This is a genomic window from Evansella vedderi, from assembly GCF_030813435.1.
Lineage (GTDB): Bacteria > Bacillota > Bacilli > Bacillales > Salisediminibacteriaceae > Evansella > Evansella vedderi.
Window position 1 is genome coordinate 1 of record NZ_JAUSUG010000014.1, and the last position, 165,453, is coordinate 165,453.

Genomic DNA, 165,453 nt, shown 5'->3' on the forward strand with positions numbered 1-165,453 from the left:
TGCCGAACACGGTAGTTAAGCTCTCCAGCGCCGATGGTAGTTGGGGGTTTCCCCCTGTGAGAGTAGGACGTTGCTGGGCAGATAAAGACATTCTCTATTGGAGAGTGTCTTTTTTTGTTTTCATTTGTTTATTTAAAGTTATTGATTTAAAGAGAATAAATATTGATTGGATCCGCTACAGGCGGAACAATTACGCCTAAAGGTAGTCCACGTTCTGCGTCTGCGATTAATCGACGCAAAATAACTTGCTAGTACCGCTTCGTAGCTGCATCCGTTGAGACAACTCATTGCTGTTCGTGAAACCTTGCTGGTTGCTGGAGTCACCACCTTCCGCTTCTCCAAGCTTTTAAATAAAGTAAAAGACAGAAAGGTGTAAGAGGTAATTAAAAGAGCATCATTGATAAAATATCTCAGCAACGAGCGTTTACATCGTTGAGCCCTCAGAAGCCGGATGTGAGGACAAGACTCGAAGGAAAAGGAAAATCATGTCTTCAGAATATAAATGCAATTATCAGCATGAAGAGTAATTTTGTACATTCTTAAAAAAATCAAAAATGTACATAGTTAGCTTGAGATTTACAATCTTGAATAAGCTGCGAATTGTCTCAACGGATACATATTGAAGCACTACTAGTAGAGAAAGAGACAAGGGTAAAGTTGGGGCCCCTGTGAGAGTAGGACGTTGCTGGGCAGATAAAGACATTCTCAGATGAGGTGTCTTTTTTTATTGTTTGAAAATGCACGAGAGGTGCTTTATTTGTCAAAATAAATATTACGCATTGTTAAAAATCTAAATACAATAAAAACTTCCTTTGTCCATATGTTTGAATAAGACAAAAAAAGGGTAATTAATTCTTGCAGTTAAATTATAGTACCCCATTCACCTTGCATAAATATAGTAGTAAAAACTACATCAGGAAGAGGTGAAGGTATGGACTTGGATTCAATTGTTGCTAGCGATACTTTCATTATTACTATACGTTTAATTTTAGCTGCTTTGTTAGGCGGTCTCGTAGGAGTTGAAAGGGAGTATCATCAACATCCTGCTGGCTTTAGAACACATCTGTTAGTAAGTCTTGGCTCTTGTTTAATTATGCTCCTGGCATTCTTTGGATTTCAGTCTTATATGAGTGAAAATCCAGAGGTAGTTAATTTTGATCCATCCCGTTTAGCAGCATACGTTGTAAGTGGTATCGGATTTTTAGGAGCAGGCACTATACTTGTTCAAGGGTACACTGTTCGGGGGTTAACAACTGCAGCATCTATATGGGTTGTTGCAGGGATAGGTTTAACCGTTGGTGCAGGGATGTATACTGCTGCCTTTATTACTACCATCATTGTCATACTAAGTTTATTTTTATTAGGAAAAATTAACTTTAACTTTTTGGCAAGAGGAAAGAAAAGTTATATATATATTATTGCTAAGGCAGAGAAAAGTCGACTAAATGATATTATCCGGGAACTAGAGGATGTTCATATTGAAGTAAAAGGGGTTAGGACAGAGAAACAAAAGGTTTATAATGAAAAACTGACAATCGAGTATCGATTATTTGTAAATAATATTAATGAAGAGCTATTTGCTGAAATAAGTGATCGACTTCAAAAATATGATTTTATATATCAAATATATATGGAAGGTAATTCGAATTAACATTTACTGAGATGGCTATACTGAAAAAGTAGATAAATAATGTGGAAATTTTTAAGGTACTATAAAATTTAGTACCTTAAGAGCCCACTATTTTAACTAAGTGTACATCTGTTGCAAGATAAAAATTTTTGTATATAATATAAATATAGTCAAAGATAGTCAAAGTCAAAGATAGGGAGCTAATCTAAAAAAACAGCTGATAATATTATTTGTTTTTAAATTTAATAAGCGAATGCCTTTTTCACAATTTTTAGGAGGGGGTATCTATGCGGAATATTTCTGATGTCATTGAAAATTACTTAAAACAAATCATCGAGCGGAGTAACAAAGAGCTTATTGAAATTAAACGTAGTGAACTAGCGGAACGTTTTGAATGTGTACCTTCTCAAATAAATTATGTAATTAGTACTCGTTTCACAGTGGAGAAAGGGTATATGGTTGAAAGCAAGCGTGGAGGTGGAGGTTATATTCGAATTATCAAGGTAAAGCCAAATGATCAATTAGAGTTGTTTTCACAACTAGTAGAAATTATTGGTCAACGCATTTCACAAAGCTCTGCAGAAAATATTATTAGACGTTTATTTGAGGAGGAAGCAATCTCCAAACGGGAAGCGAACATTATGTTAAGTGTAATGGATCGTTCCATATTAAGTATTAAGTTACCTCATCGAGATGAAATGAGAGCAAGAATTCTTAAGGCAATGATTTCAACACTTAAATATAAAGAATGGAATGAAAAAAAAGGAGGGGAATGAATATGCTTTGTCAAGAATGTCAACAGCGCCAAGCTACGTTGCATTTTACGAAAATCATCAATGGTGAAAAAACGGAATTCCACATTTGTGATACGTGTGCAAAGGATAAAGGAGAGTATATTCCCGGGTCTAATAGTTTTTCCATTCACCAGCTGTTGTCAGGATTATTAGATGTGGATCAACCGATTTCCTCATCGGGAAGTGGATTTATGAAGCCAAGGGCAGAGCTGCGCTGTGAAAGCTGTGGTATGACTTACCGGCAATTTGCTGAAATTGGGAGATTTGGCTGCTCCAACTGCTATAAGACATTTAATGAAAAGTTAGATCCTATTTTCCGACGGATTCATAGTGGGAATTCCGTCCATGGTGGTAAAGTACCAAGACGTATAGGGAAGGACCTGCATGTTCATAAGGAAATTGAACGTTTAAAGCAACAGATGCAGGAATTTATAAATAGTGAAGAATTTGAACAGGCTGCTAAAATTCGTGACAAAATTCGCTCCTTAGAAAAGAGCTTAAATGATAAAAAGGAGGGGTAATCATGTCTCTTCGAAACTTTATAAGTGAAGCCATTAGTCCTTGGATGAAAAATGAGGGGCCAGACGCGGATATCGTTTTAAGTAGTCGTGTCCGTCTTGCTAGGAACTTAAGTAAACCCCCCTTTCCTATTGCCGCATCTAAGGAACAGTTGGAAGAAGTTATTGATTTAGTAAATAAAAAATGTGTGACACATACCCATCGGAAGTTTGGTGAACTTGAACTTTTGCGTATGGAGGACATGAAAAAGAATGAAAAAAGAGTTCTTGTAGAAAAGCATTTAATTAGTCCTAATCTTTCTGACGAATCGAAAGCAGGGGCTGTATTACTTAGTGAAGATGAATCACTGAGTATTATGATTAATGAGGAGGATCATTTTCGCATACAAGTATTATTATCGGGTTTTCAATTAACGGAAGGGTTGAGATATGCCAATGAAATAGATGATTGGATGGAGGATAAGGTTGATTTTGCTTTTACGGAAAATAGGGGGTATTTAACCAGTTGTCCAACCAATGTGGGAACGGGCTTGCGTGCTTCCGTTATGATGCATCTCCCAGCATTAGTAATAACTCGTCAAATGAATCGTATTTTACCGGCAATTAATCAATTAGGATTAGTTGTTAGAGGAATTTACGGGGAAGGTAGCGAAGCATTAGGTAACCTATTTCAAATTTCTAATCAAATTACCTTAGGAAAATCAGAGGAAGATATTGTTGATGATTTAAGGAGTGTCGTGTCACAGCTTATACAGCAGGAAAGGGCGGCGAGGGAAAGTTTGTTACAACAATCAAAGCTACAAATTGAAGATCGTGTATTTCGATCTTTTGGACTACTTTCCTATAGTCGAACAATGGAGTCAAAGGAAGCGGCACAGCACTTATCTAACGTTCGGTTAGGAATTGATATGGGCTTGATTGATAATGTTAGTGGTAATATTTTAAATGAATTAATGATTCTTACACAACCTGGCTTCCTACAACAATATGCAGGAGAAATTTTATCTCCTGAGCAGAGGGATCAAAGAAGGGCTTCATTAATTAGAGAAAGACTAAAGCTTGAAAATTAATCATAGAACAAATTTGGAGGTGGAGTAACAATGATGTTTGGACGTTTTACAGAAAGAGCCCAGAAAGTATTAGCACTAGCACAGGAAGAAGCAATGAGACTGGGGCATAATAATATTGGAACAGAGCATATATTACTAGGATTAGTTCGTGAAGGTGAAGGAATTGCTGCAAAAGCCTTAGCAGCATTAGGTTTAAGCCCTGACAAAATACAAACAGAGGTGGAAAATCTAATAGGTAGAGGCGAAGCAAACTCCAAACAGATTCACTATACACCTAGAGCAAAAAAAGTCATTGAATTGTCTATGGATGAAGCGAGAAAGCTTGGCCACTCCTATGTGGGAACAGAGCATATTCTCCTTGGTTTGATACGAGAAGGGGAAGGGGTAGCTGCTAGAGTTTTAAATAATGTTGGTGTTAGTTTAAATAAAGCTAGACAGCAAGTATTACAATTACTAGGCAGTAATGAATCATCTAATAACCAACAGCAAGCAGCCAGCGGCGCAGGAAATAATGTGAATACACCAACTCTTGATAGCCTAGCCCGTGATTTAACTGCGATCGCCAAAGAGGAGCAGATTGATCCAGTAATTGGCCGTTCAAAGGAAATAGAACGTGTCATTCAAGTATTAAGCCGTCGTACAAAGAATAACCCTGTCCTTATTGGGGAACCAGGTGTGGGTAAAACGGCCATTGCCGAAGGTTTGGCACAGCAAATTGTTAATAATGAAGTTCCAGAAACACTTAGAAATAAACGAGTAATGACGTTAGATATGGGTACGGTTGTCGCGGGAACAAAATACCGTGGTGAATTTGAGGATCGTCTCAAAAAAGTAATGGAAGAAATTCGCCAAGCCGGAAATGTTATTCTCTTTATAGATGAACTTCATACTTTAATTGGTGCTGGTGGAGCAGAAGGGGCAATTGATGCATCAAATATACTGAAACCTTCTTTAGCAAGGGGAGAGCTGCAATGTATTGGGGCTACCACTCTTGACGAATACCGAAAGTACATTGAGAAGGATGCAGCTTTAGAAAGGAGATTCCAGCCAATACAAGTGGATGAACCGACGACGGATGAATCTATTTTAATATTAAAAGGTCTTCGTGATAGATACGAGGCACACCATCGTGTAGAAATTACAGATGATGCTATTGAAGCTGCTGTGAAGCTGTCTGATAGATATATTTCCGATAGATTTTTACCAGACAAAGCTATAGACCTAATTGATGAAGCTGCATCTAAGGTTAGACTAAGATCCTATACTGCACCTCCAAACCTTAAAGAGTTAGAACAAAAGCTAGAAGAAACTCGTAAAGAGAAGGACGCGGCAGTACAAAGCCAGGAATTTGAAAAGGCTGCATCCTTGAGAGACAGTGAACAGCGTGTTCGTGAAGAATTAGAAACAATGAAAAAAGAATGGAAAGAAAAGCAAGGCCAAGAGAATTCAGAGGTGACAACGGAAGATATTGCTCAAGTTGTATCTAGCTGGACTGGAATACCTGTTAGCAAGCTAGAAGAAGAAGAGACGGAGCGATTATTAAAAATGGAGGAAATTCTTCATAAGCGTGTCATAGGCCAGGAAGAAGCGGTTACTGCAATTTCCAAAGCAGTACGTCGAGCACGGGCAGGCTTGAAGGACCCGAAACGCCCAATTGGTTCCTTTATCTTCTTAGGTCCAACTGGTGTTGGTAAAACAGAATTAGCGAGAGCTGTAGCAGAGTCATTGTTTGGTGATGAGGATGCGATCATTCGAATAGATATGTCAGAGTATATGGAGAAGCATAATACTTCTAGACTTGTTGGATCCCCTCCTGGATATGTAGGGCATGAAGAGGGTGGACAGTTAACAGAGAAGGTTCGTCGTAAGCCATATTCCGTTGTATTACTAGACGAGATTGAAAAGGCACACCCTGAAGTATTTAATATATTACTGCAAGTATTAGAGGACGGGTTCCTGACGGATTCTAAAGGACGCCGGGTAGACTTCAGAAATACGGCGATTATTATGACATCAAACGTAGGGGCAAGTACACTTCGTCAATCAAAGAGTTTAGGATTTACAGCACAGATGGACGGTCAAGAATATAAGGACATGAAGGGGAAAGTAATGACGGAATTGAAGAAAGCCTTCCGTCCAGAATTCTTAAACCGTATTGATGAAACAATTGTTTTCCACTCATTAGAGAAAGAGCATATTAAACAAATTGTATCTCTAATGGCAGAACAATTGACGAAGCGTCTATCGGAGCAGGGCATCGAGTTGGAGCTAAGTGATGAGGCAAAGACAAAAATAGCAGAAGAAGGCTTTGACCCTGAATATGGTGCAAGACCATTACGTCGTGCGTTACAAAAACAAGTGGAAGACCGTTTGTCAGAGGAGCTTTTAAGAGGCACAATTGAAAAGGGACAAAAAGTGATAATAGGTGTAAAAGACGGTGAGTTTGTCGTTGAGGCTAATAAAAGTGCTAGTGCAAAATAAATAATAAGTGAACCGGAAAAAGTCCAAAAAAATAGACTTTTTCCGGTTTTACTGCTTAATTATTTCTTCGCATTTTTCCCCTCACAGAGTTATAAATACCTTTTTAGTATGAAATCCTGTCGCTTCTTTCAAGGAACATATACATGGTAAAATAAAAAATGAACATTAGGCTGTTTTCGTAAACTTTGAATTCCCTACGAGTTATCTCGACGGACGGAGCTACGAAGCACTCTTTACTTACGACGAGTAATCGCAGACGCAGGACGTGGGCTGCCTTTAGGCGTAATTGTTCCGCCTGTAGCTTATCCAAGCCACATTATATATAGATGAGAAACGGTAGTTAGTTTACATATGTAGTACAAAAGGAAATTAGATGTTTGTTTTTTTTAGGAAGGGGTATTTTATGGCTAAACGAAAAACAAAGTACGTTTGTCAGGAGTGTGGCTATGAATCCACAAAGTGGATGGGAAAATGTCCAGGATGTCAGGGCTGGAATACAATGGTGGAGGAATTCGAAGAAGTCTCAGGAACAAAGAAACGCGGTTTTGTGACCTCTTCTGCAACAAGACAAACGAAGCCTCAACCTATTACAAAAATCGAACAGAAAGAAGAGCAACGTTATGATACCCATATTAAAGAATTAAACAGGGTACTCGGGGGCGGGATTGTCCCGGGCTCCCTTGTCCTTGTAGGTGGGGACCCTGGTATTGGTAAATCCACTTTATTACTGCAAGTATGCTCTGAAATTGCTAAGCACGGCAGCAGAGTACTTTATATTTCTGGTGAGGAATCAGTAAAACAAACAAAACTTAGGGCAGATCGTTTAAAAATTAATTCAAATGACCTATTTGTATTAGCGGAAACAGATGTGGAACATATTGAAAAAGTTATCGACGAAATGAATCCCACGTTAGTGGTTATCGATTCCATTCAGACAGTTTATTTAGACCACGTAACTAGTGCACCGGGAAGTGTATCCCAAGTGAGGGAATCTACAGCAGCATTTATGCGCATTGCAAAAACAAAGGGGATAGCGATTTTTATAGTAGGCCACGTGACGAAACAAGGTGCCATTGCTGGTCCAAGGTTATTAGAGCATATGGTAGATTCTGTTTTATATTTTGAAGGCGAGAGACATCATACTTACCGAATTCTCCGAGCTGTCAAAAATCGTTTTGGATCAACGAATGAAATAGGTATTTTTGAAATGAAGGAGGTTGGTTTAGAAGAGGTATTAAACCCTTCCGAAATTTTCTTAGAAGAACGATCAGAAGGAGCGGCAGGATCTGCTGTGGTTGCCTCCATGGAAGGTACAAGAACTGTTCTTGTGGAAATACAAGCCCTCATATCTCCAACCAGCTTTGGTAATCCTAGAAGAATGGCTACAGGAATAGATCATAATCGTATCTCTCTTATTATGGCCGTTTTGGAAAAAAGAGTGGGCTTAATGCTGCAAAATCAGGATGCTTATGTAAAGGTTGCCGGGGGCGTTAAATTGGATGAGCCTTCCATTGATTTAGCAACTGCTGTAGCTATTGCTTCAAGTTTTCGAGACTCTCCAAGCCCTGCCACCGATGTAATTATTGGTGAGGTAGGTTTAACGGGGGAAGTGAGACGTGTTACTCGGCTGGAGCAGCGTGTATTAGAGGCAAGTAAGTTAGGCTTTAAAAGAGTTATTGTGCCAGAGAAAAATCTTGGGGGATGGACAGCCCCAGAAGGTATAGAAGTTGTTGGTGTAGGTACCGTAAATGAAGCATTGGAAGTAACGTTAGGAGGAGTGTCTAGTGGATCACCAAGATTCGAACTATGATACTAATTTTATTAGTGAGGTGTTACAGCTTGTTTCTCCTGGAACGCCTTTAAGGGAAGGTATTGATAATGTTTTACGTGCAAAAACTGGAGGGTTAATCGTCCTTGGTTATAATAACGATATGATGGATATTGTTGATGGAGGTTTCTTCATTAATTGTGAGTTTTCACCTGCTTACCTATATGAACTGGCTAAAATGGATGGAGCTATTATATTGAGTGAAGACGGAGAAAGAATCTTATATGCCAATACACAGCTTGTGCCGAACAATGCCATTGAATCTACTGAAACAGGGATAAGACACCGGACTGCTCAACGTGTTGCTAGACAGACAGGGAATTTAGTCATTTCCATATCCCAAAGAAGAAATGTCATAACTCTCTACCAGGGAGAATATCGATACGCTTTGAAGGATATTGGCGTGATTTTAACAAAAGCAAATCAAGCAATACAAACATTAGAAAAATATAAGTCTGTCTTGGATCAAGGGATCACTAATTTAGGGGCATTAGAATTTGAAGAGCTTGTTACCTTTCAGGAAGTATCACAAGTAATGCATCGAATTGAGATGGTACTTCGAATTAAAAGTGAAATATTGAATTATGTAAATGAGCTTGGAAATGAAGGGCGGTTAATTTCGATGCAGTTAGAGGAGCTCGTGTCCAATACGGAGAAGGAAGCGGTACTGTTAATTAAGGACTATATGAAGGAGAAAGACCAGGATCCTGCTCAACTATTACGAAAGTTAAAGCGTCTTTCCAATGAAGAATTATTGGATGACCAAGTGATCGTTAAACTTCTTGGCTATAGCAAAACGACGAACCTTGCTGAATTTGCTATTTGTCCAAGGGGCTATCGAATTCTCCACAAAATACCGAGAATTCCTCCTATGGTTGTTGAAAATTTAATCGACCAGTTTGAAGATCTCCCTCAAATAATGCGAGCCTCCAACGAAGAATTAGATGAAGTGGATGGTATTGGAGAGGCGAGAGCACGGAAAATAAAAGAGGGTTTAACCAGAATTCAGGAACAATTGTTCATTGATCGACATATTTAATGTGTCATATTTACTCAACCCTTGACGAATACAGTGAAATAACGATATAATTGTAAATTTACTTTAATTGACAATCTATTAGTCCTTTGATAAGGTGATATTATTCCATAATTTTAGTAAAACTATGTAGCATTTTGGGATTTTTCTAGAACTATGTTTGAATTCTGAACAGTTGTCTATAATTATTAAAGGAGGTGAAGTAGATGCTTCGAAGAATGATACAATTGTTTATATTATTAGTTGGTGGAACACTTGGATTTCTCTATTTACCGGATTTAATTACTTTATTAAATCTCGGGGAAGGTATACCAGCTTGGGTGACTAATTCATATGCTGGTGCTTTTATTGGTGCACTTATATTATTTTTATCTACTTTTTGGCTTGTGGATGATATCGTAGGATTAATCCGTCTAGTAGAGGAAACGTTGGTAAAGGCACCTGTGGCTGATCTTTTATTTGGAACGATGGGCTTGGGTGTCGGGTTACTTCTAGCCTATTTAATTGGGCTTCCATTGGAAGCTGTAGCTATTCCTGTATTAAGTACGATATTACCATTGTTTTTAACATTATTATTAGGATATTTAGGATTCCAGGTAGGTTTCAAAAAACGAGACGAACTAATTAACTTAACTCCTTTAGGGACAAAAGGGAATTTAAAAGATAAGAAACGGGATGGATTTAGTTCAAATAAACAAATGTCTGGTTCCTTAAAGATTTTAGATACTAGTGTAATTATTGACGGTCGTATTGCAGATATCTGTCAAACAGGTTTTCTGGAAGGAACATTAATGATCCCGGAATTTGTCTTAGAGGAGCTTCAACATATTGCAGACTCTTCCGATGTTTTAAAACGAAATCGAGGCCGTAGAGGCTTAGATATTTTAAATAAAATTCAAAAAGAGCTACCTGTGAATGTGGAAATTTACGAAGGTGACTTTGAGGATATTCAGGAAGTAGACAGCAAACTTGTGAAGTTAGCTAAGCTGCTTGATGGATATGTGGTAACAAATGACTTCAATTTAAACAAGGTTTGTGATTTACAAGGTGTATCCGTATTAAATATAAATGACCTTGCAAATGCAGTGAAACCTGTTGTTTTACCTGGCGAAGAAATGGTGGTTCAGGTTATTAAGGACGGTAAAGAGCAAAATCAAGGAATTGCCTATCTTGATGATGGAACAATGATTGTAGTAGAAGAAGGCAGAAACTATATCGGTAAGAATATAGAAGTAATTGTTACTAGTGTATTGCAAACCTCTGCAGGACGAATGATTTTTGCAAAACCAAAATTATTAGAAAAAGCTCTTTAATAAGAAAACGACAGTTGCCTTAAATTATTTTCTTTAATAAAAAGAACTTATTGTTTTTATAGGTATAAAAGGAAGAATAAAAATGGAGAAATATACAGTTGTTATCCCTGCAGCGGGGCAAGGGAAACGCATGAAAGCAGGGAAGAATAAACAGTTTCTATTAATGAATCAAACCCCCCTCCTCATACACACTCTTCGTGTGTTTGAGGAGGATATTCTTTGTAATTCAATAATCCTCGTTTGTAACAAAAAAGAGTTAGACACAATGCATAATTTAATTAGTGATTATCAAATATCCAAAGTAGAAAAAATAGTGCCAGGTGGAAAGGAACGGCAGCAAAGTGTTTATGAAGGGATAAAGGCAGTAAAAGGCAACCCGGTTATACTTATTCACGATGGGGCGAGGCCTTTTATTAAAGAAGCCGTTATCCATGACCTATTAGAAACAGTGGTTTCTAGAGGGTCTGCGATTGTTGCCGTTCCTGTAAAAGATACGGTGAAGCAAGTGAATAATGGAGAAGTAGTGGAAACGGTAGACCGTTCTAGCTTGTGGGCTGTTCAAACACCACAGGCTTTTCGTTATGAGACAATCATAAAAGCACATCAAAAAGCAGAAGATGATAACTATTTAGGAACGGATGATGCTTCTTTAGTTGAATACATAGGGGAAAAAGTTTACATTGTTGAAGGGGATTATGAAAATATTAAAATTACAACACCGGAGGACCTGTTATTTGGTGAAGCGATTATTTCTAGTCGAAAAGGGGAAAAGAAATGATAAGAATAGGACAAGGCTTTGATGTTCACCAGCTAGTGGAAGGTAGACCGTTAATTATCGGGGGGATTGTAATCCCATATGAAAAAGGATTGTTAGGACATTCAGACGCAGATGTTCTATTACATACGATAGCTGATGCATGTTTAGGAGCAGTTGGAGAAGGGGATATTGGAAAACACTTTCCAGATACAGACCCCGCATTTAAAGATGCAGATTCAGCCAAGCTATTATCCCATGTTTGGGGAATCATTAAAGAAAAAGGCTACAAATTAGGCAATGTGGATTGTACGATTATGGCACAAAGGCCGAAAATGGCTCCACACATTCCTAGTATGAGAACAAGGATAGCGTCACTCTTAGAAGGGGACAAATCACAGGTTAACGTGAAGGCAACAACCACTGAAAAACTTGGTTTTACTGGAAGAGAAGAAGGAATTGCTTCAATGGCAGTAGTTCTACTGGAAAAAATAGACAGTTAAGGTGTCGATATCTGTCAACTTACCGGGCGTAAGGATTTAGTGATAAAATATAGCATGTTGAAGATTAACAAAAGATTGGATGGTGTCATACAATGACTCAACAAGTGCGTGTGAGATTTGCCCCAAGTCCAACAGGACATTTACACATTGGTGGTGCAAGATCTGCTCTTTTTAATTATTTATTTGCGAGAAACCAAAAGGGAAAATTTATCGTTCGAATTGAAGATACAGACCAAGCCAGGAATGTAGATACGGCAACAGAAAAGCTTTTAGAAAGCATGAAGTGGTTAGGGCTTGAATGGGATGAAAGCGTCGATGTTGGCGGACCACATGTCCCATATAAGAGCATGGATAGATTAGATATTTATAAGAAATATATAAATGAATTATTAGAGCAAGGTCATGCATATTATTGCTATATGACAGAAGAAGAGCTAGAAGTGGAGCGGGAAGAACAGCGATCTCGTGGAGAAACGCCAAAATATAGTGGACGTGACCGTGATTTAACAAAGGAACAAAGGGAAGCTTATGAAAAAGAAGGAAGAAAACCTGTAGTACGTTTCCGGGTACCAGAAAATAAAGAAATTATCGTTGATGATATTGTTCGAGGACAGGTAAGTTTTGATGCAGATGGCATTGGTGACTTTGTTATTGCAAGAAAGGATGGTATTCCAACTTATAACTTTGCGGTTGTGATTGATGATCATTTAATGGAGATTAGTCATGTAATACGAGGAGAAGAGCATCTATCTAATTCTCCAAGGCAAATTCTTATTTACGAAGCATTTGGCTGGGAAGCTCCTCGCTTTGCTCATGCTTCCCTTATTATGAATGAAAACCACAAAAAAATGAGTAAGCGGGATGAAACGATTATTCAGTTTGTAGAACAATATCGAGATTTAGGATACTTACCAGAAGCAATTGTAAATTTCATCGCCCTATTAGGATGGTCACCAGGGGGAGAAGAAGAGATACTTTCTAAAGATCAACTGATTGAACAGTTTAGTCTAGAAAGAATAATTAAAGCACCAGCAGTTTTTGATACAAAAAAGTTAGCTTGGATGAACAATCAATACATGAAGGAAGCGGATGTTGATCGTGTAGTTGAGCTTGCCCTGCCGCACCTCATTAAGGCAGGAAGGCTTCCAGAGGACCTTGATGGAGAAGAAATGCAGTGGGCCCATCAGCTTATTGCCCTTCACCAAGAAAAAATGAGTTACGGTGCTGAAATTGTTGAACTCACAGAGTTGTTCTTTAAGGACGATATCGATTATAATGAAGAGGCACAAGAGGTCCTAAATGGAGAACAGGTTCCTGAAGTGTTAAAAGCTTTTAAAGAAAAGATTGAAGCTTTGGGAGATTATTCTTCTGAGTTTATCAAGAAGTCAATTAAAGAAGTGCAAAAGGAAACCGGTCATAAAGGGAAGTTATTGTTTATGCCAATTCGAGTGGCAGCTACCGGTCAAGTTCACGGACCAGACCTACCACAAACCCTAATGCTACTTGGCAAAGACACAGTTTCTAATCGAATAAGCAAACTGTTAAACTAATTTCTAATACCTAATTGAAATTGCACCATGGAGTATGAAAATACAAGCTTTTATTGAAGTTGGTGTGAGCGGAAGCCCACGAGACTCCTGCGGGAAAAGCGAGCCAGGCAAGACCCCACAGGGCGTAAGCCCGAGGAGGCTTGCGGTTCGCCCGCGGAAAGGGAGTGGGCTGCAGCGAATATCAACACAGTATTTGTATTTTCAGGGTAGACAGACAATAATTAAAATAAATAGTATTAAAACGACGATGAGGAGAAGTAAGTTTCGTTGATCCTTAATAAGAGAGAGCTGCCACTGGCTGAAAGCAGCTTAAGGGGAAACATTCTGAAATGCACCTCTGAGTCCTTTGTTAAACACCATTTGGCAAGTAAACAAAGGCGGTGAGAACCGTTATATCGTAAAAGTGGAGCGATAATGATCGCTCAAACAGAGTGGAACCACGCGTAAGCGTCTCTGTGTCTCAACGACACAGAGACGCTTTTTTTGTATAGGAGCGGTTTACCGCTCCGACGCGCGAAGCGTCCGCCTGTAACGGATTCGAGTGACAACCTTATCTAATCAAAAGAGTACAATGTGTTTAGAAAACAGCCATTTTTATTAGAAAGGAGGTCGAAATATATGTTTCGCACCTTAAAGAACGATATTGACGTCGTACTAGAACGGGACCCAGCAGCACGTAGTCGAATAGAAGTATTCATTAACTACTCAGGGGTACATGCAATATGGAATCACCGGTTAGCACATTGGCTATGGAAAAAACGTTTTTATTTTATTGCTAGATTCATTTCTCAGGTTAGTCGTTTTCTTACAGGGATAGAAATTCACCCTGGAGCTAAAATTGGTCAACGTTTATTTATTGATCATGGCATGGGAGTAGTTATTGGTGAAACCTGTGAAATTGGTGATAATGTCACTATATTTCAAGGTGTAACCCTCGGAGGAACGGGTAAAGAAAAGGGAAAAAGACATCCAACAATAGAGGATAATGTCCTCATCGCAACTGGGGCAAAGGTGTTAGGCTCTATGCGTATAGGGAAAAATTCGCGAATTGGTGCAGGAGCGGTTGTACTAAAAGAGGTGCCGCCAAATTCAACGGTTGTAGGAATTCCCGGTCGGGTCGTTATTCAAGATGGGATAAAAGTTAATCAGGACCTAGATCATATTAACTTACCTGATCCTGTTTCTGACAAGTTCCGGGAGCTAGAGGAAGAGATACTTCGCTTAAAAAAGGAAATTAACGAATTGAAAAAAGAAAAAATTGGTAAGTAAGTTACGTTGAAGGAGTGAAAGAAATAATGTCTATACAGGTTTATAACACGTTAAATAGGAAACTGGAACCCTTTAAATCAATAGAAGAAGGAAAAGTCAAGATGTATGTGTGTGGGCCTACCGTGTATAACTATATTCATATTGGCAATGCACGTCCGGCTGTAGTTTTTGATATGGTCCGTCGTTATTTACAATACAGAGGATACGAGGTTACTTACGTATCCAATTTTACAGATGTAGACGACAAAATCATTAAAGCAGCTGAGGAAATGGGGGAAGATGTTCTAACGATCGCCGAGCGTTTTATCGAAGCCTATCATGAGGATACAGAAGCTCTTGGAGTCCAAAAGGCGGATGTTCATCCGAGGGTAACGGAAACAATGCCAGAAATTATTTCCTTTATTGGACGGTTGGTGGATAAGGGCTATGCCTACGAATCAGAAGGAGATGTCTATTTCCGAACAAGAAAATTCGATGAATACGGGAAACTTTCCCAACAGTCCATCGAAGATCTTCAATTAGGTACAAGAATACAGGTTGGTGAAAAGAAAGAAGATCCATTAGATTTTGTTCTATGGAAAAGTGCAAAGCCTGGAGAAATATATTGGGAAAGTCCTTGGGGAAATGGAAGACCAGGCTGGCATATAGAATGCTCAGCCATGGTGAAAAAGTATCTGGGAGACACAATAGATATTCATGCTGGGGGGCAGGACCTATCCTTTCCACATCATGAAAACGAAATTGCTCAATCAGAAGCTCTAAATGAAAAACCAATGGCTAATTATTGGCTTCATAATGGATATATCAATATTGATAACGAAAAAATGTCCAAATCGTTAGGGAACTTTATTCTTGTACATGATATTATTAAGAAGTTTGACCCAGAGGTAGTTCGCTTCTTTATTGTTAATGCCCATTATCGCAGCCCAATCAATTTTAGTGATGAACAATTAACAAGTGCGAAAAACGGTTTAGAGAGGATAAAAACAACGTACTCGAATTTACAACATCGATTAAAGGAAACGGTGGATTTAGGGAAAGATAAAGAGAAATGGTTAAATGAAATTGAAAAACACCATGATCAGTTTATAAAAGAAATGGACGATGATTTTAACAGCGCCAATGCTGTAGCTTCCATGTTCGAATTAATCAAAATGGGAAATCTATATTTAAGAGAGGACCATACAAACAAAGAGGTACTAGAACAGTTCCTAAAAAGATTGGATGATATGTCCTTCGTCCTAGGAATGGAATTAGGGGAAGAGGAGACACTCCTTGATGAAGAGATTGAGTCCCTCATTCAAGAGCGTATCAATGCCAGAAAAAATCGTGATTTTGCCCGTGCAGATGAAATTAGAGATCAGCTTAAGGAAAAAGATATTATCCTTGAAGATACACCGCAGGGTACTCGTTGGAAGAGGTGTAACGGTCGTGAAGCTTGACCAAGTCATTAACGAACCTGAACAACTAAATGCTTTAGCGTTAGCCTATATGGGAGATGCGGTACTGGAAACGTATGTCCGGTATCGCTTAATCTCCAAAGGGAAAGTACGTCCGAATAAGCTCCATAGGGAAGCAACAAACTATGTTTCTGCAAAAGCACAGGCAAAGGTTCTTCGAGAATTTTTTGAGAAGGATATTTTATCGAAGGAGGAAACAGCTGTTGCCCTTAGGGGTAGAAATGCAAAGTCTGGAACCATTCCAAAAAATACCGATCATGCCACCTATCGTTATAGTACAGCCTTTGAAGCCCTTATAGGGTATCTTTATTTAACTGGAAACGAAGGACGACTCGATGAATTAATTGGACAGGCCTTTGAAATTATTGAAAGAAAGGAGGGGGAAAATGGGTCAGGAGCTTGAGTTTATTGTTGGAAAAAACCCTGTAATAGAAGCCTTAAAAGGAAGTCGTCCCATTAATAAAATTTGGATTGCAGAAGGCTCTCAAAAGGGACAAATGACAAATGTGATGAAATCAGCTAAAGAAAAACAGGTAAATGTCCAAATCGTTCCTAGAAAAAAGCTGGATCAATTAGTTCAAAATGAACAGCACCAAGGAATTGTTGCCCAAGTAGCTGCTTATGAATACCAGGATATGTCTGTCTTGTTTGAACGGGCAGCATCCCGTGACGAGGCGCCTTTCTTTCTCCTATTAGACGAGTTAGAAGATCCTCATAACCTAGGCTCTATACTAAGAACAGCCGATGCTGTAGGAGCACATGGTGTCATCGTACCAAAGCGCCGTTCTGTTGGTTTGACATATACCGTTGCAAAGGCATCAACAGGGGCATTGGAACATGTGCCAGTTACAAGGGTAACGAATCTTGCTCGCACAATGGATGAATTAAAAAAACAAGGATTATGGTTTGTAGGTACTGATGCGAAGGGAGAACAGGATTACCGAGAGGTTGATCTTGATATGCCGGTTGTCCTTGTCATAGGAAGTGAAGGAAGGGGAATAAGCAGACTTGTAAAGGAAAAGTGCGACTTTCTCGTCCGTATCCCGCTAGCGGGACAAGTGACTTCCTTAAATGCGTCTGTAGCAGCAAGCTTATTAATGTATGAAGTCTACCGCAGAAGACATCCACAAGGGATGAAGTAAAATGAGGCGCGTTTTATTAGTGGATGGCTATAACATGATCGGTGACTGGCCAGAACTTAAAGCACTGCAGATGAAGGATTTGGAAAACGCTAGGGACGTATTGATAGAAAAAATGGCGGAATATCAAGCCTTTACTGGTATGGAAGTAATAATTATTTTTGATGCACACATGGTACCCGGTTTAGGGAAAAAATATAAAAATTACCGATTAAGTATTATTTACACTAGGGAGAAAGAAACGGCAGATGAGAGGATAGAAAAGCTTGTTAAGGAATTAAAGCGTGTTGATACGCAAATATATGTAGCAACGTCAGATTTTGTAGAGCAACGAGTTATTTTTGCGAGTGGTGCATTTCGGAAATCAGCAAGGGAATTAAGAAATGAAGTATTATCCATAGAAAAAGGAATTGAAAAAGAAGTAAGTAAAACGAGAGAGAAAAAAGTGAAAACAAAATTGCCTATTACAGACGAAATGGCTGAATTATTTGAAAAATGGCGTCGAGGAAAAGGATGATAACCTTGACGTTTTTCATTTTTTTCCTGTATACTATTGCTATATTTAGACAATTCTATTTTGTTTAAAAAGATATTTTTTTGGATACTTTGTCCATTCTTTTTAAACGAAAAAAGCTAGGGTCGGGGGGATCACGGTGGCTTTAAATCTCATCGAGAGTGGACTGAATGCCAAATATGATGGAATAGAAGATGAAAGCCTCGTTGAATACGTACGCGAAGGGGATAGCTCTGCCCTTGAGTACTTAATTAATAAGTATAAAAATTTTGTTCGTGCAAAAGCAAGATCCTACTTTTTAATTGGTGCTGATCATGAAGATATTGTACAAGAAGGAATGATCGGCTTATATAAGGCCATTCGTGATTTTAAAGGGGACAAGCTGTCATCGTTCAAAGCGTTTGCAGAGCTTTGTATTACAAGACAAATAATAACAGCAATCAAAACAGCGACCAGACAAAAGCACATTCCTTTAAATTCCTATGTATCATTAGATAAACCAATATATGATGAGGAATCAGATCGCACCTTGCTTGATGTCATTGTTGCTTCTAAAGTGAGTGATCCAGAAGAGCTATTAATCAATCAAGAAGAATTCGATGACATTGAAGTTAAAATGGGAGAAATATTGAGTGACTTAGAACGGAAGGTATTAATGCTATATCTAGACGGAAGAAGTTACCAAGAAATTTCTGCAGACTTAAATCGACATGTGAAATCTATCGATAATGCACTTCAACGAGTGAAACGAAAGCTTGAGAGATATGTTGAATTAAAAGGGGTTAAGCTGTAAAACAGGGAATTTCCCTGTTTTATTTTATCTTAATACAGTAATTTTTGGTTATGAAATTTTAAAAAATAGTCCACAATGATAGGGGCCAGTAGTCATTGACACATATAGAACCCTGTGATAAGTTTTAAAAGTATGTATGATTAGATGTAGGGTGAAAAAGGAGTATGGGTAATGCCGCAAAAAGTAGTACTTGCATGTGATGTGTGTAAGTCGCGAAATTATACGACGAGCAAAACGGAGCAAAATCGGACAATCCGACTTCAAATAAATAAATATTGTAAAACCTGCGGAAAGCATACAACGCATGTGGAAACGAAATAAATCTATTTAAATAATAGGCTCTGTCAATCGTAGTTGTTAATCTTTAAACGATTCTTCAAACACAACATTAAACGATAACAGTGCAAGAAAAAATGCAGGGCAATGGAGGTGGCTATAATGGCTAATGCTGTTAAAAATACTACTAAGTTCTTAAAAGATGTATCAACAGAAATGAAGCGTGTAAGCTGGCCAAAACGCAAGGAATTGGTAAGATACACAATTGTGGTTATTGCAACTGTCGCGTTTATTGCTGTATTTTTTGCAATCGTTGATTCTGGAATTTCTGCATTAATTCGCGGGATTTTAAACTAAACATTGAGTAAAAAAGGATTCACTAGAGGAGGGAACGGACAAACTTGTCCCTAAATGTCATGGAAAAGAATTGGTACGTCGTTCACACATATTCAGGTTATGAGAATAAAGTGAAGACAAATTTGGAAAAAAGAGTAGAATCGATGGACATGACTGATAAAATCTTTCGTGTGCTCGTTCCAGTAGAAGAAGAAACAGAAGTGAAAAATGGTAAATCCAAGCAAGTGACTAAAAAGGTTTTTCCAGGCTATGTAATTGTCGAAATGGTTATGACTGACGATTCTTGGTATGTTGTACGAAACACACCTGGTGTTACTGGGTTTGTTGGGTCTGCAGGTGCTGGTTCGAAGCCAACACCACTATTGCCTGAAGAGGTAGAGCGTATTCTTCGTCAAATGGGTGTAGAAGAACCGAGGGCAGATGTAGATTTTGAGATAAAAGAATCAGTAAAGGTTAAAGAAGGTCCTTTCGCCAATTTCATTGGGACTGTGGAAGACATTTATGTGGACAAGCAAAAGCTTAAAGTCCATGTAAATATGTTTGGTCGTGAAACTCCTGTGGAATTAGAATTTACTCAAGTAGAAAAAATTTAGTTTGCTATAGAAAAAAACTTGATATCTCTTCTTTGAAGTGATAGAATTTTAATGTTGTTTATGAACGTGAACCATTCGTTCACGTTTTTTCCTGCAATTTAGCAGGCATATGAGTGGGAGAGCATAATTAACAATGCTCGGTATACCACATCACGGACTTAAGGAGGTGTGTCGCGTGGCTAAAAAGGTCATTAAAGTTGTAAAATTACAAATCCCTGCTGGTAAAGCTAATCCAGCACCGCCGGTTGGTCCTGCATTAGGTCAAGCTGGTGTGAACATCATGGGATTCTGTAAGGAGTTTAACGCTCGTACACAAGAACAAGCGGGGTTAATCATTCCAGTAGAAATCACGGTTTTTGAAGACCGTTCATTTACATTTATCACGAAAACTCCACCTGCAGCAGTTCTTTTAAAGAAAGCAGCTGGAATTGAAACAGCATCAGGTGAGCCTAACACAAAAAAGGTTGCTACTCTGAAACGTGATAAGGTTCGTGAAATCGCTGAAACAAAAATGCCAGACCTTAACGCAGCTGATGTAGAAGCAGCGATGCGTATGGTTGAAGGTACTGCACGTAGCATGGGAATCGTTATCGAAGACTAATTGAACCCATGATGTAAGTTGGAGGTTGCGAGTAAAGGACAAGTGTCCTGCCTGTGTATGACAGGTTCGCAACCTTTATTAGTGGGAGGTATAACCGCTAAAACCACAATGAGGAGGAAATAACATGGCTAAAAAAGGTAAAAAATATGAAGACGCGGTCAAGCTTGTTGATCGCGAAAGAGTATATGATATACAAGAAGCTGTAGAACTAGTTAAGCAAACAGCTACTGCTAAGTTCGATGAAACTGTTGAATTTGCTGCACGTCTTGGAGTAGATCCTAAGAAAGCAGACCAACAAATTCGTGGTGCAGTTGTTCTTCCAAACGGAACTGGTAAAACACAACGTGTACTAGTATTCGCGAAGGGAGATAAAGCAAAGGAAGCAGAAGCAGCTGGAGCAGACTTTGTAGGAGATGAGGACCTAATCAATAAGGTTAACCAAGGTTGGTTTGACTTTGATGTAGTAGTTGCTACTCCTGACATGATGGCTCAAGTTGGTCGTCTAGGTCGTGTATTAGGACCTAAAGGCTTAATGCCAAACCCTAAAACTGGAACAGTTACATTTGACGTAGAAAAAGCAGTTAACGAAATCAAGGCAGGTAAAGTAGAATACCGCGTTGATAAAACTGGTAATATCCACGTTCCAATTGGTAAAGCATCTTTTGATACTGAAAAGCTTGTTGAGAACTTCGGTACCATCGTGGAGACTTTACTAAAAGCAAAGCCAGCAGCAGCTAAGGGAACTTATATGCGTAACGTTGCCATTGCTTCTACAATGGGACCTGGAATTAAGGTAAACATTTCCGGTTATAAGCTGTAAAACAATTATTGACTTCTATAAGTCAAGTAGATATACTAGTAATTGTGAATTTTATAGATCATACCGTAGACAGTAGGTGCGTGACAAAAGGATCGCTTAATTTCCTGCCGAGGTGCGTAATGTAATTGACCCTATTGATAATAGGTTAAAATACTATGCCTCCATGTCTACTCATGGAGGCTTTTTTATGTAACGTACGGTATGGACAGTAATTATCGGGAGGTGTCAGAATGAGCGCAGTTATTGAAAAGAAAATTCAAATCGTAGACGAAATCACAACAAAATTCCAAGAAAGTCAATCTACAATCGTGGTTGATTACCGAGGACTAGATGTTGCTGAAGTTACAGAGCTTCGTAAGCAACTTCGTGAAGCGGGTGTTGATTTTAAAGTATACAAAAACACAATGGCACGTCGTGCAACTGAGAAAGCTGGACTTCAAGAGCTTGATGCAAGCTTAGTAGGGCCAACAGCTATCGCTTTTAGTAATGACGATGTAATCGCTCCTGCGAAAGTACTTGCTGGTTTCGCAAAAAAGCATGAAGCTTTAGAAATTAAAGCAGGTATTATCGAAGGTAAAGTAGTTTCAGTTGATGAAGTTAAAGCAATTGCTGATCTTCCATCAAGAGAAGGCTTACTATCTATGCTACTCAGCGTACTACAAGCTCCAATCCGAAACTTTGCATTGGCAACAAAAGCTGTTGCAGATCAAAAAGAAGAACAAGGTGCGTAATTGTACTGTATGCTTAACGGCATAAACTTTTTTTACAACACAAACAATTTAAAATTATAGGAGGAACAAATAAAATGACTAAAGAGCAAATTATTGAAGCTGTAAAAGAGATGTCTGTTTTAGAATTAAACGATCTTGTTAAAGCAATCGAGGAAGAGTTTGGCGTAACTGCTGCTGCTCCTGTTGCTGTAGCTGGTGGAGGCGCTGCTGCTGAAGCTGCTGAAGAAAAAACTGAATTTGATGTAGTATTAGAAGCTGCTGGTGGATCAAAAATCAACGTAATCAAAGTTGTTCGTGAAATCACTGGTCTTGGCTTAAAAGACGCTAAAGCTTTAGTTGACGGTGCTCCTGCTCCAGTTAAAGAAGGCGTTTCTAAAGATGAAGCTGAAGAAATGAAAGCGAAGCTTGAAGAAGCAGGCGCTTCTGTAGAACTTAAGTAATTGTAGCTAACCAAAACTCGCTTTGTTATCAAAGCGAGTTTTTTGCACTACATAACACAATGCCTCCCCATAACTAAAATAATATATAGCACCATGAATATAAGAATGCTTATCTTGTCTCTCGAATCCGTTACAGGCGGACGCTTTCCGCGGGCAATGCTCCAGCCTCCTCGGGAAACCCGCCCTGCGGTGTCTTCAGCTATTGCTTTTCCCGCTGGAGTCGCCGCCTTCCACTCCTTCGAGAGTGCGAACGACAACACGGATTTCATATTTTCAGGGTAGACACTAAATAAAGTTCCTACTTACCTTTTTTTAGAAAAAAAGAATGGAATGTATAAATATAGGTAATGATGTTAAGGTGATTTTTACGAAAAGTAGGAGTAGGACGATTGAAATTAAGAAGGTGTGATTATGGCAGATCATTATTATACTGAAAAACCTAATGTCCATAGTGATAAAAAGCAGATTACGGAAACAATCGGCGGACGTTCCTTAAAGTTCAATGTTGATCGGGGTGTTTTCTCCAAAGGCGGTCTCGATTTCGGCACTCGATTATTAATTGAAAGTATTAAACTTCCTGAAGTAAATGGGGACATTGGGGACATCGGTTGTGGATGGGGCCCCATTGGAATTTCCCTAGCATTAAATTATCCGGACAGGAGGTTTGTAATGGTTGATATTAATGATAGGGCTGTCAGTTTAACAAAGGAAAATGCAAAATTAAATGGTGTCGATAATGTGGAAGTATTTCAAAATAATCTGCTAAATGGCCAAGAAGGAAGGCAATTTTCTGCTATTATAACAAACCCACCTATTCGTGCAGGAAAAGAGGTCATCTATACTCTTTATGAACAAGCGTCGTCTCTATTACTGCCAGGTGGAGAATTGTGGATCGTTATTCAAAAGAAACAAGGTGCACCTTCTACCATAAAGAAATTAGAAGAGTTAAGTTTAGAAGTGGAGACAGTTGAAAAGTCAAAGGGCTATTTCATTTTAAAAGGAAAAAAATGTTGACTCTGTTATCTGTTTGTGTTAATGTTATTTAATGCGTATGATTGTAACGTGATAATAGGGCGATTATGCTTAAAAATTATAGGTGATGTGTATAAAAAGGGTGATTTTGGACAAACTAGTAACGTCTTTTATGCCTTTCATTGGGTGTAAGGCTTCTACGCCCTTTTTTTCTTATTTACATATCTATATTGTCGTTGCAAAGTGTGTAAAGAAATTGTTTAAGTTTTTTAAAATGCAAGTCTTTAAAATGTCTGTCAAAGGATTGCTGCACTCCATGCAGTCCTTTTGATGATAAATACGCTAGTTTTGAGGGGTGAATCAGTTGACAGGTCAACTAGTTCAGTATGGACGCCACCGCCAGAGAAGAAGTTATGCTCGAATCAGTGAAGTATTGGATCTTCCAAACTTGATTGAAATTCAGACAGCTTCCTATCAATGGTTTCTTGATGAGGGTATTCGCGAGATGTTTCAAGACATCTCTCCAATTGAAGACTTTACTGGAAATTTGGTTCTTGAGTTTATTGATTATAGCTTAGGGGAACCGAAATATTCGGTAGAAGAGTCAAAAGAACGAGACGTAACATTTTCTGCGCCTCTACGTGTGAAGGTTCGTCTTATTAACAAAGAGACGGGTGAGGTAAAGGAACAAGAAGTATTTATGGGAGATTTCCCATTAATGACAGACACAGGTACCTTTGTTATCAATGGTGCTGAACGTGTAATTGTATCCCAGCTCGTTCGTTCACCAAGTGTGTACTACAGTGAAAAGATGGACAAAAACGGGAAAAAAGGCTTTACAGCAACAGTAATCCCGAACCGTGGTGCATGGTTGGAATTAGAAACGGATGCAAAGGATATCGTGTATGTTCGTATAGATCGTACGCGAAAAATCCCAGTAACCGTTCTTTTACGTGCACTTGGATTTGGTTCTGATCAAGAGATCATTGAGTTATTAGGTGAAGATGAATATCTTCGTAATACTCTAGAGAAAGACAATACCGACAGTAGTGAAAAGGCATTGCTTGAAATTTATGAGCGTCTACGTCCTGGAGAACCTCCGACAGTAGAAAATGCCAAAAGCTTATTAGAGTCCCGTTTCTTTGATCCAAAGCGTTATGATCTAGCAAACGTTGGACGTTACAAAATGAATAAGAAGCTTCATATTAAGGATCGTTTATTTAATCAACGGTTAGCAGAAACATTAGTGGACCCAGAAACGGGAGAGGTTTTAGCAGAAGAGGGAGCAGTTATTGACCGTCGGCTATTAGACCGTTTAATCCCTTACTTGGAAAGTAATGTTGGTTTCCGCCATTACACCCTTCACGGTGGTGTAGTGGAAGAGGAGGAAGTGGAGCTTCAATCTGTTCTCATTCATAATCCTGATGGAATGGATGAGCAACCTATTCGAGTATTGGCAAATGGTATTATTGACAAAAGTGTAAAAAATATAACCCCTGCCGATATTATTGCATCTATTAACTATTTCTTTAATTTGCTGCATGGTGTTGGTAATACAGATGACATCGACCATTTAGGAAATAGAAGATTGCGTTCCGTAGGGGAGCTATTACAAAACCAATTCCGTATTGGACTTTCACGTATGGAACGAGTTGTTCGTGAGCGTATGTCCATTCAAGATGCAAATGTGATCACACCACAGGCTTTAATTAATATACGTCCTGTCATTGCATCCATTAAAGAGTTCTTCGGCTCTTCTCAATTATCACAGTTTATGGATCAAACCAATCCATTAGCTGAGCTTACACATAAACGTCGTTTATCTGCACTTGGACCTGGTGGGTTAACTCGGGAACGTGCTGGTTTTGAAGTGCGTGACGTACACTATTCTCACTATGGTCGTATGTGTCCGATTGAAACACCAGAGGGACCGAACATCGGTTTAATCAACTCCCTATCTAGTTTTGCCAAGGTAAACGAATTTGGATTCATGGAAACACCATATCGTAAGGTTGACCATGAGACAGGCCGTGTTACTTCTCAATTCGACTATTTAACAGCTGACGAAGAGGACAACTATGTTGTGGCACAGGCAAATGCAAAGTTAGATGAAAACGGGGCATTTGTGGATGAAAATATTATTTGTCGTTTCCGAGGGGAGAACATAATCGTTCCACGCGACCGTGTAGACTATATGGATGTTTCTCCAAAACAGGTTGTATCTGCTGCAACAGCATGTATTCCTTTCTTAGAAAACGATGACTCTAACCGTGCCCTAATGGGTGCAAACATGCAACGTCAAGCTGTGCCACTGTTACAACCGGAAGCGCCATTCGTTGGTACTGGTATGGAATATGTATCTGCCAAGGACTCTGGAGCTGCAATTGTATCTAAAGTACGGGGGCGTGTGGAAAGAGTTACGGCGAGATATGTTCAGATTCGCCGAGTTGAAGAAGTAGATGGAAAGGAAATTGAAGGAGATGTGATCCGCTACAACCTTCAAAAATTCCAACGTTCTAACCAAGGAACTTGTTACAACCAAAAACCAATTGTAAGCGAAGGGGACTTTGTAGAAGTTGGGGAAATTCTTGCTGATGGTCCTTCCATGGAAAAAGGGGAAATGGCATTAGGGAGAAACGTAATGGTTGGATTTATGACTTGGGAAGGTTACAACTATGAGGATGCGATTATCCTTAGTGAGCGATTAGTTAAAGATGATGTATATACATCTGTTCATATTGAAGAGTATGAGTCCGAAGCTCGTGATACTAAGCTGGGACCAGAAGAAATCACTAGAGATATTCCGAACGTCGGGGAAGATGCGTTAAAGAACCTTGATGAAAGAGGAATCATCCGAGTTGGGGCGGAAGTAAAAGACGGAGATATCCTCGTTGGTAAAGTTACACCTAAAGGGGTAACGGAGTTAACTGCAGAAGAACGTCTATTACACGCAATCTTCGGTGAAAAGGCACGGGAAGTGCGTGATACATCTCTACGTGCTCCACACGGTGGAGACGGTATCGTCTTAGATGTTAAAGTATTTAACCGAGAAGACGGTGATGAATTACCTCCAGGAGTTAACCAACTTGTAAGAGTTTATATCGTACAAAAGAGAAAAATTCATGAAGGGGATAAGATGGCCGGTCGTCACGGTAACAAAGGGGTTATTTCTCGAATTTTACCGGAAGAAGATATGCCGTATCTACCAGATGGTACTCCTATCGATATCATGTTAAACCCACTAGGCGTTCCATCACGTATGAACATCGGTCAGGTATTAGAGCTACACCTTGGGATGGCAGCTCGTTATTTAGGTATCCATGTGGCTAGTCCAGTATTTGATGGTGCCCGAGAAGAAGATGTATGGGAAACACTTGAGGAAGCAGGCATGGCCCGTGATGGTAAGACTGTTCTATACGATGGTCGTACTGGTGAACCGTTTGATAACCGAGTATCAGTTGGAATCATGTACATGATCAAACTGGCACACATGGTTGACGATAAGCTTCATGCTCGTTCAACAGGACCTTACTCCCTTGTAACGCAACAGCCGCTAGGTGGTAAAGCTCAGTTTGGTGGTCAGCGTTTTGGGGAAATGGAAGTATGGGCATTAGAAGCATATGGTGCTGCATATACCCTGCAAGAAATCTTAACTGTTAAGTCCGATGACGTTGTAGGTCGTGTGAAGACATATGAAGCCATCGTTAAAGGTGAAAATGTACCTGAACCAGGAGTTCCTGAGTCCTTTAAAGTACTAATTAAAGAGCTTCAAAGCTTGGGTATGGACGTGAAGATGCTTTCAAGCAACGAAGAGGAAATCGAAATGTTGGAACTTGATGATGAGGATGAGCAAGGGAACGATAAGTTAAACTTAAACCTGGAGTCTAGTGAATCTAACGTTTAATGGTAGAACATGAATGCTGAAAGGGAGGTTAGCCCCTTGATAGATGTAAATAACTTTGAGTATATGAAAATTGGCCTTGCATCTCCAGACAAGATCCGCTCTTGGTCAAGAGGAGAAGTAAAAAAGCCAGAAACAATTAACTATCGTACGTTAAAGCCAGAAAAAGACGGCTTATTCTGTGAACGTATTTTCGGTCCAACGAAGGACTGGGAATGTCACTGTGGTAAATATAAGAGAGTTCGCTACAAAGGTGTTGTTTGTGATCGCTGCGGTGTTGAAGTTACCCGCGCAAAGGTACGACGTGAGCGAATGGGGCACATTGAATTAGCTGCCCCTGTTTCTCACATCTGGTACTTTAAAGGAATCCCAAGTCGAATGGGTCTAGTATTAGACATGTCACCACGCTCCCTGGAGGAAGTTATTTATTTCGCCTCTTATGTGGTAACGGACACTGGAGATACTCCTTTAGAATTAAAACAGTTATTATCTGAAAAAGAATACCGTACGTATCGTGATAAGTACGGAAGAGGCTTCACGGCGCAAATGGGTGCAGAAGCTATTCGTAAGCTACTTCAAGACATCGATTTAGATAAAGAAGTAGGTATATTGAAGGAAGAACTTGTTACTGCTCAAGGACAAAGACGTACAAGAGCAATTAAGCGCTTGGAAGTATTAGAAGCATTTCGTAACTCTGGAAACTACCCTGATTGGATGATTCTGGATGTACTGCCAGTAATTCCACCAGAATTACGTCCAATGGTTCAATTAGATGGTGGACGTTTTGCCACTTCAGATCTAAACGATTTATATCGTCGAGTAATCAACCGTAATAACCGCCTGAAACGTTTATTAGATCTTGGTGCACCAAACATCATTGTTCAAAACGAAAAACGTATGCTTCAAGAGGCTGTAGATGCCTTGATTGATAATGGTCGTCGTGGTCGTCCTGTAACAGGGCCAGGAAACCGTCCATTAAAATCCCTTTCTCACATGCTTAAAGGGAAGCAAGGACGATTCCGTCAAAACCTATTAGGTAAGCGTGTTGACTACTCTGGTCGTTCCGTTATCGTAGTAGGACCACATTTGAAAATGTATCAGTGTGGTTTACCAAAGGAAATGGCATTGGAGCTATTCAAGCCTTTTGTAATGAAGGAGCTTGTAAGCCGTGGTTTAGCACACAACATTAAAAGTGCAAAGCGTAAAGTAGAACGTGTTCAACCAGAAGTATGGGATGTACTAGAGCAGGTAATCCGTGAGCATCCGGTACTATTGAACCGTGCGCCTACATTACACAGACTAGGTATTCAAGCGTTTGAGCCAACTCTAGTTGAAGGTCGTGCCATTAAGCTTCACCCATTAGTATGTACAGCGTACAACGCTGACTTCGACGGTGACCAAATGGCTGTACACGTACCATTATCAGCAGAAGCTCAAGCGGAATCCCGCTTACTGATGCTTGCAGCACAAAACATCTTGAATCCTAAGGATGGTAAGCCAGTAGTAACACCTTCTCAGGATATGGTATTAGGTAACTACTACCTAACATTGGAGCGTAAAGGTGCCGTTGGTGAAGGTAATATTTATAAAGATCCAAACGAAGCACTAACTGCATATCGCTGCGGATACGTGCACTTGCATACAAGAATAGCAATTCCAGTTTCCTCTTTAGGAAAAAAGAACTTTAAGGAAGAGCATCAAGGGAAACTACTATTAACTTCCGTTGGTAAAATAATTTTTAACGAAATTCTTCCAGAGTCATTCCCATATATGAATGAGCCGTCTAGGGCAAATTTAGAGGTGGAAACACCAGATAAATATATTGTACCGATGACAACGAATGTGAAAGAAGAATTTGAAAAGCGAGATGTTGTTTTGCCGTTCAAAAAAGGCTTCTTAGGAGACATCATTGCAGAGGTATTTAAGAAGTTTAAAGTATCTGAAACATCAATTATGTTGGATAAAATGAAGGACTTAGGGTTCCATTATTCAACAAAGGCCGGTATTACTGTAGGGGTAGCCGATATCGTTGTACTAGAAGAGAAGAAAGAAATTCTTGAAGAAGCGGATATCAAGGTTGAGCGTATCTTAAAGCAATTCCGACGTGGTTTAATCACAGAGGAAGAGCGTTACGATAAAGTTATTGAGGTTTGGAGTTCTGCAAAGGATCTCATTCAAGAAAAATTAATGGGAACGCTTGATAGAACGAACCCAATCTTTATGATGAGTGACTCAGGTGCCCGTGGTAACGCATCTAACTTTACACAGTTAGCTGGTATGCGTGGTCTTATGGCGAACCCGTCTGGACGTATTATAGAACTTCCGATTAAATCAAGTTTCCGCGAAGGTCTTACAGTATTAGAGTACTTTATTTCAACTCACGGTGCCCGTAAAGGTCTTGCAGATACAGCACTTAAGACAGCGGATTCCGGTTATTTAACACGTCGTCTTGTAGACGTTGCACAGGATGTTATTGTTCGTGAAGATGATTGTGGAACAGATAGAGGACTACATGTGGAGGCAATTAGAGAAGGTAATGAAGTCATTGAACCTTTATTTGACCGACTTGTTGGCCGTGTGGCTTTCCAAACAGTTTATCACCCGGAAACGAATGAAGTTTTAGTTTCTAGAAATGAACAAATTTCGGAAGATGTAGCTAAGGTTATTGAAGATTCGGGAATCGAATCCGTTGTTATCCGATCCGTATTCACTTGTGATACGAAGCACGGTGTGTGTAAAGGATGTTACGGCCGTAACCTTGCGACTGGTTCCGATGTAGAAGTTGGGGAAGCTGTTGGTATTATTGCTGCCCAATCCATTGGGGAACCAGGTACTCAGTTAACGATGCGTACCTTCCATACTGGTGGGGTAGCGGGTGATGACATTACTCAAGGTTTACCGCGTATCCAAGAATTGTTTGAGGCCCGTAATCCAAAGGGGCAAGCGGTAATTTCAGAAATTGAAGGTACAGTTACTGATATTAAAGAGGTAAACGAGAAAAAAGAAATTGTTGTCCAAGGGGCCATTGAAACAAGAAATTATGTGGCACCTTATGGAGCAAGGTTAAAGGTAGAAGTAGGGCAAAATGTAAGTCCTGGCCAAGAGTTGACAGAAGGTTCCATTGACCCGAAAGAACTTCTTACCGTTTCTGGTGTTCAAGGTGTTCAAGAGTATTTACTCCGAGAAGTACAAAAGGTTTACCGTATGCAAGGGGTAGAAATTGGTGATAAGCACGTTGAGGTAATGGTACGTCAAATGATGCGAAAAATTCGTGTTCTTGATGCAGGAGATACGGAAGTACTCCCAGGATCACTTATTGAAGTTCATCAGTTTAACGAAGCAAACCGCGATATATTATTGCGTGGTGGGTTACCTGCGACAGGAAGACCTGTATTATTGGGTATTACAAAAGCATCTCTTGAAACAGATTCCTTCTTATCGGCAGCATCCTTCCAAGAAACAACTCGTGTTCTTACGGATGCAGCAATTAAAGGGAAGAAGGATGAGCTTGTAGGCCTTAAGGAAAATGTAATTATTGGTAAACTGGTTCCTGCGGGTACAGGAATGCAACGTTACCGACAAATGGCTCCTTCGCAAACAGAGGAGACGGAAACAGACGACTTTATTTTAGAAGAAGCTACTGTACAAGAATAATTTTTGAAAAAATGTTGACACAGGAGTTTCATGGTGGTACTATATTTGAGTGTGCCAAATACCTGATGCTTTGGAGGATGAAAAATGTCTTATGAAAAAGTAGTGCAGGCAACGGAAAAAATAGTGGGCACGAAACAGACACTTAAAGCACTGGAAGATAAGCAGGTTAAAGAAATCATCGTTGCAGCGGATGCTGATCCGAAAGTGATTTCCAAGGTACTGTCGCTAGCTGAAAAGCTGAATGTCCCTCATTCAGAGGTTGACTCGATGCGCAAACTTGGTAAAGCTTGTGGAATAGAAGTAGCTGCCGCTACAGTCGCGATTAAAAAGTAAAAAAGGTTTTTGTCACCAGGGTTAACCTGTTGGCAAAAACTTTCCTTTTACACATTTATGAACCACCTGGACCAGTGGGCTTACTCATTGTTGATAAGAAAGGAGGAAAACCATGCCTACAATTAACCAATTAGTACGTAGAGGACGTGAATCTAAGATCCAAAAATCAGATTCACCAGCATTGAACAAAGGTTACAACAGTTTCAAAAAAGTTCAAACTAACCTTAGCTCTCCACAAAAACGTGGTGTATGTACACGTGTAGGTACGATGACACCGAAGAAACCAAACTCGGCTCTTCGTAAATATGCTCGTGTACGTTTAACTAACGGTATTGAAGTAACGGCGTATATTCCTGGTATCGGACACAACCTTCAAGAGCACAGTGTTGTCTTGATTCGTGGTGGACGTGTAAAAGACTTACCAGGGGTACGTTATCACATCGTTCGTGGAGCTTTAGATACAGCTGGAGTAGAAAATCGTATGCAAGGTCGTTCTAAATACGGAACAAAAAGACCTAAAAAATAATTCAAATAAAAATTATGTTGCAGCTTAATTAATAGTTGTAAACATAGTCTATTATTCCTTGAAAGGAGGGAAACTGATGCCTCGTAAAGGACCTGTACCTCGTAGAGATGTATTACCTGATCCAATTTATAATTCAAAATTAGTAACTCGTTTGATTAACCGCATCATGATTGATGGAAAAAGAGGTGTTGCTCAAACGATCCTATATAAAGCTTTTGAATTAGTACAAGAACGTACTGGTAACGATCCACAAGAAGTTTTTGAACAAGCGTTGAAAAACATCATGCCAGTTCTTGAAGTTAAAGCTCGTCGTGTTGGTGGTGCAAACTATCAAGTACCTATCGAAGTTAAGCCTGAGCGTCGTACGACTTTAGGACTTCGTTGGTTAGTAAGTTACGCACGTCTTCGTGGTGAGAAAACAATGGAAGAGCGTTTAGCGAATGAAATCATGGATGCAGCAAACAACACTGGTGCTGCTGTGAAGAAGCGTGAAGACACTCACCGTATGGCGGAAGCAAACAAAGCATTCGCTCACTATCGTTGGTAAAATTAATAACCGATGTAACTATGTTGCATTTGGCTTAATATAAATTTCTAGGGTCCAGTCTTTGGGAGGAAACTTCCTTTGACTGAAATACCCTGACACATACTAACAATCACATCATTATATGGAAGGAGAAATTACCAATGGCAAGAGAATTCTCCTTAGAAAAAACTCGTAATATTGGTATCATGGCTCACATTGATGCTGGTAAAACAACAACAACTGAACGAGTTCTTTTCTACACAGGGCGTATTCATAAAATCGGTGAAACCCATGAAGGTGCTTCTCAGATGGACTGGATGGAGCAAGAGCAAGAGCGTGGGATAACAATTACGTCCGCTGCAACAACTGCACAATGGAAGGAACATCGAGTAAATATTATCGATACTCCTGGACACGTAGACTTTACAGTAGAAGTAGAACGTTCATTACGTGTATTAGATGGAGCAGTGGCAGTACTAGACGCACAATCTGGTGTAGAACCACAAACAGAAACTGTTTGGCGTCAAGCGACAACTTATGGTGTTCCAAGGGTCGTTTTTGTAAATAAAATGGACAAAATTGGTGCAGATTTCATCTACTCTTTAGGAACATTGCATGATCGTCTTGGAGCTAATGCTCATGCAATTCAGCTGCCTATCGGTGCTGAAGATGAGTTCAACGGGATCATTGACCTTGTTGAAATGAAAGCATATTTCTATGAAGACGATTTAGGAACACGGACGGAAGCTCGTGAAATTCCTGAAGAGTACAAGGCACAAGCAGAAGAGTACCATGACAAGCTTGTGGAAGCAGTATCTGAGTTAGATGAAGAATTAATGATGAAGTATCTTGAAGGAGAAGAGATTACAGTTTCTGAACTGAAAGCTGCTATTCGTAAAGGTACAATCGACGTAGAATTCTATCCAGTAATTTGTGGATCTGCTTTTAAAAATAAAGGTGTTCAATTAATGTTGGACGCTGTTATTGATTACTTACCAGCTCCTACTGATGTACCAGCTATTAGAGGTACGTTACCTGACTCAGAAGAAGAAGTACTTCGTCGTTCCAGCGATGATGAGCCATTTTCTGCTCTAGCTTTCAAAGTTATGACAGACCCATTCGTAGGGAAATTAACTTTCTTCCGAGTATACTCTGGTACAGTTAATTCTGGTTCGTACGTACAAAACTCTACTAAAGGTAAGCGTGAGCGTATGGGACGTATCCTTCAAATGCACGCAAACCACCGTGAAGAGATTGCAACAGTTTATGCTGGGGACATCGCTGCAGGTGTTGGTTTGAAGGAAACGACTACAGGGGATACACTTTGTGACGAAAAGAATCTAGTTATTCTTGAGTCTATGCAATTCCCTGAGCCGGTAATCTCATTATCTGTTGAGCCTAAATCAAAGGCTGACCAAGATAAAATGGGTATGGCCCTTGCAAAGCTGGCTGAAGAGGACCCTACATTCCGTACACATACGGATGAAGAAACAGGGCAAACAATTATCGCAGGTATGGGTGAGCTTCACTTAGATATTATCGTTGACCGTATGAAGCGTGAGTTTAAAGTAGAAGCAAACGTTGGTGCGCCACAAGTATCTTATCGTGAGACAATTCGCCAAGCTGCGAAGTGTGAAGGTAAATTTGTACGTCAATCTGGTGGTCGTGGACAATATGGTCACGTTTGGATTGAATTCTCTCCAAATGAAGAGGGTGCAGGCTTTGAATTCGAAGATGCGGTAGTCGGAGGGGTTGTTCCTCGTGAATATATCGGTTCCGTAAAAGCTGGTTTAGAAGATGCATTAGATAATGGACTTCTTGCTGGTTTCCCAATCATCGACATTAAAGCTAAACTCTTCGATGGTTCTTACCACGATGTTGACTCAAACGAAATGGCGTTTAAAATTGCTGCATCTATGGCATTGAAAGCAGCTAAGACAAAGTGTAACCCTGTAATTCTTGAGCCTGTTATGAAGGTGGAAGTAGTAATTCCAGAAGAATACATGGGTGACATCATGGGTGACATTACTTCCCGTCGTGGACGTGTAGAAGGTATGGATTCCCGTGGTAACGCACAAATCGTTAAAGCGATGGTGCCACTTGCAGAGATGTTTGGTTACGCAACATCTCTACGTTCTAACACGCAAGGACGTGGACAGTACACAATGCACTTTGACCACTATGAAGAAGTACCAAAGAGCATTGCTGAAGAAATTGTTAAGAAAAACGCTGGTCAATAATAGACAAATATTGTCTAACAGCTAATTTTGTTGTAAGCTAAGGAAGGTAATAAGGACAAACTGTTCATTTACCTTTCTTCTCAAATAATAAATTAAAACTTTTTCTCAAAATAAGGAGGAATTAAACATGGCTAAGGAAAAATTTGACCGTTCCAAGACGCATGCCAACATTGGTACGATTGGACACGTTGACCATGGTAAAACAACTTTAACTGCTGCTATCACTCACGTACTTCACAAGAAGTCCGGTAAAGGTGTAGCAATGAACTACGATCAAATCGACGGTGCTCCAGAAGAGCGCGAGCGTGGAATCACAATCTCAACTGCACACGTTGAGTATGAAACTGACTCTCGTCACTATGCACACGTTGACTGCCCAGGACACGCTGACTATGTTAAAAACATGATCACGGGTGCTGCACAAATGGACGGAGCTATCTTAGTGGTATCTGCTGCTGACGGCCCAATGCCACAAACTCGTGAGCACATCTTACTTTCTCGTCAAGTAGGTGTACCATATATCGTTGTATTCTTAAACAAAGTTGACATGGTAGACGACGAAGAACTACTTGAATTAGTAGAAATGGAAGTACGTGACCTTCTTTCTGAGTACGACTTCCCTGGTGATGACATTCCTGTAATCGCTGGTTCTGCTCTTAAAGCTCTTGAAGGTGACGAGCAATACGTTAACAAAATCTATGAATTAATGGACGCTGTTGACAGCTATATCCCAACTCCAGAGCGTGACAAAGATAAGCCATTCATGATGCCAGTTGAGGACGTATTCTCCATCACTGGTCGTGGTACTGTTGCTACTGGACGTGTTGAGCGTGGACAATTAAACGTTGGTGACGAAGTTGCTATCATCGGTTTAACTGACGAAGCTAAGAAAACTACTGTTACTGGTGTTGAAATGTTCCGTAAGCTTCTTGACTATGCAGAAGCTGGAGACAACATTGGTGCATTACTTCGTGGTGTATCTCGTGATGAGATCAACCGTGGTCAAGTACTTGCTAAGCCAGGTACAATCACTCCACACACTAAGTTCAAAGCTGAAGTATACGTTCTTTCAAAAGAAGAGGGTGGACGTCACACTCCATTCTTCACAAACTACCGTCCTCAGTTCTACTTCCGTACAACTGACGTAACTGGTATTTGCCAACTTCCAGAAGGTGTTGAGATGGTAATGCCTGGTGACAACGTAGAAATGACTGTTGAGCTAATCGCTCCAATCGCTATCGAAGAAGGTACTAAGTTCTCTATCCGTGAAGGTGGACGTACTGTAGGTGCCGGCGTTGTTGCTTCAATCCAAGAGTAATAAATACTAGATATATATGAAAAATGCTTCGGGATATGTCCCGGAGCATTTTTTTCGTGGATAAAACTAGTTTGAATTGTCGTGGGTGTAGTAGAATTCGAGTCTAAAATGTGAATACGGCGGGTAAAGTACTCATTTTCGCGGGTAAACTGTTTTTATCAGCGGGTAAAACTAACGGGATGGCGGGTAAAATTATTCTCGATAATGTGGTTTCACTTTTAATAATTTTTATAACCTTATAATTCCATTGATATTTCATTATTTCGACACAATTTTTAAATGATTAAAAAGGATTTAAGAGCGGATTAAACGAAATTTATTAAAAAAATATATAAAGGAGTGTTTATGAAGTGAACTCAATTAAAAAACCTTGTACAAAGTCTCTAAAAATGAAAAAACTAGAGGCGGCAATAAGAAGACTCCCACCGAATTATCCTAAGTTACCATTATTAGAGCAACAGTTAGGGAAGTGTAACGCAGGATATAAGGGGGAGAAAACAGTTGAGTATTATTTAAAATTCATTAATGATTATCATTTGCGAATTTTTCACGACATAAGACTAAAAGATAAAAAAGGTGATGCATTTCAAATGGACTGCTTCTTATTATCCTCAGAAATACCTATTATCCTCGAAATAAAATACATCTCTGGTCTCATTCAATTTGATCCCATTTTCAATCAAATGATTAGAACGTTAAATGGAGAAAGAGAAACATTTTCCAATCCCATTACTCAAGTTGAATTGCAAAAGAAACGCCTCATTCAATGGTTAGTTGATAAGAAAGTACCCACGAACCCTCATGTTGAAACTCTCGTAGTATTCACAAATCCCTATGCTATTTTAGAAACGGACCCTGATTACTATGAAGCAATAAATAAAGTTATTCAGTGTCCAGAGCTCCCGGAAAAACTAGAAGCGATGTATAGAAGGAATCAGCAAAGTTTCTATACAGAAAAGGAGCTAAATAAAATAGAAAGGCTTCTTTTAAGAAGCCACACCCCAGAAGAGTATAGTGTACTAGAAAAATTTGATATACCGCAATCCCATATCATTAAGGGCGTTTACTGCAAAGAATGCCACTCATTTCAGGTGAGAAGACAAAGTAGGAAATGGGTATGTACAAACTGTGGAACTAAAACCAAAGATGCTCACCTTAAATCTCTGGAGGACTACACGTTACTGTACGGACCCAAAATAACAAACAGACAGTTGAGAGATTTTTTACAACTTCCTTCCGAAAATATAGCTCAAAAAATACTAGCATCAATGGAACTACCCTATATTGGGTCATACCGTAATAGAGTTTATTACCTTCCTCTTGATGAATAAATACAATGTGCATAACTTCTATAATAAACAATTCCTATATAGATTATTTAAAATGAGAAATTACAGAGTTTTTTTATCTTATGATGTTTTATAAAAGTGTTAGCTTGTTTATAATGCTATTGTAATGGATGGATTTGTGTCTAATTTTTGAAAACGGCGGGTAAAGTGTTCATAATGGCGGGTAACCCACCTTTAACGGCGGGTAAACACCAAGTTACCGCGGGTAAACCCCTTGCAACCGCGGGTAAAGGTTGTAGTATATCCATATTCGGACTGGGTTCAACTCTAAAAGCTATGAAAACCGATAAGCACCTTATAAAAAACCCAATAAAACCCGCTGAAAACCTTGTTGAAAACACGAATCACCCCATGTATAATAGAAAAAGTGCGAACAGCCAAAAAAAATGTATAAAATTCCTTGCATTGCGTATGGAATTCTTATATAATGTTGAATGTTGGTCAAATGACAGGCTACGATGCGGAAGGTTGCTGACACACCAGGCCCCTTTGCCATGGCTAGTGTGTGAAAATTTTCGCGGAGCAAGTCTATTTCCAAAAATGGGCGAAAAAGGAGGTAATCAAATGGCAAAACAGAAAATTCGCATTCGTTTAAAAGCGTACGATCACAGAATCTTGGATCAATCTGCTGAGAAAATCGTAGAAACAGCTAAACGTTCTGGTGCTGGTGTAGCTGGACCTGTTCCACTACCTACAGAAAAGTCTATCTATACGATTCTTCGTGCGGTACACAAGTATAAAGATTCTCGCGAGCAGTTCGAAATGAGAACTCACAAGCGTTTAATCGATATCTTGAATCCAACACCACAAACTGTGGATGCATTAATGCGATTAGATCTGCCATCAGGCGTCGACATCGAAATCAAGCTATAATAAATGAAACTTAAATGATAATAGGAGGTGTGACTCATGGCCAAAGGAATCTTAGGAAGAAAACTAGGTATGACTCAAATTTTTGCTGAAAATGGTGAAGTTGTTCCTGTAACAGTTATCGAAGCTACTCCAAACGTTGTTCTACAAAAGAAGACAACTGAAGGAGAAGGGTATGAAGCTATCCAGCTTGGTGTTTCAGACTTAAAAGAAAGTCTACAAAACAAGCCAGCAAAAGGGCATGCAGAAAAAGCGAAGACAACCCCTAAGCGCTTCGTAAAGGAATTCCGTGATATAAATGCTGCGGAATATGAAATTGGTCAAGAAGTCAAAGTAGATACATTTGCAGTAGGAGATATCGTTGATGTAACTGGTCAATCAAAAGGGAAAGGTTTCGCTGGTGCTATTAAGCGTCATAACCAATCTCGTGGACCAATGTCTCACGGTTCTCGTTACCACCGTCGTCCTGGTTCAATGGGTCCAGTTGACCCTAACCACGTACGTAAGGGTAAATTATTACCTGGACGAATGGGCGGAGAGCAAGTGACTATTCAAAACTTAGAAATCGTTCGTGTAGATACAGAGCGCAACATTCTATTAGTAAAAGGAAATGTTCCTGGAGCTAAGAAGAGCTACGTAACAGTAAAAACTGCAATTAAAGCAGCTGAATAAGATCGATAAAGAAAGGAGGAGCCCAGATGCCTAAAGTTACTTTGTACAATCAAACTGGCTCTCAAGTAGGCGATATTGAGCTTTCAGATAGTGTTTTTGGAATTGAACCTAATGAAAGTGTTCTATATGACGCTGTTGTGATGCAACAAGCATCTCAAAGACAAGGTACACATGCTACAAAAGGTCGTTCTGATGTTCGCGGTGGCGGACGCAAACCTTGGAGACAAAAGGGAACTGGTCGTGCACGACAAGGATCGATCCGTTCACCACAATGGGTTGGTGGTGGAGTAGTATTCGGACCACAACCACGCAGCTATGCATACAAATTACCAAAAAAACAACGTCGTTTGGCGTTAAAATCTGCTCTTTCTTCTAAGGTGAACGCAGAAGAAATTAGAGTAGTAGATGTATTAAACTTCGATGCTCCAAAAACGAAAGAAATGTTATCAGTTCTTAACGGTCTTTCAGTGGAGAAAAAAGCACTAGTAGTTACTGCAGACTACAACGACGCAGTTGCATTATCTGCTCGTAACATCCCTGGTGTAAAATTCGTCACTGCTGACGGTGTAAACGTACTAGACATACTAAACTACGACAACCTAGTAATTACACAAGACGCTGTGAAAAAGGTAGAGGAGGTGCTTGCATAATGGCAGATGCACGTGATGTTATTAAGCGCCCCGTGATTACTGAACGTTCTACAGATCTTATGGCAGAGCAAAAGTATACTTTTGAAGTAGACCCTCGTGCTAACAAGACTGAAATTAAGAATGCAGTGGAAGAAATTTTTGGCGTTAAAGTAGCTAGCGTTAACACAATGAACTACAAAGGTAAGTTCAAGCGTTTCGGTCGCTACACAGGCTACACTAGCAAGCGCAAGAAAGCCATTGTACAACTTACACCAGACAGCAAAGAATTAGAATTCTTTGAAGGTGTTTAATAAGTTTTAGTGAAAGGAGGAAACAAACATGCCTATCAAAAAGTATAAACCAACCAGTAATGGTCGTCGCGGTATGACTACATTAGATTTCAGTGAAATTACAACGGATAAGCCGGAAAAATCCCTTTTGGAACCTTCAAAAAGAAAGGGCGGTCGTAATAACCAAGGTAAATTGACTGTACGTCACCAAGGTGGTGGACACAAGCGTCAATACCGTGTAATCGACTTTAAGCGTGATAAAGATGGAATTCCAGGACGCGTTGCTACGATCGAATATGATCCAAACCGTTCTGCCAATATCGCTCTAATCAACTATGTTGATGGAGAGAAAAGATATATTTTAGCACCTAAAGGTATCCAAGTTGGCATGGAGATCATGTCTGGTAAAGATGCCGATATTAAAGTAGGTAACGCATTACAATTAAAAGATATCCCAGTTGGTACAGTAATCCACAATATTGAGTTAAGACCTGGTAAAGGTGGACAGCTTGTACGTTCTGCTGGTGCGGAAGCTCAATTATTAGGTAAAGAAGGAGATTACGTATTAGTACGTTTACGCTCTGGAGAAACTCGCCTGATCTTAGCTACTTGCCGTGCATCTATCGGTCAAGTTGGTAATGTTGAGCACGAACTAGTGAACATTGGTAAAGCTGGTCGTTCTCGCTGGTTAGGTAAGCGTCCGACAGTTCGTGGTTCCGTAATGAACCCTAACGATCACCCACACGGTGGTGGTGAAGGACGTGCCCCAATCGGACGTAAGTCTCCAATGTCACCATGGGGTAAACCAACACTTGGATTTAAAACTCGTAAGAAAAACAAAGACACGGATAAATATATTGTGCGTCGTCGCAAAAAATAACGGGATTGTGCTACGGTTCTCAAGGAGAAGAACCGTAGGTCAATCGCGAAGGGAGGTACAATCATGGGTCGTAGCTTAAAAAAAGGACCTTTTGTCGATGATCATTTAATGAAGAAAGTAGAAGCAATGGGCGAAGACAGAAGAGTAATTAAAACTTGGTCTCGTCGTTCAACAATTTTCCCAGAGTTCATCGGACATACAATTGCCGTATACGACGGTCGTAAACACGTACCAGTTTACATTTCTGAAGATATGGTTGGACATAAGCTTGGTGAATTCGCGCCTACAAGAACTTATAAAGGCCATGCTGCAGACGATAAGAAAACACGACGTTAATAAAGAGGGGAGGTACTTTCCATGGAAGCAAAAGCAGTTGCAAAACAAGTGCGTATTGCTCCTCGTAAAGTTCGCCTAGTGGTTGACTTAATTCGCGGAAAAGGTGTTGGAGAAGCAATTTCTATCTTACGCCATACGCCGAAAAAAGCATCTCCAGTAGTTGAGAAGTTATTAAACTCAGCTATTGCGAACGCAGAGCATAACTATGAAATGGAACCTGACAATCTAGTTGTCAGCAAAGTATATGTAGACGAAGGTGTTACATTAAAAAGATTTCGTCCACGTGCAATGGGACGTGCAAGCAGAATCAATAAAAGAACTAGCCATATTACATTAGTTCTAACTGAGAAGAAGGAGGGATAAGTGTGGGTCAAAAAGTAAATCCTATCGGACTTCGTGTGGGTATTATCCGCGACTGGGAGTCAAAATGGTATGCAGATAAAGACTATGCTGATCTATTACACGAAGACATTAAAATTCGTGAGTATTTAGAGAAGAAGTTAAGAGACGCAGCTTTATCCACCGTAGAAATCGAGCGTGCAGCAAACCGTGTTAACGTGACGATTTATACTGCTAAACCAGGAATGGTTATCGGTAAAGGTGGATCTGAGGTAGAAGCACTACGTAAAGCATTAAATCAATTAACTGGCAAGCGAGTTCACATCAACATCAACGAAGTGAAAACTCCAGATATGGATGCACGCTTAGTTGCTGACAATATTGCTCGTCAATTAGAAAATCGTATTTCATTCCGCCGTGCGATGAAGCAAGCAATTCAACGTACAATGAGATCTGGTGCGCAAGGTATTAAAACTGAAGTATCTGGTCGTCTTGGCGGGGCAGATATTGCTCGTTCTGAATCTTACAGCGAAGGAACTGTTCCACTTCATACTTTAAGAGCTGACATCGATTATGGTACTGCAGAAGCAGATACTACTTACGGTAAGCTTGGAGTAAAAGTATGGATCTATCGTGGTGAGGTCCTTCCAACGAAAGGAACGAAACAAGAGGAAGGAGGAAAATAATCATGCTAATGCCTAAACGTGTAAAATTCCGACGCGAACATCGTGGTAAAATGCGCGGCCGTGCAAAAGGTGGTACTGAAGTAAACTTCGGTGAATATGGCCTGCAAGCATTAGAAGCATCATGGATTACAAACCGTCAAATAGAAGCAGCACGTATTGCAATGACACGTTATATGAAACGTGGAGGTAAAGTATGGATTAAAATTTTCCCAGATAAGCCTTATACAGCGAAGCCTCTTGAAGTCCGAATGGGTTCCGGTAAAGGTGCACCTGAAGGATGGGTAGCGGTTGTTAAGCCAGGGAAAATTATGTTTGAAATTGCCGGAGTTTCTGAGGAGGTAGCTCGCGAAGCATTGCGATTAGCTGCTCATAAATTACCGATTAAATGTAAATTTGTAAAACGCGAAGAAGTGGGTGGTGACGCAAATGAGAGCTAATGAGATTCGAAACCTAACCACTGCAGAAATTGAGCAAAAGTCTAAGTCTTTAAAAGAAGAGTTATTCAATCTTCGCTTTCAACTTGCGACTGGACAGTTAGACAATCCAGCCCGCATCCGTGAAGTGAAAAAATCAATTGCTCGTGCTAAAACGGTACTACGTGAAAGAGAACTTGGTATCACGAACGAATAATCCTGAGAGGAGGCTTGCACAGTGACTGAACGTAATAATCGCAAGACGTATACTGGTCGTGTTGTATCTGACAAGATGGACAAAACCATTACGGTTCTTGTAGAAACGTATAAAATGCACCCGCTCTACGGAAAGCGTGTTAAATACTCTAAGAAGTTTAAAGCTCATGATGAGAATAACACAGCGAAGCTAAATGATATCGTACGTATCATGGAAACTCGTCCATTATCTAAGGATAAGCGTTTCCGTTTAGTAGAAGTGGTAGAAGAAGCTGTAATTATTTAAGAAGTTTACGTTTGCTTACCTGAAGGGAGGTAAAGAAATACTATGATTCAACAAGAAAGCCGATTAAAAGTAGCTGACAACTCAGGAGCTCGTGAAGTACTTTGTATTAAAGTTCTTGGCGGTACAGGTCGTAAAACTGCGAACGTAGGAGACATTATTGTCTGTTCTGTGAAGCAAGCAACACCTGGGGGCGTTGTCAAGAAGGGTGACGTTGTACGCGCGGTAATCGTACGTACTAAGAGTGGTGTTCGCCGTCCAGACGGTTCTTATATTAAATTTGATGAGAATGCTGCAGTTATAGTACGGGATGATAAGAGCCCACGTGGAACTCGTATCTTCGGACCAGTTGCACGTGAACTACGTGACAATCAGTTTATGAAGATCGTATCTTTAGCTCCTGAAGTACTTTAATTTTTATAAATAAATGAACGGGAAAATTTAGGTGTTAAGGAGGTGCCCTTATGTCTCAACCGAAATTGCATGTCAAAAAAGGAGATACTGTTAAAGTTATCTCTGGAAAAGACAAAGGCAAGGAAGGTAAAATCCTTGAAGCATACCCAAGTCAATCACGCGTACTTGTGGAAGGTGTTAATATGGTTCACAAACATGCGAAACCATCTCAAGCCAACCCACAAGGTGGAATTGTTAATCAAGAAGCGCCAATTCACGCTTCTAACGTGATGCCAATTGACCCAAAAACGAACGAACCAACTCGTATCGGGTATAAAGTGGAGAACGGGAAAAAAGTAAGAATCGCAAAAAAATCTGGCGAAGTTTTGGATAAGTAATAGCCAGGTGCTGAAGGGAGGTTTACTCAATGAATCGTCTGCAAGAAAGATATAGAAACGAAATAGTTCCTGCAATGACTGAGAAGTTCAACTACTCATCCGTAATGCAGGTACCTAAAGTTGAAAAGATCGTTATCAACATGGGTGTTGGTGACGCTGTACAAAACTCTAAAGTTTTAGATAAAGCTGTCGAAGAATTAGCAGAGATTTCTGGTCAAAAGCCATTAATCACTAAAGCTAAAAAATCTATCGCAGGATTTAAGCTTCGTGAAGGGATGCCGATCGGTGCAAAGGTAACATTACGTGGAGAGCGTATGTACCAATTCCTTGATAAATTAGTTACTGTTTCTTTACCACGAGTACGTGACTTCCGCGGTGTTTCTAAGAAAGCATTCGATGGACGTGGTAACTATACATTGGGAGTTAAAGAACAATTAATTTTCCCAGAAATCGAGTATGACAAAGTTGATAAAGTTCGCGGAATGGATATCGTGATTGTTACAACAGCAAACACGGACGAAGAAGCACGTGAACTTCTCACTCAAATGGGCATGCCGTTTCAAAAATAAACTCGTGCTAAAAAGGAGGAGTGAAGACCTTGGCTAAAAAATCGATGATCGCAAAAGCGAAAAGGCCTAAAAAGTTTCAAGTGCAAGAATATACTCGATGCGAACGCTGCGGTCGCCCGCACAGTGTAATTCGCAAGTTCAAACTTTGCCGTATCTGCTTCCGAGAACTTGCATACAAAGGTCAAATTCCGGGCGTCAAAAAAGCTAGCTGGTAATTCCGTTTAGGGAAGGAGGTATAACGAATGGTCATGACAGATCCAATTGCTGATATGCTGACTCGTATTCGCAACGCGAATACTGTTCGACACAATAGTTTGGAGCTTCCAGCTTCAAAAATTAAGCGTGAAGTGGCAGACATTTTAAAGCGCGAAGGATTCATTCGCGATTTCGAATATATTGAGGATAACAAACAAGGTATCCTACGTATTTTCCTTAAGTACGGTGCAAACAACGAACGTGTCATTACTGGACTTAAGAGAATTAGTAAACCAGGACTTCGAGTATACGCAAAAGCTGATCAGCTTCCACGTGTGCTAGGTGGATTAGGAATTGCAATCATTTCATCATCTAATGGAATGATTACAGATAAAGAAGCTCGCCAACAACAAGTTGGTGGAGAAGTATTGGCTTACATTTGGTAATACGATTGGAAGAGAATGGAGGTGTAAGGTATGTCTCGTGTAGGTATTAAACCAGTTGAGATTCCATCTGGAGTAGATGTGAAATTAGAAGGTAATACAATTACAGTTAAAGGACCTAAAGGCGAATTATCTCGTGATCTTCATGCTGATATGATTGTTAAGCAAGAAGAGAACACAATCGTTGTTGAGCGTCCATCTGAAAATAAATTACATCGTGCTCTTCATGGTACCACTCGTAGTGTCATCAGCAACATGATTGAGGGTGTTACGAAAGGGTACGAAAAAGCACTTGAATTAGTGGGTGTTGGTTACAGAGCAACGAAAACAGGGAATAAACTTGTATTAAACGTAGGTTTATCCCACCCAGTTGAATTTGAACCTGAGCAAGGGTTAGAAATTGAAGTACCAGCGAACACAAAGGTTATCGTTAAAGGTATCGATAAGGAACGTGTAGGAGCGTTAGCTTCAAACATTCGCGCTGTAAGAAAACCTGAACCTTACAAAGGGAAAGGAATTCGCTACGAAGGTGAGTTCGTAAGACGTAAGGAAGGTAAGACAGGTAAATAGTAAATAACGGAAAGAAAGGACTGACGTTCAATGATCACTAAGACAAACAAGAACGCGGTACGTAGAAAAAGACACGCACACGTTCGTCGTACGGTGAAAGGCACTGCAGAACGTCCTCGTTTGAACGTTTTCCGTTCTAATAAGCATATTTACGCACAATTAATCGACGACGTATCTGGCGTTACGATTGTAAGTGCTTCAAGCTTAGATAAAGAACTAAAACTTGAAAACGGCGGAAATAAGGAAGCAGCGCAAAAAGTCGGTGAACTTGTAGCGAAGCGTGCCCTTGAAAAAGGTCAAGAAGCAGTTGTATTTGATCGTGGTGGATATCTCTATCATGGTCGTGTTCAAGAACTTGCAGACGCAGCACGTGAAGCTGGTCTGAAGTTCTAATCAAGGCTAGAAGGAGGGAAAATCATTCATGCGTATCGACCCAAATAAATTAGAACTTGAAGAGAGAGTCGTTACTGTCAACCGTGTTGCAAAGGTGGTAAAAGGTGGACGTCGTTTCCGCTTTGCTGCATTGGTTGTAGTTGGAGATAAAAACGGACATGTTGGTTTCGGGATGGGTAAAGCTTTAGAAGTTCCTGAAGCTATCCGTAAGGCGATTGAAGACGGTAAGAAAAACTTAATCCGTGTACCAATCCAAGGAACAACAATTCCACATCAAATTACTGGTCAGTTTGGTGCAGGTAGTGTGCTACTAAAACCAGCTTCTGAAGGTACTGGAGTTATCGCTGGTGGACCAGTTCGTGCAGTACTAGAGCTTGCTGGTGTAGGTGACATTCTTTCTAAATCCTTAGGATCAAATAATCCAATCAACATGGTGCGTGCAACGATCGAAGGACTTACAGAATTAAAGAGTCCGGAAGACGTGGCAAAACTACGCGGCAAATCAGTAGAAGAGCTGCTAGGTTAAGGAGGGATTTGGCATGGCAAAAAAACTAGAGATCACCCTCAAACGTAGCTTGATCGGACGCCCAGAAGATCAGCGCGTCACTGTAAAGACACTTGGTCTTCGTAAAGTGAATCACACTGTCGTTCAAGAGGACAATCCAGCAATTCGCGGAATGGTAACAAAAGTTTCTCATCTCGTCAGTGTTAAAGAAGTAGAAGCGTAATTCATAAACAGTTGAGGAGGTGCTAATATGAAACTTCACGAATTAAAACCCGCAGAAGGATCTCGTAAAGAACGTAAGCGTGTAGGTCGCGGAATCGGTTCAGGGACCGGTAAAACTGCAGGTAAAGGACATAAAGGTCAAAACGCCCGTTCAGGTGGCGGGGTTCGTCCTGGATTCGAAGGTGGGCAAATGCCAATCTTCCGTCGTTTACCAAAGCGTGGATTTACAAATCCAACTCGTAAAGAGTATGCAATTGTGAACCTAGAAACATTGAATCGTTTTGATGAGGGTGTTGAAGTAACTCCAGAACTTTTAATTGAATCTGGTATCGTAAGTAACGAGAAAGATGGAATTAAAATTTTGGGTGAAGGAACTATCGAGAAGAAACTTACTGTGAAAGCTCATAAGTTCTCAGCATCTGCTAAAGAAGCGATTGAAGCTGCCGGCGGAACAACTGAGGTGGTTTAATGTTTCAAACAATTTCCAATATCATGCGTGTAGGTGATTTAAGGAATAAAATTCTTTTCACCTTAACGATGTTAATTGTCTTTCGCATCGGTGCTCACATCCCTGCTCCAGGGGTAGATGCAGACGTACTGGATTTTGCAGGACAAATGAACGCCTTTGGGTTTCTTAATACCTTTGGCGGTGGAGCACTTGAAAGATTTTCGATTTTTGCAACGGGGATCATGCCATATATTACTGCATCCATTATCGTACAGTTATTGAGAATGGATGTAGTCCCTAAATTCGCTGAGTGGTCAAGACAAGGTGAAGTAGGGCGTCGGAAGCTTGCACAAGTAACGAGGTATGGTACGATTGTTATTGCATTTTTCCAAGCCTTGGCGATGTCAATTGGTTTCAACAACCTTTTTCCAGGACTTGTACCTAATCCAACTTGGACGACATTCTTGCTTATTGCAGTTACACTTACTGCAGGTACAGCATTCCTAATGTGGCTAGGTGAACAAATCACAGCCAAAGGAGTAGGTAATGGTATTTCTATCATTATCTTCGCTGGTATCGCAGCTGGTATACCTAATGGTGTCAATCAGATATACGCTACTCACATTCAAGAAGCTGGGGATGCTTTGTTCATTAATATTGTGATCATCGCATTATTGCTCCTTGCTGTGTTGGCCATTACGGTAGGTGTTATCTTTGTGCAACAAGGATTACGTAAAATTCCTGTTCAATACGCCAAGAAATTGGTTGCTGGGAAACCTCAAGGGGGGCAATCTACACACTTGCCTTTAAAAGTAAACTCAGCCGGGGTAATTCCAGTTATCTTTGCAATGGCCCTTTTCATCTTCCCGCCTACAGTTGCCGGGTTGATCGGGGATAACAATACGATAGCTGGCTGGATAACGAGAAACTTTGATTATACGCAACCATTTGGACTAGTAGTCTATGCGCTGTTAATCATTGGTTTTACGTACTTCTATACGTTTGTCCAAGTAAATCCAGAACAAATGGCCGAAAACCTGAAAAAACAAGGTGGTTATATTCCTGGTATTCGCCCTGGTAATACGACGCAAGTGTATATCACTCGAATTCTTTATCGTTTGACATTCGTCGGTGCACTCTTCCTGGCAACTGTTTCAATAATCCCGGTCTTTTTTACAGAACTGGCTGGACTACCTCCAGCAGTACAAATAGGGGGTACTGGATTATTGATCGTTGTTGGTGTAGCGTTAGATACGATGAAGCAAGTTGAAAGCCAATTAATTCAACGTTCCTATAAAGGGTTCTTGAAGTAATAAAGGGAGAATTTCTCCCTTTGCTTTCAATCGTGAAAAATAACGATGGAGGGGTAGAGAGATGAATTTAATCTTAATGGGGCTTCCAGGAGCAGGGAAAGGAACACAAGCAGAGAAAATTGTCGAAAAATATGGGATTCCTCACATTTCAACCGGCGATATGTTCCGTTCCGCTATAAAAAATGGTACAGAACTTGGTTTGAAGGCAAAGGCCTTTATGGACGAGGGGAACTTAGTACCAGATGAAGTAACGGTAGGTATCGTTCGGGAGCGACTTAGTAAGGATGACTGTAAAAACGGTTTTTTGCTTGATGGCTTTCCTAGAACTGTGGCACAAGCTGATGCGTTAGAGGAAATGTTACAAGGACTTGGTCGTAAAATTGACCATGTTTTATATATAGAGGTACCGAAAGAGGACTTATTTAAACGACTTACTGGACGTTGGATTTGTCCAACATGCGGAGCAACGTACCATGAGATCTATAATCCTCCTAAAGTATCTGGAAAATGTGATAAAGATGGTAGTGACTTAATTCAACGTGAGGACGATAAACCTGAAACCGTTGGTAAACGTTTAGAAGTTAACTTAGAGCAGACACAGCCATTAGTTGACTTTTACACGGATAAGGGCTATCTTCGTAAATTAGATGGAAATAAAGAAATCAACGAAGTTTTTGAAGATATCGATGGGATTATCAAAGGGAGTAATCAATGATTATCTGTAAGACGGCAAGAGAGTTAGAAATCATGCGTGTAGCAGGTGAAATTGTTGCCCTAACTCACCAAGAACTTCAAAAGTACATCGAACCTGGTATCACAACAAAAGAATTAGACAGCATCGCCGATAACTTTATTCGACAACATGATGCGATTCCATCTTTTAAAGGCTATAATGGATTTACTGGTAGCATTTGTGCTTCAGTAAATGATGAATTGGTACACGGAATTCCTGGAGATCGGATCCTAAAGGATGGCGACATTATCAGTATTGATATTGGCGCTAATTATAACGGGTACCACGGGGACTCCGCTTGGACCTATCCAGTTGGGAGCATTTCCGAAGAAAACCGCAAACTTCTAGAAGTTACTGAAGAATCATTGTATAGAGGTCTTGCGGAAGCAAAACCAGGGGAACGATTGTCTAATATATCTCATGCAATACAAACCTATGTGGAAAAGCACGGTTTTTCCATTGTAAGAGAATATGTTGGGCATGGAGTGGGACAGGAGCTTCATGAAGATCCACAGATTCCTCATTTCGGACCACCAGGAAAAGGCCCACGACTTAAGCCAGGAATGGTTTTAGCCGTTGAACCGATGGTAAATGCTGGATCACGTCACGTTCGAGTCCTTAAGGATAATTGGACGGTAGTGACAACAGATGGGAAAATGTGTGCCCATTTCGAACACACCATTGCTATTGTAGATACAGGATATGAAATATTGACAAAAACCGAGAGATAAGGTGGTCACTAAATGAAAGATCCTGATTCGGTTCCACAAGTGGGAGAGCTTGTGCGAATTTTAAATGGTAGGGACAAAGATCAATTTGCATGTGTGATAGAAGTGATGGATGGACGTTTTGTTCGAATCGCCGATGGGGATAAGCGTAAGGTAGATCGGGCAAAAAAGAAGAACATACAACACATTCAGCGACTTGATATTGTTGCCCCAGAGGTAAAAAATAGCATTGTTGAAACGGGTCGTGTAACCAATGCAAAGCTGCGTTTTGCAATTTCAACATATATAGATGATAATTTACTGAAGGAAGGAGAGTAAATTCATGGCCAAAGAAGATGTAATCGAAGTAGAGGGGACGGTTATTGAACCACTTCCTAACGCAATGTTCCGAGTTGAACTGGAAAATGGACATAAAATCTTGGCACATGTCTCTGGTAAAATTCGTATGCACTTCATTCGCATTTTACCAGGCGACAAAGTTACTGTAGAATTGTCTCCGTATGATTTAACTCGTGGTCGAATCACGTATCGTTATAAATAACACTAAATCAGTGGCACTCCGCAACATAAGGAGGTAAAAACATGAAGGTAAGACCGTCTGTCAAACCAATATGCGAAAAATGTAAGGTTATTCGCCGAAAAGGTACCGTCATGGTAATTTGCGAAAATCCTAAACACAAACAAAAACAAGGCTAATTCACAGGAGGTGTAAACTATGGCACGTATTTCCGGTGTCGACATTCCTCGTGACAAACGAGTTGTCGTTTCATTAACGTACGTATTTGGAATCGGTAATTCCCGTGCGAAGGAAATTCTAGCGAAGGCTGGTGTTTCTGAAGACACACGCGTACGCGACTTAACAGAAGATGAACTTGGTAAAATCCGTGAAGTAATTGACGGTTATAAAGTAGAAGGGGATCTTCGACGTGAAGTTTCTCTAAACATTAAGCGTTTGATCGAAATTGGATCATACCGCGGTATTCGTCATCGTCGTGGACTACCTGTTCGTGGTCAAAAGACGAAGAATAATGCACGTACACGTAAAGGTCCACGTCGTACAGTTGCAAACAAGAAGAAGTAAGGGAGGTAATGTTGGAATATGGCTAAACCGAAAACGACTCGTACAAAACGTCGTCAACGTAAAAATATTGAATCCGGTGTTGCGCACATTCGCTCCACTTTCAATAACACAATCGTAACCATCACTGACACTAGTGGTAACGCGATTTCTTGGGCAAGTGCTGGAGCACTAGGCTTCAAAGGGTCACGTAAATCTACTCCATTCGCAGCACAAACTGCAGCAGAAACTGCAGCAAAAGCAGCGATGGAACACGGAATGAAAACAGTTGAAGTTTCCGTTAAAGGTCCAGGTGCTGGCCGTGAAGCAGCAATTCGCTCACTTCAAGCAACTGGTTTAGAAGTAAACATGATTAAAGATGTTACTCCAGTACCACATAACGGATGCCGTCCGCCAAAACGTCGTAGAGTGTAATCCGCATCAGAGGTATGGAACTTCATACCCTTGTCAATAATGGTTTAAGAGTCATTGACCGTGTAAACGGCTCTTTGTAAAGTATTGACGGTTTCGTAACAGGTCGGGATGTGCCCAAAAAGGGATTCCGGTTGAACGAGTAGCCTTCAACCGGGGTTTCGACGTTTTGAAGGAGGGTTTGTGTAAATGATCGAAATAGAAAAGCCAAAAATTGAGACGATTGAGATCAGTGAAGATGCATCATATGGAAAGTTTGTAGTAGAGCCTTTGGAAAGAGGTTATGGAACGACGTTAGGTAACTCCCTGCGCCGAATTCTATTATCTTCCCTTCCAGGTTCTGCGGTGACTACGGTGCAATTTGATGGAGTACTCCATGAGTTTTCAACGATTGAAGGTGTAGTAGAGGATGTTACCTCTATCATTTTAAATCTAAAGAAGCTCGCACTGAAAATTTACTCAGAAGAAGAAAAAACGTTAGAAATTGAAGCGCAAGGAGAAGGTGTAGTCACTGCTGCAGACTTTATGCATGACAGTGATGTGGAGGTTTTAAACCCTGACCTTCATATTGCAACGCTCTCGAAAGGAGCGAAATTCCATATGAAAGTTACGGCTAGTGGTGGTCGCGGTTATGTTCCTGCTGAAGGAAATAAGTCCGATGATTTACCAATCGGTGTTATACCAGTTGATTCTATTTACACACCAGTTTCCCGTGTAAACTATCAAGTGGAAAACACCCGTGTAGGTCAAATTACGAACTATGATAAATTGACACTAGACGTATGGACAGATGGAAGCATTCGTCCAGAAGAGGCTGTTTCCCTTGGCGCGAAAATTTTAACGGAGCATTTAAATATCTTTGTTGGCTTAACCGATCAAGCTCAACATGCAGAGATAATGGTCGAGAAAGAAGAAGACCAAAAAGAAAAAGTGCTTGAAATGACGATCGAAGAACTTGACTTGTCTGTTCGTTCTTATAATTGCTTAAAACGTGCAGGCATTAACACAGTTCAAGAACTAACTCACAAATCAGAAGAAGATATGATGAAGGTACGTAACCTTGGACGAAAGTCTTTAGAAGAGGTTCAAGAGAAACTAGGAGAACTAGGCCTAGGTCTTCGTAAGGAAGAATAGATAGTTTTATTTTCTCCATACTTCATCTCATCTCATGCTATAGAAGAAATTTGACTTGAGAAGGAGGGACACCCATGGGATACAGAAAATTAGGTCGTGATTCTAGTGCTCGTAAAGCATTATTCCGTGACTTAGCTACAGATTTAATCATCAACGAAAGAATCGAAACAACTGTCCCAAAAGCGAAAGAGCTTCGTTCAATCGTTGACCAAATGATTACACTTGGAAAACGTGGTGACCTGCATGCACGTCGTCAAGCAGCTGCATTCATTCGTAATGAGATTGCAGACGCAGAAGCTGGTACAAATGCAGTTCAGAAGTTATTTGATGATATCGCACCACGCTATGAGGACCGTCAGGGCGGTTATACACGCGTTCTTAAGCTTGGACCTCGCCGTGGAGACGGTGCAGAAATGGCGATTATTGAGCTAGTATAATAGAAGCTATAGCTTTTATCGAATTGATTTTTTCAAAGGGCGAGACACAGAATCCAATTAGATTCTGTATCTATGCCCTTTTTTAGCTTACTTCCCCAAAGCGCTTTACTTTGGGGAAGTAAGCTAAACGATGAACGGAGCTTTCGCAAGCTCTTAGAGCAGTGACGAGTGTTTTTCTCGTCACTGCGCGCGAAAAGCGGGTCATCGTCACACTACATATAGATACTTCCTTTTGGAAAGTTGATAGGTAGTATCCTAAAATATTTATACAAATATTCGAAATTATTTGTAAACATATTTACCGGGGAATAAGGGAGGTCTTCGAATGGAAATAATCCAAATGAATAACGTATACTTCCGATATAGGCCTTCAGATAAATTAGTATTGAAGAATATTAATCTCACCATTCAATCCGGAGAATGGGTCTCTATTGTTGGTCATAACGGATCTGGGAAATCAACTTTAGCAAAATTTATGAACGCCCTTTTTACCCCTATAGAAGGACAGGTCCTTGTGAGTGGACTTTCTACTTCCAATGTTAATAACCATACACTTATAAGAAGAAAGGTTGCAATGGTTTTTCAAAATCCTGATAATCAAATCGTAGGTCCCACGGTGGAAGATGATGTTGCTTTCGGATTAGAAAATTGTGGCGTACCCTATGAAGAAATGGTACAAAGGGTTCAGGAGAGCATTAATAAAATGGGATTGAATGGACTTGAACTAAGTGAGCCTCATCGTCTATCTGGAGGACAAAAACAGCGTGTAGCCTTAGCTGGCGCAATTTCTATGAATCCGAAAATATTAGTGTTGGATGAAGCTACATCAATGCTAGACCCTACAGGAAGAGAAGAAGTGATCCGCTACGTACAGAAACTTAACCGGGACGAGAATATGACGGTTATTACAATTACTCATGATTTAAAGGAAGCTGTCCTTTCTGATCGAATGGTTGTGATGAAGGATGGTGCCATCATTGGGAACGGTTTACCTAGTGCTCTACTAACGAATAAAGATTTATTAAAGCAAGCCAGGCTTAGGCAGCCGTTTATTTACGAACTAGTAGAAGCATTGACATGCAGGGGAGTCCCAATCTCTGTGGGTCAAATTTCTGAAGAAGAATTGGTGAAAACACTATGCAAATTACAGCAACAGATGTAGCTTATACATATATGAAAGATACCCCCTTTGAAAAAAAAGCATTACATAACTTCAACATTCGTTTAAAGAACCATACATATACTGCCATTATCGGGCAAACCGGTTCAGGAAAATCAACATTCGTCCAGCTATTAAATGGTTTATTAAAACCTACTGAAGGAGAAGTCACTATAGGTGATTGGAAAATTTATAAGGATACAAAGGAAAAGGAACTTTATTTTATAAGGAAACGAGTGGGGATGGTATTTCAGTTTCCAGAGCATCAACTGTTTGATGAAACGGTGTTAAAGGATGTTATGTACGGACCTATTAATTTTGGTAAGTCCAAAAAGGAAGCAGAAGAAATCTCAAAGGAAATGCTTACTCTTGTAGGGATTGAACCCGACCTTTATGAACGGTCCCCCTTTGAGTTAAGTGGTGGTCAAATGAGGCGAGTTGCTATTGCTGGAGTATTAGCCATAGAGCCTTCAGTTTTAATACTAGACGAACCAACAGCTGGCTTAGATCCACAAGGGCATGAAGGGATAATGAATATACTATTTCAATGGTACAAGGGCTCAGACGAACGCTCGATAATCTTGGTTACACATCAAATGGAAGATGCCTCGAGGTATGCGGAACATATTATTGTAATGGATAAAGGGGAGCTTGCTATGGAAGGCACTCCAGAAGAAGTATTTGCCCAACAGAAAGAATTGGAGGCACTAGGTTTAGGGATTCCGGAAACAGTAAAACTATTAAAGTTATTAAAGGAGAAATCTGGTGATAAAAAAATAAATACCGTAAAGTTTACCCTAGGAGACACTGTAGAAGAAATACTCTCTTTTCTAGGAAAGGATTAGCAAATGTTAGATCATGTTATTATTGGACAATATGTTCCGGGAAAATCCTTTGTACACCGAATGGACCCGAGGGCTAAATTGATTTGCCTAATGCTGTTTGTGGTTTTTCTTTTTATAAGCAGGCATCCATTTGTATTAATAGGAGGTTTAATATTAACGACGACTGCCTTCTATTATGCAAAAATTCCTTTACGTTTTTATATAAAAGGAATGCGATTTATTGTCATTATTATTCTCTTTACATTTATTTTACATTTATTTTTGACTAGAGAAGGTCCCGCCATTTTTTCAACACCGATTTTTACCATTTACCTTGGAGGGGTTACTCAAGGTGGGTTTATGGCCACCCGGTTATTAGTACTATTTATTATGGCATCTTTACTCACGTTAACAACGACACCGGTAGCCTTAACAGATGGACTGGAAACCCTTATGAAACCATTAAAAAAATTGGGGGTACCTACCCATGAATTAGCTTTTATGATGTCTATTGCACTCCGTTTTATACCTACACTATTAGATGAAACGGCAAAAATTATAAAAGCACAAAGGGCAAGGGGAGCTAACTTCACACAAGGTTCCCTTTGGAACAGGTTAAAAGCCGTCATCCCTATTTTTATCCCATTATTTGTACAGTCCTTTAAAAGGGCAGAAGATTTAGCAACGGCGATGGAAGCAAGGGGATATGAAGGAGGAGAAGGAAGAACAAAATTCCGCCTTTTAACGTGGCTGAAAAAAGATACATATGCAGTTATTGTTTTTGCATTATATGCGCTCATAGTCCTGATTGTAAAAATTGGAGGTGGTAATTGATGGGGAATAGAGTGAAGGCAATCGTATCCTATGACGGTACCCTCTTCTCAGGATATCAGGTTCAACCTGAGAAGAGGACTGTTCAAGGGGAATTGGAAAAGGCATTAGCAAGGATACACAAAGGGGATAAATGGAAGGTAACAGGTTCTGGGCGTACAGACACTGGTGTTCACAGCATTGGGCAAACAATACATTTTGACACAACCCTTTCTATTCCAGCCGAGAGATGGCCAAATGCCTTAAACAGCTTACTTCCCGAAGATATAATGGTCAGAGAAGTTACCTACGTGGATCCAGATTTTCATGCCCGATATGATACAGTAGGGAAGGAATACGTTTATCAAGTAAATAATTCGAAAAAGAAGAATATATTTAAAAGGAACTATATGTATCATTACCCATATGAACTTTCCCTTTCAGAAATGAAACGAGCCGCGGTACTTCTTATGGGAACTCATGACTACTCTAGCTTCTCTTCACCGAGGACCAGCGTAGTGGATAAGGTACGAACGATCTTTCATGTTGGAATAGAAAAAAAAGAGGACGAATGGATTTTCCGTTACATAGGTACTGGATTTCTTTATCAAATGGTCCGCATTCTCACAGGAACCCTTTTGGAAGTTGGGAAAGGGAAAATTGAGGCAGATATTATCCCTTCTATTATTGAAGGGAAAGACCGGGACTTAGCCGGTCCTACCATCCCCGGGAATGGCCTTTATTTAACGAAAGTTTTTTATGAAAAACAAAAACTCCAGGAGGAACTGGATAAACTGCAAAAATCCATGTAAATAAATGTATATATTTTGCTGTTTCGAGTGCAATTTTACCTTGGCATGAATCAATTATCTTTTAGAAAATAGCCAATCGTAGAAAAAAATTAAATGACAACGAATCCTGGTGTAACATTTTGTTGACATGGCCTTTCATATGTTATATGATGATATACGGTATTTCTATACCCACTAGCCCCGGGTAAGGAATCTACAGTAGAATTTGTTAATTGACGCTTAAGTTTTTGTGAAATTTGATTTGGAGGGAAACAAATGCGTACGACATATATGGCAAAGCCAAGTGAAATCGACCGTAAATGGTATGTTGTAGATGCTGAAGGTCAAACACTAGGTCGTCTTGCAAGTGAAGTAGCAAGCATCCTACGTGGTAAACATAAACCAACATTTACTCCGCATATCGATACAGGAGATCACGTAATCATTATCAATGCAGAGAAAATTCATTTAACAGGTAACAAATTAGCTGACAAGAAGTACTACCGTCACAGTCAATATCCAGGAAGCCTTAAGGAAACGACTGCTGGTGAAATGTTAGCTAAAAAGCCAGAGCGAGTACTTGAATTAGCAATCAAAGGAATGCTTCCAAAGAATTCCCTTGGTCGTAAGCAAGGTATGAAGCTTCACGTATTTGCAGGAAGTGAACACAACCATCAAGCTCAAAAACCGGAAGTATACGAACTACGCGGTTAATTATAGAAGGAGGAAATTTTACATGGCACAAGTTCAATATTATGGAACAGGTCGTCGTAAGAACTCCGTTGCACGTGTGCGTTTAGTTCCGGGAGACGGACGCATCGTTATCAACAACAGAGATATCAACGACTACTTTGACCTTGAAACATTAAAATTAATTGTTAAACAACCACTAGTGGAAACTCAAACAGAAGGTACGTATGACGTATTAGTATCTGTTAAAGGTGGAGGCTACACAGGACAAGCGGGTGCAATCCGTCACGGAGTTGCCCGTGCACTTCTTTTAGCTGACCCTGAGTACCGTGGTTCATTAAAGAAAGCAGGCTTCTTGACTCGTGACGCTCGTATGAAAGAGCGTAAGAAATACGGTCTTAAAGCTGCTCGTCGTGCACCTCAGTTCTCAAAGCGTTAATTACCAACGCTTCAAAGGCTCTCAACCGATTTTGGTTGGGGGTCTTTTTTATTGTTGAAACTATATTTTTCTGAATGTGGATAACTGTGGCTGAATAATCGTCTAGCTTCAGTGCCTACTCGCTCGAGGTCAAATGTTTTGCCCGAATGAAAAGTAAAAAGCACTTTTTTTTGGTCAAAAGCATTTGCTGGTCGCTCGTGAGCAAGGCGCTTGTGCTTTTGTTCTTTTATACAAAGGAACATTTACCTTGGTGTCATTTCACTATTGGTTCCAAGTATTTGCCCTTATTGAATCGCCTCAGTTAATCAACACTAAAAATAAAAAAACGAGAGGCGATGCCGAATGAACGTTGTAACGGATTTAGGCGAAAGAAGAAGGAAAAAGCAATGGAAATTCGAGCGGAGCATGCTTCGTTCATTGAAAATAGATGACATGAGGAAGGACGTTCATGATCAGTTCTTCCATAACTTAATCGGTCAATCAGTGGGGAAGCTTTACCTCGTTGATTACTGTTTAGACATTGGAATTGATGCTTATTTATTGGGTTCTGAATATGGGCGTTTCGGTTATTATGGTGAAACGGCCGAACAAGTACAAGAAAGGTGTAGAGGAGAGCTTAATGCTTATATTGAACAAACAACTGGTCAATTTGGCGCATGGTTTAGTTTAACAGAACAGGAAAAGGAAATTCAGCGTGAAAAATGTAGAGCTTTTATATTGCGTTGGTGGAAAAAGGGGTTTCAAGAAGGTGAAAAAAAATATCGTCTTAGGCTCCATTAAATAATCATAAACTCAACCTCGTCCCATATAAATAGAAAAGAAGGACAAGGGGGGCGGGGTTGTGAAAAGAGCATGGAAACTAATAGCTATTGCAGTAGTAATTGGAATACTTATTGGGATTATTGAAATACAATTAATTAGTAAAAATTCTACAGGATGGCACCTTCCATTGTCTGGAAAGGTAATTGTCATTGATCCAGGGCATGGAGGGATAGATGGCGGAGCTACTTCTAAAAGCGGAACATTGGAAAAAGATGTTACCTTAGATGTTAGCTTCATGCTTAGGGATTACCTGCAGCAAGCTGGTGCTCTTGTTATAATGACTCGCGAAGGTGACCATGATTTAGCTAGTGATAGCACCCAAAGAGTGCGCTCGCGAAAAGTTGAAGACCTTAGAAAACGTGTATCAATTATAAATGAAACTGGTGCAGATTTATTTATCAGTATACATTTAAATTCGATACCATCCCCTAGATGGCGCGGAGCACAAACTTTTTACAATAGAGCCATTGAAGGAAATGAAGAATTAGCTAAGCAAATTCAAGGGGAAATACGACGTAACTTAGAAAACACCGATCGTGAAGCCAAGCCAATAAATAGTGTTTATATACTCCAACAAGCCAATATACCAGGTGCTCTTGTTGAAGTTGGCTTCCTATCTAATCCTACAGAAGCAGAACTATTAAACACAAAGGATTACCAAGTGAAAGTAGCTGCTTCCATATACGAAGGAATTCTCCGATATGCAAGTGACGACCCTTTACCTAATTAAGGTAAAGGTTTTTTGCGTAATTGTTCCGCCTGTAGCGGATCCAAGCCAGTTAATATTCTTCTAAAACAACCATCTTTAGAAAACAGTCTTTCAAAAAAATAATAACGTGTGATATACATCAACATGAATTAATTAGGAATATGTTATACTAATCTTGAGTGTTTGGGAATACATACATGTTTAAAGGCGGTGTTACAATGATAACGGAAGAACAAGTGCTTGAAGCACTTAAAGGAGTTCAAGAACCTCAATTACAAAAAAGTCTTGTTGAAATCAATGCAATAAGAGAAATAAAAATAAAGGGAGATATGGTTAGCCTAAAAATAGCTTTAGCTCAAACAGGGACTGCTGAACAAATGCAGCTTCAACAGCAGGTTGTAGGAGCTGTGAAGGGTGCAGGAGCGGAATCAGTAGGTCTACGCTTTGAAAAGCTTTCAGATGAAGAGCTAAGCCAGTATGGTGGACAAACTGGGAATGAAAAGAAGTCTCTTTTAGATCGTACGGATGAAACAACCTTTATAGCTGTAACTAGTGGTAAAGGCGGAGTAGGTAAATCAACCGTTTCTGTAAATTTAGCCACATCCTTAGCTCGAAAAGGAAAAAAAGTCGGTATCATTGATGCAGACATATACGGTTTTAGTGTTCCGGACATGATGGGAATTGAAGAAAGACCAAAAGTAGTTGGTCAACGCATTTATCCAGTTAACCGTTTTGATGTCCAAGTTATTTCCATGGGATTCTTTGTAGAGGATAATTCACCAATTATTTGGCGTGGTCCAATGCTTGGGAAAATGTTGAATAATTTCTTCTCTGAAGTGGAATGGGACGAGTTAGATTATCTTATTCTAGACTTACCCCCAGGAACAGGTGATGTGGCGTTAGATGTACACTCTATGCTCCCGACATCAAAAGAAATAATTGTAACTACTCCACATGCTACAGCAGCATTTGTTGCTGCACGTGCTGGTGCTATGGCCATCAAAACGGAGCATGAGATCTTAGGGGTTGTTGAGAATATGGCTTACTTTGAAAGTAAAGTTACTGGAGAAAAGGAATATGTTTTTGGTAAAGGTGGCGGAGAAAAGCTCGCCAAGGAATTAAATACAGAAGTACTAGCTCAAATTCCGTTAGGGCAGCCTGAAATTGATGATGATAATTTTGCTCCATCCATCTATGATACAGAGCACCCAATAGGTAAAATTTATTTAGATATGGCTGATAAAGTCATTGAAAAGACATCAAAATAAAACCACTTAAAGGCGCATACCAAAAATGGAATGCGCCTTCATTTGTTTAGACATTAAGTTAAACCTACTCTTCTCCTGAATCCCCTTCTTGCTCCTGTTTTTCTTTTTCCTCTTCTTTTTTCTGCATTTGTTCTTCCGCTACATTGGACATAATTTCATTAAGTTTAGCAATAAAATAAGGACTTTCAAATGCTTCGGTCATTACGTTCATAACCTGCTGACGATATTCTTTACTTTGCATTAACTCCAAATATTCCTCTTCCATTTCAGGATCCTTTAAAATAGAAATCATCATTCCTTGATATTCAGGGTCCTTCATAAGACTTTTTAATATCCTTTCATTTTCCTGTTGCATACTCTGAGCAAAGGATTGAGCAAATTCAGGATCCTGCATAACAGACTGCCAATATTCCTTACCTGCTTCAGAGGTTAAAGTTGTACGGATTGTTTCAGTAACATAATCCTGTTCCATGACGATTGCAGACTTAACTTCATCATCCTCTAATACGTCTTTAATAGCTTGCTTGCCCTCATCGGTTTTTAACATATCTACCATCATTTTTTTTGTGCTCTCATAATCAGGCTGCTGTGAGCTTTGCTCTTCCATTGCTGCACAGCCCGAGATAAAAAAGCTGATAATTAGTCCTAAACAAAGAATGGATAATCTATATTTATGCACCACTGTAAAGCGGCTCCTTTCTTTCTGCTTTTGTTCATAATATGGTTTAGATGAAGTGATTTTATACTGTTTTTAAGACATACCTTATTGGAAAAACTAAAAGAAAGGTAACTATTCCCTTTGTAAGTTTTACTATATTCGACAATATTATTACATTTTTTTCTAAGTTAAGAAGGATAGGGAAAAATGTAGAAAAAAGTAGCGGAGTAAATTAAAAATTTGATAGAATGAAGGGTAGGACTTGAGTGAATATGTCAGGAGGATTTTGACTGTGAATACAAGAAAAGTTGTTTATTTATTTTATACAACCCTCTTAATCGGCACAACTGCTGGTTTTATAATGGGACTCACCCTCGATTGGCGAACGCATATGAATGATATAAGCAATGGTAATTTTGGTGGGATTATCATGATTGGAATTACTGCCTCCATTTGGACGGTTATTGCTCAAATGGGTTTCTTTGCTTACTTAACAGTACACCGTTTCGGATTAGGTATATTTAAGACGGTGAAGCTATGGACACAAGTACAGGTTGTTATTATTGGTTTTGCATTATTTGATCTAATGTTTTTCCGTCATATGGCTTTTGCAGAAGAGGGACAAACAATGTTGGATTTTGCTTTATTACCTTTTCTCCTTTTAGTTTATGCGACGATCGTTGCTTACATTAAGAGTAAGGATACCAATTGGCTGGCCTTTGTTCCCACTCTATTTTTTATGGTTGTTGTTACAACAATCGAATGGATTCCTGCTCTCAGGGAAAATGATTTTACGTTTTTAAGTACCTCGATTGTTACTTTACTAGTAGCTAATACATGGCAAGTACTCGTACTACACCGGTTGCATGAGACCCCATCCAAAGAAAGTAAAAAAACAGTAAGTAAAGTAAATCCAAAAGCCCAACCATCTAAATGATGGTGGGCTTTTTCAAAAAAAAACACCCAAGCGTAGTGCTTGAATGTTTTACTTATTTTAATAAATTTCTTGAGTAGCTACATCCGCTCCTGATAGTAAGTCAGAAATTGTACTGAACTTGAAGCCTTGACCTTTTAATTGATCTATGATGATTGGTAAAGCTTCTTTTGTTTGTTTTGCGGAGTCAGATGCGTGCAATAGAACGATATCTCCATTTGTAACATTAGTAGTTACGTTTTCCACAATTTGATCTACACCTGGATTTTGCCAGTCTTCTGAATTGATACTCCAGTGAATAACATCGTAATTAAGATTCTCTGCTACCGTTAGAACTCTTTCATCAAAGCTTCCATTTGGAGGTCTTAAATACTTTGGAACCTCTTGGCTAACTTCCTGGATAATTCGATGGGCTGTCTGAATATCCTTTTGTATTTTTTCTTCATCCCATTTAGTGTAATGTTCATGTTGATAACCATGACTACCAAGTTCATGACCGTCTTCAAGGATACGTTCTACCACTTCTGGGTGTCGTTCTGCCCAGCTTGCTGAAACGAAGAATGTTGCCGTAAGGTCATGCTCCTTTAATGTATCAAGAATAGGTATTGCCCGTTCTTCTCCCCAACTAATATTAAAGGTAAGGGCGACTTGCTTTTCTTGTGATTCAACTTTGTAGATGGCTACTGGCTTATCATCTGATGTAAAAACGGCTACTTGTGGACTTTCAACGTATAAAATTCCTGCTGTAAAAAATGCAGCAACTGCGATAATCATGTATCGTTTCAATGTTTTTGCATTCCAAACCCAAATAAAATTCATTACTAGTCCCCCTTGTCCAATCTTTAATTTATATGTATTCATTGGACAGGCAGTTATGAATAAAAAATGGAAAAAACGAAAATAATTTCTCATACACGATAAATTTAGGGGGTACATAGTAAATGTTAGGCTTAATGTTATCTAGCAAAGAATCACAAGAAATGGAATATTTACTAAAAAGAGAGCTAGAGGAGCTGTTACTTGATTTATCGGATTCAAGAATTGATGGAATTGTAAAAAGAGCAATGGAAGAAAGATACCAAATGATTTTTAAATTGTATAAAAGGTTCACAACCCAGAAAGAATACTTAAAGTATGTTCGGCACCGAAATCATTCGGATAAATACAAAACCTCACAAACGGATTGACAAGTGTGTAGAAAAATATTATATTTATTTAGTTGCTGTTTGTTGGATATGTTGTTTATTTGGATGATTAAATTGGAAAAAAGTAACAATATTTTTTTGTGAAATAACCCTTGCATTTGATTAAAAAAAATAGTATTATAGCAAATGTCTGATTAAACTTTGCTCCTCATCCATTTGATTGAGGCTTGCCAGATACAGGTTGTTACACTAACCTATTTGGATAATGTTTTGTTCCACAGTAGCTCAGTTGGTAGAGCAATCGGCTGTTAACCGATCGGTCGCAGGTTCGAGTCCTGCCTGTGGAGCCATGCTTCCTTAGCTCAGTAGGTAGAGCGCATCCATGGTAAGGATGAGGTCAGCGGTTCAAGCCCGCTAGGAAGCTCCAAAGATGGCCCGTTGGTCAAGTGGTTAAGACACCGCCCTTTCACGGCGGTAACACGGGTTCGAATCCCGTACGGGTCACCACTTCTTATAGTACTATTGTTTTAGGTTATCTACTTTTTATTATTAAAAAGCTGGCCTAGCTCAATTGGTAGAGCAACTGACTTGTAATCAGTAGGTTGGGGGTTCAAGTCCTCTGGCCAGCACCACTTAATAATTTTAAGTAATGATGGGCTATAGCCAAGCGGTAAGGCAACGGATTTTGATTCCGTCATGCGAAGGTTCGAATCCTTCTAGCCCAGCCATTATACGAGCCATTAGCTCAGTTGGTAGAGCATCTGACTTTTAATCAGAGGGTCGAAGGTTCGAGTCCTTCATGGCTCACCATTTTTGTTTTACTGCATATGGTGACAAGAGACCGTTAAAACAACGGGGCCTTAGCTCAGCTACGAGCGATGCTTCATAGAGTAAACGTCGAGTTGTTTCGACGCATTAGCTTCAACGAATATGCTGGAAGAGGAAGAAACAGGGGCTACGGAGCGTTACATCGTCCGTAAGCTACATGAAGATTCTTCCTTGAATAATCAACGGGGCCTTAGCTCAGCTGGGAGAGCGCCTGCCTTGCACGCAGGAGGTCAGCGGTTCGATCCCGCTAGGCTCCACCATACATAACAAAACAATCCTTGGATGAGAATCCAGGGATTTTCTTATATTATAAAATATAAGGCTGTTTTCTTTAAGAATGTTGCTTTTGCCGCTGGAGTCGCTGTCTTCCACTACTCCAAGCTAATCCTTTCGTCCCCTCAATAATAAATTAATATATCAAAAGAAGCCCTCCGTTGTATAGGGCTTCTGCTTAACTTCTTTTTTATTCACTTCTACTTTTTTGATATTGAAATTGGTATTGATTTAGAAGTTTATCTAAATAGGTACTCACTTGCACTACCTCTTCAGATGTACGGTTCATTTTGTAAGATAATTTATTCATTTTGTCTCGGGCTGACTCAATTTCCCTCAACAGTTCTTGCTTTGAAATTGTTTGCTGGTTCATGAGTACCCACCCTCCTTTGAAATTGTGTTTCCTATTTTCTTATTATTCAGTTTACCCCATGTTGGTGGTAGCAAAACATGGATTTTTTTGAATTAATACCCTATTTACTAAATTCAAGTGTTAAAATAAAATTATTATTTGAAACCTTTTAAAGGTTGTTTTCGTAGAGGAGATAACCGCGGTGAACCGGAGGTAATAAGAATGGATGCGGTTGTAAAAAAAATAATAATTGAAGTGAAAAAAGGGGATCAACAAGCCTTTTCTGAGCTTGTTGAGCTGTATAAAGATAAAGTGTATCAAGTAGCTTATAGAATGCTCGGAAATGTGCATGAGGCTCAAGATGTTGCTCAAGAAGCTTTCATTCGGGCGTATGTCAATCTTGACTCTTATGATGTAAACCGAAAATTTTCAACGTGGCTATTTCGAATCGCAACCAATTTAGCCATTGATCGGATACGCAAGAAAAAACCTGATTTTCATCTGGAAGATCAAGTAGCCGGCACAGAGGATCTTACATACTACTCTCAACTTGCATCAGATGAGGAATTACCAGAGGATCAAGTAGTACAACTGGAGATGCAAGAATGGATACAAGACGAGATTATGATATTACCACCGAAATATCGATCTGCTATTATACTTAAATACATGGAAGATTTATCACTAAAAGAGATCAGCGAAATTTTGAGTCTACCTGTTGCAACTGTAAAAACAAGAATACACCGTGGACGGGAAGCTTTAAGGAAGAGATTGAAGAATGAGTGATATTTAGAAAGGAGGATCCATAATGGCTTGTACCAATGAAAATGCAAAGTTAATTCATAAATATTTAGATGAGGAAATGACACTCCTTGAAAAAAAGAAACTAGAAAGTCATCTTGTCACATGTTCTATTTGTGAGAGACATTTAAGGGAACTTCGCAAAACAGTGGCCATTATACAAAGCGCCTCCCATATAGAAGCACCTAAAAGCTTTACAGATAGTGTAATGAGTAGATTGCCTGCACAACCGAGAAGGAACAAATGGAAGACATGGGTGAGAAAACACCCTTTTACCATAACAGCAGCAACCTTCTTCTTAGTATTTTTAATCAGCTTGAATTCCATATGGAACGGTGGCGATAAAGAAATTACTGTTAAGGGAGACGGCCAGTTTATTGTAGATGAAAAACGGGGAGTGGTTTTGATTCCAGAAGGGGAAACCATTTCAGGGGATTTAATTATCCGTAACGGTAACATCGAAGTGGCGGGGGAGGTTCTTGGCAGTATTACAGTTATCAATGGTTCTGTTATTAATGGTGAACATTATTTAGCCTCGGCAGGCAGTGTATCTGGGGAGATAAGGGAAATTAACCGTATGTTTGATTGGCTTTGGTTTCAGGTTAAAAGCTTTGTCTCAGAAGCATTGAACTTTGTAAATGGCAAGGATAATCTATCACATTTTGGATGACACGCGTAAATCCCTATGTGTCCTTCTTTTTTAGGCATCCCCCCAATTCCCTATAGGTAATCATAGGGAATTCTATTATGGGTAATTTATGATATAATGTTAAAGTTAATAAGAATGTGGAATAAAGGTACTACATGGGCAATATAAGAATTTATTTGTGGGGGAAAAACGATGTTTGAGGATATCTCACTACTAAGGTTATTGGTATCGGTGATTGATATAGCTTTAGTTGCGTTTGTTATATATAAATTGATTATGGTTATTCGGGGTACCCGTGCTGTACAGCTAGTTAAGGGAATTACGGTTATTCTAGTGGTATGGTTTTTAAGCTTGCAATTTGGCTTAATTACACTGCAGTGGATTATGCAGCAGGCGGTTACATATGGTTTGCTGGCTATAATTATCATTTTCCAGCCGGAATTAAGACGTGCCCTCGAACAATTAGGGAGAGGTCGCTTATTTGGTAAAGGAACTACAGCGGTAGAAGAAGAGGTGAAGGGCAATATTGAACATATAGTAAAAGCTGCCAATTATATGGGGAAACGCCGTATTGGTGCCCTCATTTCTTTAGAACGGGAAACGGGTATGAATGATTATGTTGAAACAGGTATTACGATGAATGCGAAACTCACTTCTGAGTTATTAATCAACATATTTATTCCGAACACACCTCTTCATGATGGTGCAGTTATTATTAAAAATAGTGAAATTATGGCAGCTGGATGCTATCTTCCATTATCAGAAAACCCTTTTATTTCCAAGGAACTGGGTACTAGGCATCGAGCAGCTCTCGGGGTGAGTGAAGTAACCGATAGCCTTACATTAGTTGTTTCAGAAGAAACTGGGGGAATTTCTGTTACAAAAAACGGGGAACTCCATCGAAATTTAGATGAGGATGCCCTGAGAACCCTCCTAGAAAATGAACTAATTGAAAAAGACCAAGGAAATACTTCTTCTCGTTGGCAGTGGGGAGGGAAGAAAAATGGATAAATTATTTTATAACCCCTGGTTTGTTAAAGGTATCTCTGTGCTAATTGCTATTATGTTATTTCTTATGGTAAATGCCGATAACAACAACCAACCAGGTGGAATTCCCGGTGTTACAAATGGTTCTAGAGTATTAGAGGAAGTAGACTTAACGGTCTATTACGATGAAGATCGTCATGTACTAACCGAGGCACCAGAATCGGTTCAAGTAACGTTAAGGGGTCCTCAAAATGTATTAACGTTGTTGCAATTAGCAAATCCAAGGTTTGAGCTTTATGTGGATCTTAGAGGAAGGGAAGCAGGTGTCTATTACGAAAGGGTAAACCATCGTGGGTTTTCTCCTGACCTTTCTGTTTCAGTCCTCCCAGTAACGGTTAGGGTGACAATTCAGGATAAGCAAACCGTTTCATTTCCAGTGGAAATTGAATTAACAAATCGTGGACAGATTGAAGAGGGCTATACTGTTGGAACACCTACCGTTTCCCCTTCCAATGTGGATATAACGGGAGCTCAAGGACTAGTGGAGCAAATTGCCTCTGTTCGAGCTGTTGTGGATGTTAGCGGGAGAAATGCTACCTTCCAGCAGGCAACAGGGCTTGTAGTACTAGACCAAAGCGGTAATGAAATAAATATTAATACCGACCCACCGGTAGTAGACGTTACCGTTCCAATAACAAGCCCGAATAAAGAAATACCTGTTCGAATTGACAGGGAAGGAAATCTTCCACCTGGAATAGCAATTGAATCCATTACAGCAGATCCAAATACGGTTACTATCTTTGGCCCAGTATCTGTCATAAATGACATTTCATTTATTGATGGGATCACTGTCGACTTAAGTGAAATAACAGAAGATACGTCAATAGAGGTCAGCATACCTGTCCCGCAAGGTGTAGAAAGAATAGAACCCGAAACAATTACTATAACCATAGATATAACAGAAGAGGAAGAAAGGGAGTTTTCAGATTTCCAGATTGAAGCAATTGGACTTCCAGAAGATAGGGAGTTTAGCTTTATCAATCCGGAGGAAGGAGCCATAACCCTGACTTTAATGGGAAGCTCTAACGTTTTAAATCGAATTGAGAGAAATGATTTACAACTTTATATTGACCTAGACGGCCTTGCTGTTGGTGAACATACCGTTCCCCTCCAGTTTAATGGCCCACAGAATGTTCGAGTTAATTTGGGGAGATCAAACATTCGAGTACTCATCTATGATGACGATGATCCATTAGAAGCCGAAATGGACGAAGATGACGATGGAATGGAAGAGGTTCATACAGAAGAAGAATCGGAAGAGGATACAACGTAACGAAGAGAAAGTATGAATCTTTATGGACGGAATTTAACTTGAACTTTGAAAAATCTTAAGGAGAGATTTAAATGGGAAAGTACTTCGGAACTGATGGTGTGAGAGGGGTCGCCAATAAAGAATTAACACCGGAATTGGCATTTAAGCTAGGGCGTTATGGCGGATATGTATTAACGAGAGAAACAAATAAGCCTAAAATATTAATTGGCAGAGATACACGAATTTCAGGTCATATGCTAGAGGGGGCTCTTGTTGCGGGGCTATTATCTATTGGAGCAGAGGTTATGCGTTTAGGCGTAATCTCCACACCGGGGGTTGCCTATTTAACAAAGGCATTAAGTGCAAATGCAGGAGTTATGATTTCCGCTTCTCATAACCCAGTTGGAGATAATGGAATAAAGTTTTTTGGCTCTGATGGATTTAAATTACTGGACAGTCAAGAACAAGAAATTGAAAAATTACTACACGTAGAAGACAATTTAGAAGATAAATTACCACGTCCAGTAGGTGCTGAGATCGGCCAGGTAAACGATTATTTTGAAGGAGGTCAGAAGTACCTTCAATTCCTAAAGCAAACGATCTCGGGTGATTTCTCAGGTCTTCATATCGCCCTTGATTGTGCAAATGGATCAGCGTCCTCTATCGCCACCCATTTGTTTGCTGATTTGGAGGCCGATCAAATTTGTACGATAGGCACTTCACCAAATGGTATTAATATTAATGATGGAGTTGGGTCCACACATCCTGAGTCTCTTAGGGATTTAGTTCTTGAAAAAGGAGCAGATATCGGCCTTGCCTTTGATGGAGATGCTGACCGTTTAATAGCTGTTGATGAAACAGGGGCAATTGTAGATGGGGATCAAATAATGTACATCTGTGCCAAGTATTTTAAGGAACAAGGGAGACTATCACATAACACCTTAGTAACAACTGTGATGAGTAATCTTGGCTTATATAAGGCATTAGAAGGCGTTGGTATTGATACAAAACAAACGGCTGTTGGGGACAGATATGTCATGGAAGAAATGCGAAAGGGTGGCTATAATCTTGGTGGGGAACAATCTGGGCACATTATTTTCCTTGATTTCGCAACAGCAGGAGATGGTTTATTAACAGGACTTCAGTTATGTGCTATTTTAAAGGCCACTGGCAAAAAATTATCAGAGCTTGCTGCTGAAATGCCAAAATACCCACAGAAATTAGTAAATGTTCGGGTGGCAGATAAGCATGCTTTAACGAATAATGAAGTTATTGCAGCTGAAATTGATAAGGTGGAAGCGGAAATGCAAGGTGAAGGAAGAATTCTTGTTCGCCCGTCAGGTACTGAACCTCTTGTGAGGGTAATGGCAGAAGCACCGTCAGAAGAGCTTTGTAACAAATATGTGGAAAAAATCGTCGGTGTAGTTAAAAGAGAGCTTGGGTCTATAGAGTAAAAAGAAATATGCATGAATAGCACAAAACTGTTATTCATGCATATTTTAATTGTGAAAAGTTCTTTTTAAACAATAATTAGAGTAAATTCTATAAAGGAGGTGAAGAAAAGGAAAAAATTAGGATTGACCCAATTTTAACTTTTATAGTATGATTAATGGGATTCAAAATGCACGGAAGGGGGATTATATTGTTTATAAACTAAATTATAAAAGCGCCTGGACTATCCGATGGACGAAACGAAGGATAGTTGACGAGGAGGAGGTTTATCGAAGTTTTCGGCGGATGCCTCCCGGTTGAATCATCACAACCGAAAGCAATTACCTAAAACGAGAGGGTGACCTTTCGAACAAAAGTAATTGCAATGGATGATAATACTATACAGCTTAGAAAGTAATACTAATGAATAAAGAGTGGGGCAAGAATGCCCCGGTATTTCTTGCCCTGCTGAGGGAGGAAATTTTTTATGTGTGGAATTGTTGGTTATGTAGGAACTGAGGATGCAAAGGAAATTCTTTTAAAAGGCTTAGAAAAGTTAGAATATAGAGGATATGATTCTGCAGGAATTGCTTTAGCCAATGAAGAAGGGGTTCATGTTTACAAGGAAAAGGGACGGATTGCAACTCTTCGTGAAGTAGTAGACAACAGTCAACGGGGGTATATTGGAATAGGGCATACGCGCTGGGCAACACATGGTGCCCCAAGTCAGGTTAATGCGCACCCTCATCAAAGTAAAGAGTCGCGCTATACACTTGTTCATAATGGTGTTATTGAAAACTATGACCATTTGCGACGGGAATACCTAGAAAACGTAGAAATGAAAAGTGACACAGATACGGAAATCGTTGTACAACTCATTGGACGCTTTGCACAGGAAGGAATGACAACGGAAGAGGTATTTCGTAAGGTGTTAAGCCTTTTAAAAGGTTCCTACGCCATTGCTCTATTGGATAACCATGATCCAGAGACAATCTATGTCGGAAAAAATAAAAGCCCGCTCCTTGTTGGATTAGGCGATGATGTGAATGTAGTTGCAAGTGATGCTATGGCAATGCTTCATATAACAAACGAATTTGTAGAGCTCATGGATAAGGAAATTGTTATTGTAACCCGTGATCAAATCACTATTAAAACATTGGAAGGGGAAGTAATTTCTCGTGATTCCTATATTGCTGAATTAGATGCAAGTGATATAGAAAAGGGAACATATCCGCACTTTATGTTAAAGGAAATTGATGAGCAACCGTTTGTTATTCGTAACATCATTTCCAAATATAAAGATGAGAACGAAGATATTAAACTAGACGAAGACATTCGTCAGACGATGCTAGATGCTGATCGCATTTATATCATTGCGGCAGGAACTAGCTATCATGCTGGTTTAGTTGGTAAACAATTAATTGAAAGAATTGCCAATAAACCTGTTGAAACGCATATTGCCAGTGAGTTTCTTTACAATATGCCGTTATTAAGTGAAAAACCACTCTTTATTTTCATATCTCAAAGTGGAGAAACAGCAGATAGCCGTGGAGTACTTGTAGCTGTAAAGGAATTAGGTCATAAAGCCTTAACTATTACGAATGTACCAGGGTCCACGCTATCTCGTGAAGCAGATTATACACTTCATACGTATGCTGGTCCAGAAATTGCTGTAGCTTCCACAAAAGCTTACACAGCTCAGATGGCTGTTTTAGCTATACTTGCCGTTGATACGGCAAAGGCAGCAGGACTTAAGATGGACTTCAATCCATTACAAGAGCTTGCTATTGTAGCCAATGCCATGGAGACATTAACAGATAAGAAAGATAAAATGGAAAAAATAGCAAGGGATTATCTCAGTGTATCCCGTAACTGTTTCTTTATCGGTCGTGCAATTGATTATTACGTTTGTCTTGAGGGAGCATTAAAGCTAAAGGAAATTTCCTATATTCAAGCGGAAGGCTTTGCGGGTGGGGAGTTAAAGCACGGTACAATAGCCCTAATCGAAGAGGGAACACCAGTTATCGGAGTAGTTACTCAACACCATGTTAACTTAAGTATCCGTGGAAACATGAAAGAAGTTGTAGCACGCGGTGCATCCCCATGCATGATTAGCATGGAAGGGTTAGCAGAAGGGGACGATGCCTTAGTGATCCCCCATGTTCACGAATACCTTACACCACTTGTCAGTGTAGTACCATTGCAGCTTATTTCTTACTATGCAGCACTACACCGTAATTGCGACGTTGATAAGCCAAGAAACCTAGCGAAAAGTGTTACAGTAGAGTAGTTTATACATACTCTGAAAAAGAGTATGTATGGAAATGATAAAACACCGTTCAATGTACACCTTTGGACGGTGTTTTATTTTATTTTTAGGAGTAAGGACATCATATAAATTAATTTTAATCTATTAATAATTCTTTATGCTCAGGTCTTTAGTACCTCCTACTAAAATTTTCATGATATCGAAATGAAGGATAAAACATCGAATAATATTCAGAATTTACAAAACATGTAGCTTATCTATAAATGTTAGAATAAATTTCAAGTCAAATATAGTTAAACAAGCCTATTGTTAATGCATTTGTTAATAATTCGTAGGAGGGGTGTCAGGATATATTACCTATTGAACTTAAATAATTCCTGATATAATCTTTAAGTGTTTAACAAGGATATAAATACTTTATAAAAGTATAAATCAATCAAACAATTGGACTTTCTAAAAGGGGGAGTTTTATCTAAAATAATGATTAACATTATTATTAACCTTATGTCATTTGCAACTCTTTAGAAAAAACGATGTACTTATTTTAAGTAATTATTTTTTTGTTGAAAATGTAAGGGTTTTCAGAATGTTTCCCTATTAAGAAAGGAGAAATTACAAGTGAATAAAACTATTAAGAGATTACTAGTTACTGTTTTATTAGTTACATTATTAATTCCAGCGACAGCGTTTGGACAATTCGGTAATAATTCATCTAGTACTTCGAAAAGTAAAGCTAGTGAAGAAAATAATAATCGACCTCATATGGAATTCCAAGGTGACGCTCCACAATTTACAGAAGCTTCTGTACATGATCCATCCGTTATTAAAGTGGGCGATACCTTTTACGTTTTTGGATCCCATTTAGCAGCTGCTAAAACGGACGATTTAATGAACTGGGAACAAATTTCTACACATGTCCATGATGGTAACCCTTTAATTCCAAATGTATTCACGGAGTTAGCAGAAGCATTTGAGTGGGCAAATACAACAACTCTTTGGGCAGCGGATGTAATTCAATTAGAGGATGGCAGATTTTATATGTATTATAATGCCTGCGAAGGAACTTCCCCAAGATCAGCACTAGGAGTAGCTGTTGCGGATGATATCGAAGGGCCTTATGAAGATTTAGGGATTTTCTTGAAATCAGGGATGTGGGGGCAAGAAAGTCCTGATGGAACCATTTATAATGCAAACATTCATCCAAACGCCATAGATCCAGAGAACTTCTTTGATAAGGACGGAAATCTATGGATGGTATACGGTTCCTATTCAGGCGGTATTTTCATTCTAGAAATGGATAGGGAAACAGGTTTTCCGAAACCAGACCAAGGATATGGTACTCATTTAATGGGCGGAAACCACAGTAGAATGGAAGGAGCTTATATTGAATACAATGCTGAAACAGACTTTTATTATTTATATGTAACCTTCGGTGGTTTAGATGCAGCTGGTGGTTATAATATGCGAGTGGCTCGCTCGGAAAACCCAGATGGACCTTACTATGATGCGGAAGGAAATCTCATGAGTGAGGTCCGTGGGGCACCGGGAACATTTTTTGATGACCGTTCTATTGAGCCTTACGGTGTGAAGCAAATGGGTAACTTCTTATTTAAAAGAGAACTAGGGGAACCAGGAACAGGAATTGGCCATGGATATGTATCCCCAGGACATAATTCTGTGTACACAGATGAAGAGACAGGGCAAATGTTTATGTTTTTCCACACACGCTTTCCAGAGAGGGGAGAGCAGCATGAAATTAGAGTTCATCAAATGTTTATGAACAAGGATGGCTGGCCGGTTATTGCACCATACCGCTATGCTGGTGAGGAACTTGAAAAGGTTAATAGACAGGATGTAATAGGAGATTATAAGTTTATCAATCATGGTAAGGACATCTCTGCAGAAATTAAAGAATCTGTTCATATCACATTAGAAAAAAATAATAAAATTTCCGGTGAAGTAAACGGTACTTGGAAAACAACTGGTCATAACCAAGTGGAATTGATCATTGATGGTTCCGTATATAATGGGGTTTTTGTACGACAATGGGAACCAACATCCGAAAGCTACGTCATGGCATTTACTGCTTTATCTAAGGAAGGCGTAGCAGTTTGGGGAAGTAAGCTAGAGAATAAAACAAATGAGGAAATTGTAGAAGCGGTTTATAAAGAGTTAAATTTCGATGAAACCATCATTAGTAATTTATCGCTTCCGACGAAAGCTACTAGAAATACAAAAATAACTTGGGAAACGTCAAACAGTGATATTATTTCTGAAACAGGTGTAGTCAATCGCCCAGAAGCGGTGACAGGTGACCAAGAAGTAACTCTAACTGCAACTATCACAAAAGACGAGGTAACTAAATCAAAATCCTTTACTATTGTTGTATTAGCCCAAGGAGAGGGTCAATTAGTTGCTCATTATAATTTCAATGATAACTTAGAAAACCATGCGGAAAATGTAAGCTTCGGTCCGGGGACTGTTACTGGGAACCGAATTGACAATGAGGGTGGTACGATAACCTTTACGGATGGGGTAAAAGGAAAAGCTGCCGTATTTGATGGATCCTCTGGTATTCGTTTACCTAATGGCCTTATTACAAGCCATACCTATACTGTTTCCCTTTGGTTAAATCCAGATCAGCTAACTGACTTTACCACATCTTTCTTTGGAGCACGCACACCTGATCGTTGGGTAAGTCTTGTGCCTCGTGGCGGTGGTTTTGCAAATTACGATACAATGGTGTGGTCTGGTACTGCTTGGTACGATGCTCCTACTGGTATGAAAATACCAACAGGAGAGTGGACTCATATAGCCTTTACTGTTGATGAGGGTAAAATTACAGTTTACGTTAACGGAGAAGAAAGGTTTACAGGAACTGGGTTTCCGAATGTCTTTACCACGGCGGATGCTTATTTTGGTTTAGGAGTAAACCATTGGGATACGCCATATAAAGGATTAATGGATGAATTAAAAATTTATGATAACCTAGCGCTTACTGCGGAAGAAATCGTATTGTTGGCGAATAGGGACGAATAATACGTAAAATATGTTAAGAGGGTGAGTCAAAAGGCATGTTGTTTAGCCTTTGCGACTCACCCTCTAACTATTTGCAAAGAAGGTTTATTACCGGAAGTTTTAGGTTAGACTTCAGAAAGTGGTAAGAAGTGTTTTACTGGAGGGTATTATGAATAGACAGAGTGATTCTACAAGGGAAACATCGAGTGCTTTAAACGAACAGATATATTCCACTCGTAATCTTTGGTCGGGTATTTTGTTTGGACTAGGGTTAATTGCTTTTTTAGATGAGGTAGTGTTTCATCAACTGCTACGTTGGCACCATTTCTATGATCAATCTACAACGGATATTGGGCTTATTTCAGATGGGTTATTCCATGCTTTTAGTTGGTTTGCTACCATAGGTGGCTTATTTTTATTTGCGGATCTCCGTCGACGAAATGCATTGTGGCTAACCAGATGGTGGGGAGGAGTTTTTCTTGGAGCAGGAATATTTCAATTATACGATGGGACAGTTCAACATAAGGTAATGGGTATTCACCAAATAAGGTATGTTGAAAATGTCATTATTTATGATATTATATGGAACGTCTTTGCTATTTTATTAATTGTTATAGGGGTAATTCTTACAAGGCGAACTGCAGGGAAGAATCAACCTGGGGGAAGGGTGTCTAGTGAGCGTGTATAAACATATACCTATACATTCTATTGAAACTACACTTTCACACGAGTCTACTTTTATTTTACCTCAGCTAATTTTGGTCTTTCCATTTCTCCTAATGTTTGTACTATATATCATTGCAATTTTACTATCAAATAGGAAATACAGAAAGTGGCCTACCTATCGAACAGTATATTGGATGATGGGAGTATTTGCAGCTATTGTTGCTGTTGCGGGGCCTTTAGCGGTCAAAGCTCATGTTTATTTTACTGCCCATATGCTAGCCCATTTATTCTTAGGGATGCTCGCTCCACTACTATTGGCCTTAGGAGCACCAGTTACACTGTTTCTACGAACGATTAACGTAAAACGTGCAAGGAGAATAACAAAATTGTTAAAAAGGAAGCCCATTCGCATCGTAACAGATCCAATAGTTGCTTCCACCCTTAACATTGGGGGGTTATGGCTTCTCTATACTACAAGCTTGTATACGGTTATGCATGAGCATATATTGATTCATATACTTGTCCATGTACACCTTTTTTTAGCGGGGTATCTCTTTACTATTTCCATGATTTATATAGATCCAGCAGCACATAGAACAAGTTATCTTTACCGTTCCGTCGTTTTCATTCTTGCTTTAGCAGGTCATGGAATTTTATCAAAGTATATTTATGTTAATCCACCGGAGGGTGTAACGGAGGAGCAAGGGGAAATAGGGGCTATGATTATGTATTACGGGGGAGATCTTGTGGACATTATCATTATCTTTATGCTTTGTCTACAATGGTACCGAGAAACTCGACCAAGATTTTCATTAGAAATAAATAATTTTCCTACTAAAAATATATAGAATAATGTTAGATCATGACAAAATCAGCCCCTTCTTCGAGTCGAGGGAAAATACTTAGACAAATTAATCTACTGAAATTAAATAGAGTGACGATACTTCTCCATAAATGAAAGAATTTGTTTAACGGTTTTCAAATTTCGTCAAATCCCTTATGCTACAATGGTTTCAAATATGGACAGGCTAATTTAGAAAAGGAGATGTTTAATTTGTTTATGGATGAAGGAAGAACGAAGAGAGTAGAATACGTAGGAGTCGTAATCAATATTACTTTTATACTAACCTATACAATCATGAACCTTATGAATCGATATGTATGGAATATAGCATTTAATCCCATTGATTCTCTTTTAAAACCCTTCATAGTATTACCTTTTGTACTGTTATTTACATTTCTATTCATTCAGTGGACGATCTATACCTTAAACTTACTTAAGTCACTTCTTTTATTTATCAAAAATAATACAGTGGCTAAGCATATGACAATCACACTAATGATTACATTTGGTGCATTTAATGTTGGAGCTTTGATGGGGAATTCAGTATTCAGCCCTGTTGATACCCTTATTAAACCATTTATTATAATGCCTATTTCCTTTTTGATTATCACATTTTTAATAAAGTGGACAAGCTCTACTTTTAATCATTTAAAGCAATTAAGCTTGACTCTCCATAAGAAAAATGGCATTGTTTACCCTAGAATCGTGGAAAAAAATCTGCCAATTAAAATTATTGATGAGAGTTATTTAAAGAAGGATTTTCATTTTGGTAACAATATTTTAGTAGATATGCGTATGAAAAATAACCTTAATGTAACCATTAAGGATGAAATAGATGTGGTAAAGCTATATAATAGCGGGAATCAAATGAATATACCGTATTTGATCGAACGGGCAAACCTACTTATGAAGGACACATCCTTAAAGGATAAATCTATTATATTTATCGTAGATAGCCATGATGAAAGAAAAAGAACCATATCCAAAATATGGCTGCGTTTAATTCGAAATCCATATTCCACATCTGCAAAGGAGGACTATCAAAAAATAAAAGACTTAGTGTATATCAATAACGATTTGTCTACTTCTGCTTAAAACTAGTAATTATCGAACAAAACAGTGTGGTATCTCCCTGCTACACTGTTCCTAAACTTTTTTATGTGGCTCTGTTAAAGAACAGAGTTGATTTCTTAATAGCGTTGATTGAAGCTGAAGGGTGCGAGACTCCTGCGGGAAAAGCAACGGCTGAAGACACCGCAGGGCGGGTTTCCCGAAGGAGGCTGAAGCGTTGCCCGCGGAAAGCGAGCGCTCTGAAGCGAAAATCAACATCAAAGTTTAACAGAGCTTATTATTTAAGTTATCGCTTTCCCTTTTCGACGGGTTCTCAAAATATACGAGTAAAACAAAATCTTCGTGGTATAATCACAGTAGAATTTTTTAGTCTACAGAATTACTCTAATTTATTGAGAAGAAAGGGAAGTACATAATGGATCGTTATCAACGTAATATTACCATTGCACTAATCATTGCCACCTTCCTTGCAGCAATTGAAGTGACTGTTATAAGTACAGCCATGCCCGTTATTACTAGAGATCTAGGGGGACTGGATTTAATTAGCTGGGTTTTTGCCATCTATCTTTTAACTTATGCTGTAATGACACCGATTTTCGGAAAGCTTGCAGATCTTTTTGGAAGGAAAAAAATATTTATTACAGGGGCAACGTTGTTTTTAATTGGATCCATATTATGCGGTCTTTCACAATCTATGGAGCAGTTGATTATGTTCCGGGCGGTACAGGGGGTTGGGGCAGGTGCATTGATGCCCATGACCTTTACCATTGTAGGGGATGTTTTTAAGTATGAACAGCGGGCAAAGGTACAAGCCATCATTGGCTCCATTTGGGGAGTGGCCGGTATTTTTGGACCGTTAGTCGGTGGTTTTTTTGTGGACTTTTTTACATGGCATTGGATCTTTTTTATTAATATTCCCTTTGGTCTATTAGCTATGTTTTTAATAGGAAAATATTTAGAAGAAAAAATAGAGAAGCGGAAACGATCCATTGATTTCGGTGGTGCGATTACCTTCATCATTGGAATGGGAGCACTACTATATGCCCTGTTGTCTTTAGAAAATGAACAGCCAATGGAAGCTGGATTAATGTATGGATTGTTGACCACGGCATTTGCCTTTTTAATTATTTTTATTCTTATTCAGCTTAAGGTTAATGAGCCAATGGTTCCGTTCCGTTTATTTAAAAATCGGCACTTATTAATTGCTAATATAAGTGGCGTACTTCTAGGGGCTATTTTAATAGGGTTAACGGCCTACTTACCACTTTGGGTCCAAGGAGTACTGCTGCTGGCCGCTACATCATCTGGATTAACATTAATCCCCATGTCTATCGGTTGGCCATTGGGGTCCTTTCTATGCGGAAGATTCCTTGTAAAGCTAGGGTCTAAGCCCATCTCCCTTACTGGGGTAACGTTCATAGCATTGGGGACCTTTGCATTAACCTTAATTTCTAGTGAAACACCGAATTACTTGTTAGTGATTATCATGTTTTTCATAGGGTTAGGGTTTGGGTTATCCATGACCGTATTTACGGTTATTGTTCAATCATCTGTAGATTGGAATAATCGCGGTGCAGCAGCATCGTCCAATGCCTTCCTTCGTACATTAGGACAAACCTTAGGGATTGCGATACTTGGAATGGCCCTTAATCAACATATTGGGGGGCATACGAACAATGGCACAAATGTGGCACCGGAAATTCTTGCTGTAGGACTTCATTCTGTCTTTATAATTCTTGCGATTATTGCTGTAACCTGTGTCATTCTTGTACTTAGCTTTCTTCCAAAGGAACAGCCCGATTATGGAAAATCTCACTGATAAATGGCAGTGAGATTTTTTTATTTCTTGTTACCAATGTAGTAAGATATGTGGAGAAATATAATACATAGGTTGCAGTTGGAGGTATCGAACATGAAAGTAATGGTAGCATCTAATCGTGAGCTGTTACGATATGGATTAATTCAACTCCTTAAAGACGTGAAGCCAATAGACTATATGGCTGTTGTTGAAACAACAGAGGAATTGATAGACACTTTGAAAATGGATGCATTTGACCTTATCGTGATACATACCCGTTTGCAATGGGCAAACAGAATAGAGCAATTACTATCCTATTTTCAGGGGCAGCCTCCTTCATGTAAATTGGTGATTCTATGTCATGAAATGGTGTCAAATGGACATTATGAGTTGAATGCGGTTCATGGGTTATGCTACGAAAATTCCTCCTTAGTGGAGTTGATGGATTTTTTTCAAAGGATCTTAAAGGGAGAAAAAATTTTTTTGAATGTGGAAAAAACAGGGGGACAAATGCAAATGAGGGGACAGCATCATGAGCTGTCTAAGCGGGAGCAGGAGGTATTTCAGATGAAAATTCACGGCTATACTGTGAAGGATACGGCAAAACTGTTAAATATATCGCCGAAAACAGTGGAAAATCACAGAAGAAACATACGAAAAAAGCTTAACATTTCTAAAAAAAGTGAGTGGGTTGACTGGGGAAAGACCCTGGGGATGTTATAGAAGGGAAGGAGGGGATAGCTTATGAAACAGCTAAAGGAAATTGCTCGCAAGCAAAAAAATAGTATGTATACCCTTGTTCTTATGTCCATTTTATTAGGAGCAGTGATTATCGCACAGGCTTATTTAATTGTGGTGATTGTGGATAGTATCTTTCTGCAAGGGGAATCCTTTCACGTTATACTTCCAGCTCTATTAAGTCTTATTGTTGTGCTCGGAGGAAGATCATTTTTTACATATGTAATTGGTCGTACAGGAGTGAAAATGGCATCAAAGGTAAAACGGAATTACAGAAAAGCATTGTTAAGTAAGTATGCTAGGAATCCTATGCAAGGAGCTTTAAAGGGGCAGTCCGGGGAAAAAGTGAGTATCTTATTAGATGCAGTAGATGAAATAGATAGCTATTTTAGTAAATATTATCCACAAATGATACAAACGACCATTGTACCCATCATGATCCTTACAGCCATCTTTTCTCAAAATTGGGTGTCTGGGCTTATTATGATTGTTACGGCTCCGTTCATTCCTATTTTTATGATTATCATTGGGAAAGCAACGCAAAGAAAATCGGAAGAACAGTTAGAGAAGCTAGCTCAGTTTTCGGGTAAATTTCTTGATATTTTGCAGGGCCTTACAACATTGAAATTGTTTGGTCGTGCTAAGGAAAAGCAAGAGGCAATCAGACAGAGCAGCTTGGATTACCGGGATGCTACGATGACTGTATTAAAGATTGCTTTCGTTTCTTCCTTAATGCTGGAGTTTATTTCCATGTTGAGTATAGCGTTAGTAGCTTTAGAGGTTGGTCTTCGCCTAATTATTTATGAGAACCTTCCGTTTTTTACAGCATTTTTTGTGTTAATATTAGCCCCCGAATTTTTTAACTCTTTAAAGGAGCTTGGAAGTGCCTTTCACTCAGGAAGAGGAAGTATGGGAGCGGCCAAAAAGGTAATAGATGAATTAGAGGAGACGGAGCAGCCTGTACAATGGGGAGATGCCCCATTAGAAGAAAGAAAGGAACCTCCAGCCATAGAACTGCGAAATTTAAAATTTAGTTATGGTGAAGGATCCTTTTCTCTTAAGGGGGTGATGGCCTCCATTCCTCCTGCTAGCGATGTGGCCATTGTTGGGAGGAGCGGTTCAGGAAAAACAACACTGCTACACTTATTATCTGGTATCATTGCCCCTTCCCAAGGGGAGATTTTGGTAAACGGAAAAGGTTTACACCAGTATAAGGAAGCGGAATGGTTTGACCAACTAGCCTATATCTCTCAGAATCCTTACTTGTTTTCAGGAACGATACAAGAGAATATTGCCATTGGGGGGAAAGAAGAAGCCACCATTGAAAAGGTAAAAATGGCAGCGGAAAAAGCCGGTATTGCCGAAATGATAAGTAAACTGGAAAACGGTTATTCTACGGAAATCGGAGAAGGAGGCAGGGGGCTTTCTGGTGGAGAAAAGCAGCGGATTGCTTTAGCCAGAGCATTTTTGAAAAAACCTTCTGTTATTCTGTTCGATGAACCGACTGTAGGACTAGATCTTCATACGGAACGTGTGTTGCAAAGGGCGATGAAGGAATTGGCCGTAACCTCTACAGTAATTACAGTAGCTCACAGGCTGCATACAATTAGGGAAGCCGATCAAATTCTCTTTATGGCTAATGGAGAATTGGTTGCGAAGGGTACCCATGAGGAGCTGTTATTGTCGAATTCTGAATATCGGAGTATGGTATCTGTTCATGAAGGGGGGAATACAAAATGAATGAGTTAAGAGTAGTGATAAAACTCATGATGAAGGAGAAAAAGGATGTTCTTCTCTCCATATTGTTCGGGTTTCTCGCTGGGATGGGGGCTGTTGCTTTGTTTGCCAACAGTGGATATTTAATTTCGAAAGCGGCGATCACACCTCCTTTATATATTTTGACAATGAGTATTGCTTTGCTAAAGCTATTTAGTGTAACTAGGGCATTAAGTCGTTATGCAGAACGCCTTTATTCCCATCGAGCAACGTTTACAAAATTAAGTAACTTAAGAGTTTATTTTTTTGAAAGGTTAGAGCCGTTAGCCCCAAGAATTTTCCATAAATACAGAAGCGGAGATCTACTTTCACGAATTGTGGGAGATGTGGAGAGCTTACAGAACTTTTTTCTAAGGGTGTATTATCCCCCTATCGTGATGATCATTGTTTTCCTTGCTACGATAGCATTTACAGCCTTTTTCTCCATACATGTCGCTGTGTTCCTCATCCTAGGTCTTATCCTAACTGGGTTTGTGGTACCCTTATGGTTTACGGTGAAACAAAGGGGAATACTTCAACAGTTAAGGGAGCTTCGGGGGAACGTTTCTACAGAAGCAACGGAATTCCTTTATGGATTCAGAGATTTAAAGCTTTACCAAAGACTTGATGAACAGGAGAAGAAATTAACAAATACAGCGGACGGTTATGTATCGGAGCAAGAAAGGGAGAGTGTTCAGGAATTGTCCAATCAGTCGGTCATTCAGACCCTTTCTCTACTCGTTTCTTGGGCTGTGCTTGGAATGGGAGCCTATTTAGTAGCTGGTGGTAGCCTTGACGGAGTATTCCTAGCGATGCTGGTAATGACCTCTATCACTGTTTTTGAAAATGCCACGCCAATGTCCGCTTTCCCACGATATTATGAGGATAGTCGCCGGGCCTCTTCTAGACTGTTTTCTGTTATTGAAGAAGAAGGAATGGAAACAAGGGGAGTGGAGGATGATTGGGAACAAATAGATTTAACAAAAGCTCCGGCTATCGATGTGGAGAATCTGTCCTTTACATTTCCTGGTGAAAAGAGATTAGCTTTGAAAAACATCCATTTATCCCTGCCAGCAGGATCTAAAACTGCCATAGTTGGACCTAGCGGGTCGGGGAAATCAACACTAATTCAACTTTTGTTAAAAATGAATAAGGAGTATGAAGGGGCTATTTACTTAAATGGGACTTCAGTAAGGAAGATAAAGGATGAAGCTATTTGGAAGGGATCTAATGTAATTATGCAAGAGAATCATTTCTTTTATGGAAGCATTGGTGAAAACCTCGGCCTTGCAAAGGATGATTTGTCGGAGGGAGAAATGAATGCTGTATTAGAAAAGGTGAAGTTGGAGGAATTCTCCTTAACAGATTCCGTACTTGAAAAGGGTGGAAACCTCTCTGGGGGAGAAAAACAACGTTTAGCCATTGCTAGAGCAATGTTAAAGGGTTCGAAGCTCTGGTTAATGGATGAACCAACCTCATCTGTGGATGTTTTAACAGAACGAATGATATTTGATCATCTGTTACATCAAGGGGATGATGACACGATGATTCTCGTTAGTCACCGACTCATTGGTTTAGAAAAAATGGATCAAATTATTGTTATGGATCAAGGGGAAATTATCGAATCGGGAACGTATGAGGAATTGATGGATAAACAAGGTTATTTCTATGAAATGAAGCAAATAGAGAATAGTGTACTTATGTAAAGAAGAAACCGCCCTAGAAGAAAAATGGGCGGTTTTCACTTGCGTTATTCTTTAAAGGTGGAGCTAGGTTCCTTCTCGTTCCTTCTAAGGTTTCGAGTTGTGTCTAAAATAGAACGATAACCAATAAAACTTAACAAAACTTAATAAAACTAAACAAAACGACATTGCTTTTATTTAGCTTCTAAGTTATTTTAGAGGTAGCTTGTAAGAGAGGAGAAATCTACCTTGACGGATCATACATATACTCCTGATGAAATAGCAAAAATGTTTAAAATATCAAAGCATACAGTGTACGAGCTTATTAAAAGAGGGGAACTACATGCCTTTAAAGTAGGCAATAAAATGAGGATTAGTCCTGAAGAGGTGGAGCGGTATAAAAACACATCACAAGCCTATCAATCAAAGAAACTGGATCCGACACTCACCCATCCTTCAACCACTAATACCATTCGATTATCAGGGAGTCATGATTTTTTAGTAGAGCAACTTTCAAAGAGTGTTAGTAAAAACACCAATTTGATTGTGCAGCCCACTTTTATTGGAAGTCTGGAAGGATTAATGATGATGTACAGGGGAGCGGCAGACGTGGCGGCCGTCCATTTATTAGACCCTAATTCCAAAGAGTATAATATACCTTTCATTAAACAGTTATTTGTGCATGAAAAAATCTCCGTGATCCATTTCGCTACTAGAGAACAAGGGTTTATAGTGGCAAAAGGAAATCCAAGAAATATTGTAAGCTTCGAAGATTTAACAAGAAAGGATATAACTTTTATTAATCGCCAAAAGGGCTCAGGTACAAGATTTTTATTAGATTCCTTCTTACAGCAAAAGGCAATTAATCCAAGGCAAGTTACTGGGTATGACAATGAAGAATGGAACCATTTATCGTTGGCGGCACAAATAAGCAGAGGAAGCGCTGATGTTGGCTTTGGTATTCGTTCTGCAGCGGAACAGTTAGGTTTAGAGTTTATCCCTGTTATTGAAGAACAGTTTGACCTTGTTTTTCGGTGGACGCAGGAAAATGAGACTCCATTGAATTTATTGTATGAGTTTTTAAGTTCAAATGAGTTCAAAATAAGTATTTCTAAAATTCCTGGCTATAAGGTGAGAGAGTTAGGAGTTATCAAATATGAAACAAACTAGGAGAAAATGGGGGATATCATAATGAAAATCAATAGAAAGATTTTTGCTCTAATGACCTTATTCATACTGATAATGACCGCGTGTTCCAATGAAAATGAAAGTGTCGAAGGTCCGACTAATGAACCGCAGGATATGATCTTAGCTACTACAACTAGTACACAGGACAGTGGCCTCTTGGATGTACTTATACCGATATTTGAGGAAAAATATAATATTAATGTAAAAACCATTGCCGTTGGCACAGGACAGGCATTAGCGATGGGAGAGCGAGGGGAAGCAGATGCCTTGCTTACTCATGCACCAACGGCTGAAGAAAAATTAGTAGCGAGTGAAGATGTTATTAATAGAAAGCGTGTTATGTACAATGACTTCATAATCGTTGGTCCTGAGAGGGATCCTGCGGAAATTCAGGGAATGGATGTGGCAGCAGCGTTTCAACAAATTTTTGAAACAGGTGCCATCTTCGTGTCAAGAGGAGATGATTCCGGTACCCATAAAATGGAATGGAGCCTTTGGGAAAAAGCCAGCCTCGATCCAAGTGGAGAAGAATGGTATTTAGAAACAGGTCAAGGAATGGGAAGCACCCTTCAATTAAGTGGTGAAAGGGAAGGGTATGTTTTAACAGATCGGGCAACTTACTTATCCCACGCTGGAAACATGGAACATATGGAAATTTTAGTAGAAGGTGATGATGAGCTATTAAATATCTATCATGTAATGCAAGTGAATGATAGGAAGTATGAACGGATAAATAGGGAAGCAGCTAACCTCTTCGTTGAATTTATGGTAGAAGAAGCTCAAGAGATCATTAAAGAGTTTGGTATGGAAGAATACGGACAGCCTTTATTTTTCCAGTATACAGAATAGACAAAGTATAAGTGGTGGTTTGAATGGGTCTTATTTATGAAGGGTTTTTAAAGGCAATTGAAATGCTACTAAGCGGTGACCGTGAAATATATGAAATCACCCTTACTACATTAAGGGTATGTTTATCTGCTATTTTAGTAAGTACCATTATTGGTATTCCTCTAGGGGTATTAATAGGGCTTCATTCCTTTCCCGGTAAAAAAATTATTCTAATTTTTGTCAATATTGGAATGGGCTTGCCACCAGTTGTAGCAGGTTTATATATTACGATGCTCCTATGGAGAAGTGGTCCATTAGGGCATTTAGGGCTCCTTTACACTACCCATGCAATTATCATGGCACAAATAGTGGTTTCCCTTCCTATTATTATTGGTCTTACATCCGCTGCATTCCAACAAATTGACAGTAAAATGCTCATGCAAATAAAGGCATTAGGTGCAACAAAGTTACAAAGACTTGTCATTCTTTTAAAGGAAACAAAACTAGCAATACTAGCTGCCATTATTGCAGGTCTTGGAAGAGTACTGGCGGAAGTTGGGGCTGCCATGATGGTAGGGGGGAATATAAGAGGGGATACGCGTATTTTAACAACCTCCATGGTAATGGAAGTATCCAAAGGAAATTTTGATGTAGCCATCGCCTTATCATTTATTTTAATGACATTAGCCTTTATCATTACCTTCTTATTAACATCATTACAACAAAGGAAGCGACGTGTATGAACATTTTACAGATGGAACAAGTGAAGTTTGTTGCTAATAAGGAAGTATTATTAGATATTCCGTATTTTTCTTTAGGAAAGGGAGATATCCTTGGATTAATTGGCCCCAATGGTGCAGGCAAAACAACATTTCTTAAGTTGTTATCCTTCTTGCAGGCTCCAACGGAAGGTGATGTTCTCTATAAAGGGGAAGTAAAACATGCTGATACGCTGTCGATAGAGGAGCGAAGGCAATTAGCGGTAGCTATGCAGCAATCTCTTCTCTTTGACATGAATGTATCCAATAATGTGGCTATTGGATTAAAGTTGAGAAAGGAAAATAGAAAGGTAATGAAAGAGAAGGTTGATTATTGGCTGGAGAAGTTTCATATATCCCATCTTGCGAAAAAGAATGGGGTATCCTTATCGGGTGGAGAAGCACAGCGGGTAAATTTAGCCAGAGCGTTAATTCTAGAGCCTGAGGTACTGTTTCTCGATGAACCGTTTGCTGCCTTGGACTTTCCAACCAAGATACAGTTGATGGAAGACTTGAAAGATATATTAAAGGACACAAATATAACAACATTGTTTGTCAGTCACGATTTAATCGAGATTAATAATATAACGAAAAAATTAGCCGTTATTATCGAAGGGCAGCTAAAGCAAATGGGGAACACCAAGGATGTCATACATCACCCAAATGAACAAGCAGCCCCGTTTTTAGGAAAGTGGAAAGAATTATATACTATTTAAGACATGGGAAGTTAAAGTACGAATCCCATGTCTTTCTTTATCTTATAGATTATTCACTTTATGATTTTCGTCTATCTCCTCCTCATACTGATCTTCTAATACGAAGGCTGGAGGTCTTGCTGCAGTGGCCCACCAAAACACTATAAAAATGCAGGCAATGAGTACAAGGGGTGGGGCAATTGTTATTAAAAACCAAGTCATTTTAACTCCCCTCCTTACAAAGCTTTCGGTTTTTTACCTTCTACATAATCCGCATCAAATAAGAATAGCTTCATGAGTAAATATAACGACGGAATAAGTAGCAGTAAGCCCGCAATGAAAGCGGCGATTAAAGAGATGGCCATCGTTTCGTTTGTAAACCCGTCATAAATCGTTAAATACGGGTAGAGCAGATAAGGTAAATGTGCTGCTCCATAGCCAAAGAAAGCAGTGAAATATTGAATCATCACTAATATAAAGGCAGTACCGTAGTTTTTTCCTTTCCAAATCAAATAGGTTGCCCATAAAAAGGCCACAAAAGATAATCCGAAGGCCCACCAAATATCTACCATATTCTCAAAATGCATGGCGTTTCGTTGTCCTAACAAGAAGAAGACAATCACTCCCATAGAAATGGCTGGGAAAGCCCAAATTAACGCATATTTACGTAAAAGCTTCAGTGCTTGAGCATCTTTTGCTCGGGAAGCATAGTACGTTAAAAAGCTAGCAGAAATAAATAGAACACTTACAATAGCTAAAATAACAACGCCCCATGAATAGGGACTTCCGAATAGCTCCCCATATAGAAGCTGAACCCTGCCACTTTCCGTACTAACATAGCCACCTTCAGAAATAGTCAGTACAGTTGATAAAGAGGCGGGAATTAATAATCCTGTTGCCCCATATAGGAAAGAATAAAGCTTGCTTTCCTTGGCTCCATAAGTTGCAAAGGCATAATAGGAGCCCCGGATAGCTAATAAAATAATGGAAATGCTCCCTGGCACTAATAATGCGGACCCATAATAATAGGCTGTAGACGGGAAGAAGCCCACTATTCCAATAATAAAGAAGATAAGAAATACATTCGTTACCTCCCAAACTGGGGAGAGGTAACGTTGAATGATATTGTGAATAAGGTGATCTTTCTTCGTTTGTTTCGTATAGTAACTAAAGAATCCAGCACCAAAATCAATAGAGGCAACGATTAAATAACCATATAAGAATGTCCAAAGAACAGTAATTCCAATTAACTCGTAATTCATTGTTTTTCGCGCCCCTTTCTATTGATTTGATACATGGCTATTAAGGTGAACCAAACCTCGTTTTTCCAGCTCATGCTCTACAGGATTTGATTTGAACATTCTCCGGAGAACCATGACACAAGTCGTTCCAAGAATCGTGTATAAAATGATAAACAATACTAACATGATGTCCACATGCTGTGACGTGGTGGCCCCTTCTGCAACAGTCATGACACCATTTAGTATCCAAGGCTGACGTCCCACCTCTGCAAATAACCATCCCGATTGTATGGCTACCATGGCTAGTGGTCCACCTGCAAAAACGCTCCAAAGAAGGGGGCGGTTAAAGGCATTCCAATTTTTCTTCCAGTTAACGAATACGAAAAGAGTAGATACAGCTGCAAGATACATCCCGATAAATACCATTAGGTCAAACATATAATGGACCCACAGGGGTGGTAAATACTCCTCTGGAAAATCATTAAGTCCTACAACTACTGTATCCGTTGAACCACCTGCTAAAATACTTAGTGCATAAGGAATTTCAAGGGCAAACCTTACCTCATTGTCTTCTGTTAAAATTCCACCTAAAATAAGCGGTGCTTCACTTTCCGTTTCAAAATGCCATTCTGCTGCAGCTAACTTTTCTGGCTGGTACTCATGTAGGTATTTTCCTGATAAATCACCGATAACAGCAGTTCCAATAGCAAAAATAACGCCAGTGACCATTGTTAAATGGAGTGCTTTTTTATGATAAACATGTGTTTTTCCCTTTAAAAGGTTAAATGCTGCAATAGCCCCAAGCACAAAGGCAGATGTTAAATAGCAGGTGACGATGACATGGGCTATTTTCGTTGGTGTAGCTGGATTAAACATGGCAGCTAGAGGACTTACATCCGTTAAAATTCCATCCACAATCGTAAAACCTTGCGGTGCATTCATAAACGAATTCACTGTTGTAATAAAGAAAGCACTGGCAGTGGCTCCAATAACAATTGGTATAATTAATAAGAAATGCTTTAACTTACTTTTAAACCGATCCCAAGTATAGAGGTAAATCCCTAAGAAAATTGCTTCAAAGAAAAAGGCGAATGCTTCCATGAACATAGGTAAGCCAATGGTGTGACCAGCCGCTTGCATAAAGTTAGGCCACAGTAAACTTAATTGAAGGGCAATAGCTGTACCGGTTACTACTCCCACAGCAACTGTTACAACAAATCCTCTGGCCCAACGTCGTGCCATTAAAGTATAATGAGGGTCATTCCTTCTAATCCCCATCCATTCTGCAATGGCAATCATAAGGGGAACTCCCACCCCTAGTGTGGCAAAAATAACGTGGAAACCAAGCGTCAAGGCGGTTAGGATTCGACTATATAAGACCGGATCATACTCAACAAACATGGTACTATCTCCCATCTTTATTTTTTTCTAGAATAAATTTTATTAAAGGCTGTTTTCGTAACTTATTGTTTTTATTTAAAGCTTGGAGTTATTAAATAATATGTCTATAGGATTAGACAAACATTGCTCAGTAGTTAACACTATTTATATAGTAATAACTATTTGGATATTCGTTTATAGGGGTTTTCCCTCATATTTTGAGTATTTGTGATCGTTTTTTGACATTAATGTGAGCAATTTGTGAAAATAGAAGGTGTTCACAAATCCTTAATTGGAGGATAATATAATGATAAGTAAGGGACTATTTTTTTGATAACTTGCACAATTTACGGTAAAATAATATATAATAAAACATATAAAATTAATCGGAATTGTTTTTGAGGTTTGCTTTTTCTATTTTTTATGGAATTGTAGATATGTGGAATATTTATTTAAATGATAAAGAAGACTATCATCATATAAATTTTGGTTGTCCCCACAAGTGACTCAGCTTGGAGTGGGTTACATAATACAAAACACCATTATACTTTCTAACACTATTATTAGGGGGCACTTTTAAATGAAAAGACAGTTATTCCTTGCAGAATATATACAGCATCCCGCGACAGTTGGGGCAGTTATGCCAAGCTCGAAATATTTAGCAAAAAAAGTGATCGATGATATTGACTTTAATCAAGCAGAATATATTGTGGAATATGGTCCTGGAACAGGTATCTTTACGGAAAAAATTCTAGCTAAACGCAAGGAAAATACTATTGTTTTATTAGTGGAATTAAGTAAAGAATTTTACCAAACCCTTAAGGAGAAGTATGAGGGAGAAGAGAACCTTTATATTGTAAATGGATCCGCAGAAAATATTGACTGGTATTTAAGGAAGTTTAATATACCAAAAGTGGATTATGTCGTTTCGGGTCTTCCTTTTACTACATTACCAAAAGTCACTTCCAGTGAAATTTTAAATAAAACAAAATCCATATTGAAGGATGAGGGGACTTTTATAACGTTCCAATACACTTTATTTAGGAAGAAATTATTCCAAAGTGCCTTCGAACATATTGAAGTAAAAAGAGAGCTTAGAAATGTACCACCGGCATTTGTTCTAAGCTGCAGTAATCCGAGGTCATCTTAATGGTGTTCCAATAGAAAATCCCCTATGGTTTCCGTTCCATAAGGGGATTTTCTATGCTTCACGATAAATTTCTATTGCCTCTTTATACATTTCCACAATCATGTCATAATCCATATAGCCTAATTTTCTTATAACAATTCTTCCCTCTGGGTCTACCACAAAGGTCATGGGCATACTTATGATCTCATATTCCTGTAACATGAGTCCATCAAAATCCATAGCAATGTCGTAAGGGATATTAAATTCATTAATAAATGTAATGGCGCGGGATTCGCTGGCTTCTGTTGTGGTCATATTAACACCTAACACTACTACATTTTCATCAGAATAATTTTCGTGAAAGTCAATTAAGTAAGGTATTTCATCTCTACATGGCCCACACCACGAAGCCCATGCATTAACAATGACAAAGTTACCTAGATAATCAGACAACTGAATATCACCGGTGTCATCCCAGGAAGGTAAGGAAAAGGGAGGTGCCATCCTTCCTGGATATGCTCCGTATTCATCCGACTCTATATATTCCTCTTTTTCACGGGGATCCAACCCGTCATTTGCTAAATACTCTTCTAGCCTCTGTTGATTGCCATCAGAAACGGTGGATGTAAAAAAATGGTCATAAATTACATAGGAAGTAATGATTAATGCAGCCAGTGTAATGATAATACTCCTTTTGTTTTTCAAGGTTAACCCCTCACATCTATAAATACGATTTACTTATATCTTATCAAACAAAGGAGATAAAATAAAAAAATTATGCATAACAAGACCGAACTGAAAATTATTGTTATTAAAAGCTGTTTTCTAAAGATGGTTGTTTTAGAAAAATATTGTATGGCTTGGATACGCTACAGGCGGATCAATTACGCCTAAAGGCAGCCCACGTCCTGTGGGCAACGGCGCAATGTCACCGTCCTGGTTCCGCGTGCAACGAGCGAAGCCATTGCCACTATTCAAATTGACTTTTTCAGTGGCCTCAAAACCACCCTGTGGTGTCTTCAGCTGCTCCTGCGATTACTCGTCGCCATAAAGAGCATTGTTGCTTTTCCCGCTGGAGTCGCCGCCTTTCGCTTCTCCAAGCTAATGGTGAAGACATTCTTATATATTGGATTGTTGATTAGGGGTGGTGACCTTTACAGAACGTATCCTTCTCTGATCAGACTCCGTAATTTCAAGGTTAAGGTGCTCATAGGAAAAATTTTCACCAACGGCAGGGATCCGTTGAAAAACATCCGATAACCATCCCCCTAAGGTGTGATAGGTGGTGTCGGGCAGTTCCACTTTCATCTGTCTTACGAAATCATCTAACGGATAATCAGCATGATAAATGAAAGTAGACGGGTCGATCTCCTTTAAAAGGTGAATATCATCATCGTGTTCATCCAAAATGTCCCCAACAATCTCTTCTAGAATATCCTCTAATGTTACTAACCCAGAAGTACCACCGTATTCATCAAGTACAATTGCCATGTGTCCTTTATTCTTTTGTAATTGAGGTAAAAGGGTGTGGACTCGCATGGACTCCACAACAAAAACAGGTTTTCTGAGGAGGGATTTAATTTCCATCTCTTCATACTGCTGAATATATGCCGTAAGGAAATCCCTTTCAGATAATATCCCCACAATATTATCGATATTCCCATCGTATACAGGAATTCTAGAAAAACGTTCACGAATAAAAATATTTTTTATATTATCTATGGAATCATTAATATCAATGGCAACCATATCCGTTCGTGGTTTAAAGATTTCTTGAACGACAATATCGTTGAATTCTAAAGAACGATGGACCATCTCCTTTTCACTTTCGTCTATCACACCTTCTTCTTCACTAATATCAATAAGCACCTTTAATTCCTCTTCCGTAACAGAGGGATGGAAAGCCTCTTTCTTGATCAGCTTGGATACTGTTCTTTTTAGCTGGATAAATAACCATGTTACTGGTGCTAATACCTTCATTAACAGCAATAAAATACCAGAAATTTTTGCTGAGAATGTTTCAGCAAATTCCTTTGCATAGGATTTTGGTAAAATTTCTCCAAATATAAGAACGAGTAAAGTTACTACAAAGGTGCTAATAAATACTCCTAAATTAGGCCCCCAAATGGCAGTTGTAACTTGTGCCGAAATAGTTGCTGCAGCAATATTAACTAAATTATTTCCCACTAAAATAGTGGACAATGCTTGGTCGAAATTATCTAAAATATGAAGGGTTCTTTTTGCTCCTTGATGCCCTTCTTCACTCATAGTCTTTACCCTGATTCGGTTTGCACTAGAATAGGCAGTTTCTGCAGAGGAGAAAAATGCAGACATAACCATAAGCAGCATAAATACGGCAATGAGATTCAATGGAATGTCAGCCACTTTTTTCACACCCTTATCCTTTGGTTCATCGATAATTATAGTGTTAGTATTATTTTGAAGCTCATCATTATACGGTAAATAATGAAAAGTAATTTAAGGTTATGTGTGCAATGTTGATTGATGGAAGATACGGGACTCCTCTGGGAAAAGCAACTTTAAAAACTAACCAGTATTTAGGAAGGATGACTCTTGAACATTTCACAAAAAATAAGACTAATTCGTACTAATTGAGGTAAAAGATCATGGAAAACATTAATGAGTTAAAAAATCCCCAGTTACAAAAGAAAATTGACCATGAAATTAATGGAATAAATTTTACGAAAAATTTTCGTTCCGCTACTGCTGAGGATTGGTATGTGTTCTTACCTAGCTATCAAGATCCAAAATCGGGTGGAGCAGTTGGGAGAACGTTTATCCATTATGAGCTGCAAGGTAATCGTGATGTCCATATAAACACCACGATCATTTTTACTGATCCTATCCTAGGGCACTCTACAAACTACACCCTTGTTTACGCTGTATGTGATGAAATTATAAACAGGTTAGTTGGTTACGCTGATACATTATTGACGGTATATGCTGGTGAAAACAGTTATGATGCAGAATATATACGAAAAGCAGATCAAACGTAAGGAGGTAAAGTTACATGAAAGGGAACAATAAGAAGAAAACCTATGCAGCAGATAATGTAACTTTAACAAATACACCGGAAGATCAAGAAATTACGATTCACACTAATATGAGTTCGAGAAATCCATTAAAAACGAATCAGTACTATCCTGGTGATGCTGTGGATGAACATAAAGGATTAGAAGAAGCCAACAGAGACTTAGCACAAGATGAATTAAGGCAACAAAATGAAAATAATTCCTTAAATTAGGCTAAGAGGCTGTCTAGCAATTACAAAAGTTAATATCCGATTTCCTTTTATTGCAAATATACTGCCAAAATGTTTGCAGTGAATTGAATATGGATCGTGGCAAACTACGAGTGTACCGCAAATTATGTTTTGGAGGTGCAACATTGCTTACAAATGATCAAAAAAATAAATTGAAGAACCAGTTAATTCAAACGAAAGAAGAACTTGAATCTCGCCTTAATGGGCAACATTATGGTCTTAATTTTGAATTAGCTAAGGAATCGGTTAGTGAACTTTCTAATTATGATAATCATCCTGGAGATTTAGGAACAGAATTGTATGAAAGAGAAAAGGACTTAGCATTAAATGAGCATTCTGAACACCTTATGGATGAAATAAATAACGCCCTAAAGGCTATAGATGAAGGAACCTATGGTCAGTGTGAGGTTTGTGGGGAAGAAATTCCTTATGAAAGATTAGAGGTTGTTCCAGAGACAAGAAGGTGTATTAACCATACGGAGGAAAATGAGGTATCTGATAACAGGCCAGTAGAAGAAGCTGTAATAGCCCCTGCATTTGGTGAGTTTGAATATGATGAGAGTCCAAGAAATGAAACGTTTTTTGATGCTGAGGATGCTTGGCAAACGGTTAGCGTATATGGAAGTTCCGAATCACCATCGGATTTTTATGATACAGACAAGGACTACAACAACATGTTTGTGGAATCTGATGAACCGGTGGGATATGTAGAGGATGTAGAAAATATTGCAACGGCAAATATAGACGGAAGCTTCTCTGGTATCAGTGTTTATCATCGGGATTACGAAAACTATCTTGAAGATAACGATGTAACAAATACGATGGAATACAATAGTGAACCGGAGTTTGAATAATTATGGTCAGAGCCATCATCCAGTAGGATGGTGGCTAATTTTTACTGTCCCATTTGCTGTGAAGGATAGGTTCATAAGCCTTCATTTTTTCTAGGAGTTGGGATATATTATTTTCCACAATGAGTGTGTCAAGAAATTCACGTTTAAGAAACCCTTCCCTTTCCATATGGAGGAGCATATCTCGAAACGGGCTGTAGAAATTATTAATATTTAAAATTCCAACCGGTTTGTGATGATAGCCAATCTGCTGCCATGTTAAAATTTCTGCAATTTCTTCTAACGTTCCAATCCCTCCTGGCAAGGAGATAAATGCATCAGCCAACTCATACATTTTGTACTTTCTTTCGTGCATCGTCTCTACGATTTGAAGGTCATTTAGTTCTATATGATCCACCTGTTCATATAGCTTCTGTGGTATTATTCCAGTTACATGACCTCCGTGATCGATCACAGCTTTAGATAGTACCCCCATTAATCCTGAATTTCCCCCACCGTATATTAAGTCCATATCGTTTTCACCGAGATATTTACCTAAGGCTTCAATTTCCTTTTTATAAATCTCATTGTTTCCATAGCTTGAACCACAAAAGATACATATTTTCTTCATTCATACTGCCTCCAATGTACTCAACATAAATGCACATTACTATATAGTGTTTCCCATTTTTATCAATATCTTAGTTGTAAGGTAATAATGACTTATTTATTGATCTTATTCAAATAGAAAAGGGCAGAGCCATGAACATTGGCTTACCCTTTTATTTATGATATTACTTTATTTTTGCCGCGGTAGATCTGCTACTACTGATTAACTTAAATAACGAAAGCCCTACCTTCTCTTTCGTCCTTACGGCTCCGAGACCGTTCCAGTATAAATAAGGAACTCAGAATGTAAAACATGATACTAAAAAAATTCTATCGTAATTTATATTATTCATTGTTGTAATAGTTACGAAAAAAGCAAAATCATAATGTTTCTGTATGAAATGCATTTGAGATGCATAAAAAGTATAACACAATTTAGTGCTCTTTGTAAATGTGCTGCTTAATTATCAATTCTTGTTAACATATTCCTTTGACTATTGTCCCTTAAAATAAAAGATGCTATTATCCAATTATATAATCAAAATCACTTGCAAATTTAAAATTCATATAAGTATTCATTATATAAATGGAGGTTTCATAATGAAAGTAGAGGACTATGAGTTATTGGTGGCGTTGCACCGTGCTGGAACAGTAAAGGGTGCTGCGGAAAAATTAATGATTTCTCAACCAGCCATTAGTCAACGCTTAAAGCAAATCGAACAAAATTGGGGAATGGAGTTTTTTGTAAGAACACCTAGACAATTAATGATAACTCCTGCTGGAGAAAAGGTTGTTAACCACGGTGAGGAAATGTTAAAAAAGGAGGCAGAGCTAAGGGATGAATTAGCAGCCCTAAAAGGGGAGGTAGCTGGAACTTTATCGATTGGGGTATCTTCTGTTATTGGGCAGTATGTATTACCTAGTCTACTGGAAAGATATATAGAAAATTACCCGAAAGTCCAACTTCACTTAACTACAGGACTAAGCCAGGAAATAAGAAAAAACCTCTTAAATTTTCACGTTGCAATTATTCGTGGTGATAAAATTAAGACTCAATTATGTCACCATTTTATGAATGATAAGCTTTTTCTTATTGAGAAGGCAGGGAGTAGAAATGGAGGGGGGCAATTGCGTCCTCTTATCGTTTTTGAGGGAGACGAATCTTTACAATCCTCACTTTCTAAATGGCTGATAGAACATAATCAAGTAAAATTCTCACAAATCATTAAGGTAGATCAAATTGGAACATGTAAACAACTAATGAAAAAAGGGATTGGTTCGGCTATATTACCCGAAAGTGCTATTGTTGATTTAGCAGATGATGGCTACAACAGACAATCCTTAAGAATTGGTGATAAGCCGTTATCAAGGGATACTTGGGTAACATACTCCAAAGAAGCTACAGCATTACCACAAGTAGAGGCTTTCTTAAAACTATTAGAGGAAATAAATATATAAATCAGTTGGGTATGTACGATGATCAAACGTGGTGAATGGAGGTTTTTATGAATAAATTAATAATTAGACGTTTAGTGGAAGACGATTTAGGTGCTTATTGGACCATTCGCTTAGAGGCTTTACAAAGTAGCCCAGAAGCGTTTGCTTCTACATACGAAGAAACTTTAGCTGGGGAGGATCCGAAGCAAAATGTAAAGCATTATATAACTGGAGAAGGAATGGCCACATACGGTGTTTTTTTAAATGGACAATTAGCAGCCATAGGGTCATTAAGAAGGTATCCTCTGGAAAAAATGAAGCATAAAGGTAGTTTGCAAGGAATGTATGTTTCGAAGGGGGCCCGAGGACAAGGGATAGGTAGAAAATTGATCCAAGAGATTATTCAAAAAGGAAAGGAACAGCAGATAGAGCAAATTCAATTAATGGTAATTACCCATAATTATGCGGCTAAATCCCTTTATAAATCACAAGGGTTTGAAACATATGGTGTAGAAAAGAAAGCATTGAAGCATAAAGGGGAATATTGGGATGAAGAATTGATGGCGTTATATTTGGATTAAATAAGTACGAAGGCATTGAAGTAAATTTACTTAAATGAAATGATACTCTAAAAGCCTTCACCTAAATACACTCACAATACTCCCCCCTACGTAAAGAAAAATAATCAAGATAAGGAATCGTAACCGCGTGTTTTAATTCATAAAAAATAGGGTACAAGCTCTACATAGGCTACAATGAATAATCCTTAATAATTTGTGAATCCTAACAATGAAGTTTTTTCTTTTGAAATCTTTAATTATAATAATTATTATTTGAAATTAATTATTATATTGGTTATAATCTAAATACAGTATTAAATTAGCCTAAAGGGAGTGTTGATTTATGAGTAAAAAGAATCTTGTACAATCAATGAATAAACAATTAGCGAACTGGAATGTTTTAAATACGAAGCTGCACCATTATCACTGGTATGTAAAGGGGCAAGATTTTTTCCTTCTTCACGAAAAGTTTGAAGAAATCTACACCGAAGCTGCTGGTTATATCGACGAAATTGCGGAAAGGATCTTAATGATTGGTGGAGAACCTGTCTCCACCTTAAGGGATTACCTAGATCATACATCTATTGACGAAGCAAAAGGGGGGGAATCCCCTGCAGAGATGGTTGCTGCATTATCAGACGATTTTGATCACTTCAAAGGACAATTAGAATCGATAATCGAGCTTTCCGAAAATGCAGGTGATCATCCTACAGCAGATTTATTTATTGGAATTAAAGCGTCCATTGAAAAACATAATTGGATGTTAAAGGCATATTTAAATAAAGTACCAACAAGAGCATAAATAAGTAGTCGGGGGTGAGTTTGAAGGTGTGTTTACCTTTTGGCTTCCCCTTTTTTGATTTATCATTTAAGAACAACAGGAAGAGATTATTTGTAAAATTAATTTGTTGTACGATGATTAAAGTTAATATTCAATAAAATGTTGAGAAAGAAGGAATCGAAGTGTATCGAATTGGTATTGATATTGGCGGAACAAATATGCGGGTGGGGATTTTTGATGATGGGGGCAACCTTGTTGTAAAAGAAAAAATATTAACTAACGCTCAAGAAGGTGCAACAGTAGCTATAAAAAGGCTAAAGTTATTAATAAATGAAGTTTTAAATAGTAAAGAAGTGGATAAGACTCAAAAAATTAAGGGAATTGGTGTTGGCTCTCCGGGGCCATTAGATCCTTGGAAAGGTGAAATTCAATCACCTCCCAATTTGCCAGGATGGGATAACATTCCCCTAAGGCAAAACCTACAGGACAAATATAACTTGCCAGTATTTCTACATAATGATGCTAATGCAGCTGCTTTAGGGGAGTTTTTATATGCTTATAACAAGGAAGTTAAAAATCTCGTTTATATTACCGTAAGTACCGGAATTGGAGGTGGTATCATTTCTGATGGAAAACTTATGCTAGGGGATAAGGGTAGTGCAGGGGAAGTAGGTCATATAATCATTCGTCCTGATGGAAATATGTGTTCTTGCGGAAATCGAGGTTGTCTTGAAGCCCAAGCATCTGGGACGGGGATATTTACTCGAACTCAAGAAGCATTAAAGAATTACGACAGACCAACTATACTAAAGAACTTTGATCTTTTATCTTCAAAAGAAATTATTGAAGCGGCAAATCTAGGGGATTCCTTTGCAAAGCACATTATAGAAGAAGTTCAAATGGACTTAGCATTAGGAATTGTAAACATTGCCCATGCTTACAACCCGCAAAAAATTGTCTTCGGTGGTGGAGTAATGCAATCAGGTGATACCTTTATTCAGCCGGTAATTGAAAGGGCGAGAGAGATGATATTACCAAGCATGGCTGAGAACTTGGATTTTTCTGTAACGAAACTAGGTGGGGATTTAGGGCTATTCGGTGCAGCTGCACTTGTGGATTACTTTCAAGATTAAGCTACAGTACTCCAGTATCTTACCAGCCCCTTTCCTTGTATTAGACTCTTTTCAGACAGATCATTCTTGGTTTTTTGACAACTCAAAGGAGTGAAAGGCGGCGACTCCAGCGACAAGCATTTACTTTAGAGAGGCATCACAGTGATGCCACTTGAGTAAGGGCGAGCGGTACCTCATGATGACTCTTGGATGCAGCTCCGAAGCGATACTTGCAGAGGAAGAGACATGGCCTGAGGAGGCTGAAGCATTGCCCACAGACGCAGGACGTGGGCTGCCTTTAGGTGTAATTGGTCCGCCTCTAACGGATTCGAGTGATATATTCTTTATTTCCTATCAAAATAGTAGGAAATAGTACACAAAAGTAATCATACATTATATAATAAGAATAATGTTATGCTTGGAATGGAGGGGAGCTCTATGAATCGCCGGTGGTGGATACCAATAATTTTAGTGTTATTTCTCTTAGTACCAGCTGGCTGGTATGTACTTGGTGGGGATAATTTGTCGGCGGATGACAGAGCAGCGGCAAATCATAGTATTGAGTATGTTGCGAAAGAATATTCTCTTGAAGAAAAGAACTTAGAAATAGAAACAGTAAATTATTGGGAAGAAGAAGACCGTTATGCAATCAGGTTAATTCATATAAATGATAATAAGCAATACGAGATCGCATTAAGACTTGATGATGATAGAGAAGTTGCATTTATGTTAGATGTTACAGGGCAATTTGATGAGTTCGGATTGGCGTATTGCCACTAAAGGGTGTCTAAGAAGGTTGGTTTTAACCTTTAGAGACACCCTTTTTTGAACTGTTTTTTTATGGATGATAAGAATGAACAGTAGTATAAAAAAGATTTATGTAGAAGAGAGACAAAAATATAAGCTAATTACGGGGTAAAGTAAATTGATGAGCAAGTTATTAGTGAGTGTTTTATCAAGCCTTTGGAAAAGCGAAGCCAGCTCTTATCTTATCAATGGCAAGGCAAGTATTATTTCTTATCCCGTTACTTTTAATTCTGCTGCGCCTATTTTGGTGTAATGGGTGTGTGGCTTGCTTTCCCAATTGCTGATGTCCTATCTTGTATACTATTGGCAGCTTTCCTTTACCGGGAACGTAAAGTATTTCTAATTAAGTCTAATAAGGAGACTTTAACCGTGTAAGAACATCCACTGTCTTCTTGAAGAACTCATTAGTCATTTATACTGTAATTAGCTTAGTAAGTTATTGCCATTCTTAATTTCATCTTGAAGGTTAAGAAAGGTGGCAATGAGAAATAGAAGGGAACCTATAAAAAATAGGGCTTTTATCAATAAGGATAAGTTATCCTGCTGTTCCATATCAATCACTCCTGGGGTGTGACTTAAATCGACACTAATATTTTATGGCAACAACTTTTTGGGTGTGCTTGTCCACCTCAAGGGGGGAGTCAGAAGGCTGAATAACAACCTTTTAATAAAAAGTAAAAACGGAGAAAGTTAATCTGTATAATTTCTTTCGATAATAAAGCTCGCCCTTTCTCCGTGAAAATACGCTTTTGAATATTCGATAATGGTTTCATTTTCTAAAAAAGCAAATGTTTCAATTTCAAAGCAAGGTGTACCTGCTTTCGTATTTAATTTTTCGGCTATTTTTTTATCTGCCGTTACTATATGGATATGTTCTTCTGTTCTGGAAATGGATAAATCAAATTGAGACTGGAGGAGATTGTAAAGGGAATCTTCACAAGCCTCTCGATTGAGTCCAGGGGTTAAATGCCATGGTAAATAAGAAATTTCATATTGTAATGGGACTTCATCCGCATAACGGATTCTTTCTAACTTATTAACAGGTTGTTTTTCATTAATATGTAAAATATTTTGCAAGAACATATCAGCAGGTATGACCGTTAACTGTAAAACGTGTATACTAGGTTTTTTTCCTTGAAGTTTTAATTGTTCTCGATAATTGCCTGCTTTAGTGTGGGTCAATGTCTGTTTAACTTTGTTATTGGATACAAAAGTTCCCCTTCCCTGAATTCTATAAATATACCCTTCGGCTGTTAATTGTTGTAATGCATTTCTTACGGTCGTACGGCTAACATTATACCTATTACAAAGCTCGGCTTCCGTTGGTAATTGTGTATTTGGCAGTAGTTCACCTTTATTTATCATTTCAATGATTTCATTTTTTATATAAGAGTGAAGTGGTTCCAAAGCTAATAATGCCTCCTGTCTTGTATGGGAGATAGACTAGACTGAATTTGTATTTAGTTAAATCATACCACAATCTAATTGTAGGAATAAATTTAATACTACATTTATAAAAAAAGGTGTTAAATGTTATTACAAATTGTTGTATAATTGTAGTAACAAATTAAATTGAATTGTATTATTGAGAGGAGGGAGAGTTTAGTTTTGAAAAAATATGTATTTAAAAATGCGACCCTATATAGTTCCAAAGGGTTTATTAAAGACCCTGTTATAGAAATAAAGGAAGGGCTTATAGCTAACTTTTATCCAATGGAAAAATTAAGAGAAAAACAAATGATTGAGGATTATGTATTTACTGAACCCGTACGAATTGTACCAGGGTTTATCGATTTGCATATACATGGTGCTGCCAATGGGGATGTCATGGACGGTACGGAAGAAGCCCTAGTAACGATAAAAAATGCACTCCCTTCAGAGGGTACGACCGCTTTTTTAGCCACTACGATCACGCAATCTCAGAATGCTAAATTAGAGGCACTAAAGCAAGTAAAGGAAGTTATGACATCAAAGAATAGGGAAGGTGCAGAAATTTTGGGTGTCCATTTAGAAGGGCCATTTATCTCAGAAAAAAGGGCTGGTGCCCAACCAAAGGAATTTATTTCTGAACCGGATGTGGATCTTTTTAATAAATTTCAAGAAACCGCCGGGGGTGCAATTAAGTTAATAACAATGGCCCCAGAAGAAAAAGGGGGAATGGAGCTTCTTCGTGAATTGTCCCGAACTGGAGTAGTACCTTCCATCGGACACTCTGATGCTTACTATAACCTAGTAAAAGAAGCGATGGATTTAGGTGTCTGTCATGCCACTCACCTCTTTAATGGAATGCGTGGTGTACATCACCGAGACCTAGGTGTTGCAGGAGCAGTATTACTGCACGATGAGATAATAGGAGAAATAATATGTGATGGAATTCATGTATCCCCACCTATGGTTAAGCTAGTTTATAAAAACAAAGGTGCAGATGGTATCATTCTAATAACAGATTCCATGAGAGCGAAAGGGTTTGAGGAAGGTACCTATGAATTAGGGGGACAAGATGTTTTTGTAAAAAATAATCAGGCAACTTTAGAAGATGGAACTCTAGCTGGAAGTATATTAAAAATGAACGAGGCTGTTCGGAATATGATTTCCTTTTCTGGGTGTACTTTTGAAGAAGCCATTCAAATGGCATCTGCAAACCCAGCAAAGCAAATAGGAGTTTACGATAGAAAAGGCTCCATTGAAATTGGAAAAGATGCAGACTTTGTAGTATTAAATGAAAAATTGGAAGTGAAGCAAACGTTTGTGCTCGGAACAAAAGTGTATGGATAAGCTAAAAACGGCAGTGGAGGTGTAGCTTGTGGAGGTTATCGGTGTCAAAGATTTTAATGAAATGAGTAAACGGGCTGCTCAATTTGTTTATGAGGATTTAGTTAATAGAAGGATAAAAGTAATGGGAATGGCTACTGGAGGGACCCCAATTGGGTTTTACAAACAACTAGTAAGGTTATACAAAAAAGGGGACTTTTCCTTTAAGGGTATTCAAACGGTAAACCTAGATGAATACGTTGGATTATCTCCTGAAAATCCAAACAGCTATCATCAATATATGTATCAGCATTTGTTTCAACATATTGATATCCAAAGGGACCAAACCCATTTACCAAATGGTGCAGCAGAAGATTTAGAGAGGGAATGTGTTCGTTACGAACAATTAATTGAAGAATTGGGTGGGATTGACCTTCAATTATTAGGGATTGGAGAAAATGGTCATATCGGTTTCAATGAGCCAGGTACATCCTTTCATTCTAATACACATGTTGTTAATCTGACGACTGCAACAAGGGAAGCAAATGCAAGGTATTTTAATGATAGAAGGGAAGTACCGAAACAAGCTATTACGATGGGGATTGACACAATAATGAAAAGTAAAAAAATCCTTCTTCTTGCTTCTGGAAAGGAAAAAGCGCAAGCGATTTATCGACTTCTTTACGATAAGGTTGATGAATCGTGTCCTGCGACCATTTTACAACGACACCCAAACATAACCATTATTGCCGATAATGAGGCGTTAAGTTTAGTAACAATCACAGATAGAAAGCTAAATTAATACATCAAACTAAAATACTCATGCGCTCCTAGTAAGGGAACTCATGAGTATTTTTTATTAGTCTCAAAACTTTATTAAATTAATTAAGAAAGGTGTATTTATTGGATTGTTTCATGTATAATTGAACTATAATTTATGGTTATCCTAATTAAATCAAGTGGGAGGTACGAAAATGAAAGAAAAGTTAAGTAAAATGTTTAATAAAGTTTACGACACAATAAATGAGGAACAGGAATTACATTATTTCTTCGCCCCTGGTCGGGTAAATTTAATTGGGGAGCACACAGATTATAACGGGGGATTGGTTTTCCCGTGTGCCCTTACAGTAGGAACTTATGCTGCTATTAAACAAAGAAAAGATAATTTAGTCCGATTGTATTCTGATAACTTCCCTGAAAAAGGTATAATTACCGTTTCATTAACGGATCTGGATTACAAGAAAGAGGACGATTGGGCCAACTATCCTAAAGGTGTTATAGAAACACTTAAAAAGCACGGCTTTGAAGGAAAGGGAGGGTTTGATGCTGTTTATTACGGTAACATTCCTAACGGTGCAGGATTATCCTCTTCTGCTTCCATTGAGCTTGTGACAGCTGTCCTATGGGATTGGATGAACGATTTCAACCTTGATCGTATACAATTGGTGAAATTCTCCCAAGAGGCGGAAAATAAGTACATTGGAGTCAATTGCGGAATTATGGACCAGTTTGCTATTGGGATGGGGAAAGAAGAAAATGCTGTGTTACTTGATTGCAACACATTACATTATGAGTATGCTCCTGTACAGCTAGAAGGTATGAAACTTGTAATAGCTAACACAAACAAACGGAGAGGGTTAGCTGATTCTAAATACAACGAAAGGCGTTCTGAATGTGAGAATGCCTTAAAAGACTTGCAAGCTGTTACTGAAATTAATAATCTTTGTGACCTTTCCACAGAGGAATTTGAAAGAATCAAAGATGAAATAAAAGATCCAATTGCACAAAAAAGGGCTGCACACGCCATCTCTGAAAATGAGAGGACGAAAATTGCAGCACAAAAGCTAAAGGAAAAAGATGTGATTGCATTTGGAAAGCTGATGAATGAATCCCATGTTTCCTTACGAGATGATTACGAAGTAACAGGTGAGTACTTGGATGCATTAGTAAACGCAGCGTGGGAAGAGGAAAACGTCTTAGGGTCTCGAATGACAGGGGCAGGCTTTGGAGGCTGTACGGTTAGTTTAGTACGTGAAGACAATATGGAGGAAGTTTTAGATCGTATTGCCTCCAGTTACGAAAAAGCAACAGGAATAAAACCCGACTTTTATATAGTAGGAATCGGCCACGGAGCCAAAAAATTAAATTAATTTATAGGCGTCCTTGATTGTTATCTAAAAAGAAGGGAAAGGCGGCGACTCCAGCGTTGCCCACGGAAAGCGTCCGCCTGAAACGGATTTGAGATAAGTTCTTATCTCATTACAACAAACTATCTTTAAAAAGTAGCCAACTTTTTTGATAAAGGAGCGGATATAAATGGCAGTACTAGTTTGTGGTGGAGCAGGTTACATTGGCAGTCACGCCGTAGCAGATTTACTAGATCGGGGGGAAGAAGTCATTGTTATCGACAACCTTCAGACCGGTCATAAGAAAGCAGTCCTTCCAAAGGCGAAGCTTTATATAGGAAGCCTACAAAATAGCAACCTCTTAGAGCAAGTTTTTCAAGAAAATGACATTGAATCCGTCATGCACTTTGCAGCAGACTCCCTTGTTGGTGTTAGTGTAAATGAGCCTCTTCAATACTATGAAAACAATGTATATGGGGCAATATGCTTATTGAAAAAGATGGCTCAATTTGGTGTGAAAAAAATCGTCTTTTCTTCCACTGCAGCAACCTATGGGGAACCGGAAAGTGTGCCTATAATGGAGACAGATGTGACAAATCCAACTAATCCCTACGGTGAAACAAAATTAGCTGTAGAGAAGATGTTGAAATGGTCAGATAACGCCTATGGTATCAAGCATGTTGTCCTTCGTTATTTTAATGTGGCAGGGGCGCACCCTAAACATCCAATTGGTGAGGATCACCAACCAGAAACCCATTTAATCCCCATTGTACTTCAGGTAGCATTAGGGCAGCGAGGTGTCATCAACATTTTTGGGGATGACTATCCAACGGAAGATGGGACGTGTATCCGTGATTATATTCATGTATCCGATCTTATAGGTGCACATCTACTTGCATTAGATCATTTAAGAAATGAAGGGGATAGTGACGTCTTTAACCTTGGTAATGGAAATGGATTCAGTGTGAAACAAATCATTGAAGCAGTAGAAAGGGTGACGGGAAAAGGCATTCCTAAAGAAGTGTCACCAAGAAGAGTGGGAGATCCGGCTACTCTCATTGCTTCTTCAAAAAAAGCCATTGAGGTATTAGGCTGGCAGCCGAAATATACATCGATAGAGGATATTATTGAGACTGCTTGGAAATGGCATCAAACCAACCCTAATGGCTATGGAGCCGATGAGTAAATATTACTATACGGAGGGATAAGATGAATACAAGTATAAATTATCTTATTGACCGCTTAATTCAATATGGAATAGAGAAAAATATAATTACCTCTGATGATACAACGTATTCCCGCAATGCTATATTGGAACGTCTCAATATAAAGGAGTATACAGCACCCGTAGAGGTTGTAGATGCAAAGGGTGTATCTGATCCATCGGAACTTCTTAAACCTATTTTAGATTGGGCGTACGAGTCTGGTTTGTTAAAAAATAATACCGTAACAGAAAGGGATTTATTAGATACGAGTATTATGGGGTGCTTAACAGCTAGACCTTCAGAGGTTATCCATGAATTTAAGGCAATAGAGGAAAAATACGATCCGCAGACGGCAACAAAATGGTTTTACCAATATAGTAAGGACACTCACTATATTAGACAAGATCGTATTAGAAAAAACTTAAGCTGGGGAGTAAAAACGGAGTACGGAGAATTAGAAATTACTATTAACTTATCCAAACCTGAAAAGGACCCAAAGGAGATTGCAGCCGCAAAACTAGTGGAATCTTCAAATTATCCCCTTTGTTTACTTTGTAAAGAAAATGAAGGGTACGCAGGCAGGTTGAATCATCCAGCAAGGCAAAATTTAAGAACGATCCCCGTTAAGTTAAATGGGGAATCTTGGAGACTGCAGTTTTCTCCATATGTTTATTATAATGAACATGCTATCATACTTTCAGATAAACATGAGCCCATGAAAATCTCTAAGTTAACGTTTACTCGTCTGTTAGATTTTGTGGAACGATTCCCCCATTACTTTGTGGGGTCGAATGCAGATTTACCAATTGTAGGAGGCTCTATCCTTAGTCATGATCATTACCAAGGAGGGTACCATCAATTCCCTATGGCAGTGGCAGAGGAGGAGGAGACCTTCCATATCCCATCCCTCCCTGGGGTTAGACTAGGTAAAGTAAAGTGGCCAATGTCCGTTCTTCGAATAACGGGTAAGAATAAATCAGATGTAGTTTATGCGGCAGACTATATTCGTAAAAAGTGGCAAGGGTACAGTGATGAAACAGTAGGTGTGTACTCCCATTCAGGTGACATTCCTCATAATACCATAACTCCTATTGCACGAATGGAGGAGGGACAGTTTCAACTAGATATTGTGTTACGTAACAACCGTACTAATGAAGAGCATCCAATGGGAATATTCCATCCACATGCGGAAGTACATCACATTAAGAAAGAAAATATTGGATTAATTGAAGTAATGGGGCTAGCTGTTTTACCTGGGAGACTCATTGAAGAAATGAAGCAGTTAGAAGCGGCCATGCTATCTCATAATCCAGAAAAAGCTATTAGGAGCAATGAGAATATTATCAAGCACTACCAATGGACCCAGAATATTCTAGGGCGCTATTCAGAGGTTACGAAAGAGAATTGTTATGATATCTTAAAACGCGAATTAGGAAAGACCTTTGCTGTTATTTTAGAGCATGCAGGGGTATTTAAAAGGGATGAAAAAGGACAACAGGCCTTTCTTCAATTTATTAATAGCTTGAAATAGTATTGAGGTTAAGGGAGATAGTCAATGGGGGATAATAATGGATTCACAAATTGCAGGAAGCTTTCAATTAATGAAGTCGATGAACCGGTCTTTAGTACTCAATACAATTCGGATTAATGGTTCTATATCACGAGCAGAAGTAGCAAAAAAAACAAAACTAACCCCTCCAACTGTAACAAATATTGTAAGTGAACTATTGAAAGAGGATTTAATATTAGAGAGGAATACAGGGGTATCTAGTGGAGGTCGGAAGCCTATTTTATTAACAATCAACCCTAATCATTATGTAATTGGAGTTGATGTAGGTGTTCGAAAAATTCGCTATGCCCTCTCTGATTTAGACGGAAATTTACTCATAAGTAAAGTTCAGGCAATGCCACTTACGATTGATGAGGAAGGGTTATTAGATATAATAATTCAGCTAATCGAAGAAATACTTGATGATAGCCGAACAAACCTTGACCGTGTCATTGGCATAGGTGTTGCCATGCATGGGATAGTAGACAGTAAATCAGGGATATCCCTCTATGCACCTACACTTGGTTTAAGGAACATCCCAATAAAACAACGTTTAGAAAAGTCGTTTCAAATGCCAGTAAGGGTGGAAAATGATGCTAAGTCAATGGCTTTGGGAGAAAAATGGTTTGGGATGGGGAAAGATGATCAGAATCTTATTTCTATTAATGTAGGGGAAGGAATTGGTGCTGGAGTAATTTTGAATAACCGAATCTTCGATGGGAATGATAGCATTGCAGGTGAAATAGGCCATACAATCATCGATTTAGACGGACCACAATGCTCTTGCGGCAGTTTTGGGTGTTTTCAAACTTACGCGTCTGGTCAAGCCTTACGAGAGAGAACCTTAAAGGAAGTCTCCCTAGGAAGAAAAACATTGTTAACAGATAAAGCTAATGGAGATTATAGAAAAATAGACGGTCCCATAATATATCAGTGTGCCTTAGCAGGAGACCCCCTTTCTATAGAAATGTTAGAGAAGACAGGAAGGTATATTGGAATTGGCATTGTAAACGTCATTCATTTATTTAATCCGTCCCTTGTTATTATTGGCGGCGGCGTGTCGAAAGCTGGAGATTTTATATTAGAGCCATTAAAGGAAATTGTTCAATCGAGAGCGCTTACGTCGAAGGCTAAGGAGTCAAAAATAATTTTGTCTGCCCTAGGGGAAGAGGGATCATTGATCGGAGCAGTTACCTTAGTTTTATCAGACATGTTTGTGTACCATTAATTCTAAAAGCTGTATATAAAAGTTGTTTTTAAGAGAATACATTTATTTTGCTTGGATCCGCTACATGTGGACGCTTTCCGCTTCTCCAAGCTTTTAAAAAAGGAACAAAGTTTACGAAAACAGCCTTTTAAAAAAGCTCTGTTAGTCTTTGTTGTTGATTTATGCTACAGGAGCTCGCTTTCCGCGGGCAACGCCTCAGCCTCCTCGTCCCTGCGGGGTCTTCGGCAGTTGCTTTTCCCGCTGGAGTCTCGCCCCTTTCGCAAAATCAACGCATATCCAAAATCAACACTATCCACTAACAGAGCCTTTTAAAAAAAGATGTTGTAGAAGCAGCATCTTTTTTGTCGTAAATAATTTATTGGTTTTAAATTATGAACATATTATGATAGAGTTATGCAAAATTTTTGATCTAAAGGAGAGAAATAGATGAACTGGAAGTTACATTATGAACGCTGGTTATCGTTTGGGGGGCTTCAAAAGGATTTACAGGAAGAACTTAAGGCTTTAAAGGATAACCAAAAATTATTAGAGGATTCCTTCTACAAAACATTAGAATTTGGTACAGGTGGTATGCGTGGAGAAATTGGTCCAGGAACGAATCGGATGAATACATATACTGTACGTCGTGCTGCAAAAGGATTAGGAAAATTAATTTCCGGGAAAGGGGAAGCAGCTAAGGAAAAAGGTGTCGTTATCTCTTACGATAATCGTCGTTTTTCAAGAAAATTTGCCCTAGAATCTGCTAAGGTACTAGGGGCTGATGGAATAAAGGTATACGTATTTGAGGAATTGCGTCCTACTCCTCAGTTGTCTTTTTCCGTTAGGAGGCTTGGTACAGCTGCAGGAATCATGATCACTGCAAGTCATAATCCTCCTGAATACAATGGATTTAAAGTTTACGGGGAAGATGGGGCACAGTTAGTTGGTGAGGACTCAGACCTATTATTAAAGTATGTGAATGAAGTAGAGGATGAATTAACCATTGAAACTAGGGACGAAGAGGAACTTTTAAATAACGAGTTTCTTACTTTTATTGGACAAGAAATGGATGAGGTATATGAAGGAAAGCTACTAGATGTCATTCAAAATAAGGAGCTTGTCCGAGATTATGGAAAAAATTTATCCGTGGTTTTTACACCACTTCATGGTGCATCAAAAATTCCTGTAATGAATAGCTTTAAAAAGGCAGGGTTTACGGAAATTCATGTGGTAGAATTACAATCGCAGCCGGATGAGAATTTTTCTAATGTTACCTCTGCAAACCCTGAAGAGCATGTGGCCTTCGATCGAGCTATCGAAGAAGGTAAAAAGGTAAATGCAGACGTGTTAATTGCAACAGACCCTGATGGGGACCGTGTAGGAATAGCTGCGAAAAATCGAAATGGTGAGTATGAGGTTTTAACTGGAAATCAAGCGGGTGCTCTAATGCTTCATTATATCTTATCTTCTGGAAGGAAAAATGGAAATCTTCCTGACGATAGTATCATGATTCAAACCATTGTTACTTCACCACTAGGGAAAACGATAGCAAAAGCTCATGATGTAAAAACTCTCGACGTTTTGACAGGTTTTAAATATATTGCAGAGAAAATTAGGGAATTTGAGCAGGATAATACCCAATCCTTTATATTCGGATATGAAGAAAGCTACGGATATTTAGTAAAGCCTTTTGTTCGAGATAAGGATGCTGTTCAAGCAGCTCTGTTAGCAGCAGAAGTAGCTTTATATTATAAACAACAAGAAAAAAGCCTATTTGATGGCTTAGAGAATGTATTTGAGACTTATGGTTATTATCGTGAAACCCTCCATTCCTTTGTTTTTAAAGGGAAAGAAGGGGTGGAAACAATGAAAAACTTTATTGATTCCTTTCGTGGGCAAACGTTTAGTCCCGAGGGAGAGTTTCAGCTTCAATTGTCCGAAGATTATTTAACAGGCCAAGTTATGGACCATGTTAGTGGGGAAGAGTCCCCTACAGGACTACCGAAGTCAAATGTATTAAAGTATGTTATGACAGATGGTTCTTGGTTCTGTTTACGACCTTCGGGAACGGAACCTAAGCTTAAGCTGTACTTTGGGGTAAAGGGGAAGACCGGGGAGGAAGCCGAGGAAAAGTTAGATCAACTTGTGCAGCCAATGGTTAAACGGGTGAAAGCTTTTCAGGATTAATTAAATATCTACACTAACAGTATGGTGTTCTTCGCCATACTGTTTTTTGATTTATTCAAGATCCAATTAAAGGAAACTAGTCAAGGTCCCATGCGAAAGACATTCCCTTGCATACGTTATAGTATCGTGGATAAATAAGGAGGGATAAATTTTGAAGGATCAAAATAAATTAATGGATCTGTATTTAGATCGTTTATTTAAAAAATACAATATTTCCCCAGATAAAGTAAATTTAACCCCTGATCAAAAAGTTAAAGTTAAGAGTATTGTTGAAAATATACAAAAAGACGTACAAAAATTCTTAGAAAATACGGAAAAGAAAATTACGGAACATGACATGCCGAAAAAGCAAAAAGGTGTAGAGGGGAATGAGCCTTTAAATTTAGAACATTTATCAGATGAAGAAAATAGCTTAGCCCACAGGAAACCTGAACCACCAACAACGAAGCCGAAAGTATATTTACAAGGAAAAAAAAGAAAAAGAAAGAAGAGACGATAAAATTAGACTACTTTCTTGAGCGCTTTGTCCAATCCAACTGTATTTTAAATCATACAGTGTTAACGAGTACACGAAAAAGGAGGAATGAATATGAATCAAGAAGTGTATCGTTCAAGTGATGCGAAAAGAAACTGGGATGCTCTGAACCCTGATAGTGCTCATCCACTGTGTGATCGTAAGGATTTTCAAGAAGAGGCACAAGAAGCGGTAAACAAAAGTAAAACACTTCAGTTAAACGAAGAATATATCTTTATAAAAGATTCCTGTGATGTTACCGTTACTTCAACAGACACAAAGGGTGCATTAAATATTCAAGCAGGAATTCAGACGGCAATTGCTGTTCTGATTAGTTTATCTGTTGATGATCCAGCAACAGCAGAGAAATTAACTCAAGAGCTATTACAAACGTCAAAGATTAAGCAAGTTTCCTTCCAAAAAACAGTAGTGGAAAATTCTCGAAATGTAGAAATTACAACAGTTGATGCACAAATAGCTGCGAATATTCAAATTCTCGTTCAAATTTTAATTGCTGTAGCAATAAAACTCGATCTCTTATAAGTTACACAGGTGCCCTGCAAACATGTATGCAGGGTGCTTTTCTGTTCTAACTTTGCTTTAGATAACTGTGTTCTGAATATTGGACATAAGTTAAATGGGGAAGGTACAATAGTCTTATTATAAAATAAAGGGGGGAGAGGCAATAAATGGAATACATATTTGTCTTAGCAAGTGTCATTTTCGTTTTAGGATTCATTTTTATCTTTCAAGGCTTGATGAACAAAATTATTCATGAAGAAGTAACAAAGGATGTCATTCAAAAAATGCAAACAAAGTTATTTATTCGTGTTGCACTTTTTGAAGTGATACCGATTTTCATGGTAATAGGTGCCTTTATCTTTATGGAAGGACAAGAACAAAGGGTTGACCCGACTATTCCAATCGTCATCATCCTCAGCGTGTTTCTATTAGGGGCATTTAGAATTTTCATGTCTTTTCGGGATGTAAAAGCAAGTGTGAAAGTTAATGAACTAATCAACCCGATTCAAACACTGTTCTTCATTTCTATACCATTATTAGGGGCTATCCCCATCATTTCCATTATTATGCTTATAATTGTAAGTGGGTAGCAACCTGTAAGCGTTTGCTTTGGTGGTTAATGGGGTTGCAAATTAGGGGGAATGATATTGCCCAACTTTGTCTATAATAAACAACGAAAGGGGTCGAAAAAACACGTTATTTCATTGCCATTACAGGAAAAATGTGTTTGCATCCCAATGATCTGTATGATATGATCATGAAGTAAATTGTTTTGAAATCGAAAAACGTTTTCGGCCTCGGAAGCAAGTTCTTGTAAGGCATGAAATGGTTTTGCGGTATTCAAAGATTTAACTTTTTATTTATTTTTAAGGAGGCCGTTAACATGACAGGCAAAGTAAAATGGTTTAACTCAGAAAAAGGTTTTGGATTCATCGAGCGTGAAGGTGGAGACGATGTATTCGTACACTTCTCAGCAATCCAAGCTGATGGTTTCAAAACATTAGAAGAAGGCCAAGAAGTTGAATTCGAAATCGTTGAAGGCGACCGTGGTCCTCAAGCTGCTAACGTTGTAAAGCTTTAATTCCTACGGGTTAAATACAATAAAGTCTACTCCATATAGGAGTAGGCTTTTTTATTAAAGGCTCTGTTATGCTACCCCATTGATGGATGGGAAGCAGGGAATAACATCATGGGGTAGCCTTATAAAAAGGAAGTAGGTATCCAAATGAAACAGCATGGAATGATACTCATTTGTATTTTTTTAGGAGGAGCATTAGGTACTTTATTTCGGTATATTATCAATATTCAGGTAGAAGGGTTTCTTTTTCCATTAGGAACGGTTATTGAAAATTTAGTAGGAAGCTTCCTCCTTGGTGGGTTAACAGGCTATATTTTACATAAAAAATTGCTCCCAGGGTTAAAGGAAGGGATCGGTGTTGGATTTTGTGGCGGTTTTACTACCATGTCTACACTAGCAGCGGATTCCGTTTTTTTAGTTTTAAATAATCCTGTACAATTTTTCATTTATATGAGTGTTTCATTATTTGGTGGTTTATTGTTAGCATTAGTAGGTATGATGCTAAGCACAGCCTTCATTCGAAAAAGAATATTTAAAGTAGGTGGGGATCAATGAACTTCCTTCTGGTGGCCATTGGAGGGGGATTAGGTGCAGTTTTACGTTATGTATTAGGGGTTTGGATTAAGAATAATACAAGGGAGAGGTCAATTCCTACTGCAATGCTTATTGTTAACTTACTAGGAGCATTTGGCTTAGGCATATTTTTTAACTATGCTTACGGAGAAATCCCTATGGCAGCCTATGATAAAAAGCCCTATTTGTTCTTTGGAATTGGGTTTTTTGGGGCTTTTACTACCTTTTCCACCTTTAGTGTAGAGGCGGTAACGCTGCTACAAAAGAAGAAATGGATCCCGTTGTTTACTTATATTCTGTTATCCGTAGGCGGCAGTATAATTATATTTGCATTTGCATTCTTTGTATTGTAATTTTGATACCCCATACATAATATAAGGCTATTTTCAAAAACTTTGTTGCTTTTTTAAGAAAGCTTGGAGAAGCGAAAGGCGGCGACTCCAGCGACGAGCGTGGCATCTAGAGTTAGCAACGAGTTGTTTCGACGGACGGAGCTACGAAGCAATGCTTGTAGAGGAAGAGACAGGTATAACGACTGAAGACCCCGGAGGGCGGTTTTCCCGAGGAGGCTGAAGTGTTGCCCGCGGGAACAAGGACGGTGACATTGCGCCGTTGCCCACAGGACGTGGGCTGCTTTTAGGCGTAATTGATCCGCCTGTAGCGTATCCAAGCCAAATTATATTCTTAAAAAACAACAATCCTTTAGAAAAGAGCTGATAAAAAGAGGCTGGGACATACTAAAGTGTTTAATCGGAAATACGAACAATGCACTACCTGAGCGAAGTATATTTCCGAAGCGGGTAGATTGCACCTACATCTAGTTTGTTCGGATTTCTTTTAGTAAAAATACTTTTGTCCCAGCCTCTTTCTAATGCTAATCATTTTTATTTGGATTTGAATTATCTTTTGTTTTGTTTGTAGGAGTATCCAGTTCCCCGTCCAATTGTTCTTCTAAGTCGTCACGGAGATCATCATATATTTTTTCTTTAAATTCCTCGTAAACTTCTTCTTTTAAGTCATCATAAACTTCTTCTTTTACTTGTTCATACACCTCTTCCTTCATTTCATCATAGACATTTTCTTTCATCTTATCGTAAACATCAATCTGGACTTCTTTCTTAATTTCCTTCGTTCGTTGATGTTTTTTTCGCTTTTGTTCGACCTGAACGTCACGACTCATCATCATTAGTAAAGAGAAGATCATGACGACCATTATAATAGCAAAGGGGAGTGCGGCGATAATGGACGCCGTTTGTAATCCTGTTAAACCTCCACTTAATAAAAGGACACTGGCTGTACCAGCAATGAGAAATCCCCAAATAACTTTAACTTTGAGTTGTGGATCTAAGCTGCCATCACTTGTTAAAGCTGCTAACACGTAGGAGGCGGAATCGGCAGAAGTAATGAAAAAGATAATAATTAGTCCCACAGCAAGTATGCTCATAATTATTCCAAGGGGTAATTCACCTAACGTAACGAACAGAGCGACCTCAACATTTTCCATTACGAGGTTACCAATTCGCTCGTTCCCATCCATGATCATCCTAAGTGCTGTTCCCCCAAAGGCAGTAAACCAAATTGCAGCAAGAAGAGAAGGTACGATTAATACACCTGCTACAAACTCTCGAATGGTTCTGCCACGTGAGATACGAGCAATGAAAATACCCATAAATGGAGCCCACGAAATATGCCAAGCCCAGAAGAAAATCGTATAAATGCCAAGCCATTCCCCACCTCCGAAAGGATTAAGATCGAGGCTCATTTGTGTTACATTGGCAATATAGCCCCCAATTGTGGTTACAATACTTTCCGCAATAAACAGTGTCGGACCCATAATAATCATAAAAATTAATAAAATGGAGGCTATTGTAAGATTTATGGTACTTAAAATACGAATCCCTTTATTCACACCAGTGGCTGCAGAAAATATAAATAATACAGTAACTACAGCAATAACAACGAGCTGTGTTGTTGCATTATTAGGAATGGTACCCGTAAGGTGGGAAAGACCTCCTGTAATTTGCAAGGCGCTTAACCCAAAGGTTGTTGCCACACCTGTCGATGTTGCTAATACAGCCAGTATATCAATTCCCTTACCAAAGGGACCTTTAATTTTGTCTCCAAGTAAAGGTTGGAAAGCAGAACTAATGAGTGCAGGCTGATCCTTTCGAAATTGAACATATGCTAATGTTAAGGCAACTAAAGAGAATATAGCCCAAGGATGTAAAGCCCAATGGAACACAGCATATCTTAGTCCCGCGGCTGCCTTCACCTCATCAGGTTGTCCAAGATAATCGGGATGGGGATCCAGGAAGTATAGTGCCGGTTCAGCGACACCCCAGAAGACAAACCCAACACCAATACCAGCAGAAAACAGCATACCAAGCCATGTGTAGAATTTATACTCCGGTCGTTCATGGGGCTTTCCTAGTCTCATTCTGCCAAAGGGGCTAATCGCCAAAAATAATACAAAGGCGATAAAGAAAGCGGTGGAAAGCATATAGAACCATCCGAAGTTATTAAGTGTGGAGGCAAGTGCTGTTGCAGAAAATGCCTCCAATGATCTTGGACTAATTGCACCCCAAAGAACAAACAGGGCAACTAAGGGAGCAGAAATGTAAAACACTATACTAGGTTTTTTCGTTTCATATTGAAATTTTCCCATATAAAAGTCATCCGATAACGGATGTTCACCTCTCTTTCTGCTTGTAATCACTATGTAGCAACTTAATTTGTTTTCCCTTATATAAAAATTTAAAACGTTTTATATAAGATGGACACTTAGGAATTCCTTTTATAGGATAGATGTTTTCATTGATTTTTATGTAAGAAGGTATCTCGAAAGGGATGTTTTAGATCTTTTGAGATACCTTCTAATTATTTTCGGACCGTCGCAATTACTATAAAGCCCACTACGAGTATTTTTCTCGTAATGGGCGAGCAACGAGTGAAGCCAATATCTTCACTGGATTAATAATTTTCTTGGCAGCTTCATTTAATCTATTTTTCTGCTGGTACTTCTCCACTTTGGCTTTTTTCCCATTTCTCAAATAATAATTTCTTATGAACCTCTGTTTCTAAACCTTGTATGAATTTCTCTAATCTAAGGTCCATAGAAGGATCTAACTCCAATTCGGGATTTGTTTCGTTCTTACTAATGGCAAATTGTTGTGGGATGACATGGCCATGTAGATTGCGGAAAACAAGACGTAAATGATTTAACGTATTGGTTCCTGATTTAATTCCCCCAGCAGTTGCTAATAGGGCAATAGGTGTTTGTTGAAATTCTTCAAATCCTAAATAATCCAATAGATTTTTGACAGCACCAGTGTAGGATCCATGATATTCAGGGACTCCAACAACGAGACCATCCGCCTTCTTTAATATATTGGATACCTCAATAATCTCTTTTGGTGACTCTGCCTTAGGATCGTATACAGGTAACTGCAGGTCACGGATATCTATAAACATAGTTTTAGCTTTATTCTTTTGAAGACGTTTCTCCACTTCCTTTAACACTTTCTTCGTAAAGGATGGGTTATTCATACTTCCATTTATCAAAACAATAATACGCTCCTGTTCCACATTAATCCCTCCAGGCTAATTATTGAACATATTGGCTGTTTTCACAAACGTTATTGCTCTAATTAGCTTGGAGAAGCGGAAGGCGTCCGCCTGTAGCGTATCCAAGCCAATATTCTAAAAACCAACTTTTTAGAATACAGCCATCCTATTAAACTTTAGATTCTTGTTAATAATGTTGAAAGAGAAGAACTTTGAGTGACGTTTAAAAAATTAACGCTTCCACATTTAATTATAACAAAGAATATTTCGTGAATCGAAGGTTTTGCTACTATTAATCCAATATGTAAAAGGAATTTTTATAAGAGTGTAGAACTTTAATGAAGAAAGAGGAGTGATGATCATTGGCTACATTTGAAGATTTTCAAAAGCTTGATATGAGGGTGGGGACAATTTTAGAATCAGAAGATTTTCCCGAAGCAAGGGTTCCTGCTATAAAATTAAAAATTGATTTCGGTGAAGAAATTGGTATTAAGCAATCAAGTGCACAAATTACGAAACGCTATCTACCGGAGGAATTAGTTGGGAGGCAAGTTGCTGCTGTAGTTAATTTCCCACCATTACGAGTAGCAGGCTTTAAGTCGGAGGTTCTTGTTTTAGGAGGAGTACCAGAAAAAGGAGATGTTGTATTACTAAATATTGACGAACAAGTTCGAAATGGAACCAAGATCTCTTAGATAAGCAGGGGGGAGTTTACTTGCTCCCCCCTATGGTCTAAAGGGTTAATTCGAATAACTTGTAATCCACTAATTCTTCCCCTATGAAAATATCCACACGGTAATTACCAACTTGTGTTAATGGATCTTCTGCGTCTAAAATATCAATTTCAATACTATTGGATGAAAAGAAGGTAAAGGTTCTTTCCCGTAATTCTATCCACTCTCCTGATCCCTCTTCTTGATAATGTACCACTATTTGAAAGGGTCGATTTGATACAGGCTCTGCTGCATAATACAGGAGATGAATAGTAGAAGAATATTTTTCAAAGATAGCCTGATTTCTGTATAGGGCGTCTAAGACTGATTGTGGTGGTCCGACGTCCTCTAAAAATACATAAGTACCATAAGGGAGAGTAGAGGTTTTTACATAGGAATCGATCCAAAATAAGGGAATGGATAAAAAGACAAAGAGAAAAACTGGCGCAACAATAGCACTTATCCATGATCTTCCAGTTCGATAAAAAAGAGGCACGTTTGTTGAATTTTCTTCCTTTTCCTTCTCCAGAAGACGGACAATGTATTTTGCATAAAAGGCATTTCCTTTAAGCCCGAAAAAAACACTTAGGAAAAATGGTGCTAATGTAATCCACAAAAAATAACCAACCTCCGTTATAGGAGTATAATAAATAAGTAATGGAAAAAGCATTGAGACGGAAATGGCAACAAAAAGCAGTAAAAAATAAATTAAAACAGCACCGTACATATGCCGATAAGAAAGCCAAAAGGGTGTAAATAAGAAGGTTGCCCAATTCCAGCCAGAAAACTTAAATGGATTATTGGATTTTTTCCAATTCTCTACATAGTAGCTTGTATTTTCATTAACCTTATTTAAAACTTGTTGTTTAAAATTAGAGTCATTATTTAAGCGTTTTGAAAAATCATAAGCGTTCATTACTGTGAGACTCCTTTTTAATAAATTAATTTTTAGTTTAACATGGGCTGACTAGGTTAAGGAAGCAAGACAGTCTCTTCTTATGCAAAAAAAGGTGCTAATTTAAACAAACGTTTATTTAAATCTCCTTAAAAATTAAGCAAACGTTTATTTAAAAAACTAAACAGGAAGGTGGATAAATATAGTGAAAAGAATACTAATTTTCCTTTTCCTTATTTTATTGCTAATAAGCTGTCAATCTCAAGAAAAACAGCTGTTGAATGAAGATTTTCCTTACAATCTTATCCATGAAAGTTTCAGCTTTATACCTTTATCGCCTCCGGAAGGATGGGAGGTTGTTTCCCTTCGGTCAGATGTACAGCTGCAATTTCAGGATTGGGAAGAGCCAGAGAATCATCAATATTCAGAAGTACCCTATCGGTATAGCTTTACTTTTGGGAGGAAGGCGCCAGACAATGAAGTAACGGAGAAAGATATGGAAAGGTTTAATGAAAAGCAGGCGTTGGAGGGGAAGACGAATAGGCAATTATACTACCACACATATTATGATTATTATAGTACATTAGAAATAAGTAAAAATGGATTTGTTATCCTTTTGTCTGCCTTTGATGGAACATGGGAATGGGAGATAAATGGGGAAAAGTTCTTAGTATTAAGACAAGGAAATGAATGGATTATTAACTGGTATAAAAATGGTTCCTACTATGACCTAATAGTTCGGGCAGAGGCTGGAATTACAACGGAAGAGGAATGTATAGCATTAATAGAAAGTATGTTTTTTCATTAATACTCTTGTTAATGCTAGCTTAATACATTATAATAACTCAAAATAACTCTAAATTCGAAGACGGAGAGAGTACATATGCAGGACCTCAAAGCGAGCTGGGGAAGGTGGAAGCCTAGCAGAAGTCGGCCTATGGAAACGCACTCCTGAGAAGTTCCCTTGAAGCTTAGTAGAGGGAATCGGTTAACGTCGTTACGCGTTTTGAGTGGTGAATCAATTAGAGTGGTACCGCGGGTTTAGCTCGTCTCTTAGAAAATAGGAGGCGAGTTTTTTGTATTCTCAAAGAATATTCTAATTAATTAAGGAGGAGGTTTATGTGAATTTAAAAGCTGTATTTTCGAGTGCACTAATGTCCATTTTAGAAGAAAAAACAATGACTGTGGATGAGGTTGAAAAGCTAATTGAAAGTCCGAAGTATGAAAACCATGGTGATTTAGCATTTCCTTGCTTTATTTTAGCGAAACAACTGAGAAAAACACCACAACAAATTGCAATTGAATTAGCTGAAAAATTAAATGATTCATTAGTGGAAAAGGCAGAAGCAGTTGGCCCCTACATGAATGTGTTTTTTAATAAAAAGGAAGTAAGTAAACACCTTCTTCAGAAGATTTGTCATGAACAGGATAATTATGGGGCAAGGTTGGCAAGTAATCGTGGAAAGGTGGTAATTGATTTCTCCTCCCCTAACATTGCGAAGCCCTTTTCTATGGGACATCTCCGTTCCACTGTCATTGGGCACTCACTAGCAAAAATAGCAGAGAAAAATGGATATACTGCCATTAAAATCAACCATTTAGGTGATTGGGGAACACAATTTGGTAAATTGATAACAGCTTATAAACATTGGGGGAATGAACTGGAGGTAAAGGAAAATACGATCCCAACTCTCCTAAAACTGTATATTCAATTTCATGCAGAAGCGGAAAATAATCCATCTTTGGAAGAAGAAGGAAGAACGTGGTTTCAACGTTTAGAAGGGGGAGATACGGAGGCCCTTTCCCTTTGGAATTGGTTTAAAAATGAATCCCTAAAGGAATTCGAAAAGGTTTATAAAATGTTAGGGGTTTCTTTCGATGCTGTACAAGGGGAGAGCTTTTATAATGGGGCGCCAATGGAGGAAATTGTTAAAGAGCTTGAAGACCGTCTTCTACTGAAGGAATCGGACGGGGCTAGAGTGGTAAAGATGGGGGAGGAGCTGCCACCTTGTTTAATTCAAAAAACAGATGGAACTACCCTTTACGCTACTCGAGATTTAGCTGCTGCTATCTATCGCAAAAATCAGTACAACTTTGTGAAGTGCCTCTATGTCGTTGGTGGGGAGCAACAGCTTCATTTTCAGCAAGTGTTTCACGTATTGTCGAAAATGGGGCATGATTGGGAGAAGGACTTAGTTCATGTTCCGTTTGGTCTTATTTTAAAAGATGGAAAGAAGATGTCCACGAGAAAAGGGAAGATTGTTCTCCTTGAAGAAGTTCTAGATGGAGCGATTAAGAAGGCAAAGGAAAATATAATGAAAAAAAATCCAAATTTACAAGGTGTGGATGAAGTGGCTAGAGAGGTAGGGGTTGGAGCAGTTATTTTTCATGATTTGAAAAATGAAAGAATGGGAAATGTGGAATTTAACTTGGATCAAATGCTTACCTTTGAAGGGGAAACGGGTCCATATGTTCAATATACCATTGCCCGTGGAAATACGATTTTAGAAAAGGAAGCTTCGTCTTTTGGGGAAATTAGTGGATTGGGTGATGAGGTATCCTGGCAGATTATGAAGCTATTAGAGCAGTTTCCTCGGGAGGTTGTCCGTGCCTATGAAACCTATGAACCATCTGTAATTGCCAAGTATACGGTACGACTGGCACAAGCCTTTAATTCTTATTATGGAAAGGTAAGAATTTTAAGTGATGATTCTGAACAGGAAAGCAGGCTCGCTCTTACCTATGCCGTTACAACAGTACTCAAAGAGGGCTTGCGACTTTTAGGAATTCAATCTCCGGAGAAAATGTAACTTTAATAAATTGTAAAAAGGTGTTCGTGAACTTCATTTATTCTTCATGAATTTGTTTTAAACTTAAAGTCACAAATCTATGTTTTGTTATGCATAGGGAAGAGGATGGAGGAATAGTGATGAGTGATCACATCTTGCTTGTAGACGATGAACAGGAAATGAGAAAGCTGCTGCGAGTTTGTCTTGCCCCTTATTCATACGTATTAGACGAGGCTTCCAACGGAGAGGAAGCTTTAGATAAAATTATGGCAGGTTCTTATGATTTAATTTTATTAGACATTATGATGCCTGAGGTAGATGGCTTTGAGTTATTGAAAACCTTAAGGGATCATCTTGATAATCAAATACCCGTTATTCTTCTTACGGCTTTAGGAGATACAGAAAGGGTTGTGGAGGGCCTAAAGCTAGGTGCCGATGACTACATGGTGAAACCTTTTGAGCCTAAGGAGCGAGGGGGACAACAGAACGGTTGACACTCATGTGAAAAATATTCGAGAGAAGCTTAAGGCAGTAAACTACGAAAATATAATAATTGAAACGGTTTGGGGGATAGGCTATAAAGTTCCTGAACAAGGTTAAAAAGTGTAATTGTTTTATCTTTTTTAGAGAGGACATTAGAATGGTACCGAAAAATTTAGCTTCAAGAATAACGACATGGGTAATGTTGGTCTTACTTGTCTCGGTAGTTTGTCTCATTGGTGGAGCCAATTGGATTACAAAGAACTTCTATCAAGAGCATTTAACGGAAGAGGTATCAGGTAGAATCGTCTCCCATGCTCACCTGCTGGAAAAGGAAGTAGACGAGCTAGTCATTGAATATATTGAAGAAATTGAGACAGGGAAAAAAAGCTCCTTTTTAATACTTGATAGGGAATTATCCATTATATACTTATCAGATAAAATTACAGACACGAAGCTGCATCATTTTCTTAGCTGGATAAATGAACATGCATACCATGCGGTAAATGTAAATGAGCCGTTTATTGACCGGGTTGATACAGGCATGCGGTTTCATATACCACACATTTGGGCTTTGATGCCGATTTTTGCAGAAGGTAACGGCGAGATTATTGGTTATGTGTTTTTAGATCAAGATACGGGAGAATTAAATCAAGCACGTTTTCAATTAATACTCTTATTAGTAATCATGGGTGCTTTAACCTTTGTAGTAGGATATTTGTTTACTATTTACTTATCAAAGAAAATCTCTAAACCTTTAAATCATATTAGTGAAATGACGAAAAACATTGCAGATGGGGATTTTGACATTGAATTACATGTCCGTGGTGAGGATGAAGTGAGCCGCTTGGCGGACAGCATCCAATCCATGACGAAGCAGCTAAAGCAATATCGTGACTCCAGGAGACACTTCATTTCTCACATATCCCATGATCTTCGGACACCGATCACTTATATAAAGGGATACTCTGCTGTAATGAAGGAAATCCCCCCTGACGATCGAGGGGAATGGAAGAGGAATTTAAATGTTATCTACCAAGAAGCAACTCGAATGGAGAATTTAGTGAGTGATTTGTTTTTACTGACAAAACTGGAGGAAGGAAAGATCAAGCTGGAGAAAGAAGAGGTACCTGTAACAGCTTGGCTTAACAGCTTATACGAAAGTAGAGCATTAATGTTTGATCAGAAATCCATTAAGCATCAACTAATTATCCCTGAAGATTGTAAGGATTTTAATATTTCAATAGATGCTTATCGACTAGAGCAAGGGATAATAAATATTATAGAAAATGCCATTCGTCATACACCAAAAGGAGGAGAAATTGAAATTTCTTTGTTGAAAAAAACAAAGGAAATTATCATCTCTATAAAGGATACAGGGTGTGGAATCAGTCAAGAGGACCTTCCACATATCTGGGAACGTTTTTATAAAGGAGACGCTTCTAGAAATCGGGATAAAAGTGGTACGGGCTTAGGGTTAGCCATTGTAAAAGTGATTGTGGAGGCACATGGTGGTAGTGTTGCTGTAACGAGTAAGGTCGGGGAAGGGACAGTCTTTTCTGTCAGTCTACCCCTTGGAAAAACTTAAAAGACAGCTTTTAGTATAGATAGTAAATAAGGAATTGTCCCAAAAGGGATGCCTTTTGGGATAGCTTTTAAACATTAAGTAAAGTCAACATATTCATCATATTGTCATACAGCGTATGGTCGTGTTCCCCATGGATGCCTCTTTTATCTTCAAAGGGAGGCATCCAAATAAATATAAAGGTTACTAGAAGTAAATAGCACATGGTTGAAAAGTGTACCAGAAAAGTAAGAGATTTCCTTACAACGGACTCTCCTTTTTTCCAAAAATGTAAGCTCCAGAAAGCCCCTAATCCCATCAATAACAACAGGAGAAGTAAAAGAATCCGAACTTCTGGAATAGATAGCATCTCTGCAGTCATTGCACCCATTAATCCTGCCATTCCCCCAGTGAATAACCCTTCGATAGTGGCTAAGTTTCCATGTGGCAGACCAATTAAGATTCCAATGACGGAAGTAACGATGATACTAATGAGTAAGGAAGAAAAAAATGCCCCATGGAGTAAACCTCCAAAGTAAATCCCTATGGTAAAACCTACGAGCATAGATCCTCCCATAGCAAGCATCATTTTCTCCATTTTCGTCCGGTTCTTTGCTTTTCTAGTCATTCCGATAAAGTATAGTAGCAGTGGAAAGATAAATAAAAAGCTATAAATGAGCATGAAAAGAACCTCCGCATATTATTAAAGACAAGCTTTATTAAACTGTATTCATTTAATTGCCTTAATAGAAGTATAAAAAAATTTTATTGTACATTAACTGTAAGTAAAGGAGAATTTTGTGTGGAAAAAGTGGTTGTTGTCATTATTCTATTCCCTATCTATTGCGCCATAGAACTCTTATGGATTCCTTAAGGAATAAAAGTTTTCTCACTATGTGGTGAAAGGCCAGTTGGAACATAGTACAATAAGGAAAAGAATAGCTAGCTTCATGTAGAATTAAGCTAGTTTTAATAAGGTGTTAACCAATATGGTATTTGTTTTTATAGATAAAAACGAACAAGTTTTCATTATACATGAAGATGATAATTGTAATGATAGCGTAGAATTACAGAATAATAAGGAACTGTCAGCTAAATATGAATCTCTAACCTTTAGGGACATACAGAGGGCAAAGTTTTACTTTCTCACCAATTACGAGAATTATAATATGATTCACCATTGTTATCCTCAGCCAAGAGTTTCGTCTAGTAGTGGTATTGGCACAGATGCTCCTTTTAATGACTATACACAACACCAACAAAATGTATTAGGTCCAGTGGGGAAAAGAGTTAATTTATCCTCTATGCCTAAACTACTTAGATGGTTTTATTATGGCGTAATCTTTGTAGTTATAACTGGGTTTCTAATTATCTTCTTTCACTCCATCTTTTAAAAAACAGCGGGGAGCCTCCCACTGTTCTTCTGTACTTATTTTAGATTATTATCTAACTGAATTTCCTTAATTGTAGAACTGGAATCGCCTATCAGATACTTTGATTGACCAATGTATAGTGGAATCTGAAGATTCTCAAATTTAGGCAAGCCATTTTCAAATTTACTTTCGTCCCTATGAAACTTCGTTATTTCCCCCACAATCCAGTCGTGGTCTCCATAAGTTTGGATATCCATAACCTGGCACTCGTAAGCAACATAGGCAGCTTTTAGAATAGGAGAAGGAACAGTTATCCCTTCGTTCCATTCCATATGTAATACCTCAAATTTATCCCCATCTGCTCCTGTTAATTTCCCTGCTCCTTCAATGTAATGAGCATATTCAGCTGTGACAAAATTAATGGCAAAGGACTTGCTCTTTTCAATTAAATGATGGGTGAAGCGTTCTTTACCAACAGCGACACCATAAATGGCAGGGGCATAGGAAATATAGGAATGCCAGCCTGCTGCCATGACATTCTGGGTGTCTTCATTCTTTGCAGTTACTAATGCAATTAAGCCTGGATAACAGTGTAAAATAGTTTGATCGGTGCTTTGTAACATAGTAGGATCCCCCTCGTAGTTTTATTTATGGCTCTATTATAGGTCATTGTTGATTTTTAAACAGGGTTGATTGTAGCGAGCGTCCTGAAGCGAAAATCAACATCAAAGTTTAACAGAGCCTTATTTATAATCCCCTTACTAGTATAGACGAAATTTGTCGTGCTTTCATAAAAAAGCACGTGGGCCTATTTGGCGTCACGTGTTTTTCATTTAAAAGAAATGTGATAAGTATTAATTTACTTTTTCGTATTCAGCGGGGTTTCCTGCTTCAATCGGCTCAGAAACATCCATATGACCTAAGAAGGAGGAAGGTACAGAACCGTCAACTAGAATTTGAGTTTTTCCATATCCGAATTGCTCGGCAATTAAAGCAATCTGCTCAATTAACATTAACTCCCCGGAGGATCCTAGGTTAGCCTCTAAAATTGCTTCGGAAAAGGAAACATAGGCTACACCGTTGTTAAATTCGACTGACTGTATTTGTGTGTTTTCTGGAACAAGGCTAACTAAATTGCTCTCTGTTGGTCCTGATACCCAAAGCTTGTAAGCTTGTTTTGCCCCAGCTTCATCTGCTGTAACTGGTAGATCAGTCTCAACGCGATATGTACCCATTAATTGATCATCAGCAAAGAATAACGTAACACTGTTAATCATTGTAGTATCTTCATTTTCTTCATTAGTAGTTTCCTCGTCTTTTTCTCCAATTTCATCTGCTGCATCTTCTTCTGTTCCGTCGCTATCTTCCACAGCGTCCCCCTCTGTGTCCTCTTGCTCTTCTGTTTGATTTGCCCCAGTTTCATCAATTGGAGTTGTTTCCCCATTATCATCACCTTGTCCGCATGCTGCAAGGAAAAGTAATAAGCTTATGCTTGAAAAGAATCCTATGAGTTTTTTCAAGATTAATCCCCCACTTTCAATTATGTGTTTTGTTTAATTAGTCGATAATATAATGTTGATGTTACAAGAATAACATAAAAACATTTTCTTGTAGCAAAATTTGTGAGAATATGTCATAAAAAAGAATAACTGCTCATAAATTTGAGATCCTTAAATACTTGAATTATGACATAAGGTGCTAGTATTCTTATTGCTAGGACAATATATTATGGAGTATTAGACCGGACATTACGTACCAAGGGAGTGGAAATATTGAATAGAGTCGTGGTAATAGGTGGAGGGATAACTGGCCTTTCAACTATGCACTATTTACATAAGTTAAAGAAAGACCAAGATCTTGATTTAGAGCTAGTCCTTGTTGAAGGAAATGAGTATTTAGGTGGTAAAATCCATACAGTAAAATCGGAGGAATTTACAATAGAAACGGGGGCTGACTCCATTGTAGCTCGGCATAGTAGTGTTATGCCTTTAGTAGAGGATTTAAATTTACAGGATGAGGTTGTATATAATGCAACGGGAATTTCTTATCTTTACTCAAAAAATGAATTACACCCTATTCCTGCTGATACTATCTTCGGAATACCAACAAGTGTAGACTCCTTATATAGGAGTACGTTAGTTTCTGACGAAGGGAAAAAGGCAGCTCTTAAGGATTTAGAGACGATAAATAAACACTTTACGAAAGAAAGCTCCATAGGAGAATTTTTGAGGTATTTTTTAGGATCTGAGTTAGTGGATAATCAAATTGCCCCGGTTCTATCAGGGGTTTATTCCGGGAAGCTCGATGAATTGACAATCGCATCCACTCTACCATATTTATTAGATTATAAAAACGAGTACGGAAGCATCATTAAAGGATTGGAACAAAATAAGGAAAAGTTTAAGGCTGGGTCAGGTAAAAAGTTTCTATCATTTAAGAATGGCCTCTCAACATTAATTGATCGTTTAGAAGAAGAGGTTAAAGAAGAAGCTTCTATTTTAAAAGGAAGGAAAGTAGTAAGAATTTACAAAGAAAATGACAAGTACGAAGTTGTTCTTTCAAACCATCAAAAGATCCAAGCTAATCAAGTGGTATTAACAACCCCCCACCATGTTTCCCAGAACCTATTAAATAAAGAGGAACTAGATAAGACATTCCAATTATTTAGTAATTCCACCCTCATTAGTATTTATCTTGGCTTTACTATTTCGGATGAGGAACTGCCTGCTGATGGAACTGGATTTATTGTGGCAGACCAAAGTGATCTCCAGTGTAATGCTTGTACTTGGACTAGTAGGAAATGGGAGCATACCTCTTTAAATAGAAATTTATTAGTTCGGCTTTTTTATAAAAGCTCAAATCCTACTTACGATCTCATAAAGGATATGAGTGAAGATGAATTAGTTAAGGTTGCCTTAAGGGATATTCAGAAAAGTCTAGGGATTAAAGGGGTGCCAAAGACGGTAGAAGTAACAAACTGGTATAACTTAATGCCAAATTACCATTTGAAGCATGCTGAAGCGGTCTATTCTTTAAAAGAGAACATGAAAGAACTTTTCCCGAATGTGGAGCTTGTGGGCAGCTCTTATTATGGAGTTGGTATCGGTGCTTGCATTCAAAATGGTAAGGAAACTGCAGAACGAATAGTAAATAAGTTTGCAGATGGAAAGTAAAAATTAGTTACTAGAGGTTGGGACAAAAGCGCTTTAGTTATGTCCCAGCCTCTTTCTTTTTGTCTTTGAGACTGAAAACCATCTCCAACCTGAGACTTAGATAAATTACATCCAGGGATAGTTTGCTAAATAAAAGGTTCCCATTAATATGGTATTAAGGAAGTAATGATAATGGAAGCGGGAGAGGATGAAGGGTTTGTGGAAAAAATAATTGAGGTGCATGGAATAAGGAAAAGCTTTAAGAAAAGAAAAACCAAAGAAATCATCACAGCTGTAAACGACGTGTCCTTTGACGTACATCGAGGAGAGGTTCTAGGATTACTTGGTCCAAATGGTGCAGGCAAAACGTCAACGATCAAAATGATTTGCGGCTTGTTACAAGCAGATGAGGGCTCTATACACATAAACGGCTTGGATATTCAGAAAAGGAGATTAAAAGCCTTGAAACATATAAGTGCTGTTTTAGAAGGAAATCGTAATTTATATTGGCGCTTAACAGTTCGTGAAAACCTAGAGTATTTTGCTGGAAACAGGGGGCTTTCTAGAAAAGAAGTTGCTGCCCAGATTGAAAAACTTCTATCGCAGTTTCATCTAAAGGACAAGGAAAATGAGCTTGTTAATGGTTTATCTAGAGGAATGCAGCAAAAACTGGCCATAGCTGTAGCTTTATTGGCCAATACAGAAGTCATTTTACTTGATGAACCTACTTTAGGGTTAGATGTGGAAATAAGCTATGAACTTCGTGAAATATTAAAAACGATTGTAAAGGAAGAAAAAAGGACGATTATCATTAGCTCTCATGACATGCCAGTCGTACAAGAGCTTTGTGACCGAACAATCATTATTAATAAAGGAACCGTAGTAGTGGACGAAAGGGTGGAAAACCTATTAAAGCTATTTGAGACAAGGGCTTATTCTATAAAGCTAGGAGATGCTCTAAGTGAAGCTCAGCAGTTGAAACTCCAACGAAAATTCCCATTAAGTACGTACAAAGTCGGCACCCATCAAACCACTGTAGAAGTTAATTTAGAACACAGTGAGGATATTTACGAGCTTTTCGATATTTTTAAAGAAGAGGGAACTCAGGTGGAAAGTATAGATCGTATAACCATTGACTTCGAGCAAGTATTTATGGAGATCGTGAAGGGAGAAAAAAATTATGCAATGGCTTAATCTCTTAAATGCAAATATACGTAAAGAATATATAGAATTAAAACGTTACTTACCTAATACGATAGCATTGCTTTTAACCTTTTATATCATCTTTTTAGCAGCTTTTTTTGGAATTATGTTCGTTGGAGATCCTGCAAGTTTTGAAGTAAATGTACAATATTCCATTATCAGCGTAGCCTTTTGGAGCTTAACAATGATGACCATGAACTTCATTGGCTTCGCTATTGTAACAGAGGCGATGCGTGGGACGTTAGAACAATTGTATATGTCACCCCTCGGTGTATGGAAAATCATGCTTACGCGAATAATTGCCCAATTTATTTTACAAATGGTTTTCATGGTTATATTACTTTTTGCTGCGATGCTTACGTCGGGTCAGTGGTTAAATCTTAACCCAATGACCACTTTACCTATTATTCTCATTACAATGGTAAGCATGACAGGTGTTAGCTTTATGATCGCAGGTCTTGCTATTATCGTTAAACAAATTCAAGCTTTTCTACAGATTTTTCAATTTGTGTTAATGGCACTTGTCTTTATCCCAATATCCGTTGCTCCATTCCTTGCCTTTGCACCCTTTGTTAAAGGAGTGGATATGGTAAGGACAATTATGATTGAGAATATAACGCTAACGCAAATTCCTTGGGCTGATTATAGTTTTCTTATTGCTAACTCTATTGTTTACTTAACTTTAGGTCTAGTTGTTTTCCGCAGTTGTGAGAAGGTTGCAATGAAAAAGGGCTTGTTAGGTCAATACTAAAAAGGCTGTTTTTACAAATTTGATTCCACTGAAAATAACATTTCTATTAAGAAAACACCAGATTAAAAGAAAAGAGTGAGGCTAAGTAAATACCTGCCTCACTCTGAATATTTTTGTGGGATTATTCAATTCCTGCAATCCACTCGTTTACTTTATCTTGGTTAGCTTCTACCCAAGCAGAAGCTGCTTCTTCAGGTGATGCTCCTTCTTGAATATCAAGCATTACAGCTTCCATGTCTGCTGCAGTCCAGTTGAATTGGTCTAAGATAGTAAATGCCACAGCATCGTCCTCTTCTAATCCTTCACGAACCATTGTGGCAATATATTCAGCATCACCAAAAGTTCCTTCAGGATCTTCTAAATATTTAAGGTCATAAGAAGCAAATTTCCAGTGTGGAGTCCAACCAGTGACAACAATTGGCTCTTCATTCGCAATAGCTTCCCCTAATGCAGTAGCCATAGCGCCACTAGAAGAAGGGAGAACTTCCCAGCCTGCTAGGTTTGGATAATCAGTATCTACTGCTGCTTCAGCTGCAGTTACTACTCCAGCTCCAGCTTCAATACCTGTAATTGTTTCTCTAAGTTCATCAGCATATGCGTCTAAATCTGCAATAGAATCAACATTCATATAAGATGGTACAACTAAACCAATTTTTGCCCCTTCAAGGTTTGCACCTAATTCAACAACACTACCACCATACTCTTCATACTGTCCAGCATGTGTTGCTGGAAGCCAAGCTGCTACCATTCCATCTGCTTCACCAGAAGCAACAGCCCCCCACATAAGAGAATTGTCAATTGGTGTTAAGGTAACATCATACCCTTGATCTTCAAATACTTTTCCAATAACGTGTGTAGAGGCAATTTCAGAATCCCACTCAACGTATACTAATTCGATTTCTTTACTGTCTGTGGAAGCATCGTCTGAACCGCAAGCTGCAGTAAATAGTGATAATGAAAGTACTGCTGCTAAACCAAGACGTTTCCAGTTAAGTCTAAGCATAGTTAATAATCTCCCCTTCTAAAATAAGTGTTTTATTTATGGAAACTTTTCATTTTGAAAAGACACCAACCAACTATCTTTTTGTATTCATGCTTTGTGTAAATCGATCGATAATAATGGCAAGAATAACGATACTTATTCCAGCTACGAAACCTGGCCCCACTTGGGAACGCTGTAAGGCAGATACAACTTCTCTACCTAATCCTGGAGCACCGATCATAGATGCAATTACAACCATGGATAAAGCCAGCATTACAGTTTGGTTTATTCCAGCCATTATCGTTGCCTTTGCCATTGGAAGTTCTACTTTAAATAATTTCTGAGTCGGTGTACTACCAAAGGCATCAGACGCTTCCACTAGCTCATTTGGAACTTGACGTATACCTAAATTAGTAAAGCGGACTGTAGGTGGTACAGCGAATATTAAGGACGCAAATACACCGGGAACCATTCCGATTCCAAAGAAAGCAACTGCAGGAATTAAGTAAACAAATGCAGGCATGGTCTGCATGAAATCCAATACAGGTTTCATAATGGCTTCCGCAGTTTTACTCTTAGACATGAGAATACCGAATGGCACCCCGATAATAACGGATAAAAGACTTGCAATTAGTACTAAGGTAAAGGTTTCTATTAATCTATCCCATAAGCCTTGATTATAAATTAGCCATAGTCCTACAATGGAAAAGGCAGCAAGACCAAACTTTTTGCCAGTGATAATAAAAGCTAAAAGTGCAACAAGGGCAATCATGATCACAGGCGGTATAGCCCCTAATATATCCGTTGACCATCCCATGAAATTTCCAAGATGCTCTCTAATAGGAAAAAAAATAAAGGAAAAGGTATTAGTTAACCAATTAACGAACCAACTAGTTCCCTCAGCGATAGGTATTGTAGGTACAAAATTTAATAAATTAATAATCATTTTCTAGTTTCACCTCACCATCATTAGCAAGTGCGCTAATTACTGCTCCCCGAACTATTATTCCGACCAACTTGTTGTTATCAATAACAGCAACTGGTACTGGTGAATCGTGAATAATATTAAAAATATCGTTCATAGGTGTATCCTTTTCTACTTTTGGAATATTATTGTGTAAGATTTCATCTAAATTCTTAATCTCATTTTTTCGTGCTGCAGAAGCATCATCCGCTGTAATATAACCTTTTAAGTTTCGATTACTGTCCACAACAAATATGCTAGATATCCCCACTTCGCGCATTCGTTCTAAAGCCACGCGTGGACCATGCTTATCAATATTTATTGTTTCTGGGCGCTTCATAATATGTTGTGCTGTTAATACCTTAGAGCGATCCACATCTTCAACGAATTTTTCAACATAATCGTTTGCAGGTTTTACTAGAATCTCCTCAGGTGTCCCTATTTGTACGATCGAACCATCCTTCATTAAGGCGATGCGGTCACCAATTCTCAATGCCTCATCAAGATCATGTGTAATGAAGATAATTGTTTTCTTCATGGTTGTTTGAAGATCTAATAATTCGTCTTGCATATCCTTACGAATAAGAGGGTCTAATGCAGAAAAGGCCTCATCCATTAAAAGTACCTCTGGATCGTTAGCTAAAGCTCGGGCAAGCCCTACACGTTGTTGCATACCTCCTGAGAGTTGATCAGGATATTGATCTTCATACCCTTTAAGACCAACTAGTTCTAAAGACTCAAGTGCCTTTTTCATTCGGTCTTTCTTCTCGATACCTTGTACTTCTAAACCATACTCCACGTTTTGAAGTACGGTACGAAATGGAAATAGACCAAACTTCTGGAATACCATCCCCATTTTTTTACGTCGTACCTCTCGAAGCTCTACAGGATTCATTTGTGCAAGGTCTTCTTCATCAACCCATACATTTCCGCTAGTAGGATCTATTAGACGATTTAATAATCGAACTAAAGTAGATTTGCCACTTCCAGAAAGACCCATTATTACAAAAATTTCACCGTCTTCTACTTCAAAGCTAGCTTGATTTACTCCCACAGTACACCCTGTTTGAGCAAGAATTTCATTTTTTGGTTTATTCTCATTTAACATTTTTAAAGCTTGTTTTGTTCGTTTACCAAAAATTTTAGTTAATTTGTCAACTTTTATTTTTGCCATAAAGGCACCCCTTTCTAACAAGGTTAGATATTGCATTTGTTATATATCGAAGAGCTGATTTCCAATAATAGCGCTTATTGTGGTGCTCAATACTAACCTTTTTAACTATAAACTTTATGTTATTTTTGATCAAACGGTATATAAACTATAAAACGTAGGAAAAGTTTGTTCAGAAAAAACTGTACGTAAATTACAAGGTGAATCCTATCAAATGCTTTCATTTCCTCTTGATTTAACGTATGTCAGTGACTTTTCATGTAAATAATAGATTTGCTAACATTATAATAGGATTTTTTGGGGGAGGGTGCCAATGGGCCAGGAGAACATAATAAAAGATATGGAGAAATTAGAGCAGGCTCGTAATCGATTTATAACTGAAATTGCAAAAAATATTTATTTATATAATATTACCCCTTCGGTAGGGAGATTATATGGAACGGTCTTTTTTTCAGAGGAGCCAATGACCCTCGACGAAATGAGTAAGGCTATGGGTATGAGTAAAACGAGTATGAGTACTGGGATTCGTTCCCTATTAGAGGCTGATATGGTGGAGCGTGTCTGGGAACGTGGGATTCGCAAAGATCTCTATAAGGTAGAAGATGATTGGTATAAGTCCTTTTCTAATGTATTCATTAATAGATGGAGAAATGCAACGGAATTAAATAAGCAAGCCATTGAGGAAACCAAGGGCTTACTTAATCGTCTAATGGATGAAACGGAATATGAGGCAGTTCGTGTAAAAGCAGAAAAAGACTTGAAGAAATTGACGGAAGTAGAGGAGTACTACGGTTGGTTGACGGAAGTGATTTCCCTATTCGAAACGGGGGCTATATTTGACATTGTTCCAAAAAGCTCGAAAGAAAGGAATAAAAATAAATCTTATGAGTAGCATCTTAGTCATATTGTGACTTCCTTGTAGGACTGTTATAATAAGTAAAGATGAACGACCTTAACTAGAGGATGAGATCAATTGCGTAAAAAAAATTACATTCTTGCTATCTATCTATTAATTATTGGATTTATTGGCGGTGCCCTTTATTGGGTATGGGTATTTACTAAATAGTATGCTAGCGTTTAGAAGCGTCAAACAAATTGTATGTTTGACGCTTTTTGTGTAACTTCTTTTATCAAATGACGACGAATGGTTAGGAGAGGGAGGGGAAGAGAGCGTGAGAGAGGAATTTGATCGTCTGTATGAAACCTATCACCATACACTTTTCCAGTATTTATTTTACATGGTTCGAAATCGGGAAGTAGCCGAAGAACTTGTTCAGGAAGTCTATATAAAAGTGCTTCATTCTTTTCAATCCTTTGAAGGGAAAAGCAGCGAAAAAACATGGCTTTATTCTGTAGCAAAGCATGTGGGAATAGATTGGATCAGAAGCCAAAGCCGTAAAAAGCGAAAATGGGAAGGGCAGCAATTTGAATGGAGTGAAAGGGAGTTTGAGCTTCAGGATCATGCTCTTTTACCTGAGGAAATCCTTGTGCAAAAAGATGAAATTCAGCATATTTATCGAATGCTCAAACGGTGTACAGATGATCAACAGCAAGTCATCATATTGAGATATATACAAGCCCTTAGTATTTCAGAAACAGCTGAAGTGTTAGGGTGGACCGAAAGTAAAGTGAAAACAACACAGCACAGGGCGATAAAGGCCTTAAAGCAGCACCTAGAAGGTTATACGGGTTATGATGTAAAGGAGGCTAGCGAATGACAAACAGATCAAATTGGGACGAAGATAAGTTGGAGGAAAAATTACAACAGCTGCCTCCAATCAAGGATCGTCAATCAAAAGAAGAGTTATTTCAGGTAATTCAAAAGAAGATGAATGAAAGACAAATAGATAAGACTGATCCTGTTGTCATTAAGAAAAAACGTCCATGGTTATATCCTGCCATTGCTACTGCAGCAGCAGTTTTCCTTATCATGTTAATTTTGCCTTCTTTAATAGATAATAATGATCATTTTTCAAGGGGGGATATGGACAAAGCTGATATGGAACGAAGTGGGGTTGCTGAAGATACCGATAGCGGTGATGCCGGGATCATGATGGATTTTGATGATGAGGCTGGTGAGAAAGAGTTAGGAGGGGAAATGGGCATAGCCTCCGCTCCCGAGGAAGAAGCAATGGAGTCAGATCAGTTAGTCAATTATGTGATTGTGCCATTACCGTATGCAATGCAAGTTCCTGTAATATTGGATTCAGAGCTGGGTGAAGATGAAAGGGTAACTCTTATTGGAAAACATTTGGAACTGGAGGGTGAACTGGACAGGGAGTCGATGATTTATCTGGCTCTTACTTCAGAAGAAGCCCATTGGGGTACAGATTTAAGAAGTCAGTTGCAGGATGTAGCTTTCAATGAGAATGAAAATTCAATAACCCTCGATTTTTACGGTGGCCATCGTATGGAGAGTCTTTCTAGTACTCAAGAAAATATCTTTAGCAGAGCTATCCATGAGTATTTCAGCTTTTTAGGTATAGAGCTTGTGAAATTTACCGTTGATGGAGATTCTGGTATTATGTATGGTCAAACAGGGGAGAGACATCATGAGTGGGGAATTAACACGGATAATCGCGGTTACTATGTCTACACAGACGAGACAGGAACTGATTTTTTAATAAGAGCAGTAGTAGCCGGGGAGAATATGTATGAAAATGGAGAGCTACTGTCCCTTTCAGACACATTGGATAAAATGAAATATGTTTCTGAAGATGGATGGTATGAGCCAGTTGTTCCAGAAGATGTACAATTTTCTAATGTAGCAATAGAAGGTAACCATGCCATTATTACCTTATCGGAAGACAGTGAAATAAATAGGAGTGATTTCGATTTGTTTGCGGAGGCAGTAGCATTAACTGCAGCAGACTTTGATATCGATTTTATCTCCTTTGTTGGAAGATCAATAGATGAAATTAGTGAATTCCGAGAAACGGAAATGATCTCCACAACCAACCTCGTACCGAATATTAGATGACCATTCCTTCAAAGAAGACCAAAGGGGAACGTGCCTTTTGTGTCTTCTTTTTTTAGGTTCCAGGAAAATTTTGTAGTATAGTAAAAAATAGCAGGGATAAAGAAGGAGGAGGACTAAATGGATACGATTACCCATACTTTATTTGGACTAGCCCTTTATGGGGCCGTGGATAAACGAAATTTTTCTAAAAAAGAAAAGGGTGCCCTCCTTTTTACAACAATTGTCGGCAGTCAAATACCGGATATAGATGTAGTCTCTCAATTTTGGGATACGGAAGGCCAGTATCAAATGTGGCACAGGGGAATAACCCACTCCATATTTATAGTCCCATTTTTTGCCTTTCTCATCTACAGTTTTAGTCGTTGGATTTGGCAAGTGAAAAGCTCCTTTTATTTCTGGGTAGCTTTATTGGCCGTTTTCATACATAATACGGCCGATTTGTTTAATGCCTGGGGAACTGGATATTTAGAGCCTTTTTCATCCGTAAGAATCACCTTTGGTACTATACCCATCGTTGATCTTGTCATATGGGGTATTTTGTTAATAAGTTTTATTATCAGTCGGAAAACAGTCCGTTATCCAAGTCACTTAGTTTTTAAAGGGGCATGGTGTTTTATATTGCTACATGTAATCGTTCAAACGATACAAGGTTCCATTATTTACAACCAATATAGCGAGGAATACGAACAAGTTGCTTTATCTGCTTCCTTTATACCTACTCAATTTTCCGTAATTGCAAAGGAAGAGGAGCACGTATCTATCTATAATACTTCTTTATTTAGGAAGGATTCCTTAGAGTATTCTTTGGAAAGTGCTCAGGGGGCTGATTTGGATTTACTGTTTCAACATAATCCTGAAGCTGCTACATTGAAGGAATGGGCTCCATTTGTCGTTATTGTGGATGATGGGGATGTTCTAGGTGTATACGACCCACGTTTTTACAGAAATGGGCAATCATTTTTATTTGAGTTTATAAATCGTAGCGAATTGGAGAAAAAGGGGAATTAACGTCGAGAAATGTTTCCTGGGAAATGCTGTTTGTAGAATTTTAGACTAAAAATTGGAATAAAGTAGAACGATGAATTACGAAACAAAAAACGAGAAAAGGTAAGGAAGGTGACGAAAGCTGTCACGTAGTTCCTTACCTCTTTTCTGCTATATTAAATAGATTTTACGTTAATGTCATATTTCTTCATTCTATATTGTAGGCTTTGACGACTTATGCCTAGATTTTTAGCTGCTTGAGTTATATTCCCTTGATGATGCTTTAATACCTGGTCGATATACAACATTTCTGCTTCCTCCATAAAGGATTGCAACGGCTTAGTAGCTTCCGATTCAGGAATGGAGAAAGCTGTTAGTGGCTTGGTGAAGGTTTCGTATAACGGGAACTTAGTTCGTACATGGGTTGGTAAATGGGTATAATCAATCTCTTCGTCATAATGAATGAGATTCATCGCCCCTTCTATCATATGTTCCAGCTCCCGAATGTTACCGGGCCAATCATATTCAAAAAATAAATTTAATACCCCTTCACTAACGGAAGGAACATTCAATTGAAAACGTTGATTGTATTTATTGATAAAATGCTCCACTAAAAGTGGAATATCTTCTTTACGTTCCCTAAGGGGAGGAACGACAATGTATACTACACTTAAACGGTAATATAAATCCTCCCTTAAATCGTTTTTCTCAATGGCTTTTAGTGGGTCCTCATTTAAGGTTGCAATAATACGAACATCAATTGGTCGGTCCTTTGTATCACCAATACGACGTATCGTTTTTTCTTGAATTGCTCTTAGTAGTTTAGCTTGAAGGGGTGCACTTAATGAATTTATCTCATCAAGCATAAGAGTTCCCCCATGGGCTTGTTCGAATAGACCAGGATGCTCAGTAGCTCCAGTGAAAGCCCCCTTTACAGTCCCGAATAAAATTCCTTCTATTAAAGTATCTGGTAATGCGGCACAGTTCTGACTAATAAAGGCTTTAGAGGCACGTTCGCTTCCATTGTGGATACTCTGGGCAAATAATTCCTTCCCCGTACCCGTTTCTCCAAAGATTAAAACAGAGGAGGTAGTTCGAGTAGCTTTTTGGGCGCCCTCTATCACTTCCCGAATGGAACGGCTTTGCCCAATAATTTGATCAAAGGTATACCTTGCTTCCGGCTTTTCTTGAGCGCTGACTCTCGTTAACCGTTCTATTTTTGTAATGTCTTTAGCGATTTCAACTGCACCAATAATATTCCCCTCATGAACAAGTGGAAATGTGTCGTTAATGGTTGTAATTTCCTGCCCCTTAAAATTAAAGTAAGTTTGACGGGCATTTTTTCTTACAGACCCTTTTCTTAACGCTTGTAGTAGACGACTCTCTTCCTCCGATTGGAAGAGAAATATTTCCATGATACTTTTATTAAGGACATCCTCTTTATCCATATCTTCAATTTCTGACATTTTTCTGTTGTAAATAACAGATTTTCCTTCTTGATTAATAATATGGATGCCCACATCAACCGCATCCAATAATTGAATATAGATAGGATGTAAGGGTGGTAGTGATGTAGCGTTAACCAAATAAACCCACTTCCTTTCCTCTATGACAAACCGAATACTACCTGTTTTACTATTTTCATTTTACAAGTTAAGTGAACTACAGTGCAAATAAATTTTGCATGTGGCGCAAAATGATTTTTCATGTGCAAATAAATTTTGCACTAATAGAATTGTAAATCCTAATATGATCGCAATTAGAAAGTTGGCATAATACTTGCAAGATAATATAGTGTAAAAAAATAATCAAAAAAGTATAAAAAGGAGTGGATTTATCCATGGTAGTACCTTACAAACATGAGCCATTTACTGACTTCACAGTGGAAGAAAACGTAAAAGAATATAAAGCAGCATTAGATTTAGTGAAAAGTGAATTAGGGAAAGAGTATCCATTAATTATTGGTGGAGAAAAAGTCATGACGGAAGATAAAACCGTTTCCGAGAACCCGGCTAATAGGGGGGAAGTAATTGGATACGTTTCCAAAGCAGACCAAGAACTAGCGGAAAAAGCAATGCAAGCTGCTAACAAAGCATTTGAATCTTGGAGAAAGTGGGATCCTGCTGAGCGTGCCAACATTCTTTTCCGTGCGGCCGCAATTATCCGACGCCGTAAGCATGAATTTTCTGCATGGCTTTCCTATGAAGCAGGTAAGCCATGGAAGGAAGCAGATGCAGATACTGCCGAAGGAATTGACTTCTTAGAATACTATGCTCGTCAAATGCTTCGCTTAAAGGATGGAATTGAAATTAACTCTCGTCCAATTGAACATAACACGTTCAACTATATACCATTAGGAACTGGGATTACTATCTCTCCTTGGAATTTTGCCTTTGCTATTATGGCTGGAACAACAGTAGGCCCAGTTGTAGCTGGTAACACAATTCTATTAAAGCCAGCAACTACTACACCAGTTGTTGCTTATAAATTTATGGAAGTATTAATGGAAGCAGGACTTCCTGCAGGAGTAGTAAACTATATTCCTGGTAGTGGTTCTGTTATTGGTGACTATTTAGTAGATCATCCAAAAACTCGTTTTATTAATTTCACAGGTTCAAAGGATGTAGGGCTTCGAATTGCACAACGTGCTTCTGTCGTTCAAGAAGGTCAAATTTGGATGAAGCGTGTTATTGCTGAAATGGGTGGTAAGGATACAATCATTGTTGATAACGAGGCGGATCTTGACCTAGCAGCGGAAGCGATCACTTATTCTGCATTTGGTTTCTCAGGGCAAAAATGTTCTGCTTGTTCACGCGCAGTCATTCATGAAGATGTATATGATGTAGTATTAGAAAAAGTAGTTGCCCGTGTTAAGGAACTGACTGTAGGACCTACTTTTGAAGATAACTCTAACTTCATGGGACCTCTAAATGACCAAGCAGCTTTTGATAAAGTAATGAAGTACATTGAAATTGGAAAAGAAGAAGGTAGATTAGTGGCTGGAGGAGAAGGGGACCATTCACAAGGCTACTTTGTAAAGCCAACCGTATTTGCTGATGTAGACCCTGAAGCTCGCTTAATGCAAGAGGAGATTTTTGGACCAGTTGTTGCCTTCGCGAAAGCGAAAGATTTTGATGAGCTAATCAAAATCGCAAACAACACAGAGTACGGCTTAACTGGTGCTGTAATCTCCAATAATAGAGCTCACTTAGAGCAAGCTCGTCAAGATTTCCATGTAGGTAACCTTTACTTTAACCGTGGATGTACGGCGGCGATTGTTGGGTATCACCCATTTGGTGGATTTAATATGTCTGGTACAGATTCGAAAGCTGGTGGACCAGACTACTTACTTCACTTCTTGCAACCAAAAACAGTATCTGAAACTTTTTAATAGCATCTAAAAGGGATAATTAGGCAGTGTTTTAGTGAGGCTGTTTTCGTAAAATTTGTTGCTTTTTTAAAAAAGCTTGAAGAAGCGAAAGGCGGCAACTCCAGCGTTGCCTGATTTATCCTCACTTTTGCTAGACGATTAGAATAATATCTTGTATAAATTATCCTTTTTTAAAGGGCTTGAAAGGGGATTGCTTATGAGTAGAACGAAAGAAATTATTGTTTTAACAGAAAAATATGGTGCGAGAAACTATCATCCCCTTCCAATTGTTATTTCCAAGGCAGAGGGAGTTTGGGTAGAGGATCCAGAAGGAAATCGCTATATTGATATGCTGAGTGCCTACTCAGCGGTGAACCAAGGGCATCGCCATCCAAAGATAATTCAAGCGTTAAAGGATCAAGCAGACCGTATTACGTTAACTTCCCGTGCTTTTCATAATGATCAATTAGGTCTCTTTTATGAAAAGGTTTCCAATCTCACAGGTAAAAGCATGGTATTACCGATGAATACTGGTGCAGAAGCGGTAGAAACAGCGGTAAAAGCTGTACGACGTTGGGCCTATCGTGTAAAAGGTGTTCCTGTAGATCAAGCGGAGATTATCGTGTGTGAAGACAATTTTCATGGCAGAACGATGACTGCCGTTTCCTTATCCTCTAATGAAGAATATAAAAAAGACTTTGGTCCAATGTTGCCAGGTATTAAAGTCATTCCATTTGGAGATATTGGTGCATTAAAGGAGGCCGTCACTCCTAATACTGCTGCCTTTTTGTTTGAGCCGATTCAAGGGGAGGCAGGCATTAACATTCCGCCAGAAGGATTTTTGAAGGAAGCGTACGATGTATGTAAAGGAAATAATGTGTTGTACGTTGCCGACGAAATTCAAGCTGGCTTAGGCCGTTCTGGGAAAATGTTCGCGTGTGATTGGGAGAACGTAGAACCAGACGTATACATTTTAGGAAAAGCCCTTGGTGGCGGAGTTATGCCTATATCCGTTGTTGCCGCCAATGAGGATGTTCTTGGTGTATTTGAACCTGGATCTCATGGTTCAACCTTTGGTGGGAATCCTTTAGCTTCTGCCGTTTCCATTGCGGCTTTAGACGTAATCGAAGAGGAAAACCTAGTGGAAAGGTCTTTGAAGCTAGGAGAACACTTCATGAAAGAACTAAAGAGTATTCAAAACGATAAAATTAAAGAGGTACGGGGAAGGGGATTATTCATTGGAGTTGAGATGAATGGACCAGCCCGACCATATTGTGAAAAGCTTAAGGAGCTAGGGCTTCTTTGCAAAGAAACCCACGAAAATGTCATTCGATTTGCCCCTCCTTTAGTCATTTCGCAAGAGGATTTAGATTGGGCAATTGAACGAGTGAAAACAGTTCTTTCCAACTAAAAAGGCAATGACATAATAGATTACTAACCTGTTGCCGGAAGAAACCTCTATCAGGGAGACTTCGTGTAAAAACGGGTCTCCCATTTGTTATTTTAGTGTTAGACCTCCATGCAAGTGATATTTGCACCATGGAGTATGAAAATTTTAGTCTGCATTGGAATGAGCGAAGGTCCGTGAGACTCCTGTGGGAGAATGACCTAGCCAAGACCCCACAGCGACGAATTCGCGAGGAGGCTTGGCAGGTCACCCACGGAAAGCGAGCGGACCGTAGCGAATGAACAACAAGATTTGTATTTTTACGGTAGACCTCCTTGCAAGTAGAAGCACCATGGAGCATGAAAATACAAGATCAATATTGCAGCGAATACCAACACAGTGCCGGCAACGGCTCCTCTCGCCGCGCGGTATCTATGAGAAGAGCGCTCATAGATACCTTTGTAAAGGTTGCGGCGGCTTCGCTCATTGCTTCGGTGGCACAAAAGATAAAGTGCGATCTTTTGTGCCACCTATTTACAGGGTAGACGATGATTTTATTTTGTTAAGCACAATTCTCAAAGAAGAAAGCGTGATTGGGAAAGGGGTTGAAGGGTGATGATAACGAGAAATTTTTTCCTGTTTTTATCCCAAAATAATTTTGTAAAAAAAAGAGCTATGAAATGGGGGCCAAAGCTTGGAGCAAAACAAGTCATTGCAGGAGAAACAATCCAAGAAGCAATGGAAACGGTAGAAAAGTTAAATAAACAGGGACTAGTGTGTACTGTTGATCATCTAGGGGAGTTTGTATATAGCCGGGAGGAAGCCATTGAATCTGCTGATCATTGTATTCGCGCATTGGATGCAATTGCAGAGACTGGCGTTAATTGTAATCTTTCACTTAAGCTTACTTCATTAGGTTTAGACGTGGATCGCAACCTTTGTCGTGATAATATGCTTCGAATCTTGGAAACTGCGAAAAAGCATAATAATTTCGTTCGTATAGATATGGAAGACTATTCCCATTTAGAGGAAACGTTAGATATATTACAAGAGCTACGCCAATCCTTTGATAATGTTGGTACGGTCATACAAAGCTATCTTTTCCGTGCAGAAGAAGATGTCCGTAATTTAAAGGGGATTAATCTTCGTTTAGTAAAAGGAGCTTATAAAGAGTCACCAGAAGTAGCCTATCAAAAACAAGAAGATGTTGATAGAAATTATTTAAATATTATTAAAGTTCATTTGCTAAATGGTAGCTATACTGCTATTGCTTCACATGACCATAGAATTATTGAAGAAGTAAAGACGTTTACGAAGGAAAATGGAATTTCAAAGGATCAATTTGAGTTTCAGATGCTATATGGTTTTCGTACTGAATTACAAAAGCAGATCGCTGATGAAGGCTTTACAATGCGAATTTATGTCCCGTTTGGTGAGGATTGGTACGGATACTTTATGCGTCGTTTAGCGGAGCGTCCACAAAATGTTCGCTTTGCTTTACAAGGACTCTTCTCTAAGTAGTTACATTAAAGCTTTGTCTATCTTTAAAGGAAGGATGTGTAAGCATCTTGAAAAAAAAGATTTCTATTATTGGTGTGCCGATGGATTTAGGCCAAACTCGTCGTGGTGTAGACATGGGACCAAGTGCCATGAGATATGCCGGTGTCATTCAACGTTTGAAAAAGTTAGATTATGGTGTTGTTGACCGGGGAGATATTGAAATAGGACGACCTCCACAATATGACATAAAAAACGACGAAAATTTAAAGGATTTAGATGAAGTAGTTAAAGCAAATGCCCTATTAGCTGATTCCGTGTCTAAGGTGGTTGACGAAGGAGATTTTCCTTTAGTGCTAGGGGGGGACCATAGTATTGCCATTGGTACGTTAGCTGGAGTGGCGAATAAATACGAAAATCTTGGCGTTATTTGGTTTGATGCACATGGAGATTTAAACACCGGGGAAACCTCCCCTTCTGGCAATATCCATGGAATGCCACTAGCTATTAGCCTAGGTATTGGACATTCTAGATTAACAGAGATTGGTGGTTATGCACCGAAAATCGAACCTGAAAACATTGTAATTATCGGTGCTCGTTCCCTAGATGATGGGGAGAAAGAGCTCATCCGGGAAAAGGGTATCAGGGTTTACACGATGCATGAAATCGATCGATTGGGAATGACCAATGTAATGGAAGAGGCCATTAAGCATGTTACTCGCAATACTGATGGTGTACATTTAAGTTTGGATTTAGATGCTCTAGACCCACAGCATGCACCAGGAGTGGGAACTCCAGTTGTAGGGGGAACAACTTATCGTGAAGCCCATTTAGCAATGGAAATGTTAGCAGAAAGACGAATTATTACATCCGCTGAATTTGTAGAAGTTAACACAATATTAGATATAAAAAACCAAACAGCAGAAGCAGCAGTAGGACTTATAGGCTCCCTATTCGGAGAAAAGTTATTATAAAAAGACAGCGAGGACTTCCGCCGCTAGTTTAGGTTGAGCGGCGGAAAGCTTGCTGTCTTTTTTAAAAGTTAAAAGGTATAAACTTTTTGCATGTTGAAAAATTGACTTGTAAGACATCCTCTAATTTTTACTTAATAAGATTCCCGAAGGTTGGTGATCCGGGTGGTGCGTCAACAATCATGTGGAAAATAGGAATCGTATAAGCAAATAGGATAAGAAGAATGGCAACTCCAATCCAAAGCTTCCAATTTTCCAAATACTTTGGAGTATTTGGCGTGTCGAGTGGAGCAGGTGTAATAGGGAACTCTGTTTTTCCTTTAGGTGCTAAGAACCCTAGATAAATAAAGTTATAGAACATAAGAACACCTGCAACAGTTAATATTACCCCACCAATGGCCACTGTTATATGACTTGCAAAGATGCCTTCAAACCACTGTAAAGCTTGTGGGTGGTCTTGGTATGTTGTATAAGAAGTTCTTCTTGGTGCCCCAAATAGTCCAAGAATGTGCATTGCTCCAGACATGAGGAACATACCTATTGTCCATAACCAAGTTTGAACCATTCCGCATCGGTTAGCATGCTTTGTGAATCGACGTCCTGTAAGTACTGGTATTAACCAATAAGCCATACCGAAGAAGGTAAGTAAAACGGTTGTCCCTACAGTTAAGTGAAAATGACCAACTACCCAAAGGGTATTATGGATAACAGAGTTCAACTGAAAGCTTGCATTGATTATTCCCCCAGCACCAGCCGGGATAAACACAATCATCCCCATAAACGGTGCAAAGAAACGGACATCTCCCCATGGGAGCTTTTTAATCCAGTTGAATAGCCCTTTTCCGCCCTTTTGTCTGCCTGTTTGTTCAAACGTGGCAAAAATGGAGAAGGCAGTTAATAAAGAAGGAACGATAACAACAAAGGTTAGTATTGTTTGTGTAAATTTCCAAAATTCACTAATCCCAGCTTCCATTAATTGATGGTGAAAACCAATTGGAATGGAAAACAGTAAGAATAAAATAAAAGCTAATCGTGCTAATGAGTCACTGAATAATCGCCCTCCTATAATTTTAGGTACTACTAAATACCAAACCATATAAGCAGGCATGATCCAGAAATAAACAAGTGGATGGCCGAAATACCAAAAAAGTGTTCTACTAAGGACAACGTTTATCTCATCTGTTAAACCTAATGCCCATGGAATTAATTGAAATAACACTGTTGTCGCAACTCCAATAGAAGCTATAATCCATAAAAGGATGGTTGCTGTTGTCATAAACCCGAATAAAGGTGTCGGTTGACCAGGGTTGGCTTTTTTCCATCTATAATAGTGAGTTAAAAGAGCCGATCCAGAAAGCCAAGTTCCTACTACGAATAGTGCTAATGCTACATAGAAAAGCCAATGTGCCTGTAGTGGTGCGTAGAAAGTGTAAAGGACAGAAGCTTGGTTTGTTAAAATCATTATTGTAGCAAGCACTGTACCGATGGACATAATAGAAAAGCCGGTCCAACCTAGTTTTCTCAATCCATCAGTAAATGTTCCATGAGTTTTGCTCATTCCTGCAAAGAGAAATCCAAAAATAATATAAGTGGTAAAAACAAGTGCTAATAATACCCCGTGTGCAGTAAGAATTTGATAATAGCCGAGCCAGCTTGGAAGTTGAATCATTCCTCCACGTTCAAGCCCTTGTAATAACCCTCCAAATACCCCGAGAAGGAAGGCGACAAATGCTACGGAGACATGAACCATCGCAATTCGGCTGTCTTTAGGATGAAGTCCAGGTTCTTCTATTTTTGTTTGTTTAAATGCTAAGTTTGATTGTGTCATTGTGGAACCACCTCAATTACCATTTGCATGAATTGGTGACCTGTACCGCAATATTCGTTACAGATAACTAGGTATTCCCCGGATTCCCTAAATGTATATTCAGCGGAATTAACATGCCCAGGAGTTACCATAAAGTTAACGTTCGTCCCTGGAATGGTAAAGCTGTGAATGACATCGCTGCTAGTAACGAGAAATTCCACAGTAGCCCCCTCAGGAACTTCAATTTTAGATGGATTGTATCCGAATGCTTGGGCTATTAATACCGCTCTATATCTATTGTCGCCTATTTCCTCTAAACCAGGATTAGAGAATATTGGATCTTCACTTAAATTCTGTGAATCTACTGTTGCCATTTCACTAGGAGGATGATGTCCAAAAGCAAAAGCGGAAACTCCTAATATGGCAAGAAATAATATTAATGAACCTATCCCGAAGGATAACCATATTTTTTCGTATTTGTGTAAATGCATTGAGTTTAACCCTCCTCATTTTTAAAGACGTCCAAGATATAAGAAAAAGATTGCGAACCACGAAATGAATATAAATGACCCTATAAACATTACGAATGTCAATGTACCTCTTAACTCTGAATTATCTTCTTTCGTAGACACATTGCTTTGTTTCGTCTTCAGATTAGATTTACTCATTGTGCCCCCCCTCTCTGTAAATCGAACTGAATTACTCCCCACGAACTAATCATAAAGGATGAACGAAGTGTGATGGATATCATTTTGTGAAGAATTCGTGAAAATTTGTAAAAATTATACATTTGCACTATCGCTGTGTTGTTAACCAAAATAAGGAATTAAAGCAGCTTACGTCCTGCGTTTACATCAAAGAGTTTGAAAATTTTTTTATCAGTTGTAAGGGAGAGGGGTGTAGCCAACGAACAACCAGATTATTATTTTTTAGGATAGAAGTTAATAAATGAAGATATATGGAAAATGGAGTAAATATAAATTTATTAAGATACAAAGTTTAAAAAATGTTTGTGACAAGGTTTTGAACTCCGTTGACGTAAAAAAAAATCCTGTGATATAATCTCTATAGTAATGAAAATCATTCTCAACTAATTTTTAATAATTATAAATTTAGAAAGTTTCTAATATAGAATGAGTGAAAGTACTCTATTCTACATTGCTATCAACTTCTTTAAAGTTAAGACCAACCACGATCTACTGGGAGGTAGGATGTATGAGTTTTATAGAATTAAAAAATCTAACTAAATACTTTGCGGGCTCATCTGATCCAGCTGTTACTTCGCTAGACTTGTCCATTAATAAAGGGGAAATTATTACTTTGTTAGGGCCTAGTGGCTGTGGTAAGACGACGACTCTTCGGATGATTGCTGGTTTTGAACATCCAAGTAAAGGCTCTATTTCTATTGATGGGAAAGAGGTATTTAGTGAGAGTCACTCTGTACCTCCAGAAAAACGGGGAATTGGAATGGTCTTTCAGGATTATGCACTTTTTCCACATATGACAATTTTAAAGAATGTTATGTTTGGATTAAATAAATGGAGCAGCTTCGAGAAAAAGAAGCGTGCAAAAGAGGTTTTAGAATTAGTCGGGTTGGAGGATTATGGGAATCGTTATCCTACTCAATTATCTGGTGGACAGCAGCAAAGAGTTGCTTTGGCGAGGGCTTTAGCTCCGAAACCTCATGTGGTTTTAATGGATGAACCATTTAGTAACTTAGATGCGGGCTTACGTGAGAAAATGCGTTTCGATGTGACCAACATCTTAAGAAAAGCCAACACTACTGCCATTATGGTTACGCATGATCAGAAGGATGCATTTGCTGTATCTGATCGTGTTGTCGTTATGAAGGACGGTATTATACAACAAATTGCATCACCTAAAGAAATGTATCGTTGTCCCAAGAATTGTTTCGTAGCACAATTTGTGGGGAAAACAAATCTTTTAACAGGATTCATGGATGATGACCAAAAGCACATCCATACACATATAGGTAAAGTTTGTTTACCTGAACAATGGAAAGAGCGCTTAGAAACGGTTAAATTGTCTATACGCCCTGAAGGTTGCCGTTTAACAGAAGAAGGTAAATATTGTGGCGTTATTGATAGAGTGACTTACGGTGGGGAATATCAAGAGTTATATGTCCGTCTCCACAATGAACCACACTTATCAAAGGAACCTATGCTAATCTATGCACCAATCGAACAAGAGTTAGAAGTTGGTTCCGTCGTTTCCTTTGATATAAAACCAGAGCTTATTGCACTAGTAGAATAGAAAAGACTCAGCAGCTAACTCTATGAGTTAGCTGTATTTTTTATAAAGGCTCTTTTCTAAAAGATTGTTGTTTTTAGCAATAAATTTTTAGCTTGGATCCGCTACAGGCGGACCAATTACGCCTAAGGGCAGCCCACGTCCTGTGGGCAACGCTGGAGTCGCCGCCTTTCGCTTCTCCAAGCTTAGCTCAAAAAGCAACAAAGTTTACGAAAAAAACCAAAAAAAGGGAGGCGATTAAAAAATTGATCGACTCTCTCTTGTGAATAACTGTTATATAAATTGAGATATGAAAAGCAGGAGCAAAATGACACCTACTACAGAGAAAATAAGTTTATTTCGCTTTTTATTCCTTGCTTTCTTTTGCCAACGATTTGGGTCAAAGGTTACTTCATCAGTATCATGTATTTGTCGAAAGAAATGTTCCCTTCGTACATTTCGAAGAATTAGCGGTGCGATAGCAGCACCGCTAATTAATCCAAATAAGTGACCAAGGATATTTATTCCTGGATTAACAAAGGTCATAATAATACCAATGGCAAGAATGGTAACGATAATTTGTGAATTAGCTTGATCGATTAAATCTCGACGTGATAAAACCATATATAAATAGATACCGAAAAGACCAAAAATGGCTCCTGAGGCCCCTAAGTGTGCATAAAAGGGACCTTGCAATAAATAAGTAGCTATATTTGCTAATATACCAGCGGAGAAGTATGCCGTAATAAACTTTCCTTTTCCAAGCATCCGCTCTAGAGCAGGCCCAAACAACACAAGAGAAAAGGAATTAAAGAGTACATGTGGGATGGATCCATGTAAAAAGATAGGGGTAATTAGACGCCAATACTCCCCTTGAGAAATAAAAAAGTTATGTCCAACTCCATAGCGGTATAAAGCATCTCCACCCAATAGAGGGAAAAACATACCCCAAAGGTGTAAAATAAGATGAATAGCAACAAGGGTGGTAACAACTTTATAAGACTTTATAAAAGTATCAAAGCTTTCATTTCGAATAAACATAAAAATTCTCCTTTAGAAATGAATTCCTTCTCATTCTAACATATGTTATATAAATCAGCCTATTATTGGAATTAGAAAAAATAAATAAATTCAAAGGAAAAAGTGTTAAAGAGAAACTATTAAAATAATTGTCTCTGTTAAAGGAAAGTGTTGATTTTGAAACAGCGTTGCCCGCGGAAAGCAAGCGCCTTGAAACGAAAATCAACATCAAAATTTAACAAAGCTAAATAATTATTAAGGGGAGTGTGGCGAAACCAATGATTACGGGAATTGGTTTAGATTTGGTTGAAATGGATCGTATTCGTTCACTTTATGAACGACAATCCTCTTTTGTAAATAGAGTATTAACGGAAAGGGAATTAACCTATTTTAAAACTCTTTCTGACAGGAGAAAAATAGAATTTTTGGCAGGGAGATTTTCGGCGAAGGAAGCTTTGGCGAAAGCGAATGGGAGTGGCATTGGGGAAAGTTTATCCTTTCAAGATATACATATTTTAAACGATGAAAAAGGAAAACCCTATATTGTCTCTGAAAAAATTAATCAAAAAATCCATTTATCCATTACTCATACACAGAATTATGCTGCGGCACAAGTGGTTTTAGAGGAGTAATTGATAAATTTCTTGCAGCTTGTCACTGCTAGTCTGCATATTGTGATGGACAGCCTCATATAGTGTTAGTGCGGATGGGAGGGAAAGTTTAATGTACGTGGTAACAGGTGAGGAAATGCACCAAATTGACCGCTATACCATGAATGAAATCGGTTTGAAGGAAGAAGTACTAATGGAAAGTGCCGGCCAGGCCTTTTGCCGTCAATTAATTCCTAAGCTTTCAAAGGAAGACAAGGTTGTCGTTCTGATCGGAAAAGGAAACAATGGTGGAGATGGCTTTGTTATCGGTCGAATATTAAAGGAAGCTGGCTGCAATGTGGACGTGTGGGTTATTCCGCCGGAGGAAAAAATATGTAGCACAGCACTGGCTCATAAACGAATCTATGAGCACTCAGGCTATCAATGGACTTCCTATCAAGAGCTTTACCTTAAAAAAGCTGTGGACGAAAAGCTTAGAGCCTATTCCGTTATTATTGATGCCCTTTTAGGTACTGGATTATCGGGAGAACCTAAGGCTCCCTATTCAGAGCTAATAGGAAAAATTAACGAAGTAAAGGGAAGAGTTATTTCCGTTGATATTCCTAGTGGGACATCAAGTAAGGAGGGGGAAAGGAGTGAAAATAGTGTAAAAGCTGATGAAACCTTTTCCTTTCAAGCTCCAAAACTGAGTGGATTTCTTTACCCATTAGCGGCTAATTATGGGAAAATGAGTGTTCTTGATATTGGGATTCCAAAAAAGGCTTTTGAGGAACAAAGGATAAAGCGGAAATTAATAACAGAGGAAGACGTACAAAGAACGCTTGCGAAGCGGATGCCAGACGCCCATAAAGGGTCGATTGGAAAAGCGTTAGTTATTGGTGGGTCACTCCAAATGACAGGGGCGCCTGTTTTGACAACAGAAGCTTGTCTTCGGTCTGGTGCAGGATTAACCACATTAGCTGTTCCAAATAATATCCACTTTATTGTTTCTCAAAAAACGACAGAGGCTACCTTTCTTCCTTTGGGATGTGAAAATGGTGAGGTGAAAACCTCTAATTTTTCACAGGAGATAGGATTAAATGATTATGATGCAATTGCCATTGGACCAGGTCTTGGAAGAACACAAACCTATTCTTTGTTTAGCTCTTTCAATGATTACAAAGGTCCCTTAGTAATTGATGCAGATGGTTTATACCATCTTTCCAATGAATTGGGGAAATGGAAAGAAGATCGAAAAGGTGGTCCGACCATTATTACTCCTCATCCAGGGGAGATGGCTAGATTAATAGGCACATCCATTAGTGAAGTACAAAAGTGTCCTTTTCAACTTTCTAAAGATTTTGCGGAAGTCTATCAGATGTATGTTGTATTGAAAGGTCCTTACACAATTATTACTAGTCCTAACGGGGATCAATGGATCAATACAACTGGAAATGCTTCCCTTGCTAAAGGTGGATCTGGCGATGTATTAACAGGAATTATCCTGGCCTTTCTTCTTCAACACCGAAATGTAACAGCAGCCTTAACAAATGCTGTTTACATTCATGGGAAAACTGCTGATGTGCTAGTAGAAACACACGATATAATAAGTGTGACCGCTACAGATGTGGTAGAGAGGTTACCTATGGTGCTCCGTTCCTTACGTTACCCTCGTAACGATTATATCCCTCCTTTGTCGTCGAAATGAGACAGAGGGGTTGAGTAAATGAAGAAAATCATTTCCTTACTCGTAGCAGCTGTAGCTTTTACGATGGTGCTAGCTGCTTGTGGAGAGAAGACTCAGGAAGACGTAATTGAAGATCTTGATAAAACATTAGATGAGTTGACAGGGTACAAGGCTGAAGCTGAAATGACCCTTCAAACTGGGGAAGAGCCACAAACGTATCAGGTAGAGGTGTGGTATAAACACCCAACATCATATCGAGTTGCATTAAGCAATGATGAAGATGAACCAAGTCAAATTATATTAAGAAATGACGAAGGTGTTTTTGTCCTAACTCCTGCCTTAAATAAGAGTTTCCGTTTTCAAAGTGACTGGCCAGAAAATAATAGCCAAGTTTATCTCTATGAGTCTTTGATTAATGATATTTTAATGGATCCTGAACGTTCATTTTCAGCAACAGAAGAGCATTATGTTTTCCAAACGAACACAAATTACACAAATAAAAACTTAAATCAGCAGGAAATTATGTTAAATAAAAAAGATTTAACACCTGCCTCTGTAAAAATTATGGATGTGGATTTAAAGCCACTTGTACAATTAGAATTCACTACGTTTGAAATGAATGCAACGTTCAATGAAGGTGACTTTGACATGGACCGTAACATGACTGCGGCACAATTGAATATGGACATTCCAACAATGGCCGAAGGGGAAGAGGGTGTTGAGGAGAAAGATGACTCCTTTACTGTATTCTATCCACTATATGAGCCACAAGGTACAGGGTATCCTAGTCAAACTGAAGTTGAAACGGAAAATGGAAAGCGTGTCATTATTTCCTATGATGGAGATCAGCCATTTACTATTATCCAGCAAAAAAGCCGCTGGGTTGACGCAAGTACACCAGTTAGCGTATCAAATGGACAATTAGTGGATCTTGGATTTACTAAGGCTATTATGACAAAGGATGGAGATACAACATCCATCACATGGTCTTATCAAGGAACTGACTTCTTCCTAGCATCTCAATATCTAGATGAGGCAGATATCATGGCAATAGCAAGAAGCGTATATGGAACTGAACAGAAGTAGGATGAAAGAAGCGGTAATACAATGAAAATATGACAGTTGTTACCTTCTCGCCGCTCGACTCTCAAAAACGGGTGGTGGAAGGTAACCCTGTATTTATGAAAACCTGTCAACATGCTAAGAGCTTGTTGACAGGTTTTCATATTTGACACATGTATGATTCGGTATAATAATGATAAGAAAGATTATAAGGAATGTTTTAATTGTTTGAGGGGGGGGAGAGTTTTTTGTATCCGACGAAAAATTTTTATAGAGATACATGGGCTGAGATAGATTTAGATGCAATACAGCATAATATCCGACAAATGAATACTATCCTCCCCAATGGAGTTCACATTATGGCCGCTGTAAAAGCAAATGGTTATGGCCATGGTGATGTAGAAGTGGCAAGGGCCGCTCTTGAAGCGGGGGCAACTTATTTAGGTGTAGCTATATTAGATGAAGCTCTAGCCCTTAGGGAGGCTGGAATTAATGCGCCCATTTTAGTGCTAGGTTATGTTGCGCCAGAAAATGTGAGACTAGCCTCAGAAAAAAATATTATGCTTACTGTTTTTCAAAGGGAATGGGTAGAAAAAGCAGTCACTTTCTTGGGACATGAAACCGTTCCTCTCAAATGTCACATAAAAATTGATACTGGAATGGGACGATTAGGTATAAGAACGAAGGAGGAAGGAAATCCTTTAATCGATATATTGAAAAAACATCCTATATTCCAAGTAGAAGGTATTTTTACGCATTATGCTACAGCGGATGAAATTGATACCACTTATTTAAAGAAGCAGCAAAATACTTTTGAAACAATGATCCGTTGGTTTGAGCAGGAATGGGGACAGGAAATACCTTTGAAACATTGTGGAAACAGTGCTACAGCTTTACGTTTTTCCGATGAATGCTTTAATATGGTACGGTTTGGCATTTCGATGTATGGCTTATCACCATCAGAAGAAATAAAACATCTCATTCCTTTTCCCCTTAAAGAAGCCTTTTCCCTTCACAGTCGTATTACACATGTTAAAAAAATGACTGCAGGAAGTGGTGTCAGTTACGGGGCGACCTACAAGACAACTGGAGGTGAATGGATTGGAACCGTTCCAATTGGCTATGCTGATGGATGGATACGGGCAAACGGAGGCGGAGATGTCATCGTTAATGGAGAACGTGTCCCAATTGTGGGAAGAATTTGTATGGACCAAATGATGATTTCATTGTCAAATCCGGTAGAAATTGGTACAAAGGTAACGTTGATTGGAAGACAAGGAAAAGAACTTATACCTGTGGATGAAATTGCTAAGCGATTAAATACAATTAATTATGAAGTTCCATGTATAATAGGGTATCGTGTCCCGCGAATATATTTAAAACATAATAAACACTAGAAACTAAATATTTTTAAAAGGAATTTGAAGTTTTTTGACGAATAATATTCATGGCTCATTTTAAATGTTGCTTTGCAATACACTGTTTCAAGTGATATGATAGTATAGGATAAAAAAAATGGTCGATGCTGCGCTGGAGGTGTTTTTTGTGTCTGAAGAGAGCACAAAAAAAATAATGGTGAGCTTACCGCAAGATTTAGTAAATGAACTAGACGGCTTGCTAGAACGACAAAATGTAAATCGTAGTGAAATTATCCATCAAGCTACAAGAATGTATTTAAAAGAGCATAAGAAACAACTAATACGTGAAACGATGCAACAAGGTTACATGGAGATGGCAAAGATCAATCTTAATATTGCAACGGAAGCCTTTCTTGCTGAGGAGGAAGCCGAGCACACGTTGGATCGCTTAGTTAGTGGGGTGTAAAGGATTGATAGTAAAACGTGGTGATGTATACTTTGCAGACCTTTCACCCGTTGTTGGATCAGAGCAAGGTGGGATCCGGCCAGTATTAATTATACAAAATGATATTGGTAATCGCTTTAGTCCAACGGTTATTGTTGCTGCTATCACAGCCCAGATTCAAAAAGCGAAGCTGCCGACTCACGTTGAGATTAACGCGAAACGATATGGGTTTGACCGGGATTCGGTCATATTATTAGAACAGGTTCGCACAATTGATAAGCAACGTTTAACAGACAAAATAACACATTTGGACGATGATATGATGGCAAAAGTGAATGATGCCTTGAAAATTAGTTTAGGCTTGATTGACTTTTGACATTGTCCTAAAGCCAGCGGGTTCTAACGCAAGTGGATTCCGTTGGATGATAAAAAGCTACTGAAAAATTCAGTAGCTTTTTTTATGTATAAAGATTAAAAAACTGTCTGTAAAATCCCCTTTAGGAGTATTATACATATAGCGCTTCTGCTTTCTTTAATAGGTGCATAAAATAACAGTGGATTCGTTGCAAACAAATTTAATCAATGAAATAATAAGATTATACATTCCTAGTGAAAAGTGAGGGAAAGCTTGGATGAATGCAAACATAAGCCATATTATATTCAAACATAAGGAATCTATTATTGATCAATGGTTAGAGGAAATACCAAAGTTTCGAACAGAGGACTCTTTACAGAACATAACAGATGCTATGTATGAAAATACAAACCGGGAGTTTGTAGACAAGCTGCTTTCCACAGTAAAAAATCAAACAAATGACCATGCAGACTTAGTGCCGTTTACAGAAAGATTAATACAGTTAGGGTGGCCCTTAAATTATATTACTCGCGGATTACAAGAGTTTAGGAAAATTACAGTTGCCACTCTATCAAAAAGTGAAACGGATTACAATGATAGTATTGAGTTATTACAAGAAATTGAGAATTGGATCGATGAAATAGTAAATCTTCTCGTAAATGAATACTCAGGCTCTTGGGAAAATACTGTTTTCCTCCAAAAAATGGCCTTAAAGGAATTATCCGCACCTCTTATTCCGGTGGTGGATAAGATTAGTGTGATGCCTCTTATCGGAACGATAGACACGGAAAGGGCAAAACACATTATGGAAAATCTCCTTACGGGTGTTATTGAGCATCGAGCTGAAGTCGTTTTAATTGATATTACCGGTGTCCCAGTGGTGGATACAATGGTAGCCCATCATATTATTCAAGCTTCTGAGGCTGTTAGATTAGTAGGGGCAAAGTGTATCCTTGTTGGAATTCGCCCTGAAATAGCGCAAACAATTGTTAATCTTGGTATCAATTTAAATAAGTTTCCAACAAAGAGTACATTGAAAAAAGGAATTGAAACAGCATTAGAAATGACAAAAAGGCAAATTGTTGAGATGGAAGGCTGAAGGAGGTAGTAAGCTTGCGTATCCCAATATTGAAGTTGCGTGATTATTTATTAATATCTGTACAAGTGGAACTAGATGATAAAACAGCTCTCCAGTTTCAGGAGGATGTATTAAGCAAAATTCATGAGGAAGGCTCACGTGGGGTCGTTATAGACCTTACTTCCGTAGAGATGATCGATTCCTTTATTGCCAAAGTACTGGGAGATGTAGTAGATATGTCTAATTTAATGGGTGCAAAGGTGGTATTAACCGGGATCCAACCGCCCGTTGCTATCACATTAATTGATATGGGAATTATGCTAGAAGATGTCCCTACTGCATTGGACCTAGAGCAGGGGTTAGATAGACTCCAGCTTGAATTGGAGGGTTGATCTCATGCAAGTGCAAACCCATGTGGATATAAATAGTGAATGGGGAATCGTTGCAGCACGTCAAGCGGGAAGAAAGCTTGCCCGTGAAATTGGTTTTGGCTCAGTGGACCAAGCTAGAATCACTACGGCTATTTCGGAGCTTGCGAGAAATATTTATCTATATGCGAACAAAGGTCAAATCTATATTGAGGAAGTATCGAATGCAAATAAAAGGGGTGTTAAAATTACGGCTATTGATCAAGGCCCTGGAATAAAGGATGTTCGAAAGGTGATGGAGGATGGTTTTACTACTTCAGGAGGATTAGGGGCAGGCCTTCCTGGTGTCAGACGTTTAATGGATGATTTTACAATTGATTCAGAGGTTAACAATGGTACAACAATTTCAGCGATAAAGTGGTTGCGCTAGGGGGTGCCTATTATAGAGAAGTACGAAATTTCTATGTATCAATTATATAAAGAAATGCTGACGAATTACTTAAGAAATAAAAGTGAGCACACCTTATACTCTGCGCAACAGTTTAGTAAAGAAATGATGGTGAAGGATTTATCACCGGAAGAAATGGTCAGTCTTCATATATCCGTTTTTAAGGAAATAGTAGAGGATCTTCCGGAAGAGGTAATAGATTCCTTTGATCTCTTATTAGAGGTAATGATTGGTTATGGTTTAGCTCATCGGGAGCATTTAAGTTTACGAGATCGCCAACGCCAACTGGAGTCAGAATTAAATGTAGCTGCTAGAATGCAGCAATCGTTATTGCCGAGCAAAGAATTAAAAGTAGATGAAGTTGATTTTGGTGTAACTAGTGTTCCAGCAGGAAAGATGAGCGGAGACTACTATCATTATATTGTAGATGAGCAAGGTCATATTGGTGTAGCTGTTGCAGATGTAATTGGAAAAGGGATTCCTGCTGCCATGTGTATGTCCATGATTAAATACGCCATGGATAGTATTCCGGAGCAACGATTGCAGCCTGCAGCTTTATTAGAAAACTTAAATCGGGTTGTAGAACGGAATATTGATAGTGATATGTTTATTACGATGGTGTATGGTTCCTATGACCCAAAATCACATCGTTTTTATTTTGCCAGTGCGGGACATGAACCGGGATTTTTTTATGAAGCGGCAACCAATACCTTTCATGATTTGAAGACTAAGGGGATAGTACTTGGGGTTTCTCCAAAAGTTCAGTATCACGAATCTTCTTTAAAGCTGGAGCCGGGGGATTTTGTAGTACTCCTGTCAGATGGTGTAACGGAAACAAGGGTTAATGGAGAGTTTATAGAGCGGAAAGATGTTTCTCAATTAATAGGGAAATATAAGCATCTTCCGGCGCAGTTGATGGCTGAGCAAGTATTTCGAGAGCTAGAAAGAATGCAGGACTTTCAATTAAAGGACGATTTTACTCTTCTTATTTTACGTCGAAATGTTTAACTTTTTCATAAGCAGGGTAATTAAACAGATATGGATTGTCCAGGGGGGATAAGATGAATTTACAAGTGGATGTACGTGAGGAAGAGCAGGAGAAACATGTCTTGTTAAACGGGGAAGTAGATGTTTATACAGCTTCTTTGTTAAAGGAAAAATTAATCCCGTTAGCGGAAAAGCCGAATGCTGCCATTATTGTTAATTTATCTAATGTCAATTATATTGATAGTACTGGTGTAGGGATTTTTATTGGCGCGTTGAAAGCGTCTGATAAATCTAATAGCAGTTTAAAGTTGATCGGTGCCAATGCTCGAGTGAAACGATTATTTGAAATTACTGGTTTGGATGAAGTGATGGATATAGATTCAGACCAGAGGGAGGAAGTTTAAGTATGGCCCAAATTTCTGATCTAATTGAACTAAAAATGCCGGCTAAGCCAGAATATGTCGGCGTTGTGAGACTGACCGTTTCAGGAATAGCCAATAGATTAGGTTATAGTTATGACGATATTGAAGATATCAAAATTGCCGTAGCAGAAGCGTGTACAAATGTTGTTAATCATGCGTATGATGATAAGGAAGAAGAGCAAGTCATGCTGTTGAAATGCGGTGTTTTTGCTGATCGATTAGAACTAATTGTCGCAGACCGTGGTGGACCCATTGATGTGGACTCTTTTAAAAATGGAAAAGGACCTATTGCTGCCAATCAACCGATAGAAGAATTGAAGGAAGGAGGTCTTGGTCTATTTTTAATTGAAACATTAATGGATAAAGTGGAGATTAGTGGAGATTCAGGGGTCGTCATTGCAATGACTAAGTTCCTTCAAAGAGGTGAGGTGGAACAAAATGGCAACGGAATCTCAAAGGAAGCTCCCAATCAGTAAAGAGGATATAATGGAGTTGATTGAGGAGTTTCAAAAAACAGGGGATGAGGAAATCCAAACCAAGCTTGTATTAGAATTTGAAAGTCTTGTTCACGCCCTTGCGCGGAAATTTTCCAGAGGGCAACGGTATGACGAAGATTTAATTCAAGTTGGAATGATAGGGCTCTTAGCGGCCTTTCGCCGGTTTGATCCATCCTATGGAAGGAGCTTTGAATCATTCGCCGTTCCAACGATAGTTGGTGAGATTAAACGTTTTATTCGGGATAAAACATGGAGTGTACACGTTCCGAGGAGGATCAAGGAGCTTGGACCCAAAATTAAAAATGCAGTAGAAATTCTAACAACGGAGCTTCAACGTTCTCCGCGTGTAGAAGAAATAGCAGCACATATTGGTGTTTCGGAGGAAGAAGTATTAGAAACAATGGAAATGGGTAAAAGCTACCAGGCCCTTTCTGTGGATAGGTCCATTGAGGCGGATGATGAGGGAAGTGCTGTTACTCTCCTAGACCTGGTTGGTGCTGATGATGACGGCTACGAGAAGACGGATCAACATTTATTGTTAGAAAAAGCTTTTTCTGTACTGACTGAAAGGGAAAAGGAAATTTTGGTCCTAACCTATTTCGAAAATATGAGCCAAAAGGATACAGGTGAAAAGTTAGGTATTTCCCAAATGCATGTTTCCCGTCTACAACGTCGAGCCCTTCAGAAGTTAAGAGAATCTATTCGAGTAGAACCGACGGAGTGTCTGTAATGATCCATCATGAACAGTTAAATGGAATAGATATTAGTACGTTCAAAGCTGCTAAAAAAGGTAATTGGTGTTCGGGAGATTCACTCCTTATTGAAAAGACGGAGGACTATGTCGTCTGTGCTGTCGCAGATGGATTAGGGAGTGGTGAAGAAGCTGCTGAAGCCTCAGAAGCTGCAATTGAAACCATTAAGGAAAATCACCATTTAGATGTGGAGTCTTTAATGGCAAAATGCAATAATGTTCTTTTCAATAAACGCGGCGCTGTACTGGCCATTTTGAAAATAGACATAAATGACTGCCAAATTACTTATAGTAATGTAGGTAACATTGGTTGTATTTTTTATGATCCTTCGGGAAAACTTACTAGGCCAATCCCTTCTAGGGGCTATTTATCTGGGAAAAAGCAGGATTTTCGTATCCAAAAAATATACCTAGAACAAGAGATGTCTTTTATTTTATATACCGATGGATTAATCTTTAATCCCGTCTACCATTCCTATTTTACAAAAATGAATTCAACGAAAACTACAATTCAACATTTAGTAGATTTAAACATGGATTTTAAGGACGATACCACAATAGTTGTAGGGAAAATAAATTTATGAATAAGAGGGTGAGTCAAAAGATTCTTTTGACTCACCCTCAAAATATTTATGTAGCTGACGTATTTTTTTCATGTTGTTTAACTTCAAGGTCCTTTGGAGTATAATCAATGGAGTACAAATAAAGGATACAAGTTTTATTAATCCCAAAATGTAAGAATGAATAGATGATTTGGAGGTTAGGAAATATGGAATGGACAGATCAGCAAAAAACAATCCTTTCCCTTGTTACAAAAGAGCTTCAATTGAAACCGGTAAGAGTAAAAAGTGTCATTCAATTGTCCGAAGAAGGAAATACCGTTCCTTTTATTGCAAGGTACCGTAAGGAGTTAACTGGTGGATTGGATGAGGAACAAATTAGGAATATACTTGAAGCTTGGAATTATGGATTAAACCTATCTAATAGAAAAGAAGAAGTTATTCGTTTAATTGAGGAACAAGGGAAACTTACTCCTGAGCTAAGAGAAAGTATTGAAAAGTCAACGAAGCTACAGGAAGTAGAGGATTTATATAGACCTTATAAACAAAAGCGTCGGACGAAAGCAACGATTGCAAAGGAAAAGGGACTAGAACCATTAGCGGAATGGATGTTTGCATTACCAACGGAGGGGTCTGTTTCTGAGGAAGCCGAAAAATATATTAATGAAGAACATGAGATACATACAGCAGAGGAAGCTATTCAAGGTGCTCAGGATATTATAAGTGAATATTTATCAGACGATGCGGAAATACGAAAGCAAATACGACACATGACTTATACAGAAGGAAAAATAGCTTCAGAGAAGAAAAGTAAGGCGGAGGATGAAAAAGAGATTTTTGAAATGTATTATGATTACTCTGAAGAGGTTAGGAAAATTGTCCCCCACCGTGTACTTGCCTTAAATCGTGGGGAAAAGGAAGATGTATTAAAGGTTTCTATTGTTGCTCCGAAGGAACGTATCCTTACTTGGATAGAAAAGCGTGTTTTTGATGGAAAGTCAACAGTTGCTAAGGAGCAGCTGCTGAATGCCATCGAGGATGGTTATAAGCGGTTAATAGAGCCTTCCATCGAAAGGGAAATTCGCAATGAAGTAACGGAAAAGGCCGAGGAGCAAGCCATCCATATTTTTTCTGAGAACTTAAGGAACCTGCTTCTACAACCGCCTTTAAAGGATCGGATCATTTTAGGGGTGGACCCAGCTTATCGGACAGGATGTAAACTGGCTGTTGTAGATGAAACGGGAAAAATGCTTGCGATTGATGTTATTTACCCTACACCACCTAGAAATCAAGTAGAGGAAGCAAAGAAAAAGGTCAAAGCATATATCGAGCAGTATAATGTAGAGATGATTGCTATAGGAAATGGTACAGCATCCCGAGAAACGGAGCAATTTATTGCTGATTTAATTAAAGAGATGGATAAACCGTTATTCTACTTAATTGTTAATGAGGCAGGGGCAAGTGTTTATTCCGCATCGAAGCTCGCGAAGGAAGAGTTTCCTGATTTGCAGGTAGAGGAGAGAAGTGCCGTTTCCATTGCAAGGAGAATTCAGGACCCATTAGCGGAGTTAGTAAAAATTGACCCTAAATCTGTAGGGGTGGGGCAATACCAGCATGATGTTACCCAATCTAAGCTTAATGACTCTTTAACATTTGTTGTCGAGACAGTAGTTAATAAGGTTGGGGTAAATGTGAATACAGCGTCTTCTTCCTTATTACAATATGTATCGGGCTTATCAAAGGCTGTTGCCAATAACATTGTAAAGCATCGTGAGGAGGAAGGGAAGTATACGAATCGGAGTCAATTAAAGAAGGTTCCCCGTCTTGGTGCAAAGACATATGAACAGTGTATTGGTTTCTTAAGAATTATTGATGGAAACCAACCACTTGATCGAACGGGAATCCACCCAGAGAGTTATCCTGTTACTAAAAAGATAATGGAACACCTAGGGGTTACTGTGGATGATCTAGGTAAAGAATTAGTGAAAGAAAAAGTGGCAACGGTTCAGGCAGATCAATTGGCACAGATGTTTGATATCGGTGTTCCTACATTAAAGGATATTTTAGACGCCCTATCCAGACCTGGAAGAGACCCACGTGATGATGTACCAAAGCCAATACTAAAAACCGACGTTTTGACAATGGAAGATTTGTCACCTGGGATGGAGCTTCAAGGTACAGTCCGAAATGTTGTGGACTTTGGCGCATTTGTAGACATTGGCGTAAAGCAAGATGGACTTGTTCATATTTCAAAATTAACGAATCGTTTTGTTAAACACCCTATGGAAATTGTTTCTGTTGGGGATGTAGTTACCGTTTGGGTAGATAGTGTGGATATGAAAAAAGGCCGTATCGCCCTTACCATGCTGCAGCCGAAATCACAGATAGCTACATCTTCGTAAAATAAATAGATATTATTAGAAAAAACTACGGATTACCGTAGTTTTTTCTCGTGTACCGTAATTTATGGGATAAGTATCAAAGTGGTGAAATCCTTGAAGATAAGCTAACATATTTAGATACGGTACTATTAAATTTATATAAAAGTTATATTACTTATGCTTTAGATGAGGAAGCTGGCACTGACTTTTTATAATAAAACCAGCATTGGTTCAACAGCTGCACTCGCTGCAAATCTTTACGTTGGTAGGCCTCTTGAAGTTGCCGTTGAAGCCAAGAAGGCATACTAGTCCCTCCTTCCTTCCTTTTGTAAAAAACTTTTTAGTATTAATATCTATATGTATTTGGGTTTGTCTTTGTTATCATTCTTTATAGAAAAAAATAAATTCACCGGGGAAGCAAGCACATAGAGCGGAAATCAATAACAAGTTTTAACAAAGTCTATTTATTTTAGGGGATTTGGGGGAATTAGGATGAACGAAAATAGTGAAGCAACTATGTCTGATGAAGAATTGCAAAAGCTAGTAGAATCTATATCAGAAAATGATTTTAAGAAGCCTTTTAAACATAAAGCATTTTTTAACGGACGATTGCGAACTACTGGCGGACGTTATTCTTTGAACACACATCATATTGAAATAAACCCAAAACAATATAGTTATTATGGGTTAGAGGAATTAGTGAAAATCATTAAGCATGAATTGTGTCATTATCACCTTCACCTAGAAGGGCGAGGTTATCAGCATAAAGATAAAGACTTTAAGGTGCTGCTTAAGGAAGTAGGGGGATCTCGTTTCTGTCAAACCCTACCTAATGCAAGAAGGGTGGTAAAAAAATTATATGTATATGAATGTAAGCAATGTGGAATAACCTTTAAAAGAAAAAGGCGATTTGATACTCGTAAATATGTTTGTGGAAAGTGCAAAGGAAGGATAAAAATGGTAAAAACTTTTTCTTTGCAGAATGTTGACGAGTAAATCTTATTGTGTTAAATTATAAAAGTCGCTGATGAACAAGCGACAAAAAATAAAACGTCTTGACAATGAAGGGGCATTTAAGTATAATTTAAAAAGTCCTTTAAAAAAGACAACCGTTCCACAGTAGCTCAGTTGGTAGAGCAATCGGCTGTTAACCGATCGGTCGCAGGTTCGAGTCCTGCCTGTGGAGCCATTTATTTTGGAGAAGTACTCAAGTGGCTGAAGAGGCGCCCCTGCTAAGGGTGTAGGTCGTGTAAGCGGCGCGAGGGTTCAAATCCCTCCTTCTCCGCCAGTATCATAGATTTTTGAAACTGGCCCGTTGGTCAAGTGGTTAAGACACCGCCCTTTCACGGCGGTAACACGGGTTCGAATCCCGTACGGGTCACCAATAATGTGGAGGATTAGCTCAGCTGGGAGAGCACCTGCCTTACAAGCAGGGGGTCGGCGGTTCGAGCCCGTCATCCTCCACCATTTATAAACGCTCTTGTGGCGTTTGTTTATTTCTTAAATAGCTCCAGTGGTCCCGTGGTGTAGCGGTTAACATGCCTGCCTGTCACGCAGGAGATCGCGGGTTCGATTCCCGTCGGGACCGCCATTTTTTTTTTTTTTTTTGCGGGTGTGGCGGAATTGGCAGACGCGCTAGACTTAGGATCTAGTGTCTTATGACGTGGGGGTTCGACTCCCTTCACCCGCACCAGTTTTTATAACGGTGCAATTTGTATGAAGTGCGTCCAGTTAGTTTATTACCATAAACTACCACGGATAAAACATTGACTTTTATCAAGTGATTATGAAATAATATATTTCTGCTCATTACTAACATAGTCATTTTTGCGGTCGTGGCGGAACGGCAGACGCGCTAGGTTGAGGGCCTAGTGGGGGTTAACCCCGTGGAGGTTCAAATCCTCTCGACCGCACCAAAAGGTTTCACCGATATGATTTAAATGCATACTATTAAAAGTGTATAAATAAGCGCCCGTAGCTCAATTGGATAGAGCGTTTGACTACGGATCAAGAGGTTAGGGGTTCGACTCCTCTCGGGCGCGCCATAGTTTAGTTAATAAATCTATCATTTATTCTATATGATCGGGAAGTGGCTCAGCTTGGTAGAGCACCTGGTTTGGGACCAGGGGGTCGCAGGTTCAAATCCTGTCTTCCCGACCATTCGATATTACGCTAGTCGCTGAAGAGGCATGTAAGCTTCAAAGTTGATAGTTTAAATGAAATTTTAATCTTATGCGGGTGTAGTTTAGTGGTAAAACCTCAGCCTTCCAAGCTGATGTCGTGAGTTCGATTCTCATCACCCGCTCCATAAATTTCCTCTTGCATTTTTAATTGTATGTGATATAATTAAAAAGTTGCTTGAGGGCCTGTAGCTCAGCTGGTTAGAGCGCACGCCTGATAAGCGTGAGGTCGGTGGTTCGAGTCCACTCAGGCCCACCATATAATTGACCTTTGAAAACTAAACAAAAAGCCAAGCGAAGTGGGATATGAACGTCGTATTTATACGACCGATCGAATATCCCGTCAATGAATTTTTAAATTAGCCAGTTTAACTGGTTTTGATGTCAGAACATCAAGCTCAACACTTTATTGGAGAGTTTGATCCTGGCTCAGGACGAACGCTGGCGGCGTGCCTAATACATGCAAGTCGA

176 protein-coding genes, 18 tRNA genes, 2 rRNA genes and 3 other annotated features are annotated in these 165,453 nt (G+C 38.8%); of the genes, 170 read left to right on the top strand and 26 right to left on the bottom strand.

All coding sequences use genetic code 11. From position 1 onward, the window contains the following. The 74 genes from rrf to salA all read left to right on the top strand — a co-directional run. A 5S ribosomal RNA gene (gene rrf, locus J2S74_RS27490) occupies positions 1-79 on the top strand; the annotation flags it as partial. 852 nt (positions 80-931) lie between these two features. After that, positions 932-1,651 carry an MgtC/SapB family protein gene (locus J2S74_RS16410; protein ID WP_307327294.1) on the top strand — a complete coding sequence of 240 codons (720 nt, stop codon included), beginning with the start codon at positions 932-934 and terminating at the stop codon, positions 1,649-1,651. A gap of 266 nt (positions 1,652-1,917) precedes the next feature. Next, entirely contained in the window at positions 1,918-2,406 is a 489-nt protein-coding gene (locus J2S74_RS16415; protein ID WP_307327296.1) for a CtsR family transcriptional regulator, read from the top strand. A 2-nt stretch (positions 2,407-2,408) separates the two neighbouring features. Next, positions 2,409-2,945, top strand: coding sequence for a protein-arginine kinase activator protein McsA (gene mcsA, locus J2S74_RS16420; protein WP_307327298.1), 537 nt, complete (start codon positions 2,409-2,411; stop codon positions 2,943-2,945). Positions 2,946-2,947: 2 nt separating this feature from the next. After that, positions 2,948-4,012: a protein-arginine kinase McsB gene (gene mcsB / locus J2S74_RS16425; RefSeq protein WP_307327300.1), complete on the top strand. Its 1,065-nt coding sequence runs from the start codon at positions 2,948-2,950 to the stop codon at positions 4,010-4,012. Positions 4,013-4,042: 30 nt separating this feature from the next. Next, positions 4,043-6,493 carry an ATP-dependent protease ATP-binding subunit ClpC gene (gene clpC, locus J2S74_RS16430; RefSeq protein WP_307327303.1) on the top strand — a complete coding sequence of 817 codons (2,451 nt, stop codon included), beginning with the start codon at positions 4,043-4,045 and terminating at the stop codon, positions 6,491-6,493. A 403-nt stretch (positions 6,494-6,896) separates the two neighbouring features. Beyond that, entirely contained in the window at positions 6,897-8,303 is a 1,407-nt protein-coding gene (gene radA, locus J2S74_RS16435) for a DNA repair protein RadA (RefSeq protein ID WP_307327306.1), read from the top strand. Further along, positions 8,278-9,360 (top strand): DNA integrity scanning diadenylate cyclase DisA, encoded by a 1,083-nt coding sequence (disA, locus tag J2S74_RS16440; RefSeq protein ID WP_307327310.1) that lies wholly within the window; start codon positions 8,278-8,280, stop codon positions 9,358-9,360. The genes radA and disA overlap by 26 nt, the downstream gene beginning before the upstream one ends. Positions 9,361-9,563: 203 nt before the next feature. Further along, the gene (locus tag J2S74_RS16445; protein WP_307327313.1) at positions 9,564-10,670 is read left to right on the top strand and encodes a PIN/TRAM domain-containing protein; all 1,107 of its coding nucleotides are present in this window, start codon (positions 9,564-9,566) and stop codon (positions 10,668-10,670) included. A gap of 82 nt (positions 10,671-10,752) precedes the next feature. Then, positions 10,753-11,448: a 2-C-methyl-D-erythritol 4-phosphate cytidylyltransferase gene (gene ispD, locus J2S74_RS16450; protein WP_307327315.1), complete on the top strand. Its 696-nt coding sequence runs from the start codon at positions 10,753-10,755 to the stop codon at positions 11,446-11,448. Then, positions 11,445-11,927 carry a 2-C-methyl-D-erythritol 2,4-cyclodiphosphate synthase gene (gene ispF / locus J2S74_RS16455; protein WP_307327317.1) on the top strand — a complete coding sequence of 161 codons (483 nt, stop codon included), beginning with the start codon at positions 11,445-11,447 and terminating at the stop codon, positions 11,925-11,927. Before ispD ends, ispF begins: the two co-directional genes overlap by 4 nt. Positions 11,928-12,019: 92 nt before the next feature. Next, positions 12,020-13,477 (top strand): glutamate--tRNA ligase, encoded by a 1,458-nt coding sequence (gltX, locus tag J2S74_RS16460; RefSeq protein WP_307327321.1) that lies wholly within the window; start codon positions 12,020-12,022, stop codon positions 13,475-13,477. Between the two features lie 235 nt (positions 13,478-13,712). After that, positions 13,713-13,935: a binding site (T-box leader), on the top strand. 160 nt (positions 13,936-14,095) lie between these two features. Beyond that, positions 14,096-14,746, top strand: a complete 651-nt coding sequence (gene cysE / locus J2S74_RS16465) for a serine O-acetyltransferase (protein ID WP_307327324.1) — start codon at positions 14,096-14,098, stop codon at positions 14,744-14,746. Between the two features lie 26 nt (positions 14,747-14,772). Then, positions 14,773-16,188: a cysteine--tRNA ligase gene (cysS, locus tag J2S74_RS16470; RefSeq protein ID WP_307327327.1), complete on the top strand. Its 1,416-nt coding sequence runs from the start codon at positions 14,773-14,775 to the stop codon at positions 16,186-16,188. A gap of 49 nt (positions 16,189-16,237) precedes the next feature. Then, positions 16,238-16,609 carry a Mini-ribonuclease 3 gene (locus J2S74_RS16475; protein WP_370876028.1) on the top strand — a complete coding sequence of 124 codons (372 nt, stop codon included), beginning with the start codon at positions 16,238-16,240 and terminating at the stop codon, positions 16,607-16,609. Continuing rightward, a complete protein-coding gene (rlmB, locus tag J2S74_RS16480) occupies positions 16,593-17,348 on the top strand; it encodes a 23S rRNA (guanosine(2251)-2'-O)-methyltransferase RlmB (protein ID WP_307327333.1) in 756 nt (251 codons plus the stop codon). The genes J2S74_RS16475 and rlmB overlap by 17 nt, the downstream gene beginning before the upstream one ends. Position 17,349: 1 nt before the next feature. Then, the gene (locus J2S74_RS16485) at positions 17,350-17,862 is read left to right on the top strand and encodes an NYN domain-containing protein (RefSeq protein ID WP_307327336.1); all 513 of its coding nucleotides are present in this window, start codon (positions 17,350-17,352) and stop codon (positions 17,860-17,862) included. Between the two features lie 136 nt (positions 17,863-17,998). Beyond that, positions 17,999-18,652, top strand: a complete 654-nt coding sequence (sigH, locus tag J2S74_RS16490; RefSeq protein ID WP_307327339.1) for an RNA polymerase sporulation sigma factor SigH — start codon at positions 17,999-18,001, stop codon at positions 18,650-18,652. 171 nt (positions 18,653-18,823) lie between these two features. Beyond that, positions 18,824-18,973, top strand: coding sequence for a 50S ribosomal protein L33 (gene rpmG / locus J2S74_RS16495; protein ID WP_307327342.1), 150 nt, complete (start codon positions 18,824-18,826; stop codon positions 18,971-18,973). Positions 18,974-19,090: 117 nt separating this feature from the next. Further along, a complete protein-coding gene (gene secE / locus J2S74_RS16500) occupies positions 19,091-19,285 on the top strand; it encodes a preprotein translocase subunit SecE (protein WP_307327344.1) in 195 nt (64 codons plus the stop codon). Between the two features lie 59 nt (positions 19,286-19,344). After that, positions 19,345-19,878 carry a transcription termination/antitermination protein NusG gene (gene nusG / locus J2S74_RS16505; RefSeq protein WP_307327345.1) on the top strand — a complete coding sequence of 178 codons (534 nt, stop codon included), beginning with the start codon at positions 19,345-19,347 and terminating at the stop codon, positions 19,876-19,878. Positions 19,879-20,053: 175 nt separating this feature from the next. Continuing rightward, positions 20,054-20,479 carry a 50S ribosomal protein L11 gene (gene rplK / locus J2S74_RS16510; RefSeq protein WP_013486737.1) on the top strand — a complete coding sequence of 142 codons (426 nt, stop codon included), beginning with the start codon at positions 20,054-20,056 and terminating at the stop codon, positions 20,477-20,479. 124 nt (positions 20,480-20,603) lie between these two features. Next, positions 20,604-21,299, top strand: a complete 696-nt coding sequence (gene rplA, locus J2S74_RS16515) for a 50S ribosomal protein L1 (RefSeq protein ID WP_307327350.1) — start codon at positions 20,604-20,606, stop codon at positions 21,297-21,299. A 45-nt stretch (positions 21,300-21,344) separates the two neighbouring features. Next, positions 21,345-21,496, top strand: a sequence feature (ribosomal protein L10 leader region). Between the two features lie 33 nt (positions 21,497-21,529). Continuing rightward, the gene (rplJ, locus tag J2S74_RS16520) at positions 21,530-22,030 is read left to right on the top strand and encodes a 50S ribosomal protein L10 (protein WP_307327352.1); all 501 of its coding nucleotides are present in this window, start codon (positions 21,530-21,532) and stop codon (positions 22,028-22,030) included. Positions 22,031-22,104: 74 nt separating this feature from the next. Further along, positions 22,105-22,470, top strand: coding sequence for a 50S ribosomal protein L7/L12 (gene rplL / locus J2S74_RS16525; protein WP_307327353.1), 366 nt, complete (start codon positions 22,105-22,107; stop codon positions 22,468-22,470). 411 nt (positions 22,471-22,881) lie between these two features. Next, positions 22,882-23,484 carry a class I SAM-dependent methyltransferase gene (locus J2S74_RS16530; protein WP_307327355.1) on the top strand — a complete coding sequence of 201 codons (603 nt, stop codon included), beginning with the start codon at positions 22,882-22,884 and terminating at the stop codon, positions 23,482-23,484. 322 nt (positions 23,485-23,806) lie between these two features. After that, positions 23,807-27,346: a DNA-directed RNA polymerase subunit beta gene (gene rpoB, locus J2S74_RS16535; protein ID WP_307327357.1), complete on the top strand. Its 3,540-nt coding sequence runs from the start codon at positions 23,807-23,809 to the stop codon at positions 27,344-27,346. 36 nt (positions 27,347-27,382) lie between these two features. Beyond that, positions 27,383-30,997 carry a DNA-directed RNA polymerase subunit beta' gene (gene rpoC, locus J2S74_RS16540; RefSeq protein ID WP_307327359.1) on the top strand — a complete coding sequence of 1,205 codons (3,615 nt, stop codon included), beginning with the start codon at positions 27,383-27,385 and terminating at the stop codon, positions 30,995-30,997. Between the two features lie 84 nt (positions 30,998-31,081). Continuing rightward, positions 31,082-31,330, top strand: a complete 249-nt coding sequence (locus J2S74_RS16545; protein WP_307327361.1) for a 50S ribosomal protein L7ae-like protein — start codon at positions 31,082-31,084, stop codon at positions 31,328-31,330. A 112-nt stretch (positions 31,331-31,442) separates the two neighbouring features. Further along, a complete protein-coding gene (gene rpsL, locus J2S74_RS16550) occupies positions 31,443-31,856 on the top strand; it encodes a 30S ribosomal protein S12 (protein WP_307327363.1) in 414 nt (137 codons plus the stop codon). 76 nt (positions 31,857-31,932) lie between these two features. Further along, positions 31,933-32,403 (top strand): 30S ribosomal protein S7, encoded by a 471-nt coding sequence (gene rpsG, locus J2S74_RS16555; protein WP_307327364.1) that lies wholly within the window; start codon positions 31,933-31,935, stop codon positions 32,401-32,403. A 140-nt stretch (positions 32,404-32,543) separates the two neighbouring features. Further along, positions 32,544-34,622, top strand: coding sequence for an elongation factor G (gene fusA, locus J2S74_RS16560; protein WP_307327367.1), 2,079 nt, complete (start codon positions 32,544-32,546; stop codon positions 34,620-34,622). A 127-nt stretch (positions 34,623-34,749) separates the two neighbouring features. Next, the gene (tuf, locus tag J2S74_RS16565) at positions 34,750-35,940 is read left to right on the top strand and encodes an elongation factor Tu (RefSeq protein ID WP_307327369.1); all 1,191 of its coding nucleotides are present in this window, start codon (positions 34,750-34,752) and stop codon (positions 35,938-35,940) included. A gap of 350 nt (positions 35,941-36,290) precedes the next feature. Beyond that, complete coding sequence (locus J2S74_RS16570) at positions 36,291-37,271, top strand: nuclease-related domain-containing protein (RefSeq protein ID WP_307327372.1); 981 nt, start codon at positions 36,291-36,293, stop codon at positions 37,269-37,271. Positions 37,272-37,853: 582 nt separating this feature from the next. Continuing rightward, a complete protein-coding gene (gene rpsJ / locus J2S74_RS16575) occupies positions 37,854-38,162 on the top strand; it encodes a 30S ribosomal protein S10 (protein ID WP_307327829.1) in 309 nt (102 codons plus the stop codon). 36 nt (positions 38,163-38,198) lie between these two features. Next, positions 38,199-38,831: a 50S ribosomal protein L3 gene (rplC, locus tag J2S74_RS16580; protein ID WP_307327375.1), complete on the top strand. Its 633-nt coding sequence runs from the start codon at positions 38,199-38,201 to the stop codon at positions 38,829-38,831. Positions 38,832-38,857: 26 nt separating this feature from the next. Next, positions 38,858-39,481, top strand: coding sequence for a 50S ribosomal protein L4 (gene rplD / locus J2S74_RS16585; protein ID WP_307327377.1), 624 nt, complete (start codon positions 38,858-38,860; stop codon positions 39,479-39,481). Continuing rightward, positions 39,481-39,771: a 50S ribosomal protein L23 gene (gene rplW / locus J2S74_RS16590; protein ID WP_307327380.1), complete on the top strand. Its 291-nt coding sequence runs from the start codon at positions 39,481-39,483 to the stop codon at positions 39,769-39,771. Before rplD ends, rplW begins: the two co-directional genes overlap by 1 nt. Positions 39,772-39,799: 28 nt before the next feature. After that, positions 39,800-40,630 (top strand): 50S ribosomal protein L2, encoded by an 831-nt coding sequence (gene rplB, locus J2S74_RS16595; protein WP_307327383.1) that lies wholly within the window; start codon positions 39,800-39,802, stop codon positions 40,628-40,630. A 63-nt stretch (positions 40,631-40,693) separates the two neighbouring features. Beyond that, positions 40,694-40,966, top strand: a complete 273-nt coding sequence (gene rpsS / locus J2S74_RS16600; protein WP_307327386.1) for a 30S ribosomal protein S19 — start codon at positions 40,694-40,696, stop codon at positions 40,964-40,966. Positions 40,967-40,987: 21 nt separating this feature from the next. After that, the gene (gene rplV, locus J2S74_RS16605) at positions 40,988-41,329 is read left to right on the top strand and encodes a 50S ribosomal protein L22 (protein ID WP_307327389.1); all 342 of its coding nucleotides are present in this window, start codon (positions 40,988-40,990) and stop codon (positions 41,327-41,329) included. A gap of 2 nt (positions 41,330-41,331) precedes the next feature. Beyond that, complete coding sequence (rpsC, locus tag J2S74_RS16610; RefSeq protein ID WP_307327392.1) at positions 41,332-41,991, top strand: 30S ribosomal protein S3; 660 nt, start codon at positions 41,332-41,334, stop codon at positions 41,989-41,991. Between the two features lie 2 nt (positions 41,992-41,993). Continuing rightward, positions 41,994-42,428, top strand: a complete 435-nt coding sequence (gene rplP, locus J2S74_RS16615) for a 50S ribosomal protein L16 (protein WP_307327395.1) — start codon at positions 41,994-41,996, stop codon at positions 42,426-42,428. Beyond that, positions 42,418-42,621: a 50S ribosomal protein L29 gene (gene rpmC / locus J2S74_RS16620; RefSeq protein WP_093052640.1), complete on the top strand. Its 204-nt coding sequence runs from the start codon at positions 42,418-42,420 to the stop codon at positions 42,619-42,621. The genes rplP and rpmC overlap by 11 nt, the downstream gene beginning before the upstream one ends. 21 nt (positions 42,622-42,642) lie before the next feature. After that, a complete protein-coding gene (gene rpsQ, locus J2S74_RS16625) occupies positions 42,643-42,906 on the top strand; it encodes a 30S ribosomal protein S17 (protein WP_307327399.1) in 264 nt (87 codons plus the stop codon). A gap of 42 nt (positions 42,907-42,948) precedes the next feature. After that, positions 42,949-43,317 carry a 50S ribosomal protein L14 gene (gene rplN, locus J2S74_RS16630; protein ID WP_307327402.1) on the top strand — a complete coding sequence of 123 codons (369 nt, stop codon included), beginning with the start codon at positions 42,949-42,951 and terminating at the stop codon, positions 43,315-43,317. Positions 43,318-43,382: 65 nt separating this feature from the next. Next, the gene (gene rplX / locus J2S74_RS16635; RefSeq protein WP_307327831.1) at positions 43,383-43,694 is read left to right on the top strand and encodes a 50S ribosomal protein L24; all 312 of its coding nucleotides are present in this window, start codon (positions 43,383-43,385) and stop codon (positions 43,692-43,694) included. A 29-nt stretch (positions 43,695-43,723) separates the two neighbouring features. After that, positions 43,724-44,263, top strand: coding sequence for a 50S ribosomal protein L5 (gene rplE, locus J2S74_RS16640; protein WP_307327405.1), 540 nt, complete (start codon positions 43,724-43,726; stop codon positions 44,261-44,263). Positions 44,264-44,292: 29 nt separating this feature from the next. Beyond that, positions 44,293-44,478, top strand: coding sequence for a type Z 30S ribosomal protein S14 (locus J2S74_RS16645; protein WP_090892799.1), 186 nt, complete (start codon positions 44,293-44,295; stop codon positions 44,476-44,478). Between the two features lie 27 nt (positions 44,479-44,505). Then, positions 44,506-44,904 carry a 30S ribosomal protein S8 gene (gene rpsH / locus J2S74_RS16650; protein WP_307327411.1) on the top strand — a complete coding sequence of 133 codons (399 nt, stop codon included), beginning with the start codon at positions 44,506-44,508 and terminating at the stop codon, positions 44,902-44,904. Between the two features lie 30 nt (positions 44,905-44,934). Next, on the top strand, positions 44,935-45,471 hold the full coding sequence (rplF, locus tag J2S74_RS16655; RefSeq protein WP_307327412.1) for a 50S ribosomal protein L6: 537 nt from the start codon (positions 44,935-44,937) through the stop codon (positions 45,469-45,471). A gap of 30 nt (positions 45,472-45,501) precedes the next feature. Beyond that, on the top strand, positions 45,502-45,864 hold the full coding sequence (gene rplR, locus J2S74_RS16660) for a 50S ribosomal protein L18 (RefSeq protein ID WP_307327413.1): 363 nt from the start codon (positions 45,502-45,504) through the stop codon (positions 45,862-45,864). A gap of 28 nt (positions 45,865-45,892) precedes the next feature. Continuing rightward, a complete protein-coding gene (rpsE, locus tag J2S74_RS16665) occupies positions 45,893-46,390 on the top strand; it encodes a 30S ribosomal protein S5 (protein WP_307327415.1) in 498 nt (165 codons plus the stop codon). 13 nt (positions 46,391-46,403) lie between these two features. Next, positions 46,404-46,592: a 50S ribosomal protein L30 gene (rpmD, locus tag J2S74_RS16670; protein ID WP_307327417.1), complete on the top strand. Its 189-nt coding sequence runs from the start codon at positions 46,404-46,406 to the stop codon at positions 46,590-46,592. Between the two features lie 27 nt (positions 46,593-46,619). After that, positions 46,620-47,060 (top strand): 50S ribosomal protein L15, encoded by a 441-nt coding sequence (gene rplO / locus J2S74_RS16675; protein ID WP_307327420.1) that lies wholly within the window; start codon positions 46,620-46,622, stop codon positions 47,058-47,060. Beyond that, entirely contained in the window at positions 47,060-48,352 is a 1,293-nt protein-coding gene (gene secY / locus J2S74_RS16680) for a preprotein translocase subunit SecY (protein WP_307327422.1), read from the top strand. The genes rplO and secY overlap by 1 nt, the downstream gene beginning before the upstream one ends. A 61-nt stretch (positions 48,353-48,413) precedes the next feature. Then, complete coding sequence (locus J2S74_RS16685) at positions 48,414-49,067, top strand: adenylate kinase (RefSeq protein ID WP_307327424.1); 654 nt, start codon at positions 48,414-48,416, stop codon at positions 49,065-49,067. Continuing rightward, positions 49,064-49,816, top strand: a complete 753-nt coding sequence (gene map, locus J2S74_RS16690; RefSeq protein ID WP_307327427.1) for a type I methionyl aminopeptidase — start codon at positions 49,064-49,066, stop codon at positions 49,814-49,816. Before J2S74_RS16685 ends, map begins: the two co-directional genes overlap by 4 nt. 12 nt (positions 49,817-49,828) lie before the next feature. Continuing rightward, positions 49,829-50,131 (top strand): KOW domain-containing RNA-binding protein, encoded by a 303-nt coding sequence (locus J2S74_RS16695; protein WP_307327429.1) that lies wholly within the window; start codon positions 49,829-49,831, stop codon positions 50,129-50,131. 4 nt (positions 50,132-50,135) lie between these two features. Further along, on the top strand, positions 50,136-50,354 hold the full coding sequence (infA, locus tag J2S74_RS16700; RefSeq protein ID WP_010896341.1) for a translation initiation factor IF-1: 219 nt from the start codon (positions 50,136-50,138) through the stop codon (positions 50,352-50,354). A gap of 41 nt (positions 50,355-50,395) precedes the next feature. Continuing rightward, on the top strand, positions 50,396-50,509 hold the full coding sequence (rpmJ, locus tag J2S74_RS16705; RefSeq protein WP_003322638.1) for a 50S ribosomal protein L36: 114 nt from the start codon (positions 50,396-50,398) through the stop codon (positions 50,507-50,509). A gap of 19 nt (positions 50,510-50,528) precedes the next feature. Then, positions 50,529-50,894 carry a 30S ribosomal protein S13 gene (rpsM, locus tag J2S74_RS16710; protein WP_307327520.1) on the top strand — a complete coding sequence of 122 codons (366 nt, stop codon included), beginning with the start codon at positions 50,529-50,531 and terminating at the stop codon, positions 50,892-50,894. 18 nt (positions 50,895-50,912) lie between these two features. Then, positions 50,913-51,305, top strand: a complete 393-nt coding sequence (gene rpsK / locus J2S74_RS16715; protein ID WP_307327523.1) for a 30S ribosomal protein S11 — start codon at positions 50,913-50,915, stop codon at positions 51,303-51,305. Positions 51,306-51,491: 186 nt separating this feature from the next. Beyond that, positions 51,492-52,436, top strand: a complete 945-nt coding sequence (locus J2S74_RS16720; RefSeq protein WP_307327526.1) for a DNA-directed RNA polymerase subunit alpha — start codon at positions 51,492-51,494, stop codon at positions 52,434-52,436. A gap of 74 nt (positions 52,437-52,510) precedes the next feature. Then, positions 52,511-52,873, top strand: a complete 363-nt coding sequence (gene rplQ, locus J2S74_RS16725) for a 50S ribosomal protein L17 (RefSeq protein ID WP_307327528.1) — start codon at positions 52,511-52,513, stop codon at positions 52,871-52,873. A 325-nt stretch (positions 52,874-53,198) separates the two neighbouring features. Then, positions 53,199-54,035, top strand: coding sequence for an energy-coupling factor transporter ATPase (locus J2S74_RS16730; protein ID WP_307327531.1), 837 nt, complete (start codon positions 53,199-53,201; stop codon positions 54,033-54,035). Beyond that, the gene (locus J2S74_RS16735; RefSeq protein WP_307327535.1) at positions 54,011-54,877 is read left to right on the top strand and encodes an energy-coupling factor transporter ATPase; all 867 of its coding nucleotides are present in this window, start codon (positions 54,011-54,013) and stop codon (positions 54,875-54,877) included. The genes J2S74_RS16730 and J2S74_RS16735 overlap by 25 nt, the downstream gene beginning before the upstream one ends. 3 nt (positions 54,878-54,880) lie before the next feature. Beyond that, on the top strand, positions 54,881-55,690 hold the full coding sequence (locus J2S74_RS16740) for an energy-coupling factor transporter transmembrane component T family protein (RefSeq protein WP_307327537.1): 810 nt from the start codon (positions 54,881-54,883) through the stop codon (positions 55,688-55,690). Continuing rightward, entirely contained in the window at positions 55,690-56,478 is a 789-nt protein-coding gene (gene truA, locus J2S74_RS16745; protein ID WP_307327539.1) for a tRNA pseudouridine(38-40) synthase TruA, read from the top strand. The genes J2S74_RS16740 and truA overlap by 1 nt, the downstream gene beginning before the upstream one ends. Before the next feature lie 255 nt (positions 56,479-56,733). Further along, positions 56,734-57,171 carry a 50S ribosomal protein L13 gene (rplM, locus tag J2S74_RS16750; RefSeq protein ID WP_307327541.1) on the top strand — a complete coding sequence of 146 codons (438 nt, stop codon included), beginning with the start codon at positions 56,734-56,736 and terminating at the stop codon, positions 57,169-57,171. Positions 57,172-57,193: 22 nt separating this feature from the next. Beyond that, positions 57,194-57,586: a 30S ribosomal protein S9 gene (gene rpsI / locus J2S74_RS16755; RefSeq protein ID WP_307327544.1), complete on the top strand. Its 393-nt coding sequence runs from the start codon at positions 57,194-57,196 to the stop codon at positions 57,584-57,586. Positions 57,587-57,928: 342 nt separating this feature from the next. Continuing rightward, complete coding sequence (locus tag J2S74_RS16760) at positions 57,929-58,366, top strand: DUF2521 family protein (RefSeq protein ID WP_307327546.1); 438 nt, start codon at positions 57,929-57,931, stop codon at positions 58,364-58,366. Between the two features lie 61 nt (positions 58,367-58,427). Continuing rightward, the gene (cwlD, locus tag J2S74_RS16765; protein ID WP_307327549.1) at positions 58,428-59,138 is read left to right on the top strand and encodes an N-acetylmuramoyl-L-alanine amidase CwlD; all 711 of its coding nucleotides are present in this window, start codon (positions 58,428-58,430) and stop codon (positions 59,136-59,138) included. 197 nt (positions 59,139-59,335) lie between these two features. After that, a complete protein-coding gene (gene salA, locus J2S74_RS16770; RefSeq protein ID WP_307327552.1) occupies positions 59,336-60,385 on the top strand; it encodes an iron-sulfur carrier protein/transcriptional regulator SalA in 1,050 nt (349 codons plus the stop codon). 64 nt (positions 60,386-60,449) lie between these two features. On the opposite strand, the gene gerD is transcribed toward salA, so the two are convergent. Then, positions 60,450-61,067, bottom strand: coding sequence for a spore germination lipoprotein GerD (gerD, locus tag J2S74_RS16775; RefSeq protein WP_307327555.1), 618 nt, complete (start codon positions 61,065-61,067; stop codon positions 60,450-60,452). Positions 61,068-61,335: 268 nt separating this feature from the next. On the opposite strand from gerD, the gene J2S74_RS16780 reads away from it, so the two are divergent. After that, positions 61,336-61,980, top strand: coding sequence for a KinB-signaling pathway activation protein (locus J2S74_RS16780; protein ID WP_307327558.1), 645 nt, complete (start codon positions 61,336-61,338; stop codon positions 61,978-61,980). Between the two features lie 57 nt (positions 61,981-62,037). Here J2S74_RS16780 and pdaB read toward each other — a convergent pair whose 3' ends face one another. Further along, complete coding sequence (pdaB, locus tag J2S74_RS16785; protein ID WP_307327561.1) at positions 62,038-62,796, bottom strand: polysaccharide deacetylase family sporulation protein PdaB; 759 nt, start codon at positions 62,794-62,796, stop codon at positions 62,038-62,040. Between the two features lie 122 nt (positions 62,797-62,918). Between pdaB and J2S74_RS16790 the strand changes: the two genes are divergently transcribed. From J2S74_RS16790 to J2S74_RS16825, 8 genes are all read left to right on the top strand, one after another. Further along, positions 62,919-63,164 carry a hypothetical protein gene (locus J2S74_RS16790; protein ID WP_307327564.1) on the top strand — a complete coding sequence of 82 codons (246 nt, stop codon included), beginning with the start codon at positions 62,919-62,921 and terminating at the stop codon, positions 63,162-63,164. Between the two features lie 232 nt (positions 63,165-63,396). Further along, a tRNA-Asn gene (locus J2S74_RS16795) sits at positions 63,397-63,472 on the top strand. A 1-nt stretch (position 63,473) separates the two neighbouring features. Further along, positions 63,474-63,549 (top strand) — tRNA-Thr (locus tag J2S74_RS16800). Between the two features lie 5 nt (positions 63,550-63,554). Beyond that, positions 63,555-63,629: transfer RNA gene (locus tag J2S74_RS16805), tRNA-Glu, on the top strand. 49 nt (positions 63,630-63,678) lie between these two features. Beyond that, positions 63,679-63,754 (top strand) — tRNA-Thr (locus tag J2S74_RS16810). Positions 63,755-63,775: 21 nt separating this feature from the next. Continuing rightward, positions 63,776-63,850: transfer RNA gene (locus J2S74_RS16815), tRNA-Gln, on the top strand. A gap of 6 nt (positions 63,851-63,856) precedes the next feature. Next, positions 63,857-63,932, top strand: a tRNA-Lys gene (locus J2S74_RS16820). Positions 63,933-64,134: 202 nt separating this feature from the next. Further along, positions 64,135-64,210: transfer RNA gene (locus J2S74_RS16825), tRNA-Ala, on the top strand. 203 nt (positions 64,211-64,413) lie between these two features. Here J2S74_RS16825 and J2S74_RS16830 read toward each other — a convergent pair. Further along, positions 64,414-64,596: an aspartyl-phosphate phosphatase Spo0E family protein gene (locus J2S74_RS16830; protein WP_307327567.1), complete on the bottom strand. Its 183-nt coding sequence runs from the start codon at positions 64,594-64,596 to the stop codon at positions 64,414-64,416. 201 nt (positions 64,597-64,797) lie between these two features. Between J2S74_RS16830 and sigW the strand changes: the two genes are divergently transcribed. The 18 genes from sigW (at position 64,798) to J2S74_RS16920 (ending at position 87,086) form a co-directional block, all read left to right on the top strand. Beyond that, entirely contained in the window at positions 64,798-65,361 is a 564-nt protein-coding gene (gene sigW, locus J2S74_RS16835; protein ID WP_307327570.1) for an RNA polymerase sigma factor SigW, read from the top strand. A 22-nt stretch (positions 65,362-65,383) separates the two neighbouring features. Then, positions 65,384-66,046 carry an anti-sigma factor family protein gene (locus J2S74_RS16840; protein ID WP_307327573.1) on the top strand — a complete coding sequence of 221 codons (663 nt, stop codon included), beginning with the start codon at positions 65,384-65,386 and terminating at the stop codon, positions 66,044-66,046. Between the two features lie 171 nt (positions 66,047-66,217). Beyond that, positions 66,218-67,036: a diadenylate cyclase CdaA gene (gene cdaA / locus J2S74_RS16845; protein WP_307327575.1), complete on the top strand. Its 819-nt coding sequence runs from the start codon at positions 66,218-66,220 to the stop codon at positions 67,034-67,036. Beyond that, a complete protein-coding gene (locus J2S74_RS16850; RefSeq protein ID WP_307327578.1) occupies positions 67,029-68,345 on the top strand; it encodes a CdaR family protein in 1,317 nt (438 codons plus the stop codon). The genes cdaA and J2S74_RS16850 overlap by 8 nt, the downstream gene beginning before the upstream one ends. Before the next feature lie 71 nt (positions 68,346-68,416). After that, positions 68,417-69,778 (top strand): phosphoglucosamine mutase, encoded by a 1,362-nt coding sequence (gene glmM / locus J2S74_RS16855; RefSeq protein WP_307327580.1) that lies wholly within the window; start codon positions 68,417-68,419, stop codon positions 69,776-69,778. Positions 69,779-70,242: 464 nt separating this feature from the next. Continuing rightward, the gene (glmS, locus tag J2S74_RS16860; RefSeq protein WP_307327583.1) at positions 70,243-72,045 is read left to right on the top strand and encodes a glutamine--fructose-6-phosphate transaminase (isomerizing); all 1,803 of its coding nucleotides are present in this window, start codon (positions 70,243-70,245) and stop codon (positions 72,043-72,045) included. 597 nt (positions 72,046-72,642) lie between these two features. Further along, complete coding sequence (gene abnB / locus J2S74_RS16865) at positions 72,643-75,063, top strand: arabinan endo-1,5-alpha-L-arabinosidase AbnB (RefSeq protein WP_307327586.1); 2,421 nt, start codon at positions 72,643-72,645, stop codon at positions 75,061-75,063. A gap of 148 nt (positions 75,064-75,211) precedes the next feature. Continuing rightward, entirely contained in the window at positions 75,212-75,730 is a 519-nt protein-coding gene (locus J2S74_RS16870) for a DUF2243 domain-containing protein (RefSeq protein ID WP_307327589.1), read from the top strand. Between the two features lie 91 nt (positions 75,731-75,821). After that, the gene (locus tag J2S74_RS16875; RefSeq protein ID WP_307327592.1) at positions 75,822-76,556 is read left to right on the top strand and encodes a cytochrome c oxidase assembly protein; all 735 of its coding nucleotides are present in this window, start codon (positions 75,822-75,824) and stop codon (positions 76,554-76,556) included. 206 nt (positions 76,557-76,762) lie between these two features. Next, entirely contained in the window at positions 76,763-77,647 is an 885-nt protein-coding gene (locus J2S74_RS16880) for a hypothetical protein (RefSeq protein WP_307327594.1), read from the top strand. A 391-nt stretch (positions 77,648-78,038) separates the two neighbouring features. Continuing rightward, positions 78,039-79,442 (top strand): MDR family MFS transporter, encoded by a 1,404-nt coding sequence (locus tag J2S74_RS16885; protein ID WP_307327597.1) that lies wholly within the window; start codon positions 78,039-78,041, stop codon positions 79,440-79,442. Positions 79,443-79,535: 93 nt separating this feature from the next. Continuing rightward, positions 79,536-80,144, top strand: coding sequence for a response regulator transcription factor (locus J2S74_RS16890; protein ID WP_307327600.1), 609 nt, complete (start codon positions 79,536-79,538; stop codon positions 80,142-80,144). A gap of 21 nt (positions 80,145-80,165) precedes the next feature. Then, entirely contained in the window at positions 80,166-81,899 is a 1,734-nt protein-coding gene (gene cydD / locus J2S74_RS16895) for a thiol reductant ABC exporter subunit CydD (protein ID WP_307327603.1), read from the top strand. Further along, the gene (gene cydC / locus J2S74_RS16900) at positions 81,896-83,620 is read left to right on the top strand and encodes a thiol reductant ABC exporter subunit CydC (RefSeq protein WP_307327606.1); all 1,725 of its coding nucleotides are present in this window, start codon (positions 81,896-81,898) and stop codon (positions 83,618-83,620) included. The genes cydD and cydC overlap by 4 nt, the downstream gene beginning before the upstream one ends. Positions 83,621-83,845: 225 nt before the next feature. Then, positions 83,846-84,766, top strand: coding sequence for a helix-turn-helix transcriptional regulator (locus tag J2S74_RS16905; RefSeq protein ID WP_307327609.1), 921 nt, complete (start codon positions 83,846-83,848; stop codon positions 84,764-84,766). Between the two features lie 21 nt (positions 84,767-84,787). Continuing rightward, positions 84,788-85,633 carry an ABC transporter substrate-binding protein gene (locus tag J2S74_RS16910; RefSeq protein WP_307327610.1) on the top strand — a complete coding sequence of 282 codons (846 nt, stop codon included), beginning with the start codon at positions 84,788-84,790 and terminating at the stop codon, positions 85,631-85,633. A gap of 23 nt (positions 85,634-85,656) precedes the next feature. Continuing rightward, entirely contained in the window at positions 85,657-86,355 is a 699-nt protein-coding gene (locus tag J2S74_RS16915; protein ID WP_307327613.1) for an ABC transporter permease, read from the top strand. Beyond that, positions 86,352-87,086, top strand: coding sequence for an ABC transporter ATP-binding protein (locus tag J2S74_RS16920; protein ID WP_307327616.1), 735 nt, complete (start codon positions 86,352-86,354; stop codon positions 87,084-87,086). Before J2S74_RS16915 ends, J2S74_RS16920 begins: the two co-directional genes overlap by 4 nt. 42 nt (positions 87,087-87,128) lie before the next feature. Here J2S74_RS16920 and cydS read toward each other — a convergent pair whose 3' ends face one another. Genes cydS through J2S74_RS16935 form a run of 3 tightly spaced genes read right to left on the bottom strand, consistent with a single transcriptional unit; the run spans position 87,129 to position 89,707 of the window. Further along, the gene (gene cydS / locus J2S74_RS16925; RefSeq protein WP_307327618.1) at positions 87,129-87,287 is read right to left on the bottom strand and encodes a cytochrome bd oxidase small subunit CydS family protein; all 159 of its coding nucleotides are present in this window, start codon (positions 87,285-87,287) and stop codon (positions 87,129-87,131) included. A gap of 14 nt (positions 87,288-87,301) precedes the next feature. Then, positions 87,302-88,327, bottom strand: coding sequence for a cytochrome d ubiquinol oxidase subunit II (locus J2S74_RS16930; protein WP_307327620.1), 1,026 nt, complete (start codon positions 88,325-88,327; stop codon positions 87,302-87,304). Positions 88,328-88,345: 18 nt separating this feature from the next. Beyond that, positions 88,346-89,707 carry a cytochrome ubiquinol oxidase subunit I gene (locus J2S74_RS16935; protein WP_307327622.1) on the bottom strand — a complete coding sequence of 454 codons (1,362 nt, stop codon included), beginning with the start codon at positions 89,705-89,707 and terminating at the stop codon, positions 88,346-88,348. Between the two features lie 559 nt (positions 89,708-90,266). Here J2S74_RS16935 and J2S74_RS16940 point away from each other — a divergent pair. Beyond that, positions 90,267-90,836, top strand: coding sequence for a class I SAM-dependent methyltransferase (locus tag J2S74_RS16940; RefSeq protein ID WP_307327624.1), 570 nt, complete (start codon positions 90,267-90,269; stop codon positions 90,834-90,836). 51 nt (positions 90,837-90,887) lie between these two features. On the opposite strand, the gene J2S74_RS16945 is transcribed toward J2S74_RS16940, so the two are convergent. Then, entirely contained in the window at positions 90,888-91,520 is a 633-nt protein-coding gene (locus J2S74_RS16945) for a peroxiredoxin family protein (protein ID WP_307327626.1), read from the bottom strand. 414 nt (positions 91,521-91,934) lie between these two features. Next, positions 91,935-93,200 (bottom strand): hemolysin family protein, encoded by a 1,266-nt coding sequence (locus J2S74_RS16950; RefSeq protein WP_307327629.1) that lies wholly within the window; start codon positions 93,198-93,200, stop codon positions 91,935-91,937. A 242-nt stretch (positions 93,201-93,442) separates the two neighbouring features. Here J2S74_RS16950 and J2S74_RS16955 point away from each other — a divergent pair, with 242 nt between their 5' ends. From J2S74_RS16955 to J2S74_RS16965, 3 genes are all read left to right on the top strand, one after another. After that, the gene (locus J2S74_RS16955; protein ID WP_307327632.1) at positions 93,443-93,832 is read left to right on the top strand and encodes a hypothetical protein; all 390 of its coding nucleotides are present in this window, start codon (positions 93,443-93,445) and stop codon (positions 93,830-93,832) included. A gap of 14 nt (positions 93,833-93,846) precedes the next feature. After that, the gene (locus J2S74_RS16960) at positions 93,847-94,080 is read left to right on the top strand and encodes a hypothetical protein (RefSeq protein WP_307327635.1); all 234 of its coding nucleotides are present in this window, start codon (positions 93,847-93,849) and stop codon (positions 94,078-94,080) included. A gap of 143 nt (positions 94,081-94,223) precedes the next feature. Then, on the top strand, positions 94,224-94,952 hold the full coding sequence (locus J2S74_RS16965; protein ID WP_307327638.1) for a TraR/DksA C4-type zinc finger protein: 729 nt from the start codon (positions 94,224-94,226) through the stop codon (positions 94,950-94,952). A gap of 34 nt (positions 94,953-94,986) precedes the next feature. On the opposite strand, the gene J2S74_RS16970 is transcribed toward J2S74_RS16965, so the two are convergent. After that, positions 94,987-95,559, bottom strand: coding sequence for an LOG family protein (locus J2S74_RS16970; protein ID WP_307327641.1), 573 nt, complete (start codon positions 95,557-95,559; stop codon positions 94,987-94,989). 578 nt (positions 95,560-96,137) lie between these two features. Between J2S74_RS16970 and J2S74_RS16975 the strand changes: the two genes are divergently transcribed. The 6 genes from J2S74_RS16975 (at position 96,138) to J2S74_RS17000 (ending at position 100,207) form a co-directional block, all read left to right on the top strand. Next, complete coding sequence (locus J2S74_RS16975; protein WP_307327643.1) at positions 96,138-96,995, top strand: LysR family transcriptional regulator; 858 nt, start codon at positions 96,138-96,140, stop codon at positions 96,993-96,995. A gap of 47 nt (positions 96,996-97,042) precedes the next feature. Beyond that, positions 97,043-97,555, top strand: coding sequence for a GNAT family N-acetyltransferase (locus tag J2S74_RS16980; protein ID WP_307327645.1), 513 nt, complete (start codon positions 97,043-97,045; stop codon positions 97,553-97,555). A 322-nt stretch (positions 97,556-97,877) separates the two neighbouring features. Continuing rightward, positions 97,878-98,336: a Dps family protein gene (locus J2S74_RS16985; protein ID WP_307327647.1), complete on the top strand. Its 459-nt coding sequence runs from the start codon at positions 97,878-97,880 to the stop codon at positions 98,334-98,336. Positions 98,337-98,497: 161 nt separating this feature from the next. Next, a complete protein-coding gene (locus tag J2S74_RS16990) occupies positions 98,498-99,448 on the top strand; it encodes an ROK family protein (protein WP_307327650.1) in 951 nt (316 codons plus the stop codon). A gap of 151 nt (positions 99,449-99,599) precedes the next feature. Beyond that, a complete protein-coding gene (locus tag J2S74_RS16995) occupies positions 99,600-99,800 on the top strand; it encodes a hypothetical protein (protein ID WP_307327652.1) in 201 nt (66 codons plus the stop codon). 65 nt (positions 99,801-99,865) lie between these two features. Beyond that, entirely contained in the window at positions 99,866-100,207 is a 342-nt protein-coding gene (locus J2S74_RS17000) for a hypothetical protein (RefSeq protein ID WP_307327655.1), read from the top strand. 450 nt (positions 100,208-100,657) lie between these two features. On the opposite strand, the gene J2S74_RS17005 is transcribed toward J2S74_RS17000, so the two are convergent. Both J2S74_RS17005 and J2S74_RS17010 read right to left on the bottom strand, forming a co-directional pair. After that, entirely contained in the window at positions 100,658-100,786 is a 129-nt protein-coding gene (locus J2S74_RS17005; protein ID WP_307327657.1) for a hypothetical protein, read from the bottom strand. A 138-nt stretch (positions 100,787-100,924) separates the two neighbouring features. Beyond that, positions 100,925-101,641 (bottom strand): GntR family transcriptional regulator, encoded by a 717-nt coding sequence (locus J2S74_RS17010; RefSeq protein ID WP_307327659.1) that lies wholly within the window; start codon positions 101,639-101,641, stop codon positions 100,925-100,927. 201 nt (positions 101,642-101,842) lie between these two features. Between J2S74_RS17010 and nagA the strand changes: the two genes are divergently transcribed. The 13 genes from nagA (at position 101,843) to crcB (ending at position 114,299) form a co-directional block, all read left to right on the top strand. Continuing rightward, positions 101,843-103,009 (top strand): N-acetylglucosamine-6-phosphate deacetylase, encoded by a 1,167-nt coding sequence (gene nagA, locus J2S74_RS17015; RefSeq protein WP_307327662.1) that lies wholly within the window; start codon positions 101,843-101,845, stop codon positions 103,007-103,009. A 28-nt stretch (positions 103,010-103,037) separates the two neighbouring features. After that, positions 103,038-103,787: a glucosamine-6-phosphate deaminase gene (gene nagB, locus J2S74_RS17020; protein ID WP_307327665.1), complete on the top strand. Its 750-nt coding sequence runs from the start codon at positions 103,038-103,040 to the stop codon at positions 103,785-103,787. Positions 103,788-103,959: 172 nt separating this feature from the next. Then, positions 103,960-105,135 (top strand): galactokinase, encoded by a 1,176-nt coding sequence (locus J2S74_RS17025; RefSeq protein ID WP_307327668.1) that lies wholly within the window; start codon positions 103,960-103,962, stop codon positions 105,133-105,135. A gap of 166 nt (positions 105,136-105,301) precedes the next feature. Beyond that, positions 105,302-106,297, top strand: coding sequence for a UDP-glucose 4-epimerase GalE (gene galE / locus J2S74_RS17030; RefSeq protein WP_307327673.1), 996 nt, complete (start codon positions 105,302-105,304; stop codon positions 106,295-106,297). Positions 106,298-106,320: 23 nt separating this feature from the next. Continuing rightward, a complete protein-coding gene (galT, locus tag J2S74_RS17035) occupies positions 106,321-107,847 on the top strand; it encodes a UDP-glucose--hexose-1-phosphate uridylyltransferase (protein ID WP_307327676.1) in 1,527 nt (508 codons plus the stop codon). 37 nt (positions 107,848-107,884) lie between these two features. Then, positions 107,885-109,093, top strand: a complete 1,209-nt coding sequence (locus J2S74_RS17040) for an ROK family transcriptional regulator (protein ID WP_307327679.1) — start codon at positions 107,885-107,887, stop codon at positions 109,091-109,093. A 426-nt stretch (positions 109,094-109,519) separates the two neighbouring features. Continuing rightward, positions 109,520-111,259 (top strand): phospho-sugar mutase, encoded by a 1,740-nt coding sequence (locus J2S74_RS17045; RefSeq protein WP_307327681.1) that lies wholly within the window; start codon positions 109,520-109,522, stop codon positions 111,257-111,259. Between the two features lie 151 nt (positions 111,260-111,410). After that, the gene (locus J2S74_RS17050) at positions 111,411-111,758 is read left to right on the top strand and encodes a hypothetical protein (protein ID WP_307327683.1); all 348 of its coding nucleotides are present in this window, start codon (positions 111,411-111,413) and stop codon (positions 111,756-111,758) included. 90 nt (positions 111,759-111,848) lie between these two features. After that, a complete protein-coding gene (locus J2S74_RS17055) occupies positions 111,849-112,316 on the top strand; it encodes a spore coat protein (protein WP_307327686.1) in 468 nt (155 codons plus the stop codon). Between the two features lie 146 nt (positions 112,317-112,462). Then, the gene (locus J2S74_RS17060) at positions 112,463-112,885 is read left to right on the top strand and encodes a hypothetical protein (RefSeq protein ID WP_307327689.1); all 423 of its coding nucleotides are present in this window, start codon (positions 112,463-112,465) and stop codon (positions 112,883-112,885) included. Between the two features lie 293 nt (positions 112,886-113,178). Then, positions 113,179-113,376 carry a cold-shock protein CspD gene (gene cspD, locus J2S74_RS17065; protein WP_307327693.1) on the top strand — a complete coding sequence of 66 codons (198 nt, stop codon included), beginning with the start codon at positions 113,179-113,181 and terminating at the stop codon, positions 113,374-113,376. Between the two features lie 144 nt (positions 113,377-113,520). Continuing rightward, positions 113,521-113,928, top strand: coding sequence for a fluoride efflux transporter FluC (locus tag J2S74_RS17070; RefSeq protein ID WP_307327696.1), 408 nt, complete (start codon positions 113,521-113,523; stop codon positions 113,926-113,928). Further along, a complete protein-coding gene (gene crcB, locus J2S74_RS17075) occupies positions 113,925-114,299 on the top strand; it encodes a fluoride efflux transporter CrcB (protein WP_307327699.1) in 375 nt (124 codons plus the stop codon). The genes J2S74_RS17070 and crcB overlap by 4 nt, the downstream gene beginning before the upstream one ends. Before the next feature lie 521 nt (positions 114,300-114,820). On the opposite strand, the gene J2S74_RS17080 is transcribed toward crcB, so the two are convergent. Both J2S74_RS17080 and J2S74_RS17085 read right to left on the bottom strand, forming a co-directional pair. Further along, complete coding sequence (locus tag J2S74_RS17080; RefSeq protein WP_307327702.1) at positions 114,821-116,611, bottom strand: BCCT family transporter; 1,791 nt, start codon at positions 116,609-116,611, stop codon at positions 114,821-114,823. A 335-nt stretch (positions 116,612-116,946) separates the two neighbouring features. Further along, positions 116,947-117,531: an NADPH-dependent FMN reductase gene (locus J2S74_RS17085; RefSeq protein ID WP_307327705.1), complete on the bottom strand. Its 585-nt coding sequence runs from the start codon at positions 117,529-117,531 to the stop codon at positions 116,947-116,949. A gap of 341 nt (positions 117,532-117,872) precedes the next feature. On the opposite strand from J2S74_RS17085, the gene csaA reads away from it, so the two are divergent. Next, positions 117,873-118,205, top strand: coding sequence for a chaperone CsaA (gene csaA, locus J2S74_RS17090; RefSeq protein WP_307327708.1), 333 nt, complete (start codon positions 117,873-117,875; stop codon positions 118,203-118,205). Positions 118,206-118,242: 37 nt separating this feature from the next. On the opposite strand, the gene J2S74_RS17095 is transcribed toward csaA, so the two are convergent. After that, the gene (locus J2S74_RS17095) at positions 118,243-119,139 is read right to left on the bottom strand and encodes a DUF2628 domain-containing protein (RefSeq protein WP_307327711.1); all 897 of its coding nucleotides are present in this window, start codon (positions 119,137-119,139) and stop codon (positions 118,243-118,245) included. 184 nt (positions 119,140-119,323) lie between these two features. On the opposite strand from J2S74_RS17095, the gene J2S74_RS17100 reads away from it, so the two are divergent. From J2S74_RS17100 to J2S74_RS17115, 5 genes are all read left to right on the top strand, one after another. Beyond that, positions 119,324-119,926 carry a hypothetical protein gene (locus J2S74_RS17100; protein ID WP_307327714.1) on the top strand — a complete coding sequence of 201 codons (603 nt, stop codon included), beginning with the start codon at positions 119,324-119,326 and terminating at the stop codon, positions 119,924-119,926. Positions 119,927-119,974: 48 nt separating this feature from the next. Further along, positions 119,975-120,175 (top strand) — a binding site (T-box leader). 64 nt (positions 120,176-120,239) lie between these two features. After that, positions 120,240-121,928, top strand: a complete 1,689-nt coding sequence (gene argS, locus J2S74_RS17105) for an arginine--tRNA ligase (protein ID WP_307327717.1) — start codon at positions 120,240-120,242, stop codon at positions 121,926-121,928. Between the two features lie 119 nt (positions 121,929-122,047). Then, the gene (locus J2S74_RS17110; protein WP_370876025.1) at positions 122,048-122,401 is read left to right on the top strand and encodes a response regulator transcription factor; all 354 of its coding nucleotides are present in this window, start codon (positions 122,048-122,050) and stop codon (positions 122,399-122,401) included. A 7-nt stretch (positions 122,402-122,408) separates the two neighbouring features. After that, a complete protein-coding gene (locus J2S74_RS27465) occupies positions 122,409-122,507 on the top strand; it encodes a hypothetical protein (RefSeq protein ID WP_370876026.1) in 99 nt (32 codons plus the stop codon). A gap of 40 nt (positions 122,508-122,547) precedes the next feature. Beyond that, on the top strand, positions 122,548-123,975 hold the full coding sequence (locus tag J2S74_RS17115; protein WP_307327720.1) for a sensor histidine kinase: 1,428 nt from the start codon (positions 122,548-122,550) through the stop codon (positions 123,973-123,975). 67 nt (positions 123,976-124,042) lie between these two features. Here the strand turns inward: J2S74_RS17115 and J2S74_RS17120 are convergent, their stop codons facing one another. The 3 genes from J2S74_RS17120 to J2S74_RS17130 form a co-directional block, all read right to left on the bottom strand. Beyond that, the gene (locus J2S74_RS17120) at positions 124,043-124,633 is read right to left on the bottom strand and encodes a hypothetical protein (protein WP_307327723.1); all 591 of its coding nucleotides are present in this window, start codon (positions 124,631-124,633) and stop codon (positions 124,043-124,045) included. 747 nt (positions 124,634-125,380) lie between these two features. Continuing rightward, positions 125,381-125,947 carry a flavin reductase family protein gene (locus tag J2S74_RS17125; protein WP_307327727.1) on the bottom strand — a complete coding sequence of 189 codons (567 nt, stop codon included), beginning with the start codon at positions 125,945-125,947 and terminating at the stop codon, positions 125,381-125,383. 231 nt (positions 125,948-126,178) lie between these two features. Continuing rightward, the gene (locus J2S74_RS17130) at positions 126,179-126,844 is read right to left on the bottom strand and encodes a GerMN domain-containing protein (protein WP_307327730.1); all 666 of its coding nucleotides are present in this window, start codon (positions 126,842-126,844) and stop codon (positions 126,179-126,181) included. Positions 126,845-127,096: 252 nt separating this feature from the next. Between J2S74_RS17130 and J2S74_RS17135 the strand changes: the two genes are divergently transcribed. The 3 genes from J2S74_RS17135 (at position 127,097) to J2S74_RS17145 (ending at position 130,430) form a co-directional block, all read left to right on the top strand. Continuing rightward, complete coding sequence (locus J2S74_RS17135) at positions 127,097-128,497, top strand: protoporphyrinogen oxidase (RefSeq protein ID WP_307327733.1); 1,401 nt, start codon at positions 127,097-127,099, stop codon at positions 128,495-128,497. Positions 128,498-128,695: 198 nt separating this feature from the next. Continuing rightward, complete coding sequence (locus J2S74_RS17140; RefSeq protein WP_307327834.1) at positions 128,696-129,670, top strand: ABC transporter ATP-binding protein; 975 nt, start codon at positions 128,696-128,698, stop codon at positions 129,668-129,670. Beyond that, positions 129,657-130,430 (top strand): ABC transporter permease, encoded by a 774-nt coding sequence (locus tag J2S74_RS17145; protein ID WP_307327737.1) that lies wholly within the window; start codon positions 129,657-129,659, stop codon positions 130,428-130,430. The genes J2S74_RS17140 and J2S74_RS17145 overlap by 14 nt, the downstream gene beginning before the upstream one ends. 121 nt (positions 130,431-130,551) lie before the next feature. On the opposite strand, the gene J2S74_RS17150 is transcribed toward J2S74_RS17145, so the two are convergent. The 3 genes from J2S74_RS17150 to J2S74_RS17160 all read right to left on the bottom strand — a co-directional run bounded on the left by J2S74_RS17150 (position 130,552) and on the right by J2S74_RS17160 (position 133,550). Beyond that, positions 130,552-131,433: a glycine betaine ABC transporter substrate-binding protein gene (locus J2S74_RS17150; RefSeq protein ID WP_307327740.1), complete on the bottom strand. Its 882-nt coding sequence runs from the start codon at positions 131,431-131,433 to the stop codon at positions 130,552-130,554. Between the two features lie 73 nt (positions 131,434-131,506). Beyond that, positions 131,507-132,358, bottom strand: a complete 852-nt coding sequence (locus J2S74_RS17155; protein ID WP_307327742.1) for an ABC transporter permease — start codon at positions 132,356-132,358, stop codon at positions 131,507-131,509. Beyond that, positions 132,348-133,550: a quaternary amine ABC transporter ATP-binding protein gene (locus J2S74_RS17160; RefSeq protein WP_307327745.1), complete on the bottom strand. Its 1,203-nt coding sequence runs from the start codon at positions 133,548-133,550 to the stop codon at positions 132,348-132,350. Before J2S74_RS17160 ends, J2S74_RS17155 begins: the two co-directional genes overlap by 11 nt. Before the next feature lie 310 nt (positions 133,551-133,860). On the opposite strand from J2S74_RS17160, the gene J2S74_RS17165 reads away from it, so the two are divergent. The 4 genes from J2S74_RS17165 to J2S74_RS17180 all read left to right on the top strand — a co-directional run bounded on the left by J2S74_RS17165 (position 133,861) and on the right by J2S74_RS17180 (position 137,535). Continuing rightward, positions 133,861-134,439: a GbsR/MarR family transcriptional regulator gene (locus tag J2S74_RS17165; RefSeq protein ID WP_307327748.1), complete on the top strand. Its 579-nt coding sequence runs from the start codon at positions 133,861-133,863 to the stop codon at positions 134,437-134,439. A gap of 280 nt (positions 134,440-134,719) precedes the next feature. Beyond that, positions 134,720-135,265 (top strand): RNA polymerase sigma factor SigX, encoded by a 546-nt coding sequence (gene sigX, locus J2S74_RS17170; RefSeq protein ID WP_307327751.1) that lies wholly within the window; start codon positions 134,720-134,722, stop codon positions 135,263-135,265. Next, a complete protein-coding gene (locus J2S74_RS17175; protein WP_307327754.1) occupies positions 135,262-136,527 on the top strand; it encodes an RsiX family anti-sigma factor in 1,266 nt (421 codons plus the stop codon). Before sigX ends, J2S74_RS17175 begins: the two co-directional genes overlap by 4 nt. A 117-nt stretch (positions 136,528-136,644) precedes the next feature. Continuing rightward, a complete protein-coding gene (locus tag J2S74_RS17180) occupies positions 136,645-137,535 on the top strand; it encodes a metal-dependent hydrolase (RefSeq protein ID WP_307327755.1) in 891 nt (296 codons plus the stop codon). Between the two features lie 152 nt (positions 137,536-137,687). On the opposite strand, the gene J2S74_RS17185 is transcribed toward J2S74_RS17180, so the two are convergent. Next, positions 137,688-139,097: a sigma-54 interaction domain-containing protein gene (locus J2S74_RS17185; RefSeq protein ID WP_307327758.1), complete on the bottom strand. Its 1,410-nt coding sequence runs from the start codon at positions 139,095-139,097 to the stop codon at positions 137,688-137,690. Positions 139,098-139,351: 254 nt separating this feature from the next. On the opposite strand from J2S74_RS17185, the gene pruA reads away from it, so the two are divergent. From pruA to rocF, 4 genes are all read left to right on the top strand, one after another. Further along, a complete protein-coding gene (pruA, locus tag J2S74_RS17190) occupies positions 139,352-140,902 on the top strand; it encodes an L-glutamate gamma-semialdehyde dehydrogenase (protein WP_307327761.1) in 1,551 nt (516 codons plus the stop codon). 196 nt (positions 140,903-141,098) lie between these two features. Continuing rightward, complete coding sequence (locus J2S74_RS17195) at positions 141,099-142,292, top strand: ornithine--oxo-acid transaminase (RefSeq protein ID WP_307327764.1); 1,194 nt, start codon at positions 141,099-141,101, stop codon at positions 142,290-142,292. A 591-nt stretch (positions 142,293-142,883) separates the two neighbouring features. Further along, positions 142,884-143,789: a proline dehydrogenase family protein gene (locus J2S74_RS17200; RefSeq protein ID WP_307327767.1), complete on the top strand. Its 906-nt coding sequence runs from the start codon at positions 142,884-142,886 to the stop codon at positions 143,787-143,789. Between the two features lie 47 nt (positions 143,790-143,836). Continuing rightward, positions 143,837-144,739: an arginase gene (gene rocF, locus J2S74_RS17205; RefSeq protein WP_307327770.1), complete on the top strand. Its 903-nt coding sequence runs from the start codon at positions 143,837-143,839 to the stop codon at positions 144,737-144,739. A gap of 127 nt (positions 144,740-144,866) precedes the next feature. Here the strand turns inward: rocF and J2S74_RS17210 are convergent, their stop codons facing one another. The 3 genes from J2S74_RS17210 to J2S74_RS17220 are packed head-to-tail and all read right to left on the bottom strand — an operon-like array spanning position 144,867 to position 147,211. Continuing rightward, positions 144,867-146,564, bottom strand: coding sequence for a b(o/a)3-type cytochrome-c oxidase subunit 1 (locus J2S74_RS17210; RefSeq protein ID WP_307327773.1), 1,698 nt, complete (start codon positions 146,562-146,564; stop codon positions 144,867-144,869). Then, positions 146,561-147,034, bottom strand: coding sequence for a cytochrome c oxidase subunit II (locus J2S74_RS17215; RefSeq protein ID WP_307327776.1), 474 nt, complete (start codon positions 147,032-147,034; stop codon positions 146,561-146,563). Before J2S74_RS17215 ends, J2S74_RS17210 begins: the two co-directional genes overlap by 4 nt. Positions 147,035-147,055: 21 nt before the next feature. Further along, a complete protein-coding gene (locus J2S74_RS17220; RefSeq protein ID WP_307327779.1) occupies positions 147,056-147,211 on the bottom strand; it encodes a cytochrome c oxidase subunit 2A in 156 nt (51 codons plus the stop codon). A 547-nt stretch (positions 147,212-147,758) separates the two neighbouring features. Between J2S74_RS17220 and J2S74_RS17225 the strand changes: the two genes are divergently transcribed. Further along, positions 147,759-148,817, top strand: coding sequence for an ABC transporter ATP-binding protein (locus tag J2S74_RS17225; protein ID WP_307327782.1), 1,059 nt, complete (start codon positions 147,759-147,761; stop codon positions 148,815-148,817). Positions 148,818-149,087: 270 nt separating this feature from the next. Here the strand turns inward: J2S74_RS17225 and J2S74_RS17230 are convergent, their stop codons facing one another. Beyond that, positions 149,088-149,834 carry a rhomboid family intramembrane serine protease gene (locus J2S74_RS17230; protein ID WP_307327785.1) on the bottom strand — a complete coding sequence of 249 codons (747 nt, stop codon included), beginning with the start codon at positions 149,832-149,834 and terminating at the stop codon, positions 149,088-149,090. Positions 149,835-150,091: 257 nt separating this feature from the next. Between J2S74_RS17230 and acpS the strand changes: the two genes are divergently transcribed. The 15 genes from acpS (at position 150,092) to J2S74_RS17305 (ending at position 162,823) form a co-directional block, all read left to right on the top strand. Further along, the gene (gene acpS / locus J2S74_RS17235; RefSeq protein WP_307327837.1) at positions 150,092-150,445 is read left to right on the top strand and encodes a holo-ACP synthase; all 354 of its coding nucleotides are present in this window, start codon (positions 150,092-150,094) and stop codon (positions 150,443-150,445) included. A gap of 91 nt (positions 150,446-150,536) precedes the next feature. Next, a complete protein-coding gene (locus J2S74_RS17240) occupies positions 150,537-152,111 on the top strand; it encodes an NAD(P)H-hydrate dehydratase (protein ID WP_307327788.1) in 1,575 nt (524 codons plus the stop codon). Between the two features lie 18 nt (positions 152,112-152,129). Then, entirely contained in the window at positions 152,130-153,176 is a 1,047-nt protein-coding gene (locus tag J2S74_RS17245; protein WP_307327790.1) for a LolA family protein, read from the top strand. A 224-nt stretch (positions 153,177-153,400) separates the two neighbouring features. After that, positions 153,401-154,549 carry an alanine racemase gene (gene alr, locus J2S74_RS17250; RefSeq protein ID WP_307327793.1) on the top strand — a complete coding sequence of 383 codons (1,149 nt, stop codon included), beginning with the start codon at positions 153,401-153,403 and terminating at the stop codon, positions 154,547-154,549. Between the two features lie 148 nt (positions 154,550-154,697). Continuing rightward, a complete protein-coding gene (locus J2S74_RS17255; RefSeq protein ID WP_307327795.1) occupies positions 154,698-154,976 on the top strand; it encodes a CopG family ribbon-helix-helix protein in 279 nt (92 codons plus the stop codon). A 4-nt stretch (positions 154,977-154,980) separates the two neighbouring features. Then, complete coding sequence (locus J2S74_RS17260; RefSeq protein ID WP_307327798.1) at positions 154,981-155,331, top strand: type II toxin-antitoxin system PemK/MazF family toxin; 351 nt, start codon at positions 154,981-154,983, stop codon at positions 155,329-155,331. 256 nt (positions 155,332-155,587) lie between these two features. Further along, on the top strand, positions 155,588-156,409 hold the full coding sequence (gene rsbRA / locus J2S74_RS17265) for an RsbT co-antagonist protein RsbRA (RefSeq protein WP_307327800.1): 822 nt from the start codon (positions 155,588-155,590) through the stop codon (positions 156,407-156,409). A 14-nt stretch (positions 156,410-156,423) separates the two neighbouring features. Then, a complete protein-coding gene (locus tag J2S74_RS17270) occupies positions 156,424-156,780 on the top strand; it encodes an STAS domain-containing protein (protein ID WP_307327802.1) in 357 nt (118 codons plus the stop codon). Between the two features lie 4 nt (positions 156,781-156,784). Then, complete coding sequence (locus tag J2S74_RS17275; RefSeq protein ID WP_307327805.1) at positions 156,785-157,186, top strand: anti-sigma regulatory factor; 402 nt, start codon at positions 156,785-156,787, stop codon at positions 157,184-157,186. A 33-nt stretch (positions 157,187-157,219) separates the two neighbouring features. Beyond that, positions 157,220-158,212: a PP2C family protein-serine/threonine phosphatase gene (locus J2S74_RS17280; RefSeq protein WP_307327808.1), complete on the top strand. Its 993-nt coding sequence runs from the start codon at positions 157,220-157,222 to the stop codon at positions 158,210-158,212. Positions 158,213-158,265: 53 nt separating this feature from the next. Then, positions 158,266-158,595 (top strand): STAS domain-containing protein, encoded by a 330-nt coding sequence (locus J2S74_RS17285; RefSeq protein ID WP_307327811.1) that lies wholly within the window; start codon positions 158,266-158,268, stop codon positions 158,593-158,595. Positions 158,596-158,597: 2 nt separating this feature from the next. Next, positions 158,598-159,089, top strand: coding sequence for an anti-sigma B factor RsbW (gene rsbW, locus J2S74_RS17290; RefSeq protein ID WP_307327814.1), 492 nt, complete (start codon positions 158,598-158,600; stop codon positions 159,087-159,089). Then, positions 159,052-159,840, top strand: coding sequence for an RNA polymerase sigma factor SigB (gene sigB, locus J2S74_RS17295; RefSeq protein WP_307327817.1), 789 nt, complete (start codon positions 159,052-159,054; stop codon positions 159,838-159,840). The genes rsbW and sigB overlap by 38 nt, the downstream gene beginning before the upstream one ends. Continuing rightward, positions 159,840-160,445, top strand: coding sequence for a SpoIIE family protein phosphatase (locus J2S74_RS17300; protein WP_307327820.1), 606 nt, complete (start codon positions 159,840-159,842; stop codon positions 160,443-160,445). Before sigB ends, J2S74_RS17300 begins: the two co-directional genes overlap by 1 nt. A gap of 185 nt (positions 160,446-160,630) precedes the next feature. Beyond that, positions 160,631-162,823, top strand: a complete 2,193-nt coding sequence (locus J2S74_RS17305) for a Tex family protein (protein ID WP_307327823.1) — start codon at positions 160,631-160,633, stop codon at positions 162,821-162,823. A gap of 154 nt (positions 162,824-162,977) precedes the next feature. Here the strand turns inward: J2S74_RS17305 and cmpA are convergent, their stop codons facing one another. Next, a complete protein-coding gene (gene cmpA / locus J2S74_RS17310; protein WP_307327826.1) occupies positions 162,978-163,106 on the bottom strand; it encodes a cortex morphogenetic protein CmpA in 129 nt (42 codons plus the stop codon). Between the two features lie 212 nt (positions 163,107-163,318). Between cmpA and J2S74_RS17315 the strand changes: the two genes are divergently transcribed. The 13 genes from J2S74_RS17315 to J2S74_RS17375 all read left to right on the top strand — a co-directional run. Beyond that, positions 163,319-163,798, top strand: coding sequence for a SprT family protein (locus J2S74_RS17315; RefSeq protein WP_307327839.1), 480 nt, complete (start codon positions 163,319-163,321; stop codon positions 163,796-163,798). A 117-nt stretch (positions 163,799-163,915) separates the two neighbouring features. Beyond that, positions 163,916-163,991: transfer RNA gene (locus J2S74_RS17320), tRNA-Asn, on the top strand. 8 nt (positions 163,992-163,999) lie between these two features. After that, positions 164,000-164,090: transfer RNA gene (locus tag J2S74_RS17325), tRNA-Ser, on the top strand. A 21-nt stretch (positions 164,091-164,111) separates the two neighbouring features. Further along, a tRNA-Glu gene (locus J2S74_RS17330) sits at positions 164,112-164,186 on the top strand. A gap of 7 nt (positions 164,187-164,193) precedes the next feature. Then, positions 164,194-164,269 (top strand) — tRNA-Val (locus J2S74_RS17335). Positions 164,270-164,317: 48 nt separating this feature from the next. Continuing rightward, a tRNA-Asp gene (locus J2S74_RS17340) sits at positions 164,318-164,393 on the top strand. A gap of 17 nt (positions 164,394-164,410) precedes the next feature. Continuing rightward, positions 164,411-164,495: transfer RNA gene (locus J2S74_RS17345), tRNA-Leu, on the top strand. Between the two features lie 136 nt (positions 164,496-164,631). Then, positions 164,632-164,718: transfer RNA gene (locus tag J2S74_RS17350), tRNA-Leu, on the top strand. 52 nt (positions 164,719-164,770) lie between these two features. Beyond that, a tRNA-Arg gene (locus J2S74_RS17355) sits at positions 164,771-164,847 on the top strand. A gap of 38 nt (positions 164,848-164,885) precedes the next feature. Continuing rightward, a tRNA-Pro gene (locus tag J2S74_RS17360) sits at positions 164,886-164,962 on the top strand. Positions 164,963-165,036: 74 nt separating this feature from the next. After that, positions 165,037-165,110, top strand: a tRNA-Gly gene (locus tag J2S74_RS17365). Between the two features lie 54 nt (positions 165,111-165,164). Continuing rightward, positions 165,165-165,241, top strand: a tRNA-Ile gene (locus J2S74_RS17370). Between the two features lie 147 nt (positions 165,242-165,388). Continuing rightward, positions 165,389-165,453: ribosomal RNA gene (locus tag J2S74_RS17375) — 16S ribosomal RNA — on the top strand; the annotation flags it as partial.

Coding starts and splice junctions, on each gene's coding strand:
- J2S74_RS17055 (WP_307327686.1), top strand. CDS start 111,849: ATGAATCAAGAAGTGTATCGTTCAAGTGATGCGAAAAGAAACTGGGAT.
- J2S74_RS16910 (WP_307327610.1), top strand. CDS start 84,788: ATGAAAATCAATAGAAAGATTTTTGCTCTAATGACCTTATTCATACTG.
- rsbW (WP_307327814.1), top strand. CDS start 158,598: ATGGCCCAAATTTCTGATCTAATTGAACTAAAAATGCCGGCTAAGCCA.
- J2S74_RS17060 (WP_307327689.1), top strand. CDS start 112,463: ATGGAATACATATTTGTCTTAGCAAGTGTCATTTTCGTTTTAGGATTC.
- clpC (WP_307327303.1), top strand. CDS start 4,043: ATGATGTTTGGACGTTTTACAGAAAGAGCCCAGAAAGTATTAGCACTA.
- rpsI (WP_307327544.1), top strand. CDS start 57,194: ATGGCACAAGTTCAATATTATGGAACAGGTCGTCGTAAGAACTCCGTT.
- J2S74_RS16695 (WP_307327429.1), top strand. CDS start 49,829: ATGAAAGATCCTGATTCGGTTCCACAAGTGGGAGAGCTTGTGCGAATT.
- rpmD (WP_307327417.1), top strand. CDS start 46,404: ATGGCAAAAAAACTAGAGATCACCCTCAAACGTAGCTTGATCGGACGC.
- fusA (WP_307327367.1), top strand. CDS start 32,544: ATGGCAAGAGAATTCTCCTTAGAAAAAACTCGTAATATTGGTATCATG.
- radA (WP_307327306.1), top strand. CDS start 6,897: ATGGCTAAACGAAAAACAAAGTACGTTTGTCAGGAGTGTGGCTATGAA.
- J2S74_RS16920 (WP_307327616.1), top strand. CDS start 86,352: ATGAACATTTTACAGATGGAACAAGTGAAGTTTGTTGCTAATAAGGAA.
- rpmJ (WP_003322638.1), top strand. CDS start 50,396: ATGAAGGTAAGACCGTCTGTCAAACCAATATGCGAAAAATGTAAGGTT.
- cydS (WP_307327618.1), bottom strand. CDS start 87,287: ATGACTTGGTTTTTAATAACAATTGCCCCACCCCTTGTACTCATTGCC.
- cydC (WP_307327606.1), top strand. CDS start 81,896: ATGAATGAGTTAAGAGTAGTGATAAAACTCATGATGAAGGAGAAAAAG.
- J2S74_RS16970 (WP_307327641.1), bottom strand. CDS start 95,559: ATGAAGAAAATATGTATCTTTTGTGGTTCAAGCTATGGAAACAATGAG.
- cysS (WP_307327327.1), top strand. CDS start 14,773: ATGTCTATACAGGTTTATAACACGTTAAATAGGAAACTGGAACCCTTT.
- J2S74_RS16875 (WP_307327592.1), top strand. CDS start 75,822: ATGTTTGTACTATATATCATTGCAATTTTACTATCAAATAGGAAATAC.
- J2S74_RS16885 (WP_307327597.1), top strand. CDS start 78,039: ATGGATCGTTATCAACGTAATATTACCATTGCACTAATCATTGCCACC.
- J2S74_RS17220 (WP_307327779.1), bottom strand. CDS start 147,211: ATGAGTAAATCTAATCTGAAGACGAAACAAAGCAATGTGTCTACGAAA.
- J2S74_RS17110 (WP_370876025.1), top strand. CDS start 122,048: ATGAGTGATCACATCTTGCTTGTAGACGATGAACAGGAAATGAGAAAG.
- J2S74_RS17180 (WP_307327755.1), top strand. CDS start 136,645: ATGGATACGATTACCCATACTTTATTTGGACTAGCCCTTTATGGGGCC.
- rpsE (WP_307327415.1), top strand. CDS start 45,893: ATGCGTATCGACCCAAATAAATTAGAACTTGAAGAGAGAGTCGTTACT.
- rplF (WP_307327412.1), top strand. CDS start 44,935: ATGTCTCGTGTAGGTATTAAACCAGTTGAGATTCCATCTGGAGTAGAT.
- J2S74_RS16720 (WP_307327526.1), top strand. CDS start 51,492: ATGATCGAAATAGAAAAGCCAAAAATTGAGACGATTGAGATCAGTGAA.
- J2S74_RS17300 (WP_307327820.1), top strand. CDS start 159,840: ATGATCCATCATGAACAGTTAAATGGAATAGATATTAGTACGTTCAAA.
- J2S74_RS17195 (WP_307327764.1), top strand. CDS start 141,099: ATGAGTAGAACGAAAGAAATTATTGTTTTAACAGAAAAATATGGTGCG.
- J2S74_RS17225 (WP_307327782.1), top strand. CDS start 147,759: ATGAGTTTTATAGAATTAAAAAATCTAACTAAATACTTTGCGGGCTCA.
- J2S74_RS16685 (WP_307327424.1), top strand. CDS start 48,414: ATGAATTTAATCTTAATGGGGCTTCCAGGAGCAGGGAAAGGAACACAA.
- J2S74_RS16980 (WP_307327645.1), top strand. CDS start 97,043: ATGAATAAATTAATAATTAGACGTTTAGTGGAAGACGATTTAGGTGCT.
- J2S74_RS17150 (WP_307327740.1), bottom strand. CDS start 131,433: ATGCTTAGACTTAACTGGAAACGTCTTGGTTTAGCAGCAGTACTTTCA.
- J2S74_RS16840 (WP_307327573.1), top strand. CDS start 65,384: ATGGCTTGTACCAATGAAAATGCAAAGTTAATTCATAAATATTTAGAT.
- J2S74_RS16445 (WP_307327313.1), top strand. CDS start 9,564: ATGCTTCGAAGAATGATACAATTGTTTATATTATTAGTTGGTGGAACA.
- crcB (WP_307327699.1), top strand. CDS start 113,925: ATGAACTTCCTTCTGGTGGCCATTGGAGGGGGATTAGGTGCAGTTTTA.
- map (WP_307327427.1), top strand. CDS start 49,064: ATGATTATCTGTAAGACGGCAAGAGAGTTAGAAATCATGCGTGTAGCA.
- rplJ (WP_307327352.1), top strand. CDS start 21,530: ATGAGCGCAGTTATTGAAAAGAAAATTCAAATCGTAGACGAAATCACA.
- secE (WP_307327344.1), top strand. CDS start 19,091: ATGGCTAATGCTGTTAAAAATACTACTAAGTTCTTAAAAGATGTATCA.
- cmpA (WP_307327826.1), bottom strand. CDS start 163,106: ATGCCTTCTTGGCTTCAACGGCAACTTCAAGAGGCCTACCAACGTAAA.
- glmM (WP_307327580.1), top strand. CDS start 68,417: ATGGGAAAGTACTTCGGAACTGATGGTGTGAGAGGGGTCGCCAATAAA.
- J2S74_RS17285 (WP_307327811.1), top strand. CDS start 158,266: ATGAATTTACAAGTGGATGTACGTGAGGAAGAGCAGGAGAAACATGTC.
- rlmB (WP_307327333.1), top strand. CDS start 16,593: ATGGGTCAGGAGCTTGAGTTTATTGTTGGAAAAAACCCTGTAATAGAA.
- rplD (WP_307327377.1), top strand. CDS start 38,858: ATGCCTAAAGTTACTTTGTACAATCAAACTGGCTCTCAAGTAGGCGAT.
- J2S74_RS17120 (WP_307327723.1), bottom strand. CDS start 124,633: ATGCTCATTTATAGCTTTTTATTTATCTTTCCACTGCTACTATACTTT.
- J2S74_RS16975 (WP_307327643.1), top strand. CDS start 96,138: ATGAAAGTAGAGGACTATGAGTTATTGGTGGCGTTGCACCGTGCTGGA.
- rpsL (WP_307327363.1), top strand. CDS start 31,443: ATGCCTACAATTAACCAATTAGTACGTAGAGGACGTGAATCTAAGATC.
- J2S74_RS17240 (WP_307327788.1), top strand. CDS start 150,537: ATGTACGTGGTAACAGGTGAGGAAATGCACCAAATTGACCGCTATACC.
- sigW (WP_307327570.1), top strand. CDS start 64,798: ATGGATGCGGTTGTAAAAAAAATAATAATTGAAGTGAAAAAAGGGGAT.
- pdaB (WP_307327561.1), bottom strand. CDS start 62,796: ATGAATTTTATTTGGGTTTGGAATGCAAAAACATTGAAACGATACATG.
- nusG (WP_307327345.1), top strand. CDS start 19,345: ATGGAAAAGAATTGGTACGTCGTTCACACATATTCAGGTTATGAGAAT.
- J2S74_RS16930 (WP_307327620.1), bottom strand. CDS start 88,327: ATGAATTACGAGTTAATTGGAATTACTGTTCTTTGGACATTCTTATAT.
- J2S74_RS17200 (WP_307327767.1), top strand. CDS start 142,884: ATGATAACGAGAAATTTTTTCCTGTTTTTATCCCAAAATAATTTTGTA.
- rplB (WP_307327383.1), top strand. CDS start 39,800: ATGCCTATCAAAAAGTATAAACCAACCAGTAATGGTCGTCGCGGTATG.
- J2S74_RS17305 (WP_307327823.1), top strand. CDS start 160,631: ATGGAATGGACAGATCAGCAAAAAACAATCCTTTCCCTTGTTACAAAA.
- rplQ (WP_307327528.1), top strand. CDS start 52,511: ATGGGATACAGAAAATTAGGTCGTGATTCTAGTGCTCGTAAAGCATTA.
- rpsJ (WP_307327829.1), top strand. CDS start 37,854: ATGGCAAAACAGAAAATTCGCATTCGTTTAAAAGCGTACGATCACAGA.
- rplR (WP_307327413.1), top strand. CDS start 45,502: ATGATCACTAAGACAAACAAGAACGCGGTACGTAGAAAAAGACACGCA.
- rsbRA (WP_307327800.1), top strand. CDS start 155,588: ATGAATGCAAACATAAGCCATATTATATTCAAACATAAGGAATCTATT.
- J2S74_RS17165 (WP_307327748.1), top strand. CDS start 133,861: ATGGGCCAGGAGAACATAATAAAAGATATGGAGAAATTAGAGCAGGCT.
- J2S74_RS17275 (WP_307327805.1), top strand. CDS start 156,785: ATGCAAGTGCAAACCCATGTGGATATAAATAGTGAATGGGGAATCGTT.
- rplO (WP_307327420.1), top strand. CDS start 46,620: ATGAAACTTCACGAATTAAAACCCGCAGAAGGATCTCGTAAAGAACGT.
- J2S74_RS16830 (WP_307327567.1), bottom strand. CDS start 64,596: ATGAACCAGCAAACAATTTCAAAGCAAGAACTGTTGAGGGAAATTGAG.
- cysE (WP_307327324.1), top strand. CDS start 14,096: ATGTTTCGCACCTTAAAGAACGATATTGACGTCGTACTAGAACGGGAC.
- J2S74_RS16960 (WP_307327635.1), top strand. CDS start 93,847: ATGAAAGGGAACAATAAGAAGAAAACCTATGCAGCAGATAATGTAACT.
- salA (WP_307327552.1), top strand. CDS start 59,336: ATGATAACGGAAGAACAAGTGCTTGAAGCACTTAAAGGAGTTCAAGAA.
- J2S74_RS16415 (WP_307327296.1), top strand. CDS start 1,918: ATGCGGAATATTTCTGATGTCATTGAAAATTACTTAAAACAAATCATC.
- gltX (WP_307327321.1), top strand. CDS start 12,020: ATGACTCAACAAGTGCGTGTGAGATTTGCCCCAAGTCCAACAGGACAT.
- J2S74_RS16410 (WP_307327294.1), top strand. CDS start 932: ATGGACTTGGATTCAATTGTTGCTAGCGATACTTTCATTATTACTATA.
- J2S74_RS16485 (WP_307327336.1), top strand. CDS start 17,350: ATGAGGCGCGTTTTATTAGTGGATGGCTATAACATGATCGGTGACTGG.
- J2S74_RS17125 (WP_307327727.1), bottom strand. CDS start 125,947: ATGTTACAAAGCACCGATCAAACTATTTTACACTGTTATCCAGGCTTA.
- J2S74_RS17210 (WP_307327773.1), bottom strand. CDS start 146,564: ATGACACAATCAAACTTAGCATTTAAACAAACAAAAATAGAAGAACCT.
- infA (WP_010896341.1), top strand. CDS start 50,136: ATGGCCAAAGAAGATGTAATCGAAGTAGAGGGGACGGTTATTGAACCA.
- J2S74_RS16735 (WP_307327535.1), top strand. CDS start 54,011: ATGCAAATTACAGCAACAGATGTAGCTTATACATATATGAAAGATACC.
- ispF (WP_307327317.1), top strand. CDS start 11,445: ATGATAAGAATAGGACAAGGCTTTGATGTTCACCAGCTAGTGGAAGGT.
- J2S74_RS16545 (WP_307327361.1), top strand. CDS start 31,082: ATGTCTTATGAAAAAGTAGTGCAGGCAACGGAAAAAATAGTGGGCACG.
- acpS (WP_307327837.1), top strand. CDS start 150,092: ATGATTACGGGAATTGGTTTAGATTTGGTTGAAATGGATCGTATTCGT.
- J2S74_RS17230 (WP_307327785.1), bottom strand. CDS start 149,834: ATGTTTATTCGAAATGAAAGCTTTGATACTTTTATAAAGTCTTATAAA.
- rpsS (WP_307327386.1), top strand. CDS start 40,694: ATGGGTCGTAGCTTAAAAAAAGGACCTTTTGTCGATGATCATTTAATG.
- rpmC (WP_093052640.1), top strand. CDS start 42,418: ATGAGAGCTAATGAGATTCGAAACCTAACCACTGCAGAAATTGAGCAA.
- J2S74_RS17160 (WP_307327745.1), bottom strand. CDS start 133,550: ATGGCAAAAATAAAAGTTGACAAATTAACTAAAATTTTTGGTAAACGA.
- J2S74_RS16850 (WP_307327578.1), top strand. CDS start 67,029: ATGGATAAATTATTTTATAACCCCTGGTTTGTTAAAGGTATCTCTGTG.
- J2S74_RS16740 (WP_307327537.1), top strand. CDS start 54,881: ATGTTAGATCATGTTATTATTGGACAATATGTTCCGGGAAAATCCTTT.
- rpsM (WP_307327520.1), top strand. CDS start 50,529: ATGGCACGTATTTCCGGTGTCGACATTCCTCGTGACAAACGAGTTGTC.
- cspD (WP_307327693.1), top strand. CDS start 113,179: ATGACAGGCAAAGTAAAATGGTTTAACTCAGAAAAAGGTTTTGGATTC.
- J2S74_RS17145 (WP_307327737.1), top strand. CDS start 129,657: ATGCAATGGCTTAATCTCTTAAATGCAAATATACGTAAAGAATATATA.
- galT (WP_307327676.1), top strand. CDS start 106,321: ATGAATACAAGTATAAATTATCTTATTGACCGCTTAATTCAATATGGA.
- J2S74_RS17245 (WP_307327790.1), top strand. CDS start 152,130: ATGAAGAAAATCATTTCCTTACTCGTAGCAGCTGTAGCTTTTACGATG.
- rplM (WP_307327541.1), top strand. CDS start 56,734: ATGCGTACGACATATATGGCAAAGCCAAGTGAAATCGACCGTAAATGG.
- J2S74_RS17315 (WP_307327839.1), top strand. CDS start 163,319: ATGTCTGATGAAGAATTGCAAAAGCTAGTAGAATCTATATCAGAAAAT.
- J2S74_RS17070 (WP_307327696.1), top strand. CDS start 113,521: ATGAAACAGCATGGAATGATACTCATTTGTATTTTTTTAGGAGGAGCA.
- J2S74_RS17025 (WP_307327668.1), top strand. CDS start 103,960: ATGAAAGAAAAGTTAAGTAAAATGTTTAATAAAGTTTACGACACAATA.
- J2S74_RS17095 (WP_307327711.1), bottom strand. CDS start 119,139: ATGAACGCTTATGATTTTTCAAAACGCTTAAATAATGACTCTAATTTT.
- rpsH (WP_307327411.1), top strand. CDS start 44,506: ATGGTCATGACAGATCCAATTGCTGATATGCTGACTCGTATTCGCAAC.
- rplV (WP_307327389.1), top strand. CDS start 40,988: ATGGAAGCAAAAGCAGTTGCAAAACAAGTGCGTATTGCTCCTCGTAAA.
- pruA (WP_307327761.1), top strand. CDS start 139,352: ATGGTAGTACCTTACAAACATGAGCCATTTACTGACTTCACAGTGGAA.
- secY (WP_307327422.1), top strand. CDS start 47,060: ATGTTTCAAACAATTTCCAATATCATGCGTGTAGGTGATTTAAGGAAT.
- J2S74_RS17000 (WP_307327655.1), top strand. CDS start 99,866: ATGAATCGCCGGTGGTGGATACCAATAATTTTAGTGTTATTTCTCTTA.
- J2S74_RS16915 (WP_307327613.1), top strand. CDS start 85,657: ATGGGTCTTATTTATGAAGGGTTTTTAAAGGCAATTGAAATGCTACTA.
- J2S74_RS17215 (WP_307327776.1), bottom strand. CDS start 147,034: ATGCATTTACACAAATACGAAAAAATATGGTTATCCTTCGGGATAGGT.
- J2S74_RS17005 (WP_307327657.1), bottom strand. CDS start 100,786: ATGGAACAGCAGGATAACTTATCCTTATTGATAAAAGCCCTATTTTTT.
- rplP (WP_307327395.1), top strand. CDS start 41,994: ATGCTAATGCCTAAACGTGTAAAATTCCGACGCGAACATCGTGGTAAA.
- rplE (WP_307327405.1), top strand. CDS start 43,724: ATGAATCGTCTGCAAGAAAGATATAGAAACGAAATAGTTCCTGCAATG.
- rpmG (WP_307327342.1), top strand. CDS start 18,824: ATGCCGCAAAAAGTAGTACTTGCATGTGATGTGTGTAAGTCGCGAAAT.
- rplN (WP_307327402.1), top strand. CDS start 42,949: ATGATTCAACAAGAAAGCCGATTAAAAGTAGCTGACAACTCAGGAGCT.
- mcsB (WP_307327300.1), top strand. CDS start 2,948: ATGTCTCTTCGAAACTTTATAAGTGAAGCCATTAGTCCTTGGATGAAA.
- J2S74_RS16790 (WP_307327564.1), top strand. CDS start 62,919: ATGTTAGGCTTAATGTTATCTAGCAAAGAATCACAAGAAATGGAATAT.
- J2S74_RS16955 (WP_307327632.1), top strand. CDS start 93,443: ATGGAAAACATTAATGAGTTAAAAAATCCCCAGTTACAAAAGAAAATT.
- J2S74_RS17115 (WP_307327720.1), top strand. CDS start 122,548: ATGGTACCGAAAAATTTAGCTTCAAGAATAACGACATGGGTAATGTTG.
- J2S74_RS16475 (WP_370876028.1), top strand. CDS start 16,238: ATGGGAGATGCGGTACTGGAAACGTATGTCCGGTATCGCTTAATCTCC.
- rplA (WP_307327350.1), top strand. CDS start 20,604: ATGGCTAAAAAAGGTAAAAAATATGAAGACGCGGTCAAGCTTGTTGAT.
- ispD (WP_307327315.1), top strand. CDS start 10,753: ATGGAGAAATATACAGTTGTTATCCCTGCAGCGGGGCAAGGGAAACGC.
- rplL (WP_307327353.1), top strand. CDS start 22,105: ATGACTAAAGAGCAAATTATTGAAGCTGTAAAAGAGATGTCTGTTTTA.
- J2S74_RS16870 (WP_307327589.1), top strand. CDS start 75,212: ATGAATAGACAGAGTGATTCTACAAGGGAAACATCGAGTGCTTTAAAC.
- J2S74_RS16985 (WP_307327647.1), top strand. CDS start 97,878: ATGAGTAAAAAGAATCTTGTACAATCAATGAATAAACAATTAGCGAAC.
- J2S74_RS17045 (WP_307327681.1), top strand. CDS start 109,520: ATGAACTGGAAGTTACATTATGAACGCTGGTTATCGTTTGGGGGGCTT.
- J2S74_RS17155 (WP_307327742.1), bottom strand. CDS start 132,358: ATGATTATTAATTTATTAAATTTTGTACCTACAATACCTATCGCTGAG.
- J2S74_RS16890 (WP_307327600.1), top strand. CDS start 79,536: ATGAAAGTAATGGTAGCATCTAATCGTGAGCTGTTACGATATGGATTA.
- J2S74_RS17175 (WP_307327754.1), top strand. CDS start 135,262: ATGACAAACAGATCAAATTGGGACGAAGATAAGTTGGAGGAAAAATTA.
- J2S74_RS16935 (WP_307327622.1), bottom strand. CDS start 89,707: ATGTTTGTTGAGTATGATCCGGTCTTATATAGTCGAATCCTAACCGCC.
- mcsA (WP_307327298.1), top strand. CDS start 2,409: ATGCTTTGTCAAGAATGTCAACAGCGCCAAGCTACGTTGCATTTTACG.
- J2S74_RS17280 (WP_307327808.1), top strand. CDS start 157,220: ATGTATCAATTATATAAAGAAATGCTGACGAATTACTTAAGAAATAAA.
- cdaA (WP_307327575.1), top strand. CDS start 66,218: ATGTTTGAGGATATCTCACTACTAAGGTTATTGGTATCGGTGATTGAT.
- J2S74_RS16530 (WP_307327355.1), top strand. CDS start 22,882: ATGGCAGATCATTATTATACTGAAAAACCTAATGTCCATAGTGATAAA.
- tuf (WP_307327369.1), top strand. CDS start 34,750: ATGGCTAAGGAAAAATTTGACCGTTCCAAGACGCATGCCAACATTGGT.
- J2S74_RS17040 (WP_307327679.1), top strand. CDS start 107,885: ATGGATTCACAAATTGCAGGAAGCTTTCAATTAATGAAGTCGATGAAC.
- J2S74_RS16730 (WP_307327531.1), top strand. CDS start 53,199: ATGGAAATAATCCAAATGAATAACGTATACTTCCGATATAGGCCTTCA.
- rplC (WP_307327375.1), top strand. CDS start 38,199: ATGGCCAAAGGAATCTTAGGAAGAAAACTAGGTATGACTCAAATTTTT.
- galE (WP_307327673.1), top strand. CDS start 105,302: ATGGCAGTACTAGTTTGTGGTGGAGCAGGTTACATTGGCAGTCACGCC.
- J2S74_RS16940 (WP_307327624.1), top strand. CDS start 90,267: ATGAAAAGACAGTTATTCCTTGCAGAATATATACAGCATCCCGCGACA.
- cydD (WP_307327603.1), top strand. CDS start 80,166: ATGAAACAGCTAAAGGAAATTGCTCGCAAGCAAAAAAATAGTATGTAT.
- J2S74_RS16760 (WP_307327546.1), top strand. CDS start 57,929: ATGAACGTTGTAACGGATTTAGGCGAAAGAAGAAGGAAAAAGCAATGG.
- rpsK (WP_307327523.1), top strand. CDS start 50,913: ATGGCTAAACCGAAAACGACTCGTACAAAACGTCGTCAACGTAAAAAT.
- rpsG (WP_307327364.1), top strand. CDS start 31,933: ATGCCTCGTAAAGGACCTGTACCTCGTAGAGATGTATTACCTGATCCA.
- rplW (WP_307327380.1), top strand. CDS start 39,481: ATGGCAGATGCACGTGATGTTATTAAGCGCCCCGTGATTACTGAACGT.
- sigB (WP_307327817.1), top strand. CDS start 159,052: ATGGCAACGGAATCTCAAAGGAAGCTCCCAATCAGTAAAGAGGATATA.
- glmS (WP_307327583.1), top strand. CDS start 70,243: ATGTGTGGAATTGTTGGTTATGTAGGAACTGAGGATGCAAAGGAAATT.
- truA (WP_307327539.1), top strand. CDS start 55,690: ATGGGGAATAGAGTGAAGGCAATCGTATCCTATGACGGTACCCTCTTC.
- J2S74_RS17080 (WP_307327702.1), bottom strand. CDS start 116,611: ATGGGAAAATTTCAATATGAAACGAAAAAACCTAGTATAGTGTTTTAC.